The organism is Corynebacterium sp. MSK073 (genome assembly GCF_030232085.1).
GTDB lineage: Bacteria > Actinomycetota > Actinomycetes > Mycobacteriales > Mycobacteriaceae > Corynebacterium.
The window spans coordinates 1-225,001 of record NZ_JASPIY010000003.1; the positions used below are offsets into that span (position 1 = coordinate 1).

Sequence of the window (225,001 nt, forward strand, 5' to 3'; positions counted from 1 at the left end):
GTTCGGAGTACCTGGACATGGTGGTAGATTACCTTTCTTTCCAGCCCGACTGGGCTGGATATCAGGTGTCCACCAAACAGGGGTCAGGTCCTTCTGCCCCTCATAACCGAAGCGCTGATCATCGTTGATGTATGCCCTTTCGATGTGTTGATTATTGGGTAGCAGGAAATTTGAGGCATTAAATCAAGAAAAACTTATCCCCGCTCACGCGGGGAGCACATATGCTCTTTCGAGGGTGTAGTTCTTAAGGGGTGCACCCTGGGAGCTGAGTAGTACGAATATTCAGCTCCCGAGGTGCTTAGCTATCTAGCTCCAGCTTTCTCATCTCAATTTTGTGATTTGAGATTAGGGCTCATCCCCGCTCACGCGGGGAGCACGTGAAATCGCTGCCACGCTGGGCGATGTCGGCGGGATCATCCCCGCTCACGCGGGGAGCACCGCCACTGTTTGGTGGCGTGGCACGCAGGGTGGGGCTCATCCCCGCTCACGCGGGGAGCACAGTATCGATCTTGCGGTGAAAGCGGTCTACACGGGGCTCATCCCCGCTCACGCGGGGAGCACTGCGTTTAGCGTCGCGGGTAGCTTGCGCGGTGACGGCTCATCCCCGCTCACGCGGGGAGCACGCCGGGATAAGGCCAGGCTGCGGGTCAGAATCAGGGCTCATCCCCGCTCACGCGGGGAGCACATTGATTTGCTCCATTCGGTATTGCTGTTGTTGGGCTCATCCCCGCTCACGCGGGGAGCACTGCGTTTAGCGTCGCGGGTAGCTTGCGCGGTGACGGCTCATCCCCGCTCACGCGGGGAGCACGCCGGGATAAGGCCAGGCTGCGGGTCAGAATCAGGGCTCATCCCCGCTCACGCGGGGAGCACATTGATTTGCTCCATTCGGTATTGCTGTTGTTGGGCTCATCCCCGCTCACGCGGGGAGCACCAAGGCCCACCCGGCACCGTCGACGGCATCGACGGCTCATCCCCGCTCACGCGGGGAGCACCCAAATCTCAAAAATTTGGGGGTTCTCGCTGGAGGCTCATCCCCGCTCACGCGGGGAGCACGTAGACATTTACGTTGATTGTGCCTGGTGAGTGGGCTCATCCCCGCTCACGCGGGGAGCACCTGTGGGAGACGCAGAAAAAAGTGAATGACGCGGGCTCATCCCCGCTCACGCGGGGAGCACGGTCGCCACATATACCCCGTCGAACTCGGAGCCGGCTCATCCCCGCTCACGCGGGGAGCACCACTGTGCGTCACATCGTGCGGTGGCGGGGTTACGGCTCATCCCCGCTCACGCGGGGAGCACACCAGCATGGGCGCCCCAACCGCGTCACAGAACGGCTCATCCCCGCTCACGCGGGGAGCACCAATCTGGTCGAAGGTCGCTGCCCGTGGCCACGGGCTCATCCCCGCTCACGCGGGGAGCACGTTCCACGACTGCTGCGCCTGGTTCGGCTGCTGGGCTCATCCCCGCTCACGCGGGGAGCACGGGTTGTGGGGTTTAGGTGAGTCCGGGGTGTGGGGCTCATCCCCGCTCACGCGGGGAGCACGTGGTCACGTCGATTGATTCGCAGGCGTTTAACGGCTCATCCCCGCTCACGCGGGGAGCACGGGGTGAGTATATGACGCGCCTTTCGTGGCCGCGGCTCATCCCCGCTCACGCGGGGAGCACTTCCCAAAGGGCCTGGATGCCAGTGACGAGTAGGGCTCATCCCCGCTCACGCGGGGAGCACTGGGGCAGATGTCTGGCGATGTTGGCAAGATGGGGCTCATCCCCGCTCACGCGGGGAGCACGGGTATTACGACAAGCTCGACCCGGCGGAGGTGGGCTCATCCCCGCTCACGCGGGGAGCACTTAAACGCCGTCAGCGAATTAATAAGCACCTCGGGCTCATCCCCGCTCACGCGGGGAGCACGTGAAGTGGTTTCAGTCCCCAGGCGGTGCGCGGGGCTCATCCCCGCTCACGCGGGGAGCACGAGGGCATGATGCTTTCGCAGCGTGAGCGCGGCGGCTCATCCCCGCTCACGCGGGGAGCACTGCCTCTGTCTCGGTCGTGGGTGTGGTGTCCGGGGCTCATCCCCGCTCACGCGGGGAGCACACTTGCTGAACAGCAGAAATTCGAGCCTTAAACGTATTTTACATACGACTTGTATTTTGGGGAAAGCTACCCTCGAAGCTCCACGCGGTCTAATATCCTCCCTTCTGTTTCTTATAAGAAATACGGTTACGTCGGGCTTGAGACCATCCAGTCCTTCGCTGTGGTTGCTTAGACTTAGTCGGTCGCGTCATCAAGGTAATCCCGTCAAAATCCGTAGGTTCCCAATGATGTCTGTGAGTCTTGAACTCCATTCCCTGCTCATTCGCGACTGAATACACCAAAAGTGCGCGGCCATCTTTACAAAGCTCGGTTGTACGATCCCAGAGCAAATCTCGTATACGAGCAGAGGGACGTCCCACGAATACACCGGGAGTCAGTTCAATGAGCCACTTGGACAGATCGCCGCGTAGTCCAGCGGGACAAGCAGTAATAACCAGCACCATCATGACAACGTTTCCTCTTCTGCCCAGTTAAGACCAGAAGCGATGACTTCAAGTTCACTCCACAGCATTAACTCGGCATCACTGACAAGCTCGTCATCAGGAACATCAAAAAGTGCTTTAAGGTCTTGAACCATCCGCGGCATGAGGCGGCGTGAGACAACTTGATCCCGCACGAAACGACGCACTTCCACAGAGGGATTACCCTGTTGAGCTGCGACAGCATCGAATGCCGCTGGAATAGAAATCTCTGCTTTGTAGAGGTCAGCAATGTCGTAGACGAATGACCTATCGGTGCCTGTATGTACTATCCCCAAGGCAGGGATGAAACCAAGCGCCGCAACGACAGCATGAGCAACTCCATATAGTGCGGCGCTGCCCGCAGTCAGGGCCTGGTTAATTGGGTCAGACGAGTCGAAATCATTGGGATCATAAGACCTCTGAGTCCAATAGACTCCAGTACGCTCGGCTTCAGCCGCATATATTCGCTTCATGCGTGCCCCTTCGCGGCCACGCAGCTGGGACATCGTCAGCTGAGAAACGTCTTCTCCTGGAAACCGCATGGCATACATTCTGCGAGCCACGTCCAAACGCTTCCGCTGGTGAGACACTACCTGCGCATGAATTTCAGCCATGCGGGACGATTTCGCTGGTGGCCGACCGTGCGCATAGTACCGAACGCCGCGCTCACCTACCCAGAGGGTGGTAACCCCGGCATCGCCAAGCAAAGCCATACCTGCGTAAGTAATCCTCGTTCCTGGACCAAGCAGCAGTGCCGCCAATTGTGTGGCTGGTACATGTGCGACGCCGCGCTGGTCCGTAATCGTTAGTGAATTACCGTCCCTATTAATCACGCAGCGCTCGGCGTACAGGAAACTGATTCGGTCTCCCATCCGGGACAAAGCTTGGCGGGTGACAGGAACTTCGCTTGGATTAGACATCAAGACCCCATCGGTCGAGCTAGGGTCATCATGCCACAACCATAACCACGAGCTCTTCCTATCCCATGAGTAAGTGTGTGCCGAAGAGCCTCAGGATCTTTGACCTCTAAGGTTCCGCGGTATCGGGCTGTGGCGATACGCACACGCCTGTTGCCATTTCCTTTCCGGAAATCCAACGTTTTTCGCTCAATAATCGCGGTTTCTTCTTCCACGGACCACCGAGAACGCTCATCATCGCTGACATCATCCCCTGCTCGGGGTGCTAGTTCGAATCCGGCATTTTCTGCTCGCCGATACAACCACTCCAACTGGTGTTCCACAGACACATGAGCCTTCACTTTGCCTCGCTTGCCTCCATTAGCTTGCGAATACGTTGGGTTGGCTACCAGTTCAAAGATCCATCTTTGCCCCTTAGTCAGTGAATTCAGCAGACGGTCATACTCAACCGATTGTCCCGGCCGTGTATCCCACCCTGCTTGTTCCACAATCACATGGTCAGTTGGCTTTTCAGGCCCCACCACATAAAGGGAATGGTGATGCGCACCTCCATCAAGGCGCCATAAAATTCGCCCAGACTCGTGAGCCACATCCGGTGGAAATGACGCGGCAACTGCAGCGTGCATTGCTTGTGGATTAGCAAGTAGCTTTCGCCCTTGACGCCGCTGAGGATTGATAAGAATTTTGGTTAACGTACTCATACATTCATCACCGCCTCCAAAAACGGATCCGGGCGCCGCTCCGCGCTATCTAAGGGGTTGTCCACATTCGCAAACTCCTTTTGCACCACAGTGCGCCATGAATACTTGCGGTGCTGCGGATCAAAAGACTTCGGTACATCCTGGCAAGCCACGCCGGATTCTCCTGGGAGGGAGTCCCGGTAAATCGGCAGCGATACTTCCCCACCACTGGATCTCATATACTCCTTGGTGGCGTGCCACGTGCCGTGCTCTTGTAATGCCGTAACCGCAGGCTTTTCAACCACACCAAGCACCACATTGGGCGGAGCCGGGCACGAGCGTCGGCCCAAATAGAGCGGAAATACCGGCCGGTTTAGATTCTCCGCAAAATTCTCGAGTTGCTCGCGATCCTCACTTTCGATTGCCGCGACGAATGCGGCATCTGACAGGAAATAGCGGGTAATGAGCTTTGCGGATGCCTGTGGATCCTTTTGCCAGTTTTGCGCGGTTTGATAATCGCGCAAAAGGCTCCCGGATTGATCGACACGCACCGCGAACTTGAGACCCGCCAAATCGGCCATATCTTCATCACGACTGCGTCCTTCAGCTGCGGCTAGCATGCCAAGAACTCCTGACTTTGAGGGCAAGGACGAAGTTGCACGGGTAGCGTAGCGAGATTCCGTTCCCCACGACTGCATCGGCCCTTTAAGCAGCAACAACAATGATGCTGTCATCGTTTTAAGCCTCCTACTCCGAAAGCGCGGAAGACAAACGCTGCGAAAGCTCTGGCAGCGTCACTTCGTCAGCGATTTGTGCGAAAGCCTGACGGGCCTCGCTCAACCCAACCACAAAGGCTGCCTTAGGCTGCAGCCCATAGTTTTCTTCAAACTCGGTTTCTTCTTTCGCCAACGCTTCGGCACCGGCGACGCGCAAGCTCTGATCGGCGGTTGGCTCTACTGGTTCTTCGAAGGCCGTAACTAGGCTCACCGGGCGGGTATCGCGAACTGCGATATAAATGAGCTCAGGCATTGTTTGGTTGGCAAAGGTATTGATTTTGCCCGTGGGCATAGACTTGATGAATGCATCAACGAAATTCACTGCGGCTTGCTTTGCGTTTTCTGCCGAGTCGAGATTTTGTGTCAGTCCATCTAGATTCACCGTGGCATAACGGTACAAGGTAGAAGACATCATTTGTACAGTGCCAATCATGCCTGCACCAGTTTCTTCGCCTTCCTCGGCCAAGTCATCGACCGCGGTGAAATAGTCGAATTCAGGCGCGCTGGCGTGAATTCCCAGTGCATGCGCAACTTGTACCGCAGCATCGACGTTATACGCAGCATCATCGGCAACCATACGCCCAAACAACGCCATATCTACCGAGTGCTGGGTATCAAGGATTTCCAGGGCATCCTTCTTCTTAATCTTTTCACCGTCGGCCGCAAAAATCGCCTCTGCGGCACGTTCAATCTGGTGCGGGCTCAAGAACAACAAGTATTTGGTCTGCGGATACTGCGCTGCTGCTAGTTCTTCTTCGGTGGTTTCCTTGGAATCTTTCAGCGCCTTGATACGTTTCGCATCCACTTCCGTCTTAATTCCTGCAGCTTTGAAAAGCTCAGCAACTTCCTTTTGAGCTCGCTCCGCATCCCAGCCTTCGTGTTCTTGAACCTTACGTGCGATCTTCTCTGGAAGCCGCTTCGAGCGATCCCCCACAGATTCAGCATCGATTTCAGATTCAAAGTACTTGCGGATTGCACGCTTCCATGCCTGTGAAGAGACTCGCTGACGCGGTACGCCGCCGTAAACGGCAGACTTAGGCGCCCCGGTGTCGTCACGATTGATCAGAGAAGGCGGAAGAGTCTGCAGAGCGTGGATATCGATGGTCAAAGCCATTGCGAAAATTCCTTTCTAGAATATGAAAATTGATTTTAAGAAGTCGGTTCGGTCTGAGAAGACGCATAAGAACCGAGTGCGAAGTCACGTGCCCATTTCAATAGCACGCCTTGTCGCTGTGTATGAGCTTTTTGAGTAGCGTTTTTGCTGCCTAGAACCCGCAGATCCTGAGCAAATGCACCGTAGTCAAACCCCAAATTTTCCCCGCGCAATAGCGTTACCAAGGAACGAATATGTATGAGGCGGGAAGCCTCATCGGGAGATACGAGCATCGCATCAAACCGCGGTTTCGTGGATTGTGACTGACTGTGCGCATAGAAACGACCGCAGGCCCGTGCGAAACTTTGGCCTTTAATATGTGCTTCAGTGCTAGCGCTTTGTAGATGGATGCCTAGCATCGTCAGGGCTTGAAAGGCCGCGAGTTCTGATGCGGACGGTGCGGCGCCCTTTCCCATCTCTTGTTCACTCAATGCAGGCTCCAATAAAAGGAGGACCTCTTCAAGCGCGACGGGGTGTTGTTCAAGACGTACCGCAGAATACTTTCGTAATTGGGCTAGGACTGCGCGTGCTCGCGCTTGTTTATTGTGCTGTGGCGAATGCAAATAATCATTCTGCAGCGCCTCTGCGGTACGCGCCACGGAGGTTCGCAAACGCGGGCCTGTGTACTCCGCAGTAGTTCCTTCCTGCGGATGACTGGTGTCATGCATGGGCAACACCTTCCTTCATAGGTGAGCTAGGACTCTGATTTCGTGTGGACTTGCCTGTTAACGGCAGGTTCTTATCAAAACGCCGCTGTAGCTGCTGGAAAAGGGATCCAGCTGAGACGATTCGGCCCTTTCCGTCTTCTCCTGTATCTACTTCCCTGCCAATGACCGCCTTCATCCCGGCGCCGCGCAGCAGTTCCATTGCGTGGGAGATAGCTACTGTTCGAACTCGTTCCTGCCAGTTGATTTGAGCGCTGTCTGCATTTTCAACAGAAATGGTCTGCATCCACGCAATAAACTCTGGCTCCAACTGGGCATAAAACCTGTCCTTAGACTTAACGCCGAATTCATAATCATCGCCCGCGGCTACCCGCAGTTGACCTTCAAACCAGCCCAAGCTCACGGCTGTTTCATAGGTCTTTTGTGCGGCAGTGCGGACAGCATTACGCGCTTGCCTGCCAAGATCATCTTCGCGCAATACCACTAGGGGAAGCCCGATCGTGGTGCTGAAAGTGGTGGCTACTGAAGATTCCTGCGGTCCGTATTCCATCGAAACCAAGGCAATATCAAAGGCGCCTTGGTTTAGATATCCATCAACGTCAAGTGCAGCGAGATTGCTGAGATTGGCTGGTCGCTTGGGAGCTTTTGCCTTTTTCTGGTCGAAACCTGGGTCGTCTTCGACGGCAACCAAAGCATCAAGTGCGCGCCACATGGTCTGAGTGGAATCGTAGGGACGCGCGTAGTAAGCATCTTGGCCGGCCTTCGACTGGTTGGGGCTATACCGATACGGCGTCATGGGATCACCCATGACATTCTTTCCCGCATCCGGAATGCGATCACCATTCGATACGAGGACACGAGTAATCTGGCCTTCTTCAGCTACTAGGCGCACTCGTCGTGCCTGCCAAGTTGCCAAATCAGCCGCTCCTTGGGGCACAGCACCAAGCTTGTCATCCGATCCACGGCGCTGCGCAGCGGTATCAGGTTCTCTTTCCCATACCGGTTTATCCAGCTCAATTGGGTTAGTTCCCTGCTCCGTCATAACAGCTGCCATAGGAGTATTTAGCAAAAGCGTTTCTAGGAGGCCTTCAGTTCCAAGCACCAAAGTTCCGCCCGTTCGACCAGTCCAACCTGTGCCGATGGGGTAACCTCTACCACCCTTTACGCGAGGGTCTCCTACTGCGCCGGTTTTAATACCGGAATAATCATAAGCTTGCAGGTGAAGCAACCAACGGGCGGCCTCATCTAGAGGAATTGCCCGCCGCCCCTCAGCCGTACGCATCGTGAAATGATCATCAGCGGCTTCTGGAACTATATAGGAAATCGGTCGAGTCTCATTTTTCTGCGAGTGAAGATCCGCCACCTGCATGAAGGGAACAGTGTCAGAGAGTAAATCGAACCGGTCTCTAAAGGCATCAAGATAATCTAAAACAACTTGGTCCCGCTTCGTCTCGCATAATTCTTCACGCTTTTCCGCGAACCATTCGCCCCAATCAAAGCTGGCGCGTTTCCGCCTTCCGCCTGCTGCTTCCGCTAATTCTTGCGCATGAGCACGCCAAAATATAGCCAATAACAGCCTTATGACCGCATAATCCTGGGTCGGTGAATCGCCCACAATTTTATGGGCATCGCCCTGTCCAGAAAATATGTCCCGGATGCTCAACGCTTTGCGATTATCCGCACTGTCCATGCACAAAATCCATGGCTCATCGAGCAGGTTAAAGGTTTCTGTATCAGTCATTATCTTTCGCCTCCTTTCTTTTAAAAGTGAATTGGTGGATGATGTGGCTGCCCCTAGTAAAAGGAGGTGCTCTCAGCCTAACTAGTGCCTCGGGCATATCACTCACGCCCATCACTCATAATTTCGATTCCCAGCTGGCTCGTATACCGCAGAACAAAGCGTCCTACCTGCGTCTCTCCCCCTTTATCTAACGGCAAAGCCAGTTGTCCCCGCAGTAAGTAGTGTGACCCCCACTCGGCCGGGGTTGCCCCTTCGAGGTCATTGACCACCGCATCAAAGTCCGAGTCATAACGGGTCATTCGCACAGGCAGTCGTACTGTACTAGACGCAAGATGAAAGGCCAGCTTATACGGAATATCGGCAGCCTCGATGACTTCTTCATCCCAGCCCCACGGGCGATAGCCATAATCAGTCTCGATGATGGGGATCACCTCAACGCTGGGCTCTGCGTCACGAACTTGGGCCGCACCTTTGATCTCGGCATTGTCTGCGGAATCATCCTGCAGACGTGCGAATAGAGCGTCCAGGCCGTTGGTACTCCATGGATCTGGCAATCGGAACGTTGAGGACGCTGAATGCGCTGTGGATTCCTCAAAATCACGCGTCGCAATGGCCTCTTCCCACGATTCGTTCCACGCCTCTGGCGGCTTAAAGTTGCGATCATATGCAGCTGCTACAAGCGGAGCGATGTCGTCTGGTCGGCGAATCTTATTTGGCAAGACTGCATAGGTTGATAGCAATATCGCACGGCCGTAAATGGCCTCGGCGCCTGATTCAAATTCCGGGACTGGTGAGGAAGATTCTAGCCCGCGAATAACAACCTGTGGTTCGCGCAGTTTTTCGGGTCGATCGCTGGAAGGACGCCCGTGGCGGTGCAGCCTCCCGATGCGCTGAATGAGCAGATCCATAGGTGCGATATCAGTAATCAGGGCATCGGCATCAATATCCAAGCTCTGTTCCGCCACCTGAGTGGCCACCACAATTTTTTGCTTAGGCCGACCTGCTCCCCTGTGGGCATCCGGGCCAAGTTGTCGCCGTAATGAATCTTCTTTTTCTACGCGTTCCCAAGCCACAAATCCCGCATGATGAAGCTCCACGCAATCACCATAGCTTTCGGCGAGTTCCGAATACGCAGCCTGCGCTCGTGCGATAGTATTGCAGATAATAAGAACACACCCGCCATCAACGAGCCATTCCCCGAGAAGTTCGTGCAGTGAATCTTCGCCTTCCGCAAGGAAACTAATTGTGGCTTCAAGATCTGTTGGAGACGCTGGGACCTCTAGAGAACGAATTTCGTCTTCTGTCGCCACTGTGATTAGTGGGTAGCCAGTCGGCTCTTCCTCTGGCCATTGACCGTCGGAGTACGCGCTGACCAATGCGCGTCGCTTGTCCGCCGGCAACGTGGCGGACATGACGATGATGCTGGCACCATAAAACCCCAACCATTCGATGGCACTGCGGAGGTAATCGGAGGAATACACATCAAAGGAATGAACCTCATCAAAAATTACTACTTTGCCTGCTAGGCCGACGTGCCTCAGCATGGAAAACCGCTGCTGTAGCGCCATCATGAGCACTTGATCAACGGTACCCACCACGAAATTGGAAAGAATGCCGAGCCGCCGTCCAGACATCCACTGCGATGCAACAACGTTGCCATCTTCTTCTTCATAACGGTTGATTCCCGTAAATTTTAAATCCGTATAAGGCTTGGCCAACGCATTTTTGGAATGCGCGAGATACATCGATCGAACAGAATCTGTCGTTATATTTCGACTCCATTCGATGGTCCTTTGCAATAGTCCATTCGCGGTGGCCATGGTCGGAGCGGCAAAAAAGATTCCTTGTGCCCCGCTACGCGCCGCAAGCACTTCCGCCGCCGCTAAGGCAGCTTCAGTCTTACCTACGCCTGTTTCGGCTTCCAGGACTATGAGCGCTGGCTCATTGATCGCGCTGGCAGCCTCCACCATTTCCTGTTGTACTTGTCGCGCTTTAAACTCTGCGGGCCACCCAAACGATTGCCGGAATTGCTCGTCGATGTCCTGATGCAATCGAGCTTCCGGTTCCCAGGGTGAGGTCAAGTCAATGAGCTCTGCAGCCCTTGTCACTCGGTCTAGTTGAGTTCCCTCCACGCGCAAGCTGAAAGCCTTTTCATTGGAAGCAATCCAGTCCGCCATAACCACTAAGCCGGTAAGCATTTGCGCGGCTGCGGGCGAGACTTTCGGCAGTTTGGCAAAGACCTGCGCAAGCTCATTTTCCCCACAAAGTTTCGCCATGGCATCAAGGAGTTCGCCATGAACCATTCGCCACCCCGAAGGATAATCTTGAATCAATTCTCGGACCGCTTTACTCGGCCCGCTTGCGGCACCATGATGAGCATTGACAACCGCGGCCACAGAGTTAGCCTTTGGCAGGGTAAGTCCCTGTTCTTCAAGCCAGATTGCTAAAATTTCACCAGAGGCAATGCCATGCGGAAGCTTGGACATATTCGCCTCTGAGGCGCTCAATTCAATATTTAGTCCCGCGTCGCTAACGGCGTGGACCAAATGCGCAACGTCACTGCGGTCAAGAAGAAGCCGCTGGAAAGTTTTAACACCTTTTCCAACATCATGGGACCCAGCAAGAAAGACGTAGAGAACTTCTATATCCGTCTCTGAGACACGCAACTCGGCTTTCAGGAACTCCTTTACCGAACGAGAAAGCCAAGAGTTAAACACCAGGGATGCAGCACACGCGGAATCAACCATATGTTGCGGCAGGTTGAGATGGTCTACACCGTCACCCGATTTCGCCCACAAGCTCCGCGCCTGCTGACTGCGTTGACCAGACCAACCATCTGCACGAGTGCAAAAATCCACTGTCTTCGCTGGTAATTTCATGGTTCTATCTCCAGTACAGCCTTCACCAAGTCCAACTTCTATGGTGAACTTGAGTTATTAACTAATGATTCATAACTATACATCATCTAGCACTGACGTGTTGCAATTTTTGAAATGAAGCTAAAAATCTGCATCAATTTTTGCGGTAAGATCACAGGAGGCGCAACGCCAAACTCCCAGCTAACGCTGGGATGAGCCCACGTCAGTGCTCATTTGAATAGTCAATTGACTAGTTCCCCGCGTCAGCGGGGATTATTTTCTACCTACATCCTTGCGGTGGATTGAGCACACCAGCCGATCCAAGCGCTACCCCAAGGTACTTCCACCAGAAGGAGCGCCCACTCCCCCGGCGCGGGTTGAGTAGTCCTGCACCGCACACTTGAGCCGTACCACATTTTCCTAGCACGTCCTTTCACTTCTTAGGTCGCTGACCTCGAAAAACGCCGTTAGCAATTCTGAGTACAATCGGCGACTGTACTCACTACTAGTACGAAAATGACTTTAGAAAAGGAGTAATCATGGACGCCCTTTACACCACTGAAGCACTCGCTACCGGAGCAGGCCGCGACGGCCGCGCCGTAGTGCAAAATTCGGACCTTGATTTCAATATGGCCACCCCGAAGGAAATGGGTGGCGATGGCAATGGAGCCAACCCGGAGCAGCTCTTCGCTGCTGGCTATGCCGCTTGCTTCCACTCCGCCCTGCAGGCTGTAGCCCGCAGCGAGAAGGCTGAGTTGGGAGATTCTTCCGTGGGCGCCCGCGTGTCCATTGGCAAGGAAGGCGAAGGCTTCAAGCTCGCCGTTGAGCTCGAGGTCATTATCCCCGCCCAGGAGCACGATAAGGCACAAGAACTTGCCGATGCCGCCCACCAGGTCTGCCCCTACTCCAACGCCACCCGCGGCAATATCGACGTCAACGTCACCGTCGCGCAGGACTAAACAGTACTAGCACGGACTCTTAGTTCTTGGCCCGCGCAGCGCCACCGTGCGCGGGCCAATCCTACGATTCGAATAAGTGAATCAACCTCCGCTGCATGTGTCCGGCGTAGCTGACACAATCGAATCATGTCTGTTGAAGCTCGCGCCCTTTCACTGCGGCGGTTATTAAAGGATTCCGCTGCCGTGCGGTTACTGCAAGCCGATAAAGCTCCGGTGATTTTGGCGCTGATTTCTGAGTATTTCCCCCGCGGTACTCGGGCGCGGCCGGCGGCGGAGGTATATGAGCTCATGGTCACCGACTTCGAGGTGCTCGCCAGTCAGCTCCCGATGCCGCGCACACCACAAAGCTATTGCAATGATTGGGTAAAAGCTGGTTGGCTAGTCCGAAAGTCTGGCAAGAGCTCGCGCGGGGAAACGTTGGAACCAAGCGAGGAAGCACTGTCCGCGCTCGAGGCCGTTGAGCGTTGGGAAACGCCGGTTACTACGGTCACGGCATCGCGTGTGGAATCTATAGGCTCGGCGCTACAACGCTTGGCGCGAGATACAAATGAGGATATTTCGAGCCGCGTCGCCAGCTTAGAGGCGGAGCGAGACCGCATTGAGCGCGAAATTGAAAAGGCCCACCTGGGTCAGTTTGAACGACTGACTGCGGCAGAGACCGAGGAGCGCGTCCAAGACGTGCTGAACATGGCCATGGCGGTGCCAAGCGATTTCGCTAGGGTGCGCCATGAACTCGAAGCCCTCAATCACAGGCTACGCCGGCAGCTGCTGGATCCAGAAGGTTACCGCGGCGAAGTGCTCGAGGAAATCTTTAGCGGTGTAGACCACATCGCGGAATCGGACGCTGGGCGCAGCTTCCGCGGGTTCTATTCCTACCTCATGGATAGAGAACGCAGCGCGTGGCTGGATCAGTGGATTAAGCAAGTTTTAGAAAGCGAGGTCGGCCAAGAGCTGGCGCCAGAGAACCGTCGGCAGCTGCAGAATCTCTTCCGCGATATGGAAGAAACGAGCTTCGAGGTCAATCAAACGATGACTGGCCTGGCACGCAGCTTGCGCAACTATGTCTCCTCAGAACAATTCGCAGAAGACCGGCGCATGATTGAGCTACTTCGTGAGGCACGAGGCATGGCCATTGATGCAGCACAGGCATCGGAGCTAAAAGCCTTTCACCGCATGGAAACGCCCTTGCAGCGCATCGGTATGTCCATTCACTCCGTCTCGCGCATCCAACTAGCCAACCCAGGACGCGAGGTCGTGGAAGAAGCACCGGAAGCCTTCCAGCCAGGCCAGGAGAACGCGGAGGCGTTGTATGAGCTGGTGCGCGAGTCAGAGATTGATTTTGAGGAACTGCATGGGGCGATTCGCGGGGCCGTCGGCAAGGCGGGTCCGTGCACGATTGGCCAAGTATTGCAGGCGTACCCGCCCACGCAGGGCCTAGCCAGCGTCGTGGGATTGGTACATATTGCGGACCAGCACCCGCTACCGGCTTTGCATGATGCGCACGAGAAGGTCACCTGGACCGAGGAAGATGGGACCATTCGCGCGGCGTATATCCCTACTATGTATTTCGATAGCACCACCGTTGAGGAGTTGTAGTGAGCGCTACTGATAATCACCGCGTCGATTCGGCGCATGAGCCCCCGCTGTGGGAAAGCGATAAAGGATCGCTGACCTATAACTCACGCCGCGCACTGGTGCAGCTCTTGAAGGGGCCGCTTGTGCGTGCGCACAAGGAACCTGTCTTATGGTCCGCCATCATCTCGGACGAAGACAACCTGCGCGCCCGCCTGCATGAGGTATTCCTCGAGCTGGTCGTCGATGAAGCGGAAGGGTTTGCGTTTACCCGGATGGTAGAAGAGGAAACGCTGCCCATTCCGCAGGTGCTGCGCACGGATAAGCTCAAGCACATCGATACCGCCATCCTGCTGAACCTGCGCCAGGAACTTGGTTTGGCGTTGCCCGGTGAACGCGTGATTGTGGATGTAGAAGATCTCCGGGAGGGCATTGGCTACGTCCGCGCGGTTGATAACCGCGATGAAGCCGGGTTCAATAACCGCTTCAATGCGGCGATTAAACGCATCCGCAATGAATACTCGCTGCTCAGCGCCACCGAGACAGAGGGGCGCTACGAGGTTTCACCCGTCTTGCGCCAGCTTTTCGATGCCGCCACGGTCACCGCCATCCGGGATGAATACGCCCGCCTCGCAGAAGCCGAGGGCGACCAGGAGGAAGCTTCCGATGACTAACCTGTATCCAGGCCAATTCCGTATCAGCCGTATCCAGCTTATTAACTGGGGCACTTTTCACGGCTACTTTTCCATTCCGGTAGCACGCAAGGGCTTCCTCATCACCGGCGGATCCGGTTCGGGTAAGTCCACGCTGCTTGATGCGATGTCAGCGGTATTGGTGCCGCAAAAGGACCTCAAGTTCAACGCGGCATCGCAGCAGGACCTCGGGCGCAATAATGGGCGCAACCTCGTCTCCTATATTCGCGGGGCATGGCGGCAGCAAGAAAATGCGCACACGGGTGAAATCGCCCCGAAGTATTTGCGTGAGGGCGCAACTAACTCGGTGGTGGCGTTGACCTACGATAATGGTACTGGCACGCAGCACACCCTCATCGCCATCTTCCGCCTTAACGGCGGTGAAAATTCGGTGAGCCAAATTAAACGGCTCTATGGGGTGGTGCAGGGAGATGAGGACATCGATAAGCTCAGCCCCCTACTCACCCGCAGCCTGGATACCCGCAGCCTGGATACCCGCAAGATTAAGGCCATGTACAAGGGGCCTGGTGCGTCATTTACGCCGACGTACACCACGTTTGCGGATCGCTTCCGCAAACGCCTGGGCATCAAGAGCGAGCAGGGGCAGGTCCTGCTGCACCGCACGCAGTCTGCCAAGTCTCTATCCAGCCTGGACCAGCTCTTCCGGGACTATATGCTGGATACGCCGTCTACCTTCGAGCGGGCGGAGGAGTCGGTGGAGCAATTTGAGGATCTGCGCCAGGCATACCTGCGGGTAGAAGACGTCAAGGCCCAGATTGAGACGCTGGCACCCCTGCCCCAATTACACTCCCAGCGCACCACCGCAGAAGCGGATAAGCACAAGGCCGAGGCGATGAATGAGGCGCTGCCGGCGGTGCGCGCCCGCTTGGTAGCAGAAGAACTGGACTATCGCATCCGCGCGCTGACCGCCCAGCAGGCAGAGGCGCACTCTGCGGCCGAGGCGCTCGAAGCAGAGGTCACGCACCTTGACGATGCCGAGCGCCGCGCCGCCGTAGCCGTCTCCCAGCTCAGTGCCGGCGAGCTGGCCGCCCTAGAAGCCAAAATTGAAACCGCAGAGAAGGAAATTGAGCACCGCTCCAAGGAGTTCCACCACCTTGCCGCTGCCGCCGACCAGTGGACCGATCACTTTTAGCTCAACCCGCACGGCTTCGCCGAGCTGCAAGCAAATGCCCGCCTGCGCATCGCGGACTTCGAGGCCGACTCGGCCCAGCTTACTGAGCAGCAGCAAGAAGCCGGAGTGGCCGCCCGCGATGCTGCGACAGCATCCGCGTCCTTAGAAAGTGAGCTGCGCTCATTTAGCTCGCGGCGCACCAATATCGATAAAGCCCTTGTGGAGCTGCGCACCCAACTCGCGCGGGATACTGGCTATGCCGAATCGGAGCTTCCCTTCGCTGGCGAGCTACTGGATATTGCCCCGCAGCAGGCCGAGTGGGAACCGGTGATCCAAAAATTGCTGCACGGATTCGCCGCCACCCTGCTCGTTCCGGAAACCGCGCGGGAAGCCATTAACCAGTGGGTCAATTCTCGCAATGTGGGTACCCGGCTCGAATACCGCACTATCCCGGAGTTTGCACCGGCGCCTGCGCCCGCGCGCAGCCCGCAACAGCTCATCCACAAATTGGAGTTCCAGGATCACCCCATGGCGCAGTGGGTGCGCCACCATATTTCGAGCCGTTTTAACTACGAATGCGTCAACTCGGTGGCCGCGCTCGAACAGGTAACCAAGACCCCAGCCGTCACGCGCGATGGCTTGGAAAGCCGGCCCAAGGACAAGGATGGCTCGACGCGATTTATCAAGGATGATCGCACGCGCTTTAAAGGCACGCGGTGGTACCGAGTGGGTTCCACCAATACCGCCAAGATTGAGCTCCTGCGTTCCCAATTGAATGAAGCGAAGGCCACTGCTCGCGCCATGGCCAAACAGGTCCACGAGCTCAACCGGAAGATGGATATCCTGCGCACGCAGCGCGATAAAGCGCAGCGCGTACTGGAGACTAAATTCCAGGATATTGATACCGCTTCCGCTGAGGCGCGCAAACGCGATTTGCAAGAACAGTACGATTCTTTGGCTTCCTCCCCGGAGGCGCAGGCCTTAGCCACAGCGCACGAGCAGGCAAAGGAAAAACTCACCGCCGCCCGCGGTCAACTGAACGAAGCACAAAAACACCTCGGCAACGTGGAGGGCGAGCTGAACCGTTCCACCCAGCGGCGCCAAAGCATCGGAACCGTGCCCACGGTAGCGGATCAGGGCATCGCCAAGGCGGTCGAAGAGGCCCTGCACAAGGGAAGAAGAAAACTCACCATCGATGACATCGATGCCCGGCGCGATGAGGTGCAGGCCAACCTGCAAGAAACCGCGCGTAGGGCCGCGCGCCGCATCGAGGAGACGAATGCCAAGATTGTCTCCGTCCTGCACAAGTACCTATCGCAGTGGCCGGCGGAAGCGGCGGATTTGGAGCCACAGGCGAGCTTCGCCGGCGAAGGCATGGAGAAGCTGAAGTTCCTGCGCGCAGACCGCTTGGCGGATTTTCGCGCTCAGTTCTTGGAGCTGCTCAATGGCACGACGGTGCAAAACCTATCGCACCTCGCCTCCTCCCTTCGCCATGCCCGTAGCGATATCGAACAGCGCATGGAGTTTATTAATAAGTCCCTGGAGCGCACGCCCTTCAATGGGGACCGCACCCTGCGCATTGATGTGAAAGATGCCCGGGGCCAGGTGGTGCAAGATTTCCAGCGGGATCTCGATGCCGCAACGTCCCATAGCCTGGCGGAGATTAGCGCCGATGAGCCCGAAGCTGCGGTAGCGCGCTACCACGCCTTGGATAAGATTCTCAGCCGCTTGGGTTCGTCTGAGCCGGAGGATATTCGGTGGCGCAACCTGGTTCTGGATACCCGCAAGCACGTCAGCTTCATCGGCCGCGAGTGCTACCCCGATGGCACGACCGCGAATACTTATCAGGATTCCGCCTCTCTTTCCGGCGGCCAGGCCCAAAAGCTGGTGTTCTTCTGCTTGGCTGCGGCGCTGCGCTTCCGCCTGGCGGAACCAGACCAGGACGTTCCCACCTACGGTTCCATCATTTTGGATGAGGCCTTTGATCGCGCCGACCCAGCCTTTACTCGCACCGCCATGTCCGTGTTTGCATCCTTTGGTTTCCACATGATTTTGGCAACGCCATTCAAACTCATCCAGACGCTATCGCCGTACGTGGATGGCACCATCGTGGTCAATTACGACGAGCCCATTATCCAGGGCCGCCCGCAGGCGCGTACGGGCTATTCGCTTATCGATGCCACCTCCTATCCCCAGGAATCCCAGGAGTCCCCCAATGCGGATGCCTAGTGACCTGCACACACATGCGGCAAAATACCTGCACAACCACTTTGCGGAGGCCTTAGCCGCCCCGGATTCTCTGAATATCGATTGGCCGCTGCACCCGCCCACGGCCGCCAACGCCGCGCGCAATGTCGCCACCACCCAGGAGTTCATCCGCGCCTGGCAGCGCTGGCCGCACCAAGAAGAGATCCACTACGAACAGCGCAATTGGTCCCGCACGGGCCTAGGCACCAATTCCGTTCCCACCCGCGCGGTCCTTACCGGTGCGCCCCGCATCGCCGCGGCCGCAGGCCTCAGCGCCGAATACTCCCGCGCGCAACAATGCGCACACGACATCGCCGCGATCTTCCCCAACTCGCCTGCATTCGCCGACGCCGCGTACCGCACCTATGCCCAGTGGAAGGACCTAAGCGCATACGATCTGCGCTGCTTAAAGCCATGCTTGACCTGGCTGCGCGCCCATCCAAATTCCGGCGAGTGGGAGCGCGCCGTCCCAGTTGAAGGAGTAGACGGCAAATGGATAGGCACCCACCGCCGCATTTTACTCGCGCTGCTATCTCCCTTCGGCATCACGGATTTGGGGCTGCGCCGCACCGATGCTCGCCTGCGTCTGCGCTACCTCAACCACGCCCCAGCGCTGTCCGATATCGAGGTTCCCCTTTCCCAGGCTGCACAGCTCTTTCCCGCCTCTCCCCCGCGCGTTCTCATCGTAGAAAACAAGCAGACCTTCCTAGCCCTGCCCCTGCTTTCCGATGCCGCCCCACCCACCATCGCCATCCTCGGTTCCGGCAATGCCGCCCGCCAACTTCACGCCCTTGCCTGGCTCCACGATGCCGAAATCACCTACTGGGGCGATCTCGACGCCGCCGGCTTCAGCATCCTCAACGGCGTGCGCGCCCACTTTCCCCACACGGAATCTCTGCTCATGGATACCGCCACCGTCACCGCGTTCCGCCACCTCGCGGTCCCCGATCCCGGCGACGGATCCGCCATGCTTAGCCACCTGACCACCGAAGAGCAGCGCGCCTACCGCCTCCTCTTCACCGAGGGCAAGCTACGCATCGAACAAGAACGGATTCCGTTCGCGCATGCCAATGACGCGATTCAATCTACGTTTCAACGCTAGGTTTTAGGTTGGGGAAATCTCATCAGAGGACGCAACCCATTGCGAACCCAGTTTCGGGGTCTCGCTCCTATCGTCCGTTCTAGAATCTCTAGAGATATCGCGCTCAAACTAGATCCTCGACCGACATTATTCGAGGGTCCCCGCCAACCAGGCAGGAACCCTCAAACCGCGTGTGACCACGCTTTTCTAGTAGCAACAACCCGTCTTCACCGAAGCGGGCTATCACCTCTGATAGTTGTTACCGTATTTTTCTTTCTCCGCAGCAGCAAGACGAACGCGAGTAAAATTACCTGTTGAGCCCTCAGCTAGTAAAACCTTGCGGCGGCGTCTCCATTTCTCAAGGCATCGCAGTCCACTCGATGTCCTCAAAGCCCCAGTCGGAGAAGTGCCAGGTGATAGTCTCGGTGGCATCGATAAGCGCGTGCTCCATTGTCTCTTCATCGTCACCGGTAACGGAGAGTTCGAGCATCACTGAAGTATCTTCTTCGTCCAATAGCCCCACGTCCAAGGGGCCGCCATCATCGAGGCCGGACACAAAGCGCGCAGTCCAATTATCTCCACCAAAGAAACTGGAGTCATCTTCTATAGCGTGCTTTTCTTCCAAGTCCCACACGGCTTCAATGATGTCCCAGTTGGCGGTAATTGCAGCGGACAGCTCGGCGTCACGCCCGTACAGCACCAGCTCGTGGAGCCACGAATAGTCAATAATGAAGCTGCTCATGATGGTTCCAAGTGTAGGCGACGAGAGAAGCCATTCCTTAAACGCACCCACCGTGCGTTTAACTTATAAACCCAGTTGTTTAAGTTCTGTGCAGAGAGCATCAATCTGCGCCCGCGTGTGAGTTGCCATGAGGGTAACGCGGAGAATCGCAGCGCCACGTGCAACAGTTGGCCACCGGATTGCCGGGACGATAAATCCATGGTCAAGCAGTGCAGCGCTAGCGTCCATCGCGGCGGCCTCATCGCCCACATGCACGGGGATAATCGGCCCTTGCTGTGGCGTCGTCCCGCGTGTGTTGTGCCAATAAGAAATATTGTTCTGCAGTTGGCTAACCAGACTGGGATCAGACTCAATGAGCTTTAACGCCGCGAGCACGGCGGCCGATGTTGCTGGCGTGGGCGAGGTAGAAAATACGAAGGACCGGGCTTGTTGTCGCAAGAGCTGCGCCACCGGCTTACCCGTTGCTACGAGTCCGCCTTCAGCACCAAGCGCCTTGCTAGCGGTAATAAGTTGGATATCGGGCTGAACGCCGAAATATTCTGGCAGGCCAAGGCCGCGGTCGCCGACGGTGCCAAACGAGTGAGCATCATCGACCATAAGCCATGCGCCGTATTCGCGTGCCAGCCGCGATAGCTCAGGCAAGGGCGCGAGCACCCCGTCCATGGAAAAGAGGCCATCGGTAACCACCAAGGCATACTTGGTGGTTCTGGTAGCCAAGGCATCTTCCACAGCGCGGGTATCGCGGTGCGCCGTGACGACGAGGGAGGCGCCGCTGGCCTTTGCGAGCCGGCAGCCATCGATGATGCTGGCGTGGTTGCGCGCATCGGAAATAATGGTGAGTTCGGGCGAGGCCAATGCCTGCAACGTCGATAGGTTGGCCTGATACCCGGTGGCAAAGAATACCGAGTCTGGATACCCAGTCAGCCGGGCCGCAGCGGCTTCTACCGCAACGTGTAGATCAGAGGTGCCGGTGGTCAAACGCGAGCCGCCTGAACCTGCGCCGTAGTGATCAACGCTGTCCTTTACGGCGTTTTTAATCTCCGGATGCTCTGCCAGGCCCAGGTAATTCGACGAGCTAAAGAGCACCGCCTCTTTGGCCGTCTTCCCGGTGGCCACCCGCAAGGAGCTTTCCGGGACTTGCCTACTTGCAAAGACCGAAGGGCTGCGCCAGAGGCCGTCTTCTCTCCACTTATCCAGGCGCGCCGATGCGACTTGTTCTAGGCTTTCGTTCACTTTTCTGCCTCAAAATCCACGAGTACGGCGCGGTTTTCCAAATAATCAATCAACGCTTCGATATCGGCGCCTGGTTTGATGATGAATGCCCGCGCCCCCTCGTCCGAGCCAAGCTCTTTAATGTACGGAAGGCGGTGGTACGTGTCATCTATGCAGACGTAACCGGTGGTATAGGCCGGATCATCAGATACGCAGACTTCTGCTAGAACGTCAGGATGCGCGGCAACCTTGCTCGCCAGAACGATGGCTTCACGGGCTGCATCCTTGCCTTTGAATTCTTCCTCTGAAGCGCCGCACGCGTCCATATGGCTTACGCGGACGCCTCGCTGTGCATCTGGTTCGCAGCGCGCTCCTGTATCGGCCGCAATAAGCATTGCCCCGCGCATATTCCTGGCTCTAAACGTCTCTTCAATGACTATCTGGGAATGAGCGGTCATGGGGCGCAATAGTTCCTCGATGACGCCCCTGGCCTGCGAAGGCGATTGCACCGCTTCTTCTTTTACTCCTACGGAAGGGACGTGCAGAATATCGGATTCGGCCACAGCCTCCACCGTGATGAAGGTATTTTCCGCCATTCCCTTCGGGTGCGCCAAAGCACGCTCGAATAGCGCCGCGCAGACCGCCGGAACCTCGTGTTCCCTGACAATTCGCTCTGCTCCCGAAATGTGCTGGCCTGCGGAATCAGACCGCATTCGCACTGAGAAATAAGTCATAATCTGAGGGTACCGGACGTATTGAACGGTGTTCAGGAAAAGAGAAAATTAGCCATCCTCGGCCAGGCTCCAGGCGACGTTTCCCACACAGGAATACACAGGCCATGCGCTTGCCGATGCCTCCAACCTCACCCACGTCCTACAGCTCAATTTTTCCGGCTAACCAGGCGATTTGTGTGAAAACGGCGTTAGCCTATATAGTTAATTCTCGTTGCACAGAGAACGGCACGTTCGACGTACAACATGGATATTCCTCCATAGCTCAGTTGGCAGAGCATTCGACTGTTAATCGAAGGGTCACTGGTTCGAGCCCAGTTGGAGGAGCAGACTACATCCCGCCCAGCATTGCGCTGAGCGGGATTTTTCGTATGCGCGACACGACTGGTCGCGGCGGATACGAAGGATTAACCAGCAATGCAGACAGCAAAAAAGGGGCCTAGCCATTCATTCAAATGCTAGGCCCCTTCCCTATTGCACTCTACGTGCTCGCTGCAGGCTCAGAAAGCGCTGAGCGAGCCTCAACGAGTAATTAGTCGTTGATGTAGAGGTACTGCTTGTTCACGAACTCGTCCAGTGCGAAGACGGAGAGCTCGCGGCCGAAGCCGGAGTTCTTGACGCCACCGAATGGCAGTACTGGGGAGAAGTACTGGCCCAGGTTGACGTGAATCATGCCGGTCTCGATCTGGTCAGCAACCTTGGTGGCGCGCTCGGTGTCATCGGAGAAGACGGCACCGCCCAGGCCGTAGTTGGAGTTGTTGGCCAGCTCTACGGCTTCCTTCTCGGAGGAAACCTTGTAGATCTCTGCTACTGGGCCGAAGAACTCTTCGTAGTAGGAGTCGGAACCAACGGGGACATCGGTAAGCACGGTCGGCTCGTAGTACGCAGCGGTCTCGTGCAGGTTGCCGCCGGTGCGGACCTTAGCGCCGTTGTCCACAGCGTTCTTGACCTGCTTGTCCAAGTTCTCTGCTGCTTCGCGGGAGGACATTGGGTAGTACTGGTTCTCGCCCGGCTGGGTTGGGTCAGCCTGCTTCATGCCCTCTGCAATGCGGACCATTTCATCGACGAACTCATCGTAGATGTCGTCCATGACGATGATGCGCTTGTTGGAGGTGCAAGCCTGGCCAACGTTCTCGATGCGCTTGACCCAAGCTTCCTCGGCAGCCTTGGTGACATCGGCTGCATCCAGAATGATGTAGGGGTCGGTGCTGCCAAGCTCCAGCACAACCTTCTTCAGGTTGCGGCCGGCGATCTCAGCCACAGCGGCACCAGCGCGCTCGGAACCGGTCAGGGATACACCCTGGACACGCTTGTCCGCGATGATCTCTTCAATCTGCTCGTGGTTTGCGTAAGCGTTAATGTATACGCCCTCTGGCAGACCAGCCTCGCGGAAGATCTCCTCGATGACTGCAGCAGACTTCGGGGTGATTTCGGCGTGCTTCAAGATAATGCAGTTGCCGTTCATCAGGTTCGGGCCAGCGAAGCGGGCAACCTGGTAGAAGGGGTAGTTCCACGGCATGATGCCCAGCAGGGTACCAATGGGCAGGCGGCGGAGGGTGGCCTTACCACCTGGCACGTCAACTGGCTGGTCCTTGTTGTGCTCTGGGGCGTTGTCTGCGTAGAACTGCAGGATGTCACCGGAGAAGTTAATTTCCCACTCGCCTTCTGGGGTGGACTTACCCATCTCCTGTGCGGCAATCTTGGCCAGCTCGCCCTTGCGTTCCTTGAGCAGTTCCGCTGCGCGGGACACAATCTTGGCGCGCTCCTCAATGGGAGTCTCGCGCCAGGTCTGGAAAGCCTCGTTGGACTTAGCCAGAACCTCTTGGATCTGCTCATCGCTAAAGGTGTCGAATTTCTCTACTACTTCATTGGTAGCGGGGTTAGTTACCGCAAAATCCTTGGACATTATTGGATCCCTTTCTAAGTGGATTCTTGGAACTATTGTGGCGGCGAACACAATCCGTGTGCGCCTGCCACAAGAGTACTTAAAGTTCTAGTGACGTGTCACCCATGAAAGTGGGTAATTTGTTTTAGGAGGCCGCGACGACCGAGCCATCCTTCATCTTGATGCCCTCATCCTGCTTCATATAGGTGGCATCGCGAGTGAGCATCTGGCGCACCGCCTCCTCATTCTTCTGGATTTCCTCCTCGAGCGCCTCCGGATCTTGGCGGAGGAGGTCGAAACGCTCCTGCACCAGCGGTGCCTCCATTTGCAGGATGGGGCGCATGACGGAGTCGGCCACTCCGCAGGCATCGGCGACCTCATCGCCATGAATGATGCGCACGTGCGCAGCGGTCCAGTCCGCCAGGGTGTCATCGGGCATGCCCGTGAGCTCCTTGGCGTTGACGACGAAGCCGTCCATGAGGGCATCGACAAGCTTGCGGGCCGATTCATTGATCTCGCCGTCGACGGTATGGATGGCGTCCATGGTCTCCTGGGAAGCCTCTACCCCATCTTCGCCTTCGAAAAGGTCCGTAGAAATCCCCAGCATGCGCCCGGCAATCTTCCACAGGTAGAACGCGTCCTTCTCTTCCTCTGCCGTGAGCTTCCAGCCCATGTTGCGCAGGCCGGCGTACGGAATGTAGGTGAAGTCGAACCAGGTGCGCAGCATGTCGAACTCGCTAATCGGCGCACCGTAGTGGGAGTAGTCCAGCTCCTTGCGGGTGTGTACGCGCCGCACGTGGGCGTGGATGGCGCGCACCATGCCGGTGTGGATGAAGCCTTCGCCGCCGGGCTGCAGCGCATCCGGCAGGTAGAGCGAATAGGTCCAGTTGGTGGTGTAGGCAAGGCGCTTGACGGCGCCATCGGTAAGCTCACCGGTATTGACCAATAAGTCCGCGATCGCCGGGGTGGAATAGGTGTGGACCAGCGAGCCCGGGCCCAGCGCCAGGCCGTGGCTGAGCGGCGGGATGGACAAGTAGACGCGGCGGCCGCGCTCCAGCTTCTCGGCATCGATGCCGTCGAGGGCCTTAGTCATGTCCTCGATGAGGGCAGCAACCTCTGGGAAGGTGTCCTCGTTGGCAGTGCCGCGCGCGAGGGCATCGCGCAGGTTAGGCATGATTTCCTTGACGGTGTGGCCACTGGTAAAAAGCGCATCAGCTACTGGGTCCATCTTCCAGAAAGCCTCGTGGTAGCGGTCGGCGCGCTCTTTGCCAAAGGTAGCGATGAATTCTTCCTTATCGCCGCGACCGGCAGGCCACTCGCCTACGGTGCCTAGGGACATAGTGTTAGTCATGGTGTTCTCCTCTGAGAATGGTGTGGAGATGGGTTAGCTGCGAGCTTCTTTAGAGTCATCGTGCAGCGTGTAATCGGACTTGGTCTCTGGCTCGTTTTTCGCGATGTGCGCCTTAATCACCGCGGTAACATCGGACCATGGCGGCTTATTCTTATTAGCGCGCTTAATCTTTGCTTTTTGCGCACCCGGCAGCTTGTCCCGCAGGCGGGCAACCTTGGCCTCTGCCCGCGCTGCGCCCTGGTATAGCAGGGCCCACGGCTTGAGGTTCACCTTTTCCCAGCGCGTGCCCTTGACCATGAACTTGGTGTCTTCCACACCGCAGATGGTGGTCAACGCTCCTAAGGCCACATTGGGGACCAGCGGGTGGATGGTTTCGAGAATGCTCATCAAGGCGGTGGCTACGCGCTCATGGTAGGTGGAGGAATATCCACCATTGGCGTAGATATAATCCGTCATCTTGCGCATTTCATCGCCGGTCTTAGGGATGAGCCGCTCTTCAGCACCCATCATATAAAGGATATATCCCCAGTACTGGGCCACATCGTCCCAGTCCTGGCCGGAGTGCGGCCGGCCAAAGCGCTCGTCGATGGCCAACGGCATCATCCCAAACCAGCCCTCACCGGAGACCAGGAAGCTGGAGCCAATCGGCCGGCCGAATTCGTTGTAGTGCTCCTTGCCCCACATCTTCTCCAAGCCGCGATTAGCTTGGGAGTGCAGCAGGCGGACGCGCACGGCAGCCTTGCGGCCTTCACCGAAGCGGTCAAAGACGTCCTTCTTGCCCAAATCCGTGAAGAATTGCGCCGTTTCAATGGAGCGCTGCATGGCCTTAAACTCGAACATCCCAGTCTCACCCGTGGCCGCCGACGTGCGGTCCTCCATCGTGGTAGCCCAGTATGCGAAGGCAATAGCCAAAACCTCTGAGGTGCGTGTGACGTTGTAGTAGGCCACGCGGCCGCGCTCTGCGGCCTCGAGGTCCAGCCACTCCGGAATTCGGTCTACCTCTTTAAAGAAGTCCACCAACTCCGGGGCCGGGTCCTCTACCGTCTCGATGCCGTGGTTGAGCGCCTGCTCAAACTTAGCGCGCGATTCCTTGGCACCGTCACGACGGAAGGCCTCCGCCAGCTTTTCACCGGTCTCGTCGGTCTGCCACATGTGGTCATCGAGAAGCTTGGTTTGCAGGCTATCGTAGCCTGCCCAGTCATCTTCTACCGTGTGCCAGGAGTCGAAGACATTGTGCCGCAACTCCGACCAGCCTGGGGCCGCGGTGCGACGCTTCGGCGCCGGGCGCAGGTCCATGCCATCGCGGTAGAAGTAGCGGAAATCCTCATAAGGATTATCGGACATGGGCAGAACCTTTGGTTCCGCCTGCGACGTGTTAGCAACGTCAGAGGTATCTGTGGGAGCAGTCATTGTGTTTTATTCCCTTCCTTATTATTAAACTTTGGTAACTAGCAGCGAGTGCGCCGGCTAGTTTCGACGGGCTTCCTTGGAATCATCGTGCAGGGTCCACTCGGCCTTGACGTCTGGCTCATGGTTGTTGATGTGCTCTTGCACTTCTTCCAACGCATTGATCCACAGTGGGCGACCTTGCGTGGCGTTGTGCTTCTTGTATTCCTCCGCGCCAGGTTTTTCATCGGCTTCGCGGGCTTCCTTTGCCTCTGCGCGCGCCTTGGCTTCGAAGTCTTTGGCCGCCTGGGAAAAGTCCATATCGGCCCAGCGGGTTCCTTCCACCATGAACTTGGTGTCCTCTTCTCCCACCAGCGTGGCCAGCGAGCCCAACATTTCTAGTGGAAGGTCCGGATTCATCTGTTCCACGATGGACATCAGTGCCGTAGCCACCCGCTGGTGGTACGTCGAAGAACGCCCGCCGTTTGCGTAGATGAAGTCAGTCATCTTGCGCATTTCATCGCCGGTCTTGGGGATGATGCGCTCTTCCCCACCCATCATGTACAGCACATATGCCCAATACTGGGCAACGTCGTCCCAGTCCTGGCCGGAGTGGGGGCGGCCGAAAAGCTCGTCGATGGCCAGCGGCATGAGCGCGAACCAGCCTTCACCGGAGACCAGGAAGCTGGAGCCAATCGGCCGTCCGAATTCGTTGTAATGCTCCTTCCCCCAGAGCTTTTCCAGACCGCGGTTGGCCTGGGCGTGCAGCAGGCGGACGCGGACTGCGGCCTTGCGGCCTTCCCCAAAGCGGTCGAAGACGTCTTGTTTGCCCAAGTCCACGAAGAACTTGGAGGTCTCCAGTGCACGTTGCATGGCCTTGAACTCGAACATCCCAGTCTCGCCAGTGGCCGCGGAAGTGCGGTCTTCCATGGTGGTGGCCCAGTAGCCAAAATTGAAGGTGAGAAGGTCTGCGCTCGGGGTGGCGTTGTAGTAGGCGACGCGCCCGCGCTCGGCGGCTTCAAGGTCGATCCAGTCTGGGATGTTATCGACCTGGTCGAAGAAGGCCACCAATTCCGGCGATGGGTCCTCGACGGTCTCGATTCCTTCATTCAGCGCCTGCTCAAATTTAGCGCGCGATTCCTTTGCACCATCGCGGCGGAAGGACTCCGCCAAAGCGGCACCCTGCTCATCGGTTTGCCACATGTGATCATCGAGCAAACGCGTTTGCGGGGTGTCGTAGCCTTCCCACTCATCATGGACAGTGTGCCAGTGGTCAAAGATATTGTGACGCAGGGTGGACCAGCCGGGCTTATCCACGCGGCGCTTCGGCGATGGGCGCAGATCCATGCCATCGCGGTAGAAGTAGCGGAAATCCTCATAGGGATTATCGGACATGGGCAGAACCTTTGGTTCCGTCCGAGTTTCGGTAGGAGCAGTCATGGGGAGTGAACAACCTTTCCAATCTTGGTGCTACACAACACATATTTCCTAACTATGTGGTCTAGTTCACCATTTAGCTGTGCACGTAAGCCTATAGAGACACTGCCCTCCACTGCAATGAATTTTGAATGCAATTTTCCGGGAAATTACCGGGCACGAACACCGCCGCTACACCCGTCTTCACAGCACCTATCCTCTCCTGCGCAAATAGCAAAAATGCCCGTCTTGGCAGATTTTGCAAACTCTCCGCCTGCTCACCCCATATAGGTGTACTAGGCGCACACGTGTCCGCTATGCGAACGCTTTTGTAACCTGTCTCTCCTTTTAGGCTGTACCATGACGTGCATTACATTCAGTGAATTGGCAATGAACCACAGCCACGAAAGTGAGGTCTATTCACCCCTATGCCTAGTTCTCCTTCCCAATCTGCATCCCAGCTTGCCGATGCCCCCTCCACCACCGCCACGGTGGAAAACGTCACCGCCGTAGCCGATGACCTTGCGGTTATCGAGTTTTCGCTGGACGGTGATGCGCAGCTCGCAAATTATTCCCCCGGCTGCCACGTCGATATCACCCTCCCAGGAGCTAACGGCGAGATGCTTACCCGGCAATACTCGGTTTTTGAGCTGACCGGTTCCTCTTCGCCTGCCGCTGGCCAACAGGCACGGCCAACGTATGGCGTCGCGGTAAAGCGGGAGGCAAACTCCACGGGCGGCTCGATTGCAATGCTCAAACTGCGCCGCGAGGATAGCTTTGAAATCTCGCAGGCATTTAATAACTTCGAGCTCGTGGCAGACGCCGGCTACTACGTTCTTGTTGGCGCCGGCGTGGGCATTACCCCCATGCTTTCTATGGCTCAATCCCTCGAGCGCGAGAACAAGCCGTATATCGTGCTCTTTTTCGCGCGCGATGAACACCACGCGGTGCTGCTCGAGCAATTGCGCGAAACCTGCGGTGATAAGCTCATTGAGGTCTTTGGCCGCCCGCGCGACAAGCAAGCAGACATCTACCGGCATCTGCTGGGCCAAGCGCCGAAGGAGACGGCCTTTTATGTCTGCGGCCCGCAAGGCTTCATGGATTCCGCCAAAGAAATCGCGCTCGAGTATCTGCCCGAGCATGCCTTCCACTGGGAGAACTTCCACCCCGATCTAAAAGCACTGTCCGGTGAGAAAAACGCTGGGGCCGGCGACGGCCCGTTCGAAGTAGAATTTTGCGGCGAGACGGTAGAAATCCCAGCGAATAAGACCGTCCTAGAGGTCCTCGAGGATCTCGATCTGCCCGTAAAATCGCGCTGCTTGGAAGGCACGTGCAGCACCTGCATCATGCGCGTGGTCGACGGCGAACCAGATCACCGCGATTCCGTCTATGACGCGCAAATGTATGCCGATGGTGCCTTCGCACCGTGCGTCTCCCGCGCACTAAGCCCCAAGCTCACCTTAGAGCGCTGGCGGCAATAACCCTTCGCTCCGGTCCCAGCCGGGCGTGGGAGCGAAGGGTGGGCAAAAAGGGGGCATCGGCAAGCGCGGCACAGCCCTATAGGGCGCGCACCATAATCACGCCGATAATGACCAAAACCAAGCCGATGATGCGATGCACCGGCGGCAAACCGCGCTCGGCATTGCCCCAGCCCAGCGATTCAATGACCTGACCGCAAATGATTGAGCCCACCAGCGAGCCGATGACCGTCGTGCCGGTGCCGATCATGGGCGACAGCGTCGCGCCGCCAACCACAAAGAGCGCGCCGAGCACACCGCCGAGCCACATCCACCAGGGGCCGGGTGCGATACCGCTCAAAAGGGCGCGGCGGGGAGCCTTCCACCCCAGGGTGAGCAGGGCCAATAGAATCACGCCGACACCCAGGGAAATGACACTGGCGGGCATGGGGCTATGCAACGCACCTCCCAGATAGCCGTTGACGGCGGTTTGGGTGGCAGAGCCCATGCCGATGAGCACGCCGAAGACCCGCCACAGCCACAGAGAAAGCCCGGTGGCTTGCGCGCGCGTGGTGGCAGCGCCCCGGCCGATTTCTAATACCAAGGCGATGCCGCCCACAACGATAAGCGCGCCGAGGATGCGCAGCGGGCCGACGGGAACCAAGGGGGATTCGAAAAGGCCGGTCAGATCATAAATAAGGCCCATCGTCACCTGTCCCAGAATGGGCAGGATGACGGTTTCTACGCTGCCGATGCGCGGGAATAGCAGGATATTTCCCACGATGAAGGCCACGCCCATAAAGCCGCCGAGCCACACCCACCACGGTTGGGCGGCCGCCAGCGCCAGGTCCGGTATCGCGTCACCGGTGACTATCAGCGCGAGTATGGCGGAGACGGCAAAGCCGATAATGAAGGAGAAGAACCCGGCGGCGATGGGCGAGCCCACGGACTCGCGCAGACGAGTATTAATGGCCGTTTGCGCCGGCACGATGGCGCCGACCAGCATGGCGGCGATAACCAACATTGTTTTCCTTCCCCACAGGTTTGGGTCTAAGCAAAGCCTGGGACTAGGCGTGACATAGAGATGTAATTTTAGAGACTTAAAATGCAAAAGAGTGCAGGCCGGCACAAAGCGGAACCTGCACTCTCTCGCTAAAGGGAGCCGAGTTTAGTCATCCGTAGGGATGGAGTCGGTACCTTCCAGCAGCTTGGCAACGTAACCAGTGTTGAACTCGCCGCTGCGGAACTTCTCGCTATCAAGCAGCATGGCTTGGAATGGCGCGGTGGTGACAACGCCTTCTACCTGCAGCTCGTCGATGGCGCGCAGCATACGGGTGATGGCCTCATCGCGGTCTTCTGCCCATACGATGAGCTTGCCCACCATAGAGTCATAGAACGGCGGGATGGTGTAGCCCGTTTCGATGTGGGTATCCATGCGCACACCGAAGCCACCTGGCACGCGGTAGTGTTCGATCTTGCCCGGCCGCGGCGCGAAGTTCTGGTTCGGATCTTCGGCGTTGATGCGGCACTCGATGGCGTGGCCACGGATTTCCACATCATCCTGGGTAATGGACAGCTTCTGCCCGGAGGCAATGCGCAACTGCTCCTTGATGAGGTCCACACCGGTGATCATCTCCGTTACGGGGTGCTCCACCTGGATGCGGGTGTTCATCTCGATGAAGTAGAACTTATCTTCGGTGTTATCGAAGACGAACTCGATGGTTCCGGCGTTCTTGTACTTCACCTCTTTACACAGGTTAATCGCGGCTTCCTGCATCTCCTGGCGCAGCTCATCAGTCAGCACTGGCGAAGGGCCTTCCTCAATGAGCTTCTGGTTGCGGCGCTGCGAGGTGCAGTCGCGCTCGCCCAGGGCGACGGCGTTTTCTCCATCGGCCAGCACCTGGATCTCGATGTGGCGGATATCCGTCAAGAAGCGCTCGATGTAGACCGACGGGTCATTGAACGCGGACTCTGCCTCGTTCATGATCTCGTTGAGGTCCTTTTCCAGCGTGTCCTCGGATTCCACCACGCGCATACCGCGTCCACCACCGCCGGCGGCTGCCTTAATCAGCAGCGGGAAACCGGTGTTATGGGCAACCTCGAGGGCCTCATCGAACTCGGTGACCACACCGTCGGAGCCCGGAACGGTGGGAACACCGGCGGACTTAGCGATGCGCTTAGCCGCGATCTTGTCACCCATCAAGCCGATGTGCTCAGCCGAAGGGCCAACAAAGCCGATCTCTTCTTCTTCCACCATGCGGACAAAGTCCGGCTTCTCGGACAAGAAGCCGTAGCCTGGGTGAATGGCATCCGCCTTGTACGCCATGGCGGCAGAAATAACCAGCTCGGGGCTGTTGTAGCTCTTGGAAACATTCGCCGGGCCGATGCAGACTGCTTGATCGGCAAGCTTTACCGGCAAGGAGTCCTTATCGCCTTCGGAATAAGTAAGGATGGACTTAATGCCCAATTCCTTGCAGGCGCGAATGATGCGAAGCGCAATCTCACCGCGGTTAGCAATGAGCACGCTACCTAATAGATCTGACATATTTTCCTCCAGGTCGATTACTTCGGCTGGATGACCATGATGGGCTGGCCGTGCTCCACGGCATCCTCGTTATCTACAAGGATTTCCTTCACGGTGCCGGCAACCTTGGACTCGATGTTGTTCATCAGCTTCATGACCTCGACGATGCACAGCACCTGGCCAACCTCAACCTCGTCGCCAACCTTGACGAAGGGATCTGCACCCGGCTTCGGAGCGGCGTAGAAGGTACCGACCATAGGGGCCTTCACGGTCTCGCCCTCTGCGGACGGCTCACCGGAACCGGAGGCCTTTGGCTCTTCCTTCGGTGCTTCCTCCTGCGCCGGAGCAGGCTTGGACTCAGGTTCAGCGGCCGGAGCGGAAGCCGGTGCGGCCTCCTGTGCTGGTGCTGCTGCTGGAGCTGCGGCCGGAGCGGCTTCCGGAGCCGGTGCCGGGCGGTTCAGGCCACCTGGGGTGCGGGACACCGCGAGCTCGACGTCGCCGTACTTAATCTGCAGCTCTTGGATGTCATCAGAAAGGTTGGCCCACTTCAGCAGGGACTTCAGGTCGTGCAAGTTAGTGGAATCAGTCATGGTTACTTTTCTCCTTTGGTGAGGTTGATTTCCAAGTCGGAAGTCTTGAGGTGGAAGTCGGTGGTATCGGAAGAGTCGTAGATTTGCTGTACCAGGGAGGTAAGGACGCCACCCTTGACGCCTTCACCCTCGCCGCCGCGGCCTTCGGCCACAAAGCGCTTCATTTCATCGACCTGGCTGCCGGCGAACATCACGCGCAGCAACAAAGTGTCGATGTCCTCGTCCGGGTGAGCCTTCTTCAGATCCGGCAGGACCGGCTTAAGTTCTGGGATTTCCTCCGTGATTTCGGAGGATCCGTTGGCCATGATCTTCTCCAGCACGTCTGGGTCCAGCGGGGCGAGCGGCTCGCCGTAGTAGCCCAAGGCGTACTTCTTAATCTCGTTCGGGACCACGGAGTAACGGTCACCCGTCATCACGTTCATGACGGCCTGGGTACCCACGAACTGGGCAAACGGCGTAATCATGATGGGGTATGCGAGCTCTTCGCGCACGCGTGCAACCTCGTACAGCAACTCTTCGAAGCGGTCCCCCAACCCAGCGGTTTCCAGCTGGGATTCGAAGTTGGTAAGCATGCCGCCGGGTAGCTGGTGCATGTAGTGCAGGCCATCGAATGCGCGCGGAACGCCTACTGGCTTATCTTCCGTATCGGCGATTTCCTGAATGCGCTCGCTGGCGGAATCGATGCGCTCATCGTCAACGTCCACCGTGTACCCCAGCGCGCGAAGGTCGCGCACCACGGCCTGGGTGGCTGGCTGTCCCGGGCCATTGGCCAGCGGAGCGATGGAGGTGTGGATAGAATCCACGCCCAATTCCGCTGCGTAGAGGTAGGTCAGCGGGGACAGTCCGGTCAGCGAGTGGGTGTGTACCTCGAGCGGTACGTCACCGATGGAGCTGCGGATCGCCGGGATGAGGGTCTTCAAACGGTCCGGAGTAAGCAGGCCGCCGGCGTCCTTCAGCATGATGCGGTCCACATCGGTGCGCTCGAGCAGCTCCGTGGCCTTCCGCTTGTACAGGTCATCGGTGTGCACCGGGCTCAAGCAGTAGGACAATGCGCCGAAGGTTTCGGCTCCGAGTTCCTTGGCCAGCTTGAGGCCCTGGTCGATGTTGTCGATGTCATTCAACCCATCGAAGGAGCCGATCACACGGAAGCCATTGGCGTAGAGGTGCTCAGTCCAGTTCAAGATGGCATCATCCGGCAAGAAGTCGAAGGAAGCCAGGTTCTTGGAGCGAATCAGGGCGCGGAACTTAGTGCCCGGCGCGGCGTTCTCGTGCACGAGGCGAACGCGCTCCCACGGGTCTTCCTTGAGGTAGCGCACGGAGACGTCGAACTGGATGGGCGCTACCAAGTCCACGTGCTCGAAACCAGCGTTGGTGATGTCATCCAACAGCGAAAGGATGTGGCTCGTGGTCATGCGGGTGGCCCAGATGCTCTGGTGCGCATCACGCAGGGTGGTATCGATGATGTTGATCTTGCGCTCGCTATCGGCTGGGCGTCCGCCCGCGGCCATGATTTCGGCGAGGCCTTCTGTACTTAGTTCCTCGGGACTAAGAGCAGTCATAAATCCCTCCTTAGGGTGTGGCTCCGGAAAGACTCGGTTGGTTCACAGTGATGGTTCACTTTGGTGGTTCAAGACTCTTCGAAAACCTTCCGTGTCGTGGCTCACACGCTACACCACACCCAAATTTTCAGTGCTGGAATTCCGGTCAGAAATGACCTTTTCCTGCGAATTCCAAGCTCGTTACGGCAAAGATTTTACCCAAATACCCCTATCCGGGGTCACAGTGCGCACTACCGTTCACTTAGCGAACATGAAGTTTTTGCGGTCTCCTCCCCTAAAAAGTGGTGGAAGACATGCAGTTTCTAGTCAGTAACCAAATCTACCTAGCCGGTGCCGAGATTTTCGTGGTCTACATCGCGAACTAATCGAAGTGTGATGTGCGTAATATATTCCTCAATAATTCGGACCCATCCCTAGGAGGAACATTGACTTCTACCGCCCCGCCGAGCCCCACACCCACTTCGTCATCGGGCGCGACCAAAACGGACCGCAAATCCCTCGCAGCCAGCCTGACCGGCCAGGTCCTTGAATGGTACGAGTGGAGCTCCTACGCGGTCTTCGCCCCATTCATCGCCGCAGCGATGTTCGACAAGGGCGATACCGCCTCCGCGCTGCTTGCCACCTTCGGCGTCTTTGCCGTCGGCTTCTTGGTCCGCCCACTGGGTGGCATCATCTTTGGCCGCATCGCTGATCAGCGCGGCCGCAAGACCGTCTTGATGACCACCATCATCATGATGGCCAGCGCCTCCGTCCTCATCGGCTTGCTGCCCACCTACGAAACCATTGGCATCTGGGCTTCTGTCGGCCTGCTCCTTATCCGCGTGTTGCAGGGCTTTGCACACGGCGGTGAATCCGCAGCCGCCAATAGCTACATCCCCGAAATCGCCCCGAACGCCCACCGCGGCCGCTGGGGTTCCATGGTTTACGTCTCCATCTTCGGCGGCTCGGTCATCGCCTACGTCTTGGGTGGCGGCATTTCACTGGTCCTGACGGACGAGCAGATTGGCGCTTGGGGCTGGCGCATTCCGTTCCTCCTGGGTGCCGCGGCAGCGTTGGTTGCGTTGTACCTGCGCCGCCACATGAAGGAATCGGATCACTTCCAGGAAATCGATAGCGCCGAGCCCACCGTTGAGGCTCCGAAGCGCACCAAGAAGTCCGTGAACTCGGAAAAGCCGGCCTCTGTTGTCCGCCCGGCGTGGCAGAATATCTTGCTCGTCGTGGGTATGGTCTCCGGCGTTACGGCCTCGCACTACACGTGGACCTCCTATGTTTCCACCTACGCCATTAGCCACGAGGGGATGTCCACTCAGGGTGCTTATTGGGTCACCGTGGCCGCACAGACTGCGGGTCTCATCGCCCTCCCGCTGTGGGGCAGCCTGTCCGATAAGATCGGCCGCAAACCCGTCATTTATATCTGCGCCATCGGCCTAGCCATCCTGCAGATACCACTGATGAACTTCATCGATGACCGCCCCTGGACCCTGCTGGTGGCCTCGACCATCGGCGTGGTCATCGTTGCCGCCGGCGGCGCGCTGTTGTCCTCCATCATGTCCGAGGTCTTCCCCACCGCCCAGCGCACCCGCAGCATCGGCCTGGCCTACTCGCTGTCTGTCGCCGTCTTCGGCGGTACCGCACCGTATATCTACCAGTGGTTCGTGGCCCACGGCCTTACCTGGGCTTCTGGCTTCTACGTCGTCGCACTGTGCATCCTCACGCTTGTCAGCATGTACATTCTGCCTGAAACCAAGGGCGTGGACCTGCGCGATGTCTAATCCACCAGCGAAACACTAAATCGCCGCTTCCCAGTCTCTCCCGGGAAGCGGCGATTTTCACGTCCACAACTAATTAATCGAGCGCTACCTTAAAGGGTGCGTCCGTAACCTCGCGGATGGACTCCTCGGTTTCACCCTCGGCGACCTCGATAAGCGTCAGGCCCTCCAGCTCGTCCACGGTGAATACAGCGCGGTCGGTGATAATCAGATCCACACAGCGAGCGCCGGTCAGCGGCAGCTGGCACTCCGCCAGAATCTTGGAATCGCCGTGCTTGGATACGTGCTGCATCATCACTACGATGCGCTTGGCACCGTGCACCAAGTCCATCGCACCGCCCATGCCCTTGACCATCTTGCCGGGAATCATCCAATTGGCCAGGTCGCCGAACTGGGATACCTCCATGGCGCCGAGCACCGCGACGTCGATGGCGCGGGAGCGAATCATGGCAAAGGACTCGGACGAGGAGAAGAAGGATGCACCTGGGGCTTCGGTAATGGTTTCTTTACCGGCGTTGATGAGCTCCGGATCCACCTTGTCCTCTTCGGGATAGGCACCAACGCCCAAGATTCCGTTCTCAGAGTGCAGGACCACCTCGCGGCCCTCTGGCAGGTAGCCCGGGATGAGCGTCGGCATGCCGATGCCCAGGTTGACGTAGTCACCATTGTCCAGTTCTTGTGCGGCGCGTGCCGCCATTTCTTCGCGTGACCAGGTCATTACTTGCTCACCGTCCTGAATTCGATTCCGGTTTCTTGTTTGCCCACTTCCACTACGCGGTCCACGTAGATTCCGGGCACATCGACCTCTGCGGGAGGAACGGCTTCTACCAACTGTTCTGCTTGCACGATGGTGATATCGGCGGATTTGGCCGCATCGGGGTTGAAGTTCTGGGCGGTCTTATTAAAGGCAAGGTTGCCAAAGCGGTCCGCGCGGGCGGCATGGACGAAGGCGAAGTCCGGGGTAAGGGCTTCTTCCATGACGTAGAGCTCGCCGTTGAACTCGCGGGTTTCCTTCGGTGCGGAGGTCTCCGCGATGGTGCCGTCGGGATTGTAGCGGGTGGGGATATCGCCATCGGCAAGCGGCGTGCCCACGCCAGCCTTGGTGTAGAAGGCCGGAATGCCCGCACCACCGGCGCGCATACGCTCCGCCAGGGTGCCCTGCGGGGTAAATTCGACGGTAAGCTCGCCCTCAAGATACTGGCGCGCGTATTCCTTATTGGTTCCCAGGTAGGAACCGATGGAGCGGGCGATGCGGTGATCCTTGAGCAGCAGGCCCAGACCAAAATCGTCCGTACCAAGGTTATTGGAAATGATGGTGAGCTCGCTCGCGCCCTGGGAGCGCAGCGCAGCAATGAGTTGCGCCGGGATACCCACAAGGCCGAATCCGCCCACCGCGATGGAGGAACCGTCCGGGATATCCGCGACGGCCTCCTCTACTGAGGCTATGACTTTATTCAACATGGCCTTAGACTACGTGTGGTTCACAGACAGCACAAGGGTTCAGAATGCGAACGTTATCGGGTACACTAAAGAGACCTGGGCCACTTAACCCTGAAAATAGCTTGGAGGACACACCGTGGCAGACACCCCCGTAGTGCAATCTCTTGCCCGCGGACTCAACGTCATTCACTCGTTTAATGGCGAACGCCCGCGGCAGACACTGGCCCAGGTTGCCGAGTTCACAGGCTTAGCGCGCGCTACCGCACGCCGCTTTCTACACACGCTTGTCGCAGAAGGTTACGCCCGCACCGATGGCTCAGATTTTTGGCTCACCCCGCGCGTTTTGGAACTGGGCTATTCGTACCTATCAAGCTTGGGATTGCCGGATATTTCCCAGCCCCATTTGAGGGAGTTATCCACCAAACTCGATGAGTCCTGCTCCGTGAGCGTGCTCGACCGCGACACCGTGGTCTATATCGCCCGCGCCGCAGCGCACCGCATCATGTCCACCAATATCACCATCGGCACGCGCTTCCCGGCGCACGCCACGTCCATGGGCCAGGTGCTACTCGCTGATTTAACGCCGGCGGAGCTGGATGAGTATTTCGCCACCACCGCTCCGCTCGAGCAGGTCACCCCGCACACCTTGGTATCCCAGGACGCGCTGCGAGCCCGCCTCGGCGAGGTGCGGCGGCGCGGCTGGGTCATCGTGGATCAAGAGCTAGAAATCGGCCTGCGCTCCATCGCCGTTCCGATCCGAGATCGCACCGGGCGCGCTGTGGCGGCCATCAATATTTCCACCCAGACCTCCGTGTATTCCACCCAAGATCTCACCGCGCAGATCCTCCCAGAGCTCCTCAGTACGTGCGCGGCCATTTCCCACGATCTCACTACCACCGAAATTTCCTAAGGAGAATCCATGCATACTCAAGACGTCGTCCTGTGCTACCCCAAGCGCACCCCAGTCGGTCGCTACGGCGGCGCGCTGAAATCCGTCCCCGTCCAGGATCTGGCCAGCCTGGTGGTATCCACCATCGTGGAAGAATCCGGCATCGACCCGAACATCATCGATGACATCATCCTCGGTCAAGCCTCCCCCAACGGCGCTGCGCCTGCCTTGGGCCGCGTCGCCGCACTCGATGCCGGCCTGCCCGTCTCCGTGACCGGCATGCAGCTCGATCGCCGCTGCGGCTCCGGACTGCAAGCCATCGTCACCGCCGCCGCCCACGTCGCCACCGGCGCGGCCGAGGTGGTCATCGCAGGCGGCGCCGAATCCATGTCGCGCACCGAGTACACCGTGGACGGCGACATTCGCTGGGGTGCGAAGGGCGGAAACATGGTCTTTCGCGATCGCCTCCAGGAGGCCCGCGAAACCGCCGGTGGTAAAAACCACCCCATCCCCAGCGGCATGATCGAAACCGCCGAGAACCTCCGCCGCGAGCGTTCCCTGTCGCGCGAAGACCAAGATGAGCTTGCGGCGCGTTCCCACCACAACGCTGCCCGCGCGCAAGAGCAGGCGCTTTTCGATGCCGAAATCGTCCCTGTCTCCGTCCCCCAGCGCAAGGGGGATCCCATCATCGTGGACAAGGATGAACACGTGCGCGCTGATTCCAGCGTGGAAAAACTGTCCAAACTCCGCCCAGTGATGGGCAAGCAGGATGACGAGGCCACAGTGACCGCAGGTAACGCCTCCGGCCAGAACGACGGCGCCGCCGCCGTGCTCGTGACCACCCGTGAAAAGGCTGACGAGCTCGGTCTCGAACCGATGGTGGTCTTGAAGGGCTGGGCGCTTGCCGGCGTAGAACCAGAGCGCATGGGCATCGCACCAGTTGAGGCAACCCGCAAGGTCATGGACCGCCTCGATCTCACCTTCGATGACCTCGACCTCATCGAGCTCAATGAGGCCTTTGCCGCCCAAGCCCTCGCGGTACTAGATCAGTGGGGCATTTCCCCCGAAGATTCTCGCTTTAACCCCAATGGCTCCGGCATCTCGCTGGGCCACCCAGTGGGAGCGACCGGTGCCCGCATCGTGGTTACCGCCGCGCACCACCTGCGCCGCACCGGCGGCAAGCGCGCGCTGGTTACGATGTGCATCGGCGGCGGCCAGGGCCTTGCCGCCATAATCGAAACCGCCTAGTCCTCGCAATGAGGGCCTAGGCGGTATCGAGGGGGCGGGCGACCAAGCTAGCCTTGGACGCTCACGCTGCCATCTGCATTAACGTTTACTTGCGCCGCCATGGCACGGGCAACGTTAAGCCGCTGCCAGGAGCCGTCCTTGCCTTGCCAATCCAATGGATTGCCGGCAGGGCGTGCGGTCTGGCGTAGCACCTCGGCGCGCTGTTCCGGAGTCAGGTCCGGGTGGGAAGCGGCGAGCAGTACCGGGGCGGCCTGCGGCACAACCATCGGCGCGTCCGTCGGATTGCTTGGAGTGAAATCGTAATCCAAGAAATCCGTGTATTCGTCTACAGCATCTGCGGTGGACCGGTATTCTTTGCCATCGGCCTTATCCTGTGCGACGAGTTCTTCTACAGATTTGCCCGTACGCCACTGAATCTCTTCACGAATTTCCTGCGCAGCCTGCTGCAATGCATCGCGCATGCGGTCATCGTTCAAGCGATCCGCCGCCGCAGCTTGACCGGTCATGCGTCCGCCAATGACGTCCAATGGGTAGTGCACACCCAGTACGACGCGGTGGTTTCCTGCTTCGGCGCCGCGCAGCATTAGTTGCGGGCCTACCTCCGGAAGCATAGAAGCCATCAAAGTGGTGATCCACGTTGCCTGGTTAGTGTGCCCAGAAGGGAAAGCTGGCGAGGTGGAATAGAGATCCTTCGACTCGTCTTCGTAGCGGTTAATAGCATCGGGTGCCTGCACGAATGGGCGGTCATAACGGAAATAGTACTTTTCTGCGAAGGTGGAGCTAGCCAGCCCACCAGCACGGGCGGCGTAGCCATTGCCCAGCAGGTACTGAGTCTTTGGCAGTCGATGCTCTGCCAAGGCCTCGCGGAATGCGCCGCCTAGGCTCTCCCCCATGGAGTCAGAAATGGCCTCGAGCATCCCACCGGAGCTTGCCTTGGCATCGGATTGCGCACGGGCGATCAGCTCAGGGTCATCAGCAGCCGCATTGTTAATGGCCACTACCTTATCCATGTTTTCTTCAAGGACCTCAGGCTGGTGCTTAATCTGGTCAAACCCGCGGACAACCTGCCAATAGTTGCCAAATTGGTAGGACGAAATATCGGATTCAAAGCCTGCCAGGTAGTCCACACCAAAGGGCTGAGGAACCGGCGCGCCTGGGTGCTGCACTGGAGAGGGGCCGATACTGGATCCACTGCTAGATCCCTGTACCTGCGGCACCTTGGACGAAAGCTCACCCGCCTGCGCAGCGGGTGCAAAGGAAGCAACAGTGAAGCTGGCGGCCGCTCCGAGAGCAAGTACTCGACGCGAAACACCACGATTGAAAATACGGGTCATATAACGCAACTTTCAGCTAGAAGTGATTTCCTCTGCACACTAACCAGCTAACGTTAAGGAAATATGAACTGCGCGCTAACCTTTCTCAGCGCTTTTTTAAACAAATAGTTATATGACCGCTCAAGCTAATCGATGCCTCCCTGCCTACTCCACCCAGAACCGTGTTTCCTCGGACGGTTCGGCACCAGGCGCGGATAAGCCCGCCGTGGCGAGTGCGGCAAATGCCACCGCGGCGGCCATGGCCGAATCTCGCTGCTGATGAAGAATCATTAACTCAACCTAGCGCGAATGGGCGCCGATGAAAACAGGAAGGCACTTCCAGCGGGCAGTTTCGGCGCGAAACCGTACATACGCGGTAAGCTAGAGAGGAACTTTTGCTCGCATAGGATAAAGGGGAATTAGTCAATAATGATCCAATTCGTCTTCGGCGCCGCCGCAGGGTACGTATTTGGCACCAAAGCGGGCCGCAAGCGCTACCACCAAATGAAAAGCGCCTACCAAAAGACCGTCAACTCCCCCGCCACCAAATCCGCGGTGCGCTCCGCGCGCAAGATGGTAGCCAACCGCCTGGATCCCGAGCCACGCATGCGCGAAATCCACGACCTTTCCGAAAAGCGCCGTGGCAAAGGCAAGGCTCGCGGGAACCAGGCTCCACAGGCAGACCGGATTTATGAGCCCGATGAGGATTAAAACCTTTCCCCGTTAGCCCTTCCCCGTGCAGCACCTGAACTAGCGCTCGAGTGCCTGCCCGGGGATTTTATATACCTGGCGTTCCGCGAAAGGCGCGGTCATTTAGCTCGCGGCGGGCCTGCTCCAAGGCAATGAGGTCCGCGAACAGGGAGTTATAGCCGGCCTCATCATCGGTAGGCCGCATCCGGCCCAACTGGGCTTTCAGCTGTGCAATCTGATCGCCCACGACGGTTTCCTGCAGCCGCGAGAGCACGGAATCCGCATATTTTTCCGCGCCCACGTCCGTGGGCAGGATAGCCTCGACTGCCAGCTCGGAGACGAAATTCCTTCCCGTAAGATCCTGCATTTCCCCGGCAACGGCGGCAATCCAATCCACCCCGGACATAGTGGCGCCCTTGCCTGCCCCGCCCACGGCGGAAATCGCCTGCCGGACAATGCGGTAGGCGTCGTTGGTATAGGCATCGGCAGTAATGCCATCAAAGTACGAGCCAACGACCTCCGGCATCTGCAAGGCCAACTTTAGCGCCTCCCGCTGCGGCCAAAGATGGGTCTCCTTCGGGCTGGGCGGATGGATCATGGGCACATCCTGCTGCGCCGGCTGCGGCTGTGCATTATCAAAGCGGCGTATCGTCGGCTTATCCGCCTTCTTCGGTTTCTTCGCCTCCGCGCGCACTTGGCGGAGCACCTCTTCCGGATCGTTCCAGCCCACCCAGCCGGCAAGCCGGCGGGCGTACTCGCGCTGCAGGGGCTGGTCCCGGATTTGCGCGACGATGGGCACCGCCCGCCGCAAAGCCTGCAAGCGGCCTTCGGCAGTATCAATCCGGAAATCAGCAATAACTGACTGAATGACGAATTCAAACATGGGGATGCGGTCTGCCACCAGATCGCGCACCGCGGCATCGCCCTTTTCAAGGCGCAGATCGCACGGGTCCATGCCGTCTGGCGCCACAGAGACGAAGGATTGTCCGGTAAATTTCTGCTCCCCGTCAAAGGCACGCATCGCGGCCTTCTGTCCCGCTTCATCACCATCGAAGGTGTAGATGAGCTCGCCGTGGAAATAAGAATCATCCAGCATGAGCCGACGCAGCACCTGCAAGTGCTCCCCACCAAAGGCCGTACCGCACGAGGCCACGGCAGTTTTAATGCCTGCCGCGTACATGGCCATCACATCCGTATAGCCTTCCACCACCACGGCCTGGTGTCCTTCTGCAATATTGCGCTTGGCCAAATCCAGCCCAAAGAGCACCTTGGACTTGTGATAAAGCATGGTCTCGGGCGTATTCATGTACTTGCCCAGCTTGTCATCATCAAAGAGCTTGCGCGCACCAAAGCCAATGACGTTGCCGGAAAGATCCTTAATGGGCCACAGCAACCGGCGGTGAAAACGGTCAATGGGTCCGCGCTTGCCCATCTTGGAAATGCCGGCCGCCTCTAGTTCTTCAAAGGAAAAGCCCATGCGCAATAGGTGCTTTGTGGCGGTGTCCCAACCTTCTGGGGCGTACCCGCACTCGAAATCATAAATAACCTCGCGGCTAAACCCGCGGTCCAGCAAAAAATTGCGCGCCGTTGCCGCCTCTGGGGTTTCCAGCTGCTTCCGGTAGAACTCGTGCACCGCCTTATTCGCAGCGATTAGCCGCTGCCGAGTACCCGGCTTCTCATTGCGGGCACCGGTCGAGCCGCCCTGGTAATTAATGTGGTAGCCGATCTTCTGCGCTACGGCTTCCACGGCCTCCGGAAAAGAGACCTGTTCCATTTCCATTAGGAAGCTGAATACATCGCCGCCTTTACCGGTGGAAAAGCAGTGATAGTATCCCCGCTGCGGGCGGACGTGGAAGGACGGTGTCTTTTCATCCTTGAAAGGGCTCAAGCCCTTCAAAGAATCATGCCCTGCTGGTTTGAGCTGCACATATTCGCCCACGATTTCTTCTAAAGGCGCGCGTTCACGGATAGCTTGGATATCACTGTCCGGAATTCTGCCCTTTGCCATGGCTACAGACTACCCCGCCCATTTATCGAATGCTCAACCGCCAAAGCCAGGATGGTCGCATTAGGTTGTCCCGATCAACAAGTACACAGAATCACCGTGTTTTACCCACATGTGGGGCAGCCTTTCGCCAGGTATCCCCACCCCCGGGACGGGGCAATTTTGGATATTGCTCTTGACGCAGTGGACGTTTATGTTTTCGAGATATTTCCTGCAACAATAGGGAGCATGTCCAAGTCCAAAGCGTCTAAGAAATCGCTTCCAGTGGCCCTTGGTGGACTCGCCATCGTCGCAGGCGCTAGTTATTTCGGCTTCGACCTTGGCGGTGATGAGGATGCAACGTCGACGGATGAGACCTGCGCAATTTCTTCCCTTCCCAGCGAGGCCGAAGAAACTGCAGACGATATTCTGGCCGGCGGCCCTTATGACTACCCCGACAAAGACAATTCCCATTTTGGCAATTATGAAGGCGTCCTCCCCCAGCAGGCGCAGGACTATTACCGCGAGTACACGGTAGAAACCCCTGGCAGTAATCATCGCGGATCGAGGCGCATCGTCACCGGCGGTGGCACCGAAACCGACCCCGATGTGTGGTACTACACCGATGACCATTACCAAACATTCTGTTCTATCCCGGACGCAGAGGATTAATAGTGCACCGCATTTTAATTACGGAACCCATCCGTACCCGTACGGATTTCTTCAATGCCTTAGGACGCACCCATGGATGTGTGGATTGTGGCCCGCGCAGCCTAGAAGATCTAGCTAAATTCCTGCGCGAGAATGAAGTATCCACCATCGTGGCTGCCAACATGGAAATGGAATTGGATGACTTCGCGGCCATCGCCGCCGTTGTCCACGATGAAGGCGTTAGGCTCGCGCGCTAATAGCTAGTCCGCAGATACTGACATTCCGCGATGCTATAGGTCCACTGCAATAACTGAGCATTGCGCGCCCTCAAGTATCACTTTTCCGCCTCAAAAATAGCAGCGGAGGTTGCACTTTTAGAGAAAGACCGCGGCCAAGCCCCTCAAAAGGGCAACCAAGCCTGCAAAGCTATTAGTCCAAGAACCCCGAAAGGTCAGCGCTCCGGCGGGCCAGCCGCTCGAGGCGGGATTCGGTCATGGAGGCAATCTGATCAATGATGGCGCGGTCGCGAGCGGCGTCGGTATCGGCCTGCTCCCACCACAGGCGGAAGGTGGCATCGAGCGAACCGGGCGCACCGGCAACGAGGTAGTCGTAGACGCGGTAGATGCGCTCGCGCTGGCGGTCTTGGCGGGCTAGGTGCGCTGGCTCATCCATCACGTAAAGCACAGCAATCGTCTTTAAGAGCTTGACCTCTGCTTGTGCCAAGGGCGGAACGCGGAGTTCACCGTGCATGCGGCCGAGCGTACTGTCGCTGATGAGTTCGGCATTCGCCTCCGAGGTGGCACCGATGGTGGCGCCCACATAGCGTCCCACCAGCTCAGAGGTCATCTTTTTCAGCTTGGCATAATCGCGCAGGGTGTAGTCGAAATTACCAAGGGCGTTGATGACATCGAGGTTGCGCAGGCTATCGGCGGCTTCCAAGAGTTCATCGGCGGTTCCGCCAAAGGCCTCGGCGCCCTTTTCTGCAAGGTGGGCTAGCTCCACCAAATCCCACAACACGTTCAAGGAAATGCGCTGGGAGATGATGCCGTCTTCCACGTCGTGCACGGAATAAGCAATGTCATCGGACCAGTCCATGACCTGGGCCTCGATGCACTTTCGGTTATCGGTGTGGCCCTCGCGCAACCACGTTAAAAGGTCCGCGTCCTCATCATAAGCGCCGTATTTCCGGTTGATGGTGCCATCCGGATTGGTCTTGGTCCAAGGATATTTGCACGCGCCATCGAGCGCAGCGCGGGTGAGATTGAGGCCAAAGCTGTGGGCGGTGCCATCGGCGTCCTCGACGAGGACTTTGGGCTCTAAGCGGGTCAAGATGCGCAGCGTTTGCGCATTTCCCTCGAAACCGCCTTGCGCGACCTCATTGAGCGCATTTTCGCCGTTGTGACCATAGGGCGGGTGGCCAATATCGTGGGTGAGCCCGGCCATGTCACAGAGATCCGGATCGAGGCCGAGGCCGGCGCCGATGCCACGGGCAATCTGGCCAACCTCGAGCGAGTGGGTAAGCCGCGTGCGCGGGGTATCGCCATCGCGTGGGCCTACGACCTGGGTTTTATCCGCCAATCGCCGCAGCGCAGCCGAGTGCAAGACGCGGGCACGGTCGCGGGAGAATACCCCGCGGTGTTCTTCGATATCGCTAATCGTGGATCCCTTGGGCCGTTCTTCGGCCAGCCGGGCAAAATCAGCTGCAGCATAAGAATAAGACACGCTCTAAGTTTATTCTGTGAACTGGCCTTTTGGGGCAGCAACGTGGCTGCTTAGCTCTTTGTACCTTGCGGACCTTTCACGAAATTACCGCCGATCGAAGCCAAGCCGACGACCACAACTAAGAAAAAGATGAGCCCAATAGGAACAGCGGGGAAATGTAGCACAAGCTTTTGCGCAATATTGTAGTTCATGTACAGACTCAAAAGTCCGGCTGATCCTAGCGATAAAACTACTGCAAAGGCAGACGGCAGACAGTTAGCAAGTATCCTATTGCGGTGTGCTTCTGCGGCTGAAACTCCTTGCTGCCAAGCGATGGTAACGAAGCGGATGAGCCGACCTTGCTGTGCCAAGGCGAGTCCGAAAATGAGAACCGCTCCCCCAACAATCACATAAGCGAACAGAGGGATAAACTCGCTAGTACCTGTACCATTCGGACCGTAAAACAATGTCGAAGGTAAGTTCTCGGCCCATTGATTAGCGCCTATAACGTGCAATGCCCCGAAATCCCGCAGCTCTACTTCCTTCGAGAATACAGCTACAGAGTAGGCTGCACCTTCTTCTTCGGCCCTTTCCCACGCAGGATCCTCCCGAGAATTAAAGGTTTGATCCCATGGCCGCATCCAAGTCTGATCAAACGGCGATCTAGGTTCCCGCTCGGTTACCGTTGGGTTTCTCACCAACGAGCCGACCGTTCCTTCCCGATCTTCCACTAAAGCAAAGACCGCGCCTTCTTCTGGGGTGGAAGGCTGAAGTCCGTTTGGGCCCTCGACAGCAGGCACCCAGCTAAGAACACCTAAGCAGTCTTCCGAGTGGGTCCGGCAAGCATTCTCAGCGTTAACCGAGCTAGAAGTGTCGCCTTCCTCCGGCGTCGCGACGTACACATCCTTAGCGTTGTCTGCTAATGCTTCTCTAGCGGAGAAAAGTGCAGAATCATTCGCAATAAAAAGAATGATTGGAAACATGACAAAGATACAAGAAACCCGCAATACGGTAGTAGCAATAAAGGACCGTGTGTACCGGACTCCCAAAAGCAGAGGACTCCATCTCCTGAGCTTAAGGGCAAAAAATTCGACAAGATAGAGGACAACAGCGTAAATAAATACAGAAGCCGCACTCACCAAAAACGGAACGCAATATACAAAGATCAATGGCCACCTACTTGCAGGTGTCGCCTGAGGAATTAATCCAAGTCCTCCAAGTAGCACGGCAAAAGCCACTATACCCAGCGGATAGCGAAGAAGCTGTGCAGCTCGTGGGCTTCGTGGTATTGAATCCCTACTCGTCGGGCCCCGACTCAAATTCTCCAAAACCTTCGTTTCCTGTTGAAAGGGAACAAAGCTCAGGACTGTGAGTATGCACCACGAAATTGGCGCAATTAGCAACGGTGAAGGAAGTCCTTTGGGAAGCTCAACGCCAAAGCCCGAATACAAAAAGAGAAAGATTGGTTTCATCAACACGGGAACAAGAAAAGCGCTGATAATAGCAAAGCACGCATACGCCGTAAGTAATTCGAGAAATAATTCTCGCCGAATTCGCTTTAGCGACAGTCCAAATAGACGAAGAGCTTCATAGTGGTGGCGCCTCCCTTCCACCACATGCCTTATGCAGTATTTGAGAGCTAGGGCAAAGGGAACAGTGGAGATAATAGCTGAATACATCAGCCCCATTGACATAGATTCAGCTACCTCTTCCGCAGCTATAGTCGAGATCAACAGGCTCACGAAGAACATAAGTACAAGCGCCGTTGTGAGCAATGGAATACTTTCCGCGAAAGTGTCTTTGCGTATCCTAGATTCGACCGCGCGAAAGTTCATTAGTTAACCCCCGATTTCCAAGACCTGATCAGTAAATTTCTCTAATCGGTCGTCATGGGACACGACCAATGCGATTGTCCGGTTTTCTTTTACATAGTTATGCAAATAGCGCAATACTGAGTACGCATTTTTCTCATCTAACGCGCTTGTTGGCTCATCTGCGAGAATTAGTCGAGGCCCTTTGGAAATCGCCGTGGCTATGGCTGCACGTTGACGTTGCCCGCCCGAAAGCTCGTGTGGAAGTGAGTCAGCATATTCACTCATGCTAAATTGAGCCAACAGCGAACGATTGTCTTCCTGCGTTGTAGAAGTCCCACTTAGCTCTCGAGCGAAGGATAGGTTTTCGTCGATCGTCAGACAGGGGACTATGCCGGAATCTTGAAAGACAATTCCCATTGACTTCGCTCGAAGCCTATCTCTGTCCTTTTCAGAAGAGCTCCACAATTGTTTCCGAAGATGTTAACTGTTCCCGATGTGGGTTTTTGGAGGCCACAAACCACACGGAGCAGTGTAGTTTTACCAGACCCAGAGGCTCCACGAATCCAGGTGAGGGTACCTGGCTCATGCACGGAATTGATGGAAAATAACGGTCTACTTTTCCTGCTTAACTGTACCACTAGGTCTTCTAGTTGCAGCATGTTCTCCACGTGAATCTCCGAAGCATTTCAAAATGTGCGAGGATAGCTTTTCATGATGACCCGATAACCACATCAATAAACAAGATCCCCTATTTAAAAACTATCATCAGCCTATAAAATAGCATATGAAAATCACTTTTATATTTAAGGAGTCCTTTCTTTATTTTGCATCGTTTCGTGCCGCAGCTTCTGATTCGGCCGCAGCATCAGTTCAATGCGGTACAGGCGCCTTTTCCAGGCACGCGCGCACCGGGGAGAAACGATGCTGGCGAGCCCAATATAAAACAGCCCGCCGGATTCGTGCGCGAGGTAGCGCCACCAGGGCTTGGAAAAGCGCCGGGCGGGATAATAGGGCGTGCCCGAGACCGAGGCATTGAGCCCTTCTTGCTTGGCGATGACCCACGTGCGCAACCTGTGCAAGGGATCGGTGACGATGATGGCATCGGCAAGGCCGTGGGCATCGATAACCGCAGCTAAGGACTCACGCGTATCGAGGCCTTCCTCCACGGCGGATACCTGCAGCCCAGGGAAGTTCTCGCGCAGGTAATCGCGCGCGACCCCGGCCTCGGTAAATCGATCCCCGGGCAGCTGGCCGCCGACGGTTATAACGGGCAGGCCGCGGGAGGTGGCCAGCTCCCCGGCATGGCGCAGACGCCCGGCTAGGATGCGGGAGGGGCGGCCATCGTATTGCGCGGTGCCTAAAACAACGACGTATTTCACAATACTTCCCACCCTACTGCCTGCAGAGGAGGTTCTCCGGATTGGGCGTTCGGGCAGGTAGAGTTGTGGGCATGAATCTTAGTGCACGAATCGGCCGCGCTACCATCGCGGCATTTTTGCTCGGCTGCACCTCCATTGGCGCAGGCCAGGCCCTAGCCGCGGAGACCACTACCATCGCCCAAGCCCCGGATACGGCAGCGGTGACGGATAGGGTAAACGATAAGGCAGGGGTCTTAAGCACCGAGGAAATTAGGGAGATCAATGAGAAGATCACCCAGCTACAAAAAGACCAGTCGCTCATCATCTTCGTTGTCTTCGCAAACGATCTTGGCACTGATCCAGAAAGCTATGCACGCAACATCGTCAACGAGAAGGGCCCGAATTCCGCGGCCTATGTCGTTGGCGTGAACGAGCGCCAGGTGGGCGTGCAGACCGGCGATCAATGGCCCGAGGGCCGCCTGGATCAGATGTACGATGCCGCCTATAGCAAGCTCTCCAATGAGGAATACGGCGCTTCTGCGATCGCGCTTGCCGATGCTGCCCTTGGTAACTCCAGCTCCTCCGATTCTTCTGGCATGGCCTGGTTGGGCGGTGGCGCCGCCGCCATCGTCGCTGCAGGAGGTGGCGTCTGGTATTACTCGCGCCGCAATACAAAAAAGAGTAAGGCAAAGACTTTAGAGTCTGCCCGCGAGATTGCGCCAGAAGATACCGATCAATTAAACCGGCTGCCGCTAGATACCTTGGATAAATTGGCCCAGGAAGAGTTGGTTTCCACGGATGAATCCATCCGCCGCGGCAAGGAAGAGCTCAATATCGCCCTGTCTGAATTCGGGCCGGAGCGCACCCGCCCGTTTACCAAGGCGATGAATCATTCCACCTCTACCCTGCAAAAGGCCTTCAAGATTCGCCAGCGCCTCGATGATGCGGTACCAGAATCCCAGGCCGAGCGCCGGCAAATGCTGGTAGAAATAGTCTCCACCTGCGGCCAAGCCGATGACGCACTGGATAGCCAGGCAGAAGAGTTTGCCCGGATGCGAGACCTGCTGCTGCAAAGCGACTCTAAGTTGGACGAGCTCACCCAGCGCACCGTCGGGCTGCGCACTCGCCTGCCGGGCGCCGAAGGTACCCTGAAAAAGCTCCAAGAGGACTACTCCGCAGAGGTCTTATCCTCCATTGCGGATAACCCAGAATTGGCTAGCGCCTCCCTCGATGAGGCGGAAAAGCTCCTGGACCAAGCCCGCGAGGTGCAGGGCCAACCCGCCGGCCAACAGGGGTCGCTCGTGGGGCTGATCCGCGATATTGAGCACGCCACGGAGGTCACCGATAGGCTCCTTACTAGTGTGGAGCACGCCGAGGAGAATATTTCCTCCGCGCGCCGCAATTTGGGCACGCTCATCACCGAGGTTGAGGGTGAAATCGAGGAAGCCCGAGAACTGGAGCGCCAAGGCAAATCTCAGGGAACCCAGGCGGATTGGGAGGCCCTCGAGGGGCTGCTTGAGCGCGCTTCTGCCGCGGTCACTGATGCCAAGCAACAGGGCGATACGGATCCCTTGGGCCAGCACACCGCCCTTATGAGCATCGATACCGAGCTTGATGAGGGCCTCGACCGCGTGCGGGAAAAGACCTCCACCCACGCGCGCCAGCTCGAGCTTTTCCACCAGCAAATGTCGGTGGCGGAATCCAATATTCAGGCCGCCGAGGATCTCATTTCCTCGCGCGGGCGCATCGTCGGTTCCGGCGCCCGCACCGCGCTTGCCGATGCCAAGCGTCTCCACGCCCAAGCCCTGCACACCCAGCGCAGCGATATCCGCGGCGCACTGCAATCCTCCCGCGAGGCCGTGGCCGCAGCACAGACCGCCCTGCAACGGGCCAAGGATGATTCCGATGAATACCGCCGCCAGCAACAACGCCAGCAAACGAGTTCTGCGGTCGGCAATATCATCACCGGTATGGTCTTAGGCCAAATCTTGGGCGGCGGTGGCCGCGGCTTCGGCGGTGGTTTCAGCGGAGGCGGCGGCAGCTTCGGTGGCGGCGGAGGAGGATTCTCCGGCGGCGGTGGCGGAGGCGGTTTCCGCGGCGGCTCCTTCTAAGGCCTGCTTTGTTGGCGCTTAGCCGCGCACGATGCGCGGTGCGGCATCAACAAGCAGGCAGCTATAGCTCAGCACTACCGCATCCACGTCCGGAAGGCCATTGTTATCAGCGGCCGCTACTTCTAGGCCATTGCCCCGCGGGTTAAGGCGCGCAACCTCGCAGCCCTCCGTGCTACCATCTTCGGCAAGGGCCACGATGCGGCGCTGCTTGCCAAAGATGGCGGAGCGCTCCAAAAGGTAGTGGGTGTCTCCGCAGGTCGCGCGCAGGCGCGTGACGGTCAATCCCGCCTGCGAAACTTCATAATGTTTCGCAGCTCCGGAACCCGCGCTGCGGCTGGCACGCGGCCGAGCCCGCAGGAAAAAACGCGGGGAGGCGGTTGCACCGTCTAGCGAGGTCTCTACGTCAAAAAGCACATCCGGCTGTGTGGGATCCTCAGAGAGCGCGCCGGCAATGGTCAGTACCCCGTCTCGCACCCAGGCGATGTCGGTGCCGCGTACGTCGCGCAGAGTAGCACCATTCCACTGCCACGGCATCGTTCCCGCCATTAGAAAATGAACACCGCCAACACGGCAACGATGGAGGCCAATACCAGCATGATGATCCATACCCACGCGGAGTTTTTGGTGTTCTTTTCCAAAATCGCGCGGGTAAACCAGCTCAGACCGGCGATCTCGGCGGTGCTTAAGCCTTTCGCATCGTCTTCGAATTCCAAGATGGCCTTGCGCACGCCAGAATTCTTGGCGGAAAACTGCGCCACCTTGTTGTCATCGACATCATCGATGATCCAATCGCCGCTATTTTCATTGACGTAATGAAAGGTGCGGCCATTGAGCGAGGCTTCAAGGCGCTTATCGCGGCCGAGGCGGCCGGCGAGGCGGTAGACGGAGCCATCGTCAAGCGTGGCCGAAGCGCCCAGATCGCTGACCTCGACGCGCCAAAAATTGCCGTCTACCTCGGCGGAATGCTCCGCAAAGACGCCTAGGCGCTCCGGCCCCTCCTCAACGAGGAGGACGGGCTTTTCGCGGTCGGAGCGATCCCAGCTGGTGTAGTGCATCTGCTTAGCATCCAATCAAGCGCGCGGAGAGGTAGGACTCAAGATCCTCAATCTTTACGCGCTCTTGCTCCATGGTGTCGCGCTCACGGACGGTCACGGCGTTATCCTCGAGCGAATCGAAGTCGAAGGTGACGCAGAATGGCGTACCGACCTCGTCCTGGCGGCGGTAGCGGCGGCCGATGGCACCGGAGACGTCAAAGTCCACGTTCCAGTAAGCGCGCAGCTTATCCGCCAGCTCGCGGGCCGGGGTGGAAAGCTCCTCCTTCTTGGACAACGGCAGGACGGCGACCTTGATGGGCGCCAAGCGGCGGTCCAAGCGCAGAACCACGCGCTTGTCGGTGCCGCCCTTAGCGTTCGGTGCCTCTTCCTCGTCGTAGGCATCTACCAGGAAGGCCATCATGGAGCGGCCCAGGCCGGCGGCCGGCTCGATGACGTACGGGATCCAGCGCTCATCATTGGCCTGGTCATAGTAGGACAGGTCCTCGCCAGAGCCCTTGTCGTGGACGGAGAGGTCATAGTCGGTGCGGTTGGCCACACCTTCCAGCTCGCCCCACTTGGAGCCCTTGAAGCCGAAGGCGTACTCCACATCCACGGTGCGCTTGGAGTAGTGCGACAGCTTTTCCTTGGGGTGCTCGTACAGGCGCAGGTTTTCTTCCTTGATGCCCAGGTCGGTGTACCACTTGTAGCGGTCGTCGATCCAGTACTGGTGCCACTCTTCGTCCTCGCCCGGCTTGACGAAGAACTCCATCTCCATCTGCTCGAACTCGCGGGTGCGGAAGATGAAGTTACCCGGGGTGATCTCGTTGCGGAAGGACTTACCAATATTGGCAATGCCAAATGGCGGCTTCATGCGCGAGGAGGTCATCACATTCTTGAAGTTGATGAAAATGCCCTGTGCGGTCTCCGGGCGCAGGTAGTGCAGACCTTGCTCGTCATCGACTGGCCCCAGGAAGGTCTTCAGCAGGCCAGAAAAGGCCTTCGGCTCGGTCCAGTCACCTGGCTGGCCGGTTTCCGGATCGTTGATATCCGCTAGGCCGTTTTCTGGCTCGTGGCCGTGCTTTTCCTCGTAGGCCTCGAGCAAGTGGTCGGCGCGGTAGCGCTTACCGGTATGGCGCGATTCCACCAGGGGATCAGTAAAGACTTCCACGTGGCCGGAGGAGACCCACACCTGGCGCGGTTGGATGACGGAGGTATCCACGCCCACGACATCGGGGCGGGATTGGACCATGTGGCGCCACCACTGGCGCTTGATGTTTTCCTTCAACTCCACACCAAGAGGACCATAGTCCCAAGCGGAGCGGGAACCGCCGTAAATCTCACCCGCCTGGTAGACCAAGCCGCGGCGTTTACACAGATTAACAACGGTATCGATAAGGGATGCCATGGTTGTAAAGGACTCCTCTGGTAGGGGACAGTCGTGACAATCTCATTCAGTTTAACCCTTATCGCCCATCCGTAGTGTGATCAGGGGGTACAAATTTAAATCGGTTAATGTACAGGTAATGACCAACTTGAGGTAATATAGTAGTGGTCGACAGATAATAGATACCGTATTGAAGGTGCCCACTCCCTATGACGACCGTTCAATTAGCATTTAATAACTCTGCGGCCGCAAGCGTTATCGCGGCCCTCGATTCCCCGCTGCGCATTTCCATTATTACCCGCCTAGCGGAGCGCGACCATTACGTACACGAGCTGGTAAAAGCCACCGGCAAGTCTCAGCCACTGATTAGCCAGCACCTGCGAGTACTTAAGCAGGCAGGGATTGTCAGCTCTGAGCGCAATGGGCGTGAGGTGACCTACTCTCTGGTCGCACCGGAGGTTTTAACCCTTTTGGAAGACGCCGCGAAAATCGCCTCTTAATAACAGGTCTGCATATAAAGACGATTTATTATAGCGCTTGTTGAAAAAGAGTTGATAATATGAATGTCATGTCCATTCATGAGAGTATCCCCAAGCTCGGCTCACGCAACACTAAACAGCGCACCGCGGTGGTCGAGGTCCTGCGGGACATCGACAAATTCGCCTCCGCCAAGGAAATTTATCACCAGCTCCAAGAGCGACAAGAAAAAGTCGGTCTCACTACCGTCTACCGCACCCTACAGTCTCTGTCCGATATTGATGCCGTAGATGCGCTACACATGCCCAATGGCGAGACCCTGTACCGCCATTGCGAAACCGATGCGCACCACCACCACTTGGTATGCACCAAATGCGGCCGCACCGAAGAAATCGATGGTGGCCCCATTGAAAAGTGGGCTTCGGCCGTAGCCACCGAGTACAACTTCGAGCTTACCGGCCACGACGCAGAGATATTCGGCGTCTGTTCGCAGTGCGCGGCCGCACAGTAGCCAGCGAACGGTAGTCTCGCGCGCCTTCCTTAGCTGCTACTTCCCTACTTCACAGCACCGAAGCGGCGATCTCGGCGGGCATATTCCTCAATGGCGGCGAAGAGATCCTCTGGGGTGAAATCAGGAAATAGCTTGTCCTGATAAATCATCTCGGCGTAGGCGGACTGCCACAGCAGGAAGTTCGAGGTGCGCTTCTCCCCGGAAGGCCGCAAGAATAGGTCCACGTCCGGCATGCCGGGATCATAGAGATGCTCTGCGATGGTGCTTTCTTTAATATCGCGCGGGCGGATCTCACCAGCAGCGACCTTTTCCGCAATCTGGCGCACGCCATCGACCATTTCCGCCCGGCCGCCGTAATTCACGCACATGGCCAACGTCATTTTCGTATTATTCTTGGTCAATTCTTCGGCGGCCTCAAGCTCTTTAATCACTGAGCGCCACAGGCGCGGGCGCCTTCCTACCCACACCACGCGCACGCCGCGCTCATTGAGCCACTCTCGCTGCCGGCGCAGCACGTCGCGGTTAAAGCCCATCAAAAAGCGCACCTCTTCTGGGCTGCGCCGCCAATTTTCAGTAGAAAACGCATAGGCCGAAAGGTACGGGACACCGGCGGCGAGGCAAGCATCGACGACATCGAGAAGCACCGCCTCTCCCCTGCGGTGGCCCTCCGTGCGTTTCATGCCCTTTTCCTGGGCCCAGCGGCCATTGCCGTCCATCACCAACGCAATATGGCGCGGCAGCAGCTCTTCCGGGATATTCGGCGGGGTCAGGCGGCGAGAAGGATCTGGGGTAATCACGGACTACAGTTTACTGTTCCATCACTTGTAATGCGGACACATTTCGCTCCATGTGCCACTGCAGGTGCGCCCGCGCTAGCCGATGCCCCTCCTGCCGCTGCGCATTCGTCGGATCCGTCGGGTAACCATGTGCCAAAAGCCACAAGTGATGCAGGGTTTCCGGATCCACCTCCGCAGCACCTGGCGGCCGGCATTCGTGGCAAGCGGCGCCGCCGACCGCCGGGTGAAAGGCATGGTGTGGGCCGGGGCGCTGGCACTGGGCGCAATCAAAGAGTCTCGGAGCCCACCCGGCATGCGCCATGGCCTGCAATAAGAACGCATCAAGCGTTTGCGTCGGCTCATCGGTTTGCAATTGCTCGAGCGCAGCTACGACTGCGTTGTAGAGGTACGGGTCGCCGTCGCCATCCGCGTAGATGAGCCGCTCCGCCGATTCCAAGACCGCGCAGGCGGCCGTATAGCGCTCGTAGTCTTCAATGAGGCGCGCGCCAAAATAATTTACCGTATCTGCCTGGGAAATCGTGGCCAGGTTCTTTCCCACGTACAGCTGCACGTCCAGATTGACGAAGAGCTGCAGCCGCGATCCAAAGCGGGACTTTGCTCGGCGCACTCCCTTTGCCACCGCACGCACCAACCCATGGTTTTGGGTGAGAAGTACGATTACGCGGTCGGCTTCCCCAAAATCATAGGAGCGAATGACCACGGCGCGGTCGCGATAATTTTCGCGCATAGCCTTTTAGAACCCGAGCCTGCCCAGCGACTTGGCATCTGATTGCCAATTCTTCAACACCTTGATGCGCAGGTCCAGATACACATTCTGGCCCAATAGCTCCATGATTTCCTTGCGGGCATTGCCCACGATGCGGCGGAAACGCAGGCCATCTTTACCTTCGATGATGCGCTTTTGACCTTGACGCTCCAAGTACATGATGGCGTGAATATCCAGCACTCCCTCACGCGTGCGCGAGGGCAGCATTTCATCGATCTGCACCGCAACCGAGTGCGGCAGCTCCGCCTTCAAGCCAGATAGCGCGGCCTCACGGATAAGCTCCTCGATGCGCTTTTCTTGCCCTTCATCCGTGATGTGATCATCCGGGTAGAACTTCGGCCCCTCCGGCAAGTGATCCACGATGACCTGCACCAAGTCATCCAGTTGCACACCCTTTTTACTAGAAACCGGAATCACCACTGCCTCTGGATCTTCTTGCGCCAAGAGCTCGTGTAAGGCGAGAAGCTGCGCGCCCACTTGGTCCTTGGATGCTTTATCCAGCTTGGTCACGATGCCGATGATGGGGGTCTTCGGCGCAATCGAGCGCACATTATCCAAGATCCACCGGTCACCCGGGCCGATCTTTTCATCTGCCGGAATGGTCAAGCCGATGACATCCACATCGGCATACGTTTCTTTGACCACTTCATTCAGCCGCTCGCCCAACAAGGTGCGGGGGCGGTGCAGACCCGGTGTATCCACTACGACCACCTGTGCATCCTCGCGGTGAACCAAACCGCGGATGGTGTGGCGGGTCGTTTCCGGTTGGTCCGCGGTAATGGCAATCTTCTGCCCCACCAGCGCGTTAGTCAGCGTGGATTTACCCGTATTCGGGCGGCCCACAAAGGATACGAATCCAGAGCGGAATCCTTCCGGTGTATCCGTGTACTGCGAATAATCTAACGGAGCGGCCTTCTCCCCGGCGGCTTCCGGAGCGGCATCATCGGGGTCATCTGGCAGGCCCTCGAATGCCGCATCAAATTGTGCATCAATATCAGAACTCATTACCTGCAATGATAGCCCACCGCACCAAAATCTCCGATTGTTTCACGCCACAACAAATCTGCAGGCTAAGCTAAGACAGTTCTCTCCTCCTCGGTGTATTTCTCACCGCTTCGTGAAAGGCACTCCGCCATGCCAACCAAGTCTCCCCTACTGCTCCTGGGCGCTCTTCTCACCATTTCCATTAGTGCCTGTTCATCCCCTGATGCTGGCCCTTCGCCTTCCGAAGAGGAATCTACAAGTACTTCTACTAGTTCATCATCCAGCTCACCTAGTGCCTCCGCTTCGAGCAGCGTTGCCCAATCCACCACGCAAGAGCCCACCTCCGAAACCCCAGCAGAGCCAGAAGCCCAAGTAGCAACTGAGGAGTCAGGCGCACAACCACAAGCGGCAGCCGCTGAGCCAGAGCTGCTGTACTGCGAAATGGGCCTTGGCGCAGTCGGGAGATTTTCTGATGGCTCTTCGCACCAAACCGAACTGTGCAATACCCCTGCACTCCAGCGTTCCGTGCGCGCGGAAAGAGTATGCGGTGGCCTTAATGGACACTTGCTTTATCCAGACGAGTGGCCAGAACTTTGCAACGGCGGCGCTCCATATTCGGGACCACCGCAGGGTGGAGCCTCGCCAGAATTCTATGACGAAGATTCTCTTACGAGAATGCCCTTGGAAACACAAGGGGAAGGCCTCTAGATCGGTGCCTCGAAGCTGTATCCCGCCTACCTTTTCGCAGATGCTATAGGTCCACTGCAACAACTGAGCATATTAGCGCCTGAAATGTAGCAAATCGCGCTCAGATATACCCGAGGACGTTGACCTTTTGCGTTCTCGATCAGTTCAACACCAGCCCGAAGGCCCCGCACCCTCAAAATAAACGAGGGTGCGGGGCCTTCAATAGCTAAGAGATTTAGCCGGGTGTCTATTTCTTGAATTCATCCGGAAGCGGGCCAAGCTGCGGTCCGTCCGGGTAGTACTTCCAGCCGTCCTTAATGCGAACATCATCGGACCATGGCAGTTTGTACTCGCCCTTGGCAAGGTCTTCTACCCAGGTGAGGTAGTTTTCGGTCTTTCCGCCTGGGTAGCCAACATAGCCGCGATTACCCAGGTTGAAGATGTTGTTTTCGAGGCCCCAGTTGATGCGCGCCTTATCAGCCAGCGCTGGGAATACCTCTGCAGTGACGATTTCGCCCGGGTTGCGGTGGCCCTCAGAAATCATGTGGCCGTCGTAGTTGCAGACATTGCCTTCACCGAAGTAATAGAAGACTTGGTCATAGCCCGCCAAGTTCACCGATGCCGTGTACATGAGGTTCTGGAAGGCGTTGGTCTTATTGGTCATGATCCACTGGTCTTGGGTCTGGGTGGAATAGCCCGAGATGCGGATATAAACATTGGCTCCCTTATACGCTGCTTCGCGGGCGAGCTCGGGGAACATGCCATCGTGGCAGATATTGACTGCAAGCTTGGAACCCTTGGGGCCATCGCATACCGGCATGCCCAGGTCACCTGGGTACCACGGTTCGATGGGGGTCCATGGCTGCAGCTTGCGGTAGTGCAGCGCAATCTCACCGTCGGAGTTGATGATAATCGCCGTGTTGAACGGCGGCTTTCCCTCTTCATGGTTGGGTTCCATGATGGAGAAGACGCCCCAGACGTCGTTATCCTTACAAGCCTGCTTGTACTGGTCCACCTTGGGGTCATCGAGGCCGATGAGGAATTCATCGTAGGACCAAATCTTGGTGTTCAGGCCCGAAGAGGAGTATTCCGGAAAGACGATGAGATCTAGGTCTGGGTAGCCAGCCTTGGTCGAGGCCACCATGCGGCAGATTTCATCGACGTTTGCTTGAACGTCTTCCGGGGAATTGACTACGGGAACTGGGTATTGAATAAGGGCCATCAACAGGCCGTCGGGGGATGCGCTGATACTTCCGGTGCTGGACAAGACGGGACTCCAATCACGTCGTTGATTACGTTACACCTATCACTTTATAGGTATTCACCAAGTTATGCACCAAAACAGCGGATTACTTGTCTCGGATTGCAGACCACACCACTCCACCAGTGCAGCTTTAGAGCTCCTCCGCCTGGAATTGCATACTCGGGTGGGCGAAGGCGTCCTGAGCTTGAATAAGCTGCAGCTCAGTGGATTCCGCCTCATACGTCGTGCGCAGAAGCTCATAGACGGAAGATGCGGTGCGGCGCAGCGCCTCTTTCACGTCATGGGTTTCAACGTAGTGGCCAGTAAACAGCGCCGCGGTCACGTCACCAGAGCCGTTGCGCTTAACCGGCAACAGCGGGGTCGGGAGCAAGAAAGCGCGTTCACCATCAACGGCGAGCATCTCAATCTGATCCGCAGGGGTTTCCGGGCGTTTTACGGAGGTAACCAATACCGTCTTCGGCCCCATTTCCTGCGCCTTCTTCACCGCAGCCAAGGTCTGGTCCAAGGTATTGACCTCGGTACCGGTAAGGTAGCCCAGCTCAAATTGGTTCGGGGTGATGATATCGGCCACGGGCACCACGCGGTCACGCAGCAGCGGCGGAATGTCATCTGAAACGAAGCAGCCCGACTTCGCATTACCCATCACGGGGTCGCAAGCGTACAGCGCCTTGGGGTTGACGGCCTTGATTCGGCGAACGGTGTCCACGATGGCATCAGCAATGTCGGAGCCGCCCTGGTAGCCAGAAAGGATGGCGTCGATACCTTCAAAAGCACCGCGCTTTTCGATGCCATCGATGATCGACGTGACATCACTGGCCGGAATCATCGGTCCACCCCAGTCACCGTATCCAGTGTGGTTGGAAAAATTCACCGTGTGCACGGGCCACACCTCGTGGCCGGCGCGCTGGAGAGGAAAGACGGCCGCGGAATTTCCCACATGGCCGTAGGTGACATGAGACTGGATGGAAAGGATAGTCATAGCTATCCATTGTGCTACTGCTTATGCACAGAGACAAAGGAATGGGCGAAATTATTCTTGGGTTTCCTCGTCGCGTGGTTCCCCAATCGCGGGGATGCCGCCGCCGGGTACCTGTTCATCGAGGCGTGCTCGCTCGGCAGCATCCGGAAAGGCCTTCGGGCCCGAAGGCTTTGGCTGGTAGCTCTTCCCGCGTGCAACGAGGTCATCGTACCAATCCGCCAGCAGTTCATTCTGCCGGGCAAACATTTCCTTTTCTTCCGCCGCGGTGGCGTGATCGTAGCCCAGCAAGTGCAGGCAGCCGTGCACCGTCAACAGCGCGAGCTCGTGCCCGAGCGAATGTCCGGCGGCATCGGCCTGTCGCAGAGCGAACTCGGGGCATAAGACAATATCGCCAAGCATGGCAGGGCCCGGATCGGCGGCATCGGGGCGCCCGCCACCAGAAGTGGCGCCGGGGGTAAGCTCATCCATGGGAAAACTCATGACATCGGTAGGGCCTTCCAAGTCCATCCAGCGGATGTGCAGATCCTCAATGGACTTCAGATCCACGCAGGTAATGGTGCATTCCGCATCGGGGTTGATGTCCATGGCACCGAAGGTAAAAGAGGCGACATCGATAAGCATCTCCTCGTTGACGCCATCAAAACCCGACTCGTTGAGAAACTCGATACTCACTTATTTCCCCTCGTTTTCCGCAGCCTGTTTATTGTCAAAGGAATCATAGGCATCCACGATGCGGCCGACCAGCTGGTGGCGCACCACGTCCTGGGCGCTGAGATCCGCAAAGTGGATATCGTCCACGTTATTGAGAATTCGTCGCACGATGCGCAGGCCGGATACCTGCCCGCGCGGCAGATCCACCTGGGAAATATCGCCGGTGACCACGATGGTGGAGCCAAAGCCCAGGCGGGTCAAAAACATCTTCATCTGAGCCGGCGTGGTGTTTTGCGCCTCATCAAGGATGACGAAAGCATCATTGAGCGTACGCCCGCGCATATACGCCAGCGGGGCGACCTCGATGATGCCGGCATCCATCAGCTTGGGGATCATCTCTGGATCGAGCATGTCCCGCAGCGCGTCATACAGCGGGCGCAGGTACGGGTCGATCTTGTCATTCAGCGTACCCGGCAAAAAGCCCAGGTTTTCGCCCGCCTCGACCGCCGGACGGGTAAGAATAATGCGCGAGACTTGCTTATTTTGCAGCGCCTGCACGGCCTTCGCCACCGCCAGGTAGGTCTTGCCGGAACCGGCCGGGCCAATGCCAAAGACCACCGTATTATTGTCGATGGCCTGCACATATTCGGATTGCCCCACGGTCTTAGGGCGGATGGACTTGCCGCGGCGCTTGACGATGTCCGCCGCCATCGCCGCTGCCACCGACTGCGGCGCCTCTACGGCGACCATGTCCATGGTGTGCTTGACCGTATCGGTAGATACGGCATGGCCGCGCCTAGCGATGGCCTCGAGCTCATCGAGGATCTTCGCCGCGCGGGCTACCTCGTAATCGGGGCCGGTGACGGTGACAATATTGCCGCGGGCAAAAAGGTCCGCATCGAGGCGGTCATTGAGCACGCGGAGGTTATCGTCCGCGCTGCCCAAAACGCTGCTGACATACGCGGAATCGATCTCACATTTCTTGGTGATGATAGGCACGTCTAATAGGCTACCAGCGCTCAGTCCGCATGCCGATAGCCGCCAAGGCCACCATCGCCGCGCTGGCGGTGCGCAAAACCTCCGGGCCCAATTTGATAGGAACGGCCCCGGCCTCGCGCAGGGTTGTCAGCTCATTTTCCCCGATTCCGCCTTCGGGGCCGACCAGGAGGAAGACCTCGCCGCGCAAGTCCACCTCGCGGATGGATTCGGTGGCTTCCTCGTGCAGGACTAACACGCGCGCGGATTCTGCGCGCTCTGCTAGCTCCGCAACCAATTGGCGGGTAGTCAGCGGGCCGCGGATCTGCGGGATGCGGTCTCGCCGAGATTGCTTTGCGGCCGCTTCGGCTGCGGCCTGCCATTTGGTTATGGCCTTCGGCGCCTTCTTCCCGTCCCACTTGGCCACGCAGCGATCCGCCTGCCAGGCGATGATCTCATCCGCCCCTGCCTGTGTAGCCAAGTCAACGGCTAGCTCGGCGCGCTCGGATTTGGGAATCGCCTGCACCACGGTTACCCGCGGATTCGGCTCCGGTAGCTGGGTAACGGACTCGACGGTGCCGGTTAAGTGGTCCTTGCCCGAGGTCTCGGTGACGGTGAGGGTGAGGCGGATTCCGGTGCCATCGATAAGCGCCAGCTTCTCCCCCTGCTGCATCCGCTTGACCGTCACGGCGTGGCGCGCCTCGGGTCCAGACAGCGTGATGCTGTCTCCGGCCTGGGCGGCAGAGAGATCTGGGTGGATGAAGACGGGCAGCGACATTAGCGGCGGAACTTATCGCGCAGGCGGGTAAAGAACGAGTCTTCCTGCCCGTCGCTGGCGGTGCGCACGCGGGCGCCCTCATCGCGGGTATTGCGGATCTTTTCCAGCGCCTCGCGACTCTTGCGGTCCAGATCCTTGGGAACAACCACATCCACGTGGGCAAAGAGGCTGCCGTAACCGTCGGTGCGCAGGCGTGGCATGCCCGCGCCTTCCACCTTGATCGACTCACCCGGCTGGGTGCCCGGCTCGATATCGATGGTGAGCTCCTCGCCATTGAGCTGATCGATGGTGAAGTTGGTGCCCAGCGCTGCATCGATCATCGGCACGTGCACGGTGACGTTCAGGTCATCCGCATTGCGCTGGAAGACCTCGTGTTCCTGGGTGTGCACCTCCACGTAGAGGTCACCTGCAGGGCCACCGCCGTGGCCGACCTCGCCCTGGAAAGCCATGCGGATGCGCATGCCATCGTTGATACCGGCCGGGATGGACACCGTGAGATCGCGGCGCTTTTTCACGCGGCCATCGCCGGCGCACTGGTTGCAGGGATCCTCAATGATTTCGCCAAAGCCCTGGCACTTCGGGCACGGGCGGGTGGTCATCACATTGCCCAAGAAGCTGCGCTGCATCTCCTGGATTTCACCCATGCCATTGCAGTTATCGCAGGTGACGGGCTTGGACTTAGAGTTCGAGCCGGTACCGCCGCAGGAATCACACAGCACCGCGGTATCGACGGTGACCTTCTTCTTCAGGCCGGTATAGGCCTCTTCGAGGGTAATTCGGGTGCGCAGGAGGGCATCGTTGCCGGGCTGCACGCGCGACTTTGGCCCGCGGGATCCGCCGCCGGCGCCACCGCCGAAGAACTCGGCGAAGATATCGCCTAAGCCACCGCCGCCGAAGCCGCTAAATCCGCCGGCACCGGCGCCAGCGCCACCGCCGCCTTGCTCCATGGGATCGCCGCCCATGTCGACGATCTGGCGCTTTTGTGGATCCAGCAAAACTTCCTGGGCAACCGAGGCCTCGCGAAATTTCTCCGCCGCTGCCTCATCATCCGGGTTCACATCCGGGTGATACTTGCGGGCCAGCTTGCGGTACGCCTTCTTAATTTCTTGGTCCGTTGCGTCCTTATCAACACCGAGGATGCCGTAATAGTCACGAGCCACTGTTAGAGATATTCCTTCTCGATCGTTTTGTTGGTATTACCTTGCAAAAATTTATGTAGCGACCGGCTAGTCTACTCGCACTACTCGCCGGCCAAAATTTCACTCACGTATTGTGCAACAGCAGAGACCTTAGAGATTGTTCCCGAATAGTCCATAAACGTCGGCCCCACCACACCAAGGCCGCCAAGCGTCGCCGCCTGTCCCCCGGTTCCAAAACCATACCCGGCGGCAACGACGGAGGCATCGCGCAGTTGATCCTCCTCGTTTTCGTCCCCGATCACCACGGAAACATTGCCTAAGTCCGGTACGCGTGCCAGCAATTTCAACACGACGACCTGTTCTTCTAAAGCCTCGATAATTTTGGGCAGCCCCTCCGGAAATTCGCGGGCGACGCGGGTGAGGTTGGAAGTCCCCGCCATAATCAAGCGATCGGATGGCTGTTCCACCAAGGTTTCAATGAGCGTGGTCGCCACCTTAAGCACGTGGTGGCGGATATCCAGCGGAGCGTCATCAACGAGGTGGGCGAGCTCCACGGAGGCATCAGTAAGCGTCTTGCCCACCAGCGCATTATTGACGATGTCCCGCAGGCGATACGTCTGATCCTGGTCAATGACCTCATCTAGTTCCACGTTGCGCTGATCCACGCGGCCGTTATCCGTAATCAGCACCAGCAAAACCCGCACCGGAGATAGTGTGACGACCTCGCAGTGCTTGACGCGCGAGACCTTCAAATTAGGCAGCTGCACCACGGCCGCCTGCTCAGTGACCTGGGCCAAAAGCTGCACGGAGCGGCGCAGCACATCTTCGAGGTCTACCCCACCTTCTAAGAAGTTCAGCATCGCTTTGCGCTCTGGGGTAGAAAGCGGCTTGACCTCGTGCAGAGAATCAACGAACTGCCGGTAGCCCTGCTGCGTGGGAACGCGCCCAGAACTGGCATGCTGCTGCGAAATCAGCCCCTGAGATTCCAGCACAGCCATGTCATTGCGGATGGTCGCGGAAGAAACGCCCAGCCGGTAGCGCTCTACCAGCGTTTTGGACCCCACGGGTTCCTGGGAGGCAATGTAATCCGCAACGATGGCCCGCAGGACTTCCTTGCGGCGGGCATCAGTTGAGGTAGACACTTCTCAGCGCTCCTATTCTCTGCGGGTTAGTTTCCGTCGACGTGCCGGCGTCTTTCTATAAATTCAGCATAAATCCAGCGCCAATCTTGAAAGTCTAACAAGAATAAGGCCGAATAAGGGGTTTGGTGGTCCAGGGGCAAATATAAGGAATTTCTGACGGCGGCTAGGACTCTTCGGCGATTAGGAGGTCGGAAACGATGCCATCGGCAAGCAGGCGGCCAGGCTTGGTCACTCGCACGCGCTGGCCGGCGCGCTCGAGCAGGCCGCGGTCGATGAAGCCCTCCAATGCCGGGGCAGCGTGGAGATCGAGCCAGGATTCTGGGATGCCCTCGCGCAGGCGCAGGCCCAGCATCACCTTTTCCATGTGGCGATCGGCACCGGTTAGGGTTTCACTGTCTTTGATGGGCAGCTCGCCGTTTCCTAACGTTTGGATATAGCGATTGGGGTGCTTGACGTTATAGAAGCGCTCGTCGCCTAGGTGGGAGTGCGCACCAGGACCTGCGCCCCACCAGTTGCCGTCCACCCAATAGATGCGGTTGTGCTCGCATTCGCCGCCGGGCAGCGACCAATTGGAGACCTCGTACCACTCGAAGCCGGCGTCTTCGAGGGTGGAAGAAATCATTTCATAGCGCCTGGCCAGCACGTCTTCATCCGGGGCGGGCAGCAGCCCCTTATTCACCTTGCGGGCCATGCGGGTGCCGTCTTCTACGATGAGCGAGTACGCGCTGACGTGGTCGACACCGGTCTCGAGCACGCGGTCCAAGGTCTCGCGAACGTTATCGTCGGTTTCGGTGGGTGTGCCATAGATCATGTCGAGGTTGACGTGCTGGAAGCCTGCCTCCCGGGCCTCGCGCGCGGCGGCGAAGGCGCGTCCGGGGGTGTGGGTCCGCTCGAGCACCTGGAGCACGCTGTGCGAGGCGGACTGCATGCCGAGGCTGATGCGGTTAAAGCCGGCATCGGCAAGCGCGGCAAAGTACTCCGGCGAGGTGGACTCCGGGTTGGACTCGGTGGTGACCTCGGCGCCTGAGCTAAGCCCAAAGGTAGAACGCACCGTATCCAGGATGCGGCTCAGGCCCTGCCCGCCCAGGAGCGAAGGCGTGCCGCCGCCGATGAAGACGGTATCCGCGGTTCGCCCCACGCGGCCCGCCGCCATCTCCAGCTCCTTGTCCAAGGCATCGAGGTAAGGGCCGGTGAGATCGCGCGGGCTGCCCAACTCACCGGGGGTATAAGTATTGAAATCGCAATAACCGCAGCGGGTGGCGCAAAAGGGAACGTGGATATACAGCCCGAATGGTTCAGTCATGAATCAAACCCTAATAGGCGGGGAACAAAATGGCCGAAATGGGTGTTAAACATGTAGTATATTGCCAACTTCCCGCGTATAGAAAGGTACCTTCAGTGGAGCCTCCCAGTCGATGTCCCCGCCACCTTATAGGCGGTGGGGAGTAACTCATGTTATCGGCTATTTTGATGATCCTGGCAGGCTTTGTCGTCATCGGGCTCATCATCGTCGCGAACGCCTACTTCGTGGCGCAAGAGTTTTCATTCATGTCCGTGGACCGCACCCAATTGCGGTCCATGGCCGCTGAAGGTGATAAATCCGCCCAGCGCGCGCTCGACATCACCAAGCGCACCTCCTTCATGCTTTCCGGCGCGCAGCTCGGTATTACCATTACCGGCCTGCTTATTGGTTATGTGGCAGAGCCCCTAGTGGGCCAGGGCCTTGGCGTGCTGCTTGGCGGAGTGGGAATTCCCACCGGCGTGTCCGTGGCTATCGGCACCATCGCGGCGCTATTTATTTCCACCATCGCCACGATGCTCTTTGCGGAGCTTTTTCCTAAGAACTACACCATCGCCGCGCCCATGAAAACGGCACTGCGCCTGGCCGCATCCACGCAGTGGTACCTGCGCATTTTCGGCTGGCTCATCCGCTTTTTCGAGTATTCCTCCAATGCGATTTTGAAGCTCTTTCGCATCGAGCCGGTAGAAGACGTCGACTCTTCCGCTACTGCCGATGACCTCGAATCCATCGTGGATTCCTCCCACGAAACCGGCGTCTTGGATGAGGACACGTACATGGTTTTGGACCGTTTGCTCGACTTTCCCGAGCACGACGTCGAGCACGCCATGATCCCCCGCTCCCGCGTGGACGTCATTGACCCCGGCACCACCCTGGGTGAGGTGCGCGAATTGATGTCTGAAAACCACACGCGCTACCCCGTCATCGATGATGAGCACAACCCCATCGGCGTGGTGCATCTTTTCGATGTCCTGGGATCCGATCTCCCTGCCGCCACCAGCGCCACCGCCATCATGCGCGAGCCCCTGGTGGTTCCGGAGCTTATGCCGCTTCCCGATGTCGTTGATGAGCTGCGCGGCGAAGAACAAAAGCTGGCCTGCGTCATCGATGAGTACGGCGGATTCGTCGGCATCGTCACCATGGAGGACCTAGCTGAAGAGATTCTTGGCGATGTCACCGATGAACACGATTTCGAGGAAACCGAAGAAATCACCGAGCAGGACGAATCCCACTGGCTGGTCGATGGCGATACGCCGCTGGATGAAATCGAGCGCGCCATTGGCCACGATCTTCCAGAGGGCGATTTCGAAACCATCGCCGGCCTGCTCATCGCGCACGCCGGCGCCCTGCCGGAGGTAGGCGAAGTCCACACCATCGCCCTGGAGGCAGAGCCGGACGACTGGGTGGATCAGGATGAAGCACCCACCCGCTCCATCCGCATGCGCGTAGATGATGTGGACCGCCACGTGCCATCCTCCCTGGCCATCGAACTCATTGAGGACTATGTCCACGACAGCGACGACGAAGAGGAGGAGGCATAATGACCGATACGTGGTGGTTCAACCTCATCGTCACGCTGCTCATCATCGCCGCATCCGGCTTCTTCGTGGTCATCGAGTTCTCCCTCATGGGCTCGCGCCGCAACCGGCTCGAAGAAAGCGCGGAGTCTTCGCGCACCGCCCGCGCCGGCCTGCGCTCGCTCAATGAGCTGACCATTATGCTGGCGGGCGCGCAATTGGGCATTACTGCTGCCACCTTCGTGCTCGGCGCCGTGACCAAGCCCTGGGTCCATCACCTCCTGATGACCCCGCTGGAGGCCCTTGGCCTGCCACTGGGCGTTGCCGATGTCGCCAGCTTCATCCTCGCCCTGTTCATCGTCACCTTCCTGCACCTGGTGCTGGGTGAAATGGCGCCCAAGTCCTGGGCCATCGCCCACCCAGAATCCGCCCTGCAGGTCATTGCTATCCCCGCCCGCGGGTTCGTGTGGGTCTTCCGCCCGCTGCTGAAGTGGATTAACACGATGGCCAATAAATTGGTGGCCATGACGGGTGAGGAACCGGTCGACCGCGCCGGCGCCGCCGGCTACGACGCCGAGACGCTGCGCACCTTGGTCGAGCATTCCCGCGAGACCGGCGCGCTTGACGATAATTCCGCCAACCAGATTTCCGATGTCATCGAGCTCGAGAACTCCACGGTGGGCGCCATGGCGCGCGCCCACGGCTCCGAGGTAGTGCCGCTTCCTTCCGATGCCACGGTGGAACAGCTCCAAGAGCTCGTCCTGCGCAAAAACATCATGCGCGTGCTCGTCTTCCCCAAAGATTCCCGCGTGCCCCGCGTGGTGCACGTGCGCGATACCCTCATGGCAGATCCCGATACCCCAGTCCTCGAATTCTCCCGCGACCCGATTTCCGTCTCTTCCGCCACCACCGTGCAAAAGACGCTCGATCACATGCGCTCCCGCAATGAGCAGCTCGTCGTCGTGGGCAAGGCGGATAAGGACAAGGCCGTGTGGATCCTTACCTGGGATGACATCATGGGCCAGCTGTGGCCGCAGATTACCGAGCAGCTGGACAAGGTCGCCCCTCCCCCAGCGGTATAACTGTCTCGCCGAACCAACCAACCCGTTGGTTCGGCGCCTAGTAGTTTTATAAACAAAATTCAAAAGATAAACAAGCGTACACAAGCGCGGTGTTTTCTCTGGGCCATTGGAAACACCGGGTGAGCGCATTGTGCGACCACCTCCTCCCCATCTCGCTGGAAGCGGAGGCGCCATCAAGGAGCTCGATGCTGCTTTGTCCCCTTGGTGCCGAATTCGCACTAAGGGGACGCAGCTACGCAACCCATTGTTATCGCAGGTGTGGATAACTTAAGCTCGTGGCGCAACTAAAACCCCACGATTCACACTTAGTGAAGATTCAACGAGAACTCCACAGCCTGCGCGCGTTTCGGTAGTGGGCATCGTGCTCCTCGTATGTGCTCGAGGGCATGAACCAAGCACTAACTAATATTCCGTCCATCCGGAACAACCATCCCACCTTCTGGCACGACCTCAATAACGGCACCTACCTCAAACTCGCACCTCGCATCGCGGTGCACCGCGACCATTACCACGGTTTGAGCCTATCCGCTCAGCTGCACCTGCGCGCCATTGCCGCCGCCCGCAGCGCCTATACCGCGGTACTCATTTCCAAATCCGCCGCCCGCCTCCACGGGCTATGGGTGCTTGCCTCCGCCGAAGAAAAAGTGGAAATGGCCCTTCCCCATAACTCTCTGCCGAATAAGGACCGGCGCCATCCAGAACGCATTTACCGCAAAACGAAATTACCCGATCCATTGCTGGTACACGGCGCCCGCACCGTTTCTCCGGCCCGAGCCGTGATCGATATCGCCCGATTCCACGGTTTTCGCGAGGGCCTCATTGCCGCCGATTCTGCCCTGCGCGCAGGAATTACGAAGAAAGCTCTTAGGCAGGAATTCGCCCGAATGGGCAGGGTACGCAATAGCGCCGTCGTGCGAGAAGTTATCCACCACAGCTGCGCCGCCTCCCCTTCCCCTTATGCCTCCTTTGCCCGCGCCCTGCTCATCCAGGCGGACTTTCCCTGGCCGATGTTTTTCGAGATTCAGTACGCTACCCTTCCTGGCATCACCGCGGAGCTGTGCATCAATAAGACCTACGTCATCGACATCGAGACTCCAGGGGGTAGCTACACCGTTGGAGCTACCACCACCACCGCTGGGCCGCTTGACGACGCTGCAGCCACCGCGATGCCAACGATGAGAGACAAGGCCGGTCAGTCCCGCGACAAGCGCCTGCGCGATGCTGGCTTTACCGTCATACAGTGCTCCCCGCAGCAGTTAGTTCAGCACCCAGAACGCTTCATCTCTGAGGTGACTGCCACTATCTCCGCGCGCCAAAACGCTATACGCTCCCAGCAGTCCCACAACTGAGCCATTCAAAGCTATAGATGAAGCCATGTAAGGTTCTAGTCCATGCGGGATGGCCATCTAAAAATGCGACGGCCACCGAGAGAGGGAATCTCGGTGGCCGCTAAAATCCCCTTGCCTTAAGCAAGGAAGTCTAAAGGAGCTATGCAGTTGTGGCCCGGCGGGCTGCCTCGCGCTTGGCGCGGACCTTTTCTACGACCGCGGCAATGCGGACGCGTTCTTCCAGGAATTGCGGCGGGTTATGCCCGCGCATGGAGCGCACGTACGCCGGGTGCGTATCGAGCACGGTGTGCTTCCACGCCTGCACGGCGATGAGTGCGGATTCCCCGGTGCACTTATACAGGTGCGGTAGGGAGACCATGTCGAGGTTGCGGGCGACGGCATCGGTTTGCGCCAGCACGTATTCCACAACCGCGCGGAGGTAATCTGCTACCGCCTGTGTGCGTTGGCGCAGTGCTTCTGCCAATTCATGCACGACGATGGGCTTGGCAATGGGATAGCGCTCGTCCAATAGGCGCGGGGTAAGCTGCTCCGGCTCCTCCGCATCATTCGCGCCAGAAGGAGCGGCAGAAATAGTTCCCGAACGCACGCCAGACACTAGCGCTTGGCGAAGCCCAATTAGCTCACCCACGCAGCGCCCCGAGTCCACGCGGGCATCGTCGACGATATCGCCGAGTTCTGCCAGGCAGTCCATGGACAGTTCCTCATCCCAATCCTCGATTGCTTCAATGAGGTGCTCGAGGTATTCCGCGACTTCGTCGCCGATATTATAAATCTCCTGGGTGAGCTCGCGGTGACGCAGCTCGGCGGCGATCTTCTGCATAGGCTTCGAGCCACTCCTTCCGCGGTTTTCTTTTTCTAACCTCTAGTAGAGGTTGAGGTTTTCGGCGACGACTCATGACTCTATGCCAGATCGCCCACCACGAGAGCGCGACACTCCGAAGCGTTTCACAGGTTTATGGCAGGTTCGCGCTTGCGTCCTTTTTGACCTGCAAGAAGAAAAACACCCGGGGAATAAAATCCCCGGGTGTACCCGTTTGGGCTCTTTCTACCGCTTGTAGATGTGCTCGATGGCGCTGGCATAGCGCTGCGCCACCACGTTGCGCTTGACCTTCATCGTTGGGGTGAGCTCATTTTCATCCTCAGTAAGGTCGCTTTCTAGGATGTAGAACTTCTTGATGCCCTCCGCGTGGGAGACCGTGGAGTTCACCTTGTTGACGGCATCTTGCACCTCGGCGCGCAAGGTAGCGTCGGTAGCAATTTCGCTCATAGAACGGTTTTCGGGGATATTGTGGTCCAATTTCCACCGCTTGAGGATGTCCGGGTCCAAGGTAATAAGCGCTCCCACGAACGGCTTACCATCGCCTACAACCATGGCCTGCGAAATCAGCGGGTGGCCGCGCAGGATATCCTCCATCGGCCCAGGAGATACATTCTTGCCGCCCGCGGTGACAATCAAGTCCTTCTTGCGGCCGGTAATGGTGAGCTTGCCATCATCGTCGATTTCGCCCAAATCACCGGTGTTGTACCAGCCATCTTCAAAGGCTTCCTCCGTGGCCTCGGGGTTATTCCAATACCCTTCGAAGACCATGCCGCCCTTGATGCAGACCTCGCCGTCATCGTTAATACGCATGGTCACCCCGCCCAGCGGCGGTCCGACGGTACCGATGGATTGATCCAAGTAGTCCACGGCTGCGGCCGCAGCGGTCTCGGTCAGGCCATAGCCTTCATAAACGGGAACTCCGATGCCGCGGAACCAATGCAATAAATCGTGGCCCATCGCGGAACCGCCGGTAATGCAGTACCGAACATTGCCGCCCACGCCCTGGCGGATGGTGGAATAGACCAGCTTGTCAAAGAGCTTGTGCTTGATTTTCAGCAGGCGGTCTGGACCTTCCGGCGTATCGAGTGCCTTGGAGTATTCGATGGCAATCTTTTCGGACTGCTCAAAAAGGAAGCTCTTGATGCCAGAATCCGCAGCCTTCGAGGCCGCAGAGTTACGGACCTTTTCAAATACGCGCGGCACGCCCAAAATCACGTTAGGGCGAGAGCGGGCGAACTCGATGGAGATGGTGGAAAAATCGGACCAGTGGTTCTGTGAAGCACCGCGAATAGCCACGGCAATCGAAACGGCGCGGGAGAAGACGTGGGCCAAGGGCAAAAACGTCAGCGTATGGCTGCCCGGCACGGCGAATACGCCGATGGGATTGGTGGTCAGCGCCCTAGCTTCCGAGAGCCAGTTCCGGTGCGTCAGGATGCAGCCCTTCGGGCGGCCGGTGGTGCCGGAGGTATAAACCAAGGAGGCCAGATCATCGGTATTGGTGGCGGCGATGCGGGCAGACACCTCATCGGTGCCAACGCTGCGGCCTTCGAATTTCAAGGTATCGATGGCGGAGGAATTAATCTCTAATACGCGCCGCAGCTGCGATGGCGAGCCCTTCAGGTTCGGTTCCCCATCGTCTTGTAGGACCAGGTTTTCAACCAATTCGGAGTGCTCGCGGGTTTCGGTAATCGCCAGCACCGCACCGGAATCCTCGATAATCCAGCGCACCTGGGAGGCGGACGAGGAAGGATAAACCGGAACCGATGCCGCACCGGCGGCCCAAATGGCGTAGTCCAGCAGGGACCATTCGTAGCGGGTAGCAGAAATCAGGGCGATGCGATCGCCCTGCTCCACGCCTAGTGCGATTAAGCCTTGGGCTACTTCAAAGACCTCATCGATAAACTCTTTACCGGTGACATTGACCCACTCATAATTAGCTGGGCGGGTAAACATGACGCCGTGCGGACGCTTCTTCGCGGTATCCATCAGGGCGGTGAGGCAGGTTTCCCCCGGCTCAATGGTAAATTCCGCCGGAGTGTGCACTTGTTGCAGGGTCACGCGATGTCCTTTCGCACAGCTAATAATAATCTGTGCCTACTGTACCAACCGGATGGCTTATCAACGCGTTTCACCCACGATCGAAGCGGTAATTATTCAGGGCTAATAGCACCAGAGTGGTCCATCTATTGGAGCAATCCACCAGTTTGTCCTAGGGCCACAGGCTGCCGATGAGCGCAACGATGAGAACTAACACAATCATGGACCACAGTGTGAGCGAGACCCGGGATTTGGGCAGGGCGCGCTTGCGGCGAACGGGCTGAGAGGTGCCGGCAACCGGCGGGTTTGCAGCGCGCTCATCTTTTTTGCGCTCTGGATCCCATAGGCCTTCGCGGGGATCTACTGGCTGGATCCTATCCGAGCTGGCGCCGGGCACGTCGCCGCTCGCTGCGTTATCGCCCGCGCCCTCCGAATGTTGTTCAGCCATGGTCTTTTACTGTAGTGCCGCGATTGCGAAACTGGGAAATTAGGGCGGCGCTGCGGTCCACGGCCCACATCAGGCACCAGGCCAGCCCAATCATGATGGGAACCACGATGATGACCACGATAATCATCTGTACCCACACAGGCGCCTGCACCAAGAACTGCGAAAATGCGCTGCTCACGTCAGTCAACCACTCCATGGATCCTTATATTACTGCCCCACGGTAATCTGGCAGGTATGTCGAGCGCACAGATCCCCGTCACCATTGCCACCCCATCTGGACGTATCACCGGCTTTAGCCGCGATGGCCTCTCCTACTTTCATTCGCTGCGCTTTTGCGAAATACCTAGCCGCTTCGCCCCAGCGCGGCCGCTGGATGAGGCCCTCGACCAGGATGCGCGCACACCACAGCCGGATGAGGTAGCGCTCAGCATTACTACCCCGGAAAACGCGGCGGATTGCCCCGTGGTGGTCTATATCCACGGGGGAAGTTTTGAAGGCGGCTCGCATGAGGATGAGCGGGTGCCAGGCACGGTAACGGCCCGCAAGGGCATCATCCAAGTCCGGGTGGGCTACCGCGTGGGCCTGGCCGGGTTCGCCCGCTTTGCCGACGATGAGGCGGACCGCTACCGCGGCATCGATGATTGTGTGCTGGCGTTGGAGTGGCTGCAGGACAATATCGAATCCTTTGGCGGGGATAAAACGAATATCACCCTGGTAGGCCAGTCCGCCGGCGCGGCGATTAGCCTGTGGCTTGCCCGGCGCGATCACTACCGCGGTGCTTTCCGGCGCGTCCTGGCCCTCTCGCCTGCCTACCCCCGCGATACCTTTGAGCACCGCGTGGCGGGGTTGCACAGGTACCTCTCGGTACCCATTGAGCGCAGCGCCCTGGAATCACTGTCGCCCAAGGCATTAGATAAGGGCTACCAAAAGTTCCGCAAGAAGCACCGCTATGACTTGGCCCTCGGCCCGGCGCCGATGCAGGCATCTGAACTGGCGGATATCCCCATCGTGGTGAGCTCCACCCGAGATGAGTTTTACGATCTTCCGGCCGGCAAGCGCATCGATAATATGGCCCTGGGCAAGTTCATTTGTAACTACCTTTCCCAGCGCTTCGGCTTCCCGCACGGGCGATACACGCAATGGCGCCAGCTCGCGCAGTACGTGGACCCGGACCGCCTCATGGGCCGGATGATCGGCGATTCCCTCGTTCGCCGCTGGACGGCACAGGTTGCTTCCGGCGCACCGGGACCAACCTGGATGATGGAATTTACGAGGAAGCTCAAGCCGGCGCTGCACTGCGATGAGCTCTACCCGCTCTTCAGCACTGACTGCGAGCTGAATGAGTGGCTCTGTCATTTCGCTACGACCGGCGAGCCGGGCTTCCCCAACTATGGCAGCGACCACCGCGTGCTCGAATTTGATTTAGATACCGGGGATCGGCGCATCGCCTATGCCACCCTGGATTACGTGGCGGCGGCGTTTTATGAGGAAGACTAACTGCTACTGCGCCAAAGACTGAAGCGCCGCGCGCAATTCAGCTTCTGCCAGTTCCTCGCACATCCACGGGCTAAATACCGCCGGCACGGCATCGGCCGCGGCGATAAGCCGGGCGGGATCGACCCATTCCCAGGAGTCGACCTCGTCCGGGTTCGGCTGCCACTGCGCCTGGGAGTCGAGCTCTACGCAGTAGACGGGGCAGATTTCATTTTCCACCAAGCCGGAAGAATCCACCGCACGGTAGGAAAAGGTGGGCAGCACCACGCGCAAGTTGGATAGCCCATCCGCGGGAATGCCTAGCTCGAATTCGGCGCGGCGAATGACGGCATCGGCAGTCGCCTCCCCCGGGCCAGGATGCCCGCAGAAGGAATTGGTCCACACGCCAGGCCAGGTTTGCTTGCCCAGCGCCCGGCGGGTGATGAGCACCTTTCCGTGGCAGGTAACCCACGCGGAAAAGGCAAAGTGCAAGGCGGTGTCGGTGGTATGCACCTCGGATTTGAGGGCAGTACCAATGGCTTTTCCATCAGTACCCGCCAAGACTACCCGTTCCGTCATAGGTTCAGATCCCCCACCCACGTGACATTTCCAATATGCAGGCGGGCATTCCAGAGGTTGCCCGGCGCGACATCGTAGCGGTATTGCAGGTTGACCGAGGCGCCCGCGCCTAACGGGTGATCGAGGCCCGGGGGTTCCACGCCAGGCGCGGAGTTCTCGTCATACGGCAGGGCTTTTACCTTAGACCAGCCGCCATTCCCGTCGGCGCGCTCAAGGACGGGGTCATCGAAGGCATCGGTGGGCAGGGCCATTTCGTTTTCGTTCTTGAGCAAAATGGTTACCACGGAGCCGCCGGAATTATTGTCCGTATACACTCCTTGCAGCTCCCAGCTGACACCGAGGCCGGCATCTTTGACCGGGCTCGCCAGGTTGGAAGTGACTTCCTTATCGTCGGTGTCTTCCGCTTGATAAGGCGCTTCTTCTGAGCTGGAGACGGTGATATTGTCCCCCAACCCGGTCTCTTCCGGCTGGAGAATGCTGCATCCGGCCAGGGTCACGGCGAGAAGGCTGACCACGCCTGCGCCTAAAGTGTGAGAAATTTTCACCGTGGATGGATCCTTTGCACGCGAAGATTACTTTATTTCTGCACAGATACCTTAGCCGAAAGCCCGCCCAAGGTATGCATCTGGGCTGCGCGCCGTGGCGTGTGGCATACTGGACTGTCTCTTTTAGGTACTCTACTTCCCTACGCGTCTTTGAATTGAGCATCCCTCCATGAAATCCCTCGTACGCATTACCCGCAGCGCATCTGCTCTGTGGCCCTATTATCTCGGCGTGTTGCTCGCAGCGACAGTCACCGCCGTCCTTGCGTTGATTTCACCCTTCCTCACCAGGGAAGCCACCGACATCATCGTTGAGGCCCTCCAAACAAGCGAGCCGCTTGGCGATGCCCTTCGTTCCGTCCTTTTGCTCGCCCTCGCCCTCTTCCTGGCTGATGCCGCCAATGCCCTATTCCGCAATGTCGGCAGCTACATCGGCGATGTCATGGTCTCGCGCTTGCGCCAGATTTTATCCAACCGCTACTTTGCCAAGCTCTTGGCGCTGCCGCAGGGCTATTACGATAATCAGGTCACCGGCACCATCATTGCCCGGCTGGATCGCTCCATTGCGAATATCACGCAGTTTATCCAGTCCTTTGCCAATAACTTCTTCACGATGATCATCCAGACCATCGCGGTATTGGCCATTACCGCCTGGTACTACTGGCCGCTGACCATCTTATTGGCGCTGCTTTTCCCCATTTATATGTGGCTGACCGCGCTGACCTCGAAGCGCTGGCAAAAATTTGAGGCCATTAAAAACGAAAACATCGACCAAGCAAATGGCCGCTTCGCCGAGGTCATAGGCCAGGTCAAGGTCACCAAATCCTTCGTCGCCGAATCCCGCGAGCTGAACCACTTTGCCCAGCGCTATGGCACCGTGGTCGATACCACGCGGCCGCAGTCCCGCTGGTGGCACATGATGGATACCTTCCGCGGCATCGCCATGGCCGTGATCTTTTTAGGCATCTATGCGGTCATCTTCTGGCGCACCCTTGAAGGCCACTTCTCCATCGGCGATATGGTCATGCTCTTGCAGATGGTCACCATGGCTAAGCAGCCCGTATTCATGATGAGCTGGATGATCGATACGGCCCAGCGCGCTATCGCCGGCTCGCGCGACTACTTCAGGGTCATGGAAGAAGATCTAGAGCCCACCGCCTCGCGCGAGCTGGTCGCCGCCATCACGGACTCCGGCACCCCCGATCTGAACCTCACCCCTATTACTCCATTGGAGCCCACTCCCGGCGCGCCGGTCTTTGCCTTTGATGATGTCTCGTTTGCCTATGAGGAAGGAAAGCCCGTCGTTACAAACATCTCCTTTAGCGCACACGAGGGCCAGAAGGTCGCGCTCGTGGGTGAATCGGGCGGCGGTAAATCCACCCTGGTCAACCTGCTGCTGGGCCTGTACCACCCCTCGGCTGGTCACCTCGATGTATTGGGCCACCGCGTCGATGACCTCACCGCGTCGCGCCTGCGCGCGTCCGTCGGCGTGGTCTTCCAAGAGTCCTACCTCTTTTCGGGCACCATCCGCGACAATATTGCCTATGGCAAGCCCGGGGCCGCGGAGGAAGAAATCGTGGATGTGGCCAAGCGCGCCAATGCCCATGACTTCATTGAGGCCTTCCCGGATGGTTATGACACGGTCATCGGCGAGCGCGGGCTGAAGCTTTCCGGCGGGCAGAAGCAGCGCGTTTCCGTCGCGCGCGCCATGTTAAAAGATGCCCCTATCCTCGTGCTCGATGAGGCCACCTCCGCGCTGGATACCAAGGCCGAGCGCGCCGTCCAGACCGGCCTAGACGAGCTGATGAAGGACCGGACCACGCTGATTATCGCGCACCGCCTATCCACCATCGCGGATGTGGATACCATCGTCACGCTAGAGGCAGGGCGGATTGATGAAATGGGCTCGCCTGCCGAGCTCGCGCAATCCGGTGGTATTTATGCCGAGCTGCTCAAGCTCACCCAATCCAGCTCCGCCGCGGACCGCCGCCGGCTGAAAAAGTACGGCTTTGTTACCGGGGCCAATTCCCGCAACGAGCACGGCGAAGAAAGTGAATAAATCCACTGGGACTGCTGCGCTTAAAGCGTTAAGCTTGTGTGCATGCAGTTTCCTAGCCTAGAAGAGTTGCAAGCCCGCGGAACCCGCAAGTGGACCGTCTTTGATGAGGACGTCCTCCCGCTGTGGATCGCGGAGTCCGATTTTCCCACCGCTCCCACCGTCAAAAAGGCGCTGCAGGAGATGGTGGATAATGAAACCTTCGGCTATACCCCCTCCCCCAAGGCCTCGGGGCTGCGAGAGGCAGTCGCCGATTTCTATGCGGAGCGCTACGACTGGCGCCCCAATGCCGATCACATCTTCTGGATAGGCGATGTCGTCCGCGGCCTCTTGCTCGGCGTGCAGTACTTTACCCGCGATGATTCCCCCGTCATCGTGCCCGTGCCCTCCTACCCACCGCTGCTAGAGCTCCCCCGCACGGCGGGGCGCGAAAAGATCGAAACCAGCCTCGAGCTAGAGGAAATCGAGCAAGCCTTCAAGGACGGCGCCGGTTCCATTCTCTTAGCCAACCCCTATAACCCGCACGGCCACGTCTTGTCGGAGGACTACCTCCGCGGGCTGGTGGAGTTGGCGGAGAAATACGATGCCCGCATCTTGGCCGATGAAATCCATGCCCCGCTGGTTTATGAAGGAAAGCATATCCCGGTGGCATCGCTAAGCGAGGAAGCAGCGCAGCGCACAATTACCGTCACCGCCACCTCCAAGGCCTTTAATACCGCAGGCCTCAAGTGCGCGCAGATCATCTTTTCCAATGCCGCCGATGCCCAGAAGTGGAACGGGCTTACCGGCGTGGCCAAAGACGGTACCGGCACCTTGGGCGTGCTGGCCGCCGAGGCCGCCTACCGCCACGGCGGAAGTTTCTTGGACGAGGAAATTGAGTACCTGCGCGAGACCCGCGACTGGCTGGTAGAGGAACTCCCGCAGCGCATCCCTGGGCTAAAGACCTCACAGCCGCAGGCCACCTACCTGTTGTGGCTGGACTTTTCCGATACCGCCATCGCCGGCAATCCCCAGCCCGCCAAGTGGCTGCGCGAAAACGCCCGCGTGGCTCTCAACGAGGGCGACACCTTCGGCACCGGCGGCCCCGGCCACGCGCGGTTGAACTTCGCCACTTCCCGCGAGCTCCTCGGCGAGGCACTCGACCGCATGGAAAAGGCCTTCGCCGAGCTCGACTAGCTCCCCGCCCCCTTTCTCCTCGCCCCATCGCACCCGCGATGGGGCATTTATTGTATTTTCACCATGCTTTGATTTCTCAACAGGTGGGCAGTAATATCTCATTACACGAATAGTCCCTATAGGGCTACAGAATTCGCATTCTCGTTCGCGCCCCGCCACCACAGCTCTCGGCGCGGCCGATGGTTTTAGTACGCAATGTTAAGGAGCCAGGATGGCTACCACCACCGCCTCAGGCACCCCCAAGAGCAAGGCCACCGTTGTCATTGCCTCGCTCATGCTCTTTTCGATGTTCTTCGGCGCCGGCAACCTCATTTTCCCGCCTATGGTGGGCGTGTCCGCCGGCACCAACTTCTGGCCCGCCGTGCTGGGCTTCCTCGCCGCCGGCGTACTCTTGCCCGTCCTAGCCATCATCGCGGTCGCGATTTCCGGCCGCTCTGTGCGCGACCTGGGCGCGAATGGCGGCGCTATCTTCGGCGTCGTCTTTTCCGCCATGGCCTACCTGTCCATCGGCGCTTTCTACGCGCTCCCGCGCACCGGCGCGGTCTCCATGGAAACGGCGATTACTCCCCTGTTGGGCTGGGAAGGCACCATGGCCAGCGGTGCATTCAATACCGTATTCTTCCTCATCGCGCTCAGCCTAGCGTGGAAACCCAATTCCATCATCGATACGCTGGGCAAATTCCTCACCCCGGCCCTGGTTGCGCTGCTGGTCGTCCTCATTACCTTGGCGGCGCTGAATCACCCACGCGATCCCCAGATGCCCACTGAAGATTACGTCTCTTCCCCTATGGTCACCGGCCTTTTCGAAGGCTATAACACCATGGACGCCATCGCTGGCTTGGCCTTTTCCATCGTCATCGTGGGTTCCCTGCGCTCTAAGGGCTTTAAGACCCAAAAGTCCCTGGTGAAGGGCACCATCACCGCAGCGTTGGTCGCCGGTGTCCTGCTTGCCGCCATCTATTTGGGGTTGGCCTGGGTGGGCCAGACCTTGCCCGATGGCCAGTCCTATGAATCCGGTGCGCCGCTGCTTGCCGAGGCCGCCAATCTCACCATGGGCACCTTCGGCCAGGCCCTCTTCTCCGCCATCGTCGTCCTCGCCTGCCTGACCACCGCGGTGGGCCTTATCACCGCGACCTCCGCGTTCTTCGAGATGCTGGTACCGAAGACGACCTACCACTTGTGGGCCTGCATCTTCACCGCGATGTCCATCCTCTTCGCCTTCCAGGGCCTCGACACCGTGTTGTCCATTGCGGTGCCGTTTATTACCTTCCTGTACCCACCGGCCATCTCCCTTATCCTGCTCACGCTTATCCAGCCGGCGGTAAAGAAGTCCGTCGTGTTCTACTGGACCTACCGCCTGGCCCTGTGGGTATCGGTCATCTGGTCCGCCCTGACCGTCATTTCCGCGCAGGGTTGGGGCACTGCCGCCCTGGATCCCGTCTTGTCGCTGTCGCCGGGCCAAGCGGTGGATCTGGGTTGGATTGTGCCTACCGTCATCGCGGCAGTTATTGGCCTGATTGTGGATATCTCCACCAAGGCCGGCGAGAAGCACTCCAACTCCGTGACCGCGGCTGCCGATGCCGACGGCGACGCCGTCGTCGATTCCCCGCTCGATGCAGCGGCATCGCCAAAGAGCTAAGCTCCCCCTCTCCTTCCACACCCCGCCGTGGGCCCGCATTCCTCGGGTTCCGCGGCGGGGTTTCTGTCTGCGGTGCAACTCAGCTTGGGTCGCCGGGATGCGCATGGTCGCGCGAAAAAGGACGGAATAGCCCCGCCCCGCGTACCGTTGCACTATAGGTACTATCCCCGCGAGAAAAAGGATTATTTTCCCATGACTGATCACGCGCCACTTTCCGTATTGGACTTTTGCACCATCTATGACGGTGAAACCCCTGCCCAATCTATTAACCGGTCGGTGGAATTGGCCCAAGAAGCCGAAAAACTGGGGTATTCCCGCATGTGGTACACCGAGCACCACAATATGAAGTCCATTATGTCTTCTGCGCCCGCCGTCCTCATCGCGCACATCGGCGCTAAGACGGAGCGCATCCGGTTGGGCTCTGGCGGCGTGATGCTGCCCAACCACTCGCCGTACGTCATCGCCGAGCAATTCGGTACCTTGGAGGAGATGTACCCGGAGCGCATCGACTTGGGCGTCGGCCGCGCCCCCGGCACGGACATGAATACCTTGGGCCGTGCGCTGCGCCGCGATGGTCAATCCGCCGAGCGTTTCCCCGAAGACGTCAAGGAGCTTAATGCCTACCTAGAGGGCAAGGCCTATATTCCTGGGGTCAGCGCGGTCCCCGGCGCTAATACGAACGTTCCTATCTATATTCTGGGCTCGTCCATGTTCGGCGCTTCGCTCGCGGCAAAGCTCGGACTCCCCTATGCCTTTGCCTCCCACTTCGCCCCGCAGCACCTCGAGGAAGCAACCACCTACTACCGGGAGAACTTCCAGCCTTCCGAGCGGTTTAGCAAGCCCTACGTCATCGCCGGGGTAAACGTCACAGCCGCCGATACTATGCAAGAAGCGGAGGCCGAGTACGAGCGCGTGTGCTTCAACCGCGTGAAGTCCTTCGCCGGCCGCGGCAAGTACCTGACCGACCAGCAGGTAGAGCAAATCATCGAGTCTTACCAAGGCCAGCAAATCCTGGACATGCTGCGCTACTCCGCGGTGGGTACCACCAAGGAAGTCACCGAATATTTGGAGAAGTTCCAAGAGCACGCCAAGGCCGATGAGCTCATGATTTCCCTGCAGTCCAGCTCACACGAGAATGTTATTAAGAACATGCACGTGCTTGCCGAGGGCTGGCAGCTCGATCCAGCCAACGTGGCGGGCACCCCGCGCTAAGCCCCCGCCTCGCTGCGCTACACAGCGCCGCGTTGGGCCGCCCCTCGGCCTCAATGCTGGCCGCGCAGCGCCACCGAATCCGCCGCACAACAACCCGCTGGGATTGCCCTAATTAATGGCAATATATGCCTCCCCCCGAATGGTTTTAGGGCATTTATGTGTTGAGTAACACACAAGTTATTCTTCATCTATGAAAATTTTGCGTGCGCGCTCAGCGCTGGGCTGTCTCGCGATGATGACAGCGCTGGGCACGATAACAGCTTGTTCAGCGGGCCATACAGCGGTGGTAGATACCTCCGGGAACGAAGCCGCCCTGACGGTGGCGTCTAGCTCGGGAGCCACCTCGCTCGACTTCACCACCACGAGTGGGGCCGCCGCGCCCTCGGTGCTGATGGATAACGTCTATGAGACCTTGGTGCGCATCGATGAAGACGGATCCATCACCCCAGGCTTGGCCAAGGACTGGGACATCAGCGAGGATGCGAAGACCTACACCTTCCACCTACGCGATGACGTGACTTTTTCCAACGGCGATCCCTTCACCGCGCAGACCGCCGCCTTTTCCATTAATTACGTCAAAAATGACTGGGCCAACGGCATTTCCTCCGCCATGGACCCGGTCGAAAGCGCCACCGCAGTAGATGACCACACCCTGAAGGTGCGCCTGGCTAAGCCCTCCAACGGCTGGCTGTGGTCCATGGGCACCACCATCGGCGCGATGATGTCGCCTAAGGGCATGGATGACCTCGCAGCGAAGCCTATCGGCACCGGCCCCTACGAGGTGGCGGGATTCTCGCCCTCGGAATTCGTCTCCTTGCACAAGCGCGATGATTACTGGGGTACACCGTCTGAACACGATGTCACGGTGCGCTACTTCCCCGATGCCATTTCCTCGGTCACCGCGCTGCGCTCGGGCGGCGTGGACGTCGTCTGGGGCGTGGGTAACCCGGAAATCCTCGATTCCCTGGATGATTCCATCGATACCAACGTAGGCACCACCAATGGTGAGGTCCTGCTATCGATGAATAATGACCGCGCCCCCTTCGACGATCCGCGGGTGCGGCAGGCCGTGGCCTACGCCGTCGACCGCAAGGCGGCCAATGACATCGTCTGGTCCGGCATGGCCACCGATACCGGCGGCGCGCCCATCCCACCTACCGATCCGTGGTTCGAAGGCAAGAATTACTACGACTTCAACCCGGATAAGGCCCGCTCGCTGCTTGCCGATGCCGGCGCCCAAGGCACCCCGCTCACCATCACCGTGCCTACGCTCTACTATGCCCAGGCCATCTCCGAGCTGCTGTACTCGCAGCTTTCCGATGTCGGATTCGACGTCACCCTCGAAACCGCCGAGTTCCCTGCCGTGTGGCTGGGCCAGGTCCACGGCGCTAAGGACTACCAGATGTCGCTTATCTCCCACGTGGAGGCCCGCGATGTTCCGGCGCTTTTTGGCAACCCGGATTATTACCTGAATTATGATTCCGCCCGCACGCGCGAGCTGCTCGAAAAGGCCGATACCGCGAAACCTGAAGACTATCCCCGCCGCATGACGCAGGTCGTGGACCAAATCATGGCCGATGCCGGCGCGCTGACCGTGATGAATATGCCGAATGTCGTTCTAACGCGCCACGGCATTAGCGGCTTGCACACCGATCAGGTCACCGACGCCATCGTGTTGCGCGATCTCACCGACGACAAGGAGGACCAATGAGTACCTCTCGGGCACAGGCCATAATCCGGCCGCTGCTACGCTTCGTTCTCACGCTTTTTATCGCCTCCCTCATCATCTTCGCGCTGATGCGCGCCGTGCCCGGCAACCCGGCGCGCGTCGCGTTGGGCGTTAATGCCACTGAGGACGCCATCGCCGAGCTCAGCGCAGATCTCGGCCTCGACCGGCCGCTCATCGCGCAATACGGCGAGTGGATGAAGGGCCTTGCTACCGGCGATTTTGGCAAATCGCTGTCCTCGCAGCAGGACATCACCCCGCTGGTTGTGGACCGCCTGCAGGTCACGCTCATCCTCATCGGCCTGGCCATGGCCTTGGCGCTGGCCTGCGCGATTCCCATCGGCATGTGGCTGGCGCATAACCGCAATTCGCGGGTTGCCGGCCTGGTCTCTGCGGGTACGCAGTTGGGCATCGCCGTGCCGAGCTTCTTGGTCGGCATCATCTTGGTGGCCATCTTTGCAGTCCACCTGGGCTGGCTGCCGGCCAATGGTTGGGTTCCGCCGAATCGCGGCGTGGGCGATTTCCTGCGCCACCTGATTCTGCCGGTCATCGCCTTGGCCCTAGTCCAGGGTGCCATGCTCACGCGCTATATGCGCTCCTCGGTGCTCGACGTTATGGACCAGGACTATATCCGCACCGCGCGCTCCCTGGGCGATTCCCCGCGGGAAGCCCTGCACCGCCACGGGCTGCGCAATGCCGCCCTGCCGGTGCTTACGGTCACTGGCCTGCAATTGACCTCGATGGTGGTAGGCGCCGTGGTCATTGAATCCGTCTTCGTCATCCCCGGCGTGGGTTCCATGCTGCTCGATGCGGTCTCCGTGCGCGATCTGACCACGGTGCAGACCCTCGTCATGCTGCTGGTCACCTTCGCGCTGGCAGTAAACATGCTTACCGATGTCGCCTACCGCCTCATCGACCCCCGAATCAAGGCAGGTGACGCGCGATGAAAATGCGTTTTTCTGGTTGGCTAGGCGCCGTGCTCGTCGGCGCGGTCGTCGTAATCGCCCTCGTATCGCTGGTGTGGACGCCGTACGATCCCACCCTCGCCCAGCCGGGTAGCCGGCTATCCGGCCCCACCGCGGATCACATCCTGGGAACGGACCGCTTCGGGCGCGATACCGCCTCGCGCATCATGGCGGGCGCGAAAATCACCGTCTTCGTGGGTCTTATCGCCGTCGGCATCGCAGGTCTTATCGGCATCCCGCTGGGGATTCTCGCGGGCATGCGCCGCGATACCTGGGTAGAAGCGCTGGTCATGCGCGGCGCCGACGTGGTACTCGCCTTCCCGGCGCTTTTGCTAGCCATTATCGCCGGCGCGGTCTGGGGCCCATCGACGCTTACGGCCATGATTGCCATCGGTATTTCCGGCATCCCGTCCTTTGCCCGCGTGGCGCGTTCAGGCACGCTGCAGGTGGTCACGCAGGACTATATCGCCTCCGCCCACATCTCCGCCGTGCCGGGATGGAAGGTGGCGGTGCGCCATGTCCTCCCGAATATCGCGGGCCTTATCATCGTCCAGGCCTCGGTGTATTTTGCCCTCGCCATCCTCGCAGAGGCGGGCCTGTCCTACCTCGGTTTGGGGACGCCTCCCCCGGCCGCCTCGTGGGGCCGCATGCTGCAGGACTCCCAATCGCTGCTGAGCACCGATCCCCTCCAGGCCCTCTGGCCAGGCCTTGCCATCGCCGCCACGGTCTTGGGCTTTAACCTGCTTGGCGATGCCCTCCGTGACGCCCTCGACCCCCGCATGAAAGGAGCCACGCGATGAGCCTTTTAAGCGTGCGCGATCTCAGCCTCAGCGCCTCCGAATCCTCCCTCGTCGGGCCTCTTAACTTCGAGCTCGAGGCGGGCGAAAAGCTCGGCATCATCGGCGAATCCGGCTCTGGTAAATCACTGACCGCGCTGTCCATCATGGGCCTGCTGCCCACGGGCATTTCCGCCACCGGCGAGGTCACCGTGGCCGATCACCAGATCATCGGCGCGCGAGATTCCGCCATCCGCCCGCTGCGCGGCAAGACCATGGCCATGGTCTTTCAAGAGCCCATGAGCGCGCTGGATCCCCTAATGCGCATTAGTGCCCAGCTCACCCACGCCGGCGCACACGATACCGCCGCGGCCCTAGAGGAAGTCGACCTCGACGCCGACCTCGCCTCACGCTTTCCCCACCAGCTCTCCGGCGGGCAGCGCCAGCGCGTCCTCTTAGCCATGGCCATGGCAGGCAGCCCCGACGTGCTCATCTGCGACGAGCCCACCACCGCCCTCGATGCCACCACGCAGGACGGTGTCCTCCGCGTCATCGAGCGCGTTACCGAACAACGCGGCACCGCACTGCTTTTTATCACCCACGACCTCAATGTCATCCAGCGCATGTGCCCGCGGGTGCTGGTCATGCGCGATGGCTACATCGTGGAAGAAGGCCGCACCGAGCGCGTGCTTACTAAGCCCCGCCACGCTTATACCCAAGAGCTGGTCTCGGCCTCACAGCCGCCAGACTTCGCCCTCACCCCGGCGGGCGAGGGGAAGGATGTGGTGGTATTGGAGGGCATCGGCAAGCAGCATGGCTCCCAGGCCGCGCTGGCGGGAATCGATCTCCGCGTGCGCCGCGGCGAGCGGCTCGGCATCGTCGGCGGCTCCGGTTCCGGCAAGACCAGCCTGCTGAAGATCGTGGCTGGACTGGATGCCCCGACCTCTGGAACCAGCACCGTGGACGGGCGCGTGCAGATGGTTTTCCAAGACCCGCAAGGTTCACTGAACCCGCGGCTGAAGATCTGGAAATCCATCGCCGAGGCCATGCCCGGGCGCCTATCCAAGGCCGAGCAGCGCGAGCGCGCCGCCGCCGCACTGGAAGAAGTGGGAATTTCCGGCAAAGCGCTCGACCGCTATCCCCACGAGTTTTCCGGCGGGCAACGCCAACGCATCTCCATCGCCCGCGCGCTGTGCGGCGAACCGGATATTCTACTTGCCGATGAAGCCGTCTCCGCCCTCGATATGTCCGTGCAAGCCCAGGTGCTGGAATTGCTCGCCCGCCTCATTGAGGATCGCGGGCTGACCCTGCTATTTGTCACCCACGATCTCTCCGTGGTGCGCGGGCTCTGCGATAGGGTCGCCGTGCTCAACCGCGGCGAACTGGTCGAACACGGGCCCACCGAGCGCGTGTGGTCGAAGCCCGAGAGCGACTACACCCGCCGGCTCATCGCCGCCGCAGGGCAATAAATTCCCACGGCGTAAGGTGGTTGCGGTAGACGTTTTTAGCGAAAGGAGTCCCACAGGCTCGTGAGCACCGACCACCCTATCCCGCAACGCCCCAGCACCACCCAGTTGCTGACCGCCTTTAATACCGCCTCCGTGCGCTGGCCCGGTGCCCTGCGCGCGGCCCTGGCACTGCTGATTCCCGGCACCTTCGCCCTGCTCACCGGCCACGACTACGCCATCCTGCTGCTGGCCACCGGCGCCTTCGCCGTTATTTTCGGCGAAGGCCACCCCTTTCGCACCCGGCCCCGCGTCATCCTCACCGCTGGCTTAGCCCTGACCACCGTGGCGACCGTGGGCGTGCTGGTCGGCCACCTCATTTTCGTCCCCGGGCACGGGCACTGGTGGCTGCTGCTCGCCGGGTTCTATTCCCTCCTGCTCGCCGCGCTGTGCGGCTTTGCCCAGAACGCGCTGCGCCTACCGCCGCCAGGCGCCTTCTTCCTCGTCTTGGTCGGCGGCGGCTCGGTGATGCTGGCACGGACGGATACCAGTGTTAGCCAGCTGTTCTTCTGGTCCCTGACCGGCGTGCTGGCCAGCCTGATTCTGGGCATGGCGCCCGCGCTCATTGATGTGCACGGCCCCGAGCGCCGCGCCGTCGCCGCCTTGGAAAAGGCCACCGCTGCGTTTGTTTCCGGCGAGGATGATTCCCTCGCCCGCCACCACCAGGCCCAAACGGCGCTCTCAACGGCCTGGCAAGCGCTTGCCGATGCCGGCATTATCCGCGGCGGCCGCATCATCAACTCGGCAGCCGCGGGCCTGGTGGATCGCACCTTGCAGGCCCAAGGGCGCATCGTCGCGCATAACCGCGCGCTGGACTTGGGTTCTTCTTCCGATCTGCTGACTGATTACGCCACCGATGTGGACCCGCACCGCACCGCTATCCCGCACACCCGCCCCACCGGGCGCTACCGCATCTACCGCGCCGCGGTGCGGGATTCGCATGCCATGGTGACCACGCAGAAGATTGTGTTGTCTGCCGCTATTACCACGGTGGTCAGCCTGTCTTTAGGTTTTGACCGCCCAGACTGGGGCGTGGTCTCCGCCTTTCTCATGCTGCAGTGGGGACCAGACCACGTCGCCGGCACTGTCCGCGGTATCCACCGCATGCTCGGTTCCATCGTCGGCGTCATGCTGTTTTCTATCTTCCACTACTTCGGCGTGTCCGGGTGGAGCTTGCTGGTAGCCCTCGCCGCCTGCCAATTCTGCGCGGAAATTTTCGTGGCCAAAAACTACGCCATCTGCGTCATCTTCTCCACCCCGCTCGCGCTGCTGATGGGCAATTCCGCGCAGCGCCCCCTCTGGCCCACCATCCAGGCGCGCATCAGCGAGGTCCTCATCTCCATCATCGTGGCCACCATCGTGCTGTGGTTCTGGCAGCGTTCCGCGCCCGTCCGCAACCAGCACCGCTTGCAAACCCGCGCCATGGAATCCATGTCCACCCTGCTCGGGCTGCTGTTTATCAATACTCCCGAAGAGGTCCTCGCCAGCCGCCGCGACCTGCAATACGAGTTGTTATCCGAGCGCCGCGCCATGCAATCCCTCGCCGCCGATAACCCCGCCACCGCCCGCGAATTGTGGCAGCGGCACATCGCCATCCAGCACGCGGGCTATTTCTTGCTCGACTATTGCTCCACGCACCCGTTCAGGATGGCAAGCAGGGAGGAGCTAGATGGCATCGTCAAGCAGATTCACGCCGCGCATGCCCAAACGCGCTAGCTTGTGGAATGCGTCGCGGTACTGAACAATTGAAGCCACTCCCCCTCGCCGATCTAAGGACACCGTGACTTCTTCCTCCCGCGCCTACAAGCGCTCCCTCGAACCGCACGATAAGGGCAGCGCCGTCGGGCTCTACCCGCACAATATGCACCCCGGGCTGGTGCCTGGCATCAGCGTTGAGGACCAACGCAACCGCTTCGGCCTGGATAAATCGCTATTTTCCATCACCGCCGTCCTCATCGTGGCCTTTATTATGTGGGGCATCACCATGCTCGATAACCTGGCCGCCGCCTCCTCCACGGCCTTTAACTGGGCCATCACCAATACAGGATGGCTGCTGAATATCACCATGCTGCTGGCCACCGTGACCATGGCCTATATCGGGTTCTCCCGCCTCGGCCGTATCAAGCTTGGCACGGATACGGAAACGCCCGAATTCAGCTACTTCAGCTGGGTAGCGATGATGTTTGGCGCCGGCATCGGCGTCGGCATCTTCTTCTACGGGCCCTCCGAGCCGCTATCGCACTACCTCAGCCCTCCCCCGCACACCGTGGATAACGGCAGCTCCGTCGAGGCACTGCACCAAGCCATGGCCCAATCGCACTTCCACTGGGGCATTTCCCCGTGGGCGGCCTATGCTTTGGTTGGCGCCGCGATTGCCTATTCCTCCTACCGGCGCGGGCGCGTACCCCTCATTTCTTCCATCTTCCAGCCGCTCTTCGGCTCCCGCGCCACGGACGGCCCGCTGGGCAAGCTTATCGATGTCATGGCGCTTATCGCCACCCTCTTCGGTACCGCCGCTACCCTGGGGCTTTCTGCTATTCAAATCGGCCAGGGCGTCAGCATCATTCGCGGCGCGGGCCCCATGACCAATTCCGCACTCATCATCGTCATAGCCGTCTTAGGCTGCGCGTTTATCATCTCTGCGGTCTCTGGCGTCGCGCGCGGCGTGCGCTACCTGTCCAATATCAATATCACCTTGACCTTGGGGCTTGTCGCTTTCGTTTTCTTGGTCGGGCCCACCCTATTGCTGCTGAACCTGATTCCTTCGGGCATCGTGACCTATATCGATCAATTTCTGCCCATGATGGCCAAGGATTTGTCCTGGGGCGATGAGACCATTGAATTCCAGTCTTACTGGACGGCGTTCTACTGGGCCTGGTGGATTGCGTGGACGCCGTTTGTGGGCATGTTCGTCGCCCGCATCTCCCGCGGCCGCACCATTCGCGAATTCGCCGCCGTGACCATCTTCGCCCCCACCGCCATCTTGGCGCTGGCCTTTACCATCTTTGGTGGCACCGCCATTTCCTTCAACCAGGACGGCGTAGAGGGCTTCGACGGTGAATCCTCCAATGAGCAGGTGCTCTTTTCGATGTTCCAAGACCTCCCCCTTGGCAGCATCACCCCATTTATCCTTTTGGTCATTCTCTCGGTCTTCTTTGTCACCTCGGCCGACTCCGCCTCCGTGGTCATGGGCACCATGTCCTCCAAGGGTGACCCAACCCCGAATAAGCTCATCGTCATCTTTTGGGGTCTGTGCATGATGGGCATCGCCATCGTCATGCTGCTGACCGGCGGCGAAGACGTCCTCACCGGCCTTCAAAACCTCACCATCCTGGCAGCGCTGCCCTTCTGCCTCGTGCTGTTGACCATGATGGTGGCGTTCATCAAGGATCTGCGCTCTGATCCGATGTTCATCCGCCGCACCTATGCCCGTTCGGCGATGGACAATGCGGTCATGCGCGGCATCGCAGAGCATGGCGATGAATTCGAGTTCACCGTCCAGCACGCCGAGGACGGACGCGGGGCCGGGCATGACTTCGATTCCGCCGCGGACCGCTATACCGAGTGGTACCAACGCACCGACGAAGAAGGCCGAAACGTCGACTATGACTTCGAAACCGGTAAATGGTCCGATGGATACGACCCAGAAAATGAGGAGAAATAATGGGGCTTCCCAGCGATGTCGTTCTCGATGGCTACACCCTCATCGAGCAGCACGAGATTGACCACGAATTCTTATTGCGCGGCTCACCACTTAGCACGAACACTCCCTTGCTCTTCGCCGCCGCCATCGCCGGCATCGCGCTCGTGGCCGCCAGCTTATTTCTCCGCGGGCGCGGCCGTGTCATCGCCGGTGTACTGGGCGCGGTGCTCGCAGTCAGCAAGCTGTGGTGGATGCCCTTCGCCTTGGCTCGGCACTTCGATGACAGCCAGGTCTTTGGCTATACGCTCAAGTACTTCCCGCAGTACTGGCCGGTAGCCTCCATCATTGTCGGCGCCATCGCCCTCATTGGCCTCGCCTCTGCCGTTATCCGCCGGCCTTAGCCGCCGAGCACGGCACCTGCAGCGACCTACCCACTACTCTGGCGCGCTCGCGCAGTTCACAGGGATGAATTATTTCTGCACGCCGGCTGCCTCTCGCATGGCCCTGGTTTGTGCGGAAGGATGCTCGTTTTCGGTGGCCAGGCGCTCGAAAGCCACGGCGGCGAGCGCTGCTGCCTGCATACCGAGCACGGAGTCATCAAAACGCATCATCGGCGAGTGATTCCACTCGCGCTGGTTCTCGGGCGTCGAAGGGTTGGCCGTGCCCATCCACATAAACGTGCCCGGCACTTGGGAAAGGACATAGCCGAAGTCCTCAGAGGCCATCATCGGGGCCTCGAAAGGCTGCATATTTTCCGCGCCAAACATCTGCCCCCACAGCGTGGCGGCAAATTGGTTCTCCCGCGGGTTCGTCTTCGTCGTGGGATACAGCACCTCGAAATCCACCTGCGCGGTGCACCGGTGCGAGGCAGCCACCGAGCTGGAGACCTCGGTGATCATTTGGCGGACGGCGTCGATCTTTTCGTCGCGAAGAACGCGCACCGTCGCCCCCAGCGCCGCGCGATCCGGAATCGCGTTATACGCACCATTGCCCGCCCACAGGTTGGTCACGGTGATCACGATGGGCTCCAGCGCATCGAAGCGGCGCGTCAGCGCGGTCTGCAGCGCCATCTGAATTTCCGCCAGCGCCGCGACGGGGTCGATGGCATCGTGCGGGCGGGAACCGTGCCCGCCCTTACCCAGCACCGTAATGGTCAGGTTGGACGAGCTTGCCATCATCGGCCCGGGAACATAGTGGAACGTGCCCCGATCCTGCGGGCCCACGTGCAGGCCGTAGGCGGCGATTGGGCGTCGGCCAGCGGCATCGAGCACGCCTTCCTCAATCATCGGCTGCGCACCGCCGGGGCCTTCCTCGCCGGGCTGGAACATAAAGGTGACATCGCCATGCAGCTCCTCACGGTGCTCACACAGCATGCGCGCGGCCCCAATCAGCCCCGCGGTATGTAGGTCATGGCCGCAGGCGTGCATGTATTCATTGATCGACGCAAAGGGGCTTCCGGTCTGCTCATGCACCTCCAGCGCGTCCATATCCGCGCGCAACAGCACCGAAACCGGCCGCTCGCCGCGCTTGCCGCCACGCAGCACCGCCACCACGGAGCTGAGATCCTGCCCCACATGGATCTCGAGCGGCAGGCCCTCGAGCGCCTCAAGGACTTTTTTCTGCGTGCGCGGCAGGTGCAGCCCGATTTCCGGGTGACGGTGCAAATCGCGCCGAATTTCCTGCAGGTCCTCCACCATGTTTTCGCCCATGTCCTGAAAAATCTCCGTCGCCTGCTGCTTGCCGATGCGCGCCCTTGTCACCGGCAGCGGCGGCAACTCCTGCGCTTGGCGCGGCGCGGACTTACGTCCGGGGTGGTTGGGGCGAACAATTTTCGTGGGATCAGTCATGTGGGCTCCTTTACTCGCTGTCATATTCGACAATACCGCAGGTTATCCACAGGGTGAATGGACGGCGAGGCATCAGGTGTGACGCGTGGGGCGAGTTATCCACAGGCGGGGTGGCGCGGGCTTTCCCGCGGGTGGACGGGGGCTTAACCTCGCAGGCATGACCCGCTTGCAAGAATATGCCCGCCAATTAACCTCGCCGATGGAGCTTCTCGGCGAGGTATTCGGCCTTGCCGAAACGGACCTGCGGCGGTTTGGCATTTCCCGGCAGGAATCGCGCGAATTGCTGCTGCTTGCCGATGCCTACTTCGGCCCCACCTCCTTCACCCGCCGCCAGCGCACCTGCCGGGCGACGAAGCACTGCTTAACCACGCTCAAGTTGATTGAAAAATACGTCTCCCGCACCAAGACGAAGCGGGATGCCTGGGCGCTGCGGGCAGAGTTGTGTGGGACTTCGGGGGACATCGACAAGCTGGCGCGCACCCGGCTCAAGGAAATGTATCCTCCCCGTCAGCCCCAGCGCGGGGTGCGTATGACCCGGCGCAAAGGCGGGCCCTCCACGCTGTCGATTACCGGCGATTCCGATTTCATCGCCGACCTGCATTCCACCATTGGGGAGGATTCCCCGCTCGAGGCCGTCGATCGCATCTTCTTCCGCGGTGGCGCCACGCGCCCGGTGGCTAGCACCAATATCGTCATCCACCTCGATGAGATGGACAAGATCTTAAGCGGTGGCGGCGAAGAGGTCACGCTGCAGATGACCAATGGCGCCGAGATTTCCGGGGCCAAGTTGGTGGAGAAAAAGCTTGCCGAGGTCGGCCTTGTCACCCTCATTCACCCCTTCGAGGGCCCAGTCAACCTCTATAGAACCTCGCGGTTCGCCTCCGAAAAGCAGCGGCTGATGGCCGCCGCTGAAAACCCCTCCTGCCCGTGGACGGAGTGCAATTATCCGGCCGATAAATGCCAAGTCCACCATCTCCAGGCGTGGAAGCACGGCGGCGAGACGAATATGGACAACTTGACCATTTCTTGCCCCTATCACAACGGCGTCAATGACGATGACCCGCACGCCCCACCGGTGCGCGGCCGCCTGCATCGCCATCGCGGCCGCATCGAATGGCTTCCGCCCTGGGCCTCGCCGCCCAGCTAAGTGCCGCCTTTACTTGATTCGATTGAGCCGGGCCCGAGAAGTTCTGCGGTTCCTAAGTAAGTGGCTCCTTTTCCTACCGTTGCTCTTCTCATTGCCGCCGATAGCAACCGCTGGTTTAGCGGTTGCCGGTTTGGCATGCCATAAGCCTTCTACCCTGCGGAGCGTATGCTGTGAGACCCGTGCACCGTGGGAACCGTGTGCCATGAGACCCGTGCGCCGTAAGGCTCGCGCGCCATGGGAACCGTATGCCAAGAGACAGGACGCCCTGGGGTCCGGCCGCCGTAGCATCTTTGTGCCGCCGGTGCGCTGTGGTGTGTCCTCAACGCTGGGTGGTGGCTAAGTCACGGCCTTGGCGCGGTGGTAGATGTTCGCGAGCGACCAGTGGTTAGCTGGGTAGGAGGCTTTATGCTTCGAGGAGGCTGCGGCCGAAATAATCGGATTCATCGGCAATGCCGGGAAGCGCGTAGAAGTAGCCGCCGCCGTAGGGGCGGATATAGTCAGCCAGCGGTTCGCCTTCGAGGCGTTTTTGCACCGTAATGAACTGTCGTTCCAGGTCCTGCTGGAAGGAGATGAAGACCAGCCCCACGTCGAGGGTGCCGTTATCGCGCACGCCGTTGTCGTAATTATAAGCGCGGCGCAACATAAGTTGGTCAGCGGTTTCTGGGGTGCGGGGGTTGGCCAGGCGGATGTGGGCATCGGTGGGAATGACATCGCCGGTGGCGTCGTCGAGGTAATCCGGCTCGGCGTGCTCGTCGCCGCCCGATAACGGGCCGCCCGTTGCGCGGTCGCGGCCGAAGATTTGCTCCTGCTCAGCAATGGAAATGCGATCCCAAAACTCGGTGTACATGGCAATAAGCCGCACCGCCATATAGCTGCCGCCCGTGGCCCAGGCAGGCTCATCCGAACCGGCCCACACGAGCGAATCGTAGTCATCGGGGCCAGGATTGACGATGCCATCCTTAAACCCCAGGTGATTGCGCTGCGTACCCGATGGCCGCGGCGAGTTCATATAACCATTTTGCCGCCAGCGCACCGCCACATCGCCGCGCGTATGTCGCAATATATCGCGCAGGGCGTGGAGAACGGTATCGCGTTCATCGGCGCAAATCTGCAAGGCTAAGTCACCGTGGCACATTTCTTCTTGCAGGGTGTCATCGGCAAACGATTCCATCGCGCTCAAGTGCGCGGGCTTGTGGGCGGCAAGGCTGAAGCGGTCATCGAAAAGCGAATCGCCCACCGCGAGGGTGATGGATAAGTGATCGGCCGGCAGCTCTGGGCCCAACTCGCCCGAATCCATCGCCGGATAGGCAATTCCGTCGGGGGCGAGCGTGCCACCTGCGGTTAAGATGCGCGCCCTTTCACTTAGCGTGCGCAGGAGCTTGTCCAAACGGGCTTTTGTCTTCACCTGCACGTCCAGCGCCACTATTTCCGAGTATTTCTGCGGGGGATTGATGATGCCTTGCTGGTGTTCGCCGTGAAAATCCAGCGCGCCCGGCTGATCCAAGGAGTCGGTGGATTCCAACGGAAGCGAGGGGGACTCAGCTTCTGCTCCCGGGGCTGCGCCGACGGCCGCGGAGGCGGCGAGGCCAGATAAAAAGGAGCGGCGGGAAAAGTTAAACGGGCACGGCACTAGTTCATCCTCCGGATAACGGTCATGGTGGCAACCGGGGCGAGCAGCTCATTCGCCTTGGCGACGCCCGCCTGCAAACGCAAGCGGTCCTCCTGCGGCCAGTCCGCAAAAGCGACGCTAGGCGCACCACCGTATTTATCGTCGAATTCCTCAGCAAGGGCGTCCAAGTCCGCGAGCTGGTCGTAGATGGGCTCGGTGTCTAAGCCGCGATCCTCGACCAAAGAGCGCACGGGATCCAACGTCACCCGCGTCGATGTAATAACCCCGCGCAGGGCGGAAGGAAGGGCATGGGCGCCGAAATCGCACTCGCCGCGCAGGTCAAAGCGCTCGAACTCCTCCATCACCTCATGCGCGCGCAGCCCATAATCCGGGGCGGGGATGGCGAAATGGGAGGTATCGAGGGCGTGGGCGGTTTTGTCGGTGGCATCGGCAAGCGCGGTGGCGGGCAGGGTGGCATCGCTGGGCGGGCGGTTGGACCACAGGATGCGCTCGATGTCTTCGTAGCCCTCCAAATCCGGGCCCGGCCACTCCGCGCTGGAATCGTCGAAGGAACGGTAATACTCCAAGTAGTCGAGGTAGGCGGCTCGGGCGGCGGAGCGGGAGGAGGAGGTGGCATCGGCAAGCGCATGCGCACGCTTTTGCAGCTCCGGCACGCGCTTTTTCTGGTTTTCTGCCTGCTTGATGGACACCGCGGCGACCTCGTGATCCGTAATGGGAACCATCTTGGGAGCATCAGCCACGGTAGAGCCCGCCACCGTGAAATCATCCGACTCCACCGCGGAATCGTTGTGAAATACACAGGTCAGGTGGTAGGTTCCATCCTCCAGCTGGGGGTTCCACTCGCGGATGGCGGGGGTACCGATACGCTCGAGGACCTGGTAGGCATTACCCTTGTCATCTGAAACATAGACCGTGAGGGCAAGCCCGGTGGTGTTATTGATCTTCCATTTCGCCTCGCCCTGCACGTCCTCAGGCACCGGGCAGGAATACACATCGCGCACGGCGAGCTCGCGCATGGGTTGCTCGTCGCTGTGCCCGCCGAGCCTCGCCTGGGCAGCCGTTTGCGGGATGGAAAGCCCAACGGCGAGCGCGAATGCAATGGCGAAACGGGAAATCTTCATAACTTAGAACGGCAGGTTCTTCAAATCTAGGCCGGGGTGACCGCTCATGAACCAGCCGATGATGCCGGCGGCGATGCCCAGTGCGGCGAGGATGCCGATGATGCCTGCCTTGGAGGACCCGGAAGCGGCGTGGTTGGTGTCCGGCTGCTGGGCCTTATCCAGCGTGGTCACGGCGGGAACGCCCTGCTCGGTGACCTTGGTGTCATTCATGCCATCGACAACCGGCTTCAGATTGGTGCCAGCGCGTGAGGTGTCATCCACGCGCTCTACGGAGTCATAATCTTCTGCGACAGTGCCATCGGTTTCATTGAGGAAGAGCTTCGGAGCCTTATCTGCAGCCGCAAAGTCGAACATGCCGGTGAGCGCACCTGCGCGGTCATCGAAGGAATCGCCGCCCAAGCGGCCGAGGCCCCAGTTGTCCTGGATGAACTGGGTTACCGAGGTCTGCTCGGTATAGGTGGAATCGATGTGGTTGGTCTTGGCGTAGGGGGATACAACCAGCAGCGGCTGGCGGGTGCCGGGTCCGCACTGGCCGTTCTTATCGCCCTTGATGCCTACCTTTGCGGCAGCGGCGGTGCAGATTTCCTTATCCTGGTGCGGGTCGGCGGAGCCATTGAGGATTTCCGGCGCCTTGTGGTCGTACCAGCCATCGGAATCGTCGTAAGCGATGACGACGGCGGTGGAATCCCACTCCGGGGAGTTTTGCAGCTCGTTGATGTAGTGGGTGATAAACGCCTGCTCATCCAGTGGGTTGGAGTAGCCGGCGTGGCCATCCTGGTAGTTGGCGGCCTTGAGGAAGGACACGGAGGGCAGGTTGCCCTGCTCGATGGCGGTATCGAAGTCCGCGAGGTCGTACTGGTGGTTTGCCTGGTCGGTCTTGCCAATCATGTCATCGCTGGACGGGGCCAGGTGGTGCGGGTTGGCGGTAGAGGCGTAGTACTGGAACGGCTCGTGGTGCGGGTTGTAATCCGTCTGGTTCTGACCGGTCAGCGTGGTGTGCGAAGAACCGCAGCGGGCGCGAGAGTCCTTCGTCGCCTCATCGGTGGGGCGGAATCCGCCTTGGAACCAGCCCCAGGTGACGTCCTTATCGTTGAGCTGGTCACCGATGTTCTTGGAGTGCATCGCGGTGACCTGGTTGGTACCGGCGGAGGACTTATTGGAGCAGTCATCGAAAAGCGGGTCCGGGTCGCCCACCACGGTGGCAGTGCTGCCGTCCTCGGATACGCCGGCCAGGGCGTGGTTCTTGCCATCTTCGATTTTCTGCTGGTCACCCGTGGCTGGGTCGTGCATGGTGGCATCCGCGACGGTGCCGGAAATCAGGTTCAGCGCTCCCGGGGTGGAGGGGCCGAAGATGGTGGAAAAGCTGTTGTCATTCAGCGCGAAGTTCTGCGCGTAGTTCCACATGCCGGTCACGGTATTGCCGTCGTAGTATCCCATGGTCATGCCGGGGGTGGCGTACGAGCCTTCGCCATACTTATCGATGTCCGTGGACACCGTCTCCGGGAACTTGTCCATCTTGCCGCCGTTGTAGGCTTCCTGCTCATCGGCGTAATGGTGGTTCTGGTCCGTGGTCACGGCGTGTTCGGGAGCGATGCGGAAGGGCTTGATGGAGTTGGGGTTCTTCTCCCCCAGCAGGTCAGTATTTTCGAGGTTTTCTGCCCGAGGGGTGTCGTCCTTGGCGGTGAATTTGGGGGCGGGCTTCTCGCTGCCCTGGAGTTTCTCGTCGTCGTTATTTGCGGCGTGGGGGTAGGTGCCGAAGTAGTGGTCGAAGGAAATGTTTTCGGAGTAAATGACCACGACGTGATCGATGGGGGTCTTGGTTTCGGCCTGTGCGATACCGGGGGCCAAGAAAGTTGTGGCAGCGGCTGCGGCGCACACTGCCACAGCGCGAGAGCGAAGCTTCATCTTATTTTCCGCCTTAAGTTAAACGAGTGAAACAAAGAGGGAGAAAGTGGCTGTGGCTCGCCGAAGAGTCATCGGTCGCTTTCGAATCGAAATTAAACGCCGCGAAACCATAAACCGCAAACACTCAAAATGGGCATTCCCAGTCTCAGGAATGCCCTATAGGTGCAGCTCAGCCTCGCTTTTAGGCGGCGGCCACCGCGGAGATTGTTAACTGAAAGTTAAGGTACTATTACGCTGCGCTTTCCAGTGCCTAGTCGTCCCCGTCGGTCGACAGTGCCGCCACAAAGGCCTCCTGCGGCACCGACACGGAGCCCAAGGTCTTCATGCGCTTTTTACCCGCCTTCTGCTTTTCCAGCAGCTTGCGCTTACGCGAAATATCGCCGCCGTAGCACTTGGCCAACACGTCCTTGCGCATGGCGCGGATGTTTTCGCGGGCGATGACCTTGGTGCCAATAGCCGCCTGGACGGGGACCTCGAATTGCTGGCGCGGGATGAGCTCTTTGAGCTTCTTGGTCATCTTATTGCCGTACCACTGGGCGGAATCGCGGTGGATGATGGCGGAGAAGGCATCCACCGGGTCGCCGTTGAGGAGGATATCCACCTTAACGAGGTCCGATTGCTGCTCACCGGCCTCCTCATAGTTGAGCGAGGCGTAGCCCTTGGTGCGGGATTTCAACATGTCGAAGAAATCAAAGATGATTTCGCCCAAGGGCATGGTGTAGCGCAGCTCCACGCGGTCTTCGGACAGGTAATCCATCCCGCCCATCTGGCCACGCTTGGATTGGCATAGCTCCATCGTCGGGCCGACGAACTGCTCGGGCACGATGACGGTCATGGAAACAATGGGCTCGTAGACCTCATTGAGCTTGCCTTCCGGCCAATCTGAAGGGTTGTGAACCCAGCTTTCCTCGCCGTCTTCTGCCACCACGCGGTAGGTCACGGACGGGGCGGTAGAAATCAGGTCGAGTCCGAACTCGCGCTCCAGGCGGTCGCGGGTGATTTCCATGTGCAGCAGGCCCAAGAAACCGCAGCGGAAGCCAAAGCCTAGGGCGACGGAGGTCTCGGGTTCGAATGTCAAGGAGGCATCGTTAAGCTGCAGCTTTTCCAGCGCATCGCGCAGGTCGGGGAAATCGGCCTGGGAGATGGGGAAAAGCCCGGAATAGACCATCGGGTCAGGGTCCTTGTAGCCCTTCAGCGGGGTCTCGGCGCCGCCGTGGGACCAGGTAACGGTATCGCCCACCTTGGTCTCGCGCACGTCCTTCACGCCGGTAATCAGGTAGCCCACCTCGCCAGGGCCCAATCCCTCACACTTTTGCATCGTGGGCGAGACGATGCCGATTTCCAGCAGCTCGTGGTTGGCGTTGGTGGACATCATCGTCACCTTCTGGCGCGGGGTGAGCTTGCCGTCCACCATGCGGATATAGGTCACCACGCCGCGGTAGGTGTCATAGACGGAGTCAAAAATCATCGCGCGCGCGGGGGCATCGGGAGTGTGCTCCGAGGAGGGCGGCGGCACCAACTCGCAGACCTTATCGAGCAGCTCGACCACGCCCTCGCCGGTCTTGCCCGATACCTTCAGCACTTCCTCGGGCTCGCAGCCGATGATATTGGCGATTTCCAGCGCGTACTTTTCCGGATCCGCCGCAGGCAGGTCGATCTTATTGAGCACTGGGATGATTTCCAGGTCATTTTCCATCGCCAGGTACAGGTTGGCGAGGGTTTGGGCTTCGATGCCCTGGGCGGCATCGACAAGCAGAATGGCGCCTTCACACGCCTCGAGCGCACGGGAGACTTCGTACGTAAAGTCCACGTGGCCGGGCGTGTCGATCATCTGCATGACGATCTGCTCGCCTGCCGATGCCCCAGATTGCGGCACCCACGGCAGGCGCACGTTCTGCGCCTTAATAGTAATGCCGCGTTCGCGCTCGATATCCATGTTATCGAGGAACTGGTCACGCATATCGCGCTCCGCAACCACCTTAGATAGCTGCAGGATGCGGTCTGCCAGCGTCGACTTTCCGTGGTCGATGTGAGCAATAATGCAGAAATTACGGATCCGGGAGGGATCCGTAAACGTCGTGGCCGCAAAGTTTTCAGACATACGTCTACAATAGTCGACATGAATTCCGGCATGCTCACCCGTCTGCGCGAGGCGCTCGGAATCAGCGAGCGCGAGCCCGTGGACTCCGGCCTCAACCGCATCAACTCCCAGTTAGGGCTGGATAGGTCCACCCACAACCACGAGCCGCGCAAGGCCGCCTCCATCCAGGTCGAGGCCACCGCGGCGCACCCCCGCTCCATCTTCTTCTCCCCCGATATGGATGGCCAGGCCGATTCCGGCGAGGTGGTATGGGTGTGGACGCCATCGGAAGGCAAGCAGTCGCCTCCCCGCGAGCGCGCCATCTTGGTGATCGGGCGCACCCGCACCACCGTGACGGGCCTGCTCATTTCCGCCAACCCGGAGCATGCGCTTGACGATGCCTGGCTCGAAATCGGCAGCGGCGAATGGGACGCCTCCGGGCGCAATTGTTGGGTGCGCTTGGACCGTTTATTGGAGGTTTCCGAGGAGCAGGTGCGCCGCCAGGGCATCCTTTTTCCAGAACGCAGGTTCGAACGGATTGCGAACCGCTTGCGCTCGCGCTATCACTGGGCGTAGCTCAGCGGCGTGGCGGCGGCAGACTTGGCTGATGCGCGGTTGCGCTGCTACTATGTGCAAGTTACTTACTTTCCGGGCGCGTTGGTCGGGGCGGGCAGGACCTTGGGTTCGCTCTTCGAATACCAACGCCGAGCGCTTCTCCACGCTTAGTGGGGATCACGGGACACGTCCGGCGGGTTTGTTTCTGAATCAATCATCTTCGATTATCAAGAGGTATTTTCATGGCTAATATCAAGTCCAAGCAGAAGCGCGTTCTGACCAACGAGAAGTCTCGTCAGCGCAACAAGAGCGTACGTTCCGCGGTTCGCACCGAGATCCGCAAGTTCCACGCAGCCGTAGAGACTGGTGACAAGGCTGCAGCTGAAAAGCAGCTGCGCGTCGCTTCCCGTGCGCTGGATAAGTCCGTTTCCAAGGGCGTCTTCCACCGCAACGCTGCTGCCAACAAGAAGTCCGGTTTGGCCACCGCCTTCAACAAGATGGACTAGTAACTAGCCTTCTTGTCTCCCCCGAGCAAAGCGCTGCCTGTGTGCAGCGGCTTGTTCGGGGGATTTTTATTGCGCCGAGGTGGACCTAGGCTAGGTCATCATCGAAGTAGGCCTCGAAGATCTTGCCTGCATCCGCATAGGCCACCGACAAAGATGTACGGCCATGGGTTTCGACGAAAGTCTGGATGGCGGTTTGAAACTGCGTGTGGATGATATTGACCGTCGGAATGAGCCTCAGATCCGAGGCCTTCCACCCTTCGCGCGCTTGCAATGCCCGGCGGATGTGCATCATGACGCGTTCGTTTCGGCGCCAATACATGGACAATAACTTCCCGTCTTGGGAAAGCGCCTGGGCGGTTAATTGGGAAATCTCCGGGAAATGATCGTTACCCACGGCGTGATCAAATTCCGCATTCGCCATGATGGCAGAATCCTCCCGCAGGCTACCCGTGGGCAGGCCTGCGGCGAAGTTCTGCAATTGCTGGTCGAACTTTTCCGAAACCTCTGGGCCCAGAACCGCCGATTCCTTATCCTTGACGTAGTTAAAAAGGGTGCGCCGCGATATCCCTACGTCTTGTGCAAGCTCTTCCATGGTGAACCCGTCATATCCGTGGTCAATGACGAGCCGCAGTGCTGCGACGCGGATTTCTGAAATGCGCGGCATACTCTCTCCCCTCTTCCTCACGATATTCAACCCGTGGAAACCCAACTATTCAACCCCATAAATATGGTATTTTTCTTCACCTTATAGTCTTTCTGCCCACCACGAAAAACCGACCCTTGGTAGGCTTGCCTAACCGTCTTAAATCACCGAAGTTACAGCATGTCAATACGACGTTCCCAGCCCACGACGGCAAAGCAGGCGCCTACTCAAACGCTAAGACAGCTACTGAAGCAGGCGCTTGATCGCCGGGACATTTTACGCTGTAGCAACCAGTTTATGGGCTTATACGTTCGAAAGGGTGATGGTGTTCGTGTCTGCGGGGGGCGGCTAAGATAAGTCACCAATGAACAACGTCAAGCCTCTGGTGAAATGGGCCGGCGGAAAACGCCAGCTCTTGCCGCATATTCACGCCGCCCTGCCCGCTGGGACGCCGCGGCGTTATTATGAACCCTTCATCGGCGGCGGAGCGGTTTTATTTTCGCTCACCCCGGCCTCAGCGCGGGTCAATGACCTCAACTCGGAGCTGATTAATTTATATGAGGTAGTGCGCGAAGGTGTCGACGAGCTCATCGGCTTGGTATCGACGTATCCGAACGACGCGGACTTTTTCTACCAGCTGCGCGCGGTGGACCGGGATGCGGAACGATTCGCGGCGCTTTCTGCCACCGAGCGCGCCGCGCGGACGCTGTATCTGAATAAGACCTGCTATAACGGCCTGTACCGGGTAAATTCCGCGGGGCAATTCAATGCGCCTTTTGGACGCTATAAAAACCCCACTATCTGTGATGCGGATACGCTGCGCGGGGTCCACCGGTATTTTCGGGACAATGACGTTACCTTCACGCAGGGCGATTTCGCTGCGGCGGTGGCAGGTGCTGGTGAGGGAGACTTTGTCTATTTCGATCCGCCCTATGACCCGGTCAACGTCACCAGTTCCTTTACCGGTTATCAAAAGGGCGGTTTTGACCGCGCGGAACAAGAGCGATTGAAGGCGGTGTGCGATGACCTCGATGCCCGCGGGGTGAAGTTCCTCCTCTCTAATTCCGCCACGGAGTTCATCCGCGACCTCTACGCGGATTTTTCCATCGACACCGTTGCGGCCACCCGCGCCATCAACTCCGTGGGATCGCGCCGCGGCAAGGTAGATGAAGTGCTCGTGCGTAACTACGAGGTGGGCCATGAGTAAAGTACCGAGCGCCCAAGAACAGCGGGAGCTTCGCACGCTGTTCGGTGTCCCAGAGGGCGAAAAGCTTGGCCTCGATGATTGGGGCTGGCTGCGCATCGTGGCCTCGGGGTGTGGCGAGCAGCTAGAAGAAAAAGGATACTTCTACCTCACGGCCAAAGAGCTAAAGGAGCTCTCCGGCCGGGAGCCGCGGCTGATGGCCAAACACGACTTTTCCACCTCTCGGCCGTGGATTTTCAAGGAATTGGGGCTTGGGATTCTCCCGGTTAGCCGCAGCGAATACTTTGTCGGGCCATTGGACCTGTATGAACAGTTCCCGGAGCCCACCCACGCCGGGGCGGGTTCCGTGCGCACGCTGGACATGCCCGCGGGCCTTGACACCCTCGATATCGAAAGCGTGAACTCGGAATCGATGGCGTTGAATGTGGCATCGGCAAGCGGCATGCTTGAGCACTTCTTGGGATGCGAACCATTGCAGGCCACCGTCGCTGGGCGCATGTCGTCGCTGGAGATGACCATTCCGGTGCCGGATCTTGGGCTGAAAGTCAAGGTCGACCGCGCGCAGATGGAAATCGACGGCGGCTTCGAATCCCTCGAGCATTTGGTGCTGGTGGAGGCGAAAAATCACATCTCCGAAGACTTCAATATCCGGCAATTGTATTTTCCGTACCGGCGTTTCCAGCAATGGCTATCCAAGGCCGTGGTGCCGGTCTTTTTGGTCTACTCGAATGGGATTTTCCACCTGTATCGGTACGACTTCAGCGATCCCGCGGATTTTCGCAGCATCGCGCTGGTAGACCACGCTCGCTACGCCCTGAGCGCTTCGCACCTCAACGTGGAGGATGCGCTGGGCATCATTGGCTCCGTCGAGGCCGAGCCGGAGCCGGCGGGGATTCCCTTCCCACAGGCCAATAGCTTCGAGCGCGTGGTCAACCTGGTGGAGCTCATCGCGCAGCAGCCGATGAGCAAGGAGGACATCGCCGAGCAGTACGATTTCCATCTGCGCCAGGCGGACTATTACGCCAATGCGGCCTGCTACCTCGGGCTGCTGGCGCTTGCCGATGGTCACTATCAGCTCACCCCTCGCGGCGAAAAGGCCATCGCACAGCCGCGGCGCGATGGGCGCAACGCTGCCCTGCTGCGCGCGTTGGCGGCGCGGCAGGTATTCCGGCAGGCGCTAGAGGTGAGCCTGCGGCGTGGGAAGGTGGCCGAGGCGCACGAGATAGCGGCGGCGATAGAAGGACTCGGCTTGGGCGCTGGCACGGCGAGGCGGCGGGCCTCGACGGTGGCGCGGTGGATCCAGTGGGCGCTGGATGTGGTGGCAGAGGGCGAACCTGAAACCCTGCCCGGGCTTTAAGCCACGAGCTGCTGTACACCAGCGACCACGAGCGCGAGGCCGGCGATGATGAAGAACAGGCCCGATCCGATATCGATCCACGGGCCCGCGGCGATGAGCTTGCGGCGCACCGCATTCGTGGAAATCACCGTGGCCACCACGAGGAAGAAGGCGAAGGCCGATAGCGCCAGCGCCAGGGTTAAGGCGATGGCCAGCCACAACGGCGGGGATGCCGGCAGCTGCGGGGCGATCATGGCGGCGAGGAACAATACGATCTTCGGGTTGGACAGGTTCGTTGCCAGCCCCATCTTGAAGGAATGGCGCAGCCGGCCCAGCTTGGCCTCGGCGTCCTCCAGATCAACGGGCGGGTTGGTGCGCTGTTCGAGGCCGCTGCGCAGCGCCCGCCATCCCATGAAAACGAGGAAACTGCCGCCGATTGCCTGGACCGCGCCTAAGATTCCGGGGAAAGCGGTCAGGAGGGCGGCCGCACCAAAGACCGTGGCGCCGCACCAGAACAACACGCCGATTTGAATGCCCGCGGCCGCGGCGATGGCATGGCGGCGCGACTTGGTGGCGTAGCGGGTGACCAGGATGATATCCGGGCCTGGCGAGGCCACACCCACCAGGTTCATCAGGAGGATGGTGAAAAATGAAGTCCAGCTCACTGCGCGGACTCGCCTTCCAGGCGGCCGAGCAGATCCTCGCGGCCAAACATGCGGGCCGAATCGATGGCGGTTGGTTGGCCGGCGGTAGCGGAGGCGCCGGCGTTTAGGAGGGCATCGACAACCGCGTCTTCTTTTTTGAAGATCGCACCTGCCAGGGGTGACTGGCCGCGATCATTGAGCAAGTTCACGTCGGCGCCGGCCTTCGCTAGCGCGGTGACGAGTTCCGCGTGGCCGTGGTAGGCGGCAAGCATGAGAAAAGACTGGCCTTCTTGGTTGACCAGATTGATATTGACGCCCTGGTCAATATAGTTCAGGAGATCCGGGTTTCCTTCCCGCGCCATGTCAAAGAGCCGGCCGGCGAATTCTTGCACTTGTTCCTCAGACATGGACTCTAGCTTAACGTGCCAATTCCGCGATTCGTTTTACGGCCGCCTCAACGGCGAATTCGGGCTCGCCACCTTGGCCTTTAACGGCGGCATCCAGTTCAGAGACGAGGATGACGGCGGCGGTGATGTCATCGGCAGTCCAGCGCCTGGCTACCGGTTGGGTCATTTTTACAACGTACGGGGCAAGCCCGGTTTGGCTGGCAAGTGTGTACTGGTCCCCGCGGGCGGAATACAGGCGCGCGATGGCACCCACCTTATTGGCCAAGGCCGCGGCGATGGCCACGGGGCTGGCGCCGAGTTGGAGGGCGCGCCGGCAGGTAGAGACGGCGGCCTCAACGCGGCCGGCGACGGCGGCATCGGCAATGTCCCAATTGGCTACCTCGGCCACGCCGACGTAATAATTACGCACCGCTTCCTGCGTCACGTTTCCACCAGTATCGGCCACGAGCTGGGAGATGGCGGAGGCAAGCTCGCGGAGGTCGGAGCCGACGCCGTCGAGTACCGCGTGCACGACATCCGGGGTGGGGCGAACGCCGTGGGAGGCGAACTCGCGGGTGGCCCACTGGCCCAGCTCATTGGGGTAGAGCGAAAAGACTTCGTGCACCTCCGCAATCTTGCGCAGCTTCGCCACCAGCTCGGGCGCCTTCTTCTTTTTCTTCAGTGTCTTCGCGGCCACGGAATAAACCACCACCATGGTCATGCCCGGCGCGGGATTAACGCAGGCGCGCAGGATGATATCGACTACCTCTTTCCCGGCGCGTTCGCAGTCCGTGATGACGATGACGCGGTTATCGCCAAACAGCGACGGGCTGGTGGCCTCCAGGATTTCGCCCTCGGAAACCTCGGAGGCCTTGAGCGTCATCAATTCGGGGCGAGTGGCCTCGCCTTCGGCCGCTGCCTTGTGGATGGTGTGGCGGGCGCGTTCGGTGAGGAATTCATCGTCGCCGAGAATGAGGTGTACGGGAGGCATGCCCATCATTTTAGCGCTAGGCGGCAAACGCACCCAGACAAACGATGCCCGCGATAACCCCTGCCAAGGTCAGCCATGGCCGGTGATACAGCAGCCCGGCGATGACCCATCCGTACGCAAGGAGCGTAAACAGCGGGTGGGCGGTGATGGTGACCACGGGCAGGCTAGCCACGCCGTGGGCGATGGTATTGATCCACCACGCTGCGGGTTCGATGAGTTTCAATAATCCCGCGGCGACGATGCTTAAGGGGCCTAGCTGCGCGGCGATGGCCGCGAGCAACCCCACCACAGTAATGGGGGCGGTGGCGGGTGCTACCAAGACATTGGCGAGGACCGAGACGACGGATACCTCGCCGGACATGAGGGCGATAAGCGGCAGGGTGAGGATATCGGCGGCAATCGCCACGGCGACAGCGCGCAGGAAGATGGCGGGCCAGCCGGTGACCGCGAGCTGCGAATAGATAAGCGGGCTCAGCATGACGATGCCGAAGGTCGCTGCACACGATAATGCAAAACCAAAGTGCACCGCGAGGTCCGAATCCACGAAAAGCAGGGTGAGGATGCCGAGGCTGAGCGCGTGGATGGGTTCCATAGTGGACGAGTGCAGCACCGCGAGCAGGCCTACTACCCCGGCGACGGCCGCGCGCTGCACCGACGGTTCAAGGCCCACCAAGACGACATAGATGGCTAGCGCGGCCAAGGACACCGCCACTCTGGTGCGTGGACCGGCGGCGCACGCGGCGCAGACGATGGCGGCAAAGGAACAGACGATGGCCACATTGGCACCGGATACAGCGCTGAGGTGCGATAGCCCGGTATCGATGTAGAGTTCGCGGTCCGCGGGGCTTTGCAGGGAGGTATCGCCAAGCACCATGCCTGGGATAAGCCCCTGGCTGCTCGGGCCTACTGTCTCTAGTACGACCGCGCGGAAGTTATCGGCCACCCGTGCGGCCCAGCCGGCCAGGCCCGAAGGTGGCGCAGAGATGCTCAGGTGGGAGGCGTTTGCTATCACGGTCCCGACTCCGGGTTGGTCGGACTCGGAAAGCTGTACCGCTACCGTGACCTGCGTTCCGGCGGGTGCGCTCAGTGGTTCGGGGCTAAAGACCGGAAGCTGCGCGGGATAGCCCGGGACATCGAGCCGGATGAGCCAGCCGCCGGTGCTCGTTTGGGTCGGCGCGGTGACCACCCGGCCGGTGATCTCGCGGCCGAACTCGAAGGCGGCCGCTCGCGCCTGCCGCACGGCGGCTACGAAGGCGGCGGCGCTGGCGAGTACGCCGCAAAAAATGGCTTGGCCCCAGTGCCGGGCGAGCAGGCATATCCCTACGACACTGCCGATGCACGCCACGGCCCACCCCTGCCCGAAAACCAGCACCGCGATGACCGCCACCCACGCGGTCAGGGCGCCGGGAAGCAGACGGAGTTCTTTCATCTCGGCGTGGCCTCTTACGTCTACAGCTGCACGTTATCTTTGAGCTTGGCAAACTTGGCAGGGCCAATCCCACTGACCTCGAGGAGTTCCTCGACGTCCTTAAAACCCCCGCGCTCTTCGCGGAAGGAGACGATGGCTTCCGCGGTGACCTCCCCTACCCCGTTGAGATCCATGAGTTCGGCGGCGGTCGCGGAATTGAGGCTGACTTTATCGCCGCCGGCGGGTGCGGCGGTGGGGGCATCGGCAAGCGCGGGGTCGGGCGGAGCACCTTGGGGCAGGATGCGGAGCTGCTGGCCATCGGCAAGCCGCTGCGCTTGGTTGAGCGTCATGGTCTCCGCCTCCGGCAAGGGCGTGGCGGCCGCGAGGGCATCGGCGACGCGGGCACCAGGCTCGAGGGTCTTCAGGCCGGGCGCTGCAACTTCGCCGACGACGGATACGACGATTTCGCTCGCCTCCGCGCTAGGCTCGGCGGTGGTACTGCCCATCGCCGCGGGTTCGGGCATGCCGGACTCATCCGAATTGCGGGTACTAAGGCCCAGCCAGATAATGACGCCCACCACCACAATGATGGCTACCGCGCAGGCCTGCCAGCGGCTGATGCGCACGCGCGGGCGCGGGTAATCGACGTGGAGGAGTTCTTCCTCGCCGGTGGGTTGGGTAAATTCGCGGAGTCGTTCGCTGATTTTGGGTGCCGCCATAGCCCACAGGCTAGGAAGCCGCCGCGTGCGGTGCGAGAACGTGGGCGGAGGCGCTGTGGATAAGTCGTTGTAGGAAGCAACCAAACGGGTCCTGGCGGGGTGGTTATCCACAATCGGGGGCGCACAGGCCGTCGGGCTTCGCCCGTGCGTGCGAGGGCCTAGGAGCTAAATACCGCAGATACCCCAATGGCGGAGGGTCCAGCGTGCACGGCGAGCACCTCGGTTAGGGGCGTGGTGATAAAGGACGTGCCTTCTGGTAGGGCATCGCGCAAGAGGCCCTGCAGCTTGTCCGCCGCTTCGCCGGCCTGGTTATGCTGAATGGCGATGAAGGCGGGCTCCCCGGCGGCGCGGGCGGCGATGATCTCTACCACCTTGGTAAAGGCCTTGGTCTGCGTGCGGGTTTTTCCCACCAACTCCAGCTTGCCATCTACGATGGACATAATCGGCTTGGTGGCTAAAAGCGCGGTGGACAACATGGCGGTGGCCGCGGACATGCGGCCCGAGCGGCGCATATCCTCCGTGGAATGCAGGTACACCCAGGTAGCCGCGCGTTCGATGCTGTCTAGCGCCGCCGCGTGGCATTCTTCCAGCGCCGCGCCCTGTGCCGCCTTGGTAGCAGCCGCCATCGCCGCCGCGCCCATGACCATGCCGGCCGAGCCGGAATCGATAACGCGCACCGTATCGGGAAAAACCCCAGCTGCGGCCACCGCCGCCGACCACGTGGACGAAAGCTCCTTGGACAGGTGGATGGCGATCACGCCATCATCCTGCGCCTTTTCCATTTCCCGGCCGTAGGCGGCGGCCAATTCGAGGGAAGACAGGCCCGAGGTGGTGCGCAGCTTTCCGCCCTTATCCTCGCTATCCATCACGTGTAGGTCAATGACGGTGATATCGAGTTCTTCAGCGATCTCTGGGGGCAGGCTGGCCGCGGAGTCAGTAATGACGCGAACGGTCACTAGGTATCTGCCCCTCCATCACCGGTGACCTCGCCACCCATATTCCAGCCGTCGAAGTACCATTGTGCGCTCGCCACCGTCTCCGGCGTAAATTCCAGGGAGGTCACGGGGGTTTCTGGATTGAAATCCGGGCGGGCGGTCAGCTGCGACCAGTGGGTATTTTTCAGACCGGATAAAATTCCGTACTGGCCGTGATCCAAGCCCAACAGGTGGCACGTGAGCGCGGAGATTGCGCCACCGTGGGCGACGATGAGTACGGCGCCGTCATCCCAACCGGAAAATTCCTGCATGAGCTCGTCAATGACCGGGCGGGCGCGCCGTGCCACGTCCACGCGGGACTCGCCCTCTGGCGGGGCCCAGGTGGGATCGTGGCGCCAGATGGCGCGGGCGCCGGGGAATTCCGCATCCACTTCGGCAGAGCTCTTTCCCTGCCACTGCCCTAGATTGGTCTCGCGCAGGCGAGGGTCCGTAGAAAAGTCCAAGCCGAGTGATTCTGCCACTACCCGCGCGGTTTCCCGAGCGCGCTGCAAATCGGAGGCGACGATTTTTACCACGCCCTGATCCCGGAGCAGGCGCGCAGCGGCGCGGGCCTGTTCGTAGCCGACATCGGAAAGCTCAGTATCCAAGTGGCCCTGCATGCGGCCGGAGGCATTGTAGGTGGTTTGTCCGTGGCGGATCAGAATCAGGCGGCGGCTCATGGTGGGGTTAAAGCTCCTCGTCCTCGCCAGGGGCCTTTTGCGCCAATGGCAGCTCATCAATGGAATCCACGGTGCGCGGATTGATGCCGTTGGTCCAATCGCCGGGGCGCTCGGGTGGCTCAATGCCCTCAATGTCCACCAAAGGGCAATCGTGGTAGAGGCGGTCGAGCCCATAGTGCTCCCGCTGGTCCGTGCGCTGCACGTGGATGACGATATTGCCATAATCCAACAGCACCCAGCGGTTTTCGCGGTTGCCCTCGCGGCGCTGCGGCTCGAAGCCCTGAGCCGTCATCTGGTCCTCCACCTCATCCACGATGGAGCCGACCTGGCGCTCATTATCGGCAGAAGCCAGCACAAAAACCTCGGTGATGGCGAGGACATCGGAGACATCGATTGCAGCGATATTGCTTGCCAGCTTGTCCTGTGCGGCATGCGCCGCGGTTGCCGCCATGCGGCGGGCGAGATCAGAAATAGACAATGTATAAAAATTCCCTTTTCGCGTCTGGTGAGGAAGTGTCTTTTAGCTGTCTATTCTTGCACGTTCGGCGCGATTGTGCCCAAACTTGAACTATAAAGGTTTATCCGGCTGCGCCGAGTAGAGGTTATTTTTGGTGATGTATTGCACCACCCCATCCGGAACCAGGTACCACACCGGGCGGTTTTGGGCGGCCCGCTCGCGGCAATCCGTGGAAGAAATGGCCATGGCCGGGATATCGATAAGGTTGATATCCTCCCGCGAACCGGCGGGCAGCATGTCCGTACTCAGCTCGTAGCCCGGGCGCGTGACGCCCACGAAGTGCGCCATTTCCAGCATCTCTTCCCAGTTATGCCAGCTCATAATGGATTGCAGGGAATCCGCACCGGTGATGAAGTAAAACTCGGCGTCCGGAAAAAGCTCGCGCAGATCCCGCAGGGTATCGATGGTATAGGTAGGGCCCTTGCGGTCGATGTCCACGCGGGAGACGGTAAAGCGCGGGTTGGAGGCAGTTGCCACCATCGTCATCAAATACCGGTGCTCCGCGGCGGTGACCTCGCGGGAGGCCTTCTGCCACGGTTTGCCGGTGGGCACAAAGACTACGGTATCGAGGGCAAAGCGGTGCGCCGCCTCGCTGGCGGCGACCAAGTGGCCATTGTGGATTGGATCAAAGGTGCCGCCCATGATCCCAATGCGCTGGGAATTAGTCATGGCTGGAGAGTATAGCCGCTACCCTGCTGGGGAGTTAAGCCAGCCAGCCACGGTATCGGCCACGCGGGCATTGTCCTGTTCCACTGCCGCATCGCCTTCGCTATCGCGGAAATATGAGGCGTGGTGGGCGGCCTTGGTGGCCAGGGTGTCTTTGGCATTGCGCAGGTTGAGGTCGCAGACGAAGTCGCCGGCAAGGCAGTAATCGATCCGGCGATCGGCCTGCAGTGCGGCGCTGTGAGGAATGAGATATCGCGGAATCGGCCCGGCCATGCCGCCGGGACGCCGCAAGGGATTGCCCAGGTAGATCGCCCCGGCGAGCTTGTCCTGGGACGCGAGGTAGCGCTCCGCGCTGGTGGCGATAATGGCTCCTTGCGAATACCCAGCGGTATATAGCGCGGGCTGCAGCCGGTTTCCTCTTCGTACTTCTCCACCACGCGCGGCGCGTTGTTCATACCGCTGCGCAGGCTCTGCACAAAGCCAACGGTGACCTGATAGACCAGCTCATGCAAGGGATGTTCCAGCAGCACCCCGCCCAAGCGGCGCATCAGCTGCAGCGGGCCCAGGTTTTCGCCCTCTTGGGCCAACGGTGGAAGGTTCATAGAGGCCGGATATGCATCCGCATCCAACGCCAGCACGTAGGCATTATCCATGGTTCCGGGGTGGCGTTGTTCTACCAGGTGGAAGAGCGCTGCGAGGTTGGGACCTTCATAGCCATTGGATTCCGCGCCCTGGTCCGAATAGCGCTGCGGGCCGAAGTACTCCCCGTGTTCCTCATTTTGGTCCGAGCCGCGCGCGGCAAGGAATACATAGTCGGGGCAGGTCTCGGCCGGCGGATGAGTCTCCCCCGCTGCCGCGACAGGTGTGAGCACAGACATGCCAAGCGCCGCCGTGGCGGAGATAGCTACAAAGCCAGCGGCGGCGCGAGAGAGAGAGGAAAAAGGCGCACGTTCTTATGGGCGTACGTGACCGGTGCCTTGGAGGACCCACTTGGAGGAGGTCAGCTCCGGCAGGGCCATTGGGCCACGAGCGTGCAGCTTCTGGGTGGAAATACCGATTTCTGCACCCATGCCGTAGACCTCGCCATCGGTGAAGGCAGTGGAGGCATTCAGCATGACGGCTGCGGCATCAACCTCGTTGCCGAACTTGACCAAGACGTCCGCATCCTGGGCGGCGATGCCCTCGGTATGGCCGGTGGTAAATTCCGCGATGTGGGCGATGGCAGCGTCAACGCCGTCGACCACCTTCGCACAGATATCCATGGACAGCGACTCTTCGCGCCAGTCCTCCTCGGTAGCCTGAACAACGTCCGTGGCGCCGAAGCCCTCGAGCTCGTCTACATCACCGTGGACGGTGACGTCTGCGTCCTGGAGGGCGCGGACGATACGCAGCTTGGTGGCATCATCAAGCGCGGCATCAATAAGCACGCACTCGGTGGAGTTGCAGACAGAGGTGCGGCGGGTCTTGCCGTTGATGACCATGTCGATGGCCTTGTCCATATCGGCCGAAGCATCGATGTAGAAGTGGCAGTTGCCGGTACCGGTCTCGATGGCCGGAACGGTAGCGCCGGTAACTACAGCCTCGATGAGCTTGGCACCGCCACGGGGAATGACTAGGTCCACCAAGCCGCGGGCGGTAATCAAGTCCTGGACGGAATCGTGGGTCTCACAGGGCAGGAGCTGGACTACCTCGCGCGGCAGATCAAACTCTGCAAGGGTGTCCTGCAGGAGCTCCACCAGCTTGGTATTGGAGTTGCGCGCGGACTTGGAACCGCGCAGCAGCGGCACGTTGCCGGATTTCAAAGCGAGGCCGAAGGCATCCACGGTGACATTCGGGCGGGCCTCGTAGACCATGCCCATCACACCGAGCGGGACGCGCACCTGCTTCATCTGGATGCCGTTATCCATGGTGCGGCCCTGCAGGATCTCGCCTACCGGGTCTTGCAGGCCAGCGACTTGGCGCAGGCCATCGGCAATGCCCTCGACGCGGGCAGCGTCCAAGGTCAGGCGGTCAATCAGGGAATCGGACATGCCGCGTTCGCGGCCTGCCTCAATGTCCTGCTGGTTGGCAGCAAGGATGTCATCGGTGTGGGCAATGAGATTTTCGGCTGCGCGCTGCAAGATTTCATTCTTGCGCGGCGTGGACAGCTGCGCCACGACGGGCGCAACGTCCTTTGCAGCACGGGCTTTGGACAGAACTTCTTCGCGTTCAGTGTTGCTCATGTCATACCAGAGTAACGTACCCGCCCGAGTTTTTCAGCCGCCCGCCGTGAACCTCACGCTTTGCCTGAATTGGACAGGCCACGCAGAGAAAACCACTTCCCTACCCTAGCCCGAAAGTGCAGTGAACCTCACAATACCAAATCTTATTGTTCAATACCTTGAAACTTTTAATTGGGTATGTTTATTCTTTGTTTGATAAGTTTCAGCCTGAAAAAGGAGCACTCATGAAAAAGAACGTGGCCAAGCTGGGCCTGATGTTGACCCTGAGCGGGCTCGCCCTCGCCGCCTGCAGCACGAATGACGGAGGCAACGGTGCCAACGCGGGCTCCGGTTCGGGCGACGATCAGGCCATCAAGGCCGTCGCCACTACCACGCAGATTTGCGATTACCTCACCCAGATTGCCCAGGGTGGCATGACGCTTCACAAGGTGGATTCCAGCGGCAAGGAGACCACCGAGGGAGGGGGTGATACCACCCTCGATCTCACCTGCCTGCTGGCACCGAATGCCAGCGCGCACGAGCATGAGATGACCCCGCAGCAGATGAGTGCCATGGCGGATGCGGACTTCCTCTTTAAAAACGGCGTTGACCTCGAGCACTTCCTCGATAACGCCGTGGAGTCCTCCGGCTTCGACGGCGAGACCATCGTCACTGCAGGCGATGACGATTCCAACCACAAGGTAGACCTTCGCCCGTGGCCCTTCCCCGGCGAGGACGGCGAGGAACCGGAATTCACCCACGACCCACACGTATGGACCTCCCCCAAGAACGCCAAAATCCAGGTACAAAACATCGTGGATGCCTTGGCCGATAAGGAACCATCCGTGAAGGAAGTCGGTGAAAAATACACCAAGCAGCTCGACGAGCTGGATAAATGGGTCACCGAGTCCTTAGAGACCGTCCCTGAGCAGGACCGCGTGCTCTTTTCATCGCACGATGCCTTCGGCTACTTCTCCAACGACTATGACGTGGAGTTCATCGGATCCGCGCTCACGGACTTCAATAACCAACAGGATGCTACTTCCTCGCACATCGAGGATGCCGCCAAGGAGATCCGCGATTCCGGTGCCAAGGCCATCTTCGCGGAAAACTCCAATAACTCTAAGTCCATCGAAGCCATCGCCCGCGCCGCAGGTGTCAAGGCCATTACGGATGAAGACGCCTTGTACGGCGATTCCTTGGGCGTGCCGAATAGCGACGGCGCCACCTACATCGGCTCCATCATCCACAACGTCACTACCCTGGTAAAAGCCTGGGACGGTGAAGCGGCCGATCTGCCAGACAGCCTGGATAACGCATAATGAGTGCACCGCTTCTAAAGCTTTCCCATGCCTCCTGTGGCTATGGCACCACCACCATCGTGGACAATGTCTCCTTAACCATCCACGAAGGTGAGGCCATCGCGCTGCTGGGGGCTAATGGTGCCGGTAAGTCCACGCTCTTAAAGGCCATCGCTGGCCTTGCGACGCTGCGCGGCGAGCACGAGCGCACGGCGACGCTGGGATATGTTCCCCAGCACCACACCTGCGATCCCACTTTCCCCGTCACCGCTGGCCGGGTCGTGGAAATGGGCCTGCTCAATAAGGCCTCGTGGTGGGAGCGCATGGGCAGCATGCGCCGCCTGCACCCGCAGATAACGCAAGCGCTGGAACTCGTCGGCATGACGGATAAGGCGAAGACGCGCTGGGACAAGCTATCGGGCGGGCAGCGCCAACGCATATTCATCGCCCGCGCGCTCGCCTCGCACCCTGACCTCGTGCTCATGGACGAGCCTTTCAATGGCCTTGATCAGGATAGCAGGCAGGTGCTTTTAGGGATCATCGCCAAGCTTAAGGAAAGCGGGGTTGCCCTGCTCATTTCCACCCACGATCCCATTTTGGCGCAGCGCGCCTGCGATGCCGGAATGCTCATCGTGGACGGCCACAGCGAGGTCCTTGATACCGAGGATGCCGTCGAGCGCTACCTGGAGGCCACGTCGGTATTTCAGGGGGAGATGTGACGCTTCTGCTTACTGCTCCTTATATGCAGCGCGCGGCCCTCTTTTTGCTGTGCGTGGCCTTGACCGGCGCGATAGTCAGCGTGGTGGTCAACCTGCGCCGCATGGAATTTAGCGTCGAGGCGCTGGTCCACTCGGTATTCCCGGGCATCGTCATTGGCCTGGCCGTGGCGGGGTTTCCCGGCATCTTGCCCGGTGCCGCCGCTGCTGCAGGCATCGCGGTGCTTATTTTGGCGCGCCTTAATTCCGGCGGCGATGGCCACGATCATGAGTCCGGCACCGCGGTGGTGCTGACCTTGATGTATGGCATCGGCGTGGTCATCAGCCTCGCCGTGGGGGATCGCTCCGGCCAGCTGGAGGCCCTTATGTTTGGCCGCCTGCTCGATATCACCACTGACCGCATGATCCCCTCGATCATCTTGTGTGCGGTTGCCGCCCTGCTCATCCTGGCCACCTGGCGCTCGCAAGTCGCCGTAGCCTTTGACCGCGAATCAGCGCACGCCACCGGCATCCGCGTGGGGCTAGTCGATGTCATCGCCAACGTAGCGGTGGGCCTTATCGTCGTCGCCGCGAGCTCCGCCATCGGCGTGTTGCTCGTCTTGGGTTTCGTCGTGGTACCAGGCCTGGTCGGGCGCGTCTTAGCCAGTACCCCGGTGCAGATGCTCCTGTGGGCGCTGGTCGGCGCGGTGCTAGCCGTATGCGTAGGCCTGTGGCTCATGCTTTCGGTAACCTCCCACCAGATTTCCCCGCAGGCCATCGTCGCGCTGTCGCTTTCCCTGACCGTTCCGCTCGCACTTTTAGGCAGGCGCATATGGGTGTCTTAACATTGCCATTCTTCGAAGCCATCGCGGTGGGTTGCCTCTCCGGGCTGGTGGGCACGCTCATGGTGCTAGGCAACCGCGTCTTTTTTGCCGAAAGCCTCTCCCACGGCACCTTTCCCGGCGCGGTCATCGGCGTCGTCGTGGCCAATGCGGTGGGCGCCAACTTAAGCGATGGGCTCATGCTCGGCTCCGTGGCGGTCTGCATTCCGCTGGCGATTTTCATGCATTACCTGGGTAAGGTGCATGGCGTATCCTCTACCGCTGCGGCGGGCACCACGCTCACCCTGGGCTTTGCGCTGGGCATTTTGCTACTGCGCTGGTTTCAGCCGCTGCCGCTGCACGTCGATAGCTTCCTGGTGGGCTCGCTCACCACGGTCAACCACCGCGATGTCGCCGTCGCGGCTGGCCTTGTCATTATCTGTTTGCTGGCGGTATTGGCCTGCCGGCGCCGCCTCTTCCAGGCCTATTTCGACCCCAGCACGTCCCCGCATAGCGGGCTTTACGATGCCCTGACGCTCGGCCTTATCTGCTTGACGATGGCCGCCGTCATCCCCGCCGTCGGCACCATCTTGTCCATTGCCCTACTCGTGGCCCCGGCCGCGGGCCTGCGCCCGTGGGTATCGCGCCCAGAGGCGCTGCTTATCGGGGCGGGCATCATTGGTATCACCATCGCGGTCGCCGGGCTTTTTATCGCCGCGCACTTAAGCCTTTCGGCCGGCGGCACCATCGCCATTGTGGCCGGCGTCTTTTACCTCGCCAGCATGACGGCCTATAAGGCGATTTCCTAACGTGCGGCGCGGCATGGCGTCGCACGGCGCGGCGCAGCACTGCGTTGCTGCGCCGCGCGTTAATTAGACGAGGACAGGCGGACTGTGATCTCGCGGGCGGCCACCTCCGCCAGCGACATCTCGCCGCCTTTGGTCTGCACCGTCAATAAGCCGGCCACGCTATCGCTTACGCGCAGCTCATTGCCCAGCTCCACCCCAAAGCGGTCGAGGTAGCGCAATAGGCCAGGATCCTCATCGCAGACGCGCTCCACGGTCACGGGCGCATCGAGCGGGGCGCTGGCGAGCGTGAGCGTGCCAAGATCCTCGATCCCGCCGCCAATATCGGGAATGGGATCGCCGTGCGGATCGCGGTCGGGGGATCCCAGCAGCGCATCGATGCGGCCAATAAAGCGATCGGAGCAGGCGTGCTCGAGGCGATCAGCGTCCTCGTGCACCTCGTCCCAGGAATAGTCCAGGGTCTCTACCAAGAAGGTTTCTAAAAGCCGGTGGCGGCGCACCATCTGCATCGCCAGCTCGCGGCCCGCAGGGCTCAATGAGACGCCCTGATAGCGCTCATGCTCCACCAGCCCTTGAGCGGCGAGCTTTTTAATCGCCTCTGAGGCAGTAGGCACCTTTTGATCCAGGCGCCCCGCCACATCCTTCAGCCCCACTGGGGCGCCGCCGGAATGCTCCGATAAGTCCCACAGAACTTTGAGGTAGTCCTGGCTGCGGGTAGGGAGTTCTTCTAGGTGCATGTCCACCATCTTAATAATCGTGCTTGTGTTGCCCTTGGATAAGTGTTAAATTAGCAGTAGTTCAACATATTGAACTTTTAATTTCACTCGCCACGGACAGTGGGCGGTACGTCCTTTCTTCGGTACACACACGACGCACCCAGGCTTCGCTGTCCGTGGCTCTTAAGCTTTCTAGTATCCCGCCTCCGGATCTACCTGGGTGGGCATGGGCTCACCCTTATCCCACGCGACGGCATTGGCATTAAAAATATCGCCCATGTGGTACTGCGCCACGTGCTTTGTTGCCCCGATGTGCGGGGTCATGGTGCAATTGGGCAGGGAGAGCAACGGGTGGCCATCGGGAAGCGGCTCTGGGTCCACAACTTCCAAGCCGGCCCCGGCGATTTCACCCTCGCGCAGGGCATCCACGAGGTCATCGGTAACCACGGTGCTGCCGCGCCCGACGTTGATAAACAGCGAGGACGGTTTCATGGCGCGGAACTTTGCGGCATCGATTAGCCCCTCCGTTTCCTGCGTGGCGGGCAGGATGCAGAAAATAACATCGGCCTCGCCCCACACGTGTGCGGCATCAGCCATGGCAACCACCTCATCGGCGCCCTCCACGGGGCGCCCAGAGCGATTCACGGCGGTGATGTACACCCCAAAGGGCTTGAGCAGGGCAATGAGCTGCTTGCCGATGCCACCAGCACCCAAAATCGCTACCTTCTTCGGCCCCTGCTGGTCATAGATCCACTCCTGCGCTTCATCCAGCTCCTTGGCCACCGACCAGGTGCCGGCCTGCACAAAGGCCTTGTGCTGATGAGCTTGGGAGAGCAGTAGGCCCAAGGCGCATTCGGCCACCGGCTTGGCAAAGGCGCCGGCGGAATTGCACCACGGCAAGCCCTCAGGGGTAATCAATCCAGCATCAATGAGTTGGTTTACACCGGTAAAACAATGCTGCACCCAGCCGATATTGTCCGGCATCTCTGGGATGCGGCGTGGGCTGGGTGTGTTATTGACATAAACCTCTGCGTCTTCGAGGTTTTCTACGCGTTCGTGGCCGGCAGCGCTTAAGTCATCGACCATCGGCTGCCACGTTTCTGGTCCCATAAAATACTTCATGGGACCAGCGTACGGCACTTAGCTAGATGCGAGAGGCGAAGTTGGACAGGTAATCCGCGTGCACGACGGAGCGGCGCTTATCTTCTGGCAGCTCACTCATCTGCATGCCCTTGATGGCGTTCAATTCCTCGGAATCGAAGCGGACCTCACCGCGGCCGATAACCTCGCCCTTCGGGCCCAAGATATCGATGATCTCGCCCTTGTTGAATTCACCGCGGACATCGGTAATACCCACGGCGAGCAAGGAGGTACCGCCCTTGGTCACGGCCTCCTTGGCGCCCTCGTCCAGGCGGACGGCTCCGCCGGTATCGGCGCAGTAGAGCGCCCAGAACTTCCAAGCCGAAAGCTGGCGTTCCTCGCGGGTGTGGAAGACGGTGCCCACGGAGGCATCGGAAAGCGCGGGGCCAATATTATCGGTAGAGGTCAACAGCACAGGAATGCCGCCGCGGGTGGCCAGGCGGGCGGCGGAGACCTTCGTGGCCATGCCGCCGGTGCCGACCTTGCCGCCATCGCCGGCAACAACGCCCTTGAGATCCTTACCGGTGCGCACCTCATCGATGAACTTCGCATCCGGCTCGGCCGGGTTCTTGTCATAGAGGCCATCGACATCAGAGAACAGGAAGAGCGCGTCTGCGCCCACCAAGTTGGCGACCAAGGCCGACAGGCGGTCGTTATCGCCGAAGTGCATCTCAGAGGTAGCAACGGCGTCGTTTTCGTTCACGATGGGAATGGTGCGCAGCTGGCGCAGACGATCAATGGTGCGCTGCGCGTTGCGGGCGCGGTCGCGGTGTCCGGCATCGGAGGCCGTAAGCAGCACCTGACCGATGGTGCGCTGATAACGCGCAAAGGAACGGCCCCACTCATAGGCGAGGTGTACCTGGCCCACAGACGCCGAAGCCTGCTTCGTAGCCAGGTCGGTGGGGCGCTGGTGCAGGCCGAGCGGGCCCATACCGGCAGCAACCGCACCGGAGGAAACGATGATGACATCGGAGCGTCCCATGCGTGCGTGGACAGCATCAACGATGTGATCGATCTTTTCCTGCGCCACGCGGAAATTCTCATCCGTCAGCGACGAGGAACCAATCTTTACAACGACGCGCTTGGCCTCAGCGATAGAGTTGCGCAATTCGGATTCAAACCCGGAGGCTATCGGGTTTTCATCAAGGGCTTCGGGGAACGGAGTATCAGCGGTAGGGCCATCAAACGGCTCTACGGGGAGCGGAAGAATGGGCTCTTTCTGTTGATCAGAAGACATAACTCAATAGTGTACAAAGCTTATGCCTCCCGCCCCCTTCATTGGGGCACATTTCCCCCATGTGCGCAGCATAATGTGTCTGAACTGGGGGCAATCGTCCGGTGGAATTGCCCCCACTTCCCTTCGCCAGAAGTTAACAACTAACCCTGCCACCGGTCACGGTTAGCGCCTTCGCGGGTGATCTCTTCCTCATCTCCGTAGTCGAGCTCATCGACCAAGCCACGCCGGGCTTGGGAGGCACGCTTGCGCTCCGCTGCCGACACGCGGTTGGTGCCCTTCAGGCGGGCATCCTCGCCGCGGCTGGCCATAGTTGGATCGCCGCCGGTCATCGGCTCCCATTCGAATGTAATGCCGCCGATGGTCACGGGACAGCCTTCCACCGCGCCCTGCTTGTGCAGCTCGTCTTCCACGCCGGCCTTGGCCAGGCGGTCCGCCAAGTAACCCACGGCCTCATCGTTTTCAAAGTCGGTCTGGGTAATCCAGCGCTCGATCTTTTCGCCTTCCACAATGAATCCGCCCTGCACTTCTGGGTCCGGTCGCACGCTAAAGTCTGCGAAGCTGCCGGTGTTTTTCTTATGCGCTTGGGCCTTGGGGTGAATAACGGTATGGGAAGGATCCCGCTTCGGCTTAGGCTGTGCCTTGTGATGCTCGGTGACCATTTCCATGAGCTTGAATTTCAGCGGGTCCAAGCCCTTGCGTGCTGCCGCAGAAATGATGAACACCGGCCAGCCAAACTTTTCCTTCAGGTCATCCTTGACGAACTCCGCAAGCTCTTCCGCCTCCGGCACATCGGCCTTACTCAAAATAATGACGCGCGGGCGCTCGCGCAGGTCACCCAAACCGGTATCGCTTTCTAGCGCCTCCTGGTACTTAGCCAGCTCATTTTCCAGCGCCTCAATATCGGATTCCGGATCGCGGCCAGGCTCGATGGATGCGGTATCAACGACGTGGGCCAGCACGGCCGTGCGCTCGATGTGGCGCAGGAAGTCTAGGCCTAGGCCCTTGCCATCGGCGGCGCCAGGGATAAGGCCAGGGACATCGGCAATGGTAAAGGAGCTATCGCCCATATCCACCACACCCAAGTTGGGCTGCAGGGTGGTAAACGGGTAGTCACCAATCTTCGGCTTGGCTGCAGAGAGCACAGAGATCAACGAGGACTTACCCGCCGAAGGAAAGCCCACAAGCCCCACATCCGCCATGGATTTCAGCTCGAGCACCAAATCATGAGCTTGGCCCGGCTCGCCCTGCAGCGCAAAGCCCGGTGCCTTCCGGTTCTTAGACGCCAACGCCGCGTTGCCCAAGCCACCGAAACCGCCCTCAGCCGCGACGAAACGCGTGCCCGGCACAGTAAGATCCGCCAGGGTCTCACCCTTTTCCGTGCGCACAACCGTACCCGCGGGAACCTCCAGAATCAGGTCCTCACCGCGCGCGCCATTGCGCATATCGCCGGCACCGTTGCCGCCTCGTTCGGCCTTAATATGCGGGCGGTAGTGGAAGTCCATCAAAGTATGGATCTGCTCTGAAACTTCCAAAACGATGTCGCCACCGTGGCCGCCATTGCCGCCATCCGGTCCGCCCAATGGCTTGAATTTCTCGCGGTGGACAGACACACAGCCATGCCCACCGTCGCCAGCCTGCAAGTGCAAGACGACGCGGTCAATAAATCGTGCCATGATGTGCCACACCCTTCTTATTTAAATCTATTGTCTTAGCCAGTGTAATGCGTAGCCAAGCTCGGACTCCAACCCATGCCCTGCCAGCACAGTGGGAGGTAAAACGAGAAAATCCTCGAGCTGCCCTCACCCGTAGTGAAAGCTGCCCGAGGATTGACCGCTGCGGTCGTGCTTAAGCAGTAGCTTCTGCAGCAACCTCTTCAGCCGGGATGATGTTTACCATCCGGCGGCCGCGCTTGATGCCGAACTTCACGGAGCCAGCAGCAAGTGCGAACAAGGTGTCATCGCCGCCGCGACCAACGTTCTCACCTGGGTGGAACTTGGTGCCGCGCTGACGCACGATGATCTCGCCGGCGTTAACCTGCTGACCACCGAAGCGCTTGACGCCGAGGCGCTTGGACTCGGAATCGCGACCGTTGCTGGAGCTGGAAGCACCCTTCTTGTGTGCCATGTCGTTTCCCTCCTTCGGGGATGATTTGCAGCCCGGTTAAGGCTTACTTGATACCGGTGATCTTCAAGGTGGTCTGAGGCTGGCGGTGACCCAAACGCCTCTTGTAACCAGTCTTGTTCTTGTACTTCAAGATATCAATCTTTGGACCTTTACCCTGTTCAACGATTTCCGCAGCAACGGAAACCTTCTCCAAGTCGGAAGCCTTGGACTTCACAGCGGCGCCATCGACGAGCAGAACCGGGGTGAGAGCCACGGCAGAGCCTGGCTCACCCTCGATCTTCTCGACCTTGACGAGGTCACCTTCAGCAACCTTGTACTGCTTGCCGCCGGTCTTGACGATCGCGTACATAGAGGGTTACCCCTTATCTAAACTCGCTCGGACACGGCATCCAGGCCGTTATCCGAATGGACACTTACATATTGCGTTCAGACCCCGCGCGAACATGTCCGCAATCACCGGGCGGCAATTGTGGGCTGATCCAGCGCCGAGAGTTCTAAACAGCGACTGTCAAAGACTACCCCGCCGCGGGTACAAAATACAAACCACGCACTTCGCACCCGCGTGGCGATGCCCTAGGAAGTAGCTCGCCGTGCTACGCGGCGCCGCCGCCGGCCCGCGTCCTTAGCACCAGTCTGCGGGGTCTCCGGCGCGTTAGTGGACGCCTTTTCCCCAGTACGTTCCTGCCGCGCGGCCGCTGCCGGCGCCCCGGTCTTTTTCACCGCGCGCTTCTTCCCGCGGCGAATGACCTTGGTTTCAGTCTGCGGAGCACTAGCCTTCTGGGAATCCTTCTCCCCTTGAACAGGTGTAGCCGTTGGGCCACCCGCATTGTGCGAGGTGGCCTTATCCCTCGGGTTCGTACGCACCACCCGGCGCTTGCCGCGACGGCCTCCCTGTACCGAGGATTTATTCTTCCCGCCACTGATATTCTCGTGACGCTGCTCCGCAGTTCGCGAGGTGTCCCCGCGCTTGTCGTCCTGCTTTACATCCTGCGCGTTTGCCCGGTGCGAGGCCCGCACATTTGCCCGGCGGGAATTTGGCTGGGTGCGAACGCTGCGACGCCGACCACGCCCGCGTGACTTGCTGCGAGGCTTTTGCTGCTCGGCGTCCTGCTGTGCCGCACCGTCACCGCGTGACTTCTCGGCGGAACCCGTGGATTCCTCTTTTTGTGGCTGGGCAAAAGCCTCTGGGCGCGGGCGATTATCGGAACGCGAATTTCCGCGCGTGCGCCGCTTCCGGCGCGGAGAAGCCTCAAACTCGGCTACTGCCTCCTCGTAGGTCTTCTCCGGGGCATCGGTAGCTACCGCCTTCTTCTCTTCAGCCGCCTGCTGGCGCTGTTTCTGCTGCTCCTGCACGCGGCGGGAAGCTGGCGAGGTCCGCGTTGCCCGGCGCGGCTTCTTGCCCCGCTGGGTGCGCTTCTTCTCCTTCGCCGGTGATTCTTGGCCATCGGGCACATAGGAATTAAATTCCTGTACCTCATCGCTTTCGGCGGCGTTTTCTGCCGCAGCATAGGCGATGGCCTCGATTTCAGAGACCTCGGACTTCTTCTGCACTCGGCGGCGCTTCTTCTGCTTGTCTTCGCTGCGGCCACGGCTGCGCTCGTCACGGTGTCCGCGGGCGTTGTCGGCTCGCTTCTGTGGGGCCTTCTGTGTGGAGTCGGCGGTCTCATCGTCTACGACGACATTGGCCACGAGCTCCTCCAGCGACGGTGACTGCTCGTCCTCGCTGCTGTAGAGGGGAGCGTTGGTCTTTTGGTACTTCTGCGGCTGGTTAGCGGCCTTATGCCCCTTGTGGTGCTTCTGGCCCTTCTTCTCCGCGCGCTCGTCTTCATCGTCATGCTCGTGCATGGCCACGGCAGCCGGGTGCTGCTGGGGATCGTGGTCTGGCTTCTTGTGCGACTTGGAGGAACCGTGCGAATGCTGGCCGGAGTGGTTGTCTTCAGCTTCATCGACCGGGTACTCGTGGATGATGATGCCGCGGCCATGGCAGTGCTCACACTCGGTAGAAAAGGTCTCTACCAAGCCAGTGCCCAAGCGCTTGCGCGTCATTTGCACCAAGCCCAGGGAGGTAACCTCGGATACCTGGTGGCGCGTGCGGTCGCGACCCAGGGCCTCCTTCAGGCGGCGCAAAACCAGGTCCTGGTTTTCCGGCAAGACCATGTCAATAAAGTCCACCACGATCATGCCGCCCAGATCGCGCAGGCGCATCTGGCGCACGATTTCTTCGGCCGCCTCCAGGTTATTGCGGGTCACGGTCTCTTCCAGGTTGCCGCCGGAGCCGGTGAACTTGCCGGTGTTGACATCGATGACGGTCATGGCCTCGGTACGATCGATGACCAAGGTGCCGCCAGATGGCAGCCATACCTTGCGCGAGAGCGCCTTATGCAGCTGCTCATCAATGCGGTAGGCGGCAAAGGCATCCTGGCCGCCGTGGTCCTTGGGCTTATAGCGCACCACGCGGTCTGCAAGGTCCGGGGCCATGGATTCCACGTAGGCATTGACCGTATTAAAGGAACGCTTCCCGTCCACGATCAGGCGATGGAAGTCTTCGTTGAAGAGATCCCGGACGACCTTGATGAGCATATTCGGCTCTTCATAGAGCGTGACCGGCTTAGCACCCTTGGAGGATTTTTCCTTCTTAGCTTGGGTGGAAATATCTTCCCACCGGTTATGCAGGCGCTGCACATCTGCTGCAATGGCCTCCTCGGGAACGTTTTCGGCAGCGGTACGGATGATGGCGCCGCCATCGCCTGGCACCACGCGGCCCAAGATGTCCTTTAAGCGCTTGCGCTCCGGTGCCGGCAGCTTGCGCGAAATTCCAGCACTGCGGCCGCCTGGTACGTAGACGAGGTAGCGCCCGGCCAAGGAAATCCGGGTGGTCAGGCGCGCACCCTTGTGGCCAATCGGGTCCTTTGCCACCTGCACCAAGATTTGGTCGCCGGATTTCAGGGTATTTTCAACCTTGCGGGAACGCCCGTGCAATTTGGTCTTGCGCCAGTCAATCTCGCCGGCATAAAGCACACCGTTGCGGCCCTGGCCGATGTCCACGAATGCCGCCTCCATGGACGGCAAGACGTTTTGCACGCGGCCTAAGTAAATATTGCCAATGAGGGAGGCTTGGGCCTCGGTGGTAACGAAGTGCTCGACCAAGAGGTCATCTTCAAGCACGCCCACCTGCGTGACGATGCCCGCGCCGTCCTCGCGCTGCTTATCGCGCACCACCATGGTGCGTTCCACGGCCTCGCGCCGCGCCAAAAATTCCGCCTGGGACACGATGTGCTGGCGCTCGCGGCCCTTCTCGCGCAATTCTGCGCGGCGGCGCTTCTGTGCCTCGATGCGGGTGGAGCCACGGATGGCCTTGGGCTCATCGATAAGCTCCGGCTCCTTATCCGCCACATCCTTCTTGGCGTTCTCGTGCACGCCGCGCCCACGGGAGGTACCACGGCGGCCGCGGCGACGCTTGTCAGAACCCCCGCGCGACGCCTTATTGTCTACCTCGGCCTCGTCCGGCTCTGCGTCGTCGCCAGGTTCCGCCGCATCAGCGGCTTCAGCGATCGCCGCCATGTCCGCGGCCTCATCCTCACCAAGCTCGGCGGCGTCCTGCTGCTGCGGCGGCATAAACAGCGGCGCGAAGTCATACGCAGCGGAATCGTCGTCCGTCTCCGCGCGCGGGACTATGCGCGGGGCATAGTAATCATCGTCGAAGTCCTCGCCGGCCTCTGCCAGCACCTCATGCAGCTTGGCCGGATCCACGGTCCCAGTCGCTTCGCCAGCTCCGGCAGCGGCAGCGTCGGTGGCATTAGCATCGGCATCATCTTCAGCGCGCGCGGGCGCGTTCGACGGCTCAGGATCCGGCAGTGCGCTCTTTACCAGCGAAGCATCGACCTTTTCCTCAATCTGGGAGATTTCATTGTCCACGTTCTTGCGCACGCGGTAGCGCAGGTTCTTTTCTTCTTCCGCATCGGCGGCGGTGTTTTCAGTGGGAGCGCCATCTTCTTCCCCATCATCAGCTTGTACTGGCCCTTTCTTTGCCGCAGGCGCAGACTTCTTCGTGGCTTTGCGGGTGCGCCGAGCGCGCTTGGTGGTCTTGGCCTTGCCCTCGGGCTTTGCTTCCGCTGGGCTCTCGTCCACGGTTGCAGGCTGCTCCGCATCCGCGCCCCCTGCATGGCGGGCTAGAGCAGCGAAGAGGTCGCCTGCTTCTGCGCGGGTAATGGAGCTCTGCGCGGTCTTGTTCAGGCCCATGTCCTTGAGCTGGGCCACCAGCTGGCGCGAGGATAGGCCGAGCTTTTGGGCCAAGGCATACACGCGGGTTTTATCTTTGAGCTCGCTCGGGTCTATCCGCTGGGCCAAAGCCGCGGCTGCCTGGAGGTTTTCAGTTGTTTCTTGAGAGTTCTGTGCCGCCATTAGTTGGGCTTACTCCTGTACTTCGATTGTATGGTGCGCCGGCTATTCGGGCGCAGGCACAGCCCAAAAAGGACCGCGCCGCTGCCGCACGAATAGCAACGAAAACGCACTGCGTTAAAGCTTATGGGTTATGAAATTATGCGCGCGCTGCGCGTGAGTTCCATTGTGTCACAGAATCTTGGCGGGGCGAGCAGGCTGTGGGCGATGATACGTTTGAACTTATGGCAGAACTGGCACCACGTCCCGCCCGAACATTATCGCAGTACCGGCAGCGTAATGAGATTACGCCGAAAGAGGCGTGCTTATTCGGCGTTCCGGCCGGTTTTGCCCTCGGGTTTGCCCAAACGGAGGCCAGCTACATGCTGATGGGCGCCGGCGTTTTTGCGGTCTTCGCGGTCATTGGATTGGTGCACCTCATCCGCCATTATCCCCGCTCTATTGGGGCTAACCAGGATGTCTACCTCGAGGGCGATTACCCCGCCATTGCTTATTGGGCGCCAGTGATACCACTTGCTCTACCGCTGGCCATGGCCCCGCTGTCCGCGGCTGGCTGGTTGCCAAACATCTCGCTGGCCCCGCCCGTGGAAGGCATCTTAACCGGAGCGGTGTCGGCGTTCGCACTCCCGCTGGGCTTGTGGGCCATGCTTTCCCAGTCCTTTCGCATTGGCCGCCGCCGCATGCAGCGCATCGTGGCTGAAGATCCCTTAGAAGGGGTCACAGATCATGCCATGCAGCTTGCCGATGCCCACCTAAATATCCTCACCGCCCTCGTCACCGCCGGGGCCGTCCAGGGCAATACGACCACCACCAAGGCCTTGTCCCGCCTGATGCAGGTGGAACTAGATACCCTGCCGGATGCTCTTCAGGAACTAAAAAAGCATGGGCTCGTGAAGGTAGAAGATATTGGACTGCGCTCCAAAGTAGAAAGCTGGCGCATCACCCTCACCCCTACTGGAGTGCGGTGCCTGTATCAACTTGGCAGACGCTAATTCGGCAGACTCGGGTCTCCTGGAAATAACTTAGGACCAATCCAGAGCATTACGTATACCAAACCAACCAAAACCGGAATTTCAACAAGAGGCCCAATGGTACCGGCTAACGCTTGAGCAGAGGTGGCACCAAAGGTACCGATGGACACCGCGATGGCTAACTCAAAATTATTTCCCGCTGCGGTAAAGGCCACTGAGGCAGACTGTGCATAATTCATTCCGGCAACTTTAGCTACGCCCAAAGCCAGAAAGAACATCCCGACAAAGTACAACATCAGAGGCACCGCTACCCTAACCACTGCTACCGGCTGCTCCACTAGCTGTTCTCCTTGCAGGGAGAACAGTAAGACGATTGTATACAGCAAACCGATCATTGCCAAAGGAGACACCGCAGGAAGGTAACGGTTTTCGAACCACTCACGCCCTTTAGTTTTCTCTGCCCATACTCGGGAGATAACCCCGAGCAAAAGCGGGATGCCTAAGAATACGAGCACTGAAGTAACAATGGACCAGAAAGAGAATTCGACAGAGGTGGTATCAAGACCCAGCCATCCCGGCAGTATCTGCAGGTAGAACCAACCCAGGACACCGAACATCGCAACTTGGAAGACGGAGTTGATTGCTACTAATACTGCCGTGGCTTCTCGGTCACCGCAGGATAGGTCTGACCACACCAAGACCATGGCGATGCAGCGGGCAAGGCCGACAATGATAAGACCCGTGCGCAGCTCGGGTTGATCCGCCAAGAATAGCCAGGCCAGTGCGAACATGAATGCTGGCCCCACAAGCCAATTCAAAACGATTGACACGGTCATCAGCCGTCTGTCAGTGGCAATCTCCCGGGTCTTTTCATAGCGCACTTTAGCAAGCGGTGGATACATCATCACCAACAGCCCTAAAGCAATTGGAAGGGAAATACCCCCAACTTCTAAAGCTGAGAGCGCTTTTCCAATTCCTGGAAGAAAATGACCTATAAGCAGGCCAAGGACCATAGCGATGATGATCCACACGGGAAGAAAGCGATCGAGAAAAGCCAATCGCGGCTGCTGTGAGGTAGCCATACCTGTCTCCTTCATTGACCCAAGTCGCACCGTACCGTGCTGCACTGTACCCATTCATATCGATACCTGTCAATATGAATGGGTGGGAAAACGCCCATATACTGAATGCATGGTTTCTTCGCACGGCATGACCAAAAATCCCTACATCAACGAATGCTGTTCGCTTAGCAACGGCCCCCTAGATCAAGACAATGCCGTGCACTTTGCCCAGCAGTTCAAGGTACTTGCAGATCCCGCGCGCCTTCGCCTTTTGTCCATTTTGTGCGATGAAGGCTGCGGCCCGATGAGCGTCTCAGAACTGACCGCATTATCCGGTCTGAGTCAGCCGACGGTGTCTCACCATCTTGCAAAAATGCGGGATGCTGACCTCTTAGCCAAACGACAGACTGGCCGCACCGTCACCCATGAAGTGCAAAAACAAGCTTTCACTGCACTGCGCGAACTACTCTCTTTCGACTAAACAGCCACTAACAATGAAATCTTGGCCTTATATGTTTGCAACACTGTGAGCCAATCAAAGTATTTCGCCCCGCAATAAACCCCCTCTTAAAGGAAAAGGCCCGAGCTTAACGCTCGGGTCTCCTTGAAATCTAGGTAGATTCAGTGCTTAGAGGTTGGGGAACCAAATTCCAATCTCGCGCTCAGCGGACTCTGGGGAGTCGGAGCCGTGCACGATGTTCTCGCCCACGCTGAGTGCGAAGTCACCGCGGATGGAACCGGGTGCGGCCTTGGAGACTGGGTCGGTGCCGCCGGCCAGCTGGCGCCATGCCTCGATGGCGCGCTCGCCTTCAACAACGCCGGCAATCAGCGGTGCGGAGGTGATGAAGTCCACGAGCTCGCCAAAGAATGGCTTGTCCTTGTGCTCTTCGTAGTGCTTTTCTGCGGTCTCGCGGTCAGCCACGCGCAGGTCCAACTCAGCCAGCTTGAGGCCCTTGCGCTCGATGCGGGCGATGATCTCGCCCACGTGGCCGTTCTTTACGCCGTCCGGCTTAATGAGGATCAATGTACGTTCAGTCATGCCCCATACTGTACCGAATACCCACAACTCGTCCACGACCGAGGGCCATAAGCGGGGGCAGCGTAGTGGGCGGCATTTAATAAGCATTAAGTAAGCTGCTGGACTATCTCCGTCGCGCGCTCGTGGGAGGTACCCCGAAACCACAGGCGCACTTGGTTAACCGCCGTGCCAAACTGGCCGTTGCCCAGCAAACGCTTAATCTCTGCTCGCTGCTCTTTATCCAAATCATCAAGGGTGGCTTCTTCTGCCCGCTGAAAATTAGCGCGCAGGGCAAGGGCCAAAAATACGGCGGCAATGATGAGTGCTACCAGCGGCAGCCACGGCGCGCCCGTGGCCGCGCGGGCAGCGACCGCGGCAATGCAGGCTAGGGCCGCGAGGACGAGATAGACGGTGCGCATGGCCACTACTTCTGGTTGAGGTGCTGGGTAGTTAAGTAACCGCGCTTCATGCGGGCGATTAAGTTACTGCGCAAATACGCCGCAAGGAGCCACTCCATGCCAAAGATGATGAAGATCGCGGCGATGGACCAGTGCGCCATAAAACCCAGGATAAGGCCCAATAGCTGCGCCCACACGATGACGGTCAGCGCCCACTTCTTATTCATAAACGCGATCATGCCCAAGTGGAATATCAGGGCACCTATGACTACGCCGTAGTTAAACGGCGTCCACAGCGTACCGTCATACAGCTTGTACAACAGCGGCAGCGCCAAAACGAGCGTGATCGACTCCATGATGAGCGAGCTGGCGATGACCATGCCATTAAAGCTCTTGAGCGGATCCTTAACGGGATCCTGCCCTAGGCCCAATGGGCCGATTTCATTGTCCGCTATGTCGTCGCCGCGGCGCGGCTGACGAGGCAGGCGGGACCTAGGATTGGGGCTGGTCATGCGGGCTCCTTTCCAAACATAGCGCGGGCTTCGCCGGCGGTAACCACCGAACCGGTAATGACAATACCGGAGCCGGATTGCACCTCAGATTCCTCCGCCAGCTCCACGGCTTGCGCGTAGGCACCGGGCAGATCATCGGCCACATAGACGCGCTCTTCGCCATAAATATCGCGGGCCGTTTCCGCCAATTCATAGGCATCGATCGCGCGCGGCGAGGAGTTCTGGGAGATTACCACCTCGCTCAAGTACGGCTCCAGCGCGGCGAGGATGCCTTGGGCATCCTTATCGCCAAAGATGGAGAGCACGCCGATGAGCCGCGCAAAATCGAAATCGCGGTCGAGCGCCGCGCCAAGCGCCTTGGCGCCGTGGGGATTGTGGGCGGCATCGATAAACGTCGTGGGCGAGGTGCGCACTCGCTCGAGGCGGCCGGGCGAAATCGTCTTGGCAAAACCGTTGCGCACGGAGGCAATATCCAGAGGATGCCCGGAAGAGGCACCGAAGAAGGCTTCGACCGCTGCAAGGGCAACGGCCGCATTCTTGGCCTGGTGCTCGCCGTGCAACGGCAAGAAAATATCCTCGTACATGCCGCCGAGGCCCTGGATATTAACCTGCTGGCCACCGACCGCAATGCGGGATTCTAAGGCCGCGAATTCCGCTCCGGAGCGGGCCACGCCGGCATCCATATCCACCGCGCGCTGCAGGATGACCTGCATGGCCTCAGGGTCTTGCTCGGCAATAATGGCGATGTTTTCATTCGGGGTCAGCGGGTCTTCGGCATCGGCGCGGCGCTTGATGATACCCGCCTTCTCCCCCGCAATCTCCCGAATATCGCTGCCCAGGTAATCCGTGTGGTCTAGGCCCACCGGGGTAATCACGGAAACGTCCGCATTGACCACGTTCGTGGCATCCCACGTCCCACCGAGGCCGACCTCGACGACGGCGACGTCAACGGGGGCATCGGCAAACGCTGCATAGGATAGGCCCACCAAGACCTCGAACTTGGACATGGGGACCTCAGAGCGCGCATCCACCATCTCCACGTACGGCTTGATTTCGTGCCACAGGCGCACGTAGTCGCGCGGGTGGATGGGCCGGCCATCGATGCCGATGCGCTCGGTGACCCGCTGCAGGTGCGGGCTGGTGACCAGGCCCACGCGGCGGTGGAAGGAACGCAGCAGCGAATCGACCATGCGCGCGGTAGAAGACTTACCATTGGTGCCCGCAATGTGGATGACATCAAAGGACTGTTCGGGGTGACCGAGCAAATCCATGAGCATCTCGATGCGCTCCAGGGTGGGCTCGATCTTAGTCTCCGGCCAGCGCTGGTTGAGCTCGTCTTCCACCTCACCGAGCGCCTGCAGCTCCTCCGGGGATACCTCTTGGGGCGCGGCGTCGTTATATTCTTCGTCTTCGCCCATGCCGAGGTTCAGGGTCAGGCCCGATTCCGTGATCTCCACCGGGGTGCCATCGGTGCCTTCCTTGAGGGCATCGACGATTTCAAAATCGTCCTCTCCCCCGGCGACCTCGCCGTTCCCGTTGGCGTCGTGATTGAAGCGCTGATCTGTCACTACTTAAGGCCCTCCAAACGGCTGGTAATGCGCTCGACTTCCTCGCGTGCGATGTCTTGGCGCGCCCGAATCTTATTGACCACCTCTTCCGGCGCCTTGGCCAGGAAGTTCTCATTGCCCAGCTTCTTGCCGGTCTGTTCCAGTTCCTTATTGGCCTTGGCCAGATCCTTTTCCAGGCGCTTGCGCTCGGCTTCAACGTCGACCGCGCCGTGGGTATCCAGCGTTACCTCCACGGTGGCCTGGGACAGGCGCACCTCAATGGAGGCCGAGGGGTTAAAGTCCTCGCCCGGCGCGGTGGTATTGGCCAGGTTGCGGACCAATTCCTCTTGGCCCTGCAGGTCTGCCGCGGCGAAGTCGAGGCGGCCCGGCACCTTTTGCGAAGGCTTAACGCCCTGATCGGAGCGGAAGCGGCGCAGCTCGGTAATGAGCTTATCGGCATCATCGATGCGGCGGGCGGCCACCGCGTCCTTGGTGGCGCCGCCGTTGGTATCGGCCACTGTGGGCCACGGGGCGATGACGATGGATTCCCCGCCGGTCAATGCCTTCCACAGCACCTCGGTCACATACGGCATGGTGGGGTGCAATAGGCGCAGCACCACGTCGATGACGCGGCCCAAGACGATCTGGGTATTGCGGCCTTCTACCGTTTCGCCATCGCTCGGGATCTGCGTCTTGGCAATCTCCAGGTACCAGTCACAGAGCTCATCCCAGGTGAAGTGGTAGAGCAGCTCGTTGGCCTTGGCAAATTGATAATCGTCCAAGTAGGCATCGACCTGGGTGCGCACCTCTTCGGCGCGGTCAAGGATCCAGCGGTCGGCATCCGAAAGCTCCGTGCGGCTAGGCAAAGGTGCCACGCCGGCGCCGTTCATCAGCGCAAACTTGGTGGCATTAAAGAGCTTGGTAGCGAAATTGCGCGATGCCGCGGCGGCATCAGAGCCCAGCGGCAAATCCACGCCCGGGTTGGCGCCGCGGGCAAGGGTAAAGCGCAGCGCATCGGCGCCGTAATCGCGCACCCAGTCCATCGGGTCAATGCCATTGCCCAGGGACTTGGACATCTTGCGGCCCTGCTCATCGCGCACAAGGCCGTGCAGGTAAAGGTCTTTGAAAGGAATCTGCGGGCGGCCATCGGTGCCCTTACCCAAAAGCTCTGGGGTCTTGGTGCCGGCGAAGGTGCCGAACATTATCATGCGCGCGACCCAGAAGAACAAGATGTCATAGGCTGTGACCAGCACGTTGGTGGGATAGAACTTCTCCAGATCCGGGGTCTTATCGGGCCAGCCCAGGGTGGAAAATGGCCACAGCGCCGAAGAGAACCAGGTATCGAGGACGTCCGGATCCTGCTCGTATCCTGCCGGCGGCTCCTCATCGGGGCCGACGCACACGATGTCACGCTCGATCTCACCGGACTCGTTCGTGCGCTCCGGGCCGTACCAAATGGGGATGCGGTGGCCCCACCACAGCTGGCGGGAGATGCACCAATCGTGCATGTCATCGACCCACTCAAAATAGCGCGGCTCCAGCGACTGCGGGTGCAAGACGGTATCGCCCTCGCGCACGGCATCGCCAGAGGCCTTCGCCATCTGCGCGACATCGACGAACCACTGCAGTGACAGGCGCGGCTCGATGGGCTCGCCGGAGCGCTCCGAGTGGCCCACGGAGTGGACATTGGGGCGGATTTCTTTGACGATGCGCCCCTGCTCCCGCAGCGCCTCCCGAATTTCCACGCGCGCTTCTTCGCGCGTCATGCCATCAAAACGGGTGCCGGTATGCGCGATGTGGCCGGTGGTATCCATCACCGTCGGCATATCCAAGTTATGGCGGGTGCCCATGGCGTAGTCATTGGGATCGTGGGCCGGGGTGATCTTTACCGCACCGGTACCAAACTCCATGTCCACGTAATCATCAGCGATGATCTTCAGCTTCAAGTCATCGCGGAAGGGGTGTTCCAATTCCTGGCCCACGAGGTGGGCGTAGCGCTCATCGTCGGGGTGGACGGCAATGGCGACATCGCCAAGCATGGTTTCCACACGCGTGGTGGCAACAATGAGGTGCGGCTCATCGTCATTGAGCGAGCCATAGCGGATGGAGACCAGCTCGCCCTCGACGTCCTTGTAGACGACCTCGATATCGGAAACGGCGGTCTCCAGCACCGGCGACCAATTGACCAGGCGGTTGGCCCGGTAAATCATGCCCTCATCGTAGAGGTTCTTAAAGATGGTCTGTACCGCACGCGACAGGCCCTCATCCAGGGTAAAGCGCTCGCGGGTCCAGTCCACGGAGTCACCGATGGCGCGCATCTGGTTCTGGATGGTGCCACCGAATTCTTCCTTCCATTCCCAGACCTTGTCGATGAACTCCTCGCGCTCATAACCCCAGCGCTTTTTGCCCTCGGTCTCCTTGAGCTTGGCCTCAACCTTGGTCTGGGTGGCAATGCCCGCGTGATCCGCACCGGGCAGCCACAAAGTGGAATAGCCCTGCATGCGCTTGCGGCGAATGATGGAGTCAATCAGCGTGTGATCTAAAGCGTGGCCCATGTGCAGCTGGCCGGTCACATTCGGCGGTGGCAGCACGATGGAAAAGCCCTCCGCCTCCGAATTCGCATCCGGGGTGAAGTAGCCGCGGTCGACCCAACCTTCATAGAGGTCTTTTTCTACCGCCTGCGGCTCCCAGGACTTGGGAAGCTGGTCCGCGCGATTGGTGCCAACGAGTTGCTCTTTATTCTGATCAGTCACCTGGCCAACTCTACCCTGTGCGTCAACTGGCACCAGCGCCCTGTCTAAAGTAAGGGCATGTCTCACAACCCTGGCCACCGTGCCCGTCTCCGCACCCGTTACTTCGCCCAAGCCAAAGATAACTCTCAGGCCTTCGCGTGCCTGACGAGTTATGACTGCATGAACGCCGAGATCTTCGATGAAGCCGGGGTGGATCTCCTGCTCGTGGGCGATTCCCTGGCCAATGTAGTCCTGGGCCGCGAAACCACGCTCTCGCTCACACTGGATGAAATGATCCCCCTTGCCCGCGCGGTGGTTGCATCGACCTCCCGCGCCTTCGTGGTGGTGGATCTGCCCTTTGGTTCCTACGAAGCCGGCCCCGCCCAGGCGCTCGAGACCGCTGTGCGCGTCATGAAGGAAACCGGTGCGCAGGCCGTGAAGCTAGAGGGTGGTGCGGAGCGCGCACCGATTGTTGCCGCGCTTGCCGCCGCCGGCATCCCAGTCTGCGCCCACATTGGCTTTACACCCCAGCAGGTCCACGCCTTAGGCGGCTTCGTAGTCCAAGGCCGCGGTGCCGGCGCGGAGAAGCTTCACGACGACGCCCGCGCCCTCGCCGAGGCCGGCGCCTTCGCCGTGGTGCTGGAGATGGTCCCAGCAGCCCTTGCTGAGCAGGTGACCAAGGAGCTGCCCATCCCCACCATCGGCATCGGCGCCGGCGCGCAGACCGACGGCCAGATTCTGGTGTGGACCGATGCCTTCGGCCTAGGCGGGCCCAAGGCGCCGCGTTTTGTGCGCCGCTACGCGGATCTGCGCGGCGCGCTGCTGGAGGGCGCGAAGGATTACGTGTCCGATGTGAACGAACGCTCCTTCCCCAACGCCGAGGAGTCCTTCGAGGACTAAGGTTTTGGCCATGCAGATCCTGAAAACTAAATCTGAACTCCGTGCCTTCCGCGCGGCAGCGTCCGGCTCCGTGGGCTTGGTGCCCACGATGGGCGCGCTTCACGACGGCCACGCTTCCCTCATTCGCCGCGCCCGCGAAGACAACGACACCGTGGTGTGCTCGGTCTTTGTCAATCCCCTCCAGTTCACAGACCTGGGCGATTGCGAAGACTACCGCGCCTACCCGCGCACTCTCGACGCGGATGCCGCGGTGCTGGACTCGGTGGGAGTCGATGCGGTCTTCGCCCCCAGCGTGGAGGAGATGTACCCGGGTGGTACCCCGCGGGTGTGGGTGCGCACGGGTGAGATGGGCTCGGTCTTGGAAGGCGCTTCGCGCCCCGGTCACTTCGACGGCGTAGCCACCGTAGTGAGCAAGCTGTTTCACCTTGTTGCACCAGACCGCGCTTATTTTGGGCAAAAGGATGCCCAGCAGGTAGCCATCATCCGCCGCCTGGTGGCGGACCTCGATGTGCCGCTGGACATCATCAGCGTGCCCATCGTGCGTGCAACGGACGGCGTGGCCGAGTCCAGCCGCAATGCGCGCCTCAGTGCCGCCGAGCGTGAGCAGGCGGTCGCCTTATCCCAGGCACTCTTCGCGCTGCAGGATGGCGCCTCACGTGAAGAAGCTGAGGCCCAGCTCGCTTCCTCCCCCGGCGTGACGGTGGATTACCTCACCGTGGTGGACCCGGCCACGCTCGAGCCCGTAGATGCACAACACCGGCCCGCCTTGGCGCTGGTTGCAGCGCAGGTGGGGCCGGTGCGGCTCATCGATAACTTGGTGCTGGAGGCTTAGCCCTTCAGCAGGTGGGCTACGGCCTCGCGCTCCTCACGCAGCTCCTGCACGGAGGCCTCGATGCGCTCCTTCTGGAAATCGCTGAGCTCGAGGCCCTGGACGATTTCCCACTTGCCGTCGCGGGAGACCGTGGGGAAACCTGCGACGAGGCCCTCGTCCACACCATAGAAGCCATCCGAAACGATAGCGGCGGTGCGCCAATCCTCAGTGCCGTGGATCCAATCGTGCATGTGATCCACCGCGGCGGAGGCTGCGGAGGCTGCCGAGGAGCGGCCGCGCACGGCGATGATCTCGGCGCCGCGCTTGGCCACCTTAGGAATCATCTCCTCCTTGTACCAAGTCTCATCTACCTCAGCGTTGGAGTAGGTCAGGTCCGGGAACTGGGTGGCGGAGTGGTTGCCCCAGACCGCAATCTTGGAAAAGTCCTTGGTGGCCTTGCCCGTCTTGGCCGCCAACTGGCCCAAGGTGCGGTTGTGATCCAGACGCATGAGCGCGTTGAACTGGGAGCTATCCAGATCCGGCGCGCTATGCGCGGCAATCAGCGCGTTGGTATTGGCTGGGTTGCCCACCACCAGCACGCGAACATCACGCGCCGCGTAGTCATTGATGGCCTTGCCCTGCTCGGTAAAGATGGCGCCATTGGCCTCGAGCAGGTCAGCGCGCTCCATGCCCTTGCTGCGCGGGCGGGAGCCCACAAGGAATGCGGCGGAGGCATCCTCGAAAGCGACCTTGAGGTCATCGGTCACCGTAATCGAGTTCACCAGCGGCAGGGCGGAGTCGCGCAGTTCCATGGCCACGCCCTCGGCCTTTTCTACTACCGCGGGGATTTCCAACAGGGCAAGGTCAACCGGGGTGTCCTTGCCAAATACGTCGCCCGCGGCAATCCGCCACAGCAGGGAGTAGGCGATATTTCCGGCGGCACCGGTAACGGTTACTTTTACTGGCTGGGTCATGCTCATTCCTCCTCAAATGTCGTGGAGATGTAAGCGTCCCTCATGCACGCCACCCTCCACGGGATGTATCCACCCCCGAGCTTAGCGCTATACGGAGGTAGCGTGTTGTGAAATAAATCCCCCTCTTTCGGAGGGAAAACACCGCCAAATTTCCGGATATTACCCCCATTTACCTCCAAATTAACGCCCCCAATGGGCACATTCCTCCCGCGGGGTGGGGTTAATCGGGCATGATGGAAGCGGCACAGACCCCACTTGGGAGCGCGCTTGCAGGGATGCATTCACCGCCTGTGGGCGGCTGCACGGTGGCCAACCACTGCCGCATCGAACCAGCATGAGGCCGATCGTGCAGTTCCCGAGACACTACCCACCATCGCCACATCGGCGCCGCGAAGCAGAGATAGGACACATGCTATGAGCACTGAGCACACCGAACCGCTGCACGCTGCGGAGCAGGCGGAGGACTCCGACGCTCACGCTGCGGATTCCATCAGCACCGATGCCGTGGTGGATATCGCCATTTCCCAGTTTTCCGCGTGGGGTTTTTCTGAAACCAAGCTGGACACCATTGCCGCGGAATCCGGCATGTCCAAGCGCATGATTCACTACCACTTTGGCGATAAGCAGGGCCTGTATTTGAGCGCTCTAAGCACCGCCGCCGAGCGCCTCCGCCCCAATGAAGAGGACTTGGAGCTCGATTCCGCGGTCCCGGTCGAGGGCGTGCGCAAGCTGGTGGACTGGATCTTCTGGCAATACGTCAACCACCCCGAGGCCATTCGCATGATGACCTGGGAAACCGCCCAGTCCATCGTGGGCTCTTCCACCAATCCCGTGGCGGATTTCAGCGGCGTCGCCCTCCACCTCGACCGCCTGCTCATGCTGGGCCAGGACGCCGGTGCCTTCCGCCCGGGCATTTCCACCAACGATATTTTCACCATCATCGCCTCGCTCACCTCGTACCGCGTGACCAACCGGGCGATGATGGACAACCTATTGGGCGTGGATATGTCCAGCCAGGCAAATACCGACGGCATGCACCGGCTTACCGTCGATACCGTGCTGGCATTCCTCACCGCCAATATCCCCGATTCCGGCCACGAGTCTTATTTGGTGCCTTCTGATGCCGACGAGGGCGATGAGGCCTCCCCGCAAGATATCTACGGCGAGGCATAAAAGTAGGGGCACCGGCTGCTTGCCGATGCCCCCTTCTAACTAAGCCGATTCCTTCGCCTCATCCTTGTAGGTGAATTCGGGCTCTGCGCCCTGGGTGACGCAGCCCGCGGTGATGTGCACGGCGGAAATATCTTCCCGGTCCGGCAGCTCAAACATCACTGGAACGAGCAGTTCTTCAAGGATCGCGCGCAGGCCGCGCGCGCCGGTTTTGCGCTCGAGGGCGAGCTCTGCGATGGCATCCAGCGCCCCGTCATCCATGTGCAGCTCGCAATCATCCATCTCAAATAGGCGGCTGTACTGCTTGAGCAGCGAGTTCTTGGGCTCAGTGAGCACCTTAACCAGGGCCTCGCGGTCCAAGTTATCCACCGTCGCCACCACGGGCAGGCGGCCGATAAATTCTGGGATCAAGCCGAACTTCACGAGGTCTTCCGGGCGCACCTGGGAGAATAGGTCCACCTTTTCCCGCTCGTCTTCGGTGCCGAGCTTCGCGCCAAAGCCAACGCCCTTCTTGCCCACGCGATCCGCGATCACCTGGTCAAGGCCCGCAAACGCGCCGGCGACGATGAAGAGGATATTGGAGGTATCTAGCTGGATAAATTCCTGGTTCGGGTGCTTGCGCCCGCCCTGCGGTGGGATGGCGGCCACGGTTCCCTCTAGGATCTTCAGCAGCGCCTGTTGCACGCCCTCGCCGGAGACATCGCGGGTAATGGAGGGGTTTTCAGACTTGCGGGAAATCTTATCCACCTCGTCGACGTAGATGATGCCGCGCTGGGCGCGCTCCACGTCAAAGTCCGCCGCCTGCAGCAACTTCAAGAGGATGTTTTCTACGTCCTCACCGACATAACCGGCCTCCGTCAGGCTGGTGGCATCCGCGATGGCGAAAGGCACATCCAGCAGGCGCGCCAAGGTCTGGGCCAGGTAGGTCTTACCTGAACCGGTGGGCCCCAGCATCAAAATATTGGACTTGGAGATCTCTACCTCTTCGCCTTCGGCCTTCTTACGGCGCGCATCTAGCGCGGCGGATTCTTCGGCCTTAATGCGCTTGTAGTGGTTATACACCGCTACCGACAGCACGCGCTTGGCCTTGTCTTGGCCAATGACGTACTTATCCAAAAAGGAAGAAATCTGCGAAGGCTTAGGCAGGCGCACCTCCGCTTCGGAAGATTCCTCGGCCTGCTCGTGGCCGAGCTCTTCTTCAATAATCTCATTGCAGAGCTCGATGCACTCATCGCAGATGTAGACCCCGCCGCCGGCGATGAGCTTTTTCACCTGCTTTTGGCTCTTTCCGCAGAAGGAACACTTCAGGAGATCAGCGCTTTCTTGCATACGTGCCATTCAGTACTTTCACACTCGCTCTTGTTTACCGCTTTTTAAAGGTGGGGCGGAAGGCTCGCTTACTTCCATCCCCGCGGTTGGTTGTTCAAAAATCTACCTTAGTAAATCAACCCGACACGGCTCTTATTCATTCCCTCCGCGTGGCGAAATTCGCAGATCTTTATCCGCCCACACCACTAAACTTGGGATTGGATCCTCCACTTCCTCCACCACCGCCGAAGGAGCCATTTCATGTTTGACCTCACCAACCGTACCGCGATTGTCACGGGCGGAGCTGCGGGCATCGGCAAGGGCATCGTTGCCTGCCTGCGCGAAGCCGGCGCCAGCATCGTCATTGCCGATATCGATGCCGACAAGGCCGAAGCAACCGCCGCAGAGCTCGGCGCGACCGCCTACCCCGTCGATGTCACCGATAGGGCCTCCATCAAAGAAATGTTTGCCAAGGTCCACGCCGCGCACGGGGCGATCGACATCGTCTGCTCCAATGCCGGGGTCTTTCCCAACTGCCCGCTGGAAGAGATGACCGATAAGCAGTGGGAGACCATGTTTGACATCAATACCCACGGCACGTTCAAGGTCGTGCAAGAAGCCCTGCCGTATATGAAGGAGCGCGGCTACGGGCGCATCGTCATCACCACCTCCATTACCGGCTCACACACCGGCTTTCCTGGCTGGGCGCATTACGGCGCCTCCAAGGCGGCCCAACAGGGCTTTATCCGCTCCGCTGCGCTAGAAATCGCCCGCGATGGCATCACCATCAATGGCGTATTGCCCGGAAATATCCTCACCGAGGGCCTCGAGGCACAGGGCCAAGAGTACCTCGATGAGATGACGCGCTCCATCCCGCTGCACCGGCTTGGCAGCCCCCGCGATATTGGCAACGCCGCGGCCTTCCTCGCCTCCACCGAGGCCGGATATATCACCGGCCAAACGCTGATTATTGATGGCGGCCAGCTCCTGCCCGAAACCCCGGAGGCCATCCTGCCGCCGCGCTAGCGCTTGCCGATGCCCAGCCCTATAACGCAGATAACCCGCCAGGCACCTAGGATGGTGCCTGGCGGGTTATCTAGTGCGGCTTTTATTGCAGCCAGCCGAATTCGAGCAAGAATGCCTCAACATCGAGCATTTCCAGCTCATCTGGTGCATGGCCGACAACGAATGCGAAGGACTCAGCGACGTCCTTGGTCGTCGCGGGGGTAAGCCCCGCGTCAACGAGATTTTCCGCTACGCGGGCAGAAACCGGTGCCTGAGACACGGTATCCAAACCCGTACCCGTGGTGGAGTCCTTGAACATATCGCTAATGCCACCAATGAAGGTCCGCATCGTGTTCATCTCTCTCACCTCTCAATGTTGCTCTGTTGATAGGTACAAATATACTTGGTACTTACCCACTAAGCAACCCCTAAGCCATTTAAAGTTAATCTTTTGTTAACATTAAATGGCTATGAGGCATATTACATGGTCACGGGCTTGCTATATAGTCCGCGGGTTACTCTTAAAGGTCGCCAAATGGTGCGAAACCAAAGTAGTGGTCTAGGGAATCGCGCGCGATCCACGCGATTGCCACCACGATAACGACACCCAGTACGGCATAAACGGTCCAACCCAGCAGCTTCATTTGGCGGCTAGCGGGAGTATCTCCTACCACCACACCATTGTCATCCCGAATGGGATCACCTGTCATGGAACGCATGCCCAAGGCGAAGAGCAAGGGGATACCAGCACCGAAGACAAGGGCCAGGCCAGCGACGCGGAGTATAGATTCGAAGATTTCTGCAACAGTCATGTTCTAGCGCTCCTCTTGTGGAGTAGATGAGGTGGAGTCGTTGTCCCCGTTGACCGCCGCTACCGGGGTCATGCCCCCTGAAGCTGCGACAGACTCTTTCGCACCAACGCGTGGCTCCAAGGACGAATCCACGGACTCAGCGTTCTCATCCCAGTCATTATTAACGTTGGATGCATCAACTGGGTTCATACGGGAGCGGATGACGATGAGCGCCGTCATGGCCAAGAGTAGAACGAAGTCCACGATAGCGCCGGTTGCCACATTGGTAGCGGAAGAGACGCCGTGCGCCAACCACCACGATGCGAAGCCAACAAAGGCGGCACAGGGCAGCGTAATGAGCCAGGCAGCCACCATGCGCATTGCAACACCCCAGCGCACTTCCGCGCCACGGCGGCCCAAACCAGTACCAAGGATAGAGCCGGTGGACACGTGGGTCGTAGACAGAGCCATACCACCGGCTGAGGAAGTCAGGATGATGGCCGCGGAGGTAGCCTCGGCTGCCATACCTTGCGGGGATTCGATCTCCACCAAGCCCTTACCCAGGGTGCGGATAACGCGCCAACCGCCGGACAAGGTACCGGCCGCAATGGCAATCGCACAGCCGAAGATGACCCAGGTTGGAATGCGGGCATCGGCAGCCGCGTGGCCCGAAGCCACGAGGGCGAGGAAGATAACGCCCATGGTTTTCTGAGCGTCACCGGCGCCGTGTGCCAGCGATACCAAGCAGGCGGTCACAATCTGGCCATGGCGGAAGTGCTCGTTCTTTTCCTTTTTCGGAATGGTGTTGGTCACCCAATAAACGAGGAAGGTGGCGCACGCAGATACCAAGGCGGCGATAATCGGGGACGCCACCGCCGGAATGATGATCTTGGCCATAATGGAGGTCCACTCCACTCCCCCAGTGCCCATGGCGGCGAAACCAGCGCCGATAAGGCCACCGAAAAGGGCGTGGGAAGAGCTGGACGGTAGCCCGAGCAACCAGGTGAAAAGGTTCCACAGAATACCGCCGATAAGACCGGTAAAGACCACCATCAACAGGGCTTGGCCATCCGAGTCGGCGGCTGCACCCGAAAGGTCATAGGAATCGAGGTTGACGATGCCTTTGGCCACCGTTGCCGCGACATTCACGGACAAGAATGCGCCAACGAGGTTAAGTACGGCAGAAATCGCCACCGCAGTAAATGGCTTCAGCGCGCCAGTAGCAATGGAGGTTGCCATCGCATTGGCTGTGTCGTGAAAACCATTGGTGAAGTCGAAGGCTAAGGCGGTAAACACCACAATGCCCAAGATAATCAGAGTCGCTGTCACAGCATTGGCCCCTTGTAAGCAATTAACAAATGAGAAGAAAGTGTTATTGCGGCGCCATCACGCGTCGCGTACGAAGTGCAGCGTACTCCGCAACAATAAGTTGAGCCAATAGCTTTTCTAAGAAGTAAACTGCACTTTGCCTAGTGTTAACCTTCCACATATGCCTGAGCGCTAGGCACCTGCCAAAGATCTGCGGTTTACCAGCAATTTTTAAGACACCTAATCTATTTTCACCCTTTAATAGCGTGGCAGAAAACACTTAGAGAGGTGCGCCGGCTTAACACCAACACACCTCTCGAAATAAAGGTTTTAGCTTCCCTTTTTAGCGGAAGGTAGCAAACTTCTTGACCACCCAGCGGCTCAGCACGAGTAGGACGATGCCCAGTGCGATGGAGACGACACCTAAGGAAATAAAGAAGGTGTTTTCCGCACCCGCATCCTCTGGGTTGTAGAAGCTAGCCAGCGAACCGGCAAGTGCGGTACCCATGGCCACGGCCATCATCCACACGGCCATCATGCGCGATGGGAACGCCTCAGGTGCCACCTTGGTGGCCAGAGAGTTGCCCACTGGGGACAACATCAGCTCACCCATGGTGAATAGGAAGAGGATCCAGATAATGACATACATTGGCGTGGAGTTTGCGCCCGAGCCGGAGAATGGCAGGAAGAAGAACAGCGAGATACCGATGATGATATTGGCCACGCCGAACTTCACCGGCGTGGACCACTGACGGTCACCGAGCTTCGTCCACATAGCCGCGAAGATTGCAGAGAAGATAACGATGAAAATCGGGTTAATGGACTGCACCAATGACGGCGGAATCTCGATACCAAAGATGTGGCGGTCCAGGCGCACATCGGCGTAAATGGTCATCACGGTAAATTGCTGCTGGAAGATACCGAAGAACAGCACACCGGAGATGAACATTGGAATAAAGCCCAAGAGGCGGTTCTTTTCTTTCCGGGTCACCAAATCAGAGGTGTACATCTGAATCCAGAAGTACACGGCGGCGATCAGGGCAACGGCGGTGACGATATTAGACAGCCACTCTACCTTGATGATCCCAGTACCCAGGCCGATAACCATGACGAGGACAGCGACGACAATCGCGCCCAAGCCCAGCATGCGCTGTTTAAAATCTGCAGGATTAGGAATTTCGTGACCAGCGTCCTTAATCGTGGTCTTACGCATGGCAGTATACTGGATAAGGCCTAGGGCCATACCGACGGCAGCGATGCCGAAGCCCCAGTGGAAGCCCTTCCAGCCCCACATTGCGGTGGTAAGAAGCGGTCCGAAGAGGGCACCAATATTAACGCCCATGTAGAAGACGGAGAAGCCGCCGTCACGGCGAGGATCGTCGCGGCTATACAGCGAGCCCAGCACCACCGAAGCGGTAGTCTTTACACCGCCGGAACCAACGGCGATGAGGATCAGGCCGATAGCCAGGCCGGTTACGGCAGGAATGAAGGCCAAGACGAGGTGACCAGCCATCACCATGAGTGCGGAGTAGAACAGGGTGCGCTCCGCACCGAGGATGCGGTCAGCTACCAACGATGCCAACAGGCATGCCATGTACACCAAGCCGCCGTAGGCACCGACGATCGACGTCGCGTCGCCACGGTCGAGGCCTAGGCCGCCATCGGTGGTGGCGTAGTACATATACAGCAGCACGATGGACTGCATGCCGTAGAAGCTGAAGCGCTCCCACATCTCCACGCCGAACAGGTTAGCCAGCCCCCACGGGTGGCCGAAAAATGTGCGCTCCCCGCTCGAAGCAGCGGGTGCGGAGGTTCGATCCTCCGCTTCTGGTTCCTTATTTGTCATAACATAATACGACCACTCAGAGGCCTAATTCACAAATCGGCCATTATACGTGAAACATCGCACTAAATAATCTGCCTAACGACCTGCAGATATTTCTCTGAAAGATTCACCCCGTTTGGGGTAGATGTGCGTGCACCGTTACTCGCCCAGCGCACCTTCTCATAGGCATATACCGCAGTCGCTTATACGCAAATAATAAAAGCCCTGCGAGGGCTTCTCTCGAAGCGGTCTCACAGGGCCTCCGCTGATGGATTCAGTCCATCAGGACCGAATTAAGAATTGAGCTTGCGGTACTCAAAGACGGTATCGATGATTCCGTATTCCACAGCGTCTTCCGCAGTCAGGATCTTATCGCGGTCGGTGTCGATGCGGATTTGCTCGGACGTACGGCCGGTGTGCTCCGCCAAGGTGTTTTCCATCAAGGTGCGCATACGCTCGATCTCTGCGGCCTGGATCTCCAAGTCCGAGACCTGACCCTGGGTGCCCTGGGTTGCAGGCTGGTGGATCAATACGCGCGAGTTCGGCAGCGCCGCACGCTTGCCCGGAGCACCAGCGGCCAACAGCACTGCAGCAGCAGAAGCCGCCTGGCCCAGGCACACGGTCTGCACATCAGGGCGCACGTAGCGCATGGTGTCATAAATTGCCATCAGGGCAGTAAAGGAGCCACCGGGCGAGTTGATATACATGGTGATGTCACGGTCCGGATCCTGGCTTTCAAGAACCAGCAGCTGGGCCATGATGTCATTGGCAGAGGTGTCATCGACCTGGGTACCCAAGAAGATGATGCGCTCTTCAAAGAGCTTAGAGTACGGGTTGGTTTCCTTCGTCCCCTGAGCGGACTGCTCAATAAAAGAAGGCAGTACGTAACGGGAACTTGGCATCTGCGACTTATTCATAGTGATTTTCTCCTTATTCCCTAGTTGCTCAGCGGGCCGTTTACAGACTCGATTACGTGGTCAACAATGCCGTAATCCTTGGCTTGCTGCGCAGTCATCCAGCGGTCACGGTCAGAGTCCTTGGTGATCTGCTCGAAGGTTTGGCCGGTGTGCTCTGCAATGAGCTCGGCCATCTCGCGCTTGGTCTGTGCGAATTGCTCCGCCTGGATGGCGATATCGGCAGCGGTACCGCCCACGCCAGCGGAAGGCTGGTGCATCATGATGCGAGCGTGCGGCAGTGCATAGCGCTTGCCCTTCGTACCACCAGAGAGCAGGAACTGGCCCATAGAAGCGGCCAAGCCCATGCCGTAGGTGGAGATATCGCAGGGCGAGTACTTCATCGTGTCATAAATGGCCATGCCCGCGGTCACGGAGCCACCCGGGGAGTTGATGTAGAGCGAAATATCGCGCGTGGGATCCTCTGCGGAAAGCAGCAGGATCTGTGCGCACAGCTTATTGGCAATTTCATCGTCTACCTGGGTGCCCAAAAAGATAATGCGCTCGTGCAACAGGCGCTCATAGACGCTGTCACCCAAGTTCAGGCCGGAGCCTGCTGGGGTGGTCATCTGAAGCTGGTCAGATTTCTTAGACATTCGAAAAGTCTCCTTGAGGACGGTTAATCTCTAATGCCACCACACTACTTAATGTGGCGATAATTGTGGGGTCTGTTCGCTATCAGCGTTTGCACCGATCTTTGTCTGCTTTTTCGACCCGGCGATGAGAAAAGCCCAGCCAGACTTCCTCGCTGGTGCGAGGGGCCAAGCTGGGCTTTTAAGGAGAAGATTTACTCCGCGTCGGTAGCTTCGTTCTCATCTTCTTCTACTTCACCGAAGTACTGCTCAACGTCAACGTCGTTGCCTTCTTCGTCCTTTACGGTGGTACGGCAAATGGCGGCAGCCAGTGCCTTGCCGCGGCGTACGTCAGAGAACAGGTTGGCAATCTGGCCGTTGGACTGCAGCTGCTGGATGAACTGGTTCGGGTCCATGCCGTAGGACTGCGCGGTGAACAGGATGTGGTCCGAGAGCTCCTGCTGGGAAACTTCCGGCTCTTCCTTTTCTGCCACGGCATCCAAGAAGATCTGCGTGCGCACGGACTCTTCGGCCTGCTCGCGGGTCTGCTTATCAAACTCTTCGCGGGAGGTGCCCTGTGCCTCGAGCAGCTGTGCCAGTGCCTTCTCATCGTGTGCGAGCTGGCCCAGGATCTGGTGCAGCTGGGCGTGAGCCTGCTCGTCGACTACGGACTGGGGCAGCTCAAAGTCGACATCGGCAAGCGCAGCCTTCAGAACCTCATCGCGGATCTGGCCGGTCTGCTCAGCCTTCTTGGACTCCTCAACCTCGGTCTTGGTGGCTTCGCGCAGCTCCTCGATGGTGTCGTACTCGGAGGCCATCTGGGCAAACTCATCGTCCATATCCGGCAGCTTGCGCTCCTTGGTCTGCTGCACGTGGACCTTGAAGGTAGCCTCTTCGTCCTTGTGCTCGCCGGACTGGATGGTGGAGGTGAACTCGTTATCCTCGCCGGTCTTCATGCCGCGCAGTGCGGTGTCCAGCCCCTTGATGAGGTTGTCATCACCAATGGAGTAAGACAGGCCCTCGGTGGAAGCCTCCTCGATCTTCTCGCCGTCCACCTCTGCGGTGATGTCGATGATGGCGTAGTCACCGGTCTTCATCTTGCGCTTGGTGTCCTTCAGTTCACCGAAGCGCTCTGCAAGATCCTCGAGGGCCTTGTCCACGTCTTCCTCGCCGGCCTTGATGGCCGGGACGATGACGGAGATTTCGGAGAAGTCCGGAACCTCGAACTCAGGGCGAATGTCAACCTCGGCGGTAAACTCGACGAAGTCCTTGTCCTCGATCTTGGAAATGTCTACGTCCGGCTGGCCGATGACCTTCAGGTCCTCGGACTGAACGGCCTGCTCATAGCGGGAAGGCAGCATGTCATTGACAACCTGCTCCAGAATCGGGCCGCGGCCGAAGCGAGCGTCGATCAGCTGGCGCGGGGCCTTGCCCTTACGGAAACCTGGAATAGAAACCTGCTGCGCGATTGCCGCGTAAGCTTGATCGATTTCCTGGTCTAGCTCCGCAAACGGAACGTTGACGGTGAGCTTAACGCGGGTATCGCTCAGCTTGTCTACGGTGGTCTTCACGAGTGAATCTCCCTGGCTTCATTGTTTTTCTACGTACATAAAAATTAAAGGGGGTCTGAAAAACCTTATTAGGGCATTTTCAGACCCCCATACGTCGGGGCGACAGGATTTGAACCTGCGACCCCCTGCTCCCAAAGCAGGTGCGCTACCAAACTGCGCCACGCCCCGTATGTAGGCCACCAAGTTGCCTTGGCTGCGTTGCATACCTGAGACAGTTTAGCGTGTTGGTTTTAAATCTCCTAAATCAACCCCCTGTTAAGGGCGTAGACGCAGGTTAACGGCATAATTTCTGGCCGCTTGACTTAGAAATCGAAATCAAACATACCGTCAAAGAAGCCGCCGCCATCGCCGTCAGATAATCCATCGAAGAATCCGCCACCGTCACCGGCGTCTCCCCCTCCGGCATCGCCGCCCATATCACCGGGGTCACCGGCGTCTCCGGCATCTCCTACGTCTGCGCCGCCGTCGGCTCCGTCTATGCCGCCGCCTTCGGCGCCGCCCCAGTCGCCGTTTTCTGCGGCGGCTGCGGAATAGCCCACGCCGGACATGCCGGCAAACATGGCGTTAAACATCATGGAATAACCCATCATCCACACGCCCGTTTGCAGGGCATCTTCCCACCAAGGGCGGGAGTACCAACCGGCCGGAACGGGACGGCCGGCCACGGTTCCGCCTGGGTAATAGTTCGGGGTTTCCTCAGAGGCGTAGGGGGAGGCAGTCAATTCCTGCCCATTGGCATCCACCGTGCGCTTCTCGGTGACCTTACCGGCGGCGCGCTGCCCCTCCAGCGGCGGCAATTCCGGCCCTGGGTTCATGTCCATAATCTCGCGGGCGGCATTGACGTAATGCATGCCCTCAAGCGCCGATTCGCGGGCCAAATTGGCCTGCTTGACCGTGGTGGCCCTTGAAATAGCGGAGTTAGCCGCAGTAAAGCGCTCTGATGCGTCCGCCATCGCCTGCTGCGAGGCGGTATCCGTACCGGAAATCTGCATGACCTGGCCACCCAGGCGCTCAATCCAGCGGCGCGCATCCGCCTGGGCATCCGCTAACTGCTGCGCCTCTCGCTCCTCCCGGCTCTTTTTTGAGCTGCGCGAGGATAGATACCACGCGCCGCCACCGAGTACGACTACAAGAAGTAGAAGTTCCACAACAATCATCGCTTTCTTTACTGGAATTGGTCCTACCTATTTTAACGGCCTACCCACTGCGCGTGTTCCCTATTTTCATTTTGGGGCGCTCATGCGCTAAAGTAGCCGACAGCGTTCAAGGTAACGCTGTGGGAATGTCGTATAGTGGCTAATACCTCAGCCTTCCAAGCTGAAGACGCGGGTTCGATTCCCGTCATTCCCTCCATGTTTGTACTGCAATAATTGACTATTGCAGCTGGTTGTTAGCGGTAAGTGGAACCATTGGTAGAACCATTTTGGTTGGCGTGTTTAAACCCTCACAGATTGTATATTCTGTGGGGGTTTGAATATTTTTAGCTTTGGTTAGAGTTTCTTCCAGAGTGCGGGCACGGCGGGCGCCCCCATCCGGCTCGTGTGGTGTGGGTTTGGGTTGTTTTTGGGAAATATTCTTAAAATGTTCGTTCTTCCAGTTTACCAATAACGCATTACTGTGTTATACTAGTGAATGTAAGGCTGCAAGGCACTTACAAAACTGAAGAGGTGATGGAGGTCGCGGCGCTAATTATTTCACTGTGTAGCCTAGCTATTCAGATAAAGCAGCACCGCAACGACCACCCACCAAAATCGGGTAGGCATCGCAAATAGCCTCTAGGGGCACACCTCCCAATATACCGAAAGGACACATTACAGTGACATTGAAACAGGCCTCCGCCGTCTCAGGCATCGTAGTCGCCGCCGCCTACTCGATAATTGCCGATTCGCCCATCTGGCTTATTGTCATAGCCTTAGCGGCACTATCCGGCTACAACCTAGCTACAGCCACTAACCAAGGGAGGAAAAACCGTGCAGCCTAAAATCATCGATGTCGATACCGGCGATGAATTGTGGACTGGCTCGGATTGCGCCGCCCATATCGGCGTGAGCTACGCAACCTGGCGCAATTACTCAGCTAATCACCGCACCCCTGAGCATGTGGCCACGATTTTGGGCCGCACGCGACTGTGGCTTGCTGAGGATATTAAGCGCTGGCACGCGTCCCGGCCGGGGTCACCCAGCCAGCTCCGCCGTTAGGCCTCCTTGCTGGTTCCTTAGCTTTATCGAGGTCCCTGCTTGCCGATGCCTCCCTCCATCCCGCCGCCCATCTCCCGCCAAGCGCGGCTATAAATACATCACATTGGGGCGGTAGCCAGAAAAGCGTAATCTGGTGTCCATGACCGTACCTAATATTACTTTGAACGATGGAAATACAATCCCCCAGCTGGGCTTTGGCGTCTTCCAAATGGACCCGGAAAAGACCGAGGAATACGTAGCTGAGGCGCTGCGCGTGGGCTACCGCCACATCGATACCGCAGCCATCTACGGCAATGAAGAAGGCGTGGGCAAGGCCATTGCCAACTCCGGCATCCCGCGCGAGGAACTCTTCATTACCACCAAACTGTGGAACGACCGCCACACCGATGCCGCTGCAGCGCTGGATGAATCCCTGCAGAAGCTGGGCCTTGACTACGTAGACCTGTACCTCATCCACTGGCCTACCCCAGCCAAGGGCACGTACGTGGAGGCTTGGAAGCAGCTCATTGAACTGCGTAAAGAAGGCAAGGCGAAGTCCATCGGCGTGTCCAACTTTGAGCCGGAGCACTTAGATCAGTTGGAGTCACACACGGACGTCGTCCCCGCGATTAACCAAGTGGAGCTGCACCCTTACCTGCAGCGCTGGCGCGAACTGGACGCTGGCCGCGCCCACGGCATCGCCATCGAGGCATGGGGCCCGCTGGGTCAGGGCAAGAGCGATATCTTGGAGGCACCAGAGGTTACTGAAGCCGCCGAGGCGCACGGTGTTTCCCCAGCCCAGGCCATTATTCGCTGGCACCTGCAAAATGGGGTCATCCTCTTCCCCAAGTCCTCGACGCCATCGCGCATTGCAGAAAACTTCGATGTCTTCGGCTTCGAGCTCACTGATGCAGAGATGGCCGCCATTACCTCTTTGGAGGAAGGCGAAGACGGCCGCGGTGGGCACCACCCCAATGACATGAACGACGCCTAATGCGCTTGGTGTAACCACCACATAGAAACGCCGCGTGGCACAAAGGGCCCGCGGCGTTCATTTATGTCTATTTAAGGAACCTGGCGGTTTTAGCGCGGGTCCTTGGGCAGCTCGGGTGGGATATTGGTGCGCTCGTATTCTGCGAGGATATCGATGCGGCGCTGGTGACGCTCGGCGCGGGACCATTCTTGATCCAAGAAAGCATCCACGATTTCTAGGGCCTCTTCCTGCGAGTGCATGCGCCCGCCGATGCCGATGAGCTGCGCATTATTGTGCTCGCGGGCTAGGCGTGCCGTTTCTGGCGACCATGCCAGCGCACAGCGCGCGCCCTTGACCTTATTGGCGGCAATCTGCTCGCCATTTCCGGATCCACCTAGCACGATTCCCAGGGAACCTGGATCGTTGACGGTGCATAGGGCCGCTTCAATGCAGAATGCGGGGTAGTCATCCTCGGCGTCATAGGTATGAGCGCCGCAATCGATGACGTCATGGCCTTGTTTGGTGAGGTGTTCAGAAATCAGGTTTTTGGTCTCAAAACCTGCGTGGTCAGCTCCAAGATATACGCGCATAGCCCCTACAGTACCGGCACCGCCGCCTTCTGGGCACCACTTTCTACAACCTATTTCGTTCATCGTCCGGTGCTGTTAAGCTAAAGCGCAGATTACGTGCTGCATAGAAAGGCTAAAGCATGGCCCCTCGCGTCCTCGCACTCTACGGCAGCATCCTTGCTATCGCGGTGCTGTTATTTGCGGCGAATATCTTCTTAACCAATAAGAACTACCTCGTGCCGCTTATTCATACCGTACTTTTCACTGTCGCCCACCTTGTTCTTGGGCTGTGGTGGCTGAATCAGAGGGTACTAAAGAAAAATCGCCTCGGCGGTTTAGCCGCGGTGATTGGGGTGTTATCCCTGCTTACCGCGGCCTCATGGGCTACGTGGGTGGCCGCCGCTTGGTCAGAATTTCAAGCCCAGACGGCCCTGCCCATTATCAATATCGCCGGGGTGCCGGCGTTTTTACTCACGCCGGTCATCGCGGTGTGCTGCCTGGCCGCCGCCGTGCGCCGCAAGCAAGGCCAGCAGCGCTCATAACTAGTCCTCTTCTACCTGTGGCATCTCTGTGCGAGAGCGCTTGAGTTCGAAGAAGTAAGGGAACTGGGCTAGGCGCACGGAGGCATCGAAAAGCTCACCGGCTTCCTCACCCGTGGGAACGCGGGTAATAACCGGGCCGAAGAAGGCGGTATCGCCCAACTTAATAACCGGGGTTCCTACCTCATCGCCCACGGAAGAAATGCCGTTGTGGTGGTATTCGCGCAGCTTCTCGTCGTACTCCTCGGTGCGTGCCACCTCCGCAAAGTCTGCGGGGAGGCCAACCTGCTCTAATGCCTGGGCGATGATCTCGTCATAGCCGCCATCCCCCTTCTTTCCGCCATTGCCCTTGGCGTGAATCAGGGTGCCCATGGCGGTATAGAGCTCGTCTACCTTTTCTGGCTGCTCGGTCTTTACCTTGGCAAATACGCGGGCAGGGCCCCAGTTGGCCTCCATCATCTCCATGTATTCGGGATCGAGATCGCGGCCATCATTCAGCACCGACAGGGACATCGGCTCGAATTCCACCGTAATATCGCGGACCTTTTCTACCTCTTTGATCCAGCGGGACGTTGCCCATGCGAAGGGGCAGGAAGCGTCGAACCAAAACTTAACTGGGGTGGTCATTATTCCTCCTTGAAATAAGTGCAGTTTGCCCCACCACTGTAAACGCGCTGCTAACCTTGATGCATCACTATTTTCGTTAGCAAAGGAGAATCTAGGCAATGACCTCTGTAAACCTCACGTGGGAGGAAGCAAAAAATCGCTCCCAGATGCTCAAGGTTGAGCATTACGATGTCGCTTTAGACCTTAAGCATTCCGATACCCACTTCCTGTCCACCACCACGGTGCGCTTTAGCACCCAGGAGGCCGGTTCTACCTTCATCGATCTGCGCGCGGACAAGCTGCACGAGGTGCGCCTGAACGGAAACCCGCTGCCCACGCAGTCCTATGACCCCACCTACGGCATTCCCCTCTCCGGGCTGCAGGTAGCGGATTACACGCTCAAGGTCACCGCGGAGATCCCCTTCTCCCGCACCGGCGAAGGCCTGCACCGCTTCGTGGACCCTGCCGATAACGAGGTCTACCTCTACACCCAGTTTGAAACCGCCGATGCCAAACGCGTCTTTGCCTGCTTCGACCAGCCGGATCTGAAGGCCACCTACTCCCTGCACTTTAAGGCCCCAGAGGAGTGGACCATTATCACCAATGGCCCGGTCACCCGCGAGGGCGATACCTCCCATTCTGAGATCGACTACCCGCTATCGACCTACCTGGTTGCCCTGTGCGCAGGCCCCTACCACGAGGTCACCGATACTTGGCGCGGCGAGCTGACCGAGCACCCCGAAGGCAAGCCGGCGCAAAAGCTCGAGGTCCCGCTCGGTATTTACTGCCGCGCCTCGCTGGCAGATTCCCTCGATGCCGAGCGCCTTTTTACTGAGACCAAGCAGGGTTTCGACTTTTACCACCGCAACTTCGGCTTCCCCTACCCCTTTGGCAAGTACGACCAGATTTTCGTCCCAGAGTTCAACGCCGGCGCGATGGAAAACGCCGGTTGCGTAACCCTCCGCGATGAATACGTCTTTACCTCGCAGGCCACGCACTACAAGTACGAGCGCCGCGCCGATACCGTCCTGCACGAGCTCGCCCACATGTGGTTCGGTGACCTCGTGACCATGCAGTGGTGGAATGACCTATGGCTCAACGAGTCCTTCGCCACCTGGTCCGCGGCCATCTCGCAGGCGGAAGAAACCGAATACGATACCGCCTGGGTCACCTTTGCCAACGTGGAAAAGTCCTGGGCCTACCAGCAGGATCAGCTGCCTACCACCCACCCCATTTCCACCGATGCCAGCGATATCGAAACCGTGGAGCAAAACTTCGACGGTATTACCTACGCCAAGGGCGCCTCGGTGCTCAAGCAGCTGCAGGCCTACGTTGGCCGCGAGAACTTCCTCGCCGGCGTGCGCCGTCACTTCGCCGCTCACGCGTGGGGCAATGCCACCTTCGACGATCTGCTCCGCCACCTCGAGGAGGCCTCCGGGCGCGATCTCTCCTTCTGGGCACAGCAGTGGCTGAAGACCACCGGTATTAATACCCTGGCGGTTGCCACGGGGGCCGATGATGACGGCACCATCACCCAGGCGCAGCTCACCCAGCGCGGCGATACCCTGCGCACCCACCGCGTTGCAGTGGGCCTGTACAGCACGCAGGACGGCAAGGTTGTGCGCACCGAGCGCCTCGAGATGGACGTGGATGGCGAATCCACCGAGATCCCAGAGCTGGTCGGCCGCAACCTGAAGGACATCGACTTCATCCTGCCCAACGATGACGATCTGACCTACTGCCTCATCGATTTGGATGCAGGATCCCTGCAATTTCTGCTGGATAATATCGAGAAATTTGATGACCCCATGGCGCGCACCCTGTGCTGGTCCACCGCCTGGGAGATGACCCGCGCCGGCACCATGCGCGCCCGCGACTTTATCCGCTTGGTGGCCCGCGGTATGAAGGCGGAGACCGAGCTCGCCGTCCTCGAGCGCATCGTCTCGCAGGCCTCTACCGCACTGAAGAACTACGCCGATCCGGCGTGGGCGAAAGACAGCACGGTTTTGGCGCAGGCGCTTGTCGATGGCGCCCGGAGCACCGATGCGCAGCGTTCCATCATCTGCACGCAGGCGCTGTCTAGGATTCGGCTGCACCAGCCGGCCCGCGACTACCTGCACGATCTCCTCGCGGATTCCGATGATGCCGGGCTGCGCTGGTCCGCCGTCGCAGCGCTCGCTGCCGCGGGTGCGCTTGCCGATGCCGAGGCCGCCATCGCCGCCCAGCTCAAGCGCGATAATTCCGCTACCGGCTACTACTCTTCCCTGCGCGCCCACGCCGCGATTGCCACCGCGGATAATAAGCGCGCGGTATGGGAAGAAATCGTAGCCGGGGATCTCACCAACCGCGAGCTCACCTCGAAGCTGGAGGGCTTAAACTACCCGCACTCCGATGATCTCTTACCCACCGCGGAATTCTTCGAGGTGGCCGAAAAGATCTGGGACTCCCAGTCCTCCGAGGTGGGCCTGACCACCGTTACCGGGCTATTCCCGTCCTGGGATATCAGCCAAGATGGCCTCGATCGCGCCGATGCCTTCCTGCAGAAGGATCTGGCAGGCGGCCTGCGCCGCACGATTACCGAGCAGCGCGACCGCGTGGCCCGCGCCCTGCGCAACCGCGAGGTCGACGCCGCTTAATGCTTAGTTCTTGCGGAGGTTCAGTTCGATGCGCGGGCGCACCTGAATCTCCGTGAGCTGGGTGGTGGGCCCAGCCTCCACGACGGTGCGGATGGCGCGCGCCACCTCCACGGGCGCAATAACCTCGTTCGGGTTGTAGTCCTGCAGGCCCTCCAGCATCGGGGTATCGGTGGGCCCCGGCGCCACGGTGGAGACGCGGATGCCGGGTTCGGAGATACGCAGGGCATCGGCAAGCGCATACAGCGCGTGCTTCGTCGCGGCATAAACCACGTTATCGCCGTAGCTCTTGCGCCCCGCCCCCGAGTTGATGAAGACGACGGTGCCCTCCGCCTTGCGCAGCTGCGGCAAGAGCGCGCGAGTAACCTCCGCTGGCGCGTGAACGTTTAAGTCCATGTGGGCGCGCCAATCGTGCGGGGTGGCCTCTTCCACCGAGAACTTCGTGGCGCGTGCCGCGCCGTGCACGAGCACATCGACCCGCTCTAGCTCGGGCAGCTGCATGCCCTCATCCAGCCCGGCTACCAAGTCGCTGGCAACCGGCGTGATATTTGCGGCTTTCGGCAGCTCATCGGCTCTGCGGCCCAGCGCATACACGTGGTGATCGCGGGCGAGATCCTTGATGATCTCGCGCCCCATGCCACCGGTGGCACCGGTAACGACGGCGATTTTCTCTGGCACATTCGTGGTATCAGTCATGCCACCCCATCATAGGGAAAATGGATGCTAGCGGTGCGCGGCGTTCGTCCCCGTTCCGCGATGTGGAACGATAGGGGCTATGGCTACTCCTGCAATCGCGATCGTCGGCATGGGCCCGCGCGGCATCTCTATCTTGGAACGCCTCGCCGCTCGCATGGATGATTCCAGCTCCCCCGTCACCGTCCACCTCATCGACGAGGCCCAGCACGGCGCCGGCCGGGTCTGGGACACCGCCCAAACCAAGACCCTGTGCATGAATACGCGCGCTGGCGCCGTCACGCTTTTTACCGAGCCCGGCGCGACGGTGAACGCCCCGGTGCTCGAGGGGCCAACGCAATACGAGTGGATCCAGCTGCTGCGCGGTGAGGGCGATAAGGTAGCTCCTGCCAAGCGCGAGCTTTATGCACAGCACCCTCCCGCCCCACACATTGCCACCGAGTACCGCGCGGAGCTGGCCGCCACCCGCCCAGAGTCCAATCCCACGCGCGCTTTATACGGCGAGTACCTGCGCTGGGTCTATGACGTGGTGCTGGCGCGCCTGCCGGAGAGCATTTCCACGGTGAGCCACCACCACCGCGTGGAGACCATCACCACGGATGGCTCAGCCGATATCCTGCACCTGGACGATGGCTCGCAGGTGCACGCCGATGCCTCGGTCCTAGCCTATGGCTGGATGGCGCCGCGCTTTAATGACGAGGAGCAGCACTTGGCGGAATCCGGGCTGCACTGGATCGCGCCGGGCAATCCCGTGGAACAAGACTATAAAGCCATTCCCGCCGGCGAAGACGTGCTGGTACGCGGGCTTGGCATGGGTTTTTATGACATCATGGCGCTAACCACCATTGAACGCGGTGGCAAATTCGTCGAGGATGCCACCACTCGCTCTGGCCTGCGCTACGAGGCGAGCGGGAAGGAACCACATTTCATCGTCGCCTCCGGCCGCGGTTATCCCTTCCATCCCAAGTCCGAGTACAACGAGCTGCCGCCCACGATGCCGCGGCGGCGGTTGCATGGGGTCATCGGAAAGCTCAAGGGCGCCGAGGACATCGACTTCGACGCCCAGGTTTGGCCCGCCATCGCGCGCGATAGCTACGAGGCGTATATCACCACGCTGGAACGAGTGAATCCGGCAGCTCTCCTTCGCCCGCGCGAAGAGATCCTCACGGTCATCGATGCCACCGCGCCTGACGATCTCGGCACCGCCCTTGCTCCCCTAGTCACCCAGCCGTGGGATATGACAGACCTTATGTACCAAGTTGCTGGATTTACCGGCGATATTTCGGCGCTCACCGCCCACATTGCGGATTCCCTGGCGGGCGATATCCAGGAGGCGGCCGCCGGGTATGATTCGCCCATGAAGGCCGCGCTGTGGTCACTGTCCCAGTCGCGCAAGCCCTCCTCCATCCTGGGTGCAGAAGGCCGCTATACCCGCGAGTCCCGCACAGGCCGCTACGCGCAATTCATGTCCTTTGGGCAGATGGTGGGCTCGGGCCCTCCGCTGTTCCGCGTGCGCCAGCTGCTCGCGCTTGTCGATGCCCACCTGGTCCATTTCCTTGGTGATCACCCCACCCTCGCGATCGAGTCAGACCATTACACCCTGACTTCTGGCCCGCGCTCGGCATCGTCGCCCACGCTTGTCGATGCCTTCATGCACAAGCCCGATATCCGCGTCGCCGGCGATCCGCTCACCCGCGGATTGGCCGAGGGTGGCCGGGTGCGCCCGTTTGCTGATCACGGGCAGGACACCGGCTCCCCCGAAACCGATGGTGCCACGCGGCGCACCGTCCACCCAGATGGCAGCCTGGATGAGCGCCTGCATATCGTGGGCATTCCCACCTATGCGCAGTGGCCGGATACAACGATTTCCCCCATGCCGGGCACGGATCCACTCATGCTGCAGGAAACCGATAAGACCGCCGGCTCCCTGCTCAAGGTTGCCGGCGGCCGGTAAACTCGCGGTTGCGCTGTGAGCGCGATTTAAAGGGCGTCGAGCGCCTGCTGCAGATCCGCTAGCAGGTCATCGATGTCCTCGATGCCGATGGAGATGCGCACCATGTCTTCCGGTGGCACCAGTTCCGATCCTTCGGCCGAAACGTGGGTCATGTTCTGCGGGTGCTCGATGAGCGATTCCACCCCGCCCAGCGATTCCGCCAGGCAAATAAGGCGCGTATTCAAACAAATCTGCTTGGCGTGCTCTGGGTCGTGGAAGCGCACGGACATCATGCCGCCGAACCCGCGCATCTGCTGCGCCGCCAGTTCGTGGCCCGGGTGCTCTGCCAATCCCGGGTAGCGCACCTGCTTAACCTCTGGGCGGGCCTGTAAGAATTCCGCCACCTTTTGCGCATTGGCGCAGTGGCGATCCATGCGCACGCCAAGGGTCTTAATGCCACGCGCAGTCAGGTAGGCATCGAAAGGCGAGGCGACCACGCCCACGTTGCCCTGGAAATACAGCAGCTGCTCATCCACCTCGGGGTCATTGGTAACTACGGCGCCACCGAGGACATCGGAATGCCCACCCAAGTACTTCGTGGTGGAGTGCAGAACGTGGTCCGCGCCGAGTGCGAGGGGGTTCTGCAGGTACGGCGTGGCGAAGGTATTATCCACCAACACCTGCGCATTGCCCTTGACCTTAGCCACCGCCGCAATATCGGTGATATTCAGCGCCGGGTTGGTCGGGGTTTCCAGCCAGATGAGCTTAGTATTGTCCTTTACCGCAGCGGCGACGGCATCGACATCACAGGTGTTGATAATGGACATCTCCACGCCCCACTCCGTGAAATCATTAAGCAGGCGATAAGAACCGCCGTAGGAATCATTGCCCAAAATGACGTGATCGCCGGGGCGCACCAAGATGCGCACCATCGTATCGGCGGCTGCCATGCCGGTGGCAAAGACGCGGGCGTAATCCGCGCCCTCCAGTGCAGCCAAGGTCTTCTCGAGGGAGCGCACCGTCGGGTTGGCCACACGCCCGTATTCAAAGCCGCCGCGCAGTTGCGCGAGGCCATCCTGGGCGAACGTGGTCGAAGCGTAGATCGGCACGTTGATGGATCCCATGTGCGGATCCGGGTGATATCCAGCGTGAATGGATCGGGATGAAAATCCTTTTGCCAAGTTATGCGCGCTGTGTTCAGTCATGCCTCCCAATCGTAGACCAAGCGGTTCATCCACACCGGCCATTCGGCAATTTATATTCTGCCCTCTCCACGCGTTGCCGATTCGGCGCCATCAGTGAGATTTCAGGATTTTCTCTAGAATGGGTGCGGTTAGTTTGTGTCCACGATCAAGAAAGAATGATGAGTACGAACCTATTTACCATGGCTCAGGGCGCTGCAGAGAAAAAAGACGATGCAGTAGAGTCCGTATCGAGCTTCTGGAACGACGAGAACGTTCAACTTTGGCTTATCGAGCGACCCATCCGCATCGGCCTCATTATCATTTTGGCCTTCATTGCGCACTGGGCGCTGCGCCACCTCATCAACCGGCTGGCGAAAAACAGCATTAAGGCCTCCACCCTCAAAAAGCCCAGCCGCAGCCGCAGCAGGTCTGCGGAGGACGGCCAACCGGATGACACCCTGCGAGAAACCAGGGAGGCGCGCCGCGCCTCGCGCATTAAGACCCTCGCCGGCGTAGGGCGCTCGGCGGTCGCCATCGTGGTCTGGGTTTCTGCCGGCATTGCCATCCTGGACGAGTTGGAAGTCAACGTCGCCCCGCTGATCGCCTCAGCCGGTGTTATCGGTGTTGCCCTCGGCTTCGGTGCGCAGGAACTGGTCCGAGACTTCCTCTCCGGTATTTTCATGCTCATTGAGGATCAATACGGCATTGGCGATGTCATTGACCTGGGCAACGGCGTCTTCGGTGACGTCGAGTCCATTTCCCTGCGCATTACCACCGTCCGCGATATCGACGGTGCCCTGTGGTACGTCCGCAATGGCGAAATCCTGCAGGTGGCTAACCACTCCGATGAGTACTCCGTTGCCCGCATCCAAATCCCCGTCGGGCTATCCAATGACCCAGAGGTTGCCGGCGAGGTCATCGACAAGGCCGTCAAGGATGCCGTCAAGGACGAAAAGATCCGCAAGATGGTGCTCAGCACCCCGCGCATCGACGGCATGTCCAAGTTCGAGCCGGATTACGTATCCTTCCGCGTGTCCACCAAGACGCTGCCGGGCCGCCAGTGGGATGTCCAGCGCTTTGTCCAGTCCCGCGTCCTCAACGTCATGCACGCAGAGGGCATTACCACCCCGTACCCACACGGCATCGGCATTGCCAATCCGCATAAGGGAGACGATGCCTAAATGAATTCCGTCTATGAAGCCATCGGTGGCACCCCTACCTTTGAGCGCCTCGTGCATGGCTTTTATGACCAGGTCAAAGAAGATGACGTGATTGGTCCCATGTACCCGGATCAGGATTGGGAAGGCGCGGAACAGCGTCTTACCTGGTTCCTGATTCAGTACTGGGGCGGTCCCCAACACTTCTCCGAAAACCGTGGCCACCCGCGCCTGCGCATGCGGCATGCGACCTTCCCCATTGGTATGGAAGCCCACGATCGCTGGCTCGAGCTCATGGGAAAGTCCCTCGATAGCATCGAGGAAGACACCATCCCGCCGGCGTATCGCACCATGCTTTGGGATCACATGCAGCGCGTCGCCGCCATGCTCATCAACAGAGCGCCTTAATTTTTCAACTGCTTGTAGCGCTGCCTGTGCAAGCGTTGCAAGCTGTACAAAGAGGCCCGCGCACTTTCACATTAGGTAGTGCGCGGGCCTCTTTTACTGTGCGCTAGCGCCAAGTTAGCGCTGCCGGATGCTTAGTCTTTCCAGTCGAAAGCCTGGCGTACCGGCTCAGATACCAGCTTGCCCCCGCGGGTCATCACGCCTGAGCGCAGACCTGGGAAGCGCTCGATCGCGGCATCCAGGTCGTCGTTAGCCACCGCGCGGATATACGGCAGCGTCGCCGAGGCCAAGGCGCGGGCCGAGGTATTGGCCACCGCACCGGGCATATTGGCCACGCAGTAGAAGAGGGTGTCGTGCACCTTGAAGGTCGGCTCGTCGTGGGAGGTCTTGCGCGAGTTCTCGAAGCAGCCGCCCTGGTCGATGGCGACATCGACAAGCACCGCGCCCTCCTTCATCTTCTTCACAGTCTCCTCGCGCACCAGCTTCGGTGCCGCAGCGCCTGGAATCAAAACGGCGCCAATGACGAGATCGGCCTCCTCCAGCTCCTTATCCAGCGTGGACGGATCAGAGATCAGGGTGCGTACGCCGCCGGCGTACTGGTCATCAAAGCGCTGCAGGACGTGCGGATCCACGTCTAGGACCGTGACTTCTGCGCGTAGACCGTGCGCCATGGCCACGGCGGACGCTCCTACCTGGCCACCGCCGATGACCACCACGCGCGCAGGCTGGGTGCCCGGAATGCCGGAGACCAAGAGGCCGCGGCCGCCCTGGGTGGACAAAAGGTGGTGCGAGCCCTCAATAACGGCCAAGCGCCCGGCGACCTGGGACATGGGGGTCAGAAGCGGCAGGGTGCCGCGGCGGTCCGTAACGGTTTCATAGGCAATCGAGGTCGTCTTCGATTCCGTCAGCGCCTCCGTCAACGGGCGATCCGCCGCCAAGTGGAGGTAGGTAAAGACGGTGAGATCCGAGCGCAGGTACTGGTACTCCGACTCCAACGGCTCCTTTACCTTCAGCAGGAGCTCGGCCTTGGCCCACGTCTCGTCCGCAGAATCGACGATGGTGGCCCCAGCCTCTACGTACTCCTCATCGGGGAAGGACGCGCCGACGCCCGCGCCCGTTTCAATGAAAAGCTCGTGCCCATCAGTAACCAAGGTCCGCACCTCGGTTGGGGTGAGGGCGACGCGGCTTTCATTATTCATGATTTCTTTGGGTACAGAAATGCGCACGGAGGTTCTCCTTCATGTGTTGGTTACAGAGGCGAAAATTTACTTCTCGCTGTCAGGTTAACGCAGAATGAGAAAGAGAATATAAGTTTGTGCGTATTTCACGAACGGGGGTGGAAGCTAAAATCCCGTTTTCCCAGATACCGCAGTATATAGGGTTAAAAATGCGCGCACCGGGGATACCCACTACCCCCGACTATTGGGTTATAGGTATTAATCACTGTCCGTTTTGGGTAACGGAATACCAGATTCGGGGAGTTTTACAGCACGGATAGCCGCGTGGAACGGTAGATGCTGCCAAACGGTGCATCAAGGCGCACCCACCGGCCAAGGCTCGATACACGCAGGTGTCGCGGAATATCCATGGAGGCAGAAAACCCCGGAATTAAGCCCAGGTTGGTGCAGGCGAAGATCATCCGCATCGGAATTTCCACCGTTTGGCCGTTGCCCTCAACCGTGACCACGGTCTGATTAAGCAAGCTGGGCGGCGGGCCCATGGGTCCAGAAAATTCCCGGGTCAGCTTCTGCCCCTGGTCCGAGAGCTCGCGTACTACCGTCACCGGCAGGGTATCTACCACGCTAAAGCCGGTCGCCGGGGGCAATGCGCCCGGCCACGACGCATCGCGGGACGGGCCGAGTTCCATAACACCGGTGCCATCGTTTTTCGCGAGCTGTTGCTCCAGCGTCTCCGCGGACCCCACTGCCCCATCGCGAGAGGCTTTCCCCTGCACCCGCCGGGAGGCGACAACCTCGAAGGGGGTGGTAACGAAGGCATCAACGACGTCATCGGCAAGCTGGCGCAGGCGCACCGATGCATTCGCGTCTACCCCGACTGCGCGCGCAAGAAGGGCCCGTAAGCCAGGTCCTCCGCTGCGAACTTCAAGCGACTCGGTGACCATGGCTTGCGGGCCCTACCTTTCTATGTGTGCACAGTGCGCCGTTTAAGAGGCGCTCATCTGCAGAATATCCTTTTCCTCATCCGTCAACGGGCGCGGGGTGTGCTTCTTCTTGTCAATGACAACCTGCACACAGTTCACCGTGGCCGCTACCTCCCCAGCAGCGGTCTTGACATGCTGGGTCGTGGTAAAGGATGACGAACCGATCTGGGAAACGGAGGTTTCCACGATGACGTGGGCATTGCCCTCAAAGGGAATGGGCCGCATATAGTCCACGTCGAGATGACGCACCAAGGCCATGAAATCGATGCCCTTGGCATAGATATTCTCCTTGGCAAAAGCCAAGCGTGCCTCCTGGGCAACCTCGATATAGTTGGCGTTCATCATGTGGCCGTACATATCGAAATCGCCCCAGCGGGTGGGCACTTGGTGGGTATGCGCGTTATCGGTCGCCATCATTCTCCTCAGGGATTATCGGGTGAGCTTGCGGTGAGTGACGCGAGAAGGACGGGCGGCGTCTTCTCCCAGACGCTCCACCTTGTTCTTCTCATAGTCACCAAAGTTACCCTCAAACCAGAACCATTGCCCCTCGGCAACGTTTCCTTCCCACGCCAGAATGTGGGTACAGGTACGGTCCAAGAACCAGCGGTCGTGGGAAATAACAACGGCGCAGCCCGGGAGTTTCTCCAAGGCGTTTTCTAGCGAACCCAGGGTTTCGACGTCCAAGTCGTTGGTTGGCTCGTCAAGAAGGATAAGGTTGCCGCCCTCTTTCAAGGTCAGCGCCAAGTTCAAGCGGTTGCGCTCACCGCCGGAGAGCACCTTCGACGGCTTTTGCTGATCCGGGCCCTTAAAACCGAAGGCGGAAAGGTACGCGCGCGATGGCATCTCATTTTGGCCAACGTGAATATAATCCAGCCCGCCGGAGACGACCTCCCACACCGTAGCCTCTGGGTCGATATTCTCGCGATTCTGGTCCACGTAGGACAGCTTGACGGTCTCGCCGACCTCAACGGAGCCATCATCCGGTTCTTCCAAACCAACGATGGTCTTAAACAGCGTGGTCTTACCCACACCGTTCGGGCCGATAACACCGACGATGCCATTGCGCGGCAGGGTGAAGGACAAGTCCTTAATCAGGGTGCGATCATCGAAGCCCTTGACCAGGTTCTTTGCCTCGACGACCTTATTGCCCAAGCGTGGCGGCGTAGGAATCTGGATTTCCTCGAAGTCCAGCTTCTTATACTTCTCCGCCTCTGCAGCCATCTCTTCGTAGCGCTCCAAACGAGCCTTGTTCTTGGCCTGGCGAGCCTTGGCGCCGGAGCGTACCCATTCCAGCTCGTCCTTCAAGCGCTTGCGCAGCTTGGCGTCCTTCTTGCCGGCGACCTGGAGGCGCTCTTGCTTCTTATCCAGGTAGGTGGAGTAATTACCCTCGTACGGGTACAGCTTGCCGCGGTCCACCTCACAGATCCAGCCGGCCACGTGATCTAGGAAGTAACGGTCGTGGGTGACGGCTAGGACGGCACCTGGGTAATCCGCCAAGTGCTTTTCCAGCCATTCCACGGACTCGGCGTCCAAGTGGTTGGTGGGCTCGTCCAAAAGTAGCAGGTCCGGCTCCGTCAACAGGAGCTTGGCCAGGGCCACGCGGCGGCGCTCACCACCGGAGAGGTTGGTCACCGGGGCATCGGAAGGCGGGCAGCGCAATGCCTCCATCGCCTGCTCGATCTTGGAATCAACCTCCCATGCATCGGCGGCATCCAAGTCCTCTTGCAGCTTGCCCATTTCCGCCATGAGCTCATCGCTGTAATTGGTCGCCATCTCTTCGGCGATTTCCTCGAAGCGCTGCTTCTTTTCAAAGATATCGCCGAGGCCCTCCTCGACGTTGCCGCGCACGGTCTTTTCTTCATTCAGCGGCGGCTCCTGCTGCAGGATGCCCACGGTGGCACCCGGATCGAGGAATGCCTCACCGTTAGAAGGCTGATCCAAACCGGCCATAATCTTCAGAATGGAGGACTTACCGGCACCGTTGGGGCCGACCACACCAATCTTGGCGCCCGGGTAGAACGCCATCGTGACATCATCAAGGATGACCTTATCGCCAATTGCCTTGCGCACGTTTTTCATCGTGTAGATGAATTCGCCCACTTTTTACCCCTTTGCAAAAATTTGGGAGACGTATTTATCTACACAAACACTACATCAGAATGCGCGCCTAGGTGCCTCGGGTCGGGCGAACCCGAGGCGGATGGCAGGCGCTATGCATGCACGGTTTCGGCGGCCTCCTCTTCTTGCGTTGCTACTTGCTCGCCGTCCTGGGCTGCTGCACTATTTCCCGCTTGGATGCGGTCTGCAGCGGTATCAGCGGCGGTATCGCCCGGCGCGGAGTTATCTACGTCCGGTTCCACCTCATTATCGCCAAGCTCAGGGATGGCGATGTTTTCCTGGTTATACTGCGGCGCCAAGCGCTTTGCGCCGATGACGTGGCGGTTTAGGTCTAGGCCCACATACTGCGCCTTGATAAAGGTGCGGTAATGGTCCTTGCCCTCATCATCGCGCCACTGATCAGAGACGATCGAGCCGCAGACCAATAGCGGCATGCCCTTGGCCAGGGATTTCTTGACGTTGATGGCAAATTGGTTCCACATCTCCACGTCAATAAAGAGGTGGTCTACATCGCGCCACTGCTGCTGGCCGCGTTGGTTTTCGGCGTCGGTACCGGTATCGGCGGGGCGATCAGGAACGCGCCGGGAGGATGCGATGCGCAGCTTGGTTTTATATGCGCCGGTCGAGGTCTTGGTCAGGATGGGATCTTGGGTAAGGCGGCCGGTTAACATTACTGGGTATTGAGACATGGTGCTGAAATTCCTTTACTAGGTTGTGAGTTCGCGAGTGGTATGTCCCTCGCTCGCCTTCACATCCTGCTGCCGCAGCGCAAACCGCACCATGCCATGCCGCCCAGCGCTGTGGATAACTTGTTGTTCCCCTCAACAAAGCGGCCCCAGGATGGTCACTTTCGGGCGGGTTATCCACAGGTGGGCAATAAATTAGTGCCCGCGGAAGCCGCTTTCATCGCCGTGGCTCATGTCCTCCAGCATCGCGTTATAGCGGGCGAGCTCAGCATCGTCGTCCGCCTCCGCCTGCACATCGTGGCGCCGTGCGGTCGCGCGGTCATCGCGCAGCCAATCCAAAAAGAGCTTGCCAAAGACAATGACCAAGGGGAATTGGCCAAAGCCCCAGGCAATACCCCCGCCCACGCGCTGATCCTGCAGCAAGTCCTGATCCCAAGGCAGCTCGAGATACTGATAGAAGTCGAGGCCAAGCACCGTTTGCAGCTGCATCAGGTAGACCCCGGCGAAGAGGTGGAAGGGCATCGACAAGAAAAGCATGCCAAGCCGGAAGGGCGTGGAATGGCGCTTAGGCAAGGGATCTGGGCCAATGACCTCCCAGAAGTAGAAGTAGCCGGAAATGAGGAACACGTAGTTCATGATGAGATGGCCGGCGTGCTCCGAAATGGCGAATTCGTACAGGCTCGGGAAAAGATAGAGCACGTAGAGGAAAAAGAGGTACTGCGCCAAGTTCACGAAGGGATTGGTAATGACCCGCACGAACTTAGATTGGGTCAGCGCCAAGGCATAATCGTGCGGGCTCGGCTGCCCCTTTGGACCCGGCTCGTAGGCCTCCATGACCAAGGTGACGGGCGCGCCTAGCACCATGAGCAGCGGAATGGTCATGGACAAAATCATGTGCACCAGCATGTGGATGGAATACATTGCGGGCATGTACAGGCCGAGGCCGGTGGACATGACAAGCGTAAGGCCCAGCGAGCCGACCATAAACCACGCGGTGCGTCCCTTGTCCCAGCTCAACCCGCGCTTGTGCACGCGGTAAACGCAGTAGCCATATGCCGCGGCCATGAGCAGGCCAATCGTGCCAAACATGATGTCAAAGCGGAACATCGTCCAGATATTGAATACCGTGGGCGCCTCATGCAGGTTATAGCCCATGAGGATCTGCATGGAGCTCAAGTTCGGATCCCGCGGTGGCGGCGGCACGGTGCGCCCCAGGGTGATGGCTACGCCAATCGTGCCCGCCATGACCGCGAGCTCCACGATGGCGATGCGGATAAAGAGCCGCGGGTTTTTATCTAACTGCGGGATGGTGAGTTCGCGGTGGATAAGCCCCAAAATGCCCAGCAGGATGGTGAGCACGAACTTGGTGATCAGGATAATGCCGTAAGGCGATTGCGGCAGGTCCGAAATATCCATCCGGATGAGCGTATTGATTAGGCCGGATACCGCCAGCACGACGATGGCCATGAAAGCGATGGCGGAATATCGCTTGACCGCGAAGGGGAGGTTCGGGCCCAGGCGCCGGCCATGCGCGATGAGCGCCATGAGGCCGCCCACCCACAGCATCACAAATACCAGGTGCCACAGCAGCGAGTTCGTGCCGTAATCGTGATCGCCACCGGTCGCAGAGTGGCCTTCAAGGCCGATGGGGACTACTTGCAGGATGGACAGCAAAAGCAGCACCGGCTGCATGGCCCAGGTGCGGCTGAGGCTGCCAATAATTCCCACGGTAAGGGCGATGAGCACCGCAATGCCCCACACGATGGTGGAGGAAATTTCCGTAAAGGCCATTTTCAAAATGGTCAGGTTGAAGACCTTAAAAAACGGCGTGCCGGTCAGGTCCGACATGATCATCGGGATTTCTACCAGCCCCACGGCCGCAGCACCGAAGGCCGACCACGTGCCAGTGCGGGCGGCGATATGGCCGTCGACCGATAAAGGCGCCTCGATGAGGGAATCGTTCTCCCCGCGCGGGGCGATGAGAAACGACGAGGCCAAAAAGGACCCCACGGATAGCGCCATCAATAGCCACGCCAGCCCACGGAACAGCGGCAGGCCGAAGGTGGTAATCCGTCCTGGGTCCGGAATGCCCAAGGCGGCCAAGGAATCCGCCAATAAGAACAAGGAAATGAACCCGGCGAGCAAGCCAGCAAAAAGCATTGCTGCAATAAAAATCCCCCAGGAAGGACGGGGTTTTTGCGTTCCAGACTGCGTGCCTTTGACCAGCTTATTGACCATAGCTCGCATTCTATAGGGCCACCCTAATGCAAAGCGAACGCATATTTTCTCCCTGGATGTGCCATGATAGGACTTATGGACACCCGTCAACTTCTTTATTTCCGTGCCGTTGTAGACAATGGGTCCTTTACCCATGCCGCCGCAGCCCTCGAAATGACCCAGCCCTCCCTGAGCCTTTCCATCCGCAAATTGGAAAAGGAGCTCAATACCCAGTTGCTGTCCCGGGGTCGTTCGGGCGTAACCACCACGGAGGCAGGTGATTATGTCTATGACACCGCCCTTAAGGTCGATGCCCTGCTGGCCGATGCCCAGCGCCACATCAGCGAAATCACCGGCGATAACGCCAATACCGTCTCCCTGACGTCGTGTCCCATTTTGAACTGGGAATTTACCCCCTCCATCCTCTCCGAGCTCACCGAAATCCACCCCTCAGCTCGCATCAGCCTGGATGATTCCACCGCCGCCACCGCCATCAAGCGGCTCTTGGAGGGCCAGGTGGACCTCGCGCTCTTGCCGACGTCCGACCCCAAAGCCTTCATCCGCCGCTACTCCCCCGAGCTCACCGTCCACGACGTCGCCGAATTCGACTACTCCCTTGCGGTGCCAGAGAGCATGGCAGATCTTCCTTCCCCCGTCTCCTTGCAGGACTTGCGCGAGGAAACCTGGCTGGTTCCTCCCCACTGCCGCGAGCTTCCCGGCATGGCGGAGCTTTACGATGAACTGTGGGAACACCACCCCTCCTACAAGCCGGATCACATTCAAGACGTCGCATCGCTGCATGCCGCCATCCCGATGATTTCCAGCGGCTTTGGCATCAGCTTCATGCCGCGATGCGCCCCCGCACTGCATCCGCAGGGCATCGCTAAACTAACGGTCAAAGAGGATCTTCCACGATTCCATGCCATCTTGGCGTATCGCTCCGACCGCGAACTGACCCCTGCCGCCCAAGAATTGATCGAAATTCTGCGCGCGCACGATTCCGCCCGCCCCCTGGCTTAGGAATCGCCGTGGCTGTGGGCTAATATGAGTGTGCTGTCCAGCCCCCATAGCTCAGCGGATTAGAGCAGTGGGTTTCTACCCCATGTGTCGCGGGTTCGAGTCCTGCTGGGGGCACCGTCTGAAGTCTCGAGGCATCGTTTCTTAAAGCTACGATGCCTCGAGACTTTTTCGCAGCGTGCCGGCTTTTTGTCTACGCTGGGGTCTTTAGAACCTAGCCCCCCTTCGAAAGGCTCGACAATGTCACTTCCGGCACCATCTCGTACCTCCTACGCCCTAGTTACGGGCGCTAGCCAGGGCATCGGCAAGGCGATGGCCCACGATTTCGCGGCGATGGGCTATAACGTCATCCTCGTTGCCCGGCGCGGCGAAATCTTGGAAGATTTAGCCACAGAACTTCAGCGCCGCCACCACATTGAGGCCAGTGCCCTACCCGCGGATTTGGCCACCGATGAGGGCGTCGAGGCGGTCATTGACACCATCTCCTCCAAGAAAGTCTCCATCTTGGTCAATTCCGCCGGCATCGCCAGCTTCGGGCCCTTCATGGACCAGGACTGGGGCTACGAGACCTCCCAATTCGCCTTAAACGGCACCGCCGTGCACCGCCTGACCCGCGCCGCGCTGGAACACATGCTCCCGCGGCGTGCGGGCGCCATCTGCAATGTGGGCTCAACGGCCGGCAATATCCCCATCCCCAATAACGCGACCTACGTCTTTACCAAGGCCGGGGTGAATGCGTTTACGGAGGCGCTGCACTATGAGCTCAAGGGCTCTGGCATCAGCTGTACCCTGCTAGCTCCTGGGCCGGTACGTGAGGCGACCATCGCCGAAGAGGACCAGACCATCGTGGATAAGGTCGTGCCCGATGCGCTGTGGACCACGTATGAGTCCTGCTCCAAAGAGACCATCGCGGCCATGCAAAAAGGCCAGCGACGCGTGGTCCCTGGCCCCTTGTCAAAGGCGATGAACGTGGTCAGCAAGGTGCTGCCGACCCCAGTCATCGCGCCGCTCATTGGGCGGTTTTATTCCCAGATGAGCTAGCGTTCCGCATTCTCGCCGGCGGCTTGCTTGCTGGCCGCTTGTGCCGCCGCACGGGCGTTTTTGCGGTCCACCCAGAAATCGGCATTCTTGATGCCCACCGCCTCTGGGTCGAATTCCGGATCCTTGCCCGCCTTCTTTTGTTTCTCGTAGTCCTTCAGGACCTTGAGCGCCGGCACCTGCAGGAAGAGGACGGCGATGATATTTAGCCATGCGGTGGTGCCCACGCCGATATCGCCCAGCGCCCAGGCCGAGCCCGGAGTCGTGGTAGCACCCACGATGACCGAGACGATAATCAGGATGCGCAGCGCCCATACTAGGCCGCGACGAACCGCGCGGGACTTGACCCAACGGTTGAAGTAGGTCAGGTTGACCTCGGACATGTAGTAGTACGCCAGCACGGTGGTAAAGGCGAAGAAGGCAATGGACACGGCGATAAACGTCGGGCCCCAGCCAGCAAAGACGCTATCGAGGCCGGATTGGACGAAGCCGGGGCCGACTGCGACGTCATCGGGAAGCGAGCCTTGGTAGACAACCTCGCCATCCTCGGATTCGCCGCGGAAGACGGTGTACATATCCGTGGAGATGATCATAAACGCCGTTGCGGAGCACACGAAGAGGGTGTCGATGTACACGGCGAAGGACTGCACGAAGCCTTGCTTGGCCGGGTGGGAGACCTCCGCGGCGGCAGCGGACTGCGGGCCGGTGCCCTGGCCAGCCTCGTTGGAGTAAATACCGCGCTTAACGCCCCACATGATGGCCACACCCAGCATGCCGGAGAACCCGGCCTCGAGGTTAAAGGCAGACTTAAAGATAAGGCCAAAGACCTCTGGGATCTGCGAGTAGTTGATGAGCATCACGACGATGGAGATGCCGATGTAGATCGCAGCCATAAACGGCACGACTAGGGTGGCGAAGTTAGCGATGCGCTTGACGCCACCGATAATGATGGTGGCCAAAATGCCGGCCAGGACTACCGCGGCCCAGGTGGAATTGATACCCCACGCGGTATCGGCCGCTGCGGCCACAGCATTGGCCTGAATGCCCGGCAGGAAGTAGCTGGTGGCCAAAATCATGGCGATGGCAAAGAGGATGCCATAGACCATCATGAACGGCGCAGCCTTGGTGTGCTTATACGCCTTTTCGATGTAATAAGCCGGGCCACCGCGGTACTCGCCGGTGTCCTGGTCCTTTTCTTTATAAATCTGCGCCAGGGTGCACTCGATGAAGGAGGTGGACGAGCCCAAAAGCGCCACAGCCCACATCCAGAACACCGCACCCGGGCCACCGAAGGCAATGGCCGTGGACACGCCGGCGATATTACCCACGCCCACGCGGCCGGATAGAGAGACCATCAGCGATTGGAAGGAAGAAACACCGTCGTCAGATTTTTCGCCCTTGGAAATTTGCCGCAGCATATCCGGTAGGCAACGGACCTGCAGGCCCCGCGTTATCACGGTGAAATAAACACCCGCACCCAAGCACAAAAACACGAGGGCGGGCGACCAAATTATGGAATTGAGGGCATCGAGAAAGTTTGCCATCGAGAAACTCCTTAGTCATTCGCACCTCCCTTGTGAAGCACGATATAGAAAGTATGCCGTAAATCACTCCCCCGTGTCGGTAAAACGATAGGTAAATTTTTCTTTTGCTTTTCGGGGTGCAGATCGGGGCGCGCGGAGGGCCCCGCCGGCCGGGGCTAGAATGGAACGCATGTCTTCTCCCGAAATCGCCGCAAAATATGATCGCCTCGTGTGGATCGACCTGGAAATGACCGGCCTCGACCCAGAGCGCCACGTCATCGTCGAGGTGGCCGCCGTCATCACGGATGGTAACCTCAATATCCTTGGCAAGGGCATCGATCTCGTCGTCCACGCCACCGAAGAGGAACTATCCCAGATGGATTCCTTCGTCACCGAGATGCACGCGAACTCCGGCCTCGACAAGGAAATCCGCCAGTCCACCACCACCATCCGCGAGGCCGAGGACGCGGTGCTGGCGCTCATCAACGAGCACTGCGAGCACCCCGCTCCCCTAGCCGGCAATTCCATCGCCACCGACCGCACCTTCATCCGCACCTACATGCCGCGGCTGGATGAGGCGTTGCACTACCGCATGATCGACGTCTCCACCATCAAGGAGCTCGCCCGGCGCTGGCACCCGCGGGCCTACTACAACCAGCCCGATAAAGGCATGGCCCACCGCGCGCTGCAGGACATCATCGAGTCCATCCGCGAGCTCGATTTCTATCGCCGCAGCGTCTTTCGCACCGATGAGGGCCCAACTTCTACCGAAGCCGAGGACCTCAAGGCCGAAACCACCGCCGATTACCAGGCGTTTTTGTAATTTACGCGGCGTGAGTTAACCTATATCTCGTTGCTTTCGCGCAACGATGGTGGCTGTAGTTCAGCTGGTAGAGCACCAGGTTGTGATCCTGGGTGTCGCGGGTTCGAGTCCCGTCAGCCACCCCAATCTCCCGAGCCCCGCGCTCGGGATTTTTTTATATCTCCACCACCATTTCCTCCGAGCGGGACCTCCCGGCAAGATCCGGCATGTCTCCGGTAATCAGGAACTCATCGACGCCCAGCCGCTTGCCGATGTCCCTTAGTTCCTCCCCCACTTCCCCCACCGTCCCCCAGACGTCGTGGCTCAGGGACTCGTCGATGCGGCGCTGCTGTTGGCTCGTCAGGCCCTCTAGATCCAATTCGCGGGCCGGGCGAAGCGGCGCGAATTCCCCGGTGGACTGGGCCATGACCTTTGCATAGGACTCCGGCAGCAAAAGGTCGCGCGCTTGGTCCGCGGTATCGGCGACGGCGATATTGAGGGAGGAGATGATAGGTGGGGCATCGGCAAGCGCATGCTCGCGGTAGAGCCGCGCCGCCTTTTCCTGCATCTCAACAGGCCCGCCCAGGATGACACCCAATCCCAGCCGCGCGGCCACCGTGACCGACCGGAAGCCGGCGAGGATATAGATGGGCGTGCCCGCATACTCGGGCCGCACCGTCACCGCCTCCTCTCCGCGCAGGTAGCGCAACAGGGTCCCGACCTCGTTCTCGAACTGCGGCTTGAGCTCCAGCGGACCGCCCTGGCGCAGCGCCTTGCGCACCGGCACGGTAAATCCCACTGAGGAGCCCAGCCCAATATCGATCCTGCCCGGGTACAGCGCCTCCAAGAGGTTGATTTGTTCCGCGACTAGAAACGGCGGGTGGTTGAGCAGCATGATGCCTGCGGTGCCCACGCGAATGCGCTGCGTGCGCGCCGCTACGTGTGCAGCCAACATGCCCGGCTGGCCCGCTGGGATGCCCGGCACGCCGTGGTGCTCGGCGAGGAAAAACCTGCGAAACCCCAGCCGCTCCACCTGCTGCGCATGCTCGGCTATCCCATCGAGTGTGCCCGCCGCCCCGCGGTCCAAAATAGAAAAGCGCATGGCCACCACTGTAACCATGCGCCTAAAAGTTGTGCGGATTATTGATTAGCGTACGCGTTGCCCTTGGACCATTCCTCCCAAGACATGTTCCAATCGCCCAAGCCGTCCAAGGGGTTAAGCGTCCCACCATAAGTATTGATTACGTGGACGATATCACCGCGCTTGACGGTGTTCTGGAACCACTGCGCGGCCTCTGGCGTGACGTTGATGCAGCCGTGAGAGGTATTGGAATTACCCTGCGCCCACACGGACCACGGTGCGGAGTGCACGTAAATGCCGGAATAGGACATCTGGGTAGCCCAGTCCACCTCGGTGCTGTAGCCGCCCGCATCGTGCGCAAGCCCGAAGGTCTCAGAATCCATCAGCAGCGACTGGTGCTGATCGCCAATGACATAACGCCCATTCGGGGTGTCATATTGATAATCGCGACCCAGCGATACCGGAATGGTGCGCAAGAGCTCCTTGTTCTTGTAGACCTTCATGGTCTTGGTGGCATTATCCACCAGCGTGACGGTGCGATCCCCGATGGTGAAATCCGTCCCGGTATTTTCCCCGCCGTAGATGCCGCCACCGAGGTCCTTGCCGTATTGATCGACCTTGACCTCAACCTTGGTGCCCGGCTCCCAATACTCCTTGGGGCGCCAGCGCACCTCTTGGTTATTCACCCAGTAGAACGCGCCTTCCACCTCTGGGTTGGTCTTAACCGTAATCGTGTCCTCTGCCGCCTTGCGGTCGGTGATATAGGTGCCGAAATTGACGCCGATAACCTGGCCCACACCCACCTCAGAGCCGGGGATAGGCGTCATCGCCACCTGGGCGACGCCCGCCGCCTGGGAGGTGGAAAAGCTCAGGTTCTTCTTATTGCCATCCTTGTCAGTGGCCACGATGGAATAAGTGTGGTTATAGCCAAGATCCTCCGCCGTAGTCCACTTCTTGCCGTCCTCAGAGAGTTTTTCTTCAACTTCCACGCCCAGCTCATTGGTCATGGTCACGCTCTTGAGCTCGGTGGTGGATTCCACGGTGACAGGCTTGGATGGATCGACATCCTCTGCCCCATCCTTCACGGAGGCGGAAAGCTTGGACTTTTCTTTCTGCTCAGATTGCTCAGCTGAGCTCGAGGTAGATTCCTGGTCCCCCGAGCGGTTTTCAGCGGCGGAATTAACGGAGCACGAGGCTACTACCAGGGAAATGCACGCAATGCTCGCAGCAGCAATGCGGCGGGGATTAGGGAGGGAAATAATCACTAAGTAGACCTTAGAAATACAGTAGTTCTTTCAAGACCAATCCAGACTATCGTCTTGCCACCCCAAATACCAGAAACAAGCTCACCATTATCCAAACTGTTATACTCCCCAGAAATACACTATGAGCAGGCGATTTTACAGTTTTTCAACCGGGGTGCTAAAGTTTCTACTCGTTGCACAGAGAGCCACACGGCAGGACGTCAACACTGCGCCATTAGCTCAATTGGCAGAGCAACTGACTCTTAATCAGTGGGTTCGGGGTTCGATTCCCTGATGGCGCACAACAGTAAAATCGCGAGGCAAGCACCTCGCGATTTTTTCGTTTTCAAAGCTAGCAGTTCAAGGCTAGCAAAAAGGCCGAGCATCTCGCTCGGCCTTTGCTTATTTCACGCGTTGGGGCGCGACGACGGGAACACCGCGGTGCTCCACGATGTCCGGCTCTACCCCATAAACACTTTCCACCAGTTCGCGCGTGAGCACGTCTCCAGGCGTGCCCTGGGCACGAATACGGCCGGATTTGAGCACCACCAGCTGGTCGCACATGCGCGCGGCCAGGTTGATGTCGTGGATGGCCACCAGCCCCAGGCTGCCTTCGCGCCTAGCCTTCTCGCGCACCTCCTCGAGGACGAAGAACTGGCGATGCAGGTCGAGCGCGGACGTCGGCTCGTCCAAGAGCATCAGGCCGGGATTTCCCACCAGCATCTGCGCCACGGCGACAAGCTGACGCTGGCCGCCAGATAGCTCGTTGAGGTAGCGCGAGGCAATGGCGTCCAGCCCCATCGCGTGCAGCACCTCGCCGGTACGGGTAATAGGGTCCTCGCACGCTTCCCGACGCGCCGCGATCAGCACCGTCTCAAACGCCCGCAGCGCCGCGGTGCTGGGCAGATCCTGCGGGACGTAGCCAATCAGCTGGCGGCGGCGCTTGCCCCGCGGGCTTTCTCCTTCCACCAGGAAATCCACCTCGCCCTTGTACCCGCGGTGCACGCCGGCAAGGGACTTGATCAGAGTGGTTTTACCGGACGCGTTGGGACCTAAGAGGCCGACCAGTTGACCGCCTTGCAGCGTATCCACGTCTACCGCTTCGAGCACGGTGTGCTTGCCGTAGGCTGCGCTTATACCGCGCAGGGTAAGCTCTACGTCCACAGCGCCCTCCTTCGAGTCATCACGATGGCGATAAAGAACGGCACGCCCAAAAGCGAGGTCACAATACCAATCGGGATGGCCAGACCCGGCTTAATCATCAGGCTCGCCGCGTGCGCCGCGCACATCACGGCCGCGCCGGCAGCCATGGAAGCAGGCACGAAATAGCGCTGGTCCTCGCCCACCAGCATACGGGCGATGTGCGGGCCCACCAGACCGATAAAGCCGATGATGCCGGCAAAGGCCACCGTCGTTGCCGCCACGAGGGAGACCACGATGAGCACCACCACGCGTAGCCGCGCGGTATTAATGCCCATGGCGGCAGCGCGGGCATCGCCAAGCCGCAAGGCCGTAAGCCGCCACGACAGCGCCCACAAAATGGGCAGGGCAACCAGCAGCACACCCGCCAGCACGCCGTTGGCGGCCCAGTTCGCGCGCGTGAGCGACCCCATGGACCAAAAGACGATCTGCTGGAGCGCCTCGGCCGAAGACTGGTACTGGATAAGCGCGAGCATGGCCTGGAAGAAAAAGACCAAGCCAATGCCCAGCAGCACCATGGTCTCCGCTTTCGCACCCCGGATAATGGCCGCCACGACGATGATCGCCGTCGCCACCGCCGCAGACAACCACGCCACCAGCGCCAGGTTGAACTGCGGCTGGGTTAGCAGCTGCCACTTCAGCACGATGGAACTAGCACCGCCGAAGGCCGCCGCGGCGGAAATACCGAGGGTAAACGGCTCCGCCAGCGGGTTATTCAAGATGGTCTGCATCTCCGCGCCGGCCAGCGAGAGGCTGACGCCGATGAGCAGGGCCATGACGGCCATCGGCAAGCGCAGCTTCCACAGCACCGTATGCGTCTGGTCATCCAGGCTCGAGGGATTCACGATGCCCCTGATGACCTCGCCGGGGCTGATGTCGATGGCGCCGACGAAGTTGCTGACCACAAACGCCACCGCCGCAATAAGGCACAGGCCCGCGACGATGCTAATGCGCTGCCAGGTGAGCTTCTTGTGTTGCTGCGTCAGGGCAGCTACCTCCGCGCTCACCATTAATTCGTGCTAAAAAAGGTTCCCTCGCCTGCAACCGGCGAGTACTTTTCTTGCGCTTGCATCCACTGCTTGTCGATGTCCATATCCTCATACGCCTCCGGGTTGATCCATTCCGCGATCTGCAGCAGCGCTAGGTAGTTGAACGGCGAGTTGTAGAACTGGTGCCACATGCTGTGCAGTTTGTGGTCCTTGACCGCGCGCAGGTTCTCAAAACCGGGCTGGTGGCTCGGCAGCTTGGTAACGCTCGACTCCGCCTCATCTTCACCGATGCCATAGCCCACCGCGGCGTAGCCCTCATCGTCTTTCATTTCGGACCAATCGCCGCCGGTGGCAATCACCATGTCTGGGTCAGTCTCGAGGACCTTTTCTGGGGTCAGGGCACCGGATTCGCCTGGGATGATGCCGTCGGCCACGTTATCGCCGCCGGCGACGTTGACCAGCTGCGAGATATTGGAGTCATTCCACGAGCCACAGCAGTCCGAGACACCGGCCGCGCGCCAAACGAAGGTCTTGGGCTTGTCCTTTACCTTGTCCGCGCGCTCCTTGACCAGGTCCACGGTCTTTTGCCACTCTTTATTGAATTCCTTGGCGCGCTCTTCTTTGCCGAAGATCTCACCGAAGATTTCCATGGACTTGGTGGTGTTTTCCAGCGGCTTGGCGCGGAAATCGGTCACGGCGTACTTAAGGCCCGCCTGGTCCATCTTTTCGGTCAGGCCCGCCTCTTGCGAGGCATCGTACTGGTCCTTGGACAGCACGATGAGGTCTGGATCCAAGCTCACCAGGTTTTCCACGGTGACATCGCCTTTGGAGATAGCACCAACTTCCGGCAGTTCAGTGACCTTGGGCAGCTTTTCTTCCAAGACGTTGTAGTAGTCCGGCACGTTCTTCTTCAGGTCGGATCCGATGCCTACGACCTTATCCAGAGGATCCTCGGTATTGAGAATGCCGGTGGCGAAGATGGAGCGGCCCTCGCCTAACAGGACGCGCTCGGGGGCCTTGTCGAGTTCTACGTCGCGGCCCGCGAGGTCGGTGAAGGACAGGGCAGCATCGTCGCTGCCGCCGCCGTTGTTGGTTGTTTCTTCGGCGGTGCTGCAGCCTACAAGTGCGGTGGCGGAGGCCGCCACCACGGCCATTACCTTGGGGAATCTATATGCCATCTTGAGTCCTTGGTTAGTCGGATTCCTCGAATTGAGGATAAGTGCGAGCTTATCCTAGCTTAACCAAGTAAGGTGGACCAAACCTAAACTACCTCCTCGGCGATTGCGTAATCTTCCGGCTCGCCCTTGGGCACCTCAGTGCCGTCCGCCATGGTACGGTCCTCCAATTCGCCGTCCGGATCCACGATGGCGATATCGAAGCCGGCTTCGCGAATGCGCCGGAGGCCTTCCTTCAGCATGCGCCGGCCCATCCGGTTGGATCCGGTGATATGGGATAGCTCCAGCACCACCGTGCCTTCACCAAATTCGCATTCGGTGAGCTGATGCAAGATGGTCTCCGCCGCGTTGAAGTTGATAAGCCCCTGCAGGAAGATCACCGTGAGATCGTCCTCTGTCTCCATCCTGCGCACGGGATGCACGCCGTAGCGCTCATCCGTGGACATCAAGTGCAGCCCCATATCCTTCGAGAGCAAGGTCAAGGCATCCACCCCGCGGACGGAGTTGCCCTCTTTATTGAGCCGCGGCGAGAAGGTCGCGACCCCCAATTGGCCGGGCAGGGTACCCAGCAGGCCGCCCGAAACACCGGATTTCGCCGGGATACCAACCTCGGCCATCCATCGCCCAGCGCCGTCGTACATGCCCGCAGAGCTCATGACAGAAAGCGTCAGGCGGCAGACATCGGCATCGAGAATCTTCTCCCCCGTCACCGGCTGCGTGCCACCATTGGCCAGGGTGGCAGACATCACGGCGAGGTCACGCACCGTGACCTTAATCGAGCACTGCTCCACATAGGTCGAGACGGCATCGTGGGCCTCATCCTGGATGATGTCGTAATTGCGCAGCATATGCGCCAAAGATAGGTTCCTATCGGAGACCTGCAGCTCGGAATCGCGCACCTTTTCATCAATCTTCAACTCGCGGCCCGCCAGCCGCGAAAAGTAGCTGCGCAGCTGCTCCACGCGCTCGGCCGGATCCGAATCCACGCCGTTAATCAGCTGCGTTACCGCAATCGCTCCCGCATTGATCATCGGATTCACCGGCCGGTGGTCATAGCGGTTCAGCGAAAGCTCATTGAAGGCCTCGCCGGACGGCTCCATACCGACAATCTCGCGCACCGCATCCAAGCCGAGTTCCTGCAGCGCTAGGGCATACGCAAAGGGCTTTGACACGGACTGCAAGGTAAATTCCACCTCTGCATCGCCGGCTGAATACACGTGCCCCGTCGTGGTGCAGATGGCCACGCCGAGGTAGTCCGGTTCCGCCCTGGCGAGCTCGGGAATATAATCCGCCACCGCGCCGCTGCGGTTTCCTCGCACCTGGGTCAAAATTTCCTGCAAATAAAAAGGAATTGGAGTTTTCATCGCAATTTAGCATACGAAAAAAGCCCCCACGGCGCGCGTGGGGGGGGTACGGCAGGGAAAGCTAGTGGCGCTCAGACAGCAAGCGCTGCAATTCTTTCAGGTCGCTCTTGCGGCGGCGCGAGCGGAACACGGAATAGGCAATGAGCCCAGCGACGGCCGCGCCGATGCCACCGAGCACCAGCTGTACGTTGCGGTCCTGCAACTTTTCGGTGGCGGCGTTCTTGGCGTCATCGACGAGGTTTTGCGGCTTGCTGCGATCCGCAATTTCATCCAGGGTGCTAGCCAGCTGGCGCCGGGTGCGTTCGATATCGCGTTGAATATCTTCAATATTGCGTGCCACGGAATTCTCCTCTTAGCTTAAGTTTCGCTCTTAACGAGCTTATCTTACCGTGCAGGGCCTCCACCGCGCAGGCCGGGGAGCACGTAAAGTGGGGCCCATGACTGAAACTCGTTTGAACGTAGGAGATACCGCCCCCGCTTTTTCGCTTGCCGATGCCACCGGCAACACCGTGTCCCTGTCCGATTACGCAGGCCAGCGCGTGTTGGTGTACTTCTACCCGCGCGCCAATACGCCGGGCTGCACCAAGGAAGCCTGCGATTTTCGCGATTCCCTAGAAGAGCTCAATGGGCTCAATATCGCGGTGGTAGGCATCTCCCCCGATAAGCCCGAGTCACTGGCGAAGTTCCGCGATGATCACAATCTCAACTTCCCGCTGCTTTCTGATCCGGATAAGTCCGTCATGACCGCGTATGGCGCCTTCGGGGAGAAGAAGAACTACGGCAAGGTGGTCCAAGGCGTTATCCGTTCCACCTTCCTCGTGGAGCCGGATGGCACCATCGGCCAGACACACTACAACGTGAAGGCCACCGGGCACGTCGCGCGCGTGATGAAGGGCCTCGAGTAAGCCGGTGGAGGAAATCCTCGTTCCGCGGCGTCGGCCAGCGCAGGCGCGCAGCCGGGAGCGCTTTGCACGCATCGTACAGGCGGCGCGCGCCGTGCTTGTCGATGTCGGCTTCGAATCCTTCACCTTCGATGAAGTAGCCCACCGCGCCGAGGTTCCGATCGGCACGCTGTATCAATTCTTTGCCAATAAATACGTGCTCATCTGCGAGCTCGACCGGCAAGATACCGCCACCAGCCTGGCCGAAATCGAGCGCTTTTCGCGCCTCGTGCCGGCCCCGCAGTGGCCGGATGTCTTGGATGAATTCATCGACCACTTGGCGCGGATGTGGCGCGAGGACCCTTCCCGGCGTGCTGTTTGGCACGCCATCCAATCCACCCCGGCGACGCGGGCCACGGCCGCCGATACCGAGCTGCAGCTCTTGGAGCCACTCGCCGAGATCCTCCGCCCGCTGGCCACCGAGCACAGCGATGCGCAACGCATTGAGCTTGCACGCTTCCTTATCCACACCGTGGTCTCGCTGCTCAATTACGCCATTTCGGGCGATCCAGACAAGTTCGATTCCGTGGTCATGGAGCTAAAGCGCATGTTGATTTCGTATCTTTTTGCGGTGGCCGCAGGCTAAGTTTGTAGACGTTTATACAAGTTATCCACAGGCGGGCACTGGGCGCGATTGGCGCCGCAGCAGCGCGCGCCTAGATTTGCAGGCATGAACGCACTGCAGGCCTATGCCACCCAGATTTCCTCGGCGATGGATATCCTCGCCGAGGCCCACGGCATGCCTGAACGCGACCTCATCGAGCTCGGCCTGCCGGATGTCGAGGCCCGCGAGCTGCTCGCGCTGGCTGAAGTTTATTTCGGCACCACCTCCTTTAGCCGCAAGCAGCGCCTTGCCGCCGCAGGCGCGCGCCACCACGATTTGGTGACGCTGAAGCTCATCGAGAAGTACGCCACCCGCGCGGCCACCAAGCGCGCCGCATGGAACCTGCGCGTAGAACTGTGCCGACAACACGGCCCGGCCTCCGAGATTGCCCGGCTCGCTAAAAAGCGCCTGCGCGAATGGCGCCCGCGCCGCCGGCCGCCGCGCGAGGGCGTACAACTCCTGCGCCGCCCGGATGGCCCGTGGACGATGCGCATTACCGCGCCCTCGTCCTTCCTCGCGGATCTCGATTCCGCCCTCGACCCCGATAACCCACTCGCATCCTTCCGCGAACTCCTCCGCGGCGAGGGCGCTGCTACGGTACAGACCACGACGAACGTGATTATCCCGCTCAACGCGCTGGACCAAATTTTGGAAGGCGATGGCGACGAGGTCACGCTTCGGCTCACCAACGGCTCGACCATCACCGGCGCGCAGCTCGTCGAGCGCACCTTCAGCGAACACGGGCTAGCCACGCTTATCCACCCAGTGAAGGGCCCGGTCAACCTGTATCGGACCTCGCGCTTCGCCTCAGAAAAGCAGCGGCTGATGGCCGCCGCCGAAAACCCCACCTGCCCGTGGCCGCCGTGCAATCACCCGGCGGATAAGTCTCAGATCCACCACCTGCAGGCGTGGAAGCACGGCGGGATGACCAACGCGGAGAACCTCACGGTGTGCTGCCCGTACCACAACGGGGTGAACCAAGACGATCCGAACGCCCCTCCCCTGCGCGGCCGCCTTGCCCGGGTAAACGGCAAGGTCCGCTGGAGCCGCTAGCGCTGCCTCACCGAGGTAGCGCTACTCGGCGTGCGCAAGCAGCTCCGCGCACACATCACTGGGAAAGAGCTCTCTGGCCATCCGCGCGAAGTCCTCTCGGCCCAGCGCACCTGCGCCCTCTGGCACGCTGCCCCACAACCGGCAGCCCGTGACCGCCGGAAGCTCGTCCACGTTCAGCCGCGTCGCCAGATCTGGCCTCGCGGGCAAACTGCCGCCGATAAGCCCCATCGCGTTAATCCCGCGCCGCTGCGCCTCGCGGACGGTGAGCTCGGCGGCGTTGAGGCTGCCGAGGCCGAGGGAGGTGACGATGAGGAGGTTGGTGGCGACATCGGCAAGCGTGTAGTCGTCTGCCAAACGCACCAGCAAGCCGCCGGCGCCTTCCACCAGCACCACCCGGCCTGGTGCATCCAACCCTGCGATCCAGTCCCAGAGTTCCTCTTTGCTCGGTGGAATCATACCCGCCCGGCGCGCCGAAAGGTTCGGTGCCAGCGGCTCGGGAAAGCGCACCATCTCCGTGACCTCGACCCCGGCCAGGGCCCGCACCGTCGCCGCGTCACCGCTATTGTCCGGCTCGCCGGTCTGCAGGGGCTTGACATAGACAACCTCGCGCCCACTCTGGGCAAAGGCGCTAGCGAGCGCCGCCGTGGCTACCGTCTTTCCCACGTCGGTATTGGTGCCGGTGACAAAGATAATCATCGCTTTCCTCCTGCCACCGCAGCGCGCACACCGCGGCAAATCTGCGCAACTTCGTCCTCGGTGCTGATAAACGGCGGCATGGTGTAGATGAGGCGGCCGAACGGGCGCAGCCACACGCCCTGGTCCACCGCCGCGTCCGTAGCACCTGACATATCGACGTCGCGCTCCATCTCCACCACGCCGATAGCCCCCAGCACCCGCACGTCCGCCACGCCCGGCTCGTCCTCTAGTCCGGAAAGCCCGGCGCGCAGCTGCTTCTCGATGCCCGCAACCTGCCCCCGCCACCTGCCCTCCAGGATCATGGAGGTCGCCTCGGCAGATACCGCGCAAGCCAGCGGGTTGGCCATAAAGGTCGGGCCGTGCATAAGCGCGCGGGGGTGCATACCCTCGGCTACCCGGCCGGTGGCAAGCGTGGCGGCCATCGTCATGAAACCGCCGGTCATCGCCTTTCCCACGCACATGATATCCGGCACCACTTCCGCCCCCTGGGTGGTAAAGAGGTCCCCGGTGCGCCCAAATCCCGTGGCGATTTCATCCGCGATCAGCACGATTCCGTGGCGGTCGCAAATTTCGCGCGCCCCGCGCACCAACTCGTGGTCGTGGAAGCGCATGCCGCCGGCGCCTTGGACGACAGGCTCGATGATCAGGGCCGCGACCTCGTCGGTAATGCAGCCCTCCAATTCGCGCAGGTACTCCTCGCGCACCTTCTCGCTCGCCCCGCGCGTCGGCGGTGCCGGGGCGAAAACCTGCTGCACCAGGGTGCCGGTCCACATCGAGTGCATGCCGCCATCGGGATCGCACACGCTCATCGCTGCAAAGGTATCGCCGTGATAACCCGAGCGCCAGGTCAGCATCTTGGTGCGCTCCGGGTGGCCAATCCCCTGCTGGTATTGCAGGGCCATCTTGATGGCGACCTCCACCGAGACCGATCCCGAGTCCGCATAAAAGACCTGCGCGAAGTCGTGACACGTAAGCTCCATGAGATTGGCCGTCAGCCGCGCCGCCGGCTCGTGCGTGAGCCCGCCGAACATCACGTGGCTCATGCGATCGATCTGCTCCTTGGCGGCAGCGGTAAGCCGCGGATGGCTGTGGCCGTGGGCGGCGGCCCACCAGGAGGACATGGCGTCGATGAGCTGGGTGCCATCGGCAAGCGTGAGGTGGACGCCTGCGGCCGACACCACGACGCGCGTGGGCGCGCCGGGCTCGGCGTAGGGGTGCCAGATGTGGTGGGCATCGATTGTCGCTATGTCGTTAGTAGAAATATCCACCAAATTAGATCTAGCACACACTCTCGGCCGCTATAGTCCTTTTTATGAAAGTTCTTGAACGGCGTTCAATTCGCCGCGTACCCGTGGTTTTGCCGGCGGTTGCGGGCATCGAAATGTGGGAGCGCTTCAGCTTTTATGGCATGCAAGCCATCCTCGCGTACTACCTCTACTCCACCTCCGGCGGGCTCGGCATGGAGCAAACGCAGGCCACCGCGCTCGTCGGCGCCTACGGCAGCCTGCTCTATCTTTTCACGTTTGTGGGCGGCTGGGTCAGCGACCGCCTCTTGGGCGCCGAGCGCACCTTGCTTACCGGCGCTGGGCTGTTGGTGTGCGGACACTTTGCCCTTTCGTTTATCCCCGGCACCGCTGGGCTCATCATCGGGCTCTTGCCGCTCGCGCTTGGCTCGGGGCTGCTCAAGACCGCCGCGACAACGATTCTGGGCGCCGCCTTCCCCGCCGAGGCCGGCGCGCGCGACGGGGCCTTTCAGATTTTCTACCTCGGCATCAATGTCGGCGCGCTTTTTGGCCCCATGTTGACAGGCTGGCTAGCCGAGGAATACGGCTACCACGCCGGATTCTTCGCCGCAGCGGTGCTCATGTGCTGCGGGTGTGCCACCTACGGCGCGCTGCGGAAAAAGATAGATGTGCCATCGCGCCCGCCTCACCCCACCCAGGCCCCAGGCAAGGCGGGGCTGGTCGCGCTGGCGGCGCTCCTAGCCGGCGTGCTGCTCATTATCACCGTTTCTCCAGCAACGCTGACGGTGCTGCTTCTTATCGCCACGGTGGCGGCCGCGGCGGGGCTTTTTGCCAGCATGCTGCGATCCCCGCAGATTAGCGCAGACGAGCGACGCCGCATCCTGGATTTTATTCCGCTTTTCGCTTGCTCAACGGCCTACTGGACCCTGCAACCGCAAATCTACGGAGTCCTCGCGGTCTACTCGGATCAGCGCCTCAACCGATCCATCGGGGGATTCGAAATCCCGCCGGCGTGGACGCAATCGCTCAACCCGCTATTCATCCTCCTGCTCTCGCTACCCTTGGCCGCGGGCATGACGCGCTGGGCCAACTCGCGGCGCGCGCTCATGGGTTGCGGCATCATCTTCGCCGGCGCAGGCATGTTCCTCCTACTGCCCTTTGTGGGAGGCGGGGAAAATTCCACGCCGTTCCTGGTGCTAGCGGGCACCATCTTGTTCATGTCGCTCGGCGAGCTCTTCATCGGCCCGGTGGGCATGGCCGCATCCGCCGCCCACGCCCCGCGGGCATATGCCACCCGCTTTTCCGCGCTGTACTTCCTCACCATGGCCATCGGCACCTCGCTGGCTGGTTCGATGTCGCAGCTGTACGACCCTACCTCGGCATCTGCCGAAACGACCTACCTCATCATCATAGGCGGCGTCCCCGTCCTCCTGGGGCTGGTCCTCCTCCTGCGGCGCAGGTAGGCTCCTATCGCCCGGCTGACTCATCCAGGGCGCGGTCCGCCATGAGCACGTCGCGCATGCCGCTGAACAGGTCGCCCATGCCCTGCGGATTGGACGGCATGTAGAGCACGGAGGCTCGGCCGTTATTCGAGACATCGACCATCGCGTCGAGGTACTGCGATACCAGCATGAGGACCTCGGGGGATTCCTGGACCCCGGCATCGCGCAGTAGCTCGTACTGCTGGGCGATGCCCTCTACAATCTCCTTGCGCTGCTCGGCAACACCCCTACCCTGCAGCTTCTTTGCCTCCGCGGCACCCTCGGCTTCTTTGACCACGCGGATTTTTTCCGCCTCCGCCTGGGCGATGGCCGCCTCGCGCTCGCGCTGCGCCGCGTTAATGGAGTTCATGGACTCGCGCACGCGGGAATCCGGGCGAATATCGGTTACCAGCGTATTGACGAAGTTCCAGCCGTATTCGGCCATATTATCCCGCAGCGAGGCCGCCACGTTCTGCGCGATGGTGTCCTTGGAGGAAAAAGACTCGTCCAAGCCCATATTCGCCACCGACGAGCGCACATTATCTTGCACATAGGCCACGATCTGCTGCTCGTGGTTGGAGAGCATATAAAAGGCCTCGCGCTCGCGGCCCTCTACGACCTCGTACTGCACCGCGACCGGGATTTGGACGAAGACATTATCCTTCGTCTTGGTTTCTACCATCACGTCTAGCTGGCGCACCTGCAGCGAAATCTTATCGCGCACGCGGTCGATCCAGGGCATCTTGAAGTGCAAGCCCGCGTGGGCGACCGTCTGGAATTTACCCAAACGCTCCAAGATGGCCGCCTCGCGGGTACGCACGATGTAATAGCCATCAAATACGGTGGCGAGAATCAGCAAGATGATGATACCGATGATGATTAAGCTCAACATTTCCTCTCCCTAACTACGTATGTGAAATTAATTTTCGCACAGGCGGAAAGCGTTCGCTAGTGGTCATCGATAAGCGCAAAGAGCTTGCCCATCACCTCCGCGCCGTTCTCGCCGATGCCATTGTGCTGGTACTCATTCGTCACCCACGGCCGCAGATCGCCCAAGTGCGCGGCGGTGGCCAAAGATTCCTCCAGGGGAACGAAAATATCGTCGAGGTAGATGGCGGCGGCGGTGGTGGGGGCATCGGCAAGCGCATAAGGCGCAGTAAATTCCCGCTCCGCCAAGCCGTGCGCGCCCTCCTTGAAGGCCTGCAGCGCCGGGTCCTCGTCGAACTGCCACGGGAAAATATGCTCGCCGGTCAGCCAAGTGCCGGACTCGGCAAACTCTGGGAACTCCTCCCGCACGCGATGCGCCGCCCACTGCGTCGCCGCCTGCCCGCCGCTGCCGGCATAAATGGACTCGTGGATCGCCGCATAAAGCGGGGCCTCCGCAAAGCTCACGCGCTCGCCGATGCCCCACAGGAAATCATCCCGCAGCACCTTCTCTCCCCGCACGGTACGGAAGGGCTCTTCCAGGAGGTAGGCCAGGCCGTCGAACCCGGTGCCCCGCCCCAAATCGGTGCCAATGGTGCGAAAGCGCAGCGAGGACAGCCGCTCGCCGGTGTGCAGGCGTTCATCGGAATTATCAAGGTGGGCGATGATTTCCTCGATGCGGCGCCGCACCCAGGGGAACTCGCGGTAGAAACGCTCCTGGCGGGCCTTGAGCTTGCTAAAAGTCGTGCGGTAGAGGTGATCCGCACCCTGCAGCGTGGGGATGCCGCCGGTGAAAAACGCGTGCTTGACGGACTCGGGAGCCTGAGACAGGTACGCAGTGATGCAAAAGCCGCCGAAGGACTGGCCGAACAGGGACCAAGTCTCCAACCCCAGGTGTTCGCGGAGGCGCTCGGCATCGCGCACGATACTGTCCTGGCGCAATAAGGCCAGGTGTTCGGCGCTGCGCTCTTCTGCGGGGCTCAGCCTATCGATGCGGTGCGATCGCCCCGTGCCGCGCTGATCGAGGAGGATGACGCGGTAGCGCTCGAGCGCCTTGCCGATAAGCCCCGTCGGTTTGACCGGCCGTGGGGCCGGAAAACCTGGGCCTCCCTGCAGGTACAGCAGCGCCGGCAAGTCCTCGCCGCCTGGCGGGATGATTTCGCTTGAGTTCAGAGGGTCGTTGCAACACTTTCCCCTTTAGGAGGGTGTTGTTGTGCTTGGAGTTGTTGGCCCGTTTCATTCGTTGTCTGAGTCGGATCGTCGTGGCTTGGTGTCCATGGTTGGCAGTGGGCGTAGCGTTCGCTCGGCTGCTGGTGAGCTTGGCTGTCATTACGTGCATGCTTTGAATTTTTGCCATGCTCACGGAGTGCCAGTCATACATAAAGCCAAACGAGTTGATCCCCGCGGTAGCCAGGCTTTACAGCTTGTAGAACTAGTTAAAGGCGGACTCTCAGTACACCAAGCCGCCAAAACGTGTGGAATGCATCCCACCGCCGCGTATGCCGTTGCTACAGAAGCCGGGTGCCATATCCGGCTAACGAGGTATGCCCGGAAAGTCCGCCAAACACAGTTAAGGGTGGAATACTTACGCCTTCGGTTGGCGAGCTTGCCTGTTGGTGATGCTGGGGCTGGGGTAGGAATTGATCGTCGATTGTCTTTAGACTTCGAAAAAGGACTCATCAAATCCGGAGGACCACGTAAAGAGTTCATACCCGTCGGCGAGGACGCCACCACGTATAAAAGACTCATGAAAGCGCTGCGCCAACGCCATGACGTCATCGAATCTGGACGGCTTTGTGCCCCTGCCTTGCCTGGCGGTGTGGATCCGTATAAACGCATCAGTGATCGCTACATTTGCTTTGAAGAACGCGTAATTATCGCCGACCTTCTTCGTGAGCATGCACCGCTGCGGGAAATCGGTCGCCGTTTAGGGCGAAGTGCCTCGTCAATTCAGCGTGAAGTACGCAGAAACCACAGCGCCCAAGGCCCGTACCGTGCAGAAACCGCCCAGCTAAAGGCCTGTGCGCGTAGACTGCGGCCGAAAATACCGAAACTGCTAGCCAACAAAAGGCTATGGGACTATGTATGCGCACAATTGCGGGCACAATGGTCACCGGAGGAGATTTCCAATCGCCTGCCCATCGACTACCCCACGGATAAGGACATGCGCATTAGTCACGAAACGATTTATGACGCCTTTTATCTACAGTCCAAAGGACGACTCAAAGACCTTGGCCTGGACTTGCCTACCGGCAGAAAGAAACGCAAGAAACGCCACACACGCACCACCACACCGGCCCAGCAACGCTTCGTTGACGACATGATCCTCATCGACGACCGGCCAGAAGAGGTTACTGAACGTATTTTGCCAGGCCACTGGGAAGGCGACCTCATCCTTGGTAAAAATAACCAATCCGCGGTGATCACGTTAGTAGAACGCGTCAGCCGATTTGTTGTCCTTGGCCACCTGGCAGGCAGGCACACCAGCAAAGAAGTATTCACAGCCCTGCACAAGGCTGTCGCTGGAATCGATAAAGCACTCTGGTCATCAATTACCTGGGACCAAGGAAGCGAAATGGCAGGCCATAAAGCCTTTACCATGGCAACTGACATTCCCATCTACTTCTGCCATCCAGGATCACCGTGGGAACGCGGCAGCAACGAAAACACCAACGGCAGGCTCAGGAGAAACCTTCCCAAAAACAGCGACCTGTCCATCTACAGCGCCGAGGACCTGGAGATGATCGCCAACATTCACAACCACAAACCACGCAAAGCACTCAACTGGCGCACCCCAGCCGAAGTCATGACCAACGCCCTGACACAAACCGGTAGTATCACACCAAAATAACCATCATCGTTGCAACGACCCCTAGAATCCAAGTCGCGGGCATAGAGAGCAAAAGTCCCGCGCGGATTGTCATAATCCCACGGTACTTCCAGGGTGTGTTCAATAATATCGTGGCCGAAGCGGCGGTAGTGAGTCATGCCCACCCAGGTTAGTAAACCTCCAGGCCCTTCGCGCGGAACACGTCGCGGACTTTTTCCACGTCTTCCGTCTTCGGCGGCTTGGTATCTGCCAAGTGGTAGGTCATATCGAGCCCCTCCCACTTGTCCTTACCCATATTGTGGAAGGGCAGGACCTCGACGCGTTCTACATTGGACTTCCACCGCGCCACGATGGAGGCGACGTTTTCTACGTTCTCGGCCGAATCCGTCAGGCCCGGCACGACGACGAAGCGAATCCACACCGGCTTGCCTATCGCGTTGAGGCGGTCACCAAAATCGAGCGTGGGCTGCAGCTGGCGCCTCGTTACGCGCTGATAAGTTTCCTCATCGCCCGACTTCACGTCCAGCAGCACGAGGTCGATATTGTCTAGGTCTTCATCGCGCAAGCGCGAGCCCAAGAACCCAGAGGTATCGATGGTGGTGTGGATGCCGGCGTCGTGGACTTCCTTGAGCACACGCCGGGTAAACGCAATTTGGAAGAGGGGCTCACCACCGGAGATGGTCAGGCCGCCACCGGAAGCTTGGAAGATAGGCTTATAGCGCTTGATGCGTTTGACCACATCGTCGACCCGCTCCAAGGTGCCGGTCTTCATCTCCATGGTGTCCGGGTTATGGCAATACTGGCAGCGCAGGGGGCAGCCGGACATGAACATGGTCATGCGGGTGCCCGGGCCGTCGACGGCGGTTACCAGCTCCCAAGAGTGCACGAGGGCGATATCGCCGGTGCGGCGCGCCTCCATGAGCTCGGGGCGGGTAATCTCATCGAGTTCGTGGTCGGTTCCCAGGCCCGCGGCAACACCGCGAACGCGCTCGCCGGATTCCGGCGACAGGGTGACCACACCAGTAATGCCATCAGCCATGATTATGAACCCTGGTGGAAGGTGCGGGAGATGACGTCAAGCTGCTGCTCCTTGGTGAGCTTGACGAAGTTGACCGCATAGCCAGAGACGCGAACGGTGAGGTTCGGGTATTTCTCTGGGTGCTCGACGGCATCTTCCAGCGTGGACTTGTCCAGCACGTTGATGTTGGCGTGGTACAGGCCAGAGTTCATCTTGTGCTCGTCGCGGCTGGCCTTCATGTCTGAAAGGCGTTCTGCAAAGGTTGGGGTTGCCATGATGGTTCTCCTTGTCGTGATTCTTATTGTTCCATGATGAAGCCGGCATCCAGCACGCCCACCAGGTTGGTGATGCGCTCTTCTGGGGTGCGGCCCAATCCGGTCGGGGTGATGGTATTGGTCAGCGAGATGCCGTCCAGGGCATCCTTGTAATCCAGCTTGCCCACCGACAGCATGGAGGCGACCATGCCGTGGTTATCCGCGCCGTTTTCGGGGTTAGCACCCGGGGAGAAGGGGGTGCCGGCCTTGTGGCCCGACGGGAAGGAGCCTGTTGCCTTGCCGTAGACCACGTTGGAGGTAATGGTCAGCACGGACTGGGTGGGGATGGCATTGCGGTACATCGGGATGGCCTTAATTTTCTCCATCACGGTGTGCACGATGGTGGCGGCGATGTCATCGGCGCGGTCGTCGTCGTTGCCGTAGAACGGGAATTCGCCTTCGGTGATGTAATCCGTAATCAGGCCGGTCTCATCCCGGACCGGGGTGACCTTGGCGTATTTGATGGCAGAAAGCGAATCGGCGACGATGGAAAGCCCCGCGATGCCGCAGCCCATGGAGCGGATGATATTGGAATCATGCAGCGCCATTTCCACGGCCTCGTAAGCGTACTTATCGTGCGAGTAGTGGATGATGTTTAGCGCCTCGACGTAAGTGCCAACCACCCAGTCCAGCATCTCCTCGTACTTTTGCCAGACCTCGTCGAAGTCCAACGGGCCATCGCCTTGAATCGGCTCGTAGCCTTCAACGACTTGCTTGCCGGAGACCTCATCCCGGCCGCCGTTCATGGCGTAGAGCAGGGCCTTGGCGGCATTGACGCGGGCGCCGAAGAACTGCATCTGCTTGCCCACTTCCATCGGGGACACGCAGCAGGCAATCGCAGCGTCATCGCCCCACTCGTCGCGAATCTGGCGATCGGACTCGTACTGGATGGAGGAGGTTTCAATGGAGATGTGCGCGCAGAATTCCTTGTAGCCTGCGGGCAACTCCGGATCCCAGAAAATGGTGATATTCGGCTCCGGTGATGGCCCCAGGTTGATCAGGGTCTGCAGGAGGCGGAAGGAGGTCTTGGTGACCATGTGGCGGCCGTCGCTGCCGAAGCCGGCATCGGACCAGGTGGCCCAGTACGGGTCGCCGGAGAAAATCTGGTCATAGTCGATGGTGCGCAGGAAGCGGACGATGCGCAGCTTCAGCACGAGCGCGTCGATGATTTCCTGTGCCTGTTCCTCGGTGATGATGCCAGCGGCCAAATCGCGCTCGAAGTAGCAGTCGAAGAATGCGGACAGGCGGCCGATGGACATGGCGGCACCATCCTGGGACTTGATGGAGGCGAGGTAGCCAAAGTAGGTCCACTGCACGGCCTCGTGGGCGGTGCGCGCCGGCTCGGAGATATCGAAGCCGTAGGACTCGGCCATCGCCTTGAGCTTCTTCAGGGCCTTGATCTGCTCGGAGTGCTCCTCGCGGTAGCGGGCCCAGTGCTCGGAAAAGCCGGCATCGGCAATGGCATCGCGGGCCTCAATCTTTTCCTGGATGAGATAGTCCACGCCGTACAGCGCCACGCGGCGGTAATCGCCGATGATGCGGCCACGGCCATAGGCATCGGGCAGGCCGGTGATGATGTGTGATGAACGGGCGGCGCGGATGCGCGGGGTGTAGATATCGAAGACCGCATCGTTGTGGGTCTTGCGGTAGCGGGTGAAGATCTTCTCCACCTCGGGATCTACCTCTTTGCCCGCCTCGCCGATGGCCTGCTTCACCATGCGCCAGCCGCCGAACGGCATCATGGCGCGCTTGAGCGGCGTATCGGTTTGCAGGCCGACGATGACGTCATCGTCTTCTGAGATATAGCCGGCCGGGAAGGCATCGATATCGGTCGGGGTGTGCGTATCGACATCGTAAATGCGCTTTTCGCGCTCGACTGACAGGTAGTCCTTTTCCAGGGTGTCCCACACGCGCAGCGTCTTATCGGTGGGGCCAGCAAGGAAGCTGGAATCGCCGTTATAAGGCGTGTAGTTGCGCTGGATGAAATCGCGGACGTTGATGCCCTCGGTCCAAGGGCCGGGAGCAAAACCTTCCCACCCTTGATACTGCTGGGGCTTAGTTGCGGTAGTCATAATTCCCTTCTTCTGGGTCAAATTTCCCGGGGCACATGCCGCCTTTTCATCCCGCAGCATCAAGCCCCGTCACTTCTTCATTGTCGGCTCGATTCGCGAAATTAACAACCGTAAACATTGCCGTGAGCACCAGTTATAAACCGGTCATCATGCTTTGCTGGTAGCCCGATTCATATAAACCACCCGTACGTTTTTGTTCGGGGGCAATCCAGCCCCGATCGTGGTTTTGCTCACGTACGCTTTGGCGCCGACCTGCGTGTACCTCTACTGTTAAGGCGGTCAGCTTCGCTTCCGTAACAAGGAGGACTTCGTGGCGTCCCAGCCCAAGCACCCCGTAGACATCGTTCCCCCCGCGCCGAAACTCGCCGCCCTTGGGCTGCAGCACGTCCTCGCGTTTTATGCCGGGGCGGTCATCGTCCCGCTGCTCATCGCCAGCTCGTTAAACCTGGACGCGGAAACTACCATCCACCTCATCAATGCCGACCTTTTAACCTGCGGTATTGCGACGATCATTCAGTCGGTGGGCATCGGCAAGCATATTGGCGTGCGCCTGCCCATCGTGCAGGGCGTGACCACGACGGCGGTATCGCCCATCATCGCGATTGGCCTGGGCGCTACCGATGGCGAGGGCGGGGCGGCATCGCTGCCCACGATTTACGGCGCCATCATCGTCGCGGGCCTTTTTACTTTCTTCGCCGCGCCGGTCTTTGGCAAGGTGCTGCGCTTCTTCCCGCCGGTGGTTACCGGTTCGGTGCTGCTGGTGATGGGCACCTCGCTGCTGGCGGTATCGGCCAATGACTTTGTCAATTATGCCGAGGGCGTGCCGGCCACGCGCGATTTGCTCTACGGCTTTGGCACGCTGGCGGTCATCATTATGGTGCAGCGGTTTTCCACCGGCTTCGTGGGCACGTTGGCGGTGCTCATCGGCCTGGTCCTGGGCACGGGCGTGGCGCTCGCGCTTGGCGATGCCTCCTTTAGCGAAGTCTCCTCCTCCCCCGCCCTCGGCATTACGACGCCGTTTTATTTCGGCATGCCGCAATTCGACCTCGTGGCGATTTTCTCGCTGATTATCGTCATGATCATCACGATGGTGGAAACAACCGGCGATGTGTTTGCCACCGGTGAAATCGTCAAAAAGCGCATCCGCCGCGATGACGTGGTGCGCGCCATCCGCGCCGATGGTATCTCCACCCTGGTAGGCGGCGTGATGAATTCCTTCCCCTATACCTGCTTTGCGCAAAACGTTGGCTTGGTGCGCTTGACCAACGTGAAATCGCGCTGGGTGGCCGTGGCAGCTGCGGGGTTCATGATTGTGCTGGGCCTTTTGCCGAAGGCCGGCGCGGTGGTTGCCGCGATTCCGTCGCCGGTGCTCGGCGGCGCATCTCTCGCGCTTTTTGCCAACGTGGCGTGGGTGGGCCTGCAGACCATTGCAAAGTCGGATCTCAGCGATGGCCGCAACTCCGTCATCGTCACCTCCGCGCTGGGCCTGGCCATGCTGGTGACCTTCAAGCCGGAGGTTGCCACTGCCTTCCCGGAGTGGGCGCAGACCTTCGTTTCTTCTGGCATGTCCATCGGCGCGATTACCGCCATCCTGCTCAACTTGTTGTTCTTCCACACCGGCAGCGCGAGCGCGCAGGTCTCGCGCGCCGATGGCAAGGGCGTGAGCCTGAACGAGCTGAACGAGGCCTCGCGCGAGGAGTTCACCGCCGCGCTGCGCCCACTATTCAATAATGAGACTTGGCCGCTGGAGCTGGCCTGGCAGTCTCGGCCGTTTAGCGATGTCAATGAGCTGCGCGCCGCCATCCAGGTCGCTGTGCTGACCGCGGAGGCTGACCGCCGCGATGCGCTCATCCACGACTACCCTGCGATGGACGAGCTGCTATTGGCCTCGTCTGATGAGGCGGCGAATATTTCCGCCGACCGCGGCTCGCTGGGGCTCAGCGATCTCGATGACGTGCAGACCGAACGCATTACCGAGCTGTCCGCCGCCTACCGCGAGCGCTTTGGCATGCCATTTGTCGCATACCTCGATACCAATGACACGGTAGAGCGTGTGATCGATGCCGGCGTGCGGCGCCTCGCCAATTCCGATGCGCAGGAATACCGCATTGCGCTGAGCGAAATCGTTGAGATCGCCAATGACCGCTTCGATATCCTGCTTGCCGATGCCAACCCCGTCCGCTCCTCCTGGGACCGCAAGTTCACCGAGGTGGACTAAGATCCGCAAAAGCACCGCAGTTCTTCAAGCAAGTACTGCGGTGCCTTTCTTGTGCGCCCGGTGAGACTTGAACTCACACGTCATAAGACACTAGAACCTAAATCTAGCGCGTCTGCCAATTCCGCCACGGGCGCGAGCAACGTTGAATAGTGTACACGGCGCGCTGATAAACAAGAAACCAGGGGCATTCCGTATTGCGGCGGTGGATAGGTAGGCTGGGTGAGGTGAGTATGCACGAGGATCAGAAGAAACGGCGCGTGAAGGTGCGGTGGTGGCACATCGCCCTCGTCATATTTTTCGTGGTGCTTTTCCTCTTCCTCGCCTATTGGCAGTGGACGCGCTTCCGCTCCGGCTCGGGCACCTTCCAAAACTTGGGCTATGCCTTTCAGTGGCCGCTTTTTGCGGTATTCGTGGTCTATGCTTATCGCACCACGCTGCGCTATGAAAATGAGCGCCTCGCCGCGGAAAACGAAGCCCGCGAGATGGATTCACTGCAGGCCTCAGAAAACGCCTCTGAAAATGTCGGCGAAACCGCCGACGGAATATCTGGCTCGGCCGATGGTTCTGAGGAGAGGGACTCGGCGGAGAAAACCGCCATCGATGAGGATTTCTTGCCGCAGCGCCCGCAGTTGAATGTGGAAGAGTTTAATGCGTTGAATCAGCCTCGGCGCCGCCGCGGTTCCCCCGCAGAGGGACGCGACGAAGGCCCAACAGATAAAAGGAGAAAGTAAATCATGACAAACCAGGTACACCCAGACCGCAAGGCGCGCATCCGCGGCCCGCTGAAGTTCTTTTCCATCGCGGCCACGGTGACCGGTATCTTCCTGATCATCCTGGTCATCCGCATGTTCTTCCAGTATGTCTTAGGCGCGGAGATTCCGGAATGGGCGACCTATATCGCCATCGTGCACGGCATCGCGTACATGACCTACCTGCTCTCCATCCTGATTCTGGGCCCGCGCGCGCTGTGGCCAGCGAGCAAGCTGATTACCACCGCGCTCGCCGGCGTGGTGCCCTTCCTGTCCTTCTGGATGGAGCACAAGCGCCGCAAGGAAATCGAGGAGCAATTCCAGCTCAACGCATAATTAGCCAGCCAGCTCCGCGATAAGCGGGACCAGCTGGGAAAGGGCGCGGCCGCGGTGCGAGACCGCGTTCTTATCCGCAGCCGACATTTCCGCCGCAGAACGCGACTCGCCTTCTGGTTGAAAGAGTGGGTCGTAGCCAAAACCATTAGCGCCGCGCGGCTCGCGCAGCAGCTTGCCTTCCCAGCGGCCCTCGGCCACGCGCTCGGTGCCTTCGGGGGTCACCAGAGCGCACACGGAAACGAAGGCGGCGGCGCGCCGTTTGTCTGGAACATCCGCCATCTGCGCCAAGACCAGGTCATTATTGGCCTGGTCATTGCCATGTTCGCCGGACCAGCGGGCCGAGAGTACGCCTGGCATGCCGTTGAGCTCCTCGATGGCCAGCCCGGAATCATCCGCGATGGTCACTAGGCCCGTGGCGGCAGCCCCGGCGCGGGCCTTGATGAGCGCGTTATCGGCGAAGGTGCGGCCGTCTTCGACGGGCTCTGGGTAGGGCTCGACCTCGGAAAGCAGGCGCAGTTCAACTCCCTCGATGCCGGCCTCGGATAGGATGCGATCGAGCTCGGCCAGCTTCTTCGGATTGCCGGAGGCGACGAGGATTACCATCCCAGCGCCGCTTTCTGCGCCGCGATAAGCTCGCTGCAGCCCTTCTGGGCCACATCCAGCATGCCGTTGAGCTGCTCGCGGCCAAAGAGGCCGTGCTCGCCGGTGCCCTGGATTTCAACGAAGTCGCCGGATTCTTGCATCACCACGTTAAGGTCCACCTCGGCGCGGGAATCTTCCTCATAGGGCAGGTCGAGGCAGATTTCGCCGTCGATGATGCCCACGGAGACCGCAGCGATGGGATCGAGCAGCGGCTCGCCGGGGACGACGCCTTCGGACTTGAGGTGCGCGATGGCATCGGCAAGCGCAACGTAGGCGCCCGTGATGGAGGCGGTGCGGGTGCCGCCATCGGCCTGCAGCACATCGCAATCGAGCTGGATGGTGTTCTCACCCAGCTCCTCCAAGTCCACGGCGGCGCGCAGGGAGCGGCCGACTAGGCGGGAAATCTCGTGGGTACGGCCCTTGACCTTGCCGCGCATGGACTCGCGTGGCATGCGGTCGTGGGTGGCGGACGGCAGCATGGCGTACTCGGCGGTCAGCCAGCCCTCGCCGGAATCGCGCTTGAAACGCGGCACCCCGAGTTCGACGGAGGCGGTGCACATCACGCGGGTATTGCCAAATTCCACCAAGACGGATCCGGCCGGGTTGGTGGTGAAATTGCGGGTAATGCGGACGCTGCGCATTTGGTCGAGCGCGCGCCCATCGGCACGAGTAAATTCAGTCATGCCCACCAGCGTAACTTAGAACTGCATGCCCGCAGTACCCAGCACGATCTCGCCGTCGAATTCCTCCCGCGCCGCCGCCACGGTGGCCTCAGCATCGCCCCAGGGCTGGATGTGGATCAACACCAGCGTGCCAACGCCCGCTTCCCGCGCCGCGCGCCCCGCTTCCGCGCCCGACATGTGCATGCCGGGTGCCATGCCCTCGGAGGAAGCACCCCAGGTCGCCTCGCAGAGGAAGAGATCGGCGCCCCGGGCGGCATCGACAAGCGCAGGCGTATAAGACGTATCGCCGGAATAGGTAATGGTCTTGCCGGTCTTCGCGTGCTCGATGCGCAGCGCATACGCCTCTACCGGGTGATTAACGGGGAAGGGGGTGATAAAGACGTCATCGACAAGCTGGTGCTCCCCCGCCACCCACTGGCTAAACGCCAAGGTATCGGACATATCGTCGATCCCATTTACCTCGTCGGAAGACAGTCGTCCCAGGTGCGTCGGGGTGGCAGACGGGCCGAAGCAGAAGTTGCGCGAGGCTGCCGGGGCCGTGGGATGGAAGCGGCGCCACACCATGAGGGAGGGAAAATCCGCGCAGTGATCCGCGTGCAGGTGGCTAAAGGCTACGTGGGCATCGCACGGATCCTGCAGTTTAGCTAGCTGGCCCAGCGTGCCCGAGCCCATATCCAGGATGATGGACGGTGCATTATCGAAAGACACGACATAGCCGGAGGCAGGATTGTCTGCGGTGGGGACGCTACCGGAGCAGCCTAGGATGGTCAGCTTCATGGAACCAATAGTTCCATGAATCCGGACCGAATGCTGGTACCGCGCGCAAAAAGGGGGAGGAAAGTCGGCTGTCTTAGCCGATCTGCGGGCCCAAAAAGCGCGTGGCCAGCTGGGCGAAGACCTCAGGATCGCCGGTGGATTCGAAGGAATGGACCGGCTGGTTGCCCTCGGGGGCGAGCATGTCCGTTTCCGTAAGAAGGCGCATGACGTCCTTCGTGGTCTCCTCTGAGGAGGTCACCAGGGACACGTTTTCGCCCATGGCGAGCTGGATGATGCCGGTAAGCAGCGGGTAGTGCGTGCATCCCAGCACCAAGGTGTCCACGCCCTGGGCCTGCAGGGGCGCAAGGTACCCCTCGGCGACGCCGAGGATTTGGCGGCCTGCCGTAATCCCGCGCTCGACAAAGGGCACGAAGTCCGGACAGGCGGCGGCTACCGCCTCAACATTGGTGTTAACCGCGAAAAGGTCCTGGTACGCGCCGGATTTGATGGTGCCCTCAGTGCCGATAACGCCAATCTTGCCATTGCGCGTGGTGGACATGGCGCGGCGCACGGCCGGGTGGATGACCTCCACGATGGGGATATCGTAGCGCTCGCGGGCATCGTGCAGGAAGGCTGCGGTGGCGGTATTGCAGGCTATGACGAGCATCTTGCAGCCACGCTCTACCAGCTTATCGGCAATATCCTGGGAAAAGGCCCGCACCTGCGAGATGGGCCGCGGCCCGTAGGGGCCGTGGGCGGTATCGCCCATATAAATAACGGATTCTTGCGGCAGCTGCTCCATCACCGCGCGGGCCACGGTCAGCCCGCCGACGCCCGAGTCAAAGATGCCGATGGGAGACGATGCGTTAGGCATTATTTCCTCCCTGCCTTTGCCGGATCATCGGAGGTGATGAACATACCGGCCAGTACGCCGCCCAGGGCGCCGAAGAGGTGGCCTTGCCAGCTAATACCCTCGGCGACGGGCAGCACGCCCCAAATCAGTCCGGAATAGGAAAAGACCAGGATAATGCCCAAAATGATCTGCAGCAGGGAGCGATTGAAGACGCCGCGCACCACGAGGTAGGCCAGCCAACCATAGACCAGCCCGGACGCGCCGATATGCGAGGTACCGGCCCCGCCCAAGAACCACGTTCCAAGGCCCGCTACCACGGTGGTGATCAAGGTGACCTCCCACCACACCCTGCGCCCGGACAAGCCAATGAGGAAGCAAAACAGGGCACCCGGCAACGAGTTGGACATCAAGTGCTCCAGGCTGCCGTGCAAGAGCGGCGCCGTGATAATGCCCCACAGGCCATCCACGTCGAGCGGGCGGATGCCGTAATTGGACAGCCCGCCGCCGAAGACGACGGCGTTGATGAGGTGGACCGACCACTCCACTGCGAGGAACCCCAGGGCCAAGGATAGGCCGGTGCTGATGCGGCCACGGCCGCGGTTGTTCGTGCTGGTCGACGCCAGCTGATTACGTGAAGTTCCACCCATAGTCATAATGGGCAATATCTTAGCCGAGCAAGTCGCGATACGCGCGAAGCCCCAGGCCAGGGCGTGCGGCGGTGACCGCGGTGACGATGGCCTCCTCCACCACGTCGGCCGCCGCAGCGCACAGCTGGACCATATCCACCTCGGCGGGTTCCTGCGCCGTCGACAAGGCGAAAATGGTATCTCCGTCCAGCGGCGAATGCGCGGGCCGAACGGCGCGCGCAATCCCGTCGTGGGCCGTCATGGCGAGGCGTTGGGCTTGGGCGGTGGTAACGGGGGCATCGGTAAGCACCGCGCCAATCGTCGTATTCAGCTTCGCGGCAGCGTGCGGCAGGTCGCGGTAGGCGTCCGCGTTGACCGGCGTGCGGCCCGGCGCGCCGTAGAGGCGGCCGGAGTGCGGGTCGATGACCTCGCCCACGGGATTGGCCACCATCGCGGCGCTGACCTCGTAGTTTCCCACCTTGCGGGTGGCCAGGCCGAAGCCGCCGCGCAGCTTGCCCGCCGTAGCGCCCACGCCCGCGCCGACCGTGCCCACCGTGTCGTCGTGGCCGGCCATTGCCGCCCGCAGCGCCGCCGCGCCATCCTCCGGCCCAGGGCGAGAGGGGCCCGCCAGCAGATCGAAAATCACCGCCGCCGGCACAATGGGCACGCGCGGGCCGGGCTTGTCCTCGCCAAAGACGGGGAAACCCACCCCGTGCGCTTCCAATTCGCGCATGACGCCATCCGCGGCGGCCAAGCCAAAGGCGGACCCGCCCGCGAGCACGATCGCATGGACGCGCTCGACGGTATTGTGCGGCTGCAACAGATCGGTCTCGCGCGTACCGGGCCCGCCGCCGCGCACATCCACGCTGGCTAGCGCGCCCTTCAGGCCGCAGTAGAGCACGGTGGCACCAGTGTCCTCGCCGGAAAAATGGCCAATGCTAATGCCGTCAATCATTAATCCATCAACACTTCCAGCAGGGAATCCTGGCAATAGGCCAGCCATTCCACCAAGGTATCGCGGTCCGTCATGAGGTTGTCGTCGGTCGCGTCCCCAGCCGCGACGTATAAGCGCAGATCATTGAGCCCCGCCACGAAGGCTTGGGCTTCCTGCTCCGAAATGGAGACCTCTACCCCGCCGGTAGGGCCCAGCGCATTGCCGATGACCTGCAGGTTCTGCAGCTTCGCCCGCGCGATGTCGTTTTCGTGCAGCGAGCGCAAGAGGGAGGCATCGCCGTCGTATTCCTCATCGCCGGGCTTTTGGAAGTCCGGGAACAGCCGCGCCAGGGAGGGATCCTCGGGGGCCTCGGTATGGCCGGTGGGCATGTCCAGCATTTCCGCGAGCTCATCCTTCGGCGCGGACTGGGCGCGGCCGATGATCGCCTCAGAGACGGTGGCGGTGAGGTTGCCGATGACTTCGCGCTCCATGGGCTCGAATACCGCCGTGATTTTGGGCCCGCGCATGAGCGATTTCTTCTTTTTCCACGGTTGCATCTATCTACCCTGCCTGTTGCATTGTCGCCCACAGACCCGCGATCTGGAGCTTTTTAACGTCCGCCTCAACCTTGTCCTTCTCACCGCTGGACACGGCGGCCTTGCCTTCCGTGTGGACCTGCATCATCAGCTCGTTGGCCCGCTTTTTGTCGTAGCCCAAAACGGTTTGGAATACGTAGGACACGTAGCTCATCAAGTTGACGGGATCGTCCCAGACGATGCACATCCACGGCAGATTCTCGCTCGCGGCCACATCAACTTCGATTCCTTCATCCAAGTCGGGCGTGGCCATGGGAGAGCTCATACGGACTTCGGGGTGTTGCGGCTTCATGCCTTATAGCCTAATCATTTTTCGCTGGCATTTCGGGCATTGGGTCTCCCCGCAGCTCACCAGGGTGGAGGCCCGGGTATGCTGAAAGCTTCTTAACCTGTGAGTAGTATCAGGCTCATGAATGACATAGCACGCCCTATCGATCGCTCCACCGCCTTGCTCACGGATAAATACGAGCTCACCATGCTGCAAGCCGCGCTTCGCGATGGCACCGCCCACCGCAACGTGACCTGCGAGGTCTTTTCCCGCCGCCTGCCCAATGAGCGTCGCTACGGCGTCGTCGCCGGCACCGACCGCGTGCTGCGCGCGGTGGAGGACTTCCGCTTCTCCCCCGAGCAGCTGGAACAGATGGATTTCCTGGATGAAGATACCCGCCAGTACCTGCGTGACTGGCGCTTTTCCGGGCAAATCGACGGCTACCGCGAAGGCGAGCTGTATTTTCCCAACTCACCCATTTTGACGGTGCGCGGCACCTTTGGTGAGTGCGTGGTGCTCGAAACCATCGTGCTTTCTATCCTCAACGCCGATTCCGCCGTCGCCTCTGCCGCATCCCGCATGGTCACCGCCGCCGATGGCCGCCCCATTTTGGAGATGGGCAGCCGCCGCACCCACGAGTACGCGGCCGTAACCGCCGCCCGCGCTGCTTACCTCGCCGGCTTTACCGCCACCTCCAACCTGGAGGCAGGCTTCCGCTACGGCATCCCGGTATCTGGTACCGCCGCCCACGCCTGGACCTTGGCGCATACGAACCCGGATGGCACGAGCAATGAGGAGGCGGCCTTCCGCGCGCAGATCGATACTCTGGGCATCGATACCACCCTGCTGGTGGATACGTATGACATCACCAAGGGCGTCGAGACCGCGGTCAAGGTCGGTGGTCCGGAGCTTGGCGGGGTGCGCATCGATTCCGGTGACCTGGGTGCGGTGACCCGCCGCGTGCGCAAGCAGCTCGATGAGCTGGGCAATCACAATACCAATATCGTTGTCTCGTCCGATTTGGACGAGTTTGCCATTGCGGGTCTGCGCGGCGATCCCGTCGATGTCTACGGCGTGGGCACCTCCGTGGTCACCGGATCCGGTGCCCCGACCGCGGGCATGGTCTACAAGGTCGTCGAGGTCGACGGGGTCCCGGTGGCCAAGCGCTCGTCGTCCAAGCAATCAGTGGGCGGGGCCAAGCGCGCGCTGCGCACCTACCGGTCTTCCGGCGTGGCGGTAGAAGAGGTCGTGTACCCCTTCGCCGCGCAGGCGCCGGATACGGGCCAGCTCACCACCCGCGAGTTGACCATCCCCTTGATGCGCGATGGGCACATCGTGGAGGATCTGCCCGATTTGGAGGCCTCTCGCACCTACTTGGACGAGGCCCGCAAGACCCTGCCGTGGGAGGGCCTGGCGCTTTCGCGCGATGACGCCGCCGTGCCCACGCGAATGGTGGGCTTTAAGGACTAGGTCGCTAGACTGTGTGGGGTGAGTGACCCTGCAGATGAGCCCCTAAACCACGACACGGAAACGCTGCTAGGCGCGGCGGTGGATGCGCTCGGCGGCTCCCGCCGCGAGGGCCAGGTTCGCATGGCCAACGCGGTATCCAAGGCCTTGGAAACCGAGCGCCACCTCGCCGTCCAGGCGGGCACGGGTACGGGTAAATCCCTGGCCTACCTGGTTCCGGCCATCCGGCATGCGATGAACTCGGGTTCCACCGTCGTCGTCTCCACCGCCACGCTGGCGCTGCAGCGCCAGTTGGTGGAGCGCGACCTCCCGCGGCTGACGGAGGCGCTAGCCGATGTCATGGAGCGCACCCCCACCTTCGCCATCATGAAGGGCCGCAATAATTACGTGTGCCTGAATAAGATCGCGGCCACACCGGATGACCCGGAGGCTCTTATCGATGAGTCCGATATCTCCTACCGCGGCAAGGCCGTGCGCCGCATCCACGACTGGGCGCAGGAGACCGAGACCGGTGACCGGGATGATTTAGAGTTCGGCGTGCCGGATTTGGTGTGGCGGGCGGTATCGGTGACCTCGAATGAGTGCTTGGGGGCTGGGCGCTGCCCGCACGGTGCGGATTGCTTCGCCGAAGAGGCCCGCCGGGCGGCTGCCGATGTCGATATCATCGTCACCAACCACGCCATGCTCGCCATCGACGCCATCTCTGAGGCAAATATCCTGCCCGAACACGATGTGGCGATCATCGATGAGGCACACGAGCTCGATGGCCGCATTACCTCCGTGTCCACCGCGGAAATTACCTCCCGAGCCATTAAGATGGCGGCGAACCGGGCTAAGTCATTGGGCAATGCCGGAAACCTGGCGGAGTTGGCGGATGAATTCGATGATCTGCTGCGCGTGCAGGAGCCCGGCCGGTGGACGGATTTGGATGAGACGTCCCAGGCGCACTTGCGCGCGCTTGCCGACGAGTTCCTGCGCGTTAAATCCCTCATCTCCCGCGCCCCAGAAGGCGAGGCTAACGATGACCCAGAAAAGAACGCCGAGCGCCAAAACCTAAGCAATCACCTCACGGACCTGGCCGAGGCAATCGGGAGGATCTTGGAGGTCTTCGCCACCGATGACCCTGCCGCGCAGGACGATGTCGTGTGGCTGGAGGGCACCGATACACTCGCCGTCGCGCCGTTGTCTATCGCGCATATGCTGCGCGAGAACCTATTTGGGGAGCAAACGGTCGTACTCACCTCGGCCACGCTGGCCCTAGGCGGGCGATTCGACGCCATGGCAGCACAATGGGGCCTACCGTCCGGCACGTATGACACGCTCGATGCGGGAACGCCCTTTGACCCGGCGAAATCCGGCATCCTCTATACCGCCAAGCACCTCCCGGCGCCGGGGCGGGATGGGCTGTCCTCCGAGACCTTGGAGGAAATTTACGAGCTCATCATGGCCGCCGGCGGGCGCACGCTGGGGCTATTTTCCTCGCGCCGGGCGGCAGAAGAGGCCGCGGAGGCCTTGGCGCCGCGTTTGCCGTTTGATCTTTATGTGCAGGGCGAAGATGCCATCGGCACACTGGTGGACAAGTTCTCCAAGAAGGAAAACTCCTGTCTCTTTGGCACCTTGACCCTCTGGCAGGGCGTGGACGTGCCGGGGCCATCGTGTTCGCTGGTCCTCATTGACCGCATCCCCTTCCCGCGGCCCGATAACCCACTCTTGCAGGCCCGCTCCCAGGCGGCCGACGCCGCCGGGCGCTCCGGGTTCATGGAGGTCTCTGCCAATCACGCGGCGCTACTCATGGCGCAGGGATCCGGGCGGCTTTTGCGCCACGTGACGGACCGCGGGGTGGTCGCCGTGCTGGATAACCGGCTGGAATACAAACGCTATGGCGCATTCCTCAAGGCATCCATGCCACGGTTCTGGCAAACCACAAACCCGGAGACGGTGCGCGGGGCGCTTAAGCGATTGGTCGCCGCAGCGCACACACGGTAGCCGAGTCGGGGGCGATCTCGGTAAACCCGGCATCGATGATGACCACCGCCTCTTCCTGCGCGCAGGCGGTGCCAAATAACTCCGCGTCCACCTCGCGGACGGAAAGCGGGAAACCTTCTGCCGCCCAGGCGGCGGCTTCCTCTTGGCTCATAGCCGCGGCGAGCATCATCGAACCGTGGCCCACTTGAGCGGCGGCCTTGCCCGCGGTCATGGCGAGGCTGCGGTCGACGTAGATAATGGGGGCATCGGCAAGCGGAGGCCCTGGCTCGTCCATTGCGAGATCCGTATGACCGATCTGCAGCTTGCTAATCAACGGGTCCACCTCCCCCACTGCCGAGGGCGCAAACGCACGCGCGCGGTCATCAACGGTAACACCAGGCAGTAGCTGCACATCGCGCCACGCCTTATTGCGCGCGCGGCGGGCGATCTTGCGGATGCGGTGGCCGTACCACTGCGCGAGCGCCGCGGCGAAGGCGCCGTCCTCGCCGGCGCGGTCATCTAGGCAGGCGGCCACCACGGCGCGGGCTGCCGCAGTAAGCACCTCGCTGCGCGCTGGAGGATCCTGCTTGGGGAGGTGGAGGGCTATCTGCATCGCTTGCACGGTGGACGGGTCCGCTGGGTCCTCGTGGGAATCGCGGGCCGTGCAGGCGGCGACGAGGCGCTGGTGGGCTATCTCGAACTTAGTCATCGGCAATCCCCAGCATCGGTAGGACGGCGTCGAGGCGGCGCGGGGTGATGCAAGCATCGGCGGTCTCGCGCAACGCTGGCTTCGCGTCAAAGGCAACACCCAACCCGGCAGCGGTGACCATGGCGATGTCATTAGCGCCATCGCCCACCGCGACGGTGGACTCCATGCCGATTCCGGAATCGGCGGCGAATTCGCGCAAGAAATCCTCCTTCGCCTGGCGGTCGACCACCTGCCCAATCACCTTGCCGGTCAACTTCCCATCGCGGATTTCCAGGGTATTGGCCCGTACGTAGTCGAGCTGGAGGTCTGTGGCCAAGCCCTCGAGAACTTGAATAAAGCCACCCGAGACCACGGCGGTGCGGTGGCCCAGACGGTGGAGGGTACCGATCGCTTCCTTAGCGCCAGGTGTCAGCTCGATATCGCGGGCAACCTCATCGATGATGGAGGCATCTAGGCCCTCCAGCACCGCGACGCGCTCGCGTAGGGACTCCTCGAAGTCCAATTCGCCGCGCATGGCGCGCTCGGTCACCGCGGCCACTTCTGCTTCCTTGCCCGCGTGGGCGGCGAGCATCTCGATGACCTCGCCTTCAATCAGCGTCGAATCGCAGTCGAAGCACACCAAGCGCTTGCCGCGATTGCCCAAGCTCTCGAGGGAGATATCGATACCACGTTCAACGGCGACTTGCCGCAGCTCCCGCCGCGCCGCGGTGGCATCTTCGAGTGCCACGGTAAGTTCCACCGCGAAAAGGGAATCCAGCGCTATCCGGCGCATGCGAAACGTCTCCCCTTTCACGGTCTCCTGCACCGCGCTAATGTCCTCGGCGGTAATATTTGCGCCGATGAGCGCGACGGCATAGCTTGGCGCGAAGGACACCTCGTGCCCGAAGGGCGCCATGGCATCGCGCAAGCGGTCCTCTAGGGCTGCGGTATTGGTGCCGGAAAGGCCGCACTGCGCGGTGAGGGTGAGGTGATTGGAGGCGGTGGCGAGGTGGACATCGGCAAGCGGGTCAGGAAAATCAGCCAACGCGGTAAGGAAAGCGGCGGCCGCCCCCGGAACATCTGGTCCGAGGCTAGTAATGATCGTGGTATCAGCTTGAATATTCACAACGACCATTATCCCACACACGCCAAAGCCGCCCTCCCTACCTCTGAGAAGCTGGGGAAGGCGGCTGTAGTCAGGAGTTAAAGTGCGGGCTTAGTGCTTGCCCACGTGAGCTTCCTCGCGCATGCGCTCAACCATGTGCGGGTAGTGCAGCTCGAATGCCGGACGCTCGGAGCGGATGCGTGGCAGGGAGACGAAGTTATGGCTTGGAGGCGGGCAGGAGGTTGCCCACTCCAAGGAGTTGCCGTAGCCCCATGGGTCGTCCACGGTAACGACCTCACCGTAGCGCCAAGACTTGAATACGTTCCAGACCAGCGGGATAACGGAGGCGCCGAGAACGAAGGAGAAGATGGTGGAAATCTGGTTGAAGACCGTGAAGCCATCGGACTCCAGGTAGTCGGCGTAGCGACGTGGCATACCCATGTTGCCGACCCAGTGCTGAATCAGGAAGGTGCCGTGGAAGCCGATGAAGGTCAGCCAGAAGTGAATCTTGCCTAGGCGCTCGTCCAGCATGCGGCCGGTCATCTTCGGGAACCAGAAGTACAGGCCACCGAATGCGGAGAACACAACCGTACCGAACAGGGTGTAGTGGAAGTGCGCAATCAGGAAGTAGGACTCAGCCAAGTGGAAGTCCAGCGCCGGAGAAGCGAGCATAACACCGGTCATACCACCGAAGAGGAAGGTAGCCATGAAGCCCATGACCCAAATCATCGGGGTATCCCAGGTGATGTGGCCCTTCCACATGGTGCCGACCCAGTTGAAGAACTTCACACCGGTAGGCACCGCAATCAGGAACGTCATGAACGAGAAGAACGGCAGCAGGATGGCGCCGGTGACGAACAAGTGGTGTGCCCACACGGCCATGGACAGCGAGCCGATAGCCAGGATGGCGAAGACTAGGCCGATGTAGCCGAAGACCGGCTTGCGGGAGAAGACCGGGACAATCTCGGAGACAACGCCGAAGAACGGCAGCGCGAGGACGTAGACCTCGGGGTGGCCGAAGAACCAGAACAGGTGCTGCCACAGGATGGCACCGCCGTTAGCGGAATCGTAGATGTGGCCGCCCAGCTTGCGGTCATACAGCACGCCCAAGGCGGCTGCGGTCAGCAGCGGGAAGATCATCAGCACGATGGCGGAGGCGGTGAAGACGCCCCAGCAGAAGACCGGCATGCGGAACATAGTCATGCCCGGTGCGCGCAGGGTCAAGATGGTGGTGATCATGTTGATGGCGGAGGCAATGGTACCGACACCGGTAGCGCCCACACCGACGATCCACATATCGGCGCCGATGCCGGGGGTGTGTACGCCATCGGCAAGCGGCATGTACATGGTCCAGCCGAAGTCAGCCGCACCACCAGGGGTGATAAAGCCAAGCAGCATGACGATACCGCCGAGCAGGGTCACCCAGAAACCAAAGGCGTTCAGACGCGGGAAGGCCACGTCCGGCGCGCCAATCTGGAGGGGCAGGATGTAGTTACCAAAGCCCCAGACAACTGGCGTAGCAAACAGCAGCAGCATCACGGTGCCGTGCATGGTGAACAGCTGGTTGAACTGCTCATTGGACAGGAACTGCAGACCCGGGGTGAAAAGCTCCGCACGGATCAGCAATGCCATAAAGCCACCGAGGAAGAAGAAGCTGAAGGCCATGATCAAGTACATGATGCCCAGCTGCTTGTGGTCGGTGGTGGTTAAAAATACCCAAGCCTTTGAACCGGTCTTTTCCCTACCGGTCGGCTCTGGACGTGTGGGAGCGACGTAATCGTCGACCCGTGGCGCCACAGCGGTCATAGAATCCTCCTGAATAACAAAGTGTCAGCGGACCGGGTCCACCTACACCTAGGTTTACTTCGATTATATTAGGACATTTTCCCCTGTTCTTGCCAGCTTCTCTTAAAGGTCTTTCAGCTTGGGGGTATCCCCCCAATAACCTCAACCGTCACATACCCCCAGCACGTGGGGCGGGCATCATTTAAGGTTTACATTCTTTGGGCTAGGTATGGGTGTCGCATGTCACAGCGGTTGCGGGATATGCAGGTCAAAAACCGGAAAACGCACCCCCCGCTCGTTATCAACCTTTCGGTTGAGTGTGAAGCGAAGGTGCGCGGGGACTAGGAACGGCTAGAAGTCCCAGTCATCGTCCGTGGTGTCCTCGGCCTTGCCGATGACATAGGACGAACCCGAGCCGGAGAAGAAGTCGTGATTCTCGTCGGCGTTGGGCGAAAGAGAGGACAGGATAGCCGGCGAGACGCGGGTCTCATCGGCCGGGAAGAGGCCCTCAAAGCCCAGGTTATTCAGGGCCTTGTTGGCGTTATAGCGCAAGAAGCGCTTGACGTCTTCGGTCCAGCCCAGCTCGTCGTAGAGGTCCTCGGTGTAGTCGATCTCGTTGTCATAGAGCTCGAAGGCCAGATCGAAGGTGTAGTCCTTCAATTCTTCCTGGCGCTTTTCATCCAACTTCTTGTATTCCTGCTGGAACTTATAGCCAATGTAGTAGCCGTGCACGGCTTCGTCGCGGATGATCAGCCGGATGATATCGGCAGTATTGGTCAGCTTCGCGCGGGAAGAGAAGTACATCGGCAGATAGAAGCCGGAGTAGAACAAGAAGGACTCGAGCAGCGTGGAGGCCACCTTCTTCTTCAACGGGTCATCACCGTTGTAGTAGGCTAGGATGATCTTGGCCTTCTTCTGCAGGTTCTCGTTTTCCTCGGACCAGCGGAAGGCATCATTGATCATCGGGGTGGAAGCCAAGGTCATAAAGATATTGGAATAGGACTTGGCGTGCACCGACTCCATGAAGGCGATATTGGTATATACCGCCTCCTCGTGCAGGGTCTGCGAATCCGGAAGCAAGGAGATCGCACCGACTGTGCCCTGGATGGTATCCAGCAGCGTCAGGCCGGTAAAGACCCGCATGGTGGTTTCTTTTTCTTTTTCCGTCAGCGTCTTCCAGCTGGGGAGATCATTAGAGACTGGGACCTTTTCCGGGAGCCAGAAGTTACCGGTCAACCGCTCCCATACCTCGAGGTCTTTGTCATCGGGGATGGTATTCCAGTTGATAGCTTTTACCGGGCTGTCATGACTAGCAACGTAGTCATCGTATTCGTGCGACACGCGATGTCACTCCAATGCTTCACTGTGTAGAATTTCGAGTCCCAGTATACCCAATGCCGCCCTACCTCATCCCGCCGCACCGCGCCTATAATAAAAGCGCATTACACAGCCAGGAAAGGACGCCCGCGCCATGGCAGAAACCACTCCCCTTTTAGGCCCTGTAGTAGACCAGCTGGGCACGGATATCGTCAGCGGGGACATGGCGGAGGGCACGCCGTTTCGCCTTGGGGACATCGAAAAGCGCTTTGGCATCTCCCGCACCGTGGCGCGCGAGGCCATGCGCACGCTCGAGCATCTAGGAATGGTCTCCTCTGGGCGCCGAGTAGGCCTCAAGGTGCTGCCGCGCAGCAGCTGGGCGGTCTATGATCCCGCCATTATTTCGTGGCGGCTGGCGCACGATAAAACGCGCGCCGAACAGGTCGCGCGCCTCAACGAGCTGCGCCTTGGCATCGAGCCGGTGGCGGCGCAGCTTGCCGCGCGCAATGCTAGCCCGCAGCAGCGCCGCGAATTGCTGCGGCTAGCGGGCCGGCTCAGCGAGCTCGAGACCACCCCTTCCCCACGGGTGGGCGAAGAACTCGAAACGGATTTGCAATTTCATACGCTCATCTTGGAAGCCTCCGGCAACGAGATGATCGCCGCGCTCGCGCCGGCGTTGCTGGCCATCTTGAAGGGTAAATCCGTCTTTGGTTCCCGCAAGCGGGATCCGATTCGCGGCACGACGCAGCTACATATGAAATTAGCGCGGGAGATTGACGCCGGCGAGGCCGAAGCCGCCGAGCGCACCTCCCGCGCTATCCTGGACCGCGCCCGCGCCTAGAGCATGCAGGAAACGCAGCCCTCGATCTCGGTGCCTTCCAGGGCCATCTGGCGCACGCGGATGTAGTACAAGGTCTTAATGCCCTTGCGCCAAGCGTAAATCTGGGCCTTATTCACATCGCGGGTGGTGGCGGTGTCCTTGAAGAACAGCGTCAGCGATAGACCTTGGTCCACGTACTTGGTGGCCTCTGCATAGGTATCAACGATCTTCTCGTAACCAATCTCGTACGAGTCCTTGAAGTACTCCAAGTTGTCGTTGTCCATGTGTGATGCCGGGTAGTACACGCGGCCGATCTTACCTTCCTTGCGGATTTCAATCTTGGAGGCAATCGGGTGGATGGACGAGGTGGAATTGTTGATATAGGAAATCGAGCCCGTCGGCGGCACCGCCTGCAGGTTGCGGTTGTAGAGGCCGTGCTTGGCGACGTCCTCCTTCAGCTCCGCCCAGTCCTCTGCGGTGGGGGTGTAGATGGAGGAGGCATCGAAAAGAGCCTTGACCTTCTCCGTGCGCGGCTGGAACTCCGCCGGATCGTAGGAATCGAAGAACTCGCCGCTGGCGTAGTCGGATTCGGGGAACTCGGTAAAGGTCGTGCCGCGCTCGCGGGCGATCTTATTGGAGGCGCGCAGGGCGGCGTACATGATGGCCGCGAAGTAAGCGTTAGTGAAGTCCAAGCCCTCCTCGGAGCCGTACTCGATGTGCTCGCGGCCCAGGTAACCGTGCAGGTTCATCTGGCCCAAGCCGATGGCGTGGGAGTCATCGTTGCCCTTGCGCACGGACGGAACGGAATCGATGGAGGTCTTATCCGCCACGGAGGTCAGCCCGCGAATCGCGGTCTCCACCGTTTGGGAGAAGTCCGGCGAATCCATGGTCATGGCGATATTCAGCGAACCCAGGTTGCAGGAAATATCGTTGCCCACCTGGTCATAGGAAAGATCCGCGTTGAGCTCAGAGGCGGAGTTGACCTGCAAAATCTCCGAGCACAGGTTGGACATGTTGATCCGGGAGGTTTTAACCGGGTTGGCGCGGTTTACCGTATCCTCAAACATCATGTACGGGTAGCCGGACTCGAACTGCAGCTCTGCCACAGTTTGGAAGAAGTGGCGAGCATTGATCTTCTTCTTCCGGATGCGCGGATCCTCGACCATTTCTTCGTAATGCTCGGTAATGGAGATATCGCCGAAGGCCTTACCGTAGACGCGCTCGACGTCATACGGCGAGAACAGGTACATATCGTCGTTCTTCTTGGCCAGCTCGAAAGTGATATCGGGGATCACCACGCCCAAGGACAAGGTCTTAATGCGGATCTTTTCATCCGCGTTCTCGCGCTTGGTGTCGAGGAAGTTCATGATGTCCGGGTGGTGAGCGTTGAGGTACACCGCGCCCGCACCCTGGCGTGCACCCAGCTGATTGGCATAAGAGAACGCATCCTCCAGCATCTTCATAACCGGAATGACGCCGGAAGACTGGTTCTCGATGTGCTTAATCGGCGCGCCGGATTCGCGGATATTAGACAGCAGCAGGGCCACGCCACCGCCGCGCTTGGAAAGCTGCAGTGCGGAGTTGATGGAACGGCCGATGGATTCCATGTTGTCTTCGATGCGGAGCAAGAAGCAGGAAACCAATTCGCCGCGCTGCTGCTTGCCGGCGTTCAGGAAGGTTGGGGTGGCCGGCTGGAAGCGGCCGGTCATGATTTCATCGACGAGGCGCTCTGCCAGCTCACCATCGCCATCACCAAGGAAAAGCGCCGTCATGGAAACGCGGTCCTCAAAGCGCTCCAAGTAGCGGCGGCCGTCGAAGGTCTTCAGCGTGTAGCTGGTGTAGTACTTGTAGGCGCCAAGGAAGGACTTGAAGCGGAACTTATAAGAGTAGGCGCGCTTGAATAGGGACTTGATGAAATCGAAGTCATAAGCCTCAATGACAGCGGGGTCGTAGTACTTATTGCGCACCAAGTAATCGATCTTTTCTTCCAGGTCGTGGAAGTAGACCGTGTTCTGATTAACGTGCTGCAAGAAGAACTGATTGGCAGCCTCGCGGTCCTTATCAAATTGAATCTTGCCGTCTCCGTCGTAGAGATTCAGCATGGCGTTGAGCGCGTGGTAATCCAGCTGCTCTTCCTGCGATACTGGCTCTGCTACGGTCTTTCCCAATTGCGTACTCACAGCTGACGCGGCCTTTCTTAAAGTCAGGATCTATAGGTGTGTCGCACCGCGGCTAGGCTGCCTCATCCAGCCCCAACTGGGAAGCATTAGCCAGCAGGCCTTCGCGACAAATTTTTATATCTTCATCGTTGCCGAGCAATTCGAAACGATATACATAGGGCACCTTACATTTGGCGCTGATGACGTCACCAGCTTTGCCAAAGTCGGCGCCAAAGTTGCTATTTCCTCCAGCGATAACCGCCCGAATAAAACTGCGGTTGTGCTCATTATTTAAGAATCTAATTACCTGCACCGGTACGGGCCGGGAGTTTTGGTGGCTAATGGAGGCTCCCCCGCCGTAGGTGGGACACACCAAGACGTAAGGTTCATTGACCACTAGCGGCTCATCGGTGCGGCGCAGGGGGATTCGTGCGCTAGGAAAACCTAGCTTCTGCACGAACCTGTGCGTATTTTCCGTAGTAGAGGAAAAATACACGACCAACATGACGGCACCTCCCTCCTCGGCTATTTACGCAGAGGCGGCTAGTGCTGCAAGGTTCTTAATGCGGTCAGGGCGGAAGCCGGACCAGTGCTCGCCGTTTGCTTCCACGACGGGTGCTTGGACGTAGCCCAGAGCCATAATGTAGTCACGGGCCTCATCGTCCACGGTGACATCTACCACGTTGTAATCCAGGCCCGCACGGTCAAGGGCCTTCTTGGTGGCGTTGCACTGAACGCAGGCAGGCTTGGTGTAGACGGTGATAGACATAATAACTCCCTAAAATCCTTTTCCGAGATAGCTTTTGCTCTTAAAAAGCGGAGGTTCTAGCCCTTTCAGGCCACTTCCTGCACCGCTCTGAGCGACACCAACGACACTATACTTTGGGGGAATTGACCGCAACTGACACAACATATAGTAGTTACACCCATGATATTCCCAGGAGGGCCTGGGGTAAGACCCCACATGTTGACCACCCCGACACCCAACCGTGAAACTACACGCCTGCTATTCCTGCGGGTTTACCTTCTGTTCACCTAAACATGTGGCAAAGTTCACATTTTCGCCACAGAACTGTAAAACCAGAAAATCCGCCTCGCTCCGAATCATCGGAGGAGGCGGACTTCCTTAAGTTTCAATTAGCCCTGACGAGCCTTGAAACGGGGATCCTTCTTGTTGATCACGAAGACCTTACCGTGGCGGCGAATAACCTGGGCGCCCGGCTTCTTCTTCAGCGACCGAAGGGACTTACGGACCTTCATCGGGCGCTCCTTTCGTTATGCGCAATCTACATGCGGTTGAGTAAATAAAGCACGGACTGGGGATCCCCAGCCATGACACGAGGAATAATTTTACCTCACGCGGCCATTAAGACCAAAACACTAGGGCTTAATGGGGTGCGGATTCCCGTGAGTAACGGGTTTTCATCTCCTCGCCTACCTCATCCAGGCTACGTCCCATAGTCTCTGGCACCAAAATGCGGGTGTAGCCGATGGCTATGAGCCCCAGTACGCCGAAGACGCCAAAGGCCACCGGGCCGGTGAGCCACTCCACCAGCGGCAGGAAGTACTGGGCCACGGCCCAGTTGGTGGCCCACAGCGAGAGCCCGGCGATGCCCATGCCCAAGCCGCGTACCTGCAGGGGCACGAGCTCCGAGATGAGCAACCAGGTCGTCGGCGAGACCGCCGCTTGCTGGAAGGCAATGAACGAGGCCATAAATACCAGCGAGACCATCGCCATCGTGGTGGAATCGGCGGCGTGCGAGTACGCCACAGACAAGATGAATAGCGAAATCACGTTGCCGGTCAGGCCGATGAGCAGCAGGCGCTTGCGGCCGATGCGGTCGACCACCTTGAGGCCCACCCAACAGGCGATAACGGATACCACGCCAATGACAATCGAGGTATAGACCGAGTTGGTGGTAGAAATGCCCACCTGGCTCATCATGGTGGGAGCGAAGTAGACGATGGCATTAACGCCGGTGATCTGCTGGGTCAGGCCCATCAGCATGGCGAGCAATACCGTCACCTGCATCCAGCGATTGGCCTTCAGCGCCTTCCACTCGGAGCCGCTGGAGCGGCGCGCCGTTTCCTGGGAGGTAAGCTCTCCCAGATCCATCCCGGCGCGGCCTGCGACCTCACGGGCCCGAGCCATTTTGTCATGCGTGGCGAGCCAAACTGGGGTCTCTGGCAAGAAGAGCATGCCCACGGCGAGGGCCGCACCCGGTACGGCCGCAAGCCCCAGCATCCATTCCCAGCTTTCCGTGGGCGCAAGTGCCGAGTTCACCAGGTAGGCCAGCAACTGGCCTACCACGATCAACAGGGTATTCAGGGAAACCATGCGTCCGCGGATCTTGGCCGGCACCATCTCTGAGATATACATGGGCGAGACAATGGATACCGCACCAACGGCAAAGCCTAGGAAGGTACGGGCCGTGGCCAGCATGGTCACCGAGCCTGCCAGCGCGCACCAGATGGAGCCCAAAACAAAGATGATGCCGCCGGCGATCAGCGTAAAGCGGCGGCCAAACCGGTCCGCAATGCGGCCTGCGGTCAGGGCACCCACCGCGGCGCCTACCAGCAGCATGGAGGTTACCCACCCCTCTTGGTGGGCTGTCATATTAAATTCCGGGGTGATATACAGCAAGGCACCGGACATCACGCCGGTGTCATAACCAAATAATAAACCGCCAAGGGCGGCAATTGCTGCAACTACCTTGACATAACTTTCTTTATTCACAGCACGCAATTGTGTCAGGAGACTACGATGAACGTCATGTCACCCGATGCCGAAAACTTACAGCAATCCATCATAAAACAGCTGGATGTACGCCCCTTTATCGATCCAGAAGAGGAAATTTCCCGCCGCGTGGATTTCCTCGTGGAATACTTGGAAATGACCCATGCCAAAGGCTATGTGCTAGGCATTTCCGGCGGTCAGGATTCCACCTTGGCGGGAAAACTCACCCAGCTTGCGGTAGAGCGGGTAGAAGGCGCCGAATTTTGGGCCGTGCGCCTGCCCCACGGCGCGCAGGCGGATGAGGACGATGCCCAGATCGCCCTTGATTTCATTCGCCCGGACCACCGGCTCACCGTTGATATTCAACCGGCCACCGCGGCGCTGAGCCACGAGGTGGCGCGTGCGGTGAACCAGGATTCCTTGAACGATTTCAATCGCGGCAATGCCAAGGCGCGCCTGCGTATGACCGCGCAATATGCCATCGCGGGCGAGGTAGGAGCGCTGGTTGTGGGCACGGATCACGCCGCCGAAAATGTCACCGCGTTCTATACCAAGTGGGGCGATGGCGCGGCAGACCTACTCCCCCTGGCCGGGCTAAATAAGCGCCAAGGCGCGGCATTGCTCAAGCACTTAGGTGCGCCAGAGTCCACGTGGTCCAAGGTCCCCACCGCGGATTTGGAAGACGATAAGCCGCAGCTTCCCGATGAAGAGGCGCTCGGCGTCACCTACGCCCACATCGATGACTACTTAGAGGGCAAGGCGGTTCCCGATGCCGCCCGCGAGCGCATCGAGACCCTGTGGCACCGCGGCATCCACAAGCGCCAGATGCCACAGGGGCCAACCGCCTAAGCTAGCGCCTCTAGCGTGGCGAGTGCCGCCCGCTCCAGCGGCCGGTTATAGGCCGAGCCGTGGGTCAGTGCGTGCACGGCTAGTGGGTGCAGTTGATGCATGGGAATCCAGGTTTCAATATCTTTCGGCGCCCCATAGCCGCGGAAGATTTCCTCTATATAGGGCGCGCCGAATAGCGCCAACATGCCCAAATCAGTGTGCGGATGCCCGCCGTGAGCTGCGGGATCGATCATGATGCCACCCTGGGCATCGAAAAGCAGGTTGCCCGCCCACAGGTCACCGTGGATGCGCGCAGGCGCCACATCCCAGCTGCGGGCGGCAATCGCATCGCAAGCCCGCTTAACCAAGTCCCTTTGCGCAGTACTGATTCCGGCCGGCTCCGCAAACGGCAGCACGCGCTGCTGGGCATAGAATTCACCCCAGTTATCGGTGGGCGTGCACTCCTGTTCAATGGTGCCGATGAAGTTTCTTCCTTCCCACCCCTCCGGCGCGCTGCCAAAAGCCGGTGCCCCAGCACGGTGCACGCGCGCGAGCTCCGCACCAAATTTTCGCGCGGCCTCTGCAGTGGGCGCTACCTCGTTGATGCGTTCTGTAACGATTTCCTTGTCGTCGGCGCTAATTACTGTGGCTACCGCATCCGTGGCTTCACCCAACCACCGGAGGCCGGCAGCCTCAGCACCAGCTTGGTCTTTATCGCGTACTTGCTTAGCAAAGGTCTGCATATTGACCAGCATAACTACTTCGGTAGCACACCAGGTTGGGCCGGAAAACTTAGAATTACATGCCTCGCACTTTAATTGACAAAGTTTTTCAGTTAGTTAATTGGCCCACTGCGAATTAAGATGCTGTACATAAATAATTTACCGAATGGTAAATTCTCTCTCGAATTGAAAAGGATAACTATGGTCGGAATTAACGGCATTAAGAGAAAGTTCGTCGGTGGTCTCCTCGCGCTTGGTGCTGCCTTGACGATGGCCCAGTCTGCCAACGCAGCAGAACCCCACGGCAAGGAAATGGTCACTTTCGGCGACTCTTTCTCCGCTAACGGCGGCGCCCCTGGGGATCGCGCAGCGGTCAGCCCTTTCTCCGCCTCTACTCCCCTACCGAACACGTGCAGTAACGACAAGCACAACTGGGCACACCAAACTGCCCGGAATCTCGGTCACAGCCTTGCGGACTACACGTGCAACGGAACCAGCTATTGGGTAGCTGCCTTCGTCGAACACGCAGTCCGCTCTGGGAATATTGGCCCCGATACGAAGGAAGTCACCTTCATGTATGGCGGCCTGCAGCCTGGCACCTATGTCGATGCACTGGCTAACGCCGCCGCCCCAAATATCCCTAAGGGCTCGAGCTACCGCGGATTGCTGAACGCACAATTCAATAAAATTCGATCCGTGGCCCCGAATGCACGCATCACGATGGTCAACTACGTTCCAATGACGGTTAATGACACCCTCTGTGTGGTCAATGACGACCGGATGCAGCTGCCACTGTCCATCCCAGGTGTTACTCGCGCAGAAGAAGAGTTCAACCGCGAAATCGGACGTGCCGCAGGCTCCCTTGGCGTGAACTTCATCGATCTTCACAACCAAGCAAAAACGCACGATCCTTGCCAGCCGGACACCAACCACCGGTGGGCAGTCATTGCTCAGACCCCGACGGCCCCTTCCGTGATGCCAATGCACCCGACTGATGTTGGACACACAGGAATGGCAGGTATTATTACGAATAGCCTAAGGAGCTAGGCCCCCATTTCCCCTATTCCAAGGAACTAAATCTCGGAGGAAACGTGAAGCGTATTAATAAGCTCGCCGCGGCTACTGCTTTCATCACAGCGCTTGTGGGCACGAGCACCGTTGCCACAGCTGCAGTCCCAGGAAACACCGTTCTCGTTGGTGACAGTATTGTAGCCAACCCAACCGTCGCTGACCATGCGCTGAACAAGGCGCATAAAACGGCCAATACCGGAGTGGGCTGCGTTACCGATAATGCCATTGCCACTGAGATGAGCAATGTTTCCGGTGCACACGTTGACCAGTACCAATGCGCAGGTGCTTCTTTAGCCACTGGAGGCGTTCACGTCGATATCTCTCTCCGCAAGGCAGCAGAAGACGGCAACCTTAACCACGAGACCAAAAATGTCGTTATCGTTGCCGGCGCTAATGACACCTACCCCCACAAAACGGATATCGCAGCCTCCGACCGCGCGATTCGCGGTGGTCTCCGCAGCGCACTCGATGTAGCCCACCAGCACGCACCGAATGCCAAGGTGACTGTCGTAGGTTACCCGCACGTGACCCGCGGCAACTCCACTTGCCTGACCTCTTCGATCATTCCCCTACCCATCGCAGCCGTCTCTGACACAGAACAGCGCCTCCAAAACACCCTGCGCGAAGTGTCCGAGCAAAACGGCGCAACCTTCTTAGATGCACAGCCCATGTCTGAAGGACATGACATGTGCTCGCCAGACCGCTGGTGGGTTAACCTCGTTGACCCAGTACCACCAGCTCCCGGCAACCTACCACTGCACCTTAATGCCCACGGCACCGCAGCTTATGGCCAGTTTATCGGCCACGCTCTGCAGTAAGTAGAAAGAAAATATCCCGCATAGTTTTAAACTATGCGGGATATTTTTATGAGTTTTTCTGGTTAGTGGTTATTGATCCAATCGATACCTGCCTGAAATTCCGCCCCACCGTACTGCATATGGGCAAGTTGTCCGCGTAGCAGGTTTATATTATCCATTGCGATGGTGAGAGGCCTCACCTACGATCTGCTGCAAAGGCAGCTTGCCGTGTGCTGCGTCCACCTCCATGGACGGGGATACCAATCCCAGGTAATCCTCTGGGTAGTTACAAATAATATCCTGCGGGTTGCAAACCTCGAACACGTCAGACCCCAGTTCGCCGTACCCACCGTCGAGGTGGCCTAGAGCGCCGGTCGCATTGGACATGTCATCGTGATATTGCGCAGCACCATTGCCACCCTGGTACGGGTTGGCATAGAGGGCTGCAGATGCAAACCTTTCTTTATCAAGTGGTCCGCGCCCGTGCGCCGCATCGTTAATGATGCGTGCGGAAATATCTGTTCCCTCGGAATAGCCGACCAAGGAAATCTTGCTATTTGGGCAGTCATTCTGGATTTGCTGAATCTTAGCTGCAGTGCGGTTATATCCTTCGTTAGAAGAGTCAGAATATTTCGACACGGCAAATGGGAAGGCCTGGTAGCCCACAAAGGTGGCATTCGTATCCGGCTGGAGTCCGAGCTTAACGCCCATCTGTCCGGTAATTAGACCGTGCGGAACATCCGAAGGTGCTGACGGAATAGTATTCGCTCCGCCAGGAACAAAAACAACCTGCTGGTTAGCACACGTCGGAGCGGACATTGGGTTCCCAGGAATCGCCGCAGTGGCGGCGGGAGCAGAAAGTGCAAGTGCGGCTGCAGAGATTACGCCAGCAGCCGCAGCTTTCACAGTAAAATTCATATAATTTCCCATTTTCAAAAGGTTCCGGCGGTTTGCACGGGTTACATTACATGAGTCTTAGTTAACAGGCGACACCCCAACGCACTGTAACCAGACACATTTTCACATGAAAAATCCCGAGACACCGTTCTTACACGATGCCTCGGGACACTATATTGTGGAGCTAACGGGATTCGAACCCGTGACCCCCACACTGCCAGTGTGGTGCGCTACCAGCTGCGCCATAGCCCCATATACGAGGTGCAACCCTGTGGGCCGCAACTCGTATGAATATACATGGCAAGTATTTAACTCACCAAATCGCCTGCTACTTGGTGGCGACGTCTACCCAGTCATTCAAAGACTGACCAGAATCTTTATCCGGAATATCCTTGCCGTTTTGGACAACGCGCGGCGAGGAAACGGAACCGGTTTCCTTATTCAGCTTGTCGTAGTTGGCCTTTGCCATCTTATTACCTTGCTTGATATCCACGTTCTTGATGGAATCAACCACGTCATCCTCGGCGCCAAGTTCCTTTGCTTGGTCAGCGATGTCCTCGATGCCCCACTGGGGGACAACGCTCTGCTGGTTTTGCATCATGTAGTCACGCAAATTCCAGTAGGTCTTCACATCGCCGGACTTTGCCAATTCTGATATGGCTGCGGCGGCCTTAGTTGAGTAACCATCCTGGTTTTCAACATCCTTACCGTCCAAGAAGTTCAGCGTACGCACGTGGACGACCAGCTTGCCATCCTCAATTGCCTGCTTCATCTCCTCATCGGTACTTTTCGCCAGGTCCGCGCAGTGGGGGCAGGAGAAGTCTTCGTACAGGTCAACCTCTGGAGTATCGTCATCGGCCGCATCGGACTTCAGGGTAATCGCGTTGTCCTTATAGTCCATGGACATGTTGACGTCTTGCACCTCGATTTCATTGGCCTGCTTGCCATTCCACACGATGTAGCCAATGACCACGGCGATAATGACGAGTAGGACGCCGACGCCCCAGATGAAACCATTGCCAGACTTGGCATTCGGGTCACTTACTTTGCTCATTTAAACCTTGCCTGTTGATACTTTCGGACTCTTGCAACCTACTGTGCCCACCGCTACGGGTGGAGCGCAAATTTCGTGAACGGGCGTTTGATGGTCCATGCGGTAAGGGCGAGGAAGGCGGCATCGCGAAGCAGCGTCAGCCCATAGTTCATGCCCGGCTCCGCAGTAGCGTCACCAGCACCAAAGCACCCGCAATCGATATCCAGCCCACGCAGCCATGCCTGCAGGATGCCGACCATGAAAAGCACCATGACCACGGCCGCTACCTTGGAAGACTCGCGAAGGAAAATCCCCAGCAAGAGCAGCATTCCACCCACTAGCTCCAGCGGCCCAATGAGCTGGGCCAGATACCCAGACCATTCCGGCGTGAAAATCTCATAGGCCTTGATGGATTGCATGGTATCCAGCGGGTGCGCCATCTTTTCTACACCGGCGATGATCCACACCACGGCCATGCCAAAGCGGGCGATAAAGCTCACCACATCAAACGCGTTATTCACGCCGATTAGTTTAGCGTTTAACCTCCCCTTTTCGGATACAAACCCCTGTGCTTTTTCCTGAGACTTCGCCCACTATGATGTACCCCATGCCGCACTCCCTCATCGTCGGTTCCGGTGCCGCACTCGGCGCCGGTGCCCGCTACCTCTTAACCATCGCTCTCGGCGGCGGAATGCTCCCGCTCCTCATCCTTAATATCGTCGGCAGCGCGCTGATGGGATATACCCGCCCCGGCCCCTTCTGGGGAACCGGATTCTTGGGTGGGTTTACCAGCTTCGCCAGCTTTGCTTTCTTCACCGCGGAGTCCCACTGGAGCATCGCCCTGGCCTATGCCGCGGCCACGCTCGTGGGCTGCACCGCCGCCTACCTTGCTGGGGATAAGCTGCGATGAACCTGCTCTTCGTCCTTATCGGCGGCTTTTTCGGCGGCGCGGCGCGCTACGGCTTTACCCGCCTGCTGCCCTCGCCGTATTGCACCTTCGCATCCAATATCCTGGGTTCCTTGGTCTTCGGCCTGGCGGTGGGCTTTGCGCAGCTTGCCGATGCCCCCTTCGCCCATCCCCTCTTCGCCCTCGGCCTCGCCGGTGGCCTGTCCACCTGGTCCACCATGGCAAAAGAGCTAGGAGAAATGGTCAAGCAGCGGCACTGGTGGCCGCTGTGCAAATATCTATTCTGGACCATCGGGATCGGCGTGGTCCTCGCCTGGCGCGGAGTAATGTGGGCCGGCCTTATCTATCACGGGATTTAGGTAGGCAACTCCCAGCTTTCTGCTAAACACATTTCCCCAGCACAGGCCTACCATTTCCGGTGTGAACTTCTTTATGAACTTGCCGTTGGCCGAGCCCGTCAACGGAGTCATATTCCTCCTCATCCTCGTCATTGCGGCGATTATCGTTATTGCCCAAAAGAAGGTGTGGCCACTAGCCATAGCCGTTATTGCCTGCGGCATCGCCTGGTTCTTCCTCCGCCACTGGGAAGTCCCCTGGCACATCTACCTAGCCTCCGTAGTCCCCTTGGCCGCGCTCCTTCGCAAGCCCAAGGTGGTCACGGTGGTGGCGGGTATCTTTTCGATCCTCGCCACCGTCGGCTTGGTCAATATGGAATACCAGACCTATCCGGATGTCGGTTCCTTGGATCCTCGCCCAGTGGCGAAGGAAATGAACTACAACGAATTCACCTCCACCCATTCAGGCGCCGCCATCGTCCACGTCGATCTCCCCGGCACCGCCTCCCATTTCTCCCCGCGCACCGCCACGGCGTATATTCCACCTGCTTATTGGACGGATCACAATCTCCCAGTCCTCATGCTCCTCCATGGAAACCCCGGCGGCCCGGATCAGTGGTTCGGTTCGGGGGAGGCGGCCGAAACCGCCGATCAATTCCAAGCGGCCAATGGCGGGCGCAGCCCCATCGTCGTCTCCGTTGATGCCACTGGCTCTGAAACCGCGAACCCCATCTGCGCCGATAGCGATGTTGCCCAAGTCATGACCTATCTTACCCAGGATGTTCCCCACGCCATTAAAAAGAAGTTCCAGGTCAATCCCGACCAGCACACCTGGACAGTCGGTGGTCTTAGCTATGGCGGAACCTGCTCGCTGCAGATAGCCACCACTCACCCCGCTGCCTTTGGCTCGGTAATCGATATCTCCGGTGAGGCGGAACCTACCATCGGCAACCATTCCGCCACGGTGCACAAATTCTTCCACGGTGATGAAGCTGCCTATAACAATCAAGACCCCGCTCACCTATTGGAACGCAAGCGCTATGACAACCTGCAGGCCATTTTCATTGCCGGGGACGATGATGCTCAGTCCGTCACCGCCTTGCGCTCGCTTGCGGATAAAGCCCGCGCCGCTGGAATGAAGACCTACTACGGCACCCGCCCGGGCGGCCATTCCTTCCAGGTCTGGCGCCCCGCCTTGCGCGAGTCCTTTGCGTGGGCGGCAACCCGCGGCGGCCTACAGGTAGACCGCGATCCCTTCGATGGAATTGGAGAAAATGATGTTCGTTCTTAGAAAGTTTCCCGTATCCATCGGCCTGCTGGCGGTGATGTGGTCGCTGCACCTCGTTGATTTCCCTTTGAAGCCGTGGCTCACGCTGACTACGGCGCATCCAGGCGCCTCCATCATCTTGACCGTGCTCATCGTCATCTGGCTCGCCCCTGCCGAGTGGCGACTCGGCTCCGCCTACACGCTCCTAGCCGGCCTTGCGGCGACGGCGATTGGGGTGCCGTTAACGCTGGGCATCGCCAAGCAGTGGCCCGATAGCACCGCGTACCTTAGCCCGATTGGTTTCATCGTCGGGGCTGCTGGGTTTGCCTCCGCGTTCATGCCGCGCTTGTGGCGCCGCCGCTTCCGCATCACCATCGTCTCCTTGACCGCGACATACGTGCTGTATTCCGGCACGCTTTCCGATGCCCTCGGCATCATCACCGCCGTAATCTCCATCACCGCCGGCCAACTGCTCATGAAGCCTGCCCCTGATACTCCGTCGATCCGCGAGCGGCGCGTGCTCATCGCCGTGTGCGTGGCCTGCGTGGCGATAGGCCCAGCCTTCATCGCTTTGGACCCGCTGGCGCAAGGGCCCTTCTCCGAGGTCACGCGACTGCTATGGGAGCCCAACTCAGACACCCTGGACCTCGCCCACGCCCATGGCATCGGCCCGATGGTGGCTAACCTACTTCCGCTCATCCTGCAGCTCGTTTTTTGTTTCGGCCTAGTGCGCGGGCGCATCACCGCGTGGCGGCTCGCAGTAGCCTCCCAGTTCATAGCCCTAGCACTGCTCACCTACCAGCTATGGAACACTAACCCTTCTATCCCCAGCCTCATCCCCGTTACGCTGCCATGGTTGTGCGTCCTCGGAATCTTGCTAGCTAACCGCAGGTTATTCCGCACCCATGAAAACCGTACGTATCTCCTAGAAACGGTACTGCTGAGCACCCTCATTGCGCTGGTTGGGGCCGGATTGTGGATTGGTATCGCGCTGCTGCACGACCCACTTCCCCGCGTGCTCGCTGAAACCCCGTTACGCTTCCTGCCCACCATCGTGGCCATGATCCTGCCCCACTACGTCATCCCGGCTTCCTCCATATCGTGGTTCGTCTATGAATGGATAGGCAATGCCTTCTGGATCTTTGTCGCCTTCCGCCTCTACCGCGGCTTTTCCCGGCCCACTGACCCCGCGCACGAGGAGGATCTCCGCACCGCGCGACGCCTCCTCGAGTCCGGCACCGGGGACCATTTATCTTTTATGACGCTATGGAAATCTAATCGTTATTTCTTCCACGAAGATTCCTACGTTGCCTACCGCGTATCCAACGGAATCGCCTTAACCCTGGGCTCTCCTATTGGCAACGACATCAGCGCCGAATTTTCCGCCTTTGCCTCTGATCAAGGCTGGGACGTGGCGTGGTATTCCGTGGGGGCGGACTTCGCCGCGTCCCATCCCGAGCTCAAGAACGTCCAGGTTGCGGAAGAAGCCGTTTTACCCTGCCGCACCGTGGAGTTTAAGGGCAAAAAATTCCAAAACATCCGCACCGCCCGCAATAAGGCCGTAAAAGAAGGAATTCACACCCGCTGGACCTGCTGGAATGACATTGATCTTGCCACCTGACGCGCGACGCTATTTAGTACCGGTAGGGCGGTATCGAGTACCGACCGGTGCGGATATCGGGTACCGGGGGTAGT

Annotated in this window: 208 protein-coding genes, 8 tRNA genes, 2 pseudogenes and 1 CRISPR repeat array; of the genes and pseudogenes, 79 read left to right on the forward strand and 139 right to left on the reverse strand. The window is 59.6% G+C overall.

The annotated features are described in order from the left end of the window. Positions 1-349 precede the first annotated feature (349 nt). Positions 350-2,091: a CRISPR direct-repeat array (repeat unit 28 nt; unit sequence GGCTCATCCCCGCTCACGCGGGGAGCAC). 89 nt (positions 2,092-2,180) lie between these two features. From cas2e to cas3, 8 genes are all read right to left on the reverse strand, one after another. After that, a complete protein-coding gene (gene cas2e / locus QP970_RS02485) occupies positions 2,181-2,537 on the reverse strand; it encodes a type I-E CRISPR-associated endoribonuclease Cas2e (protein ID WP_284869496.1) in 357 nt (118 codons plus the stop codon). Then, the gene (gene cas1e / locus QP970_RS02490; RefSeq protein WP_284869498.1) at positions 2,534-3,472 is read right to left on the reverse strand and encodes a type I-E CRISPR-associated endonuclease Cas1e; all 939 of its coding nucleotides are present in this window, start codon (positions 3,470-3,472) and stop codon (positions 2,534-2,536) included. The genes cas2e and cas1e overlap by 4 nt, the downstream gene beginning before the upstream one ends. Then, positions 3,472-4,170 carry a type I-E CRISPR-associated protein Cas6/Cse3/CasE gene (gene cas6e, locus QP970_RS02495; protein ID WP_284869499.1) on the reverse strand — a complete coding sequence of 233 codons (699 nt, stop codon included), beginning with the start codon at positions 4,168-4,170 and terminating at the stop codon, positions 3,472-3,474. Before cas6e ends, cas1e begins: the two co-directional genes overlap by 1 nt. Continuing rightward, a complete protein-coding gene (gene cas5e / locus QP970_RS02500; RefSeq protein ID WP_284869501.1) occupies positions 4,167-4,883 on the reverse strand; it encodes a type I-E CRISPR-associated protein Cas5/CasD in 717 nt (238 codons plus the stop codon). The genes cas6e and cas5e overlap by 4 nt, the downstream gene beginning before the upstream one ends. 13 nt (positions 4,884-4,896) lie before the next feature. Continuing rightward, positions 4,897-6,039 (reverse strand): type I-E CRISPR-associated protein Cas7/Cse4/CasC, encoded by a 1,143-nt coding sequence (gene cas7e / locus QP970_RS02505; RefSeq protein ID WP_284869502.1) that lies wholly within the window; start codon positions 6,037-6,039, stop codon positions 4,897-4,899. A 35-nt stretch (positions 6,040-6,074) separates the two neighbouring features. Next, on the reverse strand, positions 6,075-6,746 hold the full coding sequence (gene casB / locus QP970_RS02510; protein WP_284869503.1) for a type I-E CRISPR-associated protein Cse2/CasB: 672 nt from the start codon (positions 6,744-6,746) through the stop codon (positions 6,075-6,077). Continuing rightward, positions 6,739-8,484: a type I-E CRISPR-associated protein Cse1/CasA gene (gene casA, locus QP970_RS02515; protein WP_284869504.1), complete on the reverse strand. Its 1,746-nt coding sequence runs from the start codon at positions 8,482-8,484 to the stop codon at positions 6,739-6,741. The genes casB and casA overlap by 8 nt, the downstream gene beginning before the upstream one ends. A gap of 98 nt (positions 8,485-8,582) precedes the next feature. Beyond that, positions 8,583-11,363 (reverse strand): CRISPR-associated helicase Cas3', encoded by a 2,781-nt coding sequence (cas3, locus tag QP970_RS02520; protein ID WP_284869506.1) that lies wholly within the window; start codon positions 11,361-11,363, stop codon positions 8,583-8,585. Between the two features lie 518 nt (positions 11,364-11,881). On the opposite strand from cas3, the gene QP970_RS02525 reads away from it, so the two are divergent. The 5 genes and pseudogenes from QP970_RS02525 to QP970_RS02550 all read left to right on the forward strand — a co-directional run bounded on the left by QP970_RS02525 (position 11,882) and on the right by QP970_RS02550 (position 19,046). Further along, positions 11,882-12,301, forward strand: coding sequence for an organic hydroperoxide resistance protein (locus QP970_RS02525; RefSeq protein WP_284869507.1), 420 nt, complete (start codon positions 11,882-11,884; stop codon positions 12,299-12,301). A gap of 126 nt (positions 12,302-12,427) precedes the next feature. Then, on the forward strand, positions 12,428-13,897 hold the full coding sequence (locus QP970_RS02530; RefSeq protein ID WP_284869508.1) for a DUF3375 domain-containing protein: 1,470 nt from the start codon (positions 12,428-12,430) through the stop codon (positions 13,895-13,897). Then, positions 13,897-14,547 carry a DUF4194 domain-containing protein gene (locus QP970_RS02535; protein WP_284869509.1) on the forward strand — a complete coding sequence of 217 codons (651 nt, stop codon included), beginning with the start codon at positions 13,897-13,899 and terminating at the stop codon, positions 14,545-14,547. Before QP970_RS02530 ends, QP970_RS02535 begins: the two co-directional genes overlap by 1 nt. After that, positions 14,540-17,926, forward strand: a pseudogene (locus QP970_RS11750) (ATP-binding protein). Before QP970_RS02535 ends, QP970_RS11750 begins: the two are co-directional and overlap by 8 nt. Then, positions 17,913-19,046, forward strand: coding sequence for a DUF3322 domain-containing protein (locus QP970_RS02550; protein WP_284869514.1), 1,134 nt, complete (start codon positions 17,913-17,915; stop codon positions 19,044-19,046). The pseudogene QP970_RS11750 and the gene QP970_RS02550 overlap by 14 nt, the downstream one beginning before the upstream one ends. 337 nt (positions 19,047-19,383) lie before the next feature. Here QP970_RS02550 and QP970_RS02555 read toward each other — a convergent pair whose 3' ends face one another. The 3 genes from QP970_RS02555 to QP970_RS02565 all read right to left on the reverse strand — a co-directional run bounded on the left by QP970_RS02555 (position 19,384) and on the right by QP970_RS02565 (position 21,713). After that, positions 19,384-19,767, reverse strand: coding sequence for a hypothetical protein (locus tag QP970_RS02555; protein ID WP_284869516.1), 384 nt, complete (start codon positions 19,765-19,767; stop codon positions 19,384-19,386). A gap of 63 nt (positions 19,768-19,830) precedes the next feature. After that, on the reverse strand, positions 19,831-21,000 hold the full coding sequence (locus tag QP970_RS02560) for an aminotransferase class I/II-fold pyridoxal phosphate-dependent enzyme (protein WP_284869518.1): 1,170 nt from the start codon (positions 20,998-21,000) through the stop codon (positions 19,831-19,833). Next, positions 20,997-21,713: a 6-carboxyhexanoate--CoA ligase gene (locus QP970_RS02565; protein ID WP_284869519.1), complete on the reverse strand. Its 717-nt coding sequence runs from the start codon at positions 21,711-21,713 to the stop codon at positions 20,997-20,999. The genes QP970_RS02560 and QP970_RS02565 overlap by 4 nt, the downstream gene beginning before the upstream one ends. A 251-nt stretch (positions 21,714-21,964) precedes the next feature. Between QP970_RS02565 and QP970_RS02570 the strand changes: the two genes are divergently transcribed. Next, positions 21,965-22,037, forward strand: a tRNA-Asn gene (locus QP970_RS02570). A 205-nt stretch (positions 22,038-22,242) separates the two neighbouring features. Here QP970_RS02570 and QP970_RS02575 read toward each other — a convergent pair. The 4 genes from QP970_RS02575 to QP970_RS02590 form a co-directional block, all read right to left on the reverse strand. Next, the gene (locus tag QP970_RS02575; RefSeq protein ID WP_284869520.1) at positions 22,243-23,616 is read right to left on the reverse strand and encodes an NAD-dependent succinate-semialdehyde dehydrogenase; all 1,374 of its coding nucleotides are present in this window, start codon (positions 23,614-23,616) and stop codon (positions 22,243-22,245) included. A 124-nt stretch (positions 23,617-23,740) separates the two neighbouring features. Then, positions 23,741-24,946, reverse strand: a complete 1,206-nt coding sequence (locus tag QP970_RS02580; protein WP_284869521.1) for an oxygenase MpaB family protein — start codon at positions 24,944-24,946, stop codon at positions 23,741-23,743. Positions 24,947-24,979: 33 nt separating this feature from the next. Then, positions 24,980-26,356: an oxygenase MpaB family protein gene (locus tag QP970_RS02585; RefSeq protein WP_284869523.1), complete on the reverse strand. Its 1,377-nt coding sequence runs from the start codon at positions 26,354-26,356 to the stop codon at positions 24,980-24,982. A 57-nt stretch (positions 26,357-26,413) separates the two neighbouring features. After that, positions 26,414-27,772, reverse strand: a complete 1,359-nt coding sequence (locus tag QP970_RS02590; protein WP_284869524.1) for an oxygenase MpaB family protein — start codon at positions 27,770-27,772, stop codon at positions 26,414-26,416. 404 nt (positions 27,773-28,176) lie between these two features. Here QP970_RS02590 and QP970_RS02595 point away from each other — a divergent pair, with 404 nt between their 5' ends. Then, positions 28,177-29,229, forward strand: a complete 1,053-nt coding sequence (locus tag QP970_RS02595; RefSeq protein ID WP_284869526.1) for a PDR/VanB family oxidoreductase — start codon at positions 28,177-28,179, stop codon at positions 29,227-29,229. Between the two features lie 76 nt (positions 29,230-29,305). Here the strand turns inward: QP970_RS02595 and QP970_RS02600 are convergent, their stop codons facing one another. From QP970_RS02600 to QP970_RS02615, 4 genes are all read right to left on the reverse strand, one after another. After that, the gene (locus QP970_RS02600; protein ID WP_284869527.1) at positions 29,306-30,229 is read right to left on the reverse strand and encodes a DMT family transporter; all 924 of its coding nucleotides are present in this window, start codon (positions 30,227-30,229) and stop codon (positions 29,306-29,308) included. Between the two features lie 144 nt (positions 30,230-30,373). Next, positions 30,374-31,750, reverse strand: a complete 1,377-nt coding sequence (accC, locus tag QP970_RS02605) for an acetyl-CoA carboxylase biotin carboxylase subunit (RefSeq protein ID WP_005284133.1) — start codon at positions 31,748-31,750, stop codon at positions 30,374-30,376. Between the two features lie 17 nt (positions 31,751-31,767). After that, positions 31,768-32,319, reverse strand: a complete 552-nt coding sequence (gene accB, locus QP970_RS02610) for an acetyl-CoA carboxylase biotin carboxyl carrier protein (protein WP_284869528.1) — start codon at positions 32,317-32,319, stop codon at positions 31,768-31,770. Between the two features lie 2 nt (positions 32,320-32,321). Then, complete coding sequence (locus tag QP970_RS02615; RefSeq protein ID WP_284869530.1) at positions 32,322-33,878, reverse strand: hydroxymethylglutaryl-CoA lyase-like TIM-barrel protein; 1,557 nt, start codon at positions 33,876-33,878, stop codon at positions 32,322-32,324. 425 nt (positions 33,879-34,303) lie between these two features. On the opposite strand from QP970_RS02615, the gene QP970_RS02620 reads away from it, so the two are divergent. After that, on the forward strand, positions 34,304-35,650 hold the full coding sequence (locus QP970_RS02620) for an MFS transporter (protein WP_284869531.1): 1,347 nt from the start codon (positions 34,304-34,306) through the stop codon (positions 35,648-35,650). A 73-nt stretch (positions 35,651-35,723) separates the two neighbouring features. Here QP970_RS02620 and QP970_RS02625 read toward each other — a convergent pair whose 3' ends face one another. Together QP970_RS02625 and QP970_RS02630 are read right to left on the reverse strand one after the other, a co-directional pair. Beyond that, positions 35,724-36,365, reverse strand: a complete 642-nt coding sequence (locus QP970_RS02625) for a 3-oxoacid CoA-transferase subunit B (RefSeq protein WP_005278126.1) — start codon at positions 36,363-36,365, stop codon at positions 35,724-35,726. Then, a complete protein-coding gene (locus QP970_RS02630; RefSeq protein ID WP_005278125.1) occupies positions 36,365-37,108 on the reverse strand; it encodes a CoA transferase subunit A in 744 nt (247 codons plus the stop codon). Before QP970_RS02630 ends, QP970_RS02625 begins: the two co-directional genes overlap by 1 nt. 115 nt (positions 37,109-37,223) lie before the next feature. Between QP970_RS02630 and QP970_RS02635 the strand changes: the two genes are divergently transcribed. Further along, positions 37,224-37,997: an IclR family transcriptional regulator domain-containing protein gene (locus QP970_RS02635; protein WP_284869532.1), complete on the forward strand. Its 774-nt coding sequence runs from the start codon at positions 37,224-37,226 to the stop codon at positions 37,995-37,997. Between the two features lie 9 nt (positions 37,998-38,006). Then, a complete protein-coding gene (locus tag QP970_RS02640; protein WP_284869533.1) occupies positions 38,007-39,224 on the forward strand; it encodes an acetyl-CoA C-acetyltransferase in 1,218 nt (405 codons plus the stop codon). A 47-nt stretch (positions 39,225-39,271) separates the two neighbouring features. On the opposite strand, the gene QP970_RS02645 is transcribed toward QP970_RS02640, so the two are convergent. Further along, entirely contained in the window at positions 39,272-40,558 is a 1,287-nt protein-coding gene (locus QP970_RS02645) for an acid phosphatase (protein ID WP_502870059.1), read from the reverse strand. A gap of 144 nt (positions 40,559-40,702) precedes the next feature. Further along, positions 40,703-40,828, reverse strand: coding sequence for a hypothetical protein (locus tag QP970_RS02650; RefSeq protein WP_255342553.1), 126 nt, complete (start codon positions 40,826-40,828; stop codon positions 40,703-40,705). Between the two features lie 138 nt (positions 40,829-40,966). Here QP970_RS02650 and QP970_RS02655 point away from each other — a divergent pair, with 138 nt between their 5' ends. After that, complete coding sequence (locus QP970_RS02655) at positions 40,967-41,248, forward strand: hypothetical protein (RefSeq protein WP_023023385.1); 282 nt, start codon at positions 40,967-40,969, stop codon at positions 41,246-41,248. Positions 41,249-41,315: 67 nt separating this feature from the next. Here the strand turns inward: QP970_RS02655 and dnaG are convergent, their stop codons facing one another. After that, on the reverse strand, positions 41,316-43,235 hold the full coding sequence (gene dnaG, locus QP970_RS02660; protein WP_284869535.1) for a DNA primase: 1,920 nt from the start codon (positions 43,233-43,235) through the stop codon (positions 41,316-41,318). Positions 43,236-43,460: 225 nt separating this feature from the next. On the opposite strand from dnaG, the gene QP970_RS02665 reads away from it, so the two are divergent. Together QP970_RS02665 and QP970_RS02670 are read left to right on the forward strand one after the other, a co-directional pair. Then, on the forward strand, positions 43,461-43,883 hold the full coding sequence (locus QP970_RS02665) for a guanyl-specific ribonuclease (RefSeq protein ID WP_034659067.1): 423 nt from the start codon (positions 43,461-43,463) through the stop codon (positions 43,881-43,883). 2 nt (positions 43,884-43,885) lie between these two features. Continuing rightward, positions 43,886-44,119, forward strand: a complete 234-nt coding sequence (locus tag QP970_RS02670; protein ID WP_023023390.1) for a hypothetical protein — start codon at positions 43,886-43,888, stop codon at positions 44,117-44,119. Positions 44,120-44,291: 172 nt separating this feature from the next. Here the strand turns inward: QP970_RS02670 and QP970_RS02675 are convergent, their stop codons facing one another. The 5 genes from QP970_RS02675 to QP970_RS02690 form a co-directional block, all read right to left on the reverse strand. Then, positions 44,292-45,584, reverse strand: coding sequence for a deoxyguanosinetriphosphate triphosphohydrolase (locus tag QP970_RS02675; protein ID WP_284869536.1), 1,293 nt, complete (start codon positions 45,582-45,584; stop codon positions 44,292-44,294). Positions 45,585-45,634: 50 nt separating this feature from the next. After that, the gene (locus QP970_RS02680) at positions 45,635-47,398 is read right to left on the reverse strand and encodes a hypothetical protein (protein WP_023023394.1); all 1,764 of its coding nucleotides are present in this window, start codon (positions 47,396-47,398) and stop codon (positions 45,635-45,637) included. A 3-nt stretch (positions 47,399-47,401) separates the two neighbouring features. Then, positions 47,402-47,842 (reverse strand): ATP-binding cassette domain-containing protein, encoded by a 441-nt coding sequence (locus QP970_RS02685; RefSeq protein ID WP_284869537.1) that lies wholly within the window; start codon positions 47,840-47,842, stop codon positions 47,402-47,404. Next, on the reverse strand, positions 47,764-48,036 hold the full coding sequence (locus tag QP970_RS11695) for an ABC transporter ATP-binding protein (protein ID WP_350309406.1): 273 nt from the start codon (positions 48,034-48,036) through the stop codon (positions 47,764-47,766). Before QP970_RS11695 ends, QP970_RS02685 begins: the two co-directional genes overlap by 79 nt. Before the next feature lie 144 nt (positions 48,037-48,180). Continuing rightward, positions 48,181-48,756, reverse strand: a complete 576-nt coding sequence (locus tag QP970_RS02690; RefSeq protein WP_284869539.1) for a YdcF family protein — start codon at positions 48,754-48,756, stop codon at positions 48,181-48,183. Between the two features lie 71 nt (positions 48,757-48,827). Between QP970_RS02690 and QP970_RS02695 the strand changes: the two genes are divergently transcribed. After that, positions 48,828-50,846, forward strand: coding sequence for a TPM domain-containing protein (locus QP970_RS02695; protein WP_284869540.1), 2,019 nt, complete (start codon positions 48,828-48,830; stop codon positions 50,844-50,846). A gap of 18 nt (positions 50,847-50,864) precedes the next feature. Here QP970_RS02695 and QP970_RS02700 read toward each other — a convergent pair whose 3' ends face one another. Genes QP970_RS02700 through QP970_RS02710 form a run of 3 tightly spaced genes read right to left on the reverse strand, consistent with a single transcriptional unit; the run spans position 50,865 to position 53,285 of the window. Next, the gene (locus tag QP970_RS02700) at positions 50,865-51,392 is read right to left on the reverse strand and encodes a hypothetical protein (RefSeq protein ID WP_284869542.1); all 528 of its coding nucleotides are present in this window, start codon (positions 51,390-51,392) and stop codon (positions 50,865-50,867) included. Next, a complete protein-coding gene (locus QP970_RS02705) occupies positions 51,392-51,901 on the reverse strand; it encodes a hypothetical protein (RefSeq protein ID WP_284869544.1) in 510 nt (169 codons plus the stop codon). The genes QP970_RS02700 and QP970_RS02705 overlap by 1 nt, the downstream gene beginning before the upstream one ends. A gap of 4 nt (positions 51,902-51,905) precedes the next feature. Then, complete coding sequence (locus QP970_RS02710) at positions 51,906-53,285, reverse strand: glycine--tRNA ligase (protein WP_284853558.1); 1,380 nt, start codon at positions 53,283-53,285, stop codon at positions 51,906-51,908. Between the two features lie 188 nt (positions 53,286-53,473). On the opposite strand from QP970_RS02710, the gene QP970_RS02715 reads away from it, so the two are divergent. Together QP970_RS02715 and QP970_RS02720 are read left to right on the forward strand one after the other, a co-directional pair. Further along, positions 53,474-53,764, forward strand: coding sequence for an ArsR/SmtB family transcription factor (locus tag QP970_RS02715; RefSeq protein WP_005278104.1), 291 nt, complete (start codon positions 53,474-53,476; stop codon positions 53,762-53,764). 68 nt (positions 53,765-53,832) lie between these two features. After that, complete coding sequence (locus QP970_RS02720) at positions 53,833-54,252, forward strand: Fur family transcriptional regulator (RefSeq protein ID WP_370657781.1); 420 nt, start codon at positions 53,833-53,835, stop codon at positions 54,250-54,252. Positions 54,253-54,296: 44 nt separating this feature from the next. Here the strand turns inward: QP970_RS02720 and QP970_RS02725 are convergent, their stop codons facing one another. The 12 genes from QP970_RS02725 to hemW all read right to left on the reverse strand — a co-directional run bounded on the left by QP970_RS02725 (position 54,297) and on the right by hemW (position 65,717). After that, on the reverse strand, positions 54,297-55,049 hold the full coding sequence (locus tag QP970_RS02725; protein WP_284869545.1) for an isoprenyl transferase: 753 nt from the start codon (positions 55,047-55,049) through the stop codon (positions 54,297-54,299). 10 nt (positions 55,050-55,059) lie between these two features. Next, entirely contained in the window at positions 55,060-55,776 is a 717-nt protein-coding gene (gene recO, locus QP970_RS02730) for a DNA repair protein RecO (protein WP_284869546.1), read from the reverse strand. 6 nt (positions 55,777-55,782) lie between these two features. Beyond that, the gene (gene era, locus QP970_RS02735) at positions 55,783-56,820 is read right to left on the reverse strand and encodes a GTPase Era (RefSeq protein WP_023029089.1); all 1,038 of its coding nucleotides are present in this window, start codon (positions 56,818-56,820) and stop codon (positions 55,783-55,785) included. Positions 56,821-56,885: 65 nt separating this feature from the next. Further along, positions 56,886-57,128, reverse strand: coding sequence for a hypothetical protein (locus tag QP970_RS02740; protein WP_284869547.1), 243 nt, complete (start codon positions 57,126-57,128; stop codon positions 56,886-56,888). Between the two features lie 605 nt (positions 57,129-57,733). Then, on the reverse strand, positions 57,734-58,753 hold the full coding sequence (locus QP970_RS02745) for a formamidase (RefSeq protein WP_023023423.1): 1,020 nt from the start codon (positions 58,751-58,753) through the stop codon (positions 57,734-57,736). Between the two features lie 127 nt (positions 58,754-58,880). Then, positions 58,881-59,729 (reverse strand): pyridoxal kinase PdxY, encoded by an 849-nt coding sequence (gene pdxY, locus QP970_RS02750; RefSeq protein WP_284869549.1) that lies wholly within the window; start codon positions 59,727-59,729, stop codon positions 58,881-58,883. Between the two features lie 51 nt (positions 59,730-59,780). Beyond that, positions 59,781-60,401: an rRNA maturation RNase YbeY gene (ybeY, locus tag QP970_RS02755; RefSeq protein ID WP_023023427.1), complete on the reverse strand. Its 621-nt coding sequence runs from the start codon at positions 60,399-60,401 to the stop codon at positions 59,781-59,783. Beyond that, on the reverse strand, positions 60,402-61,379 hold the full coding sequence (locus QP970_RS02760) for a PhoH family protein (protein ID WP_005284200.1): 978 nt from the start codon (positions 61,377-61,379) through the stop codon (positions 60,402-60,404). 10 nt (positions 61,380-61,389) lie between these two features. Continuing rightward, positions 61,390-62,133: a 16S rRNA (uracil(1498)-N(3))-methyltransferase gene (locus QP970_RS02765; protein WP_284869551.1), complete on the reverse strand. Its 744-nt coding sequence runs from the start codon at positions 62,131-62,133 to the stop codon at positions 61,390-61,392. Further along, positions 62,133-63,293 carry a molecular chaperone DnaJ gene (gene dnaJ, locus QP970_RS02770; protein WP_284869553.1) on the reverse strand — a complete coding sequence of 387 codons (1,161 nt, stop codon included), beginning with the start codon at positions 63,291-63,293 and terminating at the stop codon, positions 62,133-62,135. The genes QP970_RS02765 and dnaJ overlap by 1 nt, the downstream gene beginning before the upstream one ends. Positions 63,294-63,373: 80 nt before the next feature. Then, positions 63,374-64,414, reverse strand: coding sequence for a heat-inducible transcriptional repressor HrcA (gene hrcA, locus QP970_RS02775; protein WP_023023433.1), 1,041 nt, complete (start codon positions 64,412-64,414; stop codon positions 63,374-63,376). 163 nt (positions 64,415-64,577) lie between these two features. After that, positions 64,578-65,717, reverse strand: coding sequence for a radical SAM family heme chaperone HemW (hemW, locus tag QP970_RS02780; RefSeq protein ID WP_284869554.1), 1,140 nt, complete (start codon positions 65,715-65,717; stop codon positions 64,578-64,580). Positions 65,718-65,866: 149 nt separating this feature from the next. On the opposite strand from hemW, the gene QP970_RS02785 reads away from it, so the two are divergent. The 3 genes from QP970_RS02785 (at position 65,867) to QP970_RS02795 (ending at position 69,662) form a co-directional block, all read left to right on the forward strand. Then, the gene (locus QP970_RS02785; protein ID WP_284869555.1) at positions 65,867-67,255 is read left to right on the forward strand and encodes a hemolysin family protein; all 1,389 of its coding nucleotides are present in this window, start codon (positions 65,867-65,869) and stop codon (positions 67,253-67,255) included. Beyond that, a complete protein-coding gene (locus tag QP970_RS02790; protein WP_284869556.1) occupies positions 67,255-68,313 on the forward strand; it encodes a CNNM domain-containing protein in 1,059 nt (352 codons plus the stop codon). Before QP970_RS02785 ends, QP970_RS02790 begins: the two co-directional genes overlap by 1 nt. A 386-nt stretch (positions 68,314-68,699) precedes the next feature. Then, a complete protein-coding gene (locus QP970_RS02795) occupies positions 68,700-69,662 on the forward strand; it encodes a hypothetical protein (protein WP_284869557.1) in 963 nt (320 codons plus the stop codon). Between the two features lie 139 nt (positions 69,663-69,801). Here QP970_RS02795 and QP970_RS02800 read toward each other — a convergent pair whose 3' ends face one another. The 4 genes from QP970_RS02800 to QP970_RS02815 form a co-directional block, all read right to left on the reverse strand. After that, on the reverse strand, positions 69,802-70,482 hold the full coding sequence (locus QP970_RS02800) for a hypothetical protein (protein WP_284869559.1): 681 nt from the start codon (positions 70,480-70,482) through the stop codon (positions 69,802-69,804). 225 nt (positions 70,483-70,707) lie between these two features. Then, complete coding sequence (locus QP970_RS02805) at positions 70,708-72,540, reverse strand: AMP-dependent synthetase/ligase (RefSeq protein WP_284869561.1); 1,833 nt, start codon at positions 72,538-72,540, stop codon at positions 70,708-70,710. Positions 72,541-72,691: 151 nt separating this feature from the next. Next, positions 72,692-72,967: a hypothetical protein gene (locus QP970_RS02810; protein WP_284869562.1), complete on the reverse strand. Its 276-nt coding sequence runs from the start codon at positions 72,965-72,967 to the stop codon at positions 72,692-72,694. Beyond that, entirely contained in the window at positions 72,960-73,163 is a 204-nt protein-coding gene (locus tag QP970_RS02815) for a hypothetical protein (protein WP_284796402.1), read from the reverse strand. The genes QP970_RS02810 and QP970_RS02815 overlap by 8 nt, the downstream gene beginning before the upstream one ends. A 38-nt stretch (positions 73,164-73,201) precedes the next feature. On the opposite strand from QP970_RS02815, the gene QP970_RS02820 reads away from it, so the two are divergent. Then, on the forward strand, positions 73,202-74,464 hold the full coding sequence (locus QP970_RS02820; protein WP_284869563.1) for a carboxylesterase family protein: 1,263 nt from the start codon (positions 73,202-73,204) through the stop codon (positions 74,462-74,464). A gap of 3 nt (positions 74,465-74,467) precedes the next feature. Here the strand turns inward: QP970_RS02820 and idi are convergent, their stop codons facing one another. Together idi and QP970_RS02830 are read right to left on the reverse strand one after the other, a co-directional pair. Then, positions 74,468-75,019 (reverse strand): isopentenyl-diphosphate Delta-isomerase, encoded by a 552-nt coding sequence (idi, locus tag QP970_RS02825; protein WP_284869564.1) that lies wholly within the window; start codon positions 75,017-75,019, stop codon positions 74,468-74,470. Further along, positions 75,016-75,564, reverse strand: a complete 549-nt coding sequence (locus QP970_RS02830) for a hypothetical protein (protein WP_284869565.1) — start codon at positions 75,562-75,564, stop codon at positions 75,016-75,018. The genes idi and QP970_RS02830 overlap by 4 nt, the downstream gene beginning before the upstream one ends. 169 nt (positions 75,565-75,733) lie before the next feature. Between QP970_RS02830 and QP970_RS02835 the strand changes: the two genes are divergently transcribed. The 11 genes from QP970_RS02835 to QP970_RS02885 all read left to right on the forward strand — a co-directional run bounded on the left by QP970_RS02835 (position 75,734) and on the right by QP970_RS02885 (position 90,660). After that, entirely contained in the window at positions 75,734-77,620 is a 1,887-nt protein-coding gene (locus QP970_RS02835; protein WP_284869566.1) for an ABC transporter ATP-binding protein, read from the forward strand. A gap of 42 nt (positions 77,621-77,662) precedes the next feature. Further along, positions 77,663-78,793, forward strand: coding sequence for a MalY/PatB family protein (locus QP970_RS02840; protein ID WP_284869568.1), 1,131 nt, complete (start codon positions 77,663-77,665; stop codon positions 78,791-78,793). Between the two features lie 211 nt (positions 78,794-79,004). Beyond that, the gene (gene brnQ / locus QP970_RS02845) at positions 79,005-80,432 is read left to right on the forward strand and encodes a branched-chain amino acid transport system II carrier protein (protein ID WP_284869569.1); all 1,428 of its coding nucleotides are present in this window, start codon (positions 79,005-79,007) and stop codon (positions 80,430-80,432) included. Positions 80,433-80,624: 192 nt separating this feature from the next. Continuing rightward, a complete protein-coding gene (locus QP970_RS02850) occupies positions 80,625-81,644 on the forward strand; it encodes an LLM class flavin-dependent oxidoreductase (RefSeq protein WP_005278049.1) in 1,020 nt (339 codons plus the stop codon). 190 nt (positions 81,645-81,834) lie between these two features. Beyond that, positions 81,835-83,355 (forward strand): ABC transporter substrate-binding protein, encoded by a 1,521-nt coding sequence (locus tag QP970_RS02855; protein ID WP_284869570.1) that lies wholly within the window; start codon positions 81,835-81,837, stop codon positions 83,353-83,355. Then, positions 83,352-84,317, forward strand: a complete 966-nt coding sequence (locus tag QP970_RS02860) for an ABC transporter permease (protein ID WP_284869571.1) — start codon at positions 83,352-83,354, stop codon at positions 84,315-84,317. The genes QP970_RS02855 and QP970_RS02860 overlap by 4 nt, the downstream gene beginning before the upstream one ends. Next, positions 84,314-85,135: an ABC transporter permease gene (locus QP970_RS02865; RefSeq protein WP_284869572.1), complete on the forward strand. Its 822-nt coding sequence runs from the start codon at positions 84,314-84,316 to the stop codon at positions 85,133-85,135. Before QP970_RS02860 ends, QP970_RS02865 begins: the two co-directional genes overlap by 4 nt. Beyond that, entirely contained in the window at positions 85,132-86,580 is a 1,449-nt protein-coding gene (locus QP970_RS02870) for an ATP-binding cassette domain-containing protein (RefSeq protein WP_284869574.1), read from the forward strand. The genes QP970_RS02865 and QP970_RS02870 overlap by 4 nt, the downstream gene beginning before the upstream one ends. Positions 86,581-86,640: 60 nt before the next feature. Beyond that, positions 86,641-88,332 (forward strand): FUSC family protein, encoded by a 1,692-nt coding sequence (locus QP970_RS02875; RefSeq protein WP_284869575.1) that lies wholly within the window; start codon positions 86,641-86,643, stop codon positions 88,330-88,332. A gap of 145 nt (positions 88,333-88,477) precedes the next feature. Then, the gene (locus QP970_RS02880) at positions 88,478-90,280 is read left to right on the forward strand and encodes a BCCT family transporter (RefSeq protein ID WP_284869640.1); all 1,803 of its coding nucleotides are present in this window, start codon (positions 88,478-88,480) and stop codon (positions 90,278-90,280) included. Continuing rightward, positions 90,280-90,660, forward strand: coding sequence for a hypothetical protein (locus QP970_RS02885; protein ID WP_284869577.1), 381 nt, complete (start codon positions 90,280-90,282; stop codon positions 90,658-90,660). Before QP970_RS02880 ends, QP970_RS02885 begins: the two co-directional genes overlap by 1 nt. A gap of 69 nt (positions 90,661-90,729) precedes the next feature. Here the strand turns inward: QP970_RS02885 and QP970_RS02890 are convergent, their stop codons facing one another. After that, complete coding sequence (locus QP970_RS02890) at positions 90,730-92,106, reverse strand: M20 metallopeptidase family protein (RefSeq protein WP_284869579.1); 1,377 nt, start codon at positions 92,104-92,106, stop codon at positions 90,730-90,732. A 157-nt stretch (positions 92,107-92,263) separates the two neighbouring features. Here QP970_RS02890 and QP970_RS02895 point away from each other — a divergent pair, with 157 nt between their 5' ends. Further along, positions 92,264-93,253 (forward strand): HNH endonuclease signature motif containing protein, encoded by a 990-nt coding sequence (locus tag QP970_RS02895; protein WP_284869580.1) that lies wholly within the window; start codon positions 92,264-92,266, stop codon positions 93,251-93,253. 403 nt (positions 93,254-93,656) lie between these two features. Here the strand turns inward: QP970_RS02895 and efeB are convergent, their stop codons facing one another. From efeB to lepA, 4 genes are all read right to left on the reverse strand, one after another. Next, complete coding sequence (gene efeB / locus QP970_RS02900; protein WP_239268664.1) at positions 93,657-94,883, reverse strand: iron uptake transporter deferrochelatase/peroxidase subunit; 1,227 nt, start codon at positions 94,881-94,883, stop codon at positions 93,657-93,659. Next, the gene (locus QP970_RS02905) at positions 94,883-96,004 is read right to left on the reverse strand and encodes an EfeM/EfeO family lipoprotein (RefSeq protein WP_239268666.1); all 1,122 of its coding nucleotides are present in this window, start codon (positions 96,002-96,004) and stop codon (positions 94,883-94,885) included. Before QP970_RS02905 ends, efeB begins: the two co-directional genes overlap by 1 nt. 3 nt (positions 96,005-96,007) lie before the next feature. Then, positions 96,008-97,909, reverse strand: a complete 1,902-nt coding sequence (locus QP970_RS02910; protein ID WP_239268668.1) for a phospholipase C — start codon at positions 97,907-97,909, stop codon at positions 96,008-96,010. A gap of 250 nt (positions 97,910-98,159) precedes the next feature. Further along, positions 98,160-100,010, reverse strand: a complete 1,851-nt coding sequence (gene lepA / locus QP970_RS02915; RefSeq protein ID WP_239268670.1) for a translation elongation factor 4 — start codon at positions 100,008-100,010, stop codon at positions 98,160-98,162. An 18-nt stretch (positions 100,011-100,028) separates the two neighbouring features. Between lepA and QP970_RS02920 the strand changes: the two genes are divergently transcribed. Further along, the gene (locus QP970_RS02920; protein ID WP_239268672.1) at positions 100,029-100,565 is read left to right on the forward strand and encodes a type II toxin-antitoxin system PemK/MazF family toxin; all 537 of its coding nucleotides are present in this window, start codon (positions 100,029-100,031) and stop codon (positions 100,563-100,565) included. Positions 100,566-100,786: 221 nt separating this feature from the next. After that, complete coding sequence (rpsT, locus tag QP970_RS02925; protein ID WP_023023493.1) at positions 100,787-101,050, forward strand: 30S ribosomal protein S20; 264 nt, start codon at positions 100,787-100,789, stop codon at positions 101,048-101,050. 85 nt (positions 101,051-101,135) lie between these two features. Here the strand turns inward: rpsT and QP970_RS02930 are convergent, their stop codons facing one another. Continuing rightward, positions 101,136-101,714 (reverse strand): TetR/AcrR family transcriptional regulator, encoded by a 579-nt coding sequence (locus QP970_RS02930; RefSeq protein WP_239268674.1) that lies wholly within the window; start codon positions 101,712-101,714, stop codon positions 101,136-101,138. A gap of 343 nt (positions 101,715-102,057) precedes the next feature. On the opposite strand from QP970_RS02930, the gene QP970_RS02935 reads away from it, so the two are divergent. Then, positions 102,058-102,900, forward strand: a complete 843-nt coding sequence (locus QP970_RS02935; RefSeq protein ID WP_239268676.1) for a DNA adenine methylase — start codon at positions 102,058-102,060, stop codon at positions 102,898-102,900. Then, positions 102,893-104,254 (forward strand): type II restriction enzyme, encoded by a 1,362-nt coding sequence (locus QP970_RS02940; protein ID WP_239268678.1) that lies wholly within the window; start codon positions 102,893-102,895, stop codon positions 104,252-104,254. The genes QP970_RS02935 and QP970_RS02940 overlap by 8 nt, the downstream gene beginning before the upstream one ends. On the opposite strand, the gene QP970_RS02945 is transcribed toward QP970_RS02940, so the two are convergent. From QP970_RS02945 to QP970_RS02995, 11 genes are all read right to left on the reverse strand, one after another. Then, a complete protein-coding gene (locus tag QP970_RS02945) occupies positions 104,251-104,898 on the reverse strand; it encodes a LysE family translocator (RefSeq protein ID WP_239268680.1) in 648 nt (215 codons plus the stop codon). The two genes, QP970_RS02940 and QP970_RS02945, sit on opposite strands and share 4 nt — an antisense overlap. Then, positions 104,895-105,284, reverse strand: coding sequence for an ankyrin repeat domain-containing protein (locus tag QP970_RS02950; RefSeq protein ID WP_034659054.1), 390 nt, complete (start codon positions 105,282-105,284; stop codon positions 104,895-104,897). The genes QP970_RS02945 and QP970_RS02950 overlap by 4 nt, the downstream gene beginning before the upstream one ends. 10 nt (positions 105,285-105,294) lie before the next feature. Next, the gene (holA, locus tag QP970_RS02955; protein WP_239268681.1) at positions 105,295-106,263 is read right to left on the reverse strand and encodes a DNA polymerase III subunit delta; all 969 of its coding nucleotides are present in this window, start codon (positions 106,261-106,263) and stop codon (positions 105,295-105,297) included. Positions 106,264-106,270: 7 nt separating this feature from the next. Beyond that, positions 106,271-107,683: a ComEC/Rec2 family competence protein gene (locus tag QP970_RS02960; protein ID WP_284771600.1), complete on the reverse strand. Its 1,413-nt coding sequence runs from the start codon at positions 107,681-107,683 to the stop codon at positions 106,271-106,273. 20 nt (positions 107,684-107,703) lie between these two features. Beyond that, positions 107,704-108,381: a ComEA family DNA-binding protein gene (locus tag QP970_RS02965; protein WP_239268685.1), complete on the reverse strand. Its 678-nt coding sequence runs from the start codon at positions 108,379-108,381 to the stop codon at positions 107,704-107,706. Between the two features lie 158 nt (positions 108,382-108,539). Continuing rightward, a complete protein-coding gene (locus QP970_RS02970) occupies positions 108,540-109,337 on the reverse strand; it encodes a DegV family protein (protein ID WP_239268687.1) in 798 nt (265 codons plus the stop codon). Beyond that, complete coding sequence (locus tag QP970_RS02975) at positions 109,337-110,035, reverse strand: histidine phosphatase family protein (RefSeq protein WP_005277992.1); 699 nt, start codon at positions 110,033-110,035, stop codon at positions 109,337-109,339. The genes QP970_RS02970 and QP970_RS02975 overlap by 1 nt, the downstream gene beginning before the upstream one ends. A gap of 7 nt (positions 110,036-110,042) precedes the next feature. After that, the gene (gene rsfS / locus QP970_RS02980; RefSeq protein WP_198010486.1) at positions 110,043-110,486 is read right to left on the reverse strand and encodes a ribosome silencing factor; all 444 of its coding nucleotides are present in this window, start codon (positions 110,484-110,486) and stop codon (positions 110,043-110,045) included. A gap of 117 nt (positions 110,487-110,603) precedes the next feature. After that, positions 110,604-111,221, reverse strand: a complete 618-nt coding sequence (gene nadD, locus QP970_RS02985) for a nicotinate-nucleotide adenylyltransferase (protein WP_023023517.1) — start codon at positions 111,219-111,221, stop codon at positions 110,604-110,606. Positions 111,222-111,239: 18 nt separating this feature from the next. After that, positions 111,240-111,626 (reverse strand): cutinase family protein, encoded by a 387-nt coding sequence (locus tag QP970_RS02990; protein ID WP_350309407.1) that lies wholly within the window; start codon positions 111,624-111,626, stop codon positions 111,240-111,242. Between the two features lie 545 nt (positions 111,627-112,171). Next, positions 112,172-113,440, reverse strand: coding sequence for a glutamate-5-semialdehyde dehydrogenase (locus QP970_RS02995; RefSeq protein ID WP_239268691.1), 1,269 nt, complete (start codon positions 113,438-113,440; stop codon positions 112,172-112,174). 224 nt (positions 113,441-113,664) lie between these two features. Between QP970_RS02995 and QP970_RS03000 the strand changes: the two genes are divergently transcribed. Genes QP970_RS03000 through QP970_RS03015 form a run of 4 tightly spaced genes read left to right on the forward strand, consistent with a single transcriptional unit; the run spans position 113,665 to position 117,045 of the window. Then, positions 113,665-114,741: a metal ABC transporter substrate-binding protein gene (locus tag QP970_RS03000; RefSeq protein WP_284771601.1), complete on the forward strand. Its 1,077-nt coding sequence runs from the start codon at positions 113,665-113,667 to the stop codon at positions 114,739-114,741. Continuing rightward, positions 114,741-115,439, forward strand: coding sequence for a metal ABC transporter ATP-binding protein (locus QP970_RS03005; RefSeq protein ID WP_284771602.1), 699 nt, complete (start codon positions 114,741-114,743; stop codon positions 115,437-115,439). Before QP970_RS03000 ends, QP970_RS03005 begins: the two co-directional genes overlap by 1 nt. Beyond that, on the forward strand, positions 115,436-116,260 hold the full coding sequence (locus tag QP970_RS03010) for a metal ABC transporter permease (RefSeq protein ID WP_023023529.1): 825 nt from the start codon (positions 115,436-115,438) through the stop codon (positions 116,258-116,260). The genes QP970_RS03005 and QP970_RS03010 overlap by 4 nt, the downstream gene beginning before the upstream one ends. After that, positions 116,248-117,045: a metal ABC transporter permease gene (locus QP970_RS03015; protein WP_023023531.1), complete on the forward strand. Its 798-nt coding sequence runs from the start codon at positions 116,248-116,250 to the stop codon at positions 117,043-117,045. The genes QP970_RS03010 and QP970_RS03015 overlap by 13 nt, the downstream gene beginning before the upstream one ends. 59 nt (positions 117,046-117,104) lie before the next feature. Here QP970_RS03015 and QP970_RS03020 read toward each other — a convergent pair whose 3' ends face one another. The 7 genes from QP970_RS03020 to QP970_RS03050 form a co-directional block, all read right to left on the reverse strand. Continuing rightward, complete coding sequence (locus QP970_RS03020) at positions 117,105-117,779, reverse strand: metal-dependent transcriptional regulator (protein ID WP_034659051.1); 675 nt, start codon at positions 117,777-117,779, stop codon at positions 117,105-117,107. A gap of 171 nt (positions 117,780-117,950) precedes the next feature. Then, positions 117,951-118,880 carry a D-isomer specific 2-hydroxyacid dehydrogenase family protein gene (locus tag QP970_RS03025; RefSeq protein WP_239268697.1) on the reverse strand — a complete coding sequence of 310 codons (930 nt, stop codon included), beginning with the start codon at positions 118,878-118,880 and terminating at the stop codon, positions 117,951-117,953. Between the two features lie 22 nt (positions 118,881-118,902). Beyond that, positions 118,903-120,135, reverse strand: a complete 1,233-nt coding sequence (proB, locus tag QP970_RS03030) for a glutamate 5-kinase (RefSeq protein WP_023023537.1) — start codon at positions 120,133-120,135, stop codon at positions 118,903-118,905. A gap of 140 nt (positions 120,136-120,275) precedes the next feature. Beyond that, the gene (obgE, locus tag QP970_RS03035) at positions 120,276-121,808 is read right to left on the reverse strand and encodes a GTPase ObgE (protein ID WP_284869582.1); all 1,533 of its coding nucleotides are present in this window, start codon (positions 121,806-121,808) and stop codon (positions 120,276-120,278) included. A 172-nt stretch (positions 121,809-121,980) separates the two neighbouring features. Continuing rightward, positions 121,981-122,259, reverse strand: coding sequence for a 50S ribosomal protein L27 (rpmA, locus tag QP970_RS03040; RefSeq protein WP_005277951.1), 279 nt, complete (start codon positions 122,257-122,259; stop codon positions 121,981-121,983). 43 nt (positions 122,260-122,302) lie between these two features. Further along, on the reverse strand, positions 122,303-122,608 hold the full coding sequence (rplU, locus tag QP970_RS03045; protein WP_023023542.1) for a 50S ribosomal protein L21: 306 nt from the start codon (positions 122,606-122,608) through the stop codon (positions 122,303-122,305). Between the two features lie 224 nt (positions 122,609-122,832). Further along, positions 122,833-126,660: a translation initiation factor IF-2 N-terminal domain-containing protein gene (locus tag QP970_RS03050; RefSeq protein ID WP_239268699.1), complete on the reverse strand. Its 3,828-nt coding sequence runs from the start codon at positions 126,658-126,660 to the stop codon at positions 122,833-122,835. Positions 126,661-126,881: 221 nt separating this feature from the next. On the opposite strand from QP970_RS03050, the gene QP970_RS03055 reads away from it, so the two are divergent. After that, complete coding sequence (locus QP970_RS03055; RefSeq protein ID WP_284869583.1) at positions 126,882-127,649, forward strand: hypothetical protein; 768 nt, start codon at positions 126,882-126,884, stop codon at positions 127,647-127,649. Here QP970_RS03055 and arsB read toward each other — a convergent pair. Beyond that, positions 127,646-128,710, reverse strand: a complete 1,065-nt coding sequence (arsB, locus tag QP970_RS03060; RefSeq protein WP_239268703.1) for an ACR3 family arsenite efflux transporter — start codon at positions 128,708-128,710, stop codon at positions 127,646-127,648. The genes QP970_RS03055 and arsB overlap by 4 nt on opposite strands. Positions 128,711-128,819: 109 nt before the next feature. Here arsB and QP970_RS03065 point away from each other — a divergent pair, with 109 nt between their 5' ends. Continuing rightward, a complete protein-coding gene (locus QP970_RS03065) occupies positions 128,820-129,170 on the forward strand; it encodes an ArsR/SmtB family transcription factor (protein ID WP_239268705.1) in 351 nt (116 codons plus the stop codon). Positions 129,171-129,317: 147 nt separating this feature from the next. On the opposite strand, the gene ndk is transcribed toward QP970_RS03065, so the two are convergent. The 5 genes from ndk to QP970_RS03090 all read right to left on the reverse strand — a co-directional run bounded on the left by ndk (position 129,318) and on the right by QP970_RS03090 (position 134,917). Next, on the reverse strand, positions 129,318-129,728 hold the full coding sequence (gene ndk / locus QP970_RS03070; RefSeq protein WP_005277934.1) for a nucleoside-diphosphate kinase: 411 nt from the start codon (positions 129,726-129,728) through the stop codon (positions 129,318-129,320). 86 nt (positions 129,729-129,814) lie between these two features. Further along, positions 129,815-130,126, reverse strand: coding sequence for a hypothetical protein (locus QP970_RS03075; RefSeq protein ID WP_239268707.1), 312 nt, complete (start codon positions 130,124-130,126; stop codon positions 129,815-129,817). A gap of 5 nt (positions 130,127-130,131) precedes the next feature. Further along, positions 130,132-130,617: a DUF4233 domain-containing protein gene (locus QP970_RS03080; protein WP_239268709.1), complete on the reverse strand. Its 486-nt coding sequence runs from the start codon at positions 130,615-130,617 to the stop codon at positions 130,132-130,134. After that, on the reverse strand, positions 130,614-132,185 hold the full coding sequence (gene folC, locus QP970_RS03085; RefSeq protein ID WP_370658452.1) for a bifunctional tetrahydrofolate synthase/dihydrofolate synthase: 1,572 nt from the start codon (positions 132,183-132,185) through the stop codon (positions 130,614-130,616). The genes QP970_RS03080 and folC overlap by 4 nt, the downstream gene beginning before the upstream one ends. Next, positions 132,185-134,917 carry a valine--tRNA ligase gene (locus tag QP970_RS03090; RefSeq protein ID WP_284869584.1) on the reverse strand — a complete coding sequence of 911 codons (2,733 nt, stop codon included), beginning with the start codon at positions 134,915-134,917 and terminating at the stop codon, positions 132,185-132,187. The genes folC and QP970_RS03090 overlap by 1 nt, the downstream gene beginning before the upstream one ends. Positions 134,918-134,974: 57 nt before the next feature. On the opposite strand from QP970_RS03090, the gene panB reads away from it, so the two are divergent. Further along, on the forward strand, positions 134,975-135,796 hold the full coding sequence (panB, locus tag QP970_RS03095) for a 3-methyl-2-oxobutanoate hydroxymethyltransferase (RefSeq protein ID WP_284869586.1): 822 nt from the start codon (positions 134,975-134,977) through the stop codon (positions 135,794-135,796). 10 nt (positions 135,797-135,806) lie between these two features. Further along, positions 135,807-136,628: a pantoate--beta-alanine ligase gene (panC, locus tag QP970_RS03100; protein ID WP_239268715.1), complete on the forward strand. Its 822-nt coding sequence runs from the start codon at positions 135,807-135,809 to the stop codon at positions 136,626-136,628. Here the strand turns inward: panC and QP970_RS03105 are convergent. Then, a complete protein-coding gene (locus QP970_RS03105) occupies positions 136,625-137,587 on the reverse strand; it encodes a malate dehydrogenase (protein WP_239268717.1) in 963 nt (320 codons plus the stop codon). The two genes, panC and QP970_RS03105, sit on opposite strands and share 4 nt — an antisense overlap. Positions 137,588-137,995: 408 nt before the next feature. Here QP970_RS03105 and QP970_RS03110 point away from each other — a divergent pair, with 408 nt between their 5' ends. Further along, positions 137,996-138,754 (forward strand): TetR/AcrR family transcriptional regulator, encoded by a 759-nt coding sequence (locus tag QP970_RS03110; RefSeq protein ID WP_239268719.1) that lies wholly within the window; start codon positions 137,996-137,998, stop codon positions 138,752-138,754. Between the two features lie 39 nt (positions 138,755-138,793). On the opposite strand, the gene clpX is transcribed toward QP970_RS03110, so the two are convergent. Beyond that, on the reverse strand, positions 138,794-140,089 hold the full coding sequence (gene clpX / locus QP970_RS03115) for an ATP-dependent Clp protease ATP-binding subunit ClpX (protein WP_239268721.1): 1,296 nt from the start codon (positions 140,087-140,089) through the stop codon (positions 138,794-138,796). Positions 140,090-140,320: 231 nt separating this feature from the next. Between clpX and fabG the strand changes: the two genes are divergently transcribed. Then, positions 140,321-141,085: a 3-oxoacyl-ACP reductase FabG gene (fabG, locus tag QP970_RS03120; protein ID WP_239268723.1), complete on the forward strand. Its 765-nt coding sequence runs from the start codon at positions 140,321-140,323 to the stop codon at positions 141,083-141,085. A gap of 82 nt (positions 141,086-141,167) precedes the next feature. Here the strand turns inward: fabG and QP970_RS03125 are convergent, their stop codons facing one another. The 9 genes from QP970_RS03125 to QP970_RS03165 all read right to left on the reverse strand — a co-directional run bounded on the left by QP970_RS03125 (position 141,168) and on the right by QP970_RS03165 (position 149,241). Continuing rightward, positions 141,168-141,422 carry a hypothetical protein gene (locus QP970_RS03125; protein ID WP_239268725.1) on the reverse strand — a complete coding sequence of 85 codons (255 nt, stop codon included), beginning with the start codon at positions 141,420-141,422 and terminating at the stop codon, positions 141,168-141,170. Between the two features lie 163 nt (positions 141,423-141,585). Further along, on the reverse strand, positions 141,586-141,876 hold the full coding sequence (locus tag QP970_RS03130) for a hypothetical protein (RefSeq protein ID WP_023023571.1): 291 nt from the start codon (positions 141,874-141,876) through the stop codon (positions 141,586-141,588). Between the two features lie 3 nt (positions 141,877-141,879). Further along, positions 141,880-143,184 (reverse strand): inorganic phosphate transporter, encoded by a 1,305-nt coding sequence (locus tag QP970_RS03135; RefSeq protein ID WP_239268727.1) that lies wholly within the window; start codon positions 143,182-143,184, stop codon positions 141,880-141,882. Between the two features lie 322 nt (positions 143,185-143,506). Further along, positions 143,507-145,009 (reverse strand): peptide MFS transporter, encoded by a 1,503-nt coding sequence (locus QP970_RS03140; RefSeq protein ID WP_239268729.1) that lies wholly within the window; start codon positions 145,007-145,009, stop codon positions 143,507-143,509. A 272-nt stretch (positions 145,010-145,281) separates the two neighbouring features. Next, the gene (locus QP970_RS03145) at positions 145,282-145,905 is read right to left on the reverse strand and encodes an ATP-dependent Clp protease proteolytic subunit (protein ID WP_239268731.1); all 624 of its coding nucleotides are present in this window, start codon (positions 145,903-145,905) and stop codon (positions 145,282-145,284) included. A gap of 20 nt (positions 145,906-145,925) precedes the next feature. Continuing rightward, positions 145,926-146,537, reverse strand: a complete 612-nt coding sequence (locus tag QP970_RS03150) for an ATP-dependent Clp protease proteolytic subunit (protein ID WP_023023580.1) — start codon at positions 146,535-146,537, stop codon at positions 145,926-145,928. A gap of 191 nt (positions 146,538-146,728) precedes the next feature. Continuing rightward, positions 146,729-148,084, reverse strand: coding sequence for a trigger factor (gene tig, locus QP970_RS03155; RefSeq protein ID WP_284869588.1), 1,356 nt, complete (start codon positions 148,082-148,084; stop codon positions 146,729-146,731). A 94-nt stretch (positions 148,085-148,178) separates the two neighbouring features. Next, positions 148,179-148,252: transfer RNA gene (locus QP970_RS03160), tRNA-Pro, on the reverse strand. 134 nt (positions 148,253-148,386) lie between these two features. Next, on the reverse strand, positions 148,387-149,241 hold the full coding sequence (locus tag QP970_RS03165; RefSeq protein ID WP_239268735.1) for a DUF1542 domain-containing protein: 855 nt from the start codon (positions 149,239-149,241) through the stop codon (positions 148,387-148,389). 121 nt (positions 149,242-149,362) lie between these two features. Between QP970_RS03165 and QP970_RS03170 the strand changes: the two genes are divergently transcribed. From QP970_RS03170 to QP970_RS03185, 4 genes are all read left to right on the forward strand, one after another. Continuing rightward, positions 149,363-149,437: transfer RNA gene (locus QP970_RS03170), tRNA-Gly, on the forward strand. A gap of 463 nt (positions 149,438-149,900) precedes the next feature. Next, on the forward strand, positions 149,901-150,065 hold the full coding sequence (locus tag QP970_RS03175) for a hypothetical protein (RefSeq protein ID WP_237799856.1): 165 nt from the start codon (positions 149,901-149,903) through the stop codon (positions 150,063-150,065). Further along, the gene (locus QP970_RS03180; RefSeq protein ID WP_237799855.1) at positions 150,055-150,282 is read left to right on the forward strand and encodes a hypothetical protein; all 228 of its coding nucleotides are present in this window, start codon (positions 150,055-150,057) and stop codon (positions 150,280-150,282) included. Before QP970_RS03175 ends, QP970_RS03180 begins: the two co-directional genes overlap by 11 nt. A 139-nt stretch (positions 150,283-150,421) precedes the next feature. Further along, on the forward strand, positions 150,422-151,255 hold the full coding sequence (locus QP970_RS03185; protein ID WP_239268737.1) for an aldo/keto reductase: 834 nt from the start codon (positions 150,422-150,424) through the stop codon (positions 151,253-151,255). Positions 151,256-151,344: 89 nt separating this feature from the next. Here the strand turns inward: QP970_RS03185 and QP970_RS03190 are convergent, their stop codons facing one another. After that, on the reverse strand, positions 151,345-151,824 hold the full coding sequence (locus tag QP970_RS03190) for a ribose-5-phosphate isomerase (protein WP_005277878.1): 480 nt from the start codon (positions 151,822-151,824) through the stop codon (positions 151,345-151,347). Positions 151,825-151,943: 119 nt separating this feature from the next. On the opposite strand from QP970_RS03190, the gene QP970_RS03195 reads away from it, so the two are divergent. After that, positions 151,944-152,345 carry a hypothetical protein gene (locus tag QP970_RS03195; protein ID WP_239268739.1) on the forward strand — a complete coding sequence of 134 codons (402 nt, stop codon included), beginning with the start codon at positions 151,944-151,946 and terminating at the stop codon, positions 152,343-152,345. On the opposite strand, the gene QP970_RS03200 is transcribed toward QP970_RS03195, so the two are convergent. Then, complete coding sequence (locus QP970_RS03200) at positions 152,346-152,969, reverse strand: mycothiol-dependent nitroreductase Rv2466c family protein (RefSeq protein WP_239268741.1); 624 nt, start codon at positions 152,967-152,969, stop codon at positions 152,346-152,348. Between the two features lie 98 nt (positions 152,970-153,067). On the opposite strand from QP970_RS03200, the gene pepN reads away from it, so the two are divergent. After that, complete coding sequence (gene pepN / locus QP970_RS03205) at positions 153,068-155,584, forward strand: aminopeptidase N (protein ID WP_239268743.1); 2,517 nt, start codon at positions 153,068-153,070, stop codon at positions 155,582-155,584. A 3-nt stretch (positions 155,585-155,587) separates the two neighbouring features. Here the strand turns inward: pepN and QP970_RS03210 are convergent, their stop codons facing one another. Next, the gene (locus QP970_RS03210) at positions 155,588-156,277 is read right to left on the reverse strand and encodes an SDR family oxidoreductase (protein WP_239268745.1); all 690 of its coding nucleotides are present in this window, start codon (positions 156,275-156,277) and stop codon (positions 155,588-155,590) included. A gap of 79 nt (positions 156,278-156,356) precedes the next feature. Here QP970_RS03210 and QP970_RS03215 point away from each other — a divergent pair, with 79 nt between their 5' ends. Further along, on the forward strand, positions 156,357-158,228 hold the full coding sequence (locus tag QP970_RS03215; RefSeq protein ID WP_239268747.1) for an FAD/NAD(P)-binding protein: 1,872 nt from the start codon (positions 156,357-156,359) through the stop codon (positions 158,226-158,228). 26 nt (positions 158,229-158,254) lie between these two features. Here the strand turns inward: QP970_RS03215 and QP970_RS03220 are convergent, their stop codons facing one another. Continuing rightward, entirely contained in the window at positions 158,255-159,412 is a 1,158-nt protein-coding gene (locus QP970_RS03220; RefSeq protein ID WP_284869589.1) for a cystathionine gamma-synthase, read from the reverse strand. A 155-nt stretch (positions 159,413-159,567) separates the two neighbouring features. Here QP970_RS03220 and QP970_RS03225 point away from each other — a divergent pair, with 155 nt between their 5' ends. Both QP970_RS03225 and QP970_RS03230 read left to right on the forward strand, forming a co-directional pair. After that, positions 159,568-160,572 (forward strand): mechanosensitive ion channel family protein, encoded by a 1,005-nt coding sequence (locus tag QP970_RS03225; protein ID WP_034659037.1) that lies wholly within the window; start codon positions 159,568-159,570, stop codon positions 160,570-160,572. After that, positions 160,573-160,956 carry a globin gene (locus tag QP970_RS03230; RefSeq protein WP_239268751.1) on the forward strand — a complete coding sequence of 128 codons (384 nt, stop codon included), beginning with the start codon at positions 160,573-160,575 and terminating at the stop codon, positions 160,954-160,956. Between the two features lie 131 nt (positions 160,957-161,087). Here the strand turns inward: QP970_RS03230 and ald are convergent, their stop codons facing one another. From ald to QP970_RS03260, 6 genes are all read right to left on the reverse strand, one after another. Continuing rightward, positions 161,088-162,179 carry an alanine dehydrogenase gene (ald, locus tag QP970_RS03235; RefSeq protein ID WP_239268753.1) on the reverse strand — a complete coding sequence of 364 codons (1,092 nt, stop codon included), beginning with the start codon at positions 162,177-162,179 and terminating at the stop codon, positions 161,088-161,090. Positions 162,180-162,436: 257 nt separating this feature from the next. Then, positions 162,437-163,075 carry a DUF8185 domain-containing protein gene (locus QP970_RS03240; RefSeq protein WP_239268755.1) on the reverse strand — a complete coding sequence of 213 codons (639 nt, stop codon included), beginning with the start codon at positions 163,073-163,075 and terminating at the stop codon, positions 162,437-162,439. A gap of 42 nt (positions 163,076-163,117) precedes the next feature. Continuing rightward, entirely contained in the window at positions 163,118-163,531 is a 414-nt protein-coding gene (locus QP970_RS03245) for an acyl-CoA thioesterase (protein ID WP_239268757.1), read from the reverse strand. Between the two features lie 12 nt (positions 163,532-163,543). Then, on the reverse strand, positions 163,544-165,214 hold the full coding sequence (gene ettA / locus QP970_RS03250) for an energy-dependent translational throttle protein EttA (protein WP_284869591.1): 1,671 nt from the start codon (positions 165,212-165,214) through the stop codon (positions 163,544-163,546). A gap of 110 nt (positions 165,215-165,324) precedes the next feature. Next, positions 165,325-165,921: a single-stranded DNA-binding protein gene (locus QP970_RS03255; RefSeq protein ID WP_239268759.1), complete on the reverse strand. Its 597-nt coding sequence runs from the start codon at positions 165,919-165,921 to the stop codon at positions 165,325-165,327. 192 nt (positions 165,922-166,113) lie between these two features. After that, positions 166,114-168,165: a bifunctional copper resistance protein CopD/cytochrome c oxidase assembly protein gene (locus QP970_RS03260; RefSeq protein ID WP_370658451.1), complete on the reverse strand. Its 2,052-nt coding sequence runs from the start codon at positions 168,163-168,165 to the stop codon at positions 166,114-166,116. Positions 168,166-168,231: 66 nt separating this feature from the next. Between QP970_RS03260 and QP970_RS03265 the strand changes: the two genes are divergently transcribed. The 3 genes from QP970_RS03265 (at position 168,232) to cmrA (ending at position 170,193) form a co-directional block, all read left to right on the forward strand. After that, complete coding sequence (locus QP970_RS03265; protein WP_239268763.1) at positions 168,232-169,155, forward strand: LysR family transcriptional regulator; 924 nt, start codon at positions 168,232-168,234, stop codon at positions 169,153-169,155. A gap of 40 nt (positions 169,156-169,195) precedes the next feature. After that, positions 169,196-169,269, forward strand: a tRNA-Arg gene (locus tag QP970_RS03270). A gap of 123 nt (positions 169,270-169,392) precedes the next feature. Next, complete coding sequence (gene cmrA, locus QP970_RS03275; RefSeq protein ID WP_239268765.1) at positions 169,393-170,193, forward strand: mycolate reductase; 801 nt, start codon at positions 169,393-169,395, stop codon at positions 170,191-170,193. Here the strand turns inward: cmrA and QP970_RS03280 are convergent. Further along, positions 170,190-171,734: an alanine/glycine:cation symporter family protein gene (locus QP970_RS03280; protein WP_239268767.1), complete on the reverse strand. Its 1,545-nt coding sequence runs from the start codon at positions 171,732-171,734 to the stop codon at positions 170,190-170,192. The two genes, cmrA and QP970_RS03280, sit on opposite strands and share 4 nt — an antisense overlap. Before the next feature lie 160 nt (positions 171,735-171,894). Between QP970_RS03280 and orn the strand changes: the two genes are divergently transcribed. Then, positions 171,895-172,536, forward strand: coding sequence for an oligoribonuclease (gene orn, locus QP970_RS03285; RefSeq protein ID WP_284640171.1), 642 nt, complete (start codon positions 171,895-171,897; stop codon positions 172,534-172,536). Between the two features lie 49 nt (positions 172,537-172,585). Then, positions 172,586-172,661, forward strand: a tRNA-His gene (locus tag QP970_RS03290). Between the two features lie 29 nt (positions 172,662-172,690). Here QP970_RS03290 and QP970_RS03295 read toward each other — a convergent pair. Beyond that, the gene (locus QP970_RS03295) at positions 172,691-173,635 is read right to left on the reverse strand and encodes an MsnO8 family LLM class oxidoreductase (RefSeq protein ID WP_349837918.1); all 945 of its coding nucleotides are present in this window, start codon (positions 173,633-173,635) and stop codon (positions 172,691-172,693) included. Positions 173,636-173,655: 20 nt separating this feature from the next. Next, complete coding sequence (locus tag QP970_RS03300; RefSeq protein WP_284869592.1) at positions 173,656-174,861, reverse strand: L,D-transpeptidase; 1,206 nt, start codon at positions 174,859-174,861, stop codon at positions 173,656-173,658. 208 nt (positions 174,862-175,069) lie between these two features. Between QP970_RS03300 and QP970_RS03305 the strand changes: the two genes are divergently transcribed. After that, a tRNA-Lys gene (locus tag QP970_RS03305) sits at positions 175,070-175,142 on the forward strand. Positions 175,143-175,242: 100 nt separating this feature from the next. On the opposite strand, the gene QP970_RS03310 is transcribed toward QP970_RS03305, so the two are convergent. From QP970_RS03310 to QP970_RS03330, 5 genes are all read right to left on the reverse strand, one after another. Continuing rightward, positions 175,243-176,004 (reverse strand): ABC transporter ATP-binding protein, encoded by a 762-nt coding sequence (locus QP970_RS03310; protein WP_284869593.1) that lies wholly within the window; start codon positions 176,002-176,004, stop codon positions 175,243-175,245. After that, positions 175,995-177,050 carry a FecCD family ABC transporter permease gene (locus QP970_RS03315; RefSeq protein ID WP_239269886.1) on the reverse strand — a complete coding sequence of 352 codons (1,056 nt, stop codon included), beginning with the start codon at positions 177,048-177,050 and terminating at the stop codon, positions 175,995-175,997. Before QP970_RS03315 ends, QP970_RS03310 begins: the two co-directional genes overlap by 10 nt. Further along, positions 177,050-178,207: an ABC transporter substrate-binding protein gene (locus QP970_RS03320; protein WP_284869595.1), complete on the reverse strand. Its 1,158-nt coding sequence runs from the start codon at positions 178,205-178,207 to the stop codon at positions 177,050-177,052. The genes QP970_RS03315 and QP970_RS03320 overlap by 1 nt, the downstream gene beginning before the upstream one ends. 83 nt (positions 178,208-178,290) lie before the next feature. Next, positions 178,291-179,568: a glutaminase gene (locus QP970_RS03325; RefSeq protein ID WP_284771619.1), complete on the reverse strand. Its 1,278-nt coding sequence runs from the start codon at positions 179,566-179,568 to the stop codon at positions 178,291-178,293. 61 nt (positions 179,569-179,629) lie between these two features. Next, the gene (locus QP970_RS03330; RefSeq protein ID WP_284771620.1) at positions 179,630-179,908 is read right to left on the reverse strand and encodes a DUF3618 domain-containing protein; all 279 of its coding nucleotides are present in this window, start codon (positions 179,906-179,908) and stop codon (positions 179,630-179,632) included. A 97-nt stretch (positions 179,909-180,005) separates the two neighbouring features. Between QP970_RS03330 and bcp the strand changes: the two genes are divergently transcribed. The 3 genes from bcp (at position 180,006) to QP970_RS03345 (ending at position 182,166) form a co-directional block, all read left to right on the forward strand. Beyond that, on the forward strand, positions 180,006-180,473 hold the full coding sequence (gene bcp, locus QP970_RS03335; RefSeq protein WP_284771621.1) for a thioredoxin-dependent thiol peroxidase: 468 nt from the start codon (positions 180,006-180,008) through the stop codon (positions 180,471-180,473). 4 nt (positions 180,474-180,477) lie between these two features. Then, the gene (locus QP970_RS03340; RefSeq protein WP_284771061.1) at positions 180,478-181,095 is read left to right on the forward strand and encodes a TetR/AcrR family transcriptional regulator; all 618 of its coding nucleotides are present in this window, start codon (positions 180,478-180,480) and stop codon (positions 181,093-181,095) included. A gap of 84 nt (positions 181,096-181,179) precedes the next feature. Next, positions 181,180-182,166, forward strand: a complete 987-nt coding sequence (locus QP970_RS03345) for an HNH endonuclease signature motif containing protein (RefSeq protein ID WP_284771623.1) — start codon at positions 181,180-181,182, stop codon at positions 182,164-182,166. 21 nt (positions 182,167-182,187) lie between these two features. Here the strand turns inward: QP970_RS03345 and bioD are convergent, their stop codons facing one another. Beyond that, positions 182,188-182,862, reverse strand: a complete 675-nt coding sequence (gene bioD, locus QP970_RS03350; RefSeq protein WP_284771624.1) for a dethiobiotin synthase — start codon at positions 182,860-182,862, stop codon at positions 182,188-182,190. Beyond that, positions 182,859-184,133 carry an adenosylmethionine--8-amino-7-oxononanoate transaminase gene (locus QP970_RS03355; protein WP_284869644.1) on the reverse strand — a complete coding sequence of 425 codons (1,275 nt, stop codon included), beginning with the start codon at positions 184,131-184,133 and terminating at the stop codon, positions 182,859-182,861. The genes bioD and QP970_RS03355 overlap by 4 nt, the downstream gene beginning before the upstream one ends. 41 nt (positions 184,134-184,174) lie before the next feature. Between QP970_RS03355 and QP970_RS03360 the strand changes: the two genes are divergently transcribed. Continuing rightward, positions 184,175-185,569, forward strand: a complete 1,395-nt coding sequence (locus QP970_RS03360; RefSeq protein ID WP_284869598.1) for a peptide MFS transporter — start codon at positions 184,175-184,177, stop codon at positions 185,567-185,569. 4 nt (positions 185,570-185,573) lie between these two features. On the opposite strand, the gene QP970_RS03365 is transcribed toward QP970_RS03360, so the two are convergent. Both QP970_RS03365 and QP970_RS03370 read right to left on the reverse strand, forming a co-directional pair. Next, on the reverse strand, positions 185,574-186,479 hold the full coding sequence (locus tag QP970_RS03365) for an SPFH domain-containing protein (RefSeq protein ID WP_239269895.1): 906 nt from the start codon (positions 186,477-186,479) through the stop codon (positions 185,574-185,576). Between the two features lie 56 nt (positions 186,480-186,535). Next, positions 186,536-187,684, reverse strand: a pseudogene (locus QP970_RS03370) (alpha/beta fold hydrolase); the annotation flags it as partial. Positions 187,685-188,162: 478 nt separating this feature from the next. Here QP970_RS03370 and QP970_RS03375 point away from each other — a divergent pair. Continuing rightward, a complete protein-coding gene (locus QP970_RS03375) occupies positions 188,163-189,362 on the forward strand; it encodes an IS30 family transposase (protein ID WP_284869599.1) in 1,200 nt (399 codons plus the stop codon). A 148-nt stretch (positions 189,363-189,510) separates the two neighbouring features. Here the strand turns inward: QP970_RS03375 and pflA are convergent, their stop codons facing one another. From pflA to pflB, 3 genes are read right to left on the reverse strand one after another with little or no spacing between them, the layout of a single operon-like run. After that, a complete protein-coding gene (gene pflA / locus QP970_RS03380; RefSeq protein WP_284869600.1) occupies positions 189,511-190,380 on the reverse strand; it encodes a pyruvate formate-lyase-activating protein in 870 nt (289 codons plus the stop codon). 2 nt (positions 190,381-190,382) lie between these two features. After that, on the reverse strand, positions 190,383-190,634 hold the full coding sequence (grcA2, locus tag QP970_RS03385) for an autonomous glycyl radical cofactor GrcA2 (protein WP_255716700.1): 252 nt from the start codon (positions 190,632-190,634) through the stop codon (positions 190,383-190,385). Between the two features lie 23 nt (positions 190,635-190,657). Then, a complete protein-coding gene (gene pflB / locus QP970_RS03390) occupies positions 190,658-192,745 on the reverse strand; it encodes a formate C-acetyltransferase (RefSeq protein WP_284869601.1) in 2,088 nt (695 codons plus the stop codon). A 310-nt stretch (positions 192,746-193,055) separates the two neighbouring features. Here pflB and QP970_RS03395 point away from each other — a divergent pair, with 310 nt between their 5' ends. After that, positions 193,056-194,963: a solute carrier family 23 protein gene (locus QP970_RS03395; RefSeq protein ID WP_284869603.1), complete on the forward strand. Its 1,908-nt coding sequence runs from the start codon at positions 193,056-193,058 to the stop codon at positions 194,961-194,963. A gap of 52 nt (positions 194,964-195,015) precedes the next feature. On the opposite strand, the gene QP970_RS03400 is transcribed toward QP970_RS03395, so the two are convergent. Next, a tRNA-Leu gene (locus QP970_RS03400) sits at positions 195,016-195,097 on the reverse strand. 96 nt (positions 195,098-195,193) lie between these two features. Here QP970_RS03400 and QP970_RS03405 point away from each other — a divergent pair. Together QP970_RS03405 and QP970_RS03410 are read left to right on the forward strand one after the other, a co-directional pair. Further along, the gene (locus tag QP970_RS03405) at positions 195,194-195,694 is read left to right on the forward strand and encodes an MreC domain-containing protein (protein WP_284869605.1); all 501 of its coding nucleotides are present in this window, start codon (positions 195,194-195,196) and stop codon (positions 195,692-195,694) included. Between the two features lie 3 nt (positions 195,695-195,697). Further along, positions 195,698-196,048 carry a DUF3817 domain-containing protein gene (locus QP970_RS03410; RefSeq protein ID WP_023023696.1) on the forward strand — a complete coding sequence of 117 codons (351 nt, stop codon included), beginning with the start codon at positions 195,698-195,700 and terminating at the stop codon, positions 196,046-196,048. On the opposite strand, the gene rdgB is transcribed toward QP970_RS03410, so the two are convergent. From rdgB to clpS, 8 genes are all read right to left on the reverse strand, one after another. Further along, positions 196,049-196,651 (reverse strand): RdgB/HAM1 family non-canonical purine NTP pyrophosphatase, encoded by a 603-nt coding sequence (gene rdgB, locus QP970_RS03415; protein ID WP_284869607.1) that lies wholly within the window; start codon positions 196,649-196,651, stop codon positions 196,049-196,051. After that, positions 196,645-197,373, reverse strand: a complete 729-nt coding sequence (rph, locus tag QP970_RS03420) for a ribonuclease PH (protein ID WP_005277773.1) — start codon at positions 197,371-197,373, stop codon at positions 196,645-196,647. The genes rdgB and rph overlap by 7 nt, the downstream gene beginning before the upstream one ends. A 15-nt stretch (positions 197,374-197,388) precedes the next feature. Further along, positions 197,389-198,150 carry an MBL fold metallo-hydrolase gene (locus QP970_RS03425; protein ID WP_284869609.1) on the reverse strand — a complete coding sequence of 254 codons (762 nt, stop codon included), beginning with the start codon at positions 198,148-198,150 and terminating at the stop codon, positions 197,389-197,391. A 73-nt stretch (positions 198,151-198,223) separates the two neighbouring features. Then, positions 198,224-199,003 carry a glutamate racemase gene (gene murI, locus QP970_RS03430; RefSeq protein WP_284869611.1) on the reverse strand — a complete coding sequence of 260 codons (780 nt, stop codon included), beginning with the start codon at positions 199,001-199,003 and terminating at the stop codon, positions 198,224-198,226. After that, positions 199,003-199,635 carry a rhomboid family intramembrane serine protease gene (locus QP970_RS03435; protein WP_284869613.1) on the reverse strand — a complete coding sequence of 211 codons (633 nt, stop codon included), beginning with the start codon at positions 199,633-199,635 and terminating at the stop codon, positions 199,003-199,005. Before QP970_RS03435 ends, murI begins: the two co-directional genes overlap by 1 nt. Positions 199,636-199,648: 13 nt before the next feature. Continuing rightward, a complete protein-coding gene (locus QP970_RS03440) occupies positions 199,649-200,563 on the reverse strand; it encodes a P1 family peptidase (protein WP_284869614.1) in 915 nt (304 codons plus the stop codon). Beyond that, positions 200,563-201,099 carry a DUF2017 domain-containing protein gene (locus QP970_RS03445; protein ID WP_284869616.1) on the reverse strand — a complete coding sequence of 179 codons (537 nt, stop codon included), beginning with the start codon at positions 201,097-201,099 and terminating at the stop codon, positions 200,563-200,565. The genes QP970_RS03440 and QP970_RS03445 overlap by 1 nt, the downstream gene beginning before the upstream one ends. Before the next feature lie 4 nt (positions 201,100-201,103). Continuing rightward, entirely contained in the window at positions 201,104-201,430 is a 327-nt protein-coding gene (clpS, locus tag QP970_RS03450) for an ATP-dependent Clp protease adapter ClpS (protein ID WP_005277757.1), read from the reverse strand. Positions 201,431-201,547: 117 nt separating this feature from the next. On the opposite strand from clpS, the gene QP970_RS03455 reads away from it, so the two are divergent. Both QP970_RS03455 and QP970_RS03460 read left to right on the forward strand, forming a co-directional pair. Next, positions 201,548-202,876, forward strand: a complete 1,329-nt coding sequence (locus QP970_RS03455; protein WP_284869618.1) for a nicotinate phosphoribosyltransferase — start codon at positions 201,548-201,550, stop codon at positions 202,874-202,876. Positions 202,877-202,894: 18 nt separating this feature from the next. Continuing rightward, positions 202,895-204,859, forward strand: coding sequence for an ATP-dependent DNA helicase (locus tag QP970_RS03460; RefSeq protein ID WP_284869620.1), 1,965 nt, complete (start codon positions 202,895-202,897; stop codon positions 204,857-204,859). Here the strand turns inward: QP970_RS03460 and QP970_RS03465 are convergent. The 4 genes from QP970_RS03465 to nrdF all read right to left on the reverse strand — a co-directional run bounded on the left by QP970_RS03465 (position 204,825) and on the right by nrdF (position 209,757). Continuing rightward, positions 204,825-205,547: a peptidyl-tRNA hydrolase gene (locus QP970_RS03465; protein WP_284869622.1), complete on the reverse strand. Its 723-nt coding sequence runs from the start codon at positions 205,545-205,547 to the stop codon at positions 204,825-204,827. The two genes, QP970_RS03460 and QP970_RS03465, sit on opposite strands and share 35 nt — an antisense overlap. Continuing rightward, positions 205,540-206,661 carry a phosphoserine phosphatase SerB gene (gene serB, locus QP970_RS03470; protein ID WP_284869624.1) on the reverse strand — a complete coding sequence of 374 codons (1,122 nt, stop codon included), beginning with the start codon at positions 206,659-206,661 and terminating at the stop codon, positions 205,540-205,542. The genes QP970_RS03465 and serB overlap by 8 nt, the downstream gene beginning before the upstream one ends. Positions 206,662-206,742: 81 nt before the next feature. Further along, entirely contained in the window at positions 206,743-208,437 is a 1,695-nt protein-coding gene (ctaD, locus tag QP970_RS03475) for an aa3-type cytochrome oxidase subunit I (RefSeq protein ID WP_239269909.1), read from the reverse strand. 330 nt (positions 208,438-208,767) lie between these two features. Next, a complete protein-coding gene (gene nrdF / locus QP970_RS03480; protein WP_239269910.1) occupies positions 208,768-209,757 on the reverse strand; it encodes a class 1b ribonucleoside-diphosphate reductase subunit beta in 990 nt (329 codons plus the stop codon). Positions 209,758-209,887: 130 nt separating this feature from the next. On the opposite strand from nrdF, the gene QP970_RS03485 reads away from it, so the two are divergent. Further along, positions 209,888-210,574, forward strand: a complete 687-nt coding sequence (locus QP970_RS03485) for a FadR/GntR family transcriptional regulator (protein ID WP_284869627.1) — start codon at positions 209,888-209,890, stop codon at positions 210,572-210,574. Here QP970_RS03485 and nrdE read toward each other — a convergent pair. From nrdE to QP970_RS03510, 5 genes are all read right to left on the reverse strand, one after another. Beyond that, entirely contained in the window at positions 210,571-212,733 is a 2,163-nt protein-coding gene (nrdE, locus tag QP970_RS03490; protein WP_284869629.1) for a class 1b ribonucleoside-diphosphate reductase subunit alpha, read from the reverse strand. The two genes, QP970_RS03485 and nrdE, sit on opposite strands and share 4 nt — an antisense overlap. 52 nt (positions 212,734-212,785) lie before the next feature. Further along, positions 212,786-213,217: a class Ib ribonucleoside-diphosphate reductase assembly flavoprotein NrdI gene (nrdI, locus tag QP970_RS03495; RefSeq protein ID WP_239269913.1), complete on the reverse strand. Its 432-nt coding sequence runs from the start codon at positions 213,215-213,217 to the stop codon at positions 212,786-212,788. 24 nt (positions 213,218-213,241) lie between these two features. After that, positions 213,242-213,481, reverse strand: a complete 240-nt coding sequence (nrdH, locus tag QP970_RS03500; RefSeq protein WP_005284554.1) for a glutaredoxin-like protein NrdH — start codon at positions 213,479-213,481, stop codon at positions 213,242-213,244. Between the two features lie 368 nt (positions 213,482-213,849). Continuing rightward, the gene (ykgO, locus tag QP970_RS03505; protein WP_003847162.1) at positions 213,850-213,972 is read right to left on the reverse strand and encodes a type B 50S ribosomal protein L36; all 123 of its coding nucleotides are present in this window, start codon (positions 213,970-213,972) and stop codon (positions 213,850-213,852) included. 127 nt (positions 213,973-214,099) lie between these two features. Further along, a complete protein-coding gene (locus QP970_RS03510) occupies positions 214,100-215,449 on the reverse strand; it encodes a sugar porter family MFS transporter (protein ID WP_284771636.1) in 1,350 nt (449 codons plus the stop codon). A 27-nt stretch (positions 215,450-215,476) separates the two neighbouring features. Between QP970_RS03510 and nadE the strand changes: the two genes are divergently transcribed. Then, on the forward strand, positions 215,477-216,298 hold the full coding sequence (nadE, locus tag QP970_RS03515) for an NAD(+) synthase (protein ID WP_284869630.1): 822 nt from the start codon (positions 215,477-215,479) through the stop codon (positions 216,296-216,298). Here the strand turns inward: nadE and QP970_RS03520 are convergent. Continuing rightward, on the reverse strand, positions 216,295-217,032 hold the full coding sequence (locus QP970_RS03520; protein WP_239269915.1) for a fructosamine kinase family protein: 738 nt from the start codon (positions 217,030-217,032) through the stop codon (positions 216,295-216,297). The two genes, nadE and QP970_RS03520, sit on opposite strands and share 4 nt — an antisense overlap. Before the next feature lie 168 nt (positions 217,033-217,200). On the opposite strand from QP970_RS03520, the gene QP970_RS03525 reads away from it, so the two are divergent. Further along, positions 217,201-218,046, forward strand: a complete 846-nt coding sequence (locus QP970_RS03525) for a GDSL-type esterase/lipase family protein (RefSeq protein ID WP_284869632.1) — start codon at positions 217,201-217,203, stop codon at positions 218,044-218,046. A gap of 44 nt (positions 218,047-218,090) precedes the next feature. Then, the gene (locus QP970_RS03530; protein ID WP_284869634.1) at positions 218,091-218,888 is read left to right on the forward strand and encodes a GDSL-type esterase/lipase family protein; all 798 of its coding nucleotides are present in this window, start codon (positions 218,091-218,093) and stop codon (positions 218,886-218,888) included. 150 nt (positions 218,889-219,038) lie between these two features. Here the strand turns inward: QP970_RS03530 and QP970_RS03535 are convergent, their stop codons facing one another. The 4 genes from QP970_RS03535 to QP970_RS03550 all read right to left on the reverse strand — a co-directional run bounded on the left by QP970_RS03535 (position 219,039) and on the right by QP970_RS03550 (position 221,318). After that, a complete protein-coding gene (locus QP970_RS03535) occupies positions 219,039-219,578 on the reverse strand; it encodes a cutinase family protein (protein ID WP_051138361.1) in 540 nt (179 codons plus the stop codon). Between the two features lie 365 nt (positions 219,579-219,943). Continuing rightward, a tRNA-Ala gene (locus QP970_RS03540) sits at positions 219,944-220,016 on the reverse strand. A gap of 76 nt (positions 220,017-220,092) precedes the next feature. Continuing rightward, a complete protein-coding gene (locus QP970_RS03545) occupies positions 220,093-220,818 on the reverse strand; it encodes a DsbA family protein (RefSeq protein ID WP_023016961.1) in 726 nt (241 codons plus the stop codon). Positions 220,819-220,871: 53 nt separating this feature from the next. Further along, positions 220,872-221,318, reverse strand: a complete 447-nt coding sequence (locus tag QP970_RS03550; RefSeq protein WP_023023739.1) for a MauE/DoxX family redox-associated membrane protein — start codon at positions 221,316-221,318, stop codon at positions 220,872-220,874. An 86-nt stretch (positions 221,319-221,404) separates the two neighbouring features. On the opposite strand from QP970_RS03550, the gene QP970_RS03555 reads away from it, so the two are divergent. The 4 genes from QP970_RS03555 (at position 221,405) to QP970_RS03570 (ending at position 224,927) form a co-directional block, all read left to right on the forward strand. Then, positions 221,405-221,707 (forward strand): fluoride efflux transporter family protein, encoded by a 303-nt coding sequence (locus QP970_RS03555; RefSeq protein ID WP_051138360.1) that lies wholly within the window; start codon positions 221,405-221,407, stop codon positions 221,705-221,707. Beyond that, entirely contained in the window at positions 221,704-222,063 is a 360-nt protein-coding gene (locus QP970_RS03560) for a fluoride efflux transporter FluC (protein ID WP_023016958.1), read from the forward strand. The genes QP970_RS03555 and QP970_RS03560 overlap by 4 nt, the downstream gene beginning before the upstream one ends. 61 nt (positions 222,064-222,124) lie before the next feature. Next, a complete protein-coding gene (locus QP970_RS03565; protein WP_198010365.1) occupies positions 222,125-223,330 on the forward strand; it encodes an alpha/beta hydrolase in 1,206 nt (401 codons plus the stop codon). Beyond that, on the forward strand, positions 223,314-224,927 hold the full coding sequence (locus QP970_RS03570) for a phosphatidylglycerol lysyltransferase domain-containing protein (RefSeq protein WP_284869638.1): 1,614 nt from the start codon (positions 223,314-223,316) through the stop codon (positions 224,925-224,927). The genes QP970_RS03565 and QP970_RS03570 overlap by 17 nt, the downstream gene beginning before the upstream one ends. Positions 224,928-225,001 lie beyond the last annotated feature (74 nt).

Bases quoted from the DNA above. Each gene is read 5' to 3' on its own strand.
- cas2e (WP_284869496.1), bottom strand. From the start codon at position 2,537: ATGATGGTGCTGGTTATTACTGCTTGTCCCGCTGGACTACGCGGCGAT.
- cas1e (WP_284869498.1), bottom strand. From the start codon at position 3,472: ATGTCTAATCCAAGCGAAGTTCCTGTCACCCGCCAAGCTTTGTCCCGG.
- cas6e (WP_284869499.1), bottom strand. From the start codon at position 4,170: ATGAGTACGTTAACCAAAATTCTTATCAATCCTCAGCGGCGTCAAGGG.
- cas5e (WP_284869501.1), bottom strand. From the start codon at position 4,883: ATGACAGCATCATTGTTGTTGCTGCTTAAAGGGCCGATGCAGTCGTGG.
- cas7e (WP_284869502.1), bottom strand. From the start codon at position 6,039: ATGGCTTTGACCATCGATATCCACGCTCTGCAGACTCTTCCGCCTTCT.
- casB (WP_284869503.1), bottom strand. From the start codon at position 6,746: ATGCATGACACCAGTCATCCGCAGGAAGGAACTACTGCGGAGTACACA.
- casA (WP_284869504.1), bottom strand. From the start codon at position 8,484: ATGACTGATACAGAAACCTTTAACCTGCTCGATGAGCCATGGATTTTG.
- cas3 (WP_284869506.1), bottom strand. From the start codon at position 11,363: ATGAAATTACCAGCGAAGACAGTGGATTTTTGCACTCGTGCAGATGGT.
- QP970_RS02525 (WP_284869507.1), top strand. From the start codon at position 11,882: ATGGACGCCCTTTACACCACTGAAGCACTCGCTACCGGAGCAGGCCGC.
- QP970_RS02530 (WP_284869508.1), top strand. From the start codon at position 12,428: ATGTCTGTTGAAGCTCGCGCCCTTTCACTGCGGCGGTTATTAAAGGAT.
- QP970_RS02550 (WP_284869514.1), top strand. From the start codon at position 17,913: ATGCGGATGCCTAGTGACCTGCACACACATGCGGCAAAATACCTGCAC.
- QP970_RS02555 (WP_284869516.1), bottom strand. From the start codon at position 19,767: ATGAGCAGCTTCATTATTGACTATTCGTGGCTCCACGAGCTGGTGCTG.
- QP970_RS02565 (WP_284869519.1), bottom strand. From the start codon at position 21,713: ATGACTTATTTCTCAGTGCGAATGCGGTCTGATTCCGCAGGCCAGCAC.
- QP970_RS02575 (WP_284869520.1), bottom strand. From the start codon at position 23,616: ATGTCCAAGGATTTTGCGGTAACTAACCCCGCTACCAATGAAGTAGTA.
- QP970_RS02580 (WP_284869521.1), bottom strand. From the start codon at position 24,946: ATGACTAACACTATGTCCCTAGGCACCGTAGGCGAGTGGCCTGCCGGT.
- QP970_RS02585 (WP_284869523.1), bottom strand. From the start codon at position 26,356: ATGACTGCTCCCACAGATACCTCTGACGTTGCTAACACGTCGCAGGCG.
- QP970_RS02590 (WP_284869524.1), bottom strand. From the start codon at position 27,772: ATGACTGCTCCTACCGAAACTCGGACGGAACCAAAGGTTCTGCCCATG.
- QP970_RS02595 (WP_284869526.1), top strand. From the start codon at position 28,177: ATGCCTAGTTCTCCTTCCCAATCTGCATCCCAGCTTGCCGATGCCCCC.
- QP970_RS02600 (WP_284869527.1), bottom strand. From the start codon at position 30,229: ATGTTGGTTATCGCCGCCATGCTGGTCGGCGCCATCGTGCCGGCGCAA.
- accC (WP_005284133.1), bottom strand. From the start codon at position 31,750: ATGTCAGATCTATTAGGTAGCGTGCTCATTGCTAACCGCGGTGAGATT.
- accB (WP_284869528.1), bottom strand. From the start codon at position 32,319: ATGACTGATTCCACTAACTTGCACGACCTGAAGTCCCTGCTGAAGTGG.
- QP970_RS02615 (WP_284869530.1), bottom strand. From the start codon at position 33,878: ATGACTGCTCTTAGTCCCGAGGAACTAAGTACAGAAGGCCTCGCCGAA.
- QP970_RS02625 (WP_005278126.1), bottom strand. From the start codon at position 36,365: ATGACCTGGTCACGCGAAGAAATGGCGGCACGCGCCGCACAAGAACTG.
- QP970_RS02630 (WP_005278125.1), bottom strand. From the start codon at position 37,108: ATGTTGAATAAAGTCATAGCCTCAGTAGAGGAGGCCGTCGCGGATATC.
- QP970_RS02640 (WP_284869533.1), top strand. From the start codon at position 38,007: ATGCATACTCAAGACGTCGTCCTGTGCTACCCCAAGCGCACCCCAGTC.
- QP970_RS02645 (WP_502870059.1), bottom strand. From the start codon at position 40,558: ATGACCCGTATTTTCAATCGTGGTGTTTCGCGTCGAGTACTTGCTCTC.
- QP970_RS02650 (WP_255342553.1), bottom strand. From the start codon at position 40,828: ATGATTCTTCATCAGCAGCGAGATTCGGCCATGGCCGCCGCGGTGGCA.
- QP970_RS02655 (WP_023023385.1), top strand. From the start codon at position 40,967: ATGATCCAATTCGTCTTCGGCGCCGCCGCAGGGTACGTATTTGGCACC.
- dnaG (WP_284869535.1), bottom strand. From the start codon at position 43,235: ATGGCAAAGGGCAGAATTCCGGACAGTGATATCCAAGCTATCCGTGAA.
- QP970_RS02665 (WP_034659067.1), top strand. From the start codon at position 43,461: ATGTCCAAGTCCAAAGCGTCTAAGAAATCGCTTCCAGTGGCCCTTGGT.
- QP970_RS02680 (WP_023023394.1), bottom strand. From the start codon at position 47,398: ATGAACTTTCGCGCGGTCGAATCTAGGATACGCAAAGACACTTTCGCG.
- QP970_RS11695 (WP_350309406.1), bottom strand. From the start codon at position 48,036: ATGCTGCAACTAGAAGACCTAGTGGTACAGTTAAGCAGGAAAAGTAGA.
- QP970_RS02695 (WP_284869540.1), top strand. From the start codon at position 48,828: ATGAATCTTAGTGCACGAATCGGCCGCGCTACCATCGCGGCATTTTTG.
- QP970_RS02700 (WP_284869542.1), bottom strand. From the start codon at position 51,392: ATGGCGGGAACGATGCCGTGGCAGTGGAATGGTGCTACTCTGCGCGAC.
- QP970_RS02705 (WP_284869544.1), bottom strand. From the start codon at position 51,901: ATGCACTACACCAGCTGGGATCGCTCCGACCGCGAAAAGCCCGTCCTC.
- QP970_RS02710 (WP_284853558.1), bottom strand. From the start codon at position 53,285: ATGGCATCCCTTATCGATACCGTTGTTAATCTGTGTAAACGCCGCGGC.
- QP970_RS02715 (WP_005278104.1), top strand. From the start codon at position 53,474: ATGACGACCGTTCAATTAGCATTTAATAACTCTGCGGCCGCAAGCGTT.
- QP970_RS02720 (WP_370657781.1), top strand. From the start codon at position 53,833: ATGTCCATTCATGAGAGTATCCCCAAGCTCGGCTCACGCAACACTAAA.
- recO (WP_284869546.1), bottom strand. From the start codon at position 55,776: ATGCGCGAAAATTATCGCGACCGCGCCGTGGTCATTCGCTCCTATGAT.
- era (WP_023029089.1), bottom strand. From the start codon at position 56,820: ATGAGTTCTGATATTGATGCACAATTTGATGCGGCATTCGAGGGCCTG.
- pdxY (WP_284869549.1), bottom strand. From the start codon at position 59,729: ATGACTATCCTTTCCATCCAGTCTCATGTCACCTACGGCCATGTGGGA.
- QP970_RS02765 (WP_284869551.1), bottom strand. From the start codon at position 62,133: ATGTCGCTGCCCGTCTTCATCCACCCAGATCTCTCTGCCGCCCAGGCC.
- hemW (WP_284869554.1), bottom strand. From the start codon at position 65,717: ATGACTGAACCATTCGGGCTGTATATCCACGTTCCCTTTTGCGCCACC.
- QP970_RS02785 (WP_284869555.1), top strand. From the start codon at position 65,867: ATGTTATCGGCTATTTTGATGATCCTGGCAGGCTTTGTCGTCATCGGG.
- QP970_RS02790 (WP_284869556.1), top strand. From the start codon at position 67,255: ATGACCGATACGTGGTGGTTCAACCTCATCGTCACGCTGCTCATCATC.
- QP970_RS02795 (WP_284869557.1), top strand. From the start codon at position 68,700: ATGAACCAAGCACTAACTAATATTCCGTCCATCCGGAACAACCATCCC.
- QP970_RS02800 (WP_284869559.1), bottom strand. From the start codon at position 70,482: ATGCAGAAGATCGCCGCCGAGCTGCGTCACCGCGAGCTCACCCAGGAG.
- QP970_RS02810 (WP_284869562.1), bottom strand. From the start codon at position 72,967: ATGGCTGAACAACATTCGGAGGGCGCGGGCGATAACGCAGCGAGCGGC.
- QP970_RS02815 (WP_284796402.1), bottom strand. From the start codon at position 73,163: ATGGAGTGGTTGACTGACGTGAGCAGCGCATTTTCGCAGTTCTTGGTG.
- QP970_RS02820 (WP_284869563.1), top strand. From the start codon at position 73,202: ATGTCGAGCGCACAGATCCCCGTCACCATTGCCACCCCATCTGGACGT.
- idi (WP_284869564.1), bottom strand. From the start codon at position 75,019: ATGACGGAACGGGTAGTCTTGGCGGGTACTGATGGAAAAGCCATTGGT.
- QP970_RS02835 (WP_284869566.1), top strand. From the start codon at position 75,734: ATGAAATCCCTCGTACGCATTACCCGCAGCGCATCTGCTCTGTGGCCC.
- QP970_RS02840 (WP_284869568.1), top strand. From the start codon at position 77,663: ATGCAGTTTCCTAGCCTAGAAGAGTTGCAAGCCCGCGGAACCCGCAAG.
- brnQ (WP_284869569.1), top strand. From the start codon at position 79,005: ATGGCTACCACCACCGCCTCAGGCACCCCCAAGAGCAAGGCCACCGTT.
- QP970_RS02850 (WP_005278049.1), top strand. From the start codon at position 80,625: ATGACTGATCACGCGCCACTTTCCGTATTGGACTTTTGCACCATCTAT.
- QP970_RS02855 (WP_284869570.1), top strand. From the start codon at position 81,835: ATGAAAATTTTGCGTGCGCGCTCAGCGCTGGGCTGTCTCGCGATGATG.
- QP970_RS02860 (WP_284869571.1), top strand. From the start codon at position 83,352: ATGAGTACCTCTCGGGCACAGGCCATAATCCGGCCGCTGCTACGCTTC.
- QP970_RS02865 (WP_284869572.1), top strand. From the start codon at position 84,314: ATGAAAATGCGTTTTTCTGGTTGGCTAGGCGCCGTGCTCGTCGGCGCG.
- QP970_RS02870 (WP_284869574.1), top strand. From the start codon at position 85,132: ATGAGCCTTTTAAGCGTGCGCGATCTCAGCCTCAGCGCCTCCGAATCC.
- QP970_RS02880 (WP_284869640.1), top strand. From the start codon at position 88,478: ATGCACCCCGGGCTGGTGCCTGGCATCAGCGTTGAGGACCAACGCAAC.
- QP970_RS02885 (WP_284869577.1), top strand. From the start codon at position 90,280: ATGGGGCTTCCCAGCGATGTCGTTCTCGATGGCTACACCCTCATCGAG.
- QP970_RS02890 (WP_284869579.1), bottom strand. From the start codon at position 92,106: ATGACTGATCCCACGAAAATTGTTCGCCCCAACCACCCCGGACGTAAG.
- QP970_RS02895 (WP_284869580.1), top strand. From the start codon at position 92,264: ATGACCCGCTTGCAAGAATATGCCCGCCAATTAACCTCGCCGATGGAG.
- QP970_RS02905 (WP_239268666.1), bottom strand. From the start codon at position 96,004: ATGAAGATTTCCCGTTTCGCCATTGCATTCGCGCTCGCCGTTGGGCTT.
- QP970_RS02910 (WP_239268668.1), bottom strand. From the start codon at position 97,909: ATGAAGCTTCGCTCTCGCGCTGTGGCAGTGTGCGCCGCAGCCGCTGCC.
- lepA (WP_239268670.1), bottom strand. From the start codon at position 100,010: ATGTCTGAAAACTTTGCGGCCACGACGTTTACGGATCCCTCCCGGATC.
- QP970_RS02920 (WP_239268672.1), top strand. From the start codon at position 100,029: ATGAATTCCGGCATGCTCACCCGTCTGCGCGAGGCGCTCGGAATCAGC.
- rpsT (WP_023023493.1), top strand. From the start codon at position 100,787: ATGGCTAATATCAAGTCCAAGCAGAAGCGCGTTCTGACCAACGAGAAG.
- QP970_RS02930 (WP_239268674.1), bottom strand. From the start codon at position 101,714: ATGCCGCGCATTTCAGAAATCCGCGTCGCAGCACTGCGGCTCGTCATT.
- QP970_RS02935 (WP_239268676.1), top strand. From the start codon at position 102,058: ATGAACAACGTCAAGCCTCTGGTGAAATGGGCCGGCGGAAAACGCCAG.
- QP970_RS02940 (WP_239268678.1), top strand. From the start codon at position 102,893: ATGAGTAAAGTACCGAGCGCCCAAGAACAGCGGGAGCTTCGCACGCTG.
- QP970_RS02950 (WP_034659054.1), bottom strand. From the start codon at position 105,284: ATGTCTGAGGAACAAGTGCAAGAATTCGCCGGCCGGCTCTTTGACATG.
- holA (WP_239268681.1), bottom strand. From the start codon at position 106,263: ATGATGGGCATGCCTCCCGTACACCTCATTCTCGGCGACGATGAATTC.
- QP970_RS02960 (WP_284771600.1), bottom strand. From the start codon at position 107,683: ATGAAAGAACTCCGTCTGCTTCCCGGCGCCCTGACCGCGTGGGTGGCG.
- QP970_RS02965 (WP_239268685.1), bottom strand. From the start codon at position 108,381: ATGGCGGCACCCAAAATCAGCGAACGACTCCGCGAATTTACCCAACCC.
- QP970_RS02975 (WP_005277992.1), bottom strand. From the start codon at position 110,035: ATGAGCCGCCGCCTGATTCTGATCCGCCACGGACAAACCACCTACAAT.
- rsfS (WP_198010486.1), bottom strand. From the start codon at position 110,486: ATGGCGGCAACCGCGGCGCATGCCGCACAGGACAAGCTGGCAAGCAAT.
- nadD (WP_023023517.1), bottom strand. From the start codon at position 111,221: ATGACTAATTCCCAGCGCATTGGGATCATGGGCGGCACCTTTGATCCA.
- QP970_RS02995 (WP_239268691.1), bottom strand. From the start codon at position 113,440: ATGAGCAACACTGAACGCGAAGAAGTTCTGTCCAAAGCCCGTGCTGCA.
- QP970_RS03000 (WP_284771601.1), top strand. From the start codon at position 113,665: ATGAAAAAGAACGTGGCCAAGCTGGGCCTGATGTTGACCCTGAGCGGG.
- QP970_RS03005 (WP_284771602.1), top strand. From the start codon at position 114,741: ATGAGTGCACCGCTTCTAAAGCTTTCCCATGCCTCCTGTGGCTATGGC.
- QP970_RS03015 (WP_023023531.1), top strand. From the start codon at position 116,248: ATGGGTGTCTTAACATTGCCATTCTTCGAAGCCATCGCGGTGGGTTGC.
- QP970_RS03020 (WP_034659051.1), bottom strand. From the start codon at position 117,779: ATGCACCTAGAAGAACTCCCTACCCGCAGCCAGGACTACCTCAAAGTT.
- QP970_RS03025 (WP_239268697.1), bottom strand. From the start codon at position 118,880: ATGAAGTATTTTATGGGACCAGAAACGTGGCAGCCGATGGTCGATGAC.
- proB (WP_023023537.1), bottom strand. From the start codon at position 120,135: ATGTCTTCTGATCAACAGAAAGAGCCCATTCTTCCGCTCCCCGTAGAG.
- obgE (WP_284869582.1), bottom strand. From the start codon at position 121,808: ATGGCACGATTTATTGACCGCGTCGTCTTGCACTTGCAGGCTGGCGAC.
- rpmA (WP_005277951.1), bottom strand. From the start codon at position 122,259: ATGGCACACAAGAAGGGTGCTTCCAGCTCCAGCAACGGTCGCGATTCC.
- rplU (WP_023023542.1), bottom strand. From the start codon at position 122,608: ATGTACGCGATCGTCAAGACCGGCGGCAAGCAGTACAAGGTTGCTGAA.
- QP970_RS03050 (WP_239268699.1), bottom strand. From the start codon at position 126,660: ATGGCGGCACAGAACTCTCAAGAAACAACTGAAAACCTCCAGGCAGCC.
- QP970_RS03055 (WP_284869583.1), top strand. From the start codon at position 126,882: ATGGCAGAACTGGCACCACGTCCCGCCCGAACATTATCGCAGTACCGG.
- arsB (WP_239268703.1), bottom strand. From the start codon at position 128,710: ATGGCTACCTCACAGCAGCCGCGATTGGCTTTTCTCGATCGCTTTCTT.
- QP970_RS03065 (WP_239268705.1), top strand. From the start codon at position 128,820: ATGGTTTCTTCGCACGGCATGACCAAAAATCCCTACATCAACGAATGC.
- ndk (WP_005277934.1), bottom strand. From the start codon at position 129,728: ATGACTGAACGTACATTGATCCTCATTAAGCCGGACGGCGTAAAGAAC.
- QP970_RS03075 (WP_239268707.1), bottom strand. From the start codon at position 130,126: ATGCGCACCGTCTATCTCGTCCTCGCGGCCCTAGCCTGCATTGCCGCG.
- QP970_RS03080 (WP_239268709.1), bottom strand. From the start codon at position 130,617: ATGACCAGCCCCAATCCTAGGTCCCGCCTGCCTCGTCAGCCGCGCCGC.
- panB (WP_284869586.1), top strand. From the start codon at position 134,975: ATGTCTCACAACCCTGGCCACCGTGCCCGTCTCCGCACCCGTTACTTC.
- panC (WP_239268715.1), top strand. From the start codon at position 135,807: ATGCAGATCCTGAAAACTAAATCTGAACTCCGTGCCTTCCGCGCGGCA.
- QP970_RS03105 (WP_239268717.1), bottom strand. From the start codon at position 137,587: ATGAGCATGACCCAGCCAGTAAAAGTAACCGTTACCGGTGCCGCCGGA.
- QP970_RS03110 (WP_239268719.1), top strand. From the start codon at position 137,996: ATGAGCACTGAGCACACCGAACCGCTGCACGCTGCGGAGCAGGCGGAG.
- clpX (WP_239268721.1), bottom strand. From the start codon at position 140,089: ATGGCACGTATGCAAGAAAGCGCTGATCTCCTGAAGTGTTCCTTCTGC.
- fabG (WP_239268723.1), top strand. From the start codon at position 140,321: ATGTTTGACCTCACCAACCGTACCGCGATTGTCACGGGCGGAGCTGCG.
- QP970_RS03125 (WP_239268725.1), bottom strand. From the start codon at position 141,422: ATGAACACGATGCGGACCTTCATTGGTGGCATTAGCGATATGTTCAAG.
- QP970_RS03130 (WP_023023571.1), bottom strand. From the start codon at position 141,876: ATGACTGTTGCAGAAATCTTCGAATCTATACTCCGCGTCGCTGGCCTG.
- QP970_RS03140 (WP_239268729.1), bottom strand. From the start codon at position 145,009: ATGACAAATAAGGAACCAGAAGCGGAGGATCGAACCTCCGCACCCGCT.
- QP970_RS03145 (WP_239268731.1), bottom strand. From the start codon at position 145,905: ATGAATAAGTCGCAGATGCCAAGTTCCCGTTACGTACTGCCTTCTTTT.
- QP970_RS03150 (WP_023023580.1), bottom strand. From the start codon at position 146,537: ATGTCTAAGAAATCTGACCAGCTTCAGATGACCACCCCAGCAGGCTCC.
- QP970_RS03165 (WP_239268735.1), bottom strand. From the start codon at position 149,241: ATGATTGTTGTGGAACTTCTACTTCTTGTAGTCGTACTCGGTGGCGGC.
- QP970_RS03185 (WP_239268737.1), top strand. From the start codon at position 150,422: ATGACCGTACCTAATATTACTTTGAACGATGGAAATACAATCCCCCAG.
- QP970_RS03190 (WP_005277878.1), bottom strand. From the start codon at position 151,824: ATGCGCGTATATCTTGGAGCTGACCACGCAGGTTTTGAGACCAAAAAC.
- QP970_RS03195 (WP_239268739.1), top strand. From the start codon at position 151,944: ATGGCCCCTCGCGTCCTCGCACTCTACGGCAGCATCCTTGCTATCGCG.
- QP970_RS03200 (WP_239268741.1), bottom strand. From the start codon at position 152,969: ATGACCACCCCAGTTAAGTTTTGGTTCGACGCTTCCTGCCCCTTCGCA.
- pepN (WP_239268743.1), top strand. From the start codon at position 153,068: ATGACCTCTGTAAACCTCACGTGGGAGGAAGCAAAAAATCGCTCCCAG.
- QP970_RS03210 (WP_239268745.1), bottom strand. From the start codon at position 156,277: ATGACTGATACCACGAATGTGCCAGAGAAAATCGCCGTCGTTACCGGT.
- QP970_RS03215 (WP_239268747.1), top strand. From the start codon at position 156,357: ATGGCTACTCCTGCAATCGCGATCGTCGGCATGGGCCCGCGCGGCATC.
- QP970_RS03220 (WP_284869589.1), bottom strand. From the start codon at position 159,412: ATGACTGAACACAGCGCGCATAACTTGGCAAAAGGATTTTCATCCCGA.
- QP970_RS03225 (WP_034659037.1), top strand. From the start codon at position 159,568: ATGATGAGTACGAACCTATTTACCATGGCTCAGGGCGCTGCAGAGAAA.
- QP970_RS03230 (WP_239268751.1), top strand. From the start codon at position 160,573: ATGAATTCCGTCTATGAAGCCATCGGTGGCACCCCTACCTTTGAGCGC.
- QP970_RS03240 (WP_239268755.1), bottom strand. From the start codon at position 163,075: ATGGTCACCGAGTCGCTTGAAGTTCGCAGCGGAGGACCTGGCTTACGG.
- QP970_RS03245 (WP_239268757.1), bottom strand. From the start codon at position 163,531: ATGATGGCGACCGATAACGCGCATACCCACCAAGTGCCCACCCGCTGG.
- QP970_RS03255 (WP_239268759.1), bottom strand. From the start codon at position 165,921: ATGTCTCAATACCCAGTAATGTTAACCGGCCGCCTTACCCAAGATCCC.
- QP970_RS03260 (WP_370658451.1), bottom strand. From the start codon at position 168,165: ATGCGAGCTATGGTCAATAAGCTGGTCAAAGGCACGCAGTCTGGAACG.
- QP970_RS03265 (WP_239268763.1), top strand. From the start codon at position 168,232: ATGGACACCCGTCAACTTCTTTATTTCCGTGCCGTTGTAGACAATGGG.
- cmrA (WP_239268765.1), top strand. From the start codon at position 169,393: ATGTCACTTCCGGCACCATCTCGTACCTCCTACGCCCTAGTTACGGGC.
- QP970_RS03280 (WP_239268767.1), bottom strand. From the start codon at position 171,734: ATGGCAAACTTTCTCGATGCCCTCAATTCCATAATTTGGTCGCCCGCC.
- orn (WP_284640171.1), top strand. From the start codon at position 171,895: ATGGAACGCATGTCTTCTCCCGAAATCGCCGCAAAATATGATCGCCTC.
- QP970_RS03295 (WP_349837918.1), bottom strand. From the start codon at position 173,635: ATGGTTACAGTGGTGGCCATGCGCTTTTCTATTTTGGACCGCGGGGCG.
- QP970_RS03315 (WP_239269886.1), bottom strand. From the start codon at position 177,050: ATGGTGAGCGCGGAGGTAGCTGCCCTGACGCAGCAACACAAGAAGCTC.
- QP970_RS03320 (WP_284869595.1), bottom strand. From the start codon at position 178,207: ATGGCATATAGATTCCCCAAGGTAATGGCCGTGGTGGCGGCCTCCGCC.
- QP970_RS03325 (WP_284771619.1), bottom strand. From the start codon at position 179,568: ATGAAAACTCCAATTCCTTTTTATTTGCAGGAAATTTTGACCCAGGTG.
- bcp (WP_284771621.1), top strand. From the start codon at position 180,006: ATGACTGAAACTCGTTTGAACGTAGGAGATACCGCCCCCGCTTTTTCG.
- QP970_RS03345 (WP_284771623.1), top strand. From the start codon at position 181,180: ATGAACGCACTGCAGGCCTATGCCACCCAGATTTCCTCGGCGATGGAT.
- bioD (WP_284771624.1), bottom strand. From the start codon at position 182,862: ATGATTATCTTTGTCACCGGCACCAATACCGACGTGGGAAAGACGGTA.
- QP970_RS03360 (WP_284869598.1), top strand. From the start codon at position 184,175: ATGAAAGTTCTTGAACGGCGTTCAATTCGCCGCGTACCCGTGGTTTTG.
- QP970_RS03365 (WP_239269895.1), bottom strand. From the start codon at position 186,479: ATGTTGAGCTTAATCATCATCGGTATCATCATCTTGCTGATTCTCGCC.
- pflA (WP_284869600.1), bottom strand. From the start codon at position 190,380: ATGGCTGATGGCATTACTGGTGTGGTCACCCTGTCGCCGGAATCCGGC.
- grcA2 (WP_255716700.1), bottom strand. From the start codon at position 190,634: ATGGCAACCCCAACCTTTGCAGAACGCCTTTCAGACATGAAGGCCAGC.
- pflB (WP_284869601.1), bottom strand. From the start codon at position 192,745: ATGACTACCGCAACTAAGCCCCAGCAGTATCAAGGGTGGGAAGGTTTT.
- QP970_RS03405 (WP_284869605.1), top strand. From the start codon at position 195,194: ATGCACGAGGATCAGAAGAAACGGCGCGTGAAGGTGCGGTGGTGGCAC.
- QP970_RS03410 (WP_023023696.1), top strand. From the start codon at position 195,698: ATGACAAACCAGGTACACCCAGACCGCAAGGCGCGCATCCGCGGCCCG.
- rdgB (WP_284869607.1), bottom strand. From the start codon at position 196,651: ATGGTAATCCTCGTCGCCTCCGGCAATCCGAAGAAGCTGGCCGAGCTC.
- rph (WP_005277773.1), bottom strand. From the start codon at position 197,373: ATGACTGAATTTACTCGTGCCGATGGGCGCGCGCTCGACCAAATGCGC.
- QP970_RS03425 (WP_284869609.1), bottom strand. From the start codon at position 198,150: ATGAAGCTGACCATCCTAGGCTGCTCCGGTAGCGTCCCCACCGCAGAC.
- murI (WP_284869611.1), bottom strand. From the start codon at position 199,003: ATGCCTAACGCATCGTCTCCCATCGGCATCTTTGACTCGGGCGTCGGC.
- QP970_RS03435 (WP_284869613.1), bottom strand. From the start codon at position 199,635: ATGACTATGGGTGGAACTTCACGTAATCAGCTGGCGTCGACCAGCACG.
- QP970_RS03440 (WP_284869614.1), bottom strand. From the start codon at position 200,563: ATGATTGACGGCATTAGCATTGGCCATTTTTCCGGCGAGGACACTGGT.
- QP970_RS03445 (WP_284869616.1), bottom strand. From the start codon at position 201,099: ATGCAACCGTGGAAAAAGAAGAAATCGCTCATGCGCGGGCCCAAAATC.
- clpS (WP_005277757.1), bottom strand. From the start codon at position 201,430: ATGAAGCCGCAACACCCCGAAGTCCGTATGAGCTCTCCCATGGCCACG.
- QP970_RS03455 (WP_284869618.1), top strand. From the start codon at position 201,548: ATGAATGACATAGCACGCCCTATCGATCGCTCCACCGCCTTGCTCACG.
- QP970_RS03465 (WP_284869622.1), bottom strand. From the start codon at position 205,547: ATGACTAAGTTCGAGATAGCCCACCAGCGCCTCGTCGCCGCCTGCACG.
- serB (WP_284869624.1), bottom strand. From the start codon at position 206,661: ATGGTCGTTGTGAATATTCAAGCTGATACCACGATCATTACTAGCCTC.
- ctaD (WP_239269909.1), bottom strand. From the start codon at position 208,437: ATGACCGCTGTGGCGCCACGGGTCGACGATTACGTCGCTCCCACACGT.
- QP970_RS03485 (WP_284869627.1), top strand. From the start codon at position 209,888: ATGGCAGAAACCACTCCCCTTTTAGGCCCTGTAGTAGACCAGCTGGGC.
- nrdI (WP_239269913.1), bottom strand. From the start codon at position 213,217: ATGTTGGTCGTGTATTTTTCCTCTACTACGGAAAATACGCACAGGTTC.
- nrdH (WP_005284554.1), bottom strand. From the start codon at position 213,481: ATGTCTATCACCGTCTACACCAAGCCTGCCTGCGTTCAGTGCAACGCC.
- ykgO (WP_003847162.1), bottom strand. From the start codon at position 213,972: ATGAAGGTCCGTAAGTCCCTTCGGTCGCTGAAGAAGAAGCCGGGCGCC.
- nadE (WP_284869630.1), top strand. From the start codon at position 215,477: ATGAACGTCATGTCACCCGATGCCGAAAACTTACAGCAATCCATCATA.
- QP970_RS03520 (WP_239269915.1), bottom strand. From the start codon at position 217,032: ATGCTGGTCAATATGCAGACCTTTGCTAAGCAAGTACGCGATAAAGAC.
- QP970_RS03525 (WP_284869632.1), top strand. From the start codon at position 217,201: ATGGTCGGAATTAACGGCATTAAGAGAAAGTTCGTCGGTGGTCTCCTC.
- QP970_RS03535 (WP_051138361.1), bottom strand. From the start codon at position 219,578: ATGGGCGTTAAGCTCGGACTCCAGCCGGATACGAATGCCACCTTTGTG.
- QP970_RS03545 (WP_023016961.1), bottom strand. From the start codon at position 220,818: ATGAGCAAAGTAAGTGACCCGAATGCCAAGTCTGGCAATGGTTTCATC.
- QP970_RS03555 (WP_051138360.1), top strand. From the start codon at position 221,405: ATGCCGCACTCCCTCATCGTCGGTTCCGGTGCCGCACTCGGCGCCGGT.
- QP970_RS03560 (WP_023016958.1), top strand. From the start codon at position 221,704: ATGAACCTGCTCTTCGTCCTTATCGGCGGCTTTTTCGGCGGCGCGGCG.
- QP970_RS03570 (WP_284869638.1), top strand. From the start codon at position 223,314: ATGATGTTCGTTCTTAGAAAGTTTCCCGTATCCATCGGCCTGCTGGCG.